Genomic DNA, 202,136 nt, shown 5'->3' with positions numbered 1-202,136 from the left:
GACAGCACTTCAAAAACTCTCTGCCACACGCCTGTTTTAGCCCAGCGGCTAAAGCGAGTATGCACGACTCTAAAATCACCAAAGCGTTCAGGCAAGTCTCGCCACGGGATACCTGAGCGGTAACGATATAGTATTGCTTCAACAAATAATCGGTTATCTTTGGCGGTTACACCAACCGTACCTGTTCGTCCAGGTAACAGATCTTTAATCTGTTCCCATTGATCGTCTCTTAATGCATAGCGTTTAGTCATAAGAGAATAATAAGGACGCGTCAGATTTTATCAACCTAATTGATGACACGCCCTAATTGGGGAAAATTTAATTGATAAAACATTATTTGATCTACTTTGCTGCTGTTTACAGCATCGCATTATTACTCTTAGGTATCATGTTCAGCTTACTCAATTTAACGGGTTCAACCAGTGTACCTACACTGATTGCAGCTGGACATTTTGTTAAACGGGAACAACGTATTCCCAACTCTGATGAGAAAATTCAATTGGTTTGGGGTTGCACCATCGTTTCATTGTTCATTTCCAGCATACTGGTGTTCTTATATAGCTTGGTCGATCCTACTACGGGAAATATATTAAAAACCGTTGAAAATACAGGTTTAATTCTGATCGCAATTGTAATGCTGCTGCTCATTTTAATTCATGCTGTAATCTTTTTTGTTAGTTTTGGTTGGTATGCCAAGATCTGTGCACGAAAACTAAAACCATAAATACCACCATCACAAATATAACGCTAAAAAAACACCTCTATTGAGGTGTTTTTTTGATTTCAATGAATTAAGTTGGTGTGTGACACATGAGCCGCGATTGTAGCGGCGCAAGATGTAACATCACGCTGGCGTGTGGTACATTAAATAAATTTCATTTAAGTTTTCTGGAATTTCTTCTGCAATTTCGTCCATAAGCTGACCATTGCGACGGAAAGATTCCATTTGCGGATCTTCATCGTCCACACCACTAAATACCATCATTGGTAAAGTTAAATCCACCAATTGATCTTCATGTTCAGGTGTAAACCAAGCATCTTCATTTAAGAACATGGCATCAACGAAGCCAACACTCCAATCGCCTAAACTTGACTCAACATCAGCTTCTTCAATTTCAAAAGGAAACTCAATTCCCTCTTCATTGGCTAAGTTTTGACGAATTGCTTCTAACCATGCTTTTATTTGTACAATCATTTCAGCTGGTACTTTCTTTTGATTGTTATCGAAAAGTTCATCGAGCCATTTATCAAAAGTTGGTCCAACCGCAGTTGCACATAAAAAACCATGAGTTGCCGCAAAATCTAGACCATGTTCATTTTGGTCACCATCTAGATATTCGCTCAATAAGTCTAAATCTAAAGCACTCATTTAAAATCCAAGTTCAGTAAAATAACTGTGGATAGCATAGCATTTTAGTGCGCTATGCTGAATCACAATTTAGTCTTCATCGTCATCAAAGCCGTCATCATCATCAAGATCATAATCAAAATCTTTCAGTTCACGTTCTAAACGACGTTGTGCGAGAAGGTCATCAATTAGACGACGTTTTTCTAACGACTCTTTAGCACTAATTTTGCTTGATGCCTCATCAAAACTAACATCATCATCATTGTAGCTATCATCTAATTCGAAATCTGTAGAAGACACTAAAACCACCTCATGGTGAAAAAAGTAAATGGGTCTAGGCGCTATTTATCTTTGTTAGCAAATCTTGTCAAGTTATTTTTACTTTTTATTCTAACAAATTCAATTTACACTTGTTTTTTGACCCTAAAATTGTGTATTTATGGGTATGTAAAATTTTAATTAGAATGCCAATAAAAAATTAAGATATTTTTGAATGCATTCCATGCAAGAGACTTGAAAAAAAAAATTCCAACCCAATATTGAAAACAATTGTTAAATCAAAATGCTATTTCCCAATAGCATTTGAGCAAGCAATTCAAAACAATTTTAAGCGAATTGTGCTATCATGCACGGTTTTTCACTGCCACAGATTCAACGAAGAGTAAGCAAAGATGAGCGATATGACTTCCCCTACTTCGCAAGTAGCGGCTCTGATTAGCCGAGGCAAAGAGCAAGGTTACTTAACTTACGCTGAGGTTAACGATCATCTCCCAGACTCGATCACGGAAAGCGAACAGATTGAAGACATTATTCAAATGCTTCAAGATGTCGGCATTCCAGTGCATGAACGTGCGCCTGAATCTGATGACACCATGTTCGACGGTAACAATGCCGAAGCAACCGATGAAGTCGCTGAAGAAGAAGCGGCAGCTGTTCTTGCTTCAGTTGAAAGCGAACCTGGTCGTACCACCGATCCAGTACGTATGTACATGCGTGAAATGGGAACGGTTGAACTATTAACGCGTGAAGGCGAAATTAGCATTGCGAAACGCATTGAAGAAGGTATTCGTGACGTTCTTCATTCGATTGCGTATTGGCCGAATGCAGTTGAAGTTGTATTAAAAGAATATAGCGATGTTGCTGAAGGTGAACGTCGTCTTGCTGATATTTTATCTGGTTATTTAGACCCAGAATCTGACGAAGAAATTCCAGAAGTTTTAGAAGAAGAAGCTGAAATTGTTGAAAATGATGAAGCGACGACTAAAACCACTAAAGATGTAAAATTGGACGATGACGAAGAAGAAGAATCTGAAAGTGATGATGATTCTGAAGGTGAGTCTGGTCCAGATCCAGAAATTGCACGTGTTCGTTTCACTGAACTTGAAGATGCGTGGAAAGTAACCAAAGTCGCGATTGAAAAGCATGGTCGTAACAGCAAACAAGCAGATGAAGCGCTTGAAGCACTTGCGACTGTGTTTATGATGTTCAAATTTACTCCACGTTTATTTGAAATCATTTCAGAAATGATTCGTGGTACGCATGAACAAATTCGTACAGCTGAACGTGAAGTAATGCGTTATGCCGTTCGTCGTGGTCGTATGGATCGTACTCAATTCCGTACATCATTCCCAGGTCAAGAGTCAAATCCAGCTTGGTTAGATGAACAAATTGCTAAAGCACCTGCTGATCAAAAAGGTTACTTAGAAAAAGTACGTCCAGATGTTGTTGCATTCCAGCAAAAAATTGCCGATATCGAAAAAGAATTGGGCTTAGATGTTAAAGACATTAAAGACATTTCTAAACGTATGGCTGTTGGTGAAGCAAAAGCACGTCGCGCGAAAAAAGAAATGGTTGAAGCAAACTTACGTTTGGTAATTTCGATTGCGAAAAAATATACCAACCGTGGTTTGCAATTCCTTGACTTGATTCAAGAAGGTAACATCGGTTTGATGAAAGCCGTAGACAAGTTTGAATACCGTCGTGGTTATAAATTCTCGACCTATGCAACTTGGTGGATTCGTCAGGCGATTACACGTTCTATTGCCGATCAAGCACGTACCATCCGTATTCCAGTACACATGATCGAAACCATTAACAAGATCAACCGTGTATCTCGTCAACTTCTTCAAGAAATGGGCCGTGAGCCAACACCTGAAGAATTAGGTGAACGCCTGGAAATGGACGAAGTTAAAGTACGTAAAGTGCTTAAAATTGCCAAAGAACCAATTTCGATGGAAACACCGATTGGTGATGACGAAGATTCGCATCTTGGTGACTTCATTGAAGATGGTAATATTACCTCTCCAATTGATGCTGCGACTTCAGAAGGCTTAAAAGAAGCAACACGTGAAGTGCTGGAAAACTTGACTGAACGTGAGGCGAAAGTCTTAAAAATGCGTTTTGGTATTGATATGCCAACTGACCATACTTTGGAAGAAGTGGGTAAACAATTTGATGTAACACGTGAACGTATTCGTCAGATTGAAGCCAAAGCTTTACGCAAATTACGTCATCCTTCTCGTTCTGAACACTTACGTTCATTCTTAGAAAATGACTAATTTTTGATGATACCGATGGAGACTTGAAATCTAAATGTCAGTCTCCATTAAGTATCTAAGAGAAATACAACGCCTGCATTCACGCAGGCGTTTGATATATGAGGACTGGCTCTCATGACGATGTTAGACCGTACACCATCACGTGAACTTCAAGAAGAACTATGGGTTTTCCCTATGGATTATCCAATCAAATTGATTGGTGAAGCGCATGAAGATTTACATTGTGCTGTAGTGGAAATTTTAGTAAAACACTTCCCTGATTTTGATAGTACAACCATCAAAGTACAACCATCGCGTACAGGTAAGTATCACTCGTTAACGGCACAAATTATTTTTGTGGAACTTGAACAAGTTCATGCACTATATGCAGATTTAGCCGCCTGCACATTGATTAAAACAGCACTTTAATCAATATAAAAAACACGCCTCGAAGCGTGTTTTTTTATGTATGCAGAAAAATATTGAATCCATACCAATAAAAATAGCAAATCATCTGGGTATCATCTCCCATCTCACCCCAATTTCATTATAATCATTTCTCATATTTAAACTTTTATGGACGCACTTCACGTGACTGATGCTGTTCTAAAACCTAATTTAATTATCCGTCAATTTAATCAACTTACCCCTTATCTCGACCGTTTTCAGGACATGAAAAAGTTAACTGAAACCCGTGATGAAAACACCCCAGATGAACTGTGGATTTTGCAGCATCATGATGTTTTAACCCAAGGGCAAGCAGGAAAACCAGAACATATTCTAATGTCGAGTACGATTCCTGTGGTACAAACGGATCGTGGTGGACAAGTCACTTGGCATGGGCCGGGTCAGCTGGTTGCCTACTTCATGTTTGATTTAAATCGCTTAGGCTGGAACGTCCGCACGTTAGTTTCCTATGCTGAAAATTTAATGATCGACCTAATGAAAAAATACCACATTGAAGCCTATGCTAAACCAGATGCACCGGGCGTCTATGTCAATGAACGTAAAATTGGCTCATTGGGTTTTAAAATTCGCAAAGGACGTAGCTATCATGGCCTTGCACTCAATATTGATTGTGATCTGTTTGGATTTCACACCATTAATCCATGTGGCTATGCAGGATTAGAAATGGTTCGCGTCATGGACTTGGTTGAAAACTATCCTGATTTTAATGATTTATGTGCGGATGTGATTGAAACTTTAGATCACAGCGGTTACTTTAATAAAGTCCAAGTCATGCAACAATAACTTTGCTTTTGCGATAAAAATAAATTAGAGTATTTACTCTAAACTAATAAATATTTTTTAGATAAGGGATATGCGAGTGATTTCAACCAAATCCGTAAAGCCCGCTTTACAACTAACCTATGTCAAACTCATGATGGATGTCATTGGCAGAGGTTTAGTCATGGCGAGCCAAGTCGATGAAGAAGTAAAACAGGAAGTTGCCAAATTCCCTGTTGGTTTTGTTCTTTCGATGAAAGTATTTCCCAATGGCCCCGCTTTTATTGCAAAAGTCACGGAAGACCATCAATTAAAATTACTACAATCCGTAGCAACTAAGCCTGATTTAACCATTACTTTTAAGCATTTAAGTCATGCTTTTTTAGTATTTTCTTTCCAAGAAAGTACTGCTCAAGCCTTTGCCCATGACCGCATGATTGCAGATGGCGATTTAGCATATGCCATTCGTCTGGTGCGTTGTTTAAATAAAATGGAATCACTTATTTTACCTAAACTCTTAGCCGAGCTTGCTGTAAAACAATATCCAAGTGAATTAAGCCTAAAAGAAAAATTAACAGGAGCTGCAAATATTTATTTGAAAGTGGCTCAATCCTATTTTAAACGGAGTGTATAACATGGCTAAGCCTTATTACGAATTTTTCTGCCCAGTAAAAGTCATCGCAGGTCATGCCGCGTTAGAACATATTCCTTTTGAACTTGCAACCTTAGGTGCAAAACGCCCACTGATCATTACCGACAAAGGCGTACGTAGTAATCATCTACTTGCTCCAATTGAAGCAGCTTTTGAATCTACAGATGCCGTGATTGGCTATATTTTTGATGATGTTCCACCCGATTCAAGCGTAGAAACAGTGCGTAGTGCAGCAAAAGCCTATCGTGAAAATAATTGTGATGCGATTATTGCTGTCGGTGGCGGTTCTGTGATTGACACTTCAAAAGCGACCAATATTTTGGTAACTGAAGGTGGTGACGACTTACTGAAATTTTCAGGTGCGCACAATCTTCCAAAAGCACTGAAACCATTTTTTGTGATTCCAACCACATCAGGTACTGGTTCTGAAGTAACTATGGTTGCTGTGGTTTCCGATCTGGAAAAAAATGTCAAAATGGCATTTGCATCTTATTATTTGATGCCCCATGCAGCGATTCTTGACCCGCGTATGACGCAAACTTTACCCCCCCATTTAACCGCTATGACCGCTATGGATGCACTAACGCATGCGGTTGAAGCCTATACTTGCATGGCTGCAAATCCAATCAGTGATGCTTATGCCACTGCTGCAATCAAAAAAGTAAGCAATAATTTATTTAAGGTACTGGACCATCCAACAGATGAGTTTGGTCGCCTTGAATTGGCGCAAGCTTCAACCATGGCAGGTATTGCATTCTCTAATTCGATGGTTGGTTTAGTGCATTCATTAGGACATGCTTTAGGTGCTGTAGCACACCTGCCCCACGGCTTATGCATGAATTTATTCCTACCATATGTACTTGAATATAATAAAGAAGTAAATGGTGACAAAATTGCAGACCTACTACTTCCTTTAGCTGGGGCAGATATTTTTGCACAAACACCTGCACATTTACGTGCCGATAAAGCGATTGCAACTATTTTAACCATGCGCGATCGTTTATATACCCTCACCAAATTACCACGTACTTTACGTGAAACGGGTAAAGTCTCTGAAGTACAATTAGATGAAGTCGCAGAAAAGGCTTTAAATGATGGATCTATTATTTACAACCCTAAAGAAGCGACCTTCAGTGACTTAAAAGCACTGTTAGAAAAAGCTTGGTAAATATTGAAAAATAAGCGGATATAGTGGAAAAATTAGCCTGATGTTTTTTTAAGCATCAGGCTTTTCCTTTGTGAAAATCAACGACCGTTTTTTATTAAATGGCACATTTCATGCTATAAAAAGTTTATAAAGTGATTGGCAAAAGGTATCCAATTGGAGTAGATTGGCGCACTTTTGTTTTATTCATATAGGGGGGATCGTTCGTCTCAAACGATCCTTATAAACATGACTGATCCTTGATCAACGATTAAGAGGATAACGCCGTTGACAAATATCTCTGGGACTCCATCGGTAGCTAAACTACAAAAAACGCTGGGACTCTGGCACATCATTATTATTGGTTTAGCTTATATACAGCCCATGACGTTATTTGACACTTTCGGTTTAGTCGCGGAAGAAAGTCATTTTCACGTACCGACATCCTACATATTTGCACTCGTTGCAATTTTATTAACATCTCTAAGTTATGGTCATATGATTCGTCGCTACCCGTCTTCGGGTTCGGCCTATACTTATGCCCAAAAATCGATTCATCCCAATGTTGGTTTCATGGTCGGTTGGTCATCTTGGTTAGATTATTTATTATCACCAATGGTCAACATCATTCTTGCTGTGATTTATCTTGAAGCATTGTTTCCAGATGTAAACCACTGGGTATGGGTCATTATACTGACTGCATTTATGACAGGTGTAAACTTAAAAGGTGCGCGCTTTGTTGCCAACTTTAATAGTTTAATCGTAGTGATTCAGCTGGTTGTGATCGCTGTCTTTACCTATTTGGTTTATAGCAAACTACAAGCAGGTTTTAATGCAGATGGTCCTATTTCTGCTGAGCAACGTTATCAGCTTTGGAGCCTTGAGCCATTTTGGAATGAGTTAACTTCAGTCGGTGCATTGGTTACTGGTGCAACCTTACTGTGTTTCTCTTTCACTGGTTTTGACTCTCTCAGTTCACTTGCCGAAGAAACCAAAGATACTGAAAAGACCTTGCCTAAAGCGATTTTCTTAACTGCTTTAATTGCAGGTGTGATTTTCATTGTCAGCACCTATTTCATGCAAATTTACTTCCCGAATGATCCAAAAACCTATTTTGCAGATGTAGCGGCTACTCAACCTGACATTTTAATGTTGGTTGGCGGTTCACTATTCCAATCTTATGTGCTGGCTTTTGCAATCGTGACGGTTATGGCATCGGGTATTTCAGCGCATGCTGGTGTATCACGCCTCATGTTTGCCATGGGCCGTGATGGCGTGATTAACAAGAAAATCTTTGGTCATATCAGCCCTAAAAGCCTCACCCCGTCATACAATATTTTAATTGTAGGCGTTGTTGCTTTAACTGCTGGTTTTATGAATCTGGATACTGTGATTTCTTTAATCAGTTTTGGTGCTTTAACTGCATTTACCTTTGTCAATTTGTCGGTCATTTCACGTTATGCATTACGTGATGGGCGTACCAAAAATACGAAAGACATTTTAAACTTTGTGGTTGTTCCATTACTTGGCTTTATCAGTGTATTTGCACTCTGGCTAGAAATTGAAGAAACCTCATTAAAATATGGTTTATGGTGGGCAATGTTCGGTATTTTATACTTAGGTTATAAAACCAAAGGTTTTAAACAACCTGCACCACAGCATAACGAATTTGATGATTCACACTAACCTGCTGATTCATTCAATAAAAAAGACGCTTTATGCGTCTTTTTTATATGCTTAATGTTTTCTGTAGCCAATTATTATTCATATTTCCGAAAATTTAAACATAAAAAAAGCTGCTTGAAGCAGCTTTTTAACCATCTGTTTTTAAACTAATGCTTCAAAACCTTGTTGACGCCATGCCTCATAAAGAATAATTGCAGTCGCATTCGATAAATTCAAACTGCGTGAATTTGCTGCCATTGGCAAACAAATCCAATGTTTTTCTGGGAACATCATGCGTACACTTTCAGGAAGACCACGTGTTTCAGGCCCCATTAACAATGCTACTGGACGGTTTAAATTTGAAGTATGTGGCGTTTCAGAACCTTTGGTGGTTAAAGGATAAATCGCATCATTTTCAATACCCTGCTCTTTTAAATGCGCGACACATTCAGCAAAGTTTTCCCATACTTTCATATGCGCCCATTCATGATAATCCAAGCCTGCACGTCTGAGCTTTTTATCATCCAGTTCAAAACCTAATGGCTTCACCAAGTGCAATTGCGCACCGGTATTGGCACATAAACGAATGATATTTCCTGTATTCGCAGGAATTTCAGGCTCATATAAAACAACATGAATCACAAGATTTCTCTACTCTTTCAATGCAACAGGGCTTGTTTAGCCCTGCCACTGTAATTGTTCACGTAAACTGACGACCTCACCAATAATAGTGAGGGTTGGCGCTTGAATTTGATGTTCTGTCACTTTCGATGCAATATCAGCCAAAGTTCCCACCACAACTTTTTGCTCTGGTGTCGTGCCTTTAGAAATAAGGGCAACGGGCATATTCGGACGCTGACCATGTGCAATTAATTGCGCACATATTTTTTCTAAACCCACCAAGCCCATATACAACACCAAGGTTTGGTTTTCATAAACCAGTTCCTTCCACGGTAACTCGGGTGAACCTTCTTTTAAATGGCCTGTTAAGAATCGAACACTTTGAGCATAATCACGGTGTGTTAAAGGAATACCAGCATAAGCCGAACAGCCCGATGCTGCGGTAATCCCGGGGACGACTTGAAAAGCCACACCCGCCGCAAACAGCTCTTGAATTTCCTCACCACCACGACCAAAAATAAATGGATCTCCGCCTTTTAAACGACATACCCGCTTACCTTTTGCAGCATATTCCACCAATAAAGCGTTGATGCCTTCTTGAGGAACGCTATGATTGGAACGTGCTTTTCCAACATAGATTTTATCTGCATCACGACGGCATAATTCTAAAATCGCAGGAGAGACCAAACGATCATAAATAATCACATCCGCTTGCTGCATTAAGCGTAAGGCTTTTAAGGTCAATAATTCAGGATCGCCCGGCCCTGCACCCACTAAATAGACCTCACCTTTAGGTGTTTTCCACTCTAGCAATGCCTGCTCAATTAATCGATTTGCTTCCGCAATATTGTCATTAAACACCTGTTCTTTGAGTGGGCTGGCATACAAGTCCTCCCAAAAAATACGACGCTCATCTGGATTGATAATTTTCGCTTTAACGCTAGCACGCCATTGTCCAGAAAAATCAGCCAATTTCCCCATCCCATGTGGAATTGTTGCTTCAAGCTGGGTTCGAATTTGGCGCGACAACACGGGAGATGTACCATTGGTCGCAATTGAAACCACCAAAGGTGAACGGTCAATAATTGCAGGAACCATAAAACGACAATGCGGAGGATCATCCACACTATTGACCAATATTTTTTCTGCTTCACAGGCTTCAAAAACTTGAATATTGGTCGCTTTATCATTGGTTGCTGCAATCACCAAACGATAATTGCGCAGTTGAATATCTAAACTAAAAGGTGCTTGAACATATTGCCCTTGGCTTGATTCAACAAGCTCAAGTAAATTACTTTCAATTTCAGGGGCAATCACATGAATCACTGCACCCGCTTTTGCCAAAAGGACGGCCTTACGATAGGCAATATGCCCGCCACCGACAATCAGACAAGGTTGCTGTTGCAACTTTAAAGAGATTGGAAAGATATCCACGGACTACCTCAATATTTTAGATCTGATTGTCTTAAGCAATTTTCATGCACAAAACTGTGCCATTCATCTATTTAATAATCAAGCTACTGATTAATCAATAAATTCTGTACCACCCATATACGGACGAAGTGCTACTGGAATCTCAATAGAACCATCTTCACGTTGGTAATTTTCCATCACTGCCAGTAATGTACGACCAACGGCCAAACCAGAACCATTCAAAGTATGGACGAATTCAGTTTTCTTTTGGTCTACACGGTAACGTGCTTTCATACGACGTGCTTGGAAGTCACCCATACATGAACAGCTTGAAATTTCACGATAGGTATTTTGGCTCGGCACCCAAACTTCTAAATCATAGGTTTTGATTGCGCCAAAGCCCATATCGCCACCACATAAAATGATTTTACGATATGGAAGACCCAAGGCTTGCAAAATACCTTCTGCATGACCCGTCAATTCTTCAAGTGCGTCCATTGATGTTTCAGGTTTAACAATCTGCACCATCTCAACTTTGTCGAATTGGTGTTGACGGATTAAACCGCGAGTATCACGGCCATATGACCCTGCTTCACTGCGAAAACAGGGTGTATGCGCTGCATATTTTAACGGTAAGCGATCTGGATCAACAATTTCATCACGCACGAAATTGGTCACAGGCACTTCGGCAGTTGGAATTAAATAAAGTTCTTTTTCACCTTGTAATTTGAATAAATCTTCTTCAAATTTAGGTAGTTGACCTGTACCACGTAAAGAATCAGCATTGACTAAATATGGCACATACGCTTCGGTATAGCCATTTTTCAAGGTGTGCGTATCCAACATGAACTGAGTCAATGCACGTTGTAAACGCGCCAATGGCCCTTTTAAAACACTGAAACGTGTACCTGTAAGTTTGGTGGCAGTTTCAAACTCTAAACCACCCATCCATTCGCCCAAGTCCGTATGATCTTTAATTTCAAAATCAAACTGACGCGGTGTACCCCATTTTAGGATTTCAACATTATCGTCTTCATCTTTACCTTCAGGTACAGATTCATGCGGCATATTTGGAATGCTTAACGCTTTATTTTCAATTTCGGTTTGTAATGCAGCAAGCGCAACTTCAGCAGCTTTAATGTCATCACCAATGGCTGCCATACGCGCCATAATTTCGGATGCATCGCCACCAGATTTTTTAATTTGGCCAACTTGTTTAGCACCCGAATTACGCTCTGCCTGCAAAGCTTCAGTTTTGGATTGAAGCTCTTTACGCTGCGCTTCAAGCGAAGCCCACTCTTCTACATTCAGCTGTACGCCACGTTTTGCTAAGGCTAAATTTACAGCCTCAATATTATTTCGGATTAATTTCGGGTCGATCATAGCCAATCTTTTGCAAAGAAAAAAACTGGCTATAGTGTAAGCGCTAAATGTTAAAAAAGACAGTGACCGAGCTTGTAGCTGCGCCTTATTACAGCAAATTTAACCGAATTAAGCTGAAATTATGGGCTTGGATACTTTGGTAAACTTGGCAGATATTCTGCTTTAACCAGTTTGGTCAATGTTACATAAGGCAAGGTCAGTTCAGTCATGCCTTCGGCATAAGAAGCCAACTCATATAAGGGATAAACAAAAACAAGACCGTTGGCACCATAGTAAAAATTATCACTTAATTTCAGTTTGTCTCTTTCAATGCTATGTTGATCCAGCCACATTGTATTGGCGTCATATAAGGCATCTAAAACTTGTTGTTCTGCGCCTTTGACTAAAATATCAGATAAAGCCAAACGCTTTTGGGTGTTTAAATCAAAATTTACAAATTCTTGATGATACATACCATGTGCTGCACCCGCCGAATAACTATAACTCTGAATGGCAAATGTCGCCTGATCATAGTATTGACTGACGAAACGCACATAGGTCGAACTTTGACTTAAATTAGGTGCAGCTCCGTCTGAGGCATTTATTTTTTGATTTGGTTCGGTAGAAAACGCAATTGGGTCAGTTTTTTTAATTCGAGCAATAAAATAATCATCAATCCATTTAAGATTGGTATTAACCGTTTGAATATCATATTGAATACACCCTTCAGCATCACAGGCTTCAGGTTTGGTCAATTTAACTGGCACTACTTTGGCTTGAATAGCGCTAATGGTATTCTCTTTATTTTGTGATTGTTGCTGCTTTGGTGCTTCAGCTTTCACATCAGCTTTAGGTTGACATCCCGCAAGTACTCCGCCCCCAATAACCAGCGTACAAACCAAGAACCATGGCTTTAATTGTGTTTGTTTCATGCTGTAACCCTATACTTTTCTTAAAATGAATCATCGCACTATACAAACGCAACCCGCCAGATAAAATTACAAAATGTAGCAATGAGCAAAACCCATTCAAAATACTATTTAATTTTCGAGAACTGATGTTTTTACGCACACATTTAAAGCAAATTCATTTTTATTAGGATGATTTTGCATTCAAAGTGATCAACCTGCTTTTTCTGACCATAAGGCGTGCCAATACATTTTCCATGATGACAATTGCAATAAAAAACCACCCGAAGGTGGCTCTTTATGGAACAGCGATATTATTGATCAATAATATCAGTGCCCTTAGGTGGTGCAAAATTAAAGGTTGATGCTGCAATTGAAGGATTTAATTTCACATTATTAAAACGAACATAAGTCGTTTGCCCCAAGGAGTCTTCCAAAATCATCAAACTTGGTGCTTTATTTGCACCAAAACTGATGGTTAAACTTTGAAATGCCCCATCACGATCCTTAGGCAGCAAAGTGTAATAGGTCTTGGTTTTATCTGGTTGCGTCACACGATATGACTGCATAATTTGATTGGTATTACCTGACAATAACAATGCGGGGGTATTCGCCACTTGATCATCTAGACTTTGACGAACCGCTTGTTGTAAATCAGGGTCATAAATCCAAACCGTTTTACCCGAAGTCACAATCGTTTGTTTGGATGGACTGGTGGTCTCCCAAAAAAACTTACCGGGACGAGCAACTTTCATAACCCCTTTAAAGGTTTGATTCATGTGCTGGCCAGTCAAACCTTTTTTCTGTGGTGCTTTACTTGCAGACGTAGCTTTGGTGGTTTGCTCAAAATTTGCCGACAAACTATGAATGCCACCCAATTGTTTGACCAAATTTGCGGTTGCTTGTTGCTCCGATGCTGCAACAGGTGCAGCAAAAACAGTAGTACTCATTAGCGGTGCAAGCGTTGCTGCACCTAATGTCATAGCACATAGGGTTTTACGAAGCATTTTCATATCATTACCTTTTTATTTGCTGTATCGCTATTTATTCAATGTCTCATCTTAAACCAATTTTTATTTGTAATAATTGAGAAAATAAGAAGTTTTGTATTGTTATTAATGTTGAATGTACAAATTTCTACATCATGATGAAGAATCAGAACAGTTTTCACTCATTTCTCGAAATAAAAAACCCACATTTTGCTGTGGGTTTTTATGCTGACTAAGCTCAATATATTGCATTATTTCCATTGCCAACCCACCGCAGCGCCGCCCCCTAAATTACCTTCAGTATTGGTTGTTGCCGCCGCTTTATAGACAAATTTATTATTTTCCGTTACGCCACTTACACCGATGGCAAAACCTTGTTTATTTTCCCACGTACCCATCCCCACACTCAGCATACTATAACCCGCTTCGGTCGGTTGCGGTAAGGATGCGATTGCTAAGCTGGATGCAACAGCAGCATAAGTCTCATTTTCAAATTCACTCATATTACGATTTAATGCATCAACACGGCTATTAATATATGCATTCGCTTGACGCATTTGCACCACATTGACAGCATCGGTATCTTGTGTACCTGCTGCAACATTAGTAATTTGTCTTTCCGCACCTGCTGCACCCACCGAAACGGTATTATCCCGATTCGATGTAGAACCATGACCTAAGACCACGCTATTGTTTGCCGCTGTGGTGACATTATTGCCAAGCACATAGCTATTATTGCCACTGACATTATTATTACTCCCAATAGCCCCTGAGTTTTGACCTGTAATATTGTTATTTACACCCAGTCCTATCGATTGCCCACCTGATACATTCGTGGCAGTTCCTATTGCAATCGCGCCTTGACCTGTTGCTGTCGGTTTAGGTACGGTATTCAATTGATGTGACTCAATTTCAACATAAGGATTATCTCCAATTAAGCTGGCTAGCCACTCACGTACTGTACCAGCATAACCATCGTTTACAGCAATTTCATAGGCACTAAACCCAGCTGCGCCTGTAGCTCCAGTATCGCCTTTCGGCCCTTTAGTTCCAGAAGAATGATGGGGCTTAGGATGATGACCATATCCATTACCATGAGATTGATGGCTATTTCCAGCATTTGCCAAAGCACTGCTACCCAAAGCCAACATAATACTTAACAACAATAATTTCGGAGTTTTAATGGTTTTTATTTGTGCAAATAAACCAAGATGATGAATTTGCTGTATTGCTATTCTCGGCATTTGGCCTTGTTCAATTTTACAATCATCTTTTGATGCATCAACATGATGGTAAAGTAATTTATTCAAGACCTTTCTGAATATTCTTCTCATGTCTGTTAGCCTTTTTTCTAATTTTGCTCTTAATATTTTACATCCAAAAAATGAGACTTAAGTCTCAATATGTCACAGTATTGCGACTTATTTGTAATAAAAAACAACAGGAAATATGCAAAACAAAAAACAAGTATTTGATTTTTATTATTTTAAAATAAAGCACAGCCAATCCCCATATTTCTTGACTATAGCTAATTAAAAAGAAATCATGCAGACATAAAAAAACCCGCAAAAATGCGGGCTCTTTTTAAAAATTAAAACTTATACAGTTTCAACTTTTACGTAGCGACGGCCAAATTGACCCTTCACTTCGAATTTGATCACGCCATCAGCGGTAGCAAATAAAGTATGGTCACGGCCCATACCTACGTTTGCACCAGCGTGGAATTCTGTACCACGTTGACGAACAATGATGTTGCCCGCAGTCACAGATTGACCACCGAACATTTTAACGCCTAACATTTTAGGGTTCGAGTCACGACCGTTACGTGTCGATCCACCAGCTTTTTTAGTAGCCATGTTTCATAATCCTCGTAATTAGCCTGAAATAGCAGTAATTTTCAACTCGGTAAACCATTGACGGTGACCTTGTTGTTTACGGTAATGTTTACGACGACGCATTTTAACAATACGAATTTTGTCGTGACGACCGTGGCTAACTACTTCAGCAGTTACTGTAGCACCAGCAACAACTGGAGCACCAATTTGAATGCTTTCGCCGTTTACAAGCATTAATACGTCATCAAACGTAATAGTTGTACCGGTTTCAGCTTTCAATAATTCTACTTTAAGGGTTTCACCCTCAATAACACGGTGCTGTTTACCACCGCTTTGGATTACTGCGTACATAATGTACTCCAAACATGCCCGTGTCGTCGTGTCGATAAAGGAATATATCGATCTTAATACGAGCGCCACTGGGGGATATCTAAGGGCAAACATATTAAGTGATAATAAATCAAACGACAAGCCATTTTAGTGTTTTTTTGCGCCTTACCCATGTTTATTTTATAAACAATCAAATTGCTAAAAAGAAATGATTGCGACATCTAAAGCTGAGATTTTATAAAATGAAATAGATTTTTAAAATCAATTCGCTACTATATGGCATAGACTACAAAATGCCAGCTAAGTCACATATTATATTGGTTGTTAGAATTAGGCCTAAGATAAAACCATTTGCTTAGCCATGATTTAAACATCTATATTAAGATCTTCGCTATATCACTAGATATAATTGCTACACTATATAATAAGCAATTCAATTTTATAGAGGTTTCTCTTCATATGGCCATCGACTTTAAGCAAGATATTCTCGCTCCTGTTGCTTCCGACTTTGCTGCGATGGACACATTTATTAATGAAGGGATTACGTCAAAAGTCGCCTTAGTCATGGCTGTGAGTAAACACGTGGTTGAGGCAGGCGGAAAACGCATGCGTCCTATTATGTGTTTATTGGCAGCAAAAGCATGTGGTGCGACCGATTTAGAACGTCAACGTAAGTTAGCCGCCATTATCGAAATGCTGCACACTGCAACACTGGTGCATGATGATGTGGTCGATGAGTCGGGCTTACGTCGTGGTCGTCCTACTGCCAATGCCACATGGAACAATCAAACTGCGGTTTTAGTCGGTGACTTCCTGATTTCCCGTGCTTTCGATTTGTTGGTCGACTTAAACGACATGACCTTACTGAAAGATTTTTCCACGGGAACCTGTGAAATTGCCGAAGGTGAAGTGCTACAACTTCAAGCACAACATCAACCTGAAACCACAGAACAAACTTATCTCGATATTATTCACGGTAAAACGTCACGCTTATTTGAATTGGCTACTGAAGGTGCAGCCATTTTAACGGGTACGCCAGAGTACCGTGAACCACTGCGAATCTTTGCAGGTCATTTTGGTAATGCCTTCCAAATTATTGATGACATCTTAGATTACACCTCTGATGCGGAAACATTAGGTAAAAATATTGGTGATGATTTAATGGAAGGTAAACCTACTTTGCCATTAATTTCAGCATTACAGAAAACCACAGATCAAGAACATGAAATTGTGCGTTCAAGTATTGCAACTGGCGGTATCGCTCAACTCGACCGTGTCATTGAAATTGTGCAAAACTGTGGTGCACTTGATTATTGCCGCCAACGTGCTACAGAAGAAACTCAATCTGCACTACATGCTTTAGACCGACTACCAGAGAGCGAATATCGCCAAGCACTAGTTAACTTGACTCAACTTGCTTTAAATCGAATTCAATAATGAATTTCATGAAAATAGATTTTACACTCGCCTATGCATATAAATTTTAATGATCTATTTTTAACCATGCAGGAACAGCTTGAATCTCATCAAGCTGTTCTTGATGATTCGCTGCTCATTGAATTGGTCAATCGTATTCGACCCAATGATGCTACTGATAACGAAGAAATTCAGCATAAATTTCAAGCTTTTCTACAAGCCCTCCTGATTACACCTCATGCTACATCTACTTTACAAACTTTTATCTTAAAACTGATTAGCCAATATAAACAGACCAGTTTATATGCCGACACGGGTATTTTATCACTGGATGGATTTTGGAATCAGCTCGCGCAACGTTTAGGCGCTCACTTTCTGCCCCTGATTAATGATGAAAGCCAACTGCAAGATTTAGTCCGTCGCGTCTTTTATCAACGTAGTGATAAATATTGGCTGGACAGCATTTCTCATGCTGATTGGCAAAAGTTATTTACACTTCTAAATCAAGGTCATGGCAATCAAGCAGAAAAGCTTAAAATTAAAAGTGAGCTGATTAAAGCGATTACTGTTTTATCTTATCGGATTAGTGGGATTGGACTGTATCCAGAGTTCATCAATGCACAACCCGACTTAACCGAATATGAGTCACCTTTTCTGGTGCAAAATCGCGAAATTGTAGAGTTTATTCAATACTATAAAAAGCTACATCAACATACAGACACTATAGCCGTGACGGTTCCACCCGATGCCGCACAAGCCTTGGTGATGATTGAGCAATGTCGTGATGTGGTGTTAAAAATTCGCCGTGCCACCAAAAGAATTGGCGTTAGCCTTAGTCTGACCTATTTGCTGTCTTTACTTGAGCAATGTCTAGACCGAATTGAACTGTTACTCAATTTGATTGTGGATGAAGACAAAATTCGCTATGAATCTTTAGGCTTACTTATGGTGGATATCACCACCGCAATTTACAGTGAGCGTAGCGTTCGATCCCTTTTGGCCACCAACAGTGAATTGATTGCCTTACAAGTCACAGAAAATGCCAGTAAAACGGGTGAGCATTATGTGAGTACGGACAAACAAGGCTTTTGGTCGATGTACAAGTCTGCTGCTGGTGCAGGCGTGATTATTGCCACCATGGCAACATTAAAAATATTGTCAGCACGTATGATCATGGCACCCATGATGCAGGCTTTTATTTTCAGCATGAACTATTCACTTGGTTTTATGTTGATTCACGTTTTGCATTTTACTGTTGCAACCAAGCAACCTGCGATGACAGCCGCTGCACTTGCTGCCACAGTACAGCATCGTAAAGGCTCTAAAACAGCACAGATTGCTGAACTTGCAGCACTGATTATTAATATTATCCGCACTCAATTTATTGCAATTTTAGGAAACATTTCAATTGCCATTCCAACTGCGGCAATCATTACCCTGCTCTGGCAATACGGAATGGATGAACCTCTTTTGAGTCATGCCAAAGCTACCAGAACCTTGCATTCACTCAACCCTTTTACGTCATTAGCCATTCCACATGCTGCCATTGCAGGTGTCTGTTTGTTTTTTTCGGGGCTAATTGCAGGTTACTTTGACAACATGGCCGTGTACCGCAAAGTCGGTCCACGTTTACAAGCCCATGCGCATCTCAAACTGATATTAGGACAAGAGCGTCTTAATACATTTGCTGCTTATATTGAACGTAATTTAGGTGCTTTGGCTGGGAATTTTTTATTCGGAATTATGCTCGGAAGCATGGGCACCATTGGTTTTATCTTAGGTCTTCCCCTCGATATTCGACATATTGCGTTTGCTTCTGCCAACTTTATTCAAGGCTTAATCAATATTAATGGTAGTCCTGAAATTGGCTTAATTTTTGTATCATTTTTAGGGGTGTTATTGATTGGTCTGACAAACTTATTTGTCAGCTTTACCCTGACCATTATTGTGGCACTTCGTGCACGACGGGTTCGATTTGAACAGTGGAAGCCTTTGGCTAAACTTGTACTCACTCATTTCTTAACCAGACCAAGTGACTTTTTTTGGCCACCCAAGACCCCCTTGGAAGTGGATGAATCTTCTCCATCACAAAAAATTATACATAAATAATTTTTTGTTTTACTTCTCATTTAAAAATGAGTAAAAAAGAAATGAGCATAATTTACACGCACTTGAAATAAAGTGTACTGATGAGTACACTTTAAGCATTAATTGGCCATGCTCCAATCGGCCAATATAACAAAGGTCAATCAAATGCCTTATTGGTTGCTTGGTGTAGGATTTTTCTTATTTTTTTTCAATGTATTAGTGATTTTCACTCCTTCACTCAGTCACTTTGATCTCGTGATTGTCGAATGGATAAGCCAACATCGCACAGTACATTTAAATACGATCTCCATGACACTTTCTGCTATGGGGAGTATACCATTTGTTCTATTTTTGACCTCCTTATGGTGTTTTCACCAAGGCTGGTACAAAAAGTATACAAATGTTGTTTTTATTGGTTTAGGCCTTATAGGGAGTACTGCCACAGTTTGGCTACTCAAATATATATTTTCAAGACCGCGACCACCTGAAATGTATCATCTGGTTCAAAGCTATGGTGCTTCATTTCCCAGTGCTCATAGTGTTTATGCCGCGACGTTGAGCTGTCTTGTCATTTATTTAAGCCAAAAACATTCAAAGCACCAACTTATTTGTGTCTGTGCTGTTACATGGTTGTTGATCATGGGAATTTCAAGGGTTTACCTTGGTGTGCATTTCCCCTCTGATGTCTTAGCAGGTTGGAGCATAGGTTTTATTTGGATCACACTACTTTATATGTTGTATGCCAAATTCAGTAGCGCGAAAACAAATTAATTTTTAGATAATAATCTAATCGAGGTGGAACAATGATGTCTGCAAAGCTATGGGCGCCCGCCCTAACCGCTTGCGCATTAGCAACAAGTATTGCACTTGTTGGTTGTAGCAAAGATCCCAAGGATGCACAGCAAGCTGCTGCTGCCCAAAAAATGCCTCCGACTGAAGTCGGTGTCATTGTTGCTCAACCACAAAGCGTAGAGCAATCGGTAGAACTTTCAGGCCGTACCACGGCATTTGAAATTTCTGAAGTCCGTCCTCAAACCAGTGGTGTGATTCTCAAACGTCTATTCACTGAAGGTAGTTATGTTCGTGAAGGTCAAGCGTTGTATGAAATTGACTCACGTACCAACCGTGCTAGCGTTGATAGTGCACGTGCTGCACTAAATCGCCAACAAGCAAACTTAAATGCTTTACGTGTTAAAGAAAGCCGTTATCGTCAACTTGTAGGCAGCAATGCCATTTCAAAACAAGACTATGATGATATGGTTGCCCAAGTTAAGTTAGCTGAAGCAGATGTAGCATCCACTCAAGCTGAACTGAAAAATGCTGAAATTAACCTCGGTTTTTCTACAGTTCGTTCGCCTATTTCAGGTCAAACCAACCGTTCAACAGTAACAGTTGGTGCATTAGTCACGGCAAGCCAAGCAGATCCTTTAGTGACTGTTCAGCGCTTAGACCCGATTTATGTCGACATTAACCAATCTAGCTCTGAATTGTTACGTTTACGTCAACAACTGAGCCAAGGTCGCTTAGATAGCAGCAACAATACCAAAGTAAAATTGAAGCTAGAAGATGGTAGCTACTACCCAGTTGAAGGTCGTCTTGCATTCTCTGATGCCAGTGTGAATCCAGATACTGGAACCATTACCATACGTGCAGTATTCCCGAATCCAAATCATTTATTGCTTCCGGGTATGTATGCCACTGCTCAAATTGTACAAGGTGTTATTCCCAATGCCATCCTGATTCCTCAAGCTGCAATTACCCGCACCCCGACTGGTCAAGCAATTGCCATGGTGGTGAATGCCAAAGGTGTTGTTGAGACGCGTCCTGTTGAAACGGTCGGTGTACAAGGCAAAGATTGGATCGTAACGAGTGGCTTAACCGCTGGTGAAAAAGTGATTGTTGATGGTGTAGCGAAGGTCAAAGAAGGCGCAACAGTCGTTGCTAAACCTTATCAACCTCAAGCAGCTGCCCCTCAAGGTGGTGCTGCACAACCTGCGGCAGAAGAAAATAAAGCAGACAAACCAGCACAGCCTAAAGCTGAACAAAAAGCTACTTCAAATACATAAGGGGTAGACTGAATGGCTCAATTTTTTATTCATCGCCCAATCTTTGCATGGGTGATTGCATTGGTGATTATGCTGGCGGGTATTTTAACCCTTAGCGGCATGCCAATTGCACAATATCCGACCATTGCTCCACCGGTGGTCACCATTGCTGCAACTTATCCGGGTGCATCTGCTGAAACTGTAGAAAATACAGTGACACAGATCATTGAGCAGCAAATGAACGGTCTTGATGGCTTGCGCTATATTTCTTCAAATAGTGCAGGTAACGGTCAAGCTTCTATTTCTTTGAACTTTGAACAAGGTATCGACCCCGATATTGCTCAGGTTCAAGTACAAAATAAATTACAATCCGCGACTGCACTGCTTCCTGAAGATGTGCAACGTCAGGGTGTAAAAGTAACAAAATCTGGTGCAAGCTTCTTACAAGTACTGGCATTCTATTCTCCGAATGATGCACTCACAGATGCCGACATTAAAGACTATGTGAATTCAAATATTTCTGAACCACTCAGTCGTGTAGCGGGTGTAGGTGAAATACAAGTATTTGGTGGTTCTTATGCCATGCGTATTTGGTTAGATCCTGCAAAATTGACGAGTTTCCAACTCACACCAAGTGATGTAGTTGTTGCTTTACGTGCCCAAAATGCACAAGTTGCAGTGGGTCAATTAGGCGGTGCACCGGCAGTTGCAGGTCAAGTTCTGAATGCTACGGTTAATGCACAAAGTCTTTTACAAACGGCTGAACAGTTCCAAAATATTTTCTTGAAAAGTATGGGTTCTGGTGCAAAAGTTACTTTAGGTGATGTAGCCAAAGTTGAATTAGGCTCGGACAATTATCAGTTTACTTCTAAATTCAATGGTAAGCCTGCTGGTGGTGTAGCCATTAAACTTGCAACAGGTGCTAATGCTTTAGACACAGCAGCTGCTGTTGAAGAACGTTTAGTACAATTACGTAAAAACTACCCAAGTGGCTTACAAGATAAACTGGCGTACGATACGACTCCATTTATCAAACTTTCAATTGAAAGTGTGGTTCATACTTTAATTGAAGCGATTATTCTTGTATTTATTGTCATGTTCCTGTTCTTACAGAACTGGCGTGCAACCATTATTCCAACCATGGCGGTTCCTGTCGTCGTGTTAGGTACGTTTGCCATCATTAACGTATTTGGTTTCTCCATTAATACACTGACCATGTTTGCCATGGTTCTTGCCATTGGTCTGCTGGTGGATGATGCCATTGTTGTGGTCGAGAACGTGGAACGGGTGATGGTTGAAGAACACCTCGACCCTGTTGCAGCAACTGAAAAATCGATGAAGCAGATTTCGGGTGCCTTAATTGGTATTACTACTGTATTAACCGCAGTATTTGTACCGATGGCATTCTTTAGTGGCACAACGGGTGTCATTTACCGTCAGTTCTCTATTACTCTAGTCACTGCAATGATTTTATCATTGACCGTAGCTTTAACCTTTACCCCTGCGCTTTGTGCAACGTTGTTGAAACAACACGATAAAGACAAAGAGCAAAGTAATGGTATTTTTGCGCGCTTCTTTCGCTGGTTTAACCATCGCTTTGAACGCATGGCTGAAGGCTACCAAAAATGGGTCGGCAAACTGCTGATTCACAAGTTCATTGCGGGCGCAATTTATGCTGTGGTGCTTGTTGGTTTGTTGTTCCTCTTTAAAAACCTACCAAGCTCATTCTTACCTGATGAAGATCAGGGCGTCGTGATGACACTGGTTCAACTTCCGCCGAATGCGACCCTTGACCGTACTGAAAAAGTCATTGATCAAATGACGGGCTTCTTCTTAGAAGGTGAACAGCAAAAACCCTATGTTGAATCTTTATTTAGTGTTGCAGGCTTCTCGTTCACGGGTGTCGGTCAAAATGCGGGTCTTGCATTTATTCAGTTGAAAGACTGGAGCGAACGTACCACGCCTCAATCTCAAATTGGTGCCATTATCCAACGTGGTATGGCACTCAATGTGATTGCTAAAGATGCATCTTACATCATGCCATTGCAGCTTCCTGCAATGCCAGAATTGGGTGTTTCTGCTGGCTTTAACTTTATGCTGAAAGATTCTGCGGGTAATGGTCATGAAAAACTGGTGACTGCTCGTAACATGATCTTAGGTATGGCGGCTCAAGACAAACGTCTTGCAGGTGTCCGTCCAAACGGTCAAGAAGATACGCCACAGTATAAAATTTATGTTGATAATGAAAAAGCCAGCGCTATGGGCGTTAGTATTTCAGAAATTAACAGCACCATGAGTATTGCTTGGGGCGGTTCATACATCAATGACTTCATCGACCGTGGTCGTGTGAAAAAAGTGTATGTACAGGCTGTTCCTGATGCACGTATGATGCCTGAAGATCTGAACAAGTGGTATGTACGTAACACTGCTGGGCAAATGGTTCCCTTCTCTACCTTTGCTACAGGTGAATGGACCTATGGTTCACCACGTCTTGAACGTTATAACGGTATTTCATCGGTTAACATTCAAGGCACACCTGCGCCGGGTGTCAGCTCGGGTGATGCAATGTTGGCAATGGAAGAAATCATGGCCAAACTTCCTTCGATGGGTATGACTGGTTTTGATTATGAATGGACTGGTTTATCTTTAGAAGAACGTGAAGCAGGTTCGCAAACTGCCGGACTTTATGCGTTATCGATGTTAATCGTGTTCTTATGTCTTGCTGCCCTTTATGAAAGCTGGTCTATTCCATTCTCTGTACTGCTGGTCATTCCTTTAGGTATTGTCGGTGCGATTGGTTTAACTTTCTTAGGTATGGTTTTGCTTAAAGATCCAAACTTAACCAATAACATTTACTTCCAAGTTGCCATTATTGCCGTCATTGGTTTGGCTGCAAAAAATGCGATCTTGATTGTAGAATTTGCCAAGGAGCTACAAGAAGATAAAGGTGAGCCTTTACTTGAAGCAACCCTGCATGCAGCAAAAATGCGTTTACGTCCAATTATTATGACCACTTTAGCCTTCGGTTTCGGTGTACTTCCGCTGGCGCTTTCTTCAGGTGCAGGTGCAGGTAGCCAACACTCTGTCGGTTATGGTGTACTGGGTGGCGTAATCAGTTCTACTTTATTGGGTATCTTCTTTATTCCAGTCTTCTATGTTTGGATTCGAAGTATCTTTAAATATAAACCTAAAAACCCAAATAATCAGGAGCAAGCATCGTGATGCAAAAAGTATGGTCTATTTCAGGTCGTAGCATTGCGGTATCTGCACTTGCGCTTGCTTTGACAGCCTGTCAAAGCATGCGTGGCCCAGAGCCCGTAGCTCAAGCAAATATTCCAGAACAAGGTTATTTAACCGATGTTTCTGGTCCTTCAATTGCTGAGCAAGGTTATAAAGACTTTTTTGCCGATCAACGCCTGTTACAGGTGCTTGATTTAGCATTAGCCAATAACCGTGATTTGCGTACTTCGACTTTGAATATTCAACGTGCGCAACAACAGTACCAAATTACTGAAAACAACCAACTTCCAACCATTGGTGCAAGTGGCGGCGTACTTCGTCAAGACACTTTAAGCAGCCAAAAGCCTATCACCAGCTACAATGTTGGCTTAGGTGTGACGGCGTATGAGTTGGATTTTTGGGGTCGTGTTCGTAGTTTAAAAGACAATGCTTTAGACTCGTATTTAGCAACCTCAAATTGCGTTGATTGGTCAAGTGGCTCAAGCATGGTTGAATTACTCGTTTGCCAATGCAAATTTAAAACTTGCTGACCAAACGCTAAAAGCTCAACTTGAATCTTATAATCTCAACAAAAAACGTTTCGATGTTGGAATCGACAGTGAAGTACCTGTTCGTCAGGCACAGATTTCTGTAGAAACTGCCCGTAATGATGTTGCAAATTATAAAACTCAAATTGCTCAAGCCAAGAACTTGCTGAACCTCCTTGTCGGTCAGCAAGTACCTGAAAACTTGTTACCGAATCAACGTGTAACACGTATTAGCAAAAGCAATGTGGTTGGCGCTGGTTTACCAAGTGACTTGTTAAATAACCGTCCGGATATCCGCGCTGCTGAATATAAACTGTCTGCAGCAGGTGCCAATATTGGCGCGGCTAAAGCACGTATGTTCCCAACCATTAGTTTGACGGGTTCTGCTGGCTATGCGTCGACTGACCTAAGTGACTTGTTCAAATCAGGTGCATTTATTTGGTCTTTGGGTCCAAGTCTGGATATTCCAATTTTCGATTGGGGTACGCGTAAAGCCAACATCAAGATTTCAGAAACAGATCAACAAATTGCGTTATCTGACTATGAAAAATCAATTCAATCCGCTTTCCGCGAAGTGAATGATGCCTTGGCCGTGCGTCAAAACATTGGTGATCGTTTAGCTGCACAACGTCGTTTAGTTGATGCAACCAATACGACTTATAAACTTTCAAATGCTCGCTTCCGTGCAGGTATTGATAGTTACTTAACCGTATTAGATGCACAACGTACCTCTTATGCGGCAGAACAAGGTTTATTGTTGCTCGAACAAGCCAACATGAACAATCAAGTTGAAGTGTATAAAACACTCGGTGGTGGTGTTAAAGCCAATACTGGTGATGCAACTCAACAGCAGCCGTCCACGGCGGAGCGTAAAGCAACAAACAACGCTCAATAATTCTACCCCATGTTAAAAAAGCCTGCGCCATGCAGGCTTTTTTATTGCTTTTTAAAGCCTGATTTCCTATCTTGATGACAACCTATTCATTTGAATATCAAAAAATGCTTTTAAGTAATTTAGAATCCGTTCCCGGTCACACCATTAGCCGTCAAATTGATGTGGTTTATGGCAGCACTGTTCGTAGTAAGCACGTTGGCCGTGATTTGCTGGCAGGGCTGAAAAACATTGTCGGGGGTGAACTAACCGCCTATACCGAACTCTTAGAAGAATCACGCCAAGAAGCCATGAGCCGTATGATTGAGAAAGCGCAATCCATGGGTGCCAATGCCATTGTCGGTATTCGATTCTCTACTTCAAATATTGCTCAAGGTGCATCTGAACTTTTTGTTTATGGTACGGCTGTTGTTGTTCAGCCTGTTACAGCTAAACTTCCTGATCCATTTGGCGCATAGGCGATTTTATGGATGGATTAATTTTTCAAATTGTTGTTTTTCTCATTCTATTTGCAGTAGGTTGGGGTTTTGGTCGTCATATCGAACAAAAACACCTGCGTGAACTGGATGAAAAAGAAAAGCAATTTGCGCATATTCGCATTGATACCAACCGCTTTGTGGAGACATCCGCAACAGGACAACTGGTCAGTAGTAATGTCGTCATCTCACATGATTATTTTAAATATGTGATTGCCAATATTCAGAATTTTTTCGGTGGTCGCTTAACCAGTTATGAAAGTGTGGTTGAACGTGCACGGCGTGAAGCCATGATTCGACTCAAGCAAGAAGCACATGCGATGGGTGCAAATCATATTATGGGCGTTCGTCTCAATACCACTGAACTCGGCATGCAAGGTGGCATGGTTGAAGTCTTTGCTTATGGCACGGCCATCATCAACTATCATTAGAAAAGCAAAACAATGTCCTGATCAGTTTTATGACAGGACATCATCTCTACTGTGCGAAATCCCTAATCTGCAAATATCGCTTGCCAGTAGTGATAGGTTTTTTCTTCGCCGTTGTCTAACTTAAACTCATAAGACAGCTTACGCGTTTCCATCAGATTAAAATCAACCGAATATTTGAACAAACCACCGGCATAAGCAAAGGTGTGATATTCGCCATTTTCACCACACACATCGACTTCTTCTGGCATTAAGTCAATCAATGTTGCGCTAATATCTTGTCCGATAAAAGCTTCACCCAACTTACTGGCATCGGTCACAATAATTTTGGTTTTGATACCTGACGCTATGAAGTCTTGCATCACTTCATTCGAGTTTTGATTCCACAAAGGTTCAACCACTTCTATACCCAAGGGATGCAAACGGTCTTCACGATATTTACGCACATCGCTTAAATAAATATCACCAAAAATAAAGTGCTCTACCCCCTGCGCTTTAAAGTGATTTGCGGCATCCAACATGCGTTGCTCATACGCAGGTAGATTCTTAGGTAGAAATACTGGATACAGTGGAATACCGATACTTTCAGCTTGCTTCAGCAACAATGCATGAGGAATGGCATGCATTGAAGACAATTCTGTTTCTTCATTCACTGTTGTTAATAAGGCAACAACCTCAAATTGATTTTGCTGTAAAACGTTATACAGTGCTAAAGCTGAATCTTTACCACCACTCCAGTTAAATACAGCTTTTTTACGAATATTCACACTTATTTCACTTTGGCTTTACGAATCATTTTATACAATAAGCGTGGAGATAAGCGAGATACCCACACACCCAGTTGTTCTTTTTTCCCGCCAACCACAATATATTCTTCATCTTTCAATAAAGCAGTCACCACTATTTTTGCAAAGGCTTCTGGCTCTAAACCATTTTCAATGGCTTCATCTTGATGCCCTTGAGCTTTGCCTTCACCATTTAAAGCATTAAACGACACATTGGTTTTCACAAAACCGGGGAAAATAACAGAAACCCCAACCCCCTCGTTCGCCACTTCGGCACGTAGACTATTCGCCCACATATGAATCGCGGCTTTGGCTGCTGAATAGGACGCACGATATTGTGTTCCTAACAAACCCGCCACACTGGAAACAAATGCGATTCGACCCGATTTTTGCTTTAAAAATGTCGGTAACACCGTTTTGGTGAGAAAGACTTGTGAAAAGTAATCCACTTCCATAATGGCACGTTCAGTTTGCATGCTGGTATCGGCAATTAAAGCACGCTGGCTCAAACCTGCATTATTAATGAGCCAATCAATACGACCTTTCTGTTCAAGGACTTGCGCATAAGCATGACGCACTTGTGCCTCATCGGTAATATCCGCAGTTAGACAAATATGTCGAGCTGGATGGACTAAACTTTGGCGGACACTTTCCAATTCATCTATACGACGTGCAGTTAAGATAACCTGTGCACCTTGTAAAGCGCACTCTTGTGCAAGGGCTTTACCTAAACCAGAAGATGCGCCTGTAATCCATACCACTTTATTGTCTAAACTGCCCTGCTTTGCCATAGTACTTTCCTGTTTTTACTCAATCTTACACATTTGTGCATGGGTTATTGTTTTGGTACATGACTCAAAAACATGAGGAAATGATCAAAATAACGTGGTGTCGTTTCAGCATCATACTGTGTACCCAGTTTTTCTAAACGCTTATAACCCATTTGCGTGGTCAAACTAATCACCCCATTTAATGTTTTATCAACCACCAAGTTGAATTTCAACATTTTTTTAGGCTCACGTACCAAACTTGTCACGCCCTGATCCACCATTTGAGTAAATGCCTTTAAAGCTGGTGAAGCATAGTGAATATTTCCCTGTTTCATTTGCTCTATACACTCAAAAAGTTCCACCACCAACAAGTGATCGACATGATAAGAAATATAATTTTGACCATCTTTTTCATGGGCCATATTTTCTAAATAATTCACCATCGGCGTCAGGCGTTCATTGGCAAAGAATGAAACTGACCAAGGCATATATTTACGTACCATCTCTAAAATTTGCTGAACGACTTTTTCCGATTCATGATCTTTAGATTGCGATAACCGTGCAATTTCACCAAACACTTGATCGACAATTTCACAAGAAATATCTGCCAGCACTTCACCTAAGGGTTTGGCCAAACTTTCAGTTTCACCTTGATTCAATTGTTGATGAATCTGCTGAAAGCGTTGGTGGGTTTCGGGTGTTAATTTTAAAGAAATTACATAATTCATAATGATGACCTCCTTGTTAGAATTATTCTGCGACCATGCGTGCTGTTCTTATTGAATGCTTATCATAAGATACTTATTCAGTCTGTGCCAAACGCTTATTTTTTGCATTTGCTTAACATGCCTAATCTGTGTTTTTTTTTGCTACAATAGAACCAATTTTTTATTCACTTTTGATCTGTTTTTACTATGACTGATTCTGCTCAAAATATTGCTACGACCTACGATCCAACCGAGATCGAAAAAAAATGGTACAAGACTTGGGAAGACAATGGCTATTTTAAGCCGTCTCAAAAAGGTGATTCATTCTGTATCATGATTCCGCCGCCAAACGTCACTGGTAGCTTGCATATGGGTCATGGTTTTAACAATGCCATTATGGATGCCTTGACGCGTTATAACCGTATGTCGGGTAAAAACACCTTATGGCAACCGGGGACAGACCATGCGGGTATCGCAACGCAAATGGTGGTTGAACGCCAATTGGCTGCACAGGATATTAGCCGCCATGACTTAGGTCGTGAAAAGTTCATCGACAAAATCTGGGAATGGAAAGAACAATCGGGTAATAACATTACCAACCAAATTCGTCGCTTAGGGTCATCTGTCGACTGGTCACGTGAACGTTTCACCATGGATGATGGCTTATCCAATGCCGTGAAAGAAGTCTTCGTTCGTTTGCATAAAGACGGTTTAATTTACCGTGGCAAACGCTTAGTCAACTGGGATCCAAAATTACAAACTGCCCTGTCTGACCTTGAAGTTGAATCAGTAGAAGAAAAAGGTTCACTTTGGCATTTCAAATATTTCTTTGAAGATAAGTCACTCAAAACACAAGATGGCAAAGACTATTTAGTCGTTGCGACGACGCGTCCTGAAACATTACTTGGTGACTCGGCTGTTGCGGTACATCCTGAAGATGAACGCTATGCACACTTAGTTGGTAAAAACATTGTGCTACCAATTTCAGGTCGTTTAGTGCCTGTGGTTGCAGATGACTACGTGGAAAAAGATTTCGGTACAGGCTGTGTCAAAATCACTCCTGCGCATGACTTCAATGACTATGAAGTGGGTAAACGCTGTGAATTACCTATTATCAATATTTTCAACAAAAATGCAGAAGTGTTGGCTGAGTTTGAATTCATTGCCAAAGCGGGCGAACAAATTTCTAAAACCATTGCTGCCCCTGCGGACTACATTGGTTTAGAGCGTTTTGCTGCACGTAAAAAATTGGTTGAACAAGCTGAAGCGGAAGGTTGGTTAGAACAAATTCAACCGTATGACTTGAAAGCGCCACGCGGTGACCGTTCAGGCGTGATTGTTGAGCCGTTATTAACAGATCAATGGTATGTAAAAATTGCACCCTTGGCTGAACCTGCAATTCAAGCTGTAAAAGATGGCGACATTAAATTTGTGCCTGAACAATACAGCAATATGTATATGTCTTGGATGAACAACATTCAAGACTGGTGTATTTCACGTCAATTGTGGTGGGGTCACCGTATTCCTGCTTGGTACGATGTAGATGGCAACGTTTATGTCGGTCGTAATGAAGCTGAAGTCCGCGAAGAAAATGGCATTGCTGCTGATGTTCAATTGACGCAAGACGAAGATGTGTTAGATACGTGGTTCTCATCGGGTTTGTGGACATTCTCAACACTTGGTTGGACTGGCGACGCGAAGAAAGATGCGGAAAACTATTTCCTCAATACCTTCCATCCAACGGATGTATTGGTAACAGGTTTTGACATTATCTTCTTCTGGGTTGCCCGCATGATCATGATGACCATGCACTTCATGAAAAATGAAGATGGCACGCCACAAGTTCCGTTTAAAACGGTGTATGTGCATGGTTTGGTGCGTGATGGCGAAGGTCAGAAAATGTCTAAATCTAAAGGGAATGTGCTTGATCCTTTAGATTTGATTGACGGTGTAGATTTAGAAACTCTAGTACAAAAACGTACTACAGGACTCATGAACCCAAAACAAGCAGCGAAGATTGAAAAATCAACCCGTAAAGAATTCCCTGAAGGCATTCAAGCTTACGGTACAGATGCAGTTCGTTTCACGTTCTGTGCGCTTGCCAACACAGGTCGTGACATTAAGTTCGACATGAAACGTGTTGAAGGCTACCGTAACTTTGCCAACAAAATTTGGAACGGTACACGTTTTGTTCTGATGAATGTTGAAGGTCAAACGGTTGGTCAAACAGCGCGTCCTGATCTTTGGGAATTGCCTGAACAATGGATCGTGAGTCGTTTACAGAAAGCTGAACAAGCGGTTCAACAGGCTTTTGCAACCTACCGTTTAGATTTGGCTGCGCAAGCGATTTACGAGTTCATCTGGAATGAATACTGTGACTGGTATGTCGAGCTGACCAAGCCTGTTCTAAATGATGAAAATGTGGCTGAGGAACGTAAAGCAGAAGTTCGTCGTGTATTACTTGCGGTAATGGAAGCATCGTTACGTCTTGCACACCCAATTATGCCGTACTTGACCGAAGAAATTTGGCAAACCCTTGCACCAATGATTGGTTTGGGTGGCGAAACCATTATGACTGCGGCTTACCCTATTGCTGACCCTGCAAAAATCAATGATCAAGCTGAAGCAGATATGCAATGGCTTCAAGGTTTGATTGGTGCGGTACGTAATATTCGTGGTGAAATGGGCTTAGGCAATGCACGTTTACTGCCTGTGTTACTTCAAAACACCACCGATGCTGAAAAAGCACAGATTGCACGTATTGAACCATTGGTTAAAGCATTGGCGAAAGTTGAAAGTATTACTTTCCTGACTGAAGCTGAGCAACCGCCACTGTCTTCATCAAGCGTTGTGGGTCATGTGTCTGTATTTGTTCCAATGAAAGGTTTAATTGACCCGAAAGCGGAATTGGGTCGTTTGCAAAAAGACTTTGATAAAGTGCAAAAACAGCATGACCAAATTGCAGGCAAACTTTCTAATGAAGGTTTTGTGGCGAAAGCACCTGCTGCGGTAGTTGAAGGTGAGAAAGTGAAATTGACTGAGTTTGCTGATCAGTTAGTAAAAATTAAAGCAAATATGGATCAGATTGCGGCGCTTTAATGTGTTGATGATTTGATCTAATTTAATGTATAAAGGGCTGATTATTCAGCCCTTTATTTTACAGATAATATAAATGAAAAAAATACTACTAATAAATTTACTACTGCTCAATACTATCAACACCAATGCTGAAGTTATTGAAATTCCTGAAAAAACAACATTATCTCAAGATGACTTTTATTTAAAAGGAAAAGTAAAAACTATGAATTTATTTAATTATTCTGAATCTTCTACAAATTTAAAAAACAAGATTAAAATCATAATTAATTTTCATGAAAATAGATTAGTAAAAAAAATTGATTCCAGTGAAGGAGTTCTAGGACAAGAATTTTTTTATGAAAAAAACTTCCCAAAAATTGTACAGCATGATGTTTTTTACACTTCAAATGAGCAGAGAAAAACAAATCATCTTATAGGTTTTGTAAAGGATTACACTAACAATTATCCTAGCACTATTCTTTATAGCCCACCTAACAAAAAAAATATTGTCGCGATTCAAAAGAAAATAAGTTATCAAGACAATTTAGAAATCATTGAATCTTATTCTCAAAATTTACCATTTGAATTCACGTTAAGATCTAAAGTAAGTAATTTATATGATCCACAAACACATAAATTAATTAGTTCAACAAAGGCATTTCCAGATTTTTTTAAAAGGGGTGTTTTTGATCAAATTAAAATTAATTACAATGCCTACGGCATATCATCTATAGTAAGTAAGTTCAGTACAACCCAATATCATTACAAAGATAAAGAACTTTCCGAAATCACAAGCTCCAATGAATCTAGCTTAGCTTTATTGTATTCTGACTATCAGTATGATTTATGCGGGAATTGGATTAAAAGAAAAATAATAGATAAAAACAATAAACAAGTAACACTAGAAAATCGAGAATTTGAATACTATTCAGGATGTTAAGTGATGATTTTCAATATAAACTTCATCTGAAAATACTGAGAGCCTATCAATAAAACTGTATAAATGCGACTTAAAAGATTTCAGGCATCCGCTCTGGAAACTCAATACTAAATCTATTTAGTACACTCTCCCATAGGGAGGAGGATTGTCCTTTGTGAATCTATTTGTTATTCGATAGTTAATGAAAATTCCCTCTCCTTCTAGGAGAGGGTTAGGGAAAGGTGCTTTAAAGTGTTTCTCATCCCAAAGGGAGAAGGAGCACTCACTACTTATTCTCTTTCAAACTAAAACATATTTCCCACAAATCTTCCAAAACAGCTTCCGTCTTCCCCAACACATCACTATTCCAATACCGCAGGACCTTTAAACCCAAAGCCTCTAAAAATTGAGTTCGTTCTGCATCATATTCTTTTCCATCTTCTGTATTGTGCTGACTACCATCTAACTCAATCACTAAACCAATTTCATGACAGTAAAAATCCACAATATAAGGTTTTATCACATGCTGACGGCGAAATTTTAGATTCATAAAACGTTTGGCACGTAAAAATTGCCACATTAAGTTTTCTGCATCTGTGGCGTTGTGACGCATAGATTTTGCAAACTCTAATAATTGAGTATCTAGTTTCATTCTTATCCTCTTTTTATTATTCGAACACCCTCTCCCTGAGGGCATAGGTATCTACACAAATGCCGAGCTTTAGGTTAAATTGAAGAGCATGCTCTTCAATTTAATATCTCCTGTCTTGATACACGTCTCGTCAGACGATACAACGCCCTCGTAAAACTTAATATGAATCCTCTTTCTTCACTTGCCCCTGCAATTAAGGAAATGGCCTCTGCCCAGAAGTCCAGCTTTGCAACCACTCAGGCCGTTTGGCGATTCCTCAATAATGAAAAAGTCTCTTTCAAGCAATTGAATGAACCAATACAGCAACTTGCATTTGAACAGATTGATCAATCCTCTCACTCTTATGCACTGATTGTTCATGATTGGTCTCAACTACAATATGTGAAACACAACAATAAAACTCAGCGTCTTCAAAGAACCCATCAATACGATACAGGCTATGAATTACAAAGCAGCCTACTTGTCGATGCTGCATCTGGACTTCCTGTTGCACCTCTTGCCCAAACTTTGTCTGATGCAACAGGATGCTATTCAACGTTTACAGATGACTACAGTCAGCGTGAAACACACTTAAACTCTCTTCTTCATCAAATACAGCATATAGAGAAATCTGTAGTACAAAAGACTTTAGTCCATATTATCGACCGTGAAGGAGATTCAATTGCCCACCTTAGACAGATGAATCATCAAGGATTCAAATGGTTGATTCGCGCTAAAGAAGGTCATCGAGTCGAGTATCAGGGTCAAACATACAAGGTGGGCGAGATTGCAGAAAAGATAGAAACACATTCGATCAAAAATATTTCCTACAAAGGCAATCAGCATACTTTGCATGTGGGTGAGACCCATATACGCATAACACGTGCAGCAAAACCCAAGCAGAAAGATAGCTCAGGGAAGCGGGTTGCTCCTGAGCAGGGAGATGCTGTCGATGCAAGGCTGGTTGTTTCTGTCGTTAAGGATCGTGACGGCAAAATTGTGGCGAGATGGTGTTTACTGAGTAATGTTGCAATGGATATAGATACAGCAGAATTAAGTACATGGTATTACTGGCGCTGGACAATTGAATGTTATTTCAAATTGCTTAAGCAGGCAGGACATGACGTTGAAGCATGGCTACAAACGACACCTCAAGCAATCCTGAGAAGACTACTGATCAGCAGTATGGCTTGTGTGCTGACATGGCGAGTGCAACGTGGTACAGATGAGCAGAATGTGAGAATTCGGGCATTTCTCACCCGAATTTCAGGTCGGCAACAAAAAAGAGGCAAGCTTGAAAGTGCACCTGCCATATTGGCAGGGCTTTCAATACTATTGAACACCCTTCAATTGTTGTCAGAGTATTCGCCTGATGAGCTGAATGCGATTGCTAAGATCGCATTCGATTTATAAAAAATGTGTAGATACCTATGCCCTGAGGGAGAGGGAGAATCCTTTGTGAATTTTAATAATTACTTGATACGCAATGAAGTTCCCTCTCCTGAGCAAGTTTTAAAGCACTGCTTTAAAACGAAGCGCAAGTGATGAGCATCCTCAAAATATATTTTGAGTGCGTAAAGGAGAGGTAATTTTAAAAATCACAAAACCCCATTCCCCAACAACATCTCCAAGCCTTTTAACTTACCCATATACTTCAACCGCTCTTTTTCCCACTTTACTTGCTGTTTTAATTCAGCACAATCGGCTTCTAACTTCTTATACATATCGGTAATTTGAATTGTGCCTGAGGACTTTTGAGCTTTCGATTTTGTTTGTTTCGTCCAATTTAACGAATCAATAATGTCATCAATTTGAGCATCTAACTGCTGTTTTTGCGCATCTAAAGCCAGCTTATAAAACTTCACTTGTTCATTACTCAAACCTTTTTGAGCCACTCCTCTATTCTGCTCGACCTGTATTTGTAATTTCAACAAATAGAATAAATCCTGCTGTTCATAGGCGGTATTGGCGTGTTGCAGCATCTCCGTTTTTTCTACTTTAATTTGCTCATCTTGCTCACGGTCAGGGTGAATAATCGAAGCAATTTTTAAATAAACCGTTTTAAGTGATTGCTCCGCCATTTTCTGTGCTTGCTCGCGTTTTTGTTTTTGTCTATTTAACCTGTGTTGTTCACGTTCTACTTCGTGTTGCTGTTCATCATATTCGTAGCCATCTAAATCTACATCGGCTTGTTCATGATCTGAATTCTGATCATAGGTTTCCGTCGAATCATGACTTTCAATCGTTGCCTTTTTCTTATTCTTTTTAGCCTGGTTATGTTCTGCATGTTGTTGGTAAAATTCATCAATTTGAACAACTTTAATCTTCTGTTGTTCAGACAGCACTTGAGAGTTTTTTAGCAGTTTTGCTAGATTTTTAATTTTATTATCTAGTTGTGCAATATCCGCTTTCGAAAATTCATAACTCTGCAAGCTGTTCCATAACTGCTCAAGTTGCTGAAACAGTATGTCATGCAGTTCAGTATAGATGGGAACAAGGGTTTTACGTGCTTGTTGCTGAATTTCGGCTTGGGCTTTTTGCCACATTTCGAGTTGTATTTTTTGCTGTTCAATTTGCTCAATCAGACGATTCAGCTTTTTTTGCTGTGGCGATAAGTTTTGCGAATCTTGCTGCACACTGAGTTTTAAATCGAACGACATAGAAAAATAAGCAAAAGAAAAACGATATCAATAATAACATTCCATCAGCACAAAGCTAATGATGCTTTTATAACGCATCGGCAAAGCTTTGTTAGCAATAAAAAAATTATCCTTCATTAAAGTACTCATCCAACATAGACTAGGCTTTGTACAACAAAAACAACCATGAGGAAAATATGGTACTTACGCAAGCCAATCTTATTTTTAATCAGGAACTTGCTGCATGGGTACAAGCCCTTGGTTCAGTCATTGCAATCTTTGTTGCCGTTGCAGTTCCCCTGCATTTTGACCGCAAGCAGCGTTTATATGAACAGCAAACACTGGAAAACCAAAAACAAAAGTTTTTTATTACCTTACTGCCGACACTCTATCAACTTCGCAATAGCACATTTGCTTTTCTTCAGGAATTTCAGCACCAGCAAAAAAGTGAAATAGATGCCATCAAAACATTAGAGTCCGAATATTTAAACCTGATTCCTGTCTTTGCCAAAGAACTGCATATTTTTGTGCACAGTAATATTTACGATGAACAATTAAATCAGCTGGCTTTTGAACTTTTTCATTCCGAAGAAATTTTATCGCAACATTTACGTCTGCCTTCAGAACAAAAATGGATTGAGCATCAACAAAATTTAATTCAACATGCACAGCAAATTGACCAGTTCACCTCAAAAATCATTCAAAAAATAGAAACCAACTATTCTTAAACCACAACCAAATAAAAGCACTAGCATCTAAAAATCATTTTGATTTACAGCCAAACATGATGTCTTTTTAAATAGACCATCTGCTATAGGGTGCTGACCACTATCCAGCTTAATCATCGACCACCTTTATGAGATTTTTTACATCCTTGATCAATTTTTGTTAACATTCACAGCATAGACAATAATAAATTTTGATATTCACAATGACTGATCAGCTTAGAGCCAAATTCGAAAACCTAGAACTAAATGCTGGACTCGGTAAAATCAGCGCCTTTATTTCTGTGTCCACAGCTTTTCTCTGCTTATTTGGCGCATTGTGCTTCTTATTTCCCAGCGTGCTGACCACACCAGAGCTTCGACCACTGTATACACAGCATTATGATGCGTTTTATTTTAGTCTGATGCTTGGCATTGTGATCAGTGCAGGCTTTGGTGCATTCAGTGCAATTGCCCGTCAAAACCGCTATGGTTTTTATGGTCTCTGCCTTGCATTAATTGCTGCTGTTCTGGGCTGTGGCGTGATTAAAGCGCCTGTGCTGCCCAGTCTGCCTTTCTATGCAGGCTTCGACTACTTTGTGCTGACACTGTTTATTCTGGCTTTGGTCTTTATTCCGCTGGAAGGCTTTTTTGCCAAAAATCCCGAACAGAAAATTCTACGTGTCGGTTGGGTGACGGATATGAAATACTTCATGTTTAGCCATGTCGGTATTCAGCTGTTCAGTTTTTTAACCGTCATGCCTATTCAGTATTGGATTACCCATATTCCAAATAATCCAATTGTCCCTCTGGTACAAGCGCAGCCCATTTGGCTACAGTTTATTGAGTTGCTGATTGTGGTGGATTTCACCACCTATTGGCTGCACCGCGCCATGCATGAGGTCAATTTCCTATGGCGCTTTCACGCCATTCATCACTCTACGGAACATATGGATTGGCTGGCATCTTCACGCCTACATATTGTAGAAGTGCTAATGACGCGATTTATCGCCACTTTGCCAATTTTTCTTTTAGGCTTTCACACTTCAGCGGTGTTTGCTTATTTAATCTTTATTTCTTTTCACGCCATTTTTATTCATTCCAATGTGCGTTTTCGTTTTCCTTATCTGCGCTGGATCATTGCCACACCTGAATTTCACCATTGGCATCATTCTTCTGAAAAGCCAGCCATTGATAAAAATTATGCAGCATTTATTCCGCTTTACGATGTCATTTTTAAAAGTGTGTATATGCCCAATCACCTTGCCAGTGTGTATGGCACCGTCGGTTATAAAATTCCAAACAGCTTTGTAAAGCAATTTACTTGGCCATTTAAACGATATGTAAACCGCATGAAAAAACGTTTTGGCAATTCATCTGACATTAAAAAAGATTAATTAACAGCCCTGCTGACGAGGTAATACCAGTCAGTTAAGAAATTGACTGGCATTTTATTTTTTAAATTCATTATGTTATTCGACACGCGGAAACGTCATCCGCAACTGTTCGAGGCATGAGGTGTATACACCGCAAGATTAAAAAAATAAGGTTTCTGCGATTTATTAATCAATAAAAGGGATTTGGCGAGTTTTGCGGATGACAAATGTTTTTGGTTCTTTTGGCGTATGAGAAACATTGTTTCGCAAGGAATGAACGAGCTCCAAATATCTGATCCAAAATGGTAAGACTCCGTCATGAACAACTAAAAACTAAGGGCTTTATTTCTAAAACCCTTAACTGACTGGCATTACTACAAACTAGGAGCTTTTGTATTTTCTATACGCTGGATCAACATTTGTGGCTTCAAGAAGGTAAAACATTTTTAGCTGCATCTTTAATTTTTAGCTCTTTAAGCATGCCAAGTACAGCCTAAAAAAATTAGCCCAAATCCATTCCCTCTTACAGTTTTTTTGTACAGGTCATTATAAATATTCAAATGTCATTTCATCTGACAAAATTGGCATTAGCCAAACAATTCTCAATATTCAATAAAAAATTTATTTCAGCGATTTACCATTCATCCTACTGCTGTATTTTTTAGAAAATTAGCCCTAGTTAGGCATACTGCCTTTATCTTTTGTCTAAGCTGAACTTAAAAATGGACATAGCTGGCATATATTGTGCTGTACTTTTATCGTAATTTGCTGTTCATAAAAACTGTTTAAATCCTAAAGAGTTACCGTTAACAAATCCGCAAAAAAATTTACTTGAGCAACCCCTCAAATCTCGCTTAAGATGAATTCGATGTGTTTTTTTACACAGACAAAAAAGCCTGATGGATTCAGGCGCTGATTGACGGTTCATCAGTAACAATGACAGCAAATGATAATGAAAAACACAAAATGGAGTTTTATACATGACACAGAAACGCACCATGACCTCTCTACTTTGTGCAAGCGCGCTCATGCTTGGACTCAGTGCTTGTAGCGATAATAAAGCACCAGCATCGGGCGAAAAACCTGCTGGAGATGCCAGTACTTCTGGCACACTCGATAAAATCAAAAAATCGGGCACCATTGTACTGGGTTACCGAGACTCATCTATTCCCTTCTCTTATATTGCCGACAATCCAACTCAACCTGTTGGCTATGCACATGACTTACAAATGAAAGTGGTTGAAGCACTGAAAAAAGATCTGAATATGCCAGATTTAAAAGTGCGCTATAACCTCGTCACCAGTCAAAATCGAATTCCATTGGTTTCAAACGGAACAGTTGACCTTGAGTGTGGTTCAACCACCAACAACAAAGAACGCCAACAACAAGTTGATTTCTCTGTGGGTTATTTTGAAGTCGGTTCGCGTCTACTCACTGCAAAAGATTCTGGAGTGAAAGATTTTGCAGATTTAAAAGGCAAAAAACTGGTCACCACAGCAGGAACAACATCTGAGCGTTATATCCGTCAGCACGAAAAAGAGTTAGGTATTGGCGAAATTATTTCTGCCAAAGACCATGCAGAATCTTTCTTGATGTTGCAAAACGGTCGTGCCGCAGCATTTATGATGGATGATATTTTACTTGCAGGTGAAAAATCCAAAGCCGCTGAGCCAAACAAATGGGACATTGTCGGGACTGCGCCTATCCACGAAATTTATGGCTGTATGTTACGTAAAGGTGACACCAGCTTTAAACAGGTGGTTGATAGTGCCATCAAAGCCACCTACAGCTCTGGTGAAATCAACAAAATGTATGAAAAATGGTTCCAGCAACCGATTCCACCAAAAAATATTAACCTAAACTTCCCAATGTCAGAACAATTGAAAGCACTGATCAGCACACCGCATGATCGCGATCAATAATCCTTAAAAAATAACATTCAGCATCGGGCAGAAGGGATTCTTTGCTCGATGCTTATCGGGAGTTGCTATGAATTATAGTTGGAATTGGGGCGTTTTGTGGCAATCCACAGGGATCGGTGATAGCACCTACTTAAGCTGGGTTTTAATTGGTCTCGGTTGGTTATTGGTCATTGCTATTGTGGCATGGAGCATTGCGATGGTGCTCGGAAGTATTCTCGGCATCATGCGTACCTTGCCCAATCAAACTGCCCGTACTATTGGTACAACCTATGTCACCATTTTCCGTAATGTTCCCTTATTGATTCAATTATTTATCTGGTTTTATGTGGTTCCCAACTTTTTACCCAGCGGCATTCGTGATTGGTGGATTAATGACTTAAGTGCCAACACTACAGCACTAATTTCTGCCAGTGTCGGTCTTGGGTTGTTTACCGCTGCACGAGTTTGTGAACAGGTACGCACAGGGATTGAAGCCTTACCGCAAGGACAGATTAATGCAGGTTATGCAATGGGATTCAATACGACGCAGCTTTATCGCTATGTTGTTTTACCCCAGTCTTTTCGCACCATCTTGCCGCCCCTAAGTTCAGAGTTAACCAACTGTGTCAAAAACACCTCGGTTGCATCACTGGTCGGTGTAGCTGAAATTATTTCACAGATGAAAACCATCAGTGAATACACCCAAAATACCATCGAAATTTATACTTACGTCACCCTCATTTTCATTGTGATTAATGTCTGTTTAATTACCTTAATGACTTTGCTAGAAAAACGTTTGCATGTCCCTGGTTTAATTGCAGGAGCTAAATAATGGAATGGCTAACTGCATTTTTCAATGATTTTCAAAACTCTGCACCTGCGCTATGGCATGGCTTCAGCATTACCTTAAAAGTTGTGGTCATTGCGACCATTGGTGGTATTTTCATTGGGACGCTACTGGCTTTAATGCGTTTATCTTCCAGTAAAGTGCTGAACTTTATCGCGCAAAGCTATGTAAACCTGTTTCGTTCCATTCCTTTACTCTTGGTCTTGATGTGGTTCTATTTTGCAGTCCCTTTTTTATATACTGCAATCACAGGAACCTACCTCACCATAGATACGGCATTGGTCTCAAGTACTGTGGCATTTATGCTGTTTGAAGCAGCGTACTTTTCTGAAATTGTCCGTGCTGGTATTCAGTCTATTCCACGTGGACAATCTGCTGCGGCTTCAGCTTTAGGCATGAGTTATGGGCAATCCATGCGCTTAATCATCTTGCCTCAAGCTTTTCGTAAAATGACGCCCTTACTGCTACAACAAACCATTATTTTATTCCAAGATTCAACCATGGTGTATGCCATCGGTTTATTAGACTTTTTCAGAACCAACTATGTCCGTGGTGACCTCATGTCGCTACTGACGCAATACATTTTATTTGCAGGATTGGTGTATTTCACCATTAGTATTTTGGCAACCTATGCCGTTAAGAAATTACAAAGAAGGTTACGCGTATGAATGATAACAAAGTGATGATCGACATTCAGAACGTGAGTAAATGGTATGACAAATTTCAGGTACTCACAGAGTGTAATACGCAAATCCATCAAGGTGAAGTTGTGGTGGTCTGTGGTCCTTCTGGTTCAGGAAAATCGACCCTAATTAAAACAGTGAATGGGCTAGAAGCCTTTCAGCAAGGCAATATTGTGGTGGATGGCATTTCCATCAAAGACCCCAAAACCAATTTAAACCAATTACGCAGCCGTGTGGGTATGGTGTTTCAGCATTTTGAACTGTTTCCACATTTAACCATTACTGAAAATTTAACCATTGCCCAAATTAAAGTCTTGGGACGTTCTGAAGCAGAAGCCAAGAAAAAAGGCTTAGCCTATTTAGACCGTGTTGGACTCAGTGCTCAAGCCGATAAATTCCCTGCCCAACTTTCAGGCGGACAACAGCAGCGTGTTGCCATTGCTCGTGCTTTAAGTATGGACCCAATTGCCATGCTGTTTGATGAACCGACTTCTGCACTTGATCCTGAAATGATTAACGAAGTACTCGATGTGATGGTGGGTCTGGCCAAAGAAGGTATGACCATGATGTGTGTAACACATGAAATGGGCTTTGCGCGTCAGGTTGCCAATCGGGTGATCTTTATGGATCAAGGGAAAATTGTCGAAGATTGTACCAAGAATGAATTCTTTAATAGCCAACGTGGCGAACGTGCTCAGCAATTCCTAAATAAAATTTTGCATTAAAGCGAAAGGTATTCAAAAAAGCAGATCGAAGGGTCTGCTTTTTTGTTGTGCTTCTATGATTGGCAAGCTAACAGTGTATTACTGAATTCTATAAAATGGATAATGATGCGCCATTCACCTTAAAAGACACATCGTTGTTGTCTCGGTATTCCATTTTTTAATGATTCATTACAGCATGCTTTTATAAAATTGATTATTTCACCACTGGGTTTTTTCGCTTCCCTCCTTTTTGGTTACATTGAGAAATCAAAATAATTTTTTAAATGCACCATAATGGATGATCAAAACTACTAAAACAGCTTCATCAAAATGCATTTTTAAATCTTATTTTTTAATTATTTTTATCTTTTGAATAATTTTTTTCAACTGACAGCATTCAGATTTAAAAAAACTTCAGATTGAGTCAAACCAAGTTTTAAAATTTTATTATTAATATTCAACATCTTATAAAAACACTCTTCTATTAAAAATGCTCCAAAAAAATGCATAAACACCAATATGGTGCACAACCTTGCTTTATATCGAGTCTTGTTATTTTTTAGCACAGCTTAATCAAAATTTCCCTTTCTCGAACATCTTCACGAAAACCATCACATCGTTATACTAAACTTCTTTTTGTGAATTAACGCACTAGAATGGGGCTATAAAATGCAAAATACAGATTTACTCTTTCTCCTTCTTGGTGCAATTTTAGTTTTAGCCATGCATGCAGGTTTTGCATTCTTGGAACTTGGCACTGTGCGCCATAAAAACCAAGTCAATGCGCTCAGTAAAATTTTGACGGATTTTGCCCTGTCTGCCATCGCTTACTTTTTTGTGGGTTATTATATTGCCTATGGACAACATTTTTTCCATATGGGCGCAACCTTAGCCGCAGATCATGGCTATAACCTGATGCGCTGTTTCTTTCTGCTGACTTTTGCCGCTGCTATTCCGGCCATTATTTCAGGGGGTATTGCTGAGCGTGCCAAAATGCGCTCCCAAGCAATTGCAACTTTATTGCTCGTGGCATTGATTTACCCTTTCTTTGAAGGGATGGTATGGAATGGAAATTTTGGGCTACAAAAATGGTTAGAAACCACTTTTGGTGCCAGTTTCCATGATTTTGCCGGTTCCATCGTAGTTCATGCGATGGGGGGATGGATTGCCTTAGTCGCTGTGATTTTACTCGGTGCCCGTCATGGTCGCTATAAAAAAGATGGTCGTGTCAGTGCACACCCACCGTCTTCTATTCCTTTTTTAGCACTGGGCTCATGGATTTTAATTGTCGGTTGGTTCGGTTTTAACGTGATGAGCGCACAGCGTCTCGATGCAATTTCAGGTTTAGTCGCGATCAATTCATTAATGGCGATGGTCGGTGGCACTATTGCGGCAAACTTTATGGGTAAAAATGACCCAGGCTTTTTACACAATGGTCCATTGGCGGGTTTAGTGGCAATTTGTGCAGGTTCTGATGTGGTGCATCCTGTTGGAGCGCTTATAATTGGAGCAGTTGCAGGCATGATCTTTGTGAAACTCTTTACCTACACTCAAAATAAACTTAAAGTTGACGATGTACTTGGTGTTTGGCCACTACATGGTATCTGCGGTACACTGGGCGGCTTAGCTGTTGGACTTTTTGGTCAAAAATGGCTCGGTGGACTTGGTGGTGTTTCCATGATTTCTCAAATAATTGGTACTCTGCTTGCAATCGGGATTGCACTTGCTGGCGGCTTTCTGGTTTATGGTACACTTAAAGTCACCATGGGTATTCGTTTATCACAAGAAGATGAATTTCGTGGTGCGGACTTATCCATCCATAAAATTTCAGCCAATTCAGAAGATGCGATGTTTTAAATCCTATTTTGATTTTCAGCGCGACTCGAAAGAGTCGCTTTTTTTTGCCTCTGTCAATGCAAAATTTAGTGCCACAAGCATCAAAATAAGCGCATAAAGACCAAAAAATAAAGCCTATAAAAACTGCTTAATCTCAGCTAAATTTTGAATCCTGTTTATCGGGCGATGTTCACCAGCATCATGAAAACCTTCCAACCAGATCGCAGTCATTCCAGCAGCGGTTGCACCTTGTATATCATTTATCGGATGATCACCAACATAAAGACAATGTTGTGCAGACACACCCAATTGACGGCTGGTATGCAGAAAAATCTCAGGATTCGGTTTGCTCATACCGAGCAAGCCCGAACTGACAATTGCATCAAAATAATGACCAAAACCCAAACCTTGTAAAATGCTTAACCGTGTTGCATGCCCTCCATTCGAAATCACGGCCAGTTTGTAACCATGTTGCTTTAATTCGGTTAATAATTTTTTTGCACCCGGCATCGCTACTGCTGAAAGGCCAAATTGCTGAAACCAAAATTGTGATAATTCATCCAAATTGGGCAAACTGTGCCATCTCAATTCTTGCTGTAACGCATACGCCACAGAAGCAGCAATACTCGGGTGAGTTAAGTATTCTTTTTTAGGGTAGCCACCATGATCAATACGGCGAATAATCGACTGAATTTGATTGCTATCACCCTGCTGTAATTGGTGTTGATAGTGATCCGCCAAATGCTGACTATAAGCGGCAATACTTTGATCGCGATGGGTTAAAGTATTATCAAGATCAAACAAGACTGCACGAATTGTCATTTTAAAAATCTACGCAAATTTTATGGGCTAATGTAGCACCGAAAATATCTTTGATTATGCTGTTTCCTAAATATGCTTATGACAATTCGATACAACCTAAATCGAATGTAACAGTACTTGCCTCATGCTTTAGCCAAGCCATCCAGTCAGCACTTAAGTCTCAATTAAGTTTTTGTTGTTGTAATAACACAAATAAAATCCATTGATCTTTTCTATGCACGACAAGCAACGCTTCACTCTTTATCAAGGCTGCTTTTTGGTCATGAGCTTCTGCATACTTTGGGTATGCTTTCCTATCGGTGGTTCACTCGATCTTGCCTTGATTGCCCCATGGGTCAATAAATCAGGACAGTTCTTATTGCGAGATAACTGGTATTTGGCCGAGCTAAATCATCGCTATGTTAAAGATCTGTTGATTTTGCTCTATGCCAGTTTTTTGGCTCTATGGTTGGCTTCTTTCAAATTTGAAAGCAAAAAATCGCTACGTTGGACTTATGGCTATTTCTTTTGTATGGTCATTCTTTCGACCTCAATGATTGGACTATTAAAATCCCAATCCGCCCATGCCTGCCCGTGGAATACCACTATTCCTACACCTCAAGGTTTCTTTTGGGACTTTTCTACCACCACGGGTCACTGTTTCCCAGGTGGACATGCCTCAACAGGCTTTGCGCTCATGGCTGGATATTTTGTCTTTCGCCGATCAAATAAAAAGCGTGCTTATTTTTTTCTATTCTCGGGCTTGATTCTTGGTTTTGCTATGGGTTGGGCACAGATGATGCGAGGCGCACATTTTCTCAGTCATAATTTGTGGACAGCATGGATTATTTGGTTAATAAATGTCATCTTTTATCTCTTTTATAATCAAAAATTTAACATTGTCCAAGAGCAATCCTAAGCATTCATCTTGTGAAGCAATGACGCTATAGTGGTAATTGTACATTGACCTGTAAGCCGCCCAAACTCGCACTTTGAGTAAAAGAAATGCTGCCACCCAATCGTTCGGTGGCTTTATCGACAATCGACAAACCCAAACCACTACCGATTTCTAAATGATGATGAACCCGATAAAAACGTTTCAGAATTTTCTCATGTAATTCAGGTGCAATGCCCGGCCCACTATCTTCAATTTGAATTATGGCAGAACCTGCTTGTTCAAATACAGATACGTTAATCATCCCTTGATTGGGGGTATATTTAATCGCGTTATCAATCAAATTAAAGATAATCGAATGTACCGCTGATTCTTGACTGTGCAGCACAATATGGTCTTGGCGCTCCATACCTAAATCAATTTCTTTTTGCATCGCCAAGTGAATCAATTGCTCGACACAATTTGCCGCAACATGATTGAGTAAAAACTGCTGTTTCGTCTCGATCTCTAAAATTGAAGCATCTTGTTTTGCCAAATTGAGTAACTGACTGATCAAATGCTGAATACGGATTAATCCTTTACTTAAATTCTGTAAATCTGAATTGTCAGGAAGTTGTTTTAGTAAAATTTGCATTTGTAAATTTAAGGCGGTGATGGGTGTACGCAGTTCATGTGCTGCATCGGCAATAAATTGGCGCTGTTCTTGTTGTGACTGCGAAATACGCTCAAACAAATAATTCATTTCAATAATGGTTGGCACAATTTCAATAGGATAATGATTAAATTGGATTGCACTTAATTCATCTGAATCTCGATGTGCGACTTCCTCTTTAAAATCATCTAAAGGCTGTAAACTGCGACTAATAATCCAGCTTAAGCCCCAAATCACAAAAGGCATAAACAGCAAATAAGGAATAAACATACTGCCTGCAAGTTCTAAGGCCAAATGCTGTCGTGTCGATTGTTGCTGACTGACTTGAATCTGATAATGCTTTAAAGGTAAAACATAAGTCCGCCAAGTGCCTTGTGCCGTTTGATGGGTATAAAATCCTGCTTTTTCTACAGGATGTACCAATAAATTTAAGGCATGATTTTTATGCTCTTGGTTGGCATAAGACCAAACATCGACAAATAAATCTTCTTCATGATAATGCTTGGCTTGATCAAAGTGACTTTTAATTGGTTCAGGATCATGCATGGCAATGCGTTCGGCTAAATTTTGCATCTGTGCATCTAAAATTTCATTAATTTCTTCGAGCGAAATCCGATACGCAAAAAAGACCAGTAAACACCCTAAGGCGATACTAAAAATAGAAATATAAATGATCAGACGTTTTTTTAATGAATACTGCAATTGCACCAGTTGCTGACCTTATAGTTGTCCAAGTCGATAGCCTAATCCACGAATGGTTCGAATAAAATCTTTACCGAGTTTAGCGCGTAAATGATGAACATACACCTCAATGGTATTGCTGCTAATTTCACTATCAAGGTCATATAATTTATCTTCTAAATTCGCTTTGGAAAATATCTTATTCGGATGGCTGACCAAAGGAATCAGAATCGCCCATTCACGATTAGACAGATCAATATATTGCCCCTTATATTTGGCAATATGCTGTTCGACATCCAAGACCAAATCGGCATAACGTAAAACTTGTGGGCTGTCGTGTAGCGCCAATTCTGCCCCACTACGGCGTAACAAAGCATGAATACGTGCCAATAACTCATCAAACTCATACGGTTTAATCAGATAATCATCAGCTCCCTGATTCAAACCATCGACACGGTTTTGCAATTGGTCACGGGCAGAAATAATCAGCACAGGTAAAGCAGGCCATTGTTGTCGAATTTGTTTTAACACTTGCATACCATCCATCATGGGTAAGCCTAGGTCAAGCAAAACAATATTAAACTTCTCTTGGCTTAACCTTTTTAAACCATCAATGCCATTATTCACCCATTCCACATCATATTGCTGATATTTCAATAACGTCATGCTTGATTCAGCAATCATAAAATCATCTTCAATCATTAATATTTTATTCATGCTTTTAAACTCACGCCTTTGTTTTCAATTGACATTGCTGCAACATATTATTTTTTTCATCAATGACTTGTGTTTTTACATCCAATAAGCTGAGCAAACTTGGAAACAAATTATCTTGACTCAATTCTTTGCTTTTTTGTTGGGCTAAGCAAGTCATTTGCGCGGAATTTTGTTTGCTCCATTCCGTTGAAAACCACATCAGCATTGGAATATGGGTCTGCTGTGTGGGTGCAATCGCATAAGGCGCACCATGTAAATACATACCACTTTCACCCGTCGATTCACCATGATCAGATAAATACCAAAAACCCGTTTGAAACATGCTATTGGCTTTGAGTTGCTGAATCAGTAAACTTAAAACATGGTCGGTATAAACAATTGAATTATCATAACTATTGAGCAGTTCTGTACTGCTACAGCCCTGAATGGCATTGCTATCACAACTCGGTTTAAAGGGCTGAAAAGCAGCCGTTGAACGTTGGTAATAGGCGGGGCCATGACTGCCCATTTGGTGCAATACAATCAGGCGCGGTGTCTTGTCGGTTTTAGGAATACTGGCAAGGTAAGCTTTTAAACTATCGACCAAAATTTCATCATGACATTCACCATCTTTGCTACACCATTGGTCTTTAATTTGCTGTGGAATTTGATACTGTTCAACACGATCACAAGCCCCTTTACAACCTGAATTGTTATCAATCCAAGTAACTTTATAACCTGCACGTTGTGCAATATCGAGTAGCCCTTCGCGGTGACTGGCAAGCTGTTCATCATAATTTGCACGTGACATGCCTGAAAACATACACGGTACTGAAACAGCTGTTGCTGTACCACATGAACTGACATTGTTGAAATTGATAATATCCAATTTAGATAATTCAGGATTGGTATTTTTAGCATAACCATTTAAAGAAAAACTTTCTGCACGCGCCGTTTCACCCACCACCAAAACCATCAATTTCGGTTTCTGCTGCGTGCCAACTTGCTCGAGTAAATGTGCATCTTCACCATAAGTCACTAAAGGTAAATTTTCCTTCGGTGTTTTCTTTTTATAATATGAAGCAAAAGATGAAATCATGTTTTGTGGTGAAATCATGCTCTTTAAATCACGATGTTCACGAAAAATTGCTGCAAAATCAACATAAAAAATAAATAATAGCCCACCAATCATGACCAAAGACAGTACAGAAGCCAGCGCTTTTTTCCAGAGTTGACGAACGATAGGCTCTGGCTTAATTTTGACCATTAAAGCCACAATTATCGGCAAGACAATCATCCCTAAAGTCCACAGCACCAAATGCCATGACCACGTATCACGTGCTTCAGAGGCATCCGTTTGCATCAAATTTTGAATTTGATCTGGGGTAATGAGTACGCCCAAAGAAGTCACTGCATAAGAAGCAAAACCGCCAATAAATAGCAGCGCAATCGTAATGGGTTTCGCTGTCCATTTCCAATTCAAAAGCTGGAAAATAAAATGATACAGCGCCACAATGACCAGTACCGTCGCCCCTAAAAATAAATAGGCTTTCGGACCTTGATAGGGTGTCAAACTCTGAATTTTTTGAAAAAAGGCCAAATTCAGCGCTACCCCCAACCAAATTGCGAGCAATAAATTAAAATAGCTTAAGGAAATTGGCTTAATTTTATTTCTTATTTGGGCAAACATATTGAGCATCATTTTATCGCTAATCTTTTTTACTGATACTTTAATCTAAAACGTGAAACTTAAAAATGACTTAAATAAAAAAAGTGATGTAAACACCACATTTTTATTCACTTAAAATCAGTAACATAAATTAAATACTGATTAAAATTTAAATTCTAAACCTGTTCCTACCACAGGCTGCTTGGTTTCAGCATCAGCACGTTCAAGGGCTAAATAACCTGCATAACCATAAGCTTTCACTTGTTTATTAAATGCATAATCTACGCCTGCAAAAATTTGTTCGGCATCCAAATCCGCGGTCGCATTTTTAAAACTGGTGCTATTTTGACTATATTGGGCTTTTACTGTCCACGCTTTAGCCGTTGGAAGATTATATTCTGCACCCACGAGCCAACCTTGAGCATCATCAATAAATTCTGCCCCCACTGCATTGCCTTCGGCTTGTTCTACTTCTGACGTTTGATACAGGGCTTTAAGTGCCAAACCACCCTGTAAATTCACCCGACCAATGGCACGAATGGTATTCGCAGCAGCAAATAATGAACCACCTGTGACTTCTGGCTCTGAAGCATTGACAAAACCACGTCCAAGGAAGTTACTTGGAATTGCTTTATCATAAGCAATACCTGCAATTACGGCAGGACTTTCATACGCCACGGAAGCCGACCAAGCATCACCTAAACCGCGACCTGCTGTCTTCACCACACCATTGTCCGATTTAATTGCACTGGCTTCACCCGTCGCCAATAATGCATTGACTTTAATTGCACCTGTAGGCAAGGCAATTGCAGGCGACTCATAAACCACAGCATTTGCGACACGGTTTTCACCAGTGAAAATACCACTGACATCTGCTTTATTTGCCACATAGTTATTGAAGGTATCAACCACGCTTGAAAATTGTTTTAATGGCGTGTCATGTGCACCAACTTTTAAAGTCCCCAATTGACGATCTTTTAAACCGACAAAACGGTTACGTTTAGCCCAGTCAGCCCCTTCACCATCGGCATTAAATGCCCACTCAATCGCATAAACTGCATTTAAGCGTTCAGTGAGCTTTTCTTCCCCTTTAATTCCGATAAAAGAACTATTTGAGCTTAATTCCCAAACATCACGGTCGGACTTGGTCGCATTATCTTCAGGTAAATAATCTAAACTTGCATCAATTTCACCATACAAGATAGGTGCTGCAAATGTAGATCCGGCCAATAACGTTAAAGCGATTGCTGCTGCAATTTTGGTTTTCATGTATCAATACCCCTAAACTATTCTGTAACAGATGTTACTGTTTAGAAATATTTTAAAAAATGATTTAAATTTTATTAACTTATCTTATTTAATCATTAGATTTTTAATACATATTAAATTGAATTAAAAAACTTTTACCCTATTTATTAGATAACTTGCATAAATCAAAAAAAATTAATATTCGATTATTTGAAATTTGCACTGCCTCATTTTGAGTACTTCAATTTTTATGCCTTTGCGTAGGCATATCTCTACTTTTGAAAGGCCAAAATGAGGATCTCAAAATATATTTTGAGTACGCAAGAAAAACCTTTTGTTTCCCATACACGACATCCTGAGCCAGTTTTAAGCACTGCTTTAAAATGCAGCGCAAGGATGGGAAACGTGTGGCATCCATGCCACACTCAGGAATCCAATACTTCCTAGAATTTGTTTTTAAATTTTAGCTTTCAAACGATTTGTGTTGATCAAAAAACGACTTATGAAAAAGTCTATTATTTGAATGAATTACTTTTAAATAATTGAAAAACAAAATATTTTCACCATTTTTTCAATCTTTCAAAAATTAGATGAGCAGCGATATAACATCGCTAAAATTCAACCCGTTAGATTATGAAATACTCTTTTTCCACTTAAGGATAGGGAACAAACACATCAGCGCCAACAAGGTTATAAAGGCTAAATAATCGGCATAACCCCATAGATCACCGAATATACCACTCAGGCTATACAGTCCCCCACTCACCGTTGCCAGCAGTGCCACCTGAAAAGTAAAATCTGTGCCAGCCAAATGTTTACGGCTATATTGCATCACTAAAGTCAGCATGATGACCAATAACATGGCTGAAATCATATCTTCGAAGGCATTAATCAAATAAATGATCCACGTCTCGATTTGACGTTTTGCTTCATACTGAAAAGCTAACCATGTGTAGCCAGCCAAACTCAAAATTTTTAGTACAGAAAAACTCAAGAGCGCATTTGCACGAGACATATATTTCAGGCTAATACCTGCAATACCTGCCCCAATTAATGCCGCCAACGCACCCAGCATGGTCACATAAATGCCAATTTGTGAAAATGTCAGCCCCAGATCAATCATTAACGGTTTCAGTAAAGGGCCAGACAAACCATCGGCTATTTTAAAGGTCATTAGTACCATCAGCCATAAAAAAAGATGACGGGTTTGATGAAAATAAGACACATAATCTTTAACTTTGCTCCAGCTAAATAGCACTTGATCGGTCACGAGCTGAGAAGTTTTGAAGCGCGTCGGTTCTTTAAAACATAGAATGGGCAAAGTATTTAACAGCACCAGTCCTGCCAAAACTAAAAAAGTATTTTGCCAATCCAACCCATCCAACGCCCATAAAATAGCACCACCACCGACAATAAAACCTAAGCGTGAACCCACCACTTGAAAGGTATTGCCCCAATGTTGCTGTTCATTTTTAAGCAGATTCACCGCTAAGCCATCGGTGGCAATATCTTGTGTTGCACCCACTACATTCATACTGAGCAAAGCCATAAAAAAAGCCAACAAATACGCGGGTTGATTTAAAGCCTGTATGGGTAAAAAAGATAAACCGATGAGCACGATCACACTCAAAAGCTGAGCCGGAATAATCCAGCTCCGATAATGTCCAAAGGCTGAATAGCCAAAATGATCGACCAAGGGTGCCCAAAAAATTTTAATTGACCACGGCAACATCAACAGTCCAAAGCCGCCAATATGTGCCAATGACACGCCTTGCGCACGTAAAATGACAGGTAAAGCATGCGTCATAAAACCGACAGGTAAGCCTTGTGCCCAATATAAAGAGAACAACAACAAATAAATGTGACGTGTAGTTGGCATAGTCTGGCCTTATGATCAAACCGAGATGATGATTGTTATCAAGCCAGCAGAAGTATGCTTTACATTTTGACAATGAATCTTATTTTACAAAAGCTTAACATATTTAAAATGCGATACAGTTTTGTCAAGAAGAAGAAAAAGACTATGGACAAATATTTTCCAACCTTACCCGATCAGGTTCCTGCTCGCGGTAACTGCTTAAGCCGAAATATTTTTAAAAACCTATTTCTTGCCCAAGGCTGGCATTTTAAAGGTGAATTTCCAAATCTGCCTAAAGCAGTCGCCATTATTTCTCCGCATACCTCAAATATTGATGCGTGGTATGGGTTTACCGCATTGCTCGGACTGGGCATTAAAATTACCATTTTTGGCAAGCATACTTTATTTAAAACACCTTTGAAGCCATTACTCAACTGGATTGGTGTTATTCCTGTACAACGCAATGCACAGCAAGGCTTAACCCAGCAAATTATTGACTTCATCAATACTCAAGCGCAAATTTGGGTTGGCATGGCACCTGAAGGAACACGTAAACGGGCGGAGACCATTAAAAGTGGCTTTTATCGTATTGCTGTCGGTGCGCATATTCCCATTGTGATGTTTTCTTTTGATTATGCGCACAAGACCATTCATTGCTTAGGTGTGTTTCAACCCACTGGTGATTATGAATCCGATTTAGAACAGATCTTAAATCTGTATATTGGTAAATTTTCCCCAAAAAACCCGAATTGGTTAGCCAGACCGTTACAAAATCGTATAAAAAAATAGCTAGTTAAAATGATCATTATCTGATCTCATACGCGCAACTTTTTGTCTATTTGATATCCAATCCCAACTATGAAATTTGTGTCCTATGCTTTAATTGGTCTACTTGGACTCAGCCTGATGGGCTGCGATAAAGCTGTAAAAACCCAACCACAAACGACCACCTTAAAAGCACGTGAACCTGTGATTGCTATTGCGCTGGGTGGCGGTGGTGCCAAGGGTTTTGCCCATATTGGGGTACTGAAAGTTTTAGAATCACATGGCATTAAACCTAAAATTGTCACAGGTACTAGTGCGGGTAGTTTTGTCGGCAGTATTTATGCCAGTGGTAAAACACCGTTCCAGTTACAACAAATTGCCCTGAACTTAAAAGAAGCCGATATTCGTGATTTAACCTTAAACAGCCAAGGCATTGTACAAGGTCAAAAGTTGCAAAACTATGTCAACAAGCACATTGCCAACAAACCAATTGAACAATTCCCCATTCGCTTTGCAGCGGTAGCGACCCGTTTAGACAATGGGCGTAAAGCTGAGTTTATTAAAGGCAATGCTGGTCAAGCCGTTCGTGCATCATGCAGTATCCCGAATGTATTCGTCCCTGCCACGATTGGTGGAACCAAATATGTGGATGGCGGTTTGGTCAGCCCAATTCCAGTCAAAACAGCGAAAGCAATGGGCGCTGATATTGTCATTGCAGTCGATATTTCTGCACGTCCTGTTGGGGATAAGCCACTGAATATGTGGGGCTTACTGGATCAAACCATTAACATTATGGGTCAACAAAGCATTAATGAAGAGCTGAGTCAGGCCAATATTGTCATTCAACCGAAAGTGGGACATTTAGGCACTTTGGACTTAAAAGCCAGCAATCAGTCCATCCTTGAAGGTGAAAAAGCAGCACAACTGAAAATTCGTGCCATTGAAAAGGCAATTACTGACTTCAAAAAATCTCCAGCCGCATTCAAACCTGCACCAAAAGCTAAAATATAAAAAAGATCCTTTTTTAATATTCAAAGACTTATTCATCTGCTAAATTGATATAGACACTTAAGTTATCTATATCAATTTTTACAATACACGAGTAGATGTATGGAATTTGCTTTCGAACCTTGGCATTGGTTTGTATTGGGTGTTGTACTGATGCTCTCTGAATTGGTACTGCCCGCTTTTGCTGCACTATGGTTTGGCATTGCAGCCATCATGGTGGGTGTTTTATTCTGGATGTTCCCGATGATGGGCTTCACCACCCAACTCGTCACTTGGATTATCTTATCCATCCTTTGCACTTTACTTTGGTTTAAATTTATTAAGCCCCTTTCAACCGATAAAACCAAAGCCGGTTTATCGCGTGAAGCGACCATCGGTCAAGTCGGCATGGTCATTCAAACCCATATGGAACACGATTTAATTACGGTACGTTTCCCTATGCCTGTTTTAGGCTCTGATGAATGGAACTGCCGTGCTTTAGCACCCGTTCAGGTGGGTGATCGTGTACGCGTGGTCGATATTCTCGGCAATGATCTCGTGGTTAAACCCCACAATTCACACAATGAAAATATATAAAGTGAGGAAATAACATGTCTGGTGGATCTATTATTGTTTTAGCCATCTTGGTTTTTGCAGGTGTCACCATTTTTAAAGGTGTGCGCATTGTTCCCCAAGGTTATAAATGGATTGTACAACGTCTAGGTAAATACCATACTACCCTGACGCCGGGTCTCAATTTTGTCATTCCTTATGTGGATGAAGTGGCTTATAAAGTCACCACCAAAGACATCGTGATGGATATTCCCTCTCAAGAAGTGATCACCCGTGATAACGCCGTTTTACTGATGAATGCCATGGCATATATCAATATTACCACACCAGAAAAAGCAGTTTACGGCATTGAAAATTATACTTGGGCCATTCAAAACCTAGTACAAACTTCACTGCGTTCTATTGTCGGTGAAATGGATTTAGATGATGCTTTGTCATCCCGTGATCATATTAAAGCAAAATTAAAAGCGGCTATTTCTGATGACATTTCAGATTGGGGCATTACACTCAAAACCGTTGAAATTCAAGATATTCAGCCATCAAGCACCATGCAATCGGCGATGGAAGCGCAAGCTGCTGCTGAACGTCAGCGCCGTGCCACGGTAACCAAAGCAGATGGTGAAAAACAAGCGGCAATTTTAGAAGCCGATGGTCGTTTAGAGGCTTCACGTCGTGATGCAGAAGCGCAAGTGGTCTTGGCTGAGTCATCGCAACGTGCTATTGAAATGATCACTTCAGCGGTCGGTGATAAAGAAGTTCCCGTTGCTTACTTGCTCGGTGAACAATATGTGAAAGCCATGCAAGAAATGGCCAAATCCAACAATGCTAAAACGGTGGTATTGCCTGCCGATATCATGAATACCATTCGTGGTGTGATGGGGCGTAATCCATAATACTTCCCAATTTTTCTAACCAATAGACAGCATCTGCTGTCTATTTTTATTTCAGTTGCGAAAAACTCTGCAATCATTGTGAAATTATGATTAAATTTCGCGTTATTTTTTTGAAATTATTTGTGCTTTTTATTTAAAAGCCTGTATTTCGATCTGCTGTCCACCGTGTAAATGGATACCGTATGAGCTCCCTAAATCCGACCTTAATTACCTTTCTTTTTTATATTGTCGCCATGATTGTGATTGGCCTCATGGCTTATCGCGCGACAAGCAACTTCTCTGATTACATTTTGGGGGGTCGACGTTTAGGTAGTTTCGTCACAGCACTCTCTGCGGGTGCTTCAGATATGAGTGGTTGGTTACTCATGGGACTGCCGGGTGCAATTTATCTTTCAGGTTTATCTGAAATATGGATTGCCATTGGCTTGATTATTGGTGCATGGCTGAACTGGCTACTGGTTGCTGGACGTTTGCGTGTTCATACCGAAGTGCAACACAATGCTTTGACCTTGCCCGATTATTTTTCCAATCGTTTTAACGATCAAAAGAAAATTTTACGTATTGCTTCTGCTTTCATTATTTTGATTTTCTTTGCAATTTACTGTGCTTCAGGCATGGTTGCAGGCGCACGTTTATTTGAAAGCATGTTTGATCTTTCTTACAGTACTGCACTGTGGATTAGTGCTATTGCCACCATCAGTTATGTATTTATTGGCGGTTTCTTGGCGGTCAGTTGGACGGATACCATTCAAGCTGGCCTAATGATTTTTGCTTTGTTGCTCACCCCTGTCGTTGTGGTATTAAGCTTTGCCGATATCAATCAAATGACTTTGGCACTTGAAGCCGCACGCCCACAAGCCATGAATGTCATGGGTGATTTAAGCTTTGTGGCCATTATTTCATTATTGGCTTGGGGTTTAGGTTACTTTGGTCAACCACATATTCTGGTGCGTTTTATGGCGGCAGATTCGGTCAAATCGATTCCGAATGCACGCCGTATTGGTATGACGTGGATGATCCTTTGTTTAGGCGGCGCGGTTGCTGCGGGCTTCTTTGGAATCGCTTACTTCCAACAACACCCTGAACTTGCAGGTGCAGTCACAGCAAATCCAGAAACCGTATTTATGGAACTGACCAAAATCCTGTTTAATCCATGGATTGCAGGCATTGTATTGGCGGCGATTTTAGCTGCGGTGATGAGTACCCTCAGTTGCCAGTTATTGGTCTGTTCAAGTACATTAACCGAAGATTTTTACAAATCATTTTTACGCAAAAATGCCTCACAAAAAGAACTGGTCTGGATTGGTCGATTAATGGTGTTGCTAATTGCACTACTCGCGATTTGGATGGCAGGAAACCCTGAATCTAAAGTTTTAGGCTTGGTTTCTTATGCTTGGGCTGGTTTTGGCGCTGCATTTGGCCCACTGATTATTCTTTCCTTATTCTGGCGTCGCATGACTTTAAATGGTGCACTGACAGGCATGCTGGTCGGTGCTGTTGTGGTCATTGTATGGAAGAATATGTTCAGTGACACAGGTCTTTATGAAATTATTCCAGGCTTTATTTGCTCAATTATTACGATTGGCGTGGTGAGCTTATTGGGTAAAGCACCATCTGAAGAAATCACGACGCGTTTCGACCAAGGTGAGCGCTTATACAAAGATGCTCAATAGTTTGACCTCAAAATAAGCCCATAAAAAAGAGGACTTGATGTCCTCTTTTTTATTCATTAGTTTGGTACTTACATGCTTTTTTAGCTTTTGCGTGACAATAAAAATTGTGAAATTTGATTCAGTTCTACCGCATTGTCACCAAAAATAGTCAAAGCATTCAATGCCTGATCATGCAATTCTTTGGCATAGGCTTGCGCATTGTCTAAACCCATTAATGCAGGATAAGTCGATTTATCAACTTGTTGATCTTTGCCTGCGGTTTTACCCAGTACGGCTGTATCGGAAATAATATCCAAAATGTCATCTTGTACTTGGAAGGCCAATCCAATCGCTTGAGCATATTCACGTAACTTAGGAATGGCTTGATCTGTTCCCTCAAATACAGTGACAGCAGCCATCATCACCGCAGCAGAAATAAGTGCGCCAGTTTTATTACGATGAATATTTTCCAAAGCCTGTTGATTGACATGCTGCCCTTCAGCTTGTAAATCAAGCACCTGACCACAGACCATTTTCGAACTTGCTGTTGCCAAAATTTGCATCTGTTTTAACACAATTGCAGAATCAACTGCCGGCCCTTGATCAAACAAACGACTGCCCAATATTTCAAATGCCATCGACTGTAAAATATCGCCAGCAAGTAAGGCCGTATCTTCACCAAAAGCCACATGACAGGTCGGTTGACCACGACGCAGTAAATCATTATCCATGCAGGGTAAATCATCGTGTGCCAGTGAATAGCAATGGATCATTTCAATGGCAACTGCCGCACGACGCACCGCAGCAGAATGAGCATTTGGCTTGATGGCAGCCGTTGCATAACAAAGCGCTGGGCGTATGCGTTTACCACCGAGCATCACGGTATGATGCACCGCGCCTTTGAGCGGTTCTGGAATAGAAAATGCGTCTAATGCCGTCAATAAATCTTGTTGAATACGTTGCTGTGCTTGGGTTAGTACATGTGCATGTACGTCAGTTAAAGATGACACATTCGCCTCGAATACTTTGCTTTGGTGAGTAAATCTAAACCAACAGAAATACTGCTAGATCTAGCTTAAGCTAATATACAGCGCTCTTGTCATCACGAACAGAGAACTTGCGATTGATCATACACAAGAGAACTGACTTGTCATTGTATTAAGCACCTCGTTTGGCAGCTCAATTTCACAATCACAAAGCGTCATCATACTGCTTTATCGCAAGATTCTCTATCTTGTTTACGACTTCAAACTATCTTCTGGAATACGAACCCAACCTTCCATCAACACTCGTGCACTGCGGCTCATCACCGCCTTTTTCACCACCCATTGTCCAGATTCCTGAACGGCTTGTGCACCAACACGCAATGTGCCCGAAGGATGACCAAAACGTACCGCTTCACGTGCCCCACCACCGGCAGCTAAATTCACCAAAGTACCGGGAATGGCCGCAGCCGTACCAATGGCAACCGCAGCAGTTCCCATCATGGCATGGTGTAATTTCCCCATCGACAAGGCACGTACCAGTAAATCGACATCTCCCGTTTGAATGTCTTTACCACTCGATGAGGTATAAGCTTTGGGTTGAGAGACAAAAGCAATTTTAGGCGTATGTTGACGTTTCTCAGCTTCAGAAACGTCTTGGATTAAACCCATCTGTTTTGCGCCATAAGCACGGATGGTTTCAAAACGTGCCAGTGCTTGAGCATCTGCATTAATCGCTTCTTGTAATTCTGTGCCTGCATAGCCAATATCTTCTGCATTTAAGAAAATGGTTGGAATACCAGCATTAATAAAAGTGGCTTGGAAAGTCCCGATATTGGGTACTTCAAAAGTATCGACCACATTGCCTGTCGGAAACATGGCGCTGCCATCTTCACCATCATCGGCAGGATCTAAAAATTCAATCTGTACTTCTGCTGCGGGGAACGTCACACCATCGAGTTCAAAATCACCAGTTTCTTGGACTTGCCCATGGGTAATCGGCACATGCGCAATAATGGTTTTTCTAATATTGACTTGCCAAATACGCACCGTACAGATGCCATTTTCAGGAATACGCTCTGCACTGACCAAGCCATTGGAAATGGCAAATGAACCGACCGCAGCAGTTAAATTGCCACAATTGCCACTCCAATCCACAAAAGGTTGATCAATAGCCACCTGACCAAATAAATAATCCACATCATGATCGGGTTGTGAACTTTTCGCCAAGATCACAGTTTTACTGGTACTTGAACTTGCTCCCCCCATACCATCAATTTGCTTGCCATATGGATCTGGACTACCAATCACACGTAACAATAATTGATCACGGATATGTCCCGCTTGCTGCGCAGCTTCGGGTAAGTCATCGACTTTAAAGAAAACACCTTTACTGGTACCACCACGCATATAAGTTGCTGGAATTTTTATTTGAGGAGCAAAACTCATTTTTATTGAATCCTTCATATTTATCATTGTGTTAAGTCAAACAGTCTGATTTAACTAAGGCTCATCATACCTTTTTTCTATATCTATACGTGAAATACAGGACTTAAGTCTAAAAAAACACCATTTGTGAACGTCCAGTTTTCAAATAGAGCCTACAGTTCGATAATTTAAATAAAATTAATATATTGATTCATATATTTTTTATTTGTTATTTCCTAAACATTATTTTTTATACAAGTAATAACTTTTTTTTATGAATTTTGAGCTACTATGCGATTTCTTCCCGATCTATTACAATCGGAAACACTTATCCATTGTCGGGCTGAAATAACTTGAATAAAGAGTCGTCTCAACTTCAGCGTGGCTTAAAGAACCGTCACATCCAACTCATCGCCATGGGCGGAGCTATTGGTACAGGCTTATTCTTAGGTTCCGCACAGGTGATTCAATCTGCAGGTCCTTCCATCATTTTGGGTTATGCCATTGGTGGTTTGATTGCATTTTTAATCATGCGTCAACTGGGTGAAATGATCGTACATGAGCCTGTAGCAGGATCATTTAGCCATTTTGCCTTTAAATATTGGGGGAAATTCCCCGGCTTTCTAGCGGGTTGGAATTATTGGATCTTATATATTTTAGTCGCCATGACCGAACTGACGGCTGTTGCAAAATATATTAATTACTGGTGGCCTTTTATTCCTGCATGGGCTTCAGTACTGTTCTTTTTCATCGTCATTACTTTGGTCAATCTCGGCAATGTAAAATTTTATGGTGAATCAGAGTTTTGGCTTTCCATCATCAAGGTCACTGCAATTGTATCGATGATCATTTTCGGTTTGTATTTACTGCTCACCGCTGATGCTGGTTCAACCTCTTCATTTTCTAATCTTTGGACACATGGTGGATTTTTCCCGAATGGTTTTGAAGGTTTATTCTATATGCTTGCCTTCCTCATGTTCGCCTTTGGTGGTATTGAGCTAATTGGTATGGCGGCTGCGGAAGCTAAAGACCCTGAAAAAACCATTCCCAAAGCCATTAACCAAGTGGTTTTCCGTATTCTACTGTTCTACATTGGTTCACTAACGATCCTTTTAGCATTAGTGCCATGGGATCAGCTTGACTTAGGTGGTCTGGATAAAAGTCCATTTGTGATGATTTTCAGTCAACTGGGTATAGGCTGGGCAGCACATTTATTGAATTTCATTATTTTAACTGCCGCACTTTCTGTTTATAACAGTGGGATGTATGCCAATAGTCGTATGCTTTATGGCTTAGCACAACAAGGCAATGCACCTAAAATCTTTAATCGTGTGAATAAACAAGGTGTACCTATTCCTGCTGTTTTATTCTCGGCTTTGTTAATTTTTGGCTGCGTATTGTTAAACTACTTTGTTCCAGAAGATGCCTTAAGTCACTTGATGTATGTTGTGGTTGGCGCATTAGTACTGAACTGGGCCATGATTACCTTGACTCACTTGAAATTTAGACAAGCGATTAAACAAGCATCCATTCAAACCAAGTTCCCTGCACTTTGGGCACCTATCAGTAATTATGTAGTGCTGATTTTTATTGCAACCGTACTTTATATTATGTGGATGCAAGGCTTTAAAGAATCCGTACTGATGATTCCGATCTGGATTATGGTGATGTTCGGTTTATTTAAAGTATTGAAGCTGAATAAATCTTAAGCAAAAACGATAAAGATCTGTCTTTTAAAAAGTTATTGTTTCGACAATAACTTTTTTTTTATGTCTATTTGCGCTAAATTAGCTGCGCATTGTGCCCTTAGCTTAACTGGATAGAGCAGTTGCCTCCTAAGTGACCGACGCGGGTTCGACTCCCGCAGGGCGCACCACTTTATGGTTTATATTTAACTTTACCGATCCACACGACAAATAAATAATATTAAAATCAACAGATTAAAAACACATCCATTCTAAATAAGCCGATAAAGCCCCCCTGAGAAAGCTTAAAAATTTTCTGATGGTAAAAGCTTAGTTTTAATCACCTCTAAGACTGGTGATAAAAGCTGAAGATTTGATTACTCACGCCCTTATACCAGTGAACAAGCATATGGACATTATTTTCGTGCCTTAGCAGGTACAATTTTAGAAGATTTTTTGGAGTTTCCAATTGAGCTAATTGAGCAGCAGCTTGCTCATAAGATAAAAGATATGCATGGTCGGGTTTATAATCGTACCAAGCACGTAGAGAAAAAAAACTGATGATGCAGAAATGGGCTGATTACTGTGATGGATTAAAGCTCTGTTTCTAAAAATTATATAAATACTGATTACCCTCGCGAAATTTTCGAGCATATTCTTGTTGTCATATTTACTCTTTTAACCGTCCGAGCTCGCTTACTAGAAAGCTGGGAAAGAAGCGTTCGGTATCCGGTAAGTTCAGCACAGTCTTTAATAAAATTATTTATTAAGTCACCGCAATTTGTATTAGCTAATCTTAACTAAAAAAAGACTATGCTAAAGCATGGTCTTTTTTAAGGAAATAAAACAAATCAGACATTTATTTTATTGAGTAATATTCAATAGTTAAGATATTTTTTAGCATCCGAGATCATCTTACAACTTAAATCAAGTAAAGCTAATTTAAAGAATCAGTTATATGTTATTTTTAGATACTTTAAAGACTACGTTGATTGACACGCTTGGATAATTCTTCGGCAGACTCTTTTCGCTCAGAATAACGATTTGTGAGGTACTGACTTTGCCCACGGGTCAGTAGGGTGAATTTATATAATTCTTCCATCACATCGACAATTCGATCATAGAAAGCTGAAGGTTTCATCCTGCCATCTTCTTCAAATTCCAAAAAAGCTTTGGGAATAGATGATTGGTTTGGAATCGTGATCATCCGCATCCAACGGCCTAAAATACGCATCTGGTTTAAGCTGTTAAAGGACTGCGAACCGCCACTGACTTGCATTAGCGCCAAAGTCTTTCCTTGGGTTGCACGAATCGCACCACCAGCCAGCGGAATCCAATCGATTTGAGATTTAAAAATAGAACTCATGGAGCCATGACGTTCAGGTGAGCACCAGACCATGCCCTCTGACCATGCCAATAACTCATGCAATTCTTTCACTTTAGGATGTTCAGTATCTGCATCTTCAGGTAAAGGCAGTCCTTTAGGATGAAATATTTTTACTTCGGCACCAAAATACTCCAAGATACGGCCTGCTTCCATCACGGCTAAACGGCTGTATGAGCGCTCTCGATTAGAACCATACAGCAGCAAAATACGCGGTGGATGATCTAGCTCTTTTGCTTGAACTTTTTCAAAGGTCGGTGGCTCAAGAAGATCTAGATCTACGTTTGGGAGATTCATAGCATTAGGCCTCTTTAAAGTATTTTTTTCTAAGCCAAAGTGAAACACTCACTAAGGCAATCAACACAGGAACTTCAACCAATGGACCAATGACCGTGGTAAAAGCAACAGGTGAAGCTAAACCAAAAGTTGCAATTGCAACAGCAAGTGCTAATTCAAAGTTGTTTCCAGCCGCAGTAAACGAGATTGCTGCTGTTTTAGGATAATCATTGCCCATCCATTTGCTCATAAAGAAGCTAATGAAGAACATCAAGACAAAGTAAATCATTAAAGGAATCGCGATTCGTAAAACATCCATTGGTAGACTTACAACATCACCACCTTTTAGGCTAAACATGGCCAAAATCGTGAACAGCAATGCAATCAAACTTAGAGGACTGATTTTTGGAATGAACTTGGTTTGATACCACTCCACTCCTTTTTGTTTCACCAAAATTAATCGTGTTAAGAAACCCAATAAAAACGGAATACCGAGATAAACCAGAACAGCATGGGTAATGGTCCAAAAATCAACATTGATCACTTGCCCTGCAACGCCAAAATAAGGCGGTAAGAAGGTCAAGAATAGCCAAGCATAAGTACTAAAGAATAAAATTTGAAAAATACTATTAAAAGCGACCAGCGCTGCAACGTATTGATTATCACCACATGCCAACCCATTCCAAACAAGAACCATAGCAATGCATCGCGCTAAACCAATCAGGATTACGCCCGTCATGTATTCCGGATAACTCTGCAAAAATATGATTGCCAATGCAAACATGAGCACGGGAGCGATCAGCCAGTTTTGTACTAAGGATAGAGTAAGCGTTTTCTTGTCCTTAAAGACTTGTGGCAAAGTCGCATAGTCCACTTTTGCTAGTGGTGGATACATCATCAAAATCAAACCTATCGCAATCGGGATATTGACTGAATCCACACTCATTTTATCCAAAGCGACAGAAGCTTGCGGAAAGAACACACCTATCGCAATCCCCAATCCCATGGCAATAAAAATCCATAGCGTCAGGTTACGATCTAAAAAGGATAATCTTTGTTGAGCCATGATGTTCTCATTCAATATGCGAAATTTGATTGATTGCAGCAATCAAATCTGGGCGAGACATATGCGCTGTATCGAGTGCCAATAAAGCATCTAAGCGACGGTTGATATGATCAACAGTAACTTGGAATGCTTTAAGTTTTTCTTCTTTCGGCAAGTCTAAATGCGAAGGATCAGCTAACCCCCAATGTGCCTTAATCGCACCCCCCAAATAAAGTGGACATGCCTCTTGAGCAGCAGAATCACATACGGTAATCACCACATCTGGTTGATATTGTTCGCAGTCATCGATGGTTTTACTCCACAAACCCTCAGTTGAAAGACCTAAGTTTTCTAGAGTTTCAATGGTGAGTGGATGCACTTGTCCAGATGGTTTACTGCCTGCACTATAAGCTTTCCAACCTTCAGGTGCGCGACTATTAAAAAGCACTTCTGATAAAATACTGCGACAGCTATTTCCAGTACATAAAAAAAGAAATTTCATATTGTTCTACTCGCAATAACTATTGATTTGCTGAAAAGGTATTTCAACATTTGGCTGTAATTCGGCATTCTTAAGGGTATTGAGTACTTCTAGGCACCAAGCAGGTAAATTTGGATTAATGCTGTAATAAACCCATTGTCCCTGACGTCGGTCTTGCAATAAGCCCAAAGTACGTAATAATGCTAAATGACGAGAAATTTTGGGCTGACTGAGCTGTAATTTTTCAGTTAAGTCACAGACACACTGCTCATTATTTCCAACAACCAACATGACAATGTTGAATCGAGTTTCATCAGCCAAACATTTAAAAAAATTGATTTGATCCATATTTTCACTCACTCAAACATATGGATATATTAATATTCACATATATCCATTAAATTTTTATTTCAATCGCTGCCCATTTGCATCAATCACCTGCTCACCATCTTCTTTGGTAAAAGCATTCTTTTGAGCTAATGGTAAAATATCTAAAACCACTTCTGATGGACGACTTAAGCGAGTGCCTAATTCAGTGACGACGAATGGACGATTAATTAAAATGGGATACAACTGCATAAAATCTAGAAGTTGTTCATCTGACCAACATTCTTGATCAAGTTCAAGTTCCGAATATGGCGCAACGTTCTTACGAATCGCTTCTCTTACCATTAAACCTGCATCAGCAATCAGTTGCGTCAGCTCAGCTTTAGATGGGGGGTTAACTAAATATTCAATCACTTCAGGTTCAATATTGGCATTGCGGATTAAAGCAAGTGTATTACGTGATGTACCACAATCAGGATTGTGATACATCTTAACCTTAGAAGTAGCAGTCATTTGCTCAAACTCAACAAAATATTTATATATATTTATATACGAATATTCATATATATGCAAATCCATATTTCCTGATTTAATAAATTTTATCTTGATAAAATAACTCTTAAGACTGAAAAGCCAATGATCAAAAAATACGACACGATGAATGGACTAAATTTGTCTAGGCAAGTGGTAGCAGTCCAAGCTTCATATTAAAAAAATTATCGTACTCTTAGCCCGCGCCTTTTATTCAAAGACAGCAGGCTATAGCAATTCTGTTAAAATCTGCGCTGTGAATCCAAATGATCCAGCTTATTATACTGCTGTTGCATATCATTAAATGCATCAGAAAAACCAATTAATGAAACTTCATTTACAACAGGTTTAGCCGTATTAAATGCATTAAACTCTGTTTTCACTTCGAAGCCTCGCTTGAACTGATCTATAATTGTTTGAGCATCGCGGTATAGACCCTCGCGCGTCTGCCAAATACTATTATTATCAACTTTAAGCAGTGTAATCGAGTTTTTTTCATGCTTCATACCAACACTTAAGCTGTAATTATCATTCATACGCATTACCGTAATATGATTTTTACGCATTGTGCAAATTTTAGTACCTTCACTACTTTTTACCCAGCATTGAATATTCCAACTTGCACGCCCTAATAATTGATTTTCAGATTTTTCAAGAGAGTCATTTGTACGCTGATAATCTACCCGCTGTATTAAATAGCTCAACCGATCGTTATTCATGCTTGTAGTTGCAGCCCCCGCTACATTTGCAATCGTTAAACCTAAAATCACCCCAAAAAAAATATAAGTATTATTTAACATTAGTTTATATAAAAAGCCAAATTAAGCACACTATAACAAACTTTTAATTTTTCATACCTTATACAATGATTTTATTTACTAAACCCCAAATACATGATTCATTACTCTGTTGAATATAAAAAAGTGTCTTTCCTATAATGACTTTTTCATTGAAAACATAATTGAAGGTTCCTTCCCCTATTAACTGCTGGCTGCATAAACCAATAAAAGTATTTATTCACCATCATGAATTTTCCAAATTTTCCTCTAACCTTAAGAACGACATGGGTAAAGTTAAGTACTCAAGCTTGATTATATCTGCTACTCAGGATCAGGTTCGCTCAACTAAGAAAGCAACCGAGCTGTATAATCAAATTCTAAATACTCGTTTAGAAACAATAGAAAATATAGGTCATATAATTCCAATTGAATAACCTAGAGTATTAGCATCTCAAATTCTAAATTGCTTGGAAGAGCAAAATTTACAATAAAAAATAGGAAATTAAATAAATGGGAACTACATATATTTTTACTTAATTTGCATCAGAATTTAACATCCCCCCAAATAAGCAATAAAAAAACCCCGACATCCTGTCGGGGTTTTTCGTATTAGGTGCTTTGGTATGACTCCTGTCTTACCTACATTCCTTGTCGCTTATTTTTTTATTGTTATTTGGAGCATCCTGCTCTCTATGTCCCCATGATAGTAAATTAAGCTGAAGTCGCATAGCCGCAAAAGACCTGGATTTGTGTGCGCTTAGGCGTACACAAATGCTTAAATTCCCCCCAAGATTTATCCACATAAATTTGGGGATGGTTTGGGCAATCGATGGATAATGCACAACAGAGTGTTATATTGATTATTTATTGGTAAAAGATATCAAATTGGGATAAAAAAAGCCGACTTGTTTCCAAGCCAGCTTTTTTCTATTTTTTGAGGTCGGTCTAAATTTTTAACAAAATAAAAAACAAAGCTATTTTAGGTCACGTTTCATATAGCACCATTATGTTCAATGGGTAAAATTAATACTTAAAATAAAGTTAAATGGTTGAGTTATCGTACACGGAAAAGTTAAAAACTTATAGATTTTAGCTACCAATTTTATGCACATCGATAAGCATTGAAGGATCATATGTTGACCAAAGTAATGCTATTACTCCTGTGATAGATATTAAAAAAGTGAGAACAACTATCCACTTGTTAGGTTTCCATAAGGAGAGAAAGAGTAAAAATAAACAAGTAGCTGGAAGTCCCCACCATAATTTTATAGTCTTATATATAAATTTTGAGAAAGGTATTTGTTGAATATGAGCTGACTCCCATAAAGAAGTATTTAATGAAACTCCTTTATGAATTAGTGCATAAATGAATAAACATTGAAAAATTATTATAAATAATATGATTAAACAAAATATGATTTTTTTAACACAAGTTACTAATTCTGTTTGTTTTTAAATATCATATTTAATATTAGCAGTAATAGATACTAATTTTTATCAACCTTTGCATTTTTCTAAAATCAACATAATCCAGCTTATACGAAATGCTTAAACTTTCCTTTAGCATCATCACTTTAGCTTAAACCGTGACAGTAATGATTGTATTATCATGGTTTTTATCTGACTTTTACTGTTCCATACCCAATATTGAAAAGCTACTTTAAAGCACTTTGTTTAGATCAGTGCTATTGATAATAGTTTTGTTTAACTTATAGATAGACAACATTTAAATAAATTAAATCTTATTTTGAATAAAAAATAAGGGCGTTAAAGCACCCAATATCAACGACTAGCTCACTTAGCCTCAATCCATTGATTAATTTCCCAAGCACACCAGCCTACACACCCTGCTGTCAAATTAGCTTGTCTTGGAAAAGTGGGATCATCCTGCTTATGGCGTTCATCTTTATAATATTATAAATCGTTGCATGACTTAAAAGTTGTAAATTGAATAACTTCATTTTAAGTTAATAATTTGATTCATCTGAAAAGTCTGACCTGTGCATTCATTCATGATGATTTACTCCTAATCATTGATGCGAATGGCTATTCGCTCAAACCATGTACTGGTATCAGCATCAGCGGATATATCATCCTTTCCCATCCAACCCCAGAAGTAACACTCGACATTGATCATATGTGAATTACCAACTCATTACAGGTCACTTTAAAAATATGGGTTTTATGTCCACCAAGTAAGACTTAGTTAACTCAGAAAGTAGCATTAAATAAAAGAACCTGATGAGTTGACAAAAAATGATGTAAATTCATCAAATAATATCAATTCAGCAGTCCCAAATTAATCACTCAAAATCAAAAATATTTACCCCCAAACAGTTAATAATTCTCAAAAATCATAAATTGCTGTGAAATTTACACGGTTATCAATCCCTTTTTGATCTGTAAAGGTTTTACGTTCACCATACATATATTCAACACCTAAATTAATCGGTTTCACTGGGTTATAGAACATATTAATCCAACCTTCTTTTAACTCTTTATTTTGAGTTAAAAGAAGGTTCGATTAAATCAGCAAAATGATTGCCAGTATTTGCTCGCATCGGTTGTAAAGTTCTGAATCCCTGAAGTCGTTACGGTTTCAGCTTTAGAGTCTTCTAAGCTAAAAGCCAGATTCATATTTTTATCCACAGCATAACTATATTTAACTTGTGGAACACGTGTTAAAGCCCCCCTCTAAAAAGTGATGCATCTACCGTTTCAGGGAAATATTCAACTGCATTAAAGTTTGACCATGTTTGCCCAACTAACCATTGGTCATAGGTTAAATATGCATGACGAATACGGAATGTGTCACGACCAGCACCACCCAAAAAGTCCATTTCAACTTTACCGCCAACGCTGTGATCACCATTTTTTGGAGTTTTAAAATTGAAACCAAATCACGTTGCATTCAAGGTACTTTGAAATTTATCTGAATTATTTCCTTCATTTACAATACCTTCTAAAGGTACAGCACTAATATAGTTATACATGGTGCTTGGCCCTTTAAATTGATAGCTCGCATCTGCACGCATATTTTCGTATAGCTCAATTCAGCACCGCCTTTCGTCACCAACTACTTTAGATCATTTTTTAGAGCTGTATTTTCTTTAATATTGGCAGCTCTGCAGAAATTTTTTCACTGGTCTGTTTTTGCTGTTGTATTAAACTCTGCAACTCCTGAACTTGCTGCTGCAAATGTGTGACTTGTTGCTCTAAAGTCATTACTGTATCGCTTGCAGATGGTGTCAGTTAAAGCATTGAAATGATAAATTTATGGCTAATTATTAAAAAAATTAATTTTCTGACTGCTCGCTAATGATTTTAAAAATATTTGTGTAGGCAAAATCTTGTTCTATCCCTAGCCCAATTTAAATTTCAGCGGTCGCTGAACGCGATCCGCTGGAATGAAGGATGATGTCATTTGGTAATATATTAGACCGTACCAAATCATGACTGCGACTCGATCAGCCATAAATAGGCTCTGGGTGTTCTCACCATTGAATTAGGTGAACCCCCCCATATCAATGTCACTTGACCGGAATCATTAAGTGTTGGTAAGGCGTTCCTGGCCACATCACGTAAGGGGTAGCAGTGTCTGGCTGAGCACTCTTTGGGTACATATCATAGAAGCTGGATTCTGCACCAACTATCATGACATGAGGGCCTGTCTTGATCCAATGGTTACCAGCAGTGGGTTTCTTGGCATAAGGATCCATATTACTGGCATCGGTGCCACCTGCCAGCATGTACATAAAACCAACCTTACCCACCGTCGGTGTTTTGTGGCCAATCCAAGCTTCAGCCCACTCCAGAGCGGCCTTGTCCATACACATCGGATCGGGGCCAGGAGTAGCCGGATTATCGGGCATACAGGTAAAGGCATTATTGCCTTTTCGCAAAGTGCGCATCTGTCCATCGGCACCCATAGCCACAACGGTGGCCGCTGCGCCCACTTTTTTCGGTGCTGCACTTATTGCACTAGCGATGGCTTGCTTATCAGCCCCGCCTTTGACCCTCATTTGATCGGCGGCAAAAGCTGTGGATGTAGACAGTGCAATCCATCCAGCCATCATCAACACTTTAGGGAAATTCATAGCACGTTCTCCTTGCATCATGAGTGAAAATACCCAGAAGACGGCTGGATTAGACCCACCAATCGAGCGAGCAACACGCTTTTGCTCTATGGTTGTCAGCACAGAACGATAAAAAGCTGGCATATACTAGAGGTCAGCATAGCATCACCGTCATGCAATACCCGTGTGAAGCACATGCCCTTCATGACAAAATCAGATCTGACGTTTCAATTATGTACTGCAATGGCTGTATGCTCACCTAGAACTGTTGTTACTCAACAGGAAATAGGTACAGGAATGCCTTAAATCCAGCAACAAGAATAGCTAAACTAAATACTATAAGGACGCGTGCTGTAGCATTTACGCAGGTTGTTCGAAACAAAAAATCACGTTTGTGAGATCTAATTAAAGTTAAACAACACATTTCTCATCTACTTAAAACTAAAATGAAGCATAACTATTCTTGTGTAGATTAATTTTTAATCATATTTAATTGTTACGTCAACATGATGTACCACAATGCACAAATTCCATAACAAATAAGATCATTACAACAAAATAGCTTACAAAGCGAGTAAAGCTGCATCGTTAAAAATTCAAATGATATTTAGCTGAATATGCTCATAATTTAGTATATCGACTACACAAAAATAGTCACTTAACACATTCATTGCAATTGAGATGCAATCAATACAACCTTCTTTACTAAAAGTTTAGATACCCATCAAACTGTGTAATTTGTATGTATTTTAACCATATTACATTTCATTTTTTACATCTAACTTAGAGTTTGAACCGTTATTACTTCTTGAAGCTCATATGTTAAAAAATAACCTGAATATATTTTATCCAATAGATTTATCATTCGAATACAATTGAAGCGATGACCTTAACGCTCTAACTCAAAAGGTGATACGACGATAAAGTCTATACGTCGGTTTCCAGTATTGGATTTCTTCGTATACCTTTAAGGCATTACGAACCTCTTGCACTTTTTTGAGCGAAGCAATAAAGACCACCACTCCCATCAAGTTCACGATACTCTTTTACATTTACTTCAAGATTGGCAATTACAATATCAGACAAAGGACGGCGTTTTATTTCTGATCTTTTCATTTAACCATGTATCCCTTCTTGAGTTCAATTTTTATTAAAGGATACATAGAAAGCAATACTATATGCTTTTATATTTGGTTATGTTCAGGCATAAAAAAGGCTTAATCCCTTTAGGATTAAGCCTTTCAGTTCCCAAACATGGCATATTTTGCGGTGGCGTCAATTGAACTCAAATCCTAACCCATTTATTCCAAAGCTATTTTGTTGAATAAAAAAATTCATTGACCCTATTTTGACCCAAATTAGATTTAATGCCTTGAATCACTTTAAAATCTTGTTCAAATCCAAATTCAGGATTTGAAATGGCGTACGGCATTATAGCAGAAAATTATACTTAAAAATAATTGTAATATTATAACATTAAAACCAACTCATTATGATATTAATAATCACCTTAACCTAATTATAGTTCAATTTTTTAATTTGTACTTTTGTTTAGGACTCTTAGGATTATCAGGAAAGGTGCGTTCAATCACACCCGCTTCTAATGCTGGAGTTAAATAATTTTTTTGGAATGTTGCTCGGTGGGACAAATCTAATAGAGCCATCAACTCAGTTAAGCTATATTCCTTCTGCTCCATTTTCTGGATAAGACGTTTAACTTGTACGCTAGCTTGAGCGGTATCTTGATCGCTGGTATCAGAACTGAGTATTGCATCTAAAATCATCTGCAAAATAAACTCAATAAAAAGTGCAGAATCTGAACGATCTGTACTCGCTTACAATGCATCGTAATAAGCTTTTTGATTTTGATAAATCAAGCTTTCTACAGGGATATTGAGAAAAATTTGATTCCACTGGCTTAAGATTAAAGTTTGCCATATACGCCCATTGCCATCAGCAAATGGGTGTATAAACTCAAACTCATAATGAAATACTGAACTCTGAATTAATGGGTGCTCATTGCCTTCAGCTAATCACTGCAACAACTCACCCATTAAATAATAGACTTGATTTGTTCTGTACTGAGTGGACTACCACCACTCTCCTATTTCTAAAGCTATAAACACTTTTTTTGACTGTTTAAATTATCGAATATATTTTTTCATTGTTGCATCTTTAGAAAGGGCAAAATTAATAATTACCTCTGACTGAAACTCTTTTTTTATATATTTCAGACTTAATGGATTACAATGTAGTGCATATTTCAAAATTTTCTCTGAATATTCTTTTAAAAACTGGATCACATAAGCTCGCTGCTCTACTGCTTTCATCCATAAGTCTTCATAGTACACATCAATATATTGAATTGCATAAGGTCGAAGCTTTACAGCATACTCACATAAATCCTTACTTGGATTATCAATAAATTGAATAGACATAGGATTATTTTCAATAGCCATCAGGCACATTGAAGAAGTGGGATTTAGAATATCCCGAATTGCCATGCCATCCTTACGCAATGCCATACAGCAAAGAGCTTCCGTTTGTTTCTTCACATATTTAATTGCTTGAGGATGGGATTGAACCGCAACTTGACAAATTTGTTCTGTTTGCTGCCGGACATATCTAAGTGCAAATCCATTTTGAATGACTGCTGCTAAACATATTTCTACATTTTGAAATAATACATATTACAGTGCCAGCCCTTCATTCCTGACAGCTGTCAAAATGATTTTATGGTTTAGCTCATGAATAAGCTGTAAAGCATCACCATTTTTCTGGACAGAGATTAAACATAAATCTTCAGTCTGGTTTTTGACATACTGAATTGCTCGTGAATTTTGCTTAATTGCCTCATAACACAAGCTGTGATCTTGTTTTTCTATATATTTTAAATATAAACCATTCTCTTTTACTGCATTTAAGTCAGCATCATAACTTGGGTAATACATTGTTTTATATTGAATCATTTCAACAACTTCTTCAATCAAGTGGAATGATGTAGCTCCTCACATACATCATTCCTGCAATGTTCTAAGCTTGTTGTTGCTTAAGCATATTCAGCGCGACATCAATGATCATATCTTCCTGACCACCTACCATTCGGCGATTGCCTAGCTCCACAAGAATATCGAATGCAGACAATCCATATTTTTCAGCCGCAGTTTCAGTATGGCGCAAGAAGCTGGAATATACGCCTGCATAACCTAAAGCCAGTGTTTCACGATCGACTCGGACTGGACGCTCTTGCAAAGGACGTACAATATCTTCGGCGGCATCAATCAGTTTTTTCACATCACAGCCATGGTTTAAGCCCATTCGCTGGACAGCAGCAATAAATACCTCAAGCGGTGCATTGCCTGCACCAGCGCCCATACCCGTTAAGCTGGCATCAATTCGGTTACAGCCATGCTCTAAAGCCACGATACTATTGGCCACCCCTAAACTTAAATTATGATGTGCATGCATACCAGTTTCGGTTTCAGGCTTGAGTACATCTTTCATAGCTTTAAAACGATCCCCGATGTCATACATATTCATGGCACCACCTGAATCCACCACATAGATACACTGCGCACCGTAGCTTTCCATCAGTTTACCTTGCTGAGCCAAGCCTTGCGGTGTATTCATGTGGCTCATCATCAGGAAGCCCACCGTGTCCATGCCCAGTTCACGCGCATATTCAATATGCTGTCGTGAAACATCGGCTTCGGTACAGTGCGTCGCGACACGAACCACGCGTGCACCAGCATCATACGCAGCTTTCAAGTCATGAATAGTGCCAATGCCGGGCAACAACAAAGTTGCGACCTTCGCCTGTTTGACTTCACTGGCCACCGCTTCAATCCATTCCAAGTCGGTATGCGCACCGAAGCCATAGTTAAAGCTGGAGCCTTGCAAGCCATCGCCATGCGCAACTTCAATACTGTCGACCCCAGCTTCATCCAAAGCACGGGCAATCTGACGCACCTGATCAAGTGAATATTGATGGCGAATCGCATGCATCCCATCACGCAAGGTTACATCTGACACATAGATCTTTCTTTGCTGATCAAACATTTCAATTCTCCTTACGCGAGTTCTTGTTTTTGGTTATGGCTTAAATGAGTTTCGGCAAAGCGTTCTGCCGCAGCCAAAGCGGCACTGGTCATGATGTCGAGATTCCCGGCATAGGCCGGCAGGTAATGTGCAGCGCCTTCCACTTCAAGGAAAATAGACACTTTCAAACCGGGCAGTTTACCGAGACCCGGAATATTCACTGGACAATCGGCATTGAATTCTTCGAACTGGACTTCCTGTTTTAGACGATAGCCGGGTACATAAGCATGCACGGCATGTGCCATGTCTTGGACAGATTGGCGAATAGCGTCTTTATCGGCACCGAATTTTGCAAAGCAATACACGGTATCACGCATGATCAGTGGCGGCTCGGCCGGATTCATGATGATGATGGCTTTGCCTTTTTCTGCTCCACCGACTTCTTCAATGGCTTTGGAGGTGGTTTCGGTGAACTCGTCAATATTGGCACGGGTGCCCGGTCCTGCAGACTTACTGGCAATCGATGCAATGATTTCTGCATAATGCACTTTAGCCACTCGAGACACTGCACGCACCATGGGAATCGTCGCCTGACCACCGCAAGTGACCATATTGATATTCGGGGCATCCAGATGCTGATCCAGATTCACCACCGGAACCACATAAGGACCAATCGCTGCTGGCGTCAGGTCAATCACCTGAATACCGTATTGCTGTAATACCTGATTGTGATGGGCATGTGCCCCGGCAGAGGTAGCATCAAAAACAATTTTAATCTCTTTAAAAGATGGCAGTTTTAACAAACCTTCAATGCTTTCTGCCGTGGTTTCAAAACCGAAACGTGCAGCACGGGCCAAGCCATCTGAATTTGGGTCTGCCCCAACCATGGCTGCCATTTCCAGATATTTTGCATTGCGCATGATTTTAATCATCAGGTCAGTGCCAATGTTGCCTGAACCAATGATGGCGCATTTAATTTTTGACATATTCTCTATCCTTATTTTTTATTCGCTCAAGCACTGAAAGCTGCTGTAACTGAACCCAAACCTTCAATTTCCACCTGATAAGCTGCACCAGCCTGTACCGCAACCATAGGGCCTAGTGCACCAGTCAGTACAATGTCGCCGGCTTTTAACGGACGGCCCCGACGTACCATTTCATCTGCGAGCCACACCGCAGCATTGAGCGGATTGTCCAGACAGGCCTTACCAACGCCTTGTGACACCACTTCGCCGGAGCAGGTCATTTGCATCAGGCAATTCACTAAATCTATATCTGTAAGCTGTACTTTGTTTTGACCCAATACAAAAGCGGCACTTGAGGCATTGTCAGCGACAGTATCCAACAACGATATTTTCCAATTTTCAATTCGGCTATCCACCACTTCAATCGCTGCCAAGGCATAATCTGTAGCGCTGATAATGTCCGCATAACTATGTTTTTCTTGGGTTAAATCGCCTTTCAACACCAAGGCAATTTCTGCTTCAACTTTCGGCTGAATTAAAAGCCCTACAGGAATAGCGGCTCCATCACCATAGGCCATGTCGGCAAACAGCATGCCAAAATCAGGCGAATCAACCCCCAACTGTTTTTGCACTACTAATGACGTCAATCCAATTTTACGACCTACTAAACGGCGGCCATTTTGCAGAGCGCGCTGTGTATTCATTTCCTGTATGGCATAGGCATCATCTACACTGGCATCATTTGCCAGCTGTGTACAAATTGGCGCAATGGCTGAACAGATGTTCTCCGCTTCAAATAATGCCTGTGCAATGTTTTCAAGTCTGGTCTGCATGTATTGCCCCCTATTGAATTTGGTCGATTGTAAAAAAATTAGGCAAAAACCCGCCTAGGCAGATACAGCCCATCCTTGAATCTATTTGAATTGGGTCTCAGCCTGTCATGATGCAACAGGCTGAAGAGATCGCATTAGTCAGTGATACTGACGTTTTTACCACTTCTGAGTTCTGCCATACGCTGATCTAACTCCCCATCGACATAATAAAGTTCGGTAAAGCAGCCAATTTGCTCGCGAGTATCAAAATATGCCCAACGGCAGTTGCCAAACGGTCCTTCAAAAAAACCGGCCATGGCTTTTTGAATACCTAAATCTAGGTAATGCTGTTCTGCCTGCGTATATTCAGCCGCATCTTTTTGGCGAAAACCAATATGATGTGGCCCTTTGCCTTTTTCATCCAACCAGTCTTTATAGACACTTTTCCCACCATCATGACGAGCCAGCTCAATCAGGGTTTCACCGGCAAAGCCATAAGCACAGCTAAATTGAAAATCTCCAGGCTGACCGTAATACTCTTTTTCTTTCTGGGTTTGCGATAAACCTTCAGCAACATTCCAAACTTCAACGCCATTGGTTTTACTGAAAAAATCCATCGCTTGTTGTAAGTCTTCCACCACAAAACAAATTTGGTCGAAACGCTTACTCAGCATATTCTGTACAGCCACCATAACCCAGTTCCTTATGCCGATTCTAAGATACGGAAACTAATGGCTTGCGCTGGGCAAGAGCCTGCCAGTTCTTTCACTTCATCTTCACGGTCAATGTCCACAAAGTGCATTTTTAAATTGGCCACTTGGCTACCTTGTGGAATTTCAAAAATATCTTCCGACATCAGGCACATGCCATAACCTTGACATTGATGCGCGTCTAAAATAATTTCGATTTTTTGATTGCTCATGAGATTCATCCTTTAATTTCAAGTCCGAAGGACGGTTTCTGATTTACAGAAACACGCCCAAGTTTGGCGTACGTAATACGGCTTCAGTTAAAATCGCTTTACGTTTTAATAAACGCGCCCCCTGCTCGGTAATTTTTAAAGTGTCCAAGCGACGGTATGGAATAATATCGCCTTGCTCATCATGGCCACGTTGACGGTACATAATGATTGCACTATGCACACTCACGACATCGGCTTGCTCAGTCGGTTCAATCATGACACTACCAATCACTCGCAAGGTACGTGATGGTGGTACTTCTGCCCATGCTTGACCTGAAGCCATACGGTCAATACGCACTTTAATATGGGCTTTTTTATCGAGTATCCGATACGCAGCACCTGGAAATTCATCTTGAAAATTTTGTGAACTGATACGTAGTGGAACTTCATAAGTGATGTCATCATCTAGCAGTGCAAACCACTCATCAAAACGACGTTCATCCAGTAATAATGCTTCTTGTGCTAAAAAATTATGTACGGTTTCGCGTGTTAAATATTCCATTTAGGCCACTCCCTTTTGCTGTGCATTTTCATCAGCCAAGCATGTCACTTTTGCTTGTTTGCCTTCACGCATTTCTTTTAACCAGCGGCGCCAGAACCCGATTTGACAGTATTCACCGTAAATGGATGGATGGAATTCACCCGGACCTTGCCATGCCGGATCTTTACCGGTTTGTTTTTGGCTATAGTGCAGATTCACTTTGGCTTTACGCAACCACGGGCTTTGTCCGCCTTTGGCAATTCCTTCCCAGACCGCAGTATCATCCGCTTCAAAGATCCCGCCTGAACCAAAGGCATATTGACCTGCTGCATAGGCTTTTTCAGCATATTGATCAGGGACAAAGCTAAATTCAAACTCGTAGTTCCACAGCTCCATCACTCCCGGTGCAATCGGTTGCCACATACGGATATTGGTAAATGGAATCGGCATTTCACCTGGTGCAGAAGGATGCGGCAAACGCATATAACTGAAGTTCGGGAAAATCGTACCGATGGTCGGTGGAATTTCCTTAATCATTTTGATTTGCGTTTCATCTAAATTCGACAAATCAAACTGCGCCTGTAGCTCTGGTGGATAACCCCAGTTCGGCAATGGAATGCCCACCATATTGGATAAGTTATGTCCAATAAAACTGTTACCATTACCAAAGTCATAGCCCGAAGCATGGGTACTGACTTGGTTAACACTTGGAATAAAACCTGAACTTGCTGCAGACATGTGCGCAGTACTGACGTGATAGGCATCGCCACAGAAGTTTTCTGCACCACTTTTCCAGTCGGCTTTGACTTGGAAACGCTCGGGTTCTTTGAGTAATTTAACGCCATCCGGATGAAGACCAAAAATAGCATCCAAAGCCCACACCGTGTCACCAAGATATTCACGTAGATCAGGCACATCTTCATTTAAAGAAGCAAAGATAAAACCATATAAGCTTTCAACTTTGGCTGCGCGAAGTAATCCCCATTCCTTCGCATCGAGCTTACCGCCATAGGCATCTTTCATATGCGGTGCGCCCATCCAGTCACCGTTGTTTTTATACACCCAACCATGGTACGGGCATTTAAAACTGGTCGCATTACCACGGTCATTATGACAGACCTCAGTACCACGGTGACGGCAGTGATTCAGTAAGACATTGATTTTATTTTCACTGTCACGCGTCACAATGACTTTATCCAAACCCAAACGGCGCAGTACGTAGTCGCCTAAATTCGGGATTTCAGTTTCATGGGCAATGAAAATCCAGTTACGCGTATAAATACGTTCCATTTCTGCGCGGAACACCGCATCGTCATTGAACACGTCAATCGGTAAAACACCGTTATTTAAACTTTCCTCTACGCGATCACATAAATGATCTATATAGTCTTCATCACTTCCCGCAGTCACTTGAATATACTTAAACATGCGACATCTCCCTGATTGTTGTTCTCTATGCCTGGCTGGCGCTCATCCTGAGCGTTGCTGGGCAGTTCGGTTTAAAAGCTCAAGCTAAAATCATTAACCTGCTTTTTTGGCTGGGCCGTTAAATGGTGCCCAATTTTGTTTGCGGAATTCGAGTAAGTAGGCTTGTGCATTGTCTTCATGCAATGGCAGCTCACGAGGAATCCAACTTGCATCCAGCTGATCCATATCGGCATCGTATTCAAAACGGCAACCCAGTGGACCATCGAAATACCAGAACCAGTTTGAACCTAAGCCATGACGACCCGGGCCCCAGAAGCTTTCATGTCCAGCTTTTTCAAAGCGCTGACCTGCTAGCATCAGTTCACTTGGGCCTGAAAGATGGAATGAAATATGTTCGACACCCTTAATATGTTCAGGTGCTTGAATCAGGAACAAGGTGTGATGATCTGTGCTGCCGCCTGCGCGCAGGAATGGTCCACCACCTAAACGGTCGCTGACACGGAAACCTAAACGATTGACATAAAAGTTTTCAGCTTTGGCTGCATCTGGCACAAAAACAGCGGTATGACCTAATGTGCGTGGTTGGATTTGAATGGAATGATCTACACCCAACTGATTATAACCCCGTTGATGCGGTGCACCAGGTGCATTAATCTTTTCTACAGGTAGATTCAATTCACGACGTTTAGTGATTTGAAAACCAATGGTTATTCCAACATCATCCACCGTTTCAAGTGCGCCATTGGCTAAGATTTTGACTTCACGGTCTTGACTCAATTCAGCCTGAATATCATCGAGTGTCGCCTGATCAGCAACGCCATAAACCATTTTACGCAGTTGGCTGATCGAAGCTAATTTTGCAGGGAGCGCTAGATGTTCAGCTTCAGCCACTAAAATGCCTGTCGCATCCAGCGTTTCAAAATAACGCCCAAATGCCTGATGAGGGACCTCAGTTAAACCAAAGTCCTGCATAAATTGAACCGCTGCATTTAAATCATTTGCGCCATAGACCAAATGATCAATACCGATAATATTCATTCTGTTACTCCTGTATTCCAATCCTCGGAATACCCCTGTGATTTTTCGTTTTTTAATACTTTTTGAAGTGCTTCATGCACCGGCGATAGGGCTGAAATGTATTCTCTACAAATACACTTCAGCGCTATATTAGATCTAAGACCAATTGACGATTGACTTAGTCTGTGTACAATCCATCCCAACACATGTATTTCATTTCCAAGAATTCATCGATGCCATAATGTGAACCTTCACGGCCTAAACCACTCTGTTTCACACCACCAAATGGCGCAACTTCATTGGAAATGAGTCCTGTATTGATGCCGATCATGCCCGCTTCCAAAGCTTCCGATGTACGCCATACTCGTGCAGAGTTTTGACTATAAAGATATGCCGCCAAACCAAATTCAGAATCATTGGCTTGGGCAATGACTTCTTGCTCAGAACTGAAGCGAATTAAAGGTGCCACGGGGCCAAAGGTTTCATCATGTGCGATCAGCATGTCTTTGGTCACGTTTTTCAAAACAGTCGGTTCAAAGAAGAATCCGCCCAACTCACTGCGACGACCACCGCAGACCACAGATGCACCATGTTCTAATGCATTACTGATGTGTGATTCGACCTTCTTCACGGCATTAGCATCAATCAGCGGGCCTTGTACCACACCCTCTTCCAAGCCATTACCGACTTTTAAAGCTTTGACCTTAGCTGACAGTTTCTCTGCAAATTCATCATAAATAGCATCGTGGACATAAATACGGTTAGCTGAAATACAGGCCTGACCCGTGTTACGGAATTTAGAGGCAATTACCCCATCTACCGCCAAGTTCAGGTCTGCATCATCAAACACAATGGATGGTGCATTACCACCGAGTTCCATCGAACATTTTTTGATGGTCGATGCCGACTGTTCTAGCAAAGTACGACCGACTTCAGTCGAACCGGTAAAAGTAATCTTACGCACCAATGGATGCGAGGTCAGAATCCCGCCAATAATGCGCGTATCATTGCCAGTCAATACGCTAAATACCCCCTCTGGCACACCAGCACGGCGGGCAAGTTCTGCCAATGCCAAAGCAGTCATTGGGGTTTGGCTTGCAGGCTTCACCACCATGGTACAACCAGCAGCCAATGCCGGCCCTGCTTTACGGGTAATCATCGCTGCAGGGAAATTCCAAGGGGTAATTGCTGCACAGACCCCAATCGGCTGTTTTAACACCACAATGCGCTGCGTATCTTTCGGAGCAGGCAAAACATCACCACGAATACGTTTTGCTTCTTCGGCAAACCACTGCAAGAATGAATTGGCATAATCAATTTCACCACGTGCCTCACTTAAAGGCTTGCCTTCTTCTAGAGTGATAATCGTTGCTAAGTCTTCTTTATTTTCTAAAACCAGCTGATACCAACGATGGATAATTTCCGAACGTTGTTTTGCAGTGGTTTTACGCCATTTTTCAAATGCCTTTTGTGCACTTTCAATCGCAAAATTGGTTTCTTCTTCCTTACAGCGTGGCAGTTTCACCAACTCTGCACCTGTTGCCGGGTTATTTAAACTGTAAGTACCGTGAGCCGTTTCTTGTAGCCACTGACCATTAATAAATGCACCGGTTTTCCAAAGGCTTGGATCTTTTAGCAAATCTGCTGGGTTTAATGCTGCAAAGCTATTCATGATTTACTCCTTACTCTGGAAAACGACCAACCAGGAATTCGCTGTCTTGATCATTGGTGCATGGCAAACCTGATGCCATCAAACCTTGGCGCAGCACTTTCATTTGACGGTCTGGAATACGGGCAATCGGTGCACGTAATGGGCCGCCATTAAAGCCTGCCAACCAGTCCATATATTTCCAATGTGCACGGTTAATATAGTTAGAGCCCGGCATATACGCGCCTGTTGCCGCACCCACTGCACCACGTGCAGGCTGTGCTTGCCAGTACAGATTCATCGCTTCGTCAAAATTGCCTTCTTTTGCTAGATTAAAGGTTTTTACAAAATGATCACCCATCCACTGCGTATAGCTGGTTCCTGAGAATTGCATATCCATGTAACGAAGCAGTGGAATCACGTCACTTTCAATAGGACAAGTCACCACGATTTGATCATTAAAACGTTCAAAGCTATCGACTAAACCGGCAATGTGCGGGAAGCCCTGTTCTGCTTTTAAAGATACGACGTTCGGACAATCATCAATTAAGCGTTGAATCAGTTCTGGTGACATCCCTTGTGGATGGACACGTTCAAAGCCCCAAAGTGGAATAGCAAACAACATCACCCCTAAATCTGTCGCATCACAGAAAGCTTTGGTGTAGTCATAAATATCTTGTTCTGAAGTCGGCCAGAAATTTGATGGGTAAGACAACAACACGATATCTGCACCGGCTTTTTCTGCGAGTTTTACTGCACGAATATTTTCTTCCAATGTTCCAAAGCCTGCATGGAAAAATAAGCCCAATTTGTCGCCAGCCTGATCTTTTGCCCAAGCTGTGAATTGGGCATTTTCTTCTGGCGTAATCGCAACTTCTGTACACAGCAAAGTATAGGTGTAACCCAGATCAATGACTTTTTGAATGTCGTGACGAATCCCTTTTTCATTTAAACGGCTTAAATCCTGGCTATAACTTGGAATGGTTACAGATGAACATCCTTTTAAATGTTGCTTTGCCCATACACGTGCTTCACTGCGTTTATATTGAGCCATTAAAATTCTCCTTTCCTGTATGGATGTTTTCTTAAATTGCTATGTCTTTAAATATTTGTTTAAAAATGTGTTTTTCGTGCTGATTAACGGTCGATGGTGACAATGCTGTCATTCATCTCTTGATATTTATCGGCAGCTTTCGCATTACGTAGCAGCATTTCTGCAGTGACAATGTCTTGCAGTGCTGAACCGACAGATTTGTAAATCACGATGTCTTCAGGGGTGTTGCGTACTTTGACTTGACCTGACATCACATCAGACAGTGATACGGTTTTCGCTGCCACATCACAACCTTGCTCTATTGCTACAAGCGAATCCCCTGTTTCATGAATCACTTCTTCTGGCATATCTGCCACGATTAGACTTGCAGCTTTCATGGTGTCTACATCCAGTTCGCGTTGTTCTGGCAATGTTGAGCTGACAGATACCACAGTCATACCTGGCTCTAGCCATGCTGCGTCAAAGACTGGCCCGCCATCACGGCTGCGCGATGCACATATCACCACATTGCTGCCTTTCACCGCTTCTTCTGCCGTGGCTACAGCCTGGATGTCTAAACCATATTGCGCATGGAATTCCTGAGCGAACTTTTCACGGTTGACTTCGGTAGGGCTAAATACGCGAACTTTAGCAATACGACCTGTGGCATTCAGCGCATGCAAATGGCTACGTGCAAGTGCACTTGAACCTAGAATTGCGATATCAAATTTTTCTGTACCTGCCAACGCATTGACGGCAACGGCTGAGCTTGCTGCAGTACGAATGTCAGTAATGCGGTTGCCATCAATCAAAGCCGCTAAGCGCATGGTGTCTTGATCGAACAATGAAATGAGGTAACTGGCTTTTTTGTTTTTTGGGCTAGCCGCGATGAGTTTGCAGCCCATATATTCTTTCGATGGCGATACTGCACATAGGCTACGTAACCAAAAGCCATCACCGCGTGCCATTGTGCGTGGTGGCACCATTGCATTGGAAATCGGCTGGCTATAGGCATGACTGAGCGCTTCGATTGCGCTTGACCATGTTGCTAGTTCTGCCACATGATCATCATTAATAAATAAAGTTGGAAGGTGTGTGTGGTTCACTGCTGAACTCCGTTTCAGTCATTTTTTTCTAATGTACTGATGTGTGATATGCGGAGCTAGCATGTAAACCGTAAAGCAGATATCTATAAAATGGATGAATTTGATGTGATATAGAAATAGTTGGGACCTGAAGGACTTTGTGAAGCCCCTTAACCTAACTTCAACATCTTATTCAGCACTATAATTTCCCAATGAATAAGCTCACACTTAAAATTTACCGCACAACAAACTGGCCATCTTACAATCGAGTCCTCATCAATCGTGGGAATATCACCATTTGGTTTGATTCTAAGATTCAATAGCAAATAAGGTCGAAATCAAACTTATTCTGATGCAGCTACCCAATGTTATTTAATAATTAATTTCATCTTTCTTTACATATGGTTACAGGTTTTATGCAAAGCCTCATTGAATTATGTGGATTGGACTGCACTGGATTATTTCACTCTCAGCAGAAGACAAAAGTACATTAATATTTCGATCCATTATCAAAAAAGCAGCAGAGGTTTGCATCTGCTCGTGGACAGCACAGGATTGAAATTCTTAGGTGAAGGTGAACGGAAGCAAAAGAAGAAGAAGCCTGAATACCATCGACAATGGCGGAAACTGCATATTGGTATAGACGCTGAAACATTGCAAATACGGGCAGTTCAGCTAACTACGAATAATGTCAGTGATTCACAAGTAATCGGTGATTTACTTGATCCGATTCCACAAAATGAACAAATTGATTCAGTCTATACGGATAGAGCTTATGATACAAAGCAATGCCGTCAGGTGATTGCAGATCGGCAAGCCCATGTGGTCACCCCACCTAGAAGGAATGCGAAACCATGAAAAGATTCAAGAGTAAGTTCTATTGAACGAAATGAATTGCTTAAAACAATAAAATGTTTAGGAAGAACAATATGGAAAAACTGGTCGGGTTATCATCAAAGAAATTTGGTCGAAACCAAGATGCATTATATTAAATTATTGAGCGATAAACTGAGCTCACGAAGTTTTTCAAGTCAAGTGAACGAGATTCATGCTCGTATAGCCGTACTCAATAGATTCCCCGAATTAAGCAGACCACATACCCAAGTTGTATTTTAAATTTAAATGGGCTAGGAAAAACTTCACTTCTAGATGTTTATACAACAAAGCCCTTTTAAGGTATTCTTATTATCAAAACATATACTTATCGAGCATAACAATATATAAACCCTATCGATTCACAATCATCCCTTTTAAAATCATCGGTGCTTGCTTCTCAAGCCACTGCTGAATCACTCTTGACGCCCGCGTATTTGGACGACGAATGGTATGCGACAGCACCACACTGCGCGAAAGCTCAGGCTCAACAATCAAACTCGCCGCCAATCGCTGCTGATTTTCCAAACCAAATAAACCAGAAGAAATTGCATAACCACCGCCCGCAGCGACAATTTCATGCTGTAAACGGTTCGAGTCTGCTTCCACTACACAGTCAAACTTATAATCCATCTGCCGTGCCAACTGATCTAAACGCGCACGTAAAGGATGCGGACGACTCGGCACAATTAAAGGCAAATCTTGCAAATCTCTCAGCTTAATGGTTGGTTGTTCAACCAAAGGGTCATTGGCTTCACCCACCAGCATTAATCCAAACTCTGCAATCACCGCTTCTTCAGATTTAATTACTTCCCCTTCACGAAGCAACAGCGCCATGTCGATGCGCCCTTCTTCAATCATTTCTTCTAAGTGAACATTTGCGCCTTCACTTAAATGCAAATCAATACGAGGATAATTCTTTTTGACATAACTATAAAGTGCACCTGAAAGCTGGCGTACTAACGCAGGTAATAAACCCACACGTACTTCACCAATCGGCTCACCACCATAGGTACGGATGTCATCTTCAATGGTACCGCATTCGATCGCAAGGTTAATAATTCGGGGCAATAACTCATAACCCAGTTCTGTCAAAACCACACCGCGTCCTGTGCGTTTAAATAGACGTGTTCCACATTGTTCTTCAAGCTGGGCAATATGCCTGCTAATCATAGACTGTGGCACATTAAAGGCATGCGCGGCTTTGGACAAGCTGCCCAGTTCTGCAACTTTAATAAAAACCAGCCATTTAGAATCCAAAATCGATTGCATGCATATTTCCCTATTGATCTTACATATGTAGAACCAATCAAATCCCCTGATTGGTTTGGCTATTTAGACTGAACTTAGGATCAAAAGACTCTTTAAATTGGTATGAATATCGGCAACTTGATGCTTACTAGGCGTAATACCTGCTTCAAGTAGTTTACGCGCCATCATATGATCTACAGGTTGATTAACAGAATCAATGGCAACAAGTTTATCTTTAGCATAATGGAATACCGAAAAACGTCCACTTTTCATGTCTCCACGAATCACATAATCACTGGTATCAAAGGATAAACCAGCCATTTGCAGGCGGATATCGCCCTGATCTGTCCAAAACCAAGGTACATTTTTATAGTCTTCAGGCTGTCCTATGACAAATTTCGCTACAGTAATGGCCTGATCATTGGCATTCTGTACTGACTCTAAACGAATGCGTCTATCCCCTGCAAAATGGTTTTCATGATTGGCACAGTCTCCAATCGCAAAAATATTGGCAATATTGGTTTGCATGGTACGGTTGACGCTGATGCCATTATCACATTGAATACCGGCCTGTTCTGCAAGCTCAGTATTTGGAATCGCACCAACACCAACCAATACCAACTCGGCTGGAATCACACCATTAGCACAGCGAACACCTGTGACTTTGCTATTTTCTCCGACAAATTCATTAATAAATGCACCTGTTTCAATTTGAATGCCATTTTTACGGTGAATCTCGGCAATATAATCTGACACCAATGGCGATACGGAACGACCCAAAACGCGTGGCATATGTTCAAGTACGTTGACATTTTTACCCAAACTGCGTGCGGTCGAAGCCAACTCCAAACCAATAAAACCGCCGCCAATAATCACCACATTTTTAGTGCTATTCAGCGCTATACGCAGCTGACGTGCATCTTGTAAAGTCCGCAGACTCATCACGCCTTGCAGTTCTGTACCAGGTAAAGGCAACTGACGCGGACGCGTACCAGTTGCCAAGACTAAATAGTCATATTCAATCAGATCGCCATGATAAAGCTTGACCACATTTTCATCGGGATCAATTTCACTGACCGCCGTATTTAAGCGCAAATCAATCTGGTATTTTTCATAAAAGTTTTCAGGTTGCAGGCACAATTTGGACAAATCCAACTCATCTGCATCTTTAATAAAGCTTTTCGACAATGGCGGACGGTGATACGGCAGTTCAGACTCATTGCTGATCAGCACGATTTCACCATTAAACTGTTCGTGGCGTAGGGCTTTAGCGCAGGCACAGCCGGCATGTCCACCGCCAATAATGACGACTTTTTTATTTTTATGCATAGTGATTTCACTCCATGAAAATCATTTAAGATTTAAAAAAATTCTTGAGCTGAGTCGCGACTTGATCAGGCGCTTCAAAATTGCAGATATGACCACTGCCTTGAATGATATTGAGCTGTGCATTCGGTAATTGCCCTGCCATGGCTTGCATATCTTCTACTGGCCCACCCCCATGATCATGTTCAGCGGCGAGCAATAATACTGGTGCTTTAAGTTGTCCCAATTGCTTGGAAAAATCCATTTCAATAAAGGCATTCACATAAGCGCAATAGCCTTCGACGGTAGTACGTTTAATCATGGAACGTAATTGCTGATCCACTTCGGGATGCGACTGGCGGAAGTCGTCAGACAGCCAGCGGTCAACCGTAATATCACCGAGTTTATTCAAGCCATTGGCCTGTGCTTTGGTACAGCGATCACGCCAAAAATCATGACGGTCATCGGGTTGGCGTGGTCGGCAGCAGCAGGCCACAATTTTTTCAATTCGCTGGGGATGCGTCACTCCCAAAGATAAAGACACTGAGCCACCAAAACCTAAGCCCACCACACTGCTTTTTTCTATTCCGAGATGATCCCATAGCGCAATTACCCCATCGACAATCGCTTGATAGGAACATGGCTCTGGCGGTAAGGGACTGAGATTATGCCCCCACGGGTCAAAAGTCAGCACTTGATAATCTGCTGCCAGTATTTCGGCATGCACTGCCCAAAAGCTTGCATCATTGCCAATGCCAGGGATAAAGGTCACCCAAGGGGCATCTGCTTTACCTTGGACTTGATGATGAAATAACGGGAATGACCTCATGTCAGTTGAACTCCACTCATATCTTGTTTTCAGCTAATTAAACAAAAATGAGCAATCCATCCAAGCATTGAAATCCTAAATCAGATATCTAAAAAATGCATAACTGCTTTATGGCTTAGATGCTATTTTCACATGCCAATGCTTCGTAGAGTAAGTGCCAAGGAAAAGTAAAACTTTGGTCATGACCAACGGAGTATGAGATGACTGCAGCAAAAAATTTTAAAATAAAAGGCTTGGACCGTATACGCTTTGGTGTTGAAAAATTAGAAGATGCCCTACGCTTTGCAGATGATTGGGGCTTAATACAAATCGAAAGTGATCACGATAATAGCCACCTTTTTGTGACCATCGACAATTCACAAGTGGAAATCTTTCAAGCAGACCCATCAAATCCTGCCTGCACACCCATTGGCAGTCCAAGTGGGATGTGTGAAATGGTTTGGGGTGTTGAAGACCAAGCCAGCCTTGATGCGATTGCTACGGAGCTAGGTCGCGACCGTGAAGTGATAATTGATGCCGATGGCACCGTACATAGTCAGGATGACTTAGGCATCCGCATTGCCTTCCGTATTGCACAGCGCAGCTATGTGCCATTTCCCGATACACAATTTAACTCACCAAGCCAGCCAAAACGCGTCAATAGCCGTGCACCACGTTATAAAAAAGCACAGCCTTATGAAATCAGTCATCTTGCCATTGGGGTTGATCATGCTGGTGAGGCTGTAAAGTTCTATTTAGAACGCCTTGGCTTTTTAGTGTCAGATCGTTATGCCGACCGCGGTGTTTTTATTCGTTGTTCAGCTGAAGGCAACCACCATCATCTGTTCTTTATGAACGGTAAAGCACCAGGCACACGTTTCAACCATCTCGCATTTAAAGTCCGTGACATTCATGAAGTCATTTTTGGTGGTCAGCATATCGACAGCCAAGGCTGGACGACTTTTGCCGGCCCTGGGCGTCACCGCGTATCTTCCGCATGTTTCTGGTATTTCCTTAGCCCATTTGGTGGTGCTTGGGAATATGCTGCTGACGAAGACATTGTCACTGAAGATTGGGAATCCACCGATTTTGCAGCAGAAGCGCATATCTTTACTGAATGGACTTTTGGCTTAGAAAAATCGGATGGCACCCTACGCGGGCCGATCTCACAAAGTAAAGCACAAGCCCTCGAAGACTAAGGCTGCATTTTTGAGAAAGGACGAAAATATGAATGCCACGATTCAAACACAAGCGGAACATTACTGGGTACATCTGATCCATTCAGATGTTCGCGTGATTGAAGGAAAATATACAAGCCGTATTTTAGAAGCCGGTAATCCAAGCAATCCTGCCCTTTTTTTACTGCATGGCACTGGCGGTCATTTAGAAAATTATGCTCGTAATATTCCAGCACTGGCAGAACATTTTCATGTCATCGCACTGGATTTTATTTGGCATGGCCGTTCACAGACCACCGGTTTTGATCATGAAGTAATTCCTGTTTTGATGGACCAAATTCTAGATGTGATGCAACAGCTGAATATTCCGCGTGCGCATTTTGAAGGTCAATCTATGGGTGGCTGGGTGGCCATGCAACTGGCGATTCAACACCCTGAAAAAGTCGATCGCTTGGTGCTCACTACGACTATGGGTTATCGCCCGAATGAAGGTGCAATTCCTGACTACGTCGAACCACATTGGGCAGCCAATTTATCAAGCTCAATTGAAGTCCTGAACAACCCAAGCTATGACAATATACGCACCCGCATGACGCGTATTTTAGCCAAGCCTGAACATCTGACCGATGAAGCGATTCAGGTGCGCCAATCTTTGTACCGTCAACCTGCTTTAGCTGAAGTACAAAAACTGTTTATTACCGAATATTTATCTGGTCAAACTATCCAAAAACATACCGTGACTGATGCTTTAGCCAAACTAATACAGGCACCAACCTTGGTGTATTGGGGGGATGCCAACCGTACCCCGCCGGCTTTAGGTCAGCACATTGCTGACCAAGTCCAGCAGGGACAATTTTATTGTGCCGAAGATACAGGGCATTGGGCGCAATTTGAAAGTGCCGACATTCACAACCAAGTTGTGACTGAATTCTTATTGGTAAAGAACGCATAGAAAATACATTGAATGATTGAAAATTTAAGGAAGAAAAAATGTCGAATGTTGATTTAACTGGTCGCTGGGAACTGGTGACTTTTGCCCAAAACTATGATGACGGGCGTCAAGTGCTGCCGATGGGCGACGCGCCGCAAGGTATTATTCAATATACCGCAGATGGTTTTATGAGCTGCATGATTTGCCGTCCGAACCGCGCAAATTTCACCACCGGCGGACAATGGAATGCCTCTGATGCAGAAAAAGCAGGCGCATATAACAGCATGATGTCCTATGCCGGACGCTACAGCATCGAGAATGACACGGTGACGCATTTTGTAGATTTAAGTCTCTTTCCGAACTGGATTGGCGGACAGCAAAAACGCAGCTTTCAATTTGATGAGCAGGGTCAACTTAGCCTAACGGCTCGCCTAGAAGAAAATACCTCTGAAGCCCGTACAGCTTTATTGCTGTGGAAACGCGGTTAATTTTTATAGTTTTTTTCATTTTTATTTATACCCTCTTTGTATTTCCCCCATAAGGAGAAACCACAGAGATGAATGAAAAAAATTAAATTTTCAAGGAATGAATATGAATACGATGACAAATCCTGAAATTGGTAAAAGCATTCAGTGTGGTGCCATTCAAACCAATTATCACGATATCGGGCAAGGTGAAGCTATTTTACTTCTTCATGGTTCAGGACCCGGTGTCAGTGCATGGGCAAATTGGCGCCTGACCATTCAAGCGCTGCAAAATGATTACCGTCTATTGGCACCGGATTTTGCCGGCTTTGGTTACAGCACCTTCCCTGAAGAGATCGCCTTCAACCGCGATACGTGGCTGAAACAGATGGTAGATTTTCTCGACACACTAGGACTAGAAAAAGTCAATGTGATTGGCAATTCCTTTGGCGGATCAATGGCTTTAGCTTTGGCCATTTACCATCCTGAACGTGTAAATAAACTGATTTTGATGGGCAGTGTCGGTGTTCCGTTTGAACTCACCGCTGGGCTTGATGCCGTATGGGGCTACACCCCGTCGTTTGAAAACATGCAAGCGATTATGAAAATCTTCGCTTATAACCAAAATTTGGTCGGTGATGATCTGGTGCAAATGCGCTATATCGCCAGCACCAAGGAAGATACCCGCGCTGCTTATGAACGTATGTTCCCTGCTCCGCGCCAGCAATGGGTCGAAGCGATGTCTCATTCTGAACAGGCCATTCGTCAGATTAAACAGCCAACCCTCATGGTACATGGCCGTGATGACAAAGTGATTCCACTATCGACTTCACTCACCATGTTGAACTGGATTGAAAGCAGCCAGTTACATATTTTCAGCCAGTGTGGTCACTGGACCCAAATTGAACATGCAAAAAGTTTTACTCAGTTAGTTTCTAACTTTTTAAAAGCATAATGAATCAAGGAAGACTCAGATGACTCAAAAATCTGCCGCTGCCGGCAAAAAAGCCCTGATTATAGGTGCAGGAACAGCAGGTATGGCATCTGCCATTACCCTGTCTCGGATTGGGATCGACATTGATCTTATTGATATCAATCCAAACTGGGGCGCACTTGGTGCGGGCTTAACCATTACTGGCCCAACTTTACGTGCGCTCAAACAACTTGGCGTCTATGATGAAGTCACTGAACAGGCATATGTTGGCGATGGTATTCAGGTCTGTGACCCACAAGGCAATCCGCTACGTATTTTACCTACACCGATGCTTGAAGGCTCAGACACAGCAGGCAGTGGTGGCATCATGCGTCCAACCATGCACTCAATTATGCACAAATATGTCAAAGATGCGGGTATTCAAATGCGTTTGGGGCTGACTGCTGAGGTGTTTGATCAAGATGATACTGGCGTAACCGTGACTTTTAGTGATGGTACACAGGGCCGTTATGATTTTGTCCTCGGTTCAGATGGGGTTTTGTCTAAAACCCGTCAGTTATTGTTCCCTGATGCACCCAAAGCTGAATATACCGGTCAAAGCTGCTGGCGTTTATTTTTAAAACGCCCTGCTTCAGTCGAGCGTCGTACCTACTTCCTTGGTGGACCAGTCAAAGTGGGTTTTACCCCTGTGTCTAAAGAGCATATGTATATGTTCTTACTCGAACGCTGCCCGCAGCGCTGGCAAGAGCCAGAAGACAACTATAAAAATTTAAAGCAATTACTTGAAGGCTATGACGGTATTTTGGCCGAAATCCGTGAATCTTTAACTGAAACAGATAACCCAAACATCAATTTCCGTCCGCTGGAATGTTTTGACCTTCCTGGACCGTGGTATGTGGGCAAAGTTTTGCTAATTGGTGATTCTGCCCATCCAACCACACCACAATTGGCATCTGGTGCAGGCATGGGCATTGAAGATGCGCTGGTTTTAGCGGAAATTTTTGAGAAACAAGCCAATGTCGATGCCGCTTTTGCTGAGTTTATGCAGAGACGAGAACAACGCTGCCGTTTGGTCACACAAAGCTCCATGCAAATTGGTCGTTTAGAGCAACAGCGTGCTCCTATTGAACAGCAAACTGCCATTGTCAGCAAAGCATTAGAGATTCTGAAAGAAGCCATTTGATCCAAAGCCCCGAACAAATTTGTTCGGGGCTTCTTTTTAAAACAATAAAGGATAGACAGTTGTCTAAGCAACAAGCTCAGTGAAGAGCTCACAATTATTTACATGCTAAAGGAGCAGCATTATGGTTCGTATTGAAAGCAAGCGTGGGATGTTTGCACTAATGATGGCACATTGTGCCGGTATGGTTGATTTAGTCGCCCTACCTGTATGGGTCGGTACACTGATCGCGCACTATCATTTTGACCCGCAGCAGGCAGGTGGTTTAGCCACTTTATTCTTGATCGGTGCAGCTGGTGCCAGTATATTCTTTGCACCAAGATTTAACCGTATTCATGTTAAATTTACTGCAGTCCTTGGCTTTGCATTCGCCGCAGCAGCTTTTGTACTTTCTGCAAGCACTGTCAGTTTTCCTATTTTAGCTGTCCTGCATTTTCTAGGCGGTATCGCTGCTGGCAGTGCATTAAGCGTCACACACGGCACCATGGGCCATGGCAATAATCCGCACCGCACTTTTGGTATTGCAGGGCTTGCAATTGGTATTTTTGGTGTAATTTTCTTAGGTGGTACACCAGGAATTATTCAGCAATTTGGCGGTCACAGCATGTTCTATGTGATGGCTGGTGTCATGCTGCTCGCCACACTGGCCTGCCTGTTGTTTTTTCCTAAACCGACCCGTGCAGTGGATTTTGACAATTATGAGCAAATCAAAAATTTACCACCGTTAGGTAAACCTGTTTGGTTCTGCATGATTGGTGTTGCATTATTGGCAATGACCCAAGCCATGACTTTAAGCTTTTATGAGCGCATTGGCCTTGAACGCGGTTTCAGCCGTGACATGGTCACCATGGCCCTCATAATTTATGGAATCGTCACCATTTTCCCAGCGCCATTGGCAGCACTGCTGGAAAAACGGGTCAGCATTACCGCCATTATTGCCTTCGGTCCTATCTTCCAAGGCATTTTTGCAGTTATGACCACACACACCCATCAATATTCAGTGTTTGCTTTTGCAGGGCCGATGATGGCATTTACCATTTTATTTGTGCATACCTTTGCCTTTGGTTTACTGGCGCGTTTAGATCCAACAGGTCGGGCTGTTGCAGGAACACCGGCAATGCTGATGGTTGGCGCAGCAGTAGCACCATTTATCAGCGGTACGATTGTGAAATTCATCAGCTTTGAAGCCATTGGCTATGCATGCTGTATTGTGGTTGCAGTGCAAGTTTACCTTTTTAGCCAGACTCGAAAAGCTGTGCTTGCAGGTCAAACTAATATTCCTGTAATAGCTAAAATTAAAAACAATGAAACTCAGCCTGTTGCCTGAGGAAAATCCTGTACATTGATTAAAATTTTAATCGTTGTTTTTTCAGTTTAGTCAGGTTTTCCATCAGCCTGACTTTTTTATTTTCAGCTTAAAAAAGCTAGAATATTCTGGTCTTTCTCTAAAAGCAGAAGATAAATCTCACTATCTAAATATTTGATAACTGATATCTTTTTCAATAAAAAATTTTAAGCTTTTGGTACTTGCCCTACCTATCTGTATATTTTATATTCAATGCGCTTCATTATACTAAACCACTATTTTTTAAAATATTTTTAAATTTAGTTATTGGTTAATGAACCAAATACTTCATTTTAAGCTTAAGGAACAACCATGGAACTGAAAGGGATATTCAGCGCAGGATGTATTATGCTCTGTTCTGCTGCACTATATGCCAAACCCGCTTTAGATTTAACGGGAAACTGGAAAGTTATTGATGACAAAAGCGGCTTCACTTTGGTGAAAGTTAAAATCAGCAAAAATAGTAATTCTTTATACAATGGACATATTATCGAAGCATTTAATGCACCCAATCTGCAGACACAAAATTTAAGCTCACTAAAAGGCTTTCACTTATTATTTGATTTAAAACCAGACCCAAATGATCCTTATAAATTTATCTCTGGGCAAGTATTTGATCCTGCTGCTCAGCAGCGCTATAACATTAATGGCAAAGTCAGCCGCAATGGCAATACCCTGATTCTGCGCAGCCCTTCCGATGCAGAAAAAGCCAGCCGTAAATTGTCATGGATCAGAATTCGTAATAGCAATTAATTTATAGCGCATAAAAAAGCCTGTTTGATCCAGGCTTTTTTATGCTTGATCATTAAATATTTTTATAAATATGCGCTGGTCACCTGCTCAAAGCCCTTCGCCAACAACATACTTCGTTCGAGCATCGAACCACCTTCAATTTCCATACGACCAATTTCACCGGATGTTTCAACCACAAACTGCGCACGTGCCAAGCGTTTTTGCATGAATTGCTCAAATACAGTTTCTAAATCATCCCCATATTCATCTAATAGTTTTGCCAAGACAATGGCATCTTCAACAGCCAATCCCGCACCTGAACCTAAGTGCGGTGTTGTGGCATGTACAGCATCGCCAATGAGAATCGTTGAACCACGATGCCAGTTACTGTTCACCATCACACGCTCTAAAGGACGGTAAATAATCGGAGTATTTTCATCAATTGAATCAATATAAGGTTTCAGCACAGCTTCGAACTCGTGCAGCAATTCTTTCGCCATTTTCGGCAATACTTCAGGTTCACGCCATACTTGGTCTTTGGGTACACACTCCATCATGTACATATACATTTGCGTTGGGCTGCAAGGGTTAAAGCCCACTTTTATTTTTTCAGACTGGAACATACGTCCACGGACAATATCCTCTGGACGGTCAAACTGCAAACGCCAGCAGGCTTGTCCTGTATACTCAGGTGCAGCTTGTTCTGGCATAAGCAATTGACGCAGTTTAGAAAAGACCCCATCTGCCCCAATCACCAAATCATAATGCGCAGTCCGGCCACTTTCAAATTGCACAAAACTGCCGTGTTCTAAAGTGCTTTGCAGGCTCGCAACACTGTCTCCAAGAAAAACAGGAATATCGAGGGAACGAACCTTAGAAGATAAAATGTCATGCAGTACAGGACGCAGAATTGCTCCCTCAGATGGGAAATCATCGGCAATTACACGCTTGGATAACACGGTGCGGATAAAATTGCCATTTTGATCATAAATATCAACGCCATCATGTACAAAACCTTGCGCCGCAATTTCATCTTGCACCCCTAAATCACAGAGCGCACGCAAGGTCAGCACAGAAAGTGTTAAACCTGTGCCTAAAGCTTTCCAGTCTTCTGACTTTTCAACCAGTTCGATGTCATGGTTGGACTGCTTGAGTTTAATGGCTGCCGCCATACCGCCAATACCGCCGCCTAAAACCAATATTTTCATATTCAATTCCTTGAGTGTGTTCCTGTTTAGCGCTGCCTGCGCTGTTTTTCATAAATAGATAGCTGAATGATCCTTTCGTTCAGCCAGTCAAACCTAATGACCTTAAAAGCATTATTCTTTTTCAAAATCTGCAGAAGTATCTTTGTCTTCCGCTACATTTTCAGCGATATTTTTAATCAGCATACAAAAGGTCATAATCACTGCAGGTATGGCCAATAGCATAAAAATTTGCGTCCAAGTCATGTTGTTATTCGCCATATAGCCCATGCACATGGTGCCGGCAACTGCGCCAAAACGGCCAATACCGCACATCCATGACACACCCGTGGTTCTGGCTTCAGTCGGATAGAACTTTGCTGCCAAAACAGGCAAAGAAGACTGGGCGGTATTTTGAAGCGTTCCAGCACTGATCATCAGTACAATAAACCCAGTTAAAGACCAATGTACTGCTGGGCCAATCATCGCGATACATATCGCTGTAAAAAAAGTGCATACGGCAATCACATAATTGCCGTTAAAGCGGTCCATCAACCAGCCATTCAGCATAGCCCCTACACCGCCCAATGCGAACAGGCCCGCTACAATCGGGCCTAAATGAGCAGGCATACCCGCTTCTTTAAACAGCAGCGGCATCCAGTTGATAATGCCGTAGAAAATCATCAAACCTGAAAAAAAGCAGGTCCATAAACTCAGCGTGCCCACGACATATTTAGCTGAAAATACGGTTTTCATGGCTTTGAATATGGAAGTACTGCAACTGCTGTGTTCCAGCTGAAAATGATGTTGGTTTGCCGATGAATTTATTTTGCCTAAGATCTGTTGAATGTGCTGTTCTTTTCCTTTTTTTAGCAATAGATAGCGCACTGATTCTGGCAAAAGTATCAGCATAAATATCATCAAAATAAAAGGTATTATCCCGCTGATCAGCAACATGCTTTCCCAGCCAAAGTGCGGAATAATATAAGCAGCCGCAAAACCACCGAGTGCTGCACCAATTGGAAAACCGCAATACATGGTGTTGACGATAAATGCCCGTTTATGTACAGGACAATATTCTGAGAGCAGTGTTACGGCGTTGGGCAAAGCCGCGCCTAAACCTAAGCCGGTAATAAAGCGCAGTATTTCTAGCTGGATCAGATTTTCTGCAAAACTGGATAGAATGCAGCCGACAGAAAAAATAAACACAGACACCAGTAATAATGTTTTGCGTCCAAACTTATCTGCCAATGGACCTAGAATGATTGCACCGATGGCAGCGCCAATGAGTGCAGCGCTGAGAAGCGGGATAATATCGGCCTTGCTGATGTGCCATTCACGAATTAAATCTGGTGCAATATAGCCCATGACTGCGGTATCCATGCCGTCAAAAAAAGCCACAAAAAACATCATGGCAAAAATCAGGCTTTGAAAACCTGACCATTTTTGCTGATCCAAAAAAGTTTGTATGTGCATCTTTCTATCCTTATTGTATGCAGTGCAAACATCCATTTCTCGGTTCAGCATAGCCTAACCCTGTATCTATAATGATGGGTCAAGCTGGATATTAGATATATTTAAAATAGATAACATGGGTGAAAAAAAGCCGCCTTTAAAAGGCGGCAAACCAAGGAAACTGTGGTTTATGCAGCAGGCTGCATATTAAAAAATCGCTTCGCCGCGCGAATGGAAACATTGGTACAAAATACAAAAATCAGCATGGCTATGCTCAAATTCAGGAGCGCTGACCCAGGCAGGAAATTCAGCAATATTCCGCTGAGCAAGCCAAAGAAAAATTGCAGCCCACCCATCAAGGCGCTAGCCGAACCGGCCTGTCTACCTTGCTGTGACATTGCCAGAGCTGTTGAGTTCGGTGCAGTCAGACCAATGCCTGCAACAGCTAAAAACAAACCGGCTAATACCAATGGCAGACCCGCTTGTGGCAGTAATGCAGCAATAAACAGTAACAACACGCCAAAAATTTGCACCATCCCGCCCATACCCAATCGTTGCAGCACAGAATATTTATGTTCCAGCTTATGATTCATGGCTGACAAAAACATAGTCCCGACTGCATTCAAGCCAAAAGCATAAGCAAATTGCTGTTCATTCAAATGATAGCTGTCCATTAACACTGTAGATGCTGCATTGATATAGCAGAACAATACACCAAAACTGAAACAGCCAGCGAGCATGGGAAAACGGTAGCTTGGATCCTGATAAATTTTTATATACAACTGAAATACATGCTTGAAGGAGAGCTTTAAACGCCGATCTACTGCTAAGGTTTCTTTGAAACCGAAAATGACCCAGACCAGACTAATTACGCCCAATAGTGTTAGAGCAATAAAAATAGCATGCCAATGGAAAAACAGTAGCAGCCAAGCACCTAAGGTCGGCGCGATCACAGGCGCAACACCCATCACAATCATCATACTGGCAAATGCCTTAGCAGCAGAGTTGGTATCCAGCACATCACGAATTGCAGCTCGGGCTAATACCAAGCCAACACAACTTCCTAAAGCTTGCAGTACACGAACAATCAGTAATGTCTGCAAATCATCTGCATATATGCACAATATACTGGCGGCAATATGCAAGCTAAGACCAAAAATCAGCGGTATTTTCCGACCTATGCGGTCACTAATCGGGCCATAAATTAGCTGTCCAATGGCAAGCCCAAAAAAGTAAGCTGGCAATGAACTTGATACAAAGAGTGTTGAAACTGAAAATTCTTTTGCCATATCCGGTAAAGCTGGCAAATACATGTCTGTGGATAGCGGCGCAATTGCTGTTAATAGCGCCAAAAGTAAAATCCAACTCAGGCTATATTTTTGTGCAGTCATAGCTTGTGTCATGTGGTATATCCTTTTTTTGGCAGCACCGATCCATGAACCTATTTGCAAGATCCTAGAATATTGTTGTTTTGCGTGTTAGTGAGTAAGTACAGCTCGGTTCAACAAGCCTTGATCTGCCACAATAGTCTGCCCGGTCATGACCTTATTTTGCTTCGAAGCTAAAAATGCATACAGTGCACCATAGTCTTCTGCATCAGGCAATTCCTGCAGCAAACTAATAGACTGGAATAAATTTAAAAAAGCGTCTTTCGGAATATCGGATTGTTTTTGATGTTCTAGATTCAGGGCTTTCGGGCCTTTGAGCTGGCTATTTCCAATAGCGGCGGGTGCCACACCATTCACGCGTATTTCAGGCGAAAACTCAAATGCAAGCTGCTGAATCAAGCTTCGGATTGCACCCTTGGTGGCTGTATACACTGCACCGCCGCCATCTGCAGCATAGGCAGCTGTAGAAGTCGTAAATACCATTGCACCATGATTTTCCTTTAATACATCTGCAAAAACATGGGCAGTCAGTAAATAGCCTTTTACATTGACGTTAAATAATTCATCAAATAATTGATCTAAATGTTGAAGCTCCATACTTGCTATAGGCAAGTTGCCATCAAAAATGCCTTGTGCCCCTATCACAGCGTCAAGCCTATGATATTTATTTAAAATTTCTTTCTTACACTGAACAAGATCAGTCGCTTTAGTCACATCACAACGTAAAATCAAATCGTTCTGATCGAATTTTTGAGCTATCTCATTAAGTTTTTCTGTTGCAACATCTGTCACAATAACTTTAGCACCTTGTTTTTTACAATATTGTGCAATACCCAAACCGAGACCAGAGCCTGCTCCCGTCACCAAAACGATATGATCCTGTAACAACATGCTTTTTCCTTTAATAAAAGAGCTGCTTCAAATCAGCTCTTTAAATCCTTTAAATTCAATTTTAAAATTTAGCAGGCAAATTTGCTGGTTTTGGTTTATTTTTCATAAAAACGGGTACAGAAATATTTAAGGCAAAGCGCCCATCATTACTAACGGCATTTTGAGTTTCAAGATCTTTAGACCAACTCAACCCAACAAATAAACCGCGACCGAAGTCTTTCAATACTTGAACACCCAGCCCCATTTGTCGTGCTTTACCATTGGTTGTACCATAATAAGCCGTACCATTATTTTCATCACTGGTGACTTGCTCACGTACGTAGCCAATTGGACCCACCTGCAAGCCTGGGTAAATAAAATCAACTTTTTTCAGCACTGTAGCATCAAAAAAGAATTCATCCCCAGAGTCATATTTCGTCTCATCATTTTCAAAATTATAAAAATAATGTGATTCTAATGAAATGTTCCAATTCTGATTCATTAAACTATAACCAACACGAGGGTTAAGTGACCAATATTCACCACTGGTATTAGTTCCCCCTAAATTCCACGAACCTGTTGTGGTAATCGCCCCCAAACCTGCACTGACAAATTGTCCAGGACTTAATGTCCATGAAATATCTGCAAAATGTACATCAATATTGGCAATATTATTATTCGAATGTGTCCCCACATCTCCAAGCATTGGATTGCTAATCTCTTCTTCTGCCATGATAAATGGAATTGCCAACCAAGCACGATAATCGCCGCCTAATACTTGGAATCCAGGCGTATAAATAAAAATTGATGTCGATGCAGGTGCATTCAATTTCAACCCCATGTTATCGCCATTATCATCCTTGAGTTGCCCATTTAAGTGTTTAGTTGAGCTGGTATAATATAAACCTGCCGGTAACGAAACACTTAAAGGAATACCCATGGTATTACCTGCTGGCGCTTGTGGTGCTGCCCCTGGCTCTAAAGCCATAACCGTTTGTGAAATACATAAAGATAACAGACTGAAAGCATAAACGTGCTTAGCTTGTTGTTTTAACATTGCCTACTCCATTAGGGCTATTTATTCCAATACCTAAACTATTGAAATGAGCGCAATGAAGTCACCAAAAAACAATGAAAGCAGTTATCAAATTTATAGATATCATGTTGCTTCAAAAAACTTTAAATTGCATACTTAAACAAAGGGCTTTGTTGCACAAACCTGTCGTTAAAGGCTTATTCAGCAATATAATGCTCAGATGAATAAGCCTGCACCTAAAATCTATCGTACGACCAATTGGTCTTCTTACAACCAAGCTTTAATCAATCGTGGAAATATTAACATTTGGTTTGATTCCAATACTCAGTGGTATGCACAATCAACACATAAACAAGGACGAAATCAAACCTACTCAGATACAGCTATTCAGTACTGTTTAATGATAAAAGCCTTATTCCGTTTGACTTTACGAATGACCACAGGATTTGTTCAAAGTCTCATTCGTCTTTGTGGATTGGACTGGACAGCACCAGACTACACTACGATTTGTAGAAGACAACAACATATCGATATTGCGATTAGCTACCAACAAAGCACAGATGGGCTCCATCTACTCGTAGACTCTACTGGATTGAAGTTTTTAGGTGAAGGTGAATGGAAACTTAAGAAACATCAGTCTGAATATCGTCATCAATGGCGTAAACTGCATATCGGTATATGCTAAAACCCTACAAATACGGGCTGTACAGTTAACAACGAACAGTTTCAGTGATTCACAAGTACTCAGGGATTTACTTGATCAAATTCCCAAAGATGAAGAAATCGATTCTGTTTATACAGATGGTGCTTATGATACGAAACAATGCTGTGGTAATTGTGGATCGGCAAGCACATGCAGTGATTTCACCTAGAAAAAATTCCAAACCTTGGAAAGATACAAAGGCCAGCTCGCTTGAGCGAAATGAGTTGCTTCGAACAGTTAAGCATTTGGGCAGGACAATATGGAAAAAATGATCAAGTTACCATCGTCAAAGTTTGGTCGAAACCAAGATGCACTGTATCAAATTATTAGCCGATAAATTGTCAGCCAGACATTTTTCAAGTCAGGTAAATGAGGTACATGCTCGTATAGCCGTACTGAATAAATTTACCGAATTAGGCAGACCATATACCCGAGTTGTGTCTTAAATTTGGATGGCAGAAGTACTCGAAGAAAGTACATATGTGGCGCATCATCCTCAAAAAATCGCCCTGATTTTTAGTGCAATGCGTCACTTTTCCAAAGAACGAAAAGCACAGGACTGGAGGGTGCGATACCATGATTTCAACCGTAACAGCGAAATTAAGAAACTAATTCATTTTGATCAGCTACTATCTGCCACAGCGCTGATCATTACCCAATGTGGGGAATATAGACTACAACATGAAATTGAGAGCAACTGGAGTACACAACTCCAACTGCCAGTGCACTGTTTGGATAACGACCGTTTCTTTTGCAGTTCAATGCAACTCAGGCAATGGGCTGGTAAATATAAAACCCTGCGGATGGAATATTTTTATCGTGAGATGCACAAACAAACCCAATATTTAATGCAGGGGCAGCAACCGATTGGTGGGTAATGGAACTATGACAGTGCAAACCGTAAAACATAGTCAGGCAATCCTCCCCTGCCTGCTTCACTACAATTTGAAAAGGATCAGATTGAGTTGGTCAGACGAGAATTTCCACAACATACGGGGCATCTTAAGCATTTTCACTAGGCAACAACCCACAGCAATGCCTTGCTTGCCCTGAATCATTTCATTAAAAATAGTCTACCTAATTTTGGAGATTATCAGGATGCGATGATTTATGGTGTAGATTATTTGTTCCACAGTGTGCTTTCTCCTTATTTAAATTGTGGCTTACTAATGGCGAAAGAAGTCTGTGATGCTGCTGAAGCAGCTTATTATACAGGTCATGCTCCATTAAATTCAGTAGAAGGTTTATCAGGCAAATTCTCGGCTGGCGGGAATATGTTCGGGGTATCTACTGGGTGAACATGCCAGAATATGCAAACAGAAATATACTCCAACACGTAACTCCTTTACCACAGTACTACTGGACGGGTCGTACCCAAATGGCCTGTATGACAGAGTGTTTTAGAAATACCTTGAACATACATATGCACACCATATTCATCGACTGATGGTTACGGGTAATTTTGCCTTGTTAAGTGGGGTTCAGCCTCAACAAATCAGTGAATGGTATCTTGCGATGTATGCCGATGCCTATGAATGGATCGAATTGCCGAATACCTTAGGTATGGTGATGCATGCAGATAGAGGCTTACTCGCGAGTAAGCCTCACGCGGCTTCAGAAAATTACATCAATAAAATGTCTGATTACTGCAAACACTGCTATTACAATATTAAAACGAAAACCGAACCAGACAGTTGTCCATTCAACAGTCTGTACTGGTATTTTATGATCAAGAATGAAAAGTTTTTTCGTTCCAATATGCGTATGCGAATGACTTATCAAAGCTTGGATAAAATGCAAAATAAAGAGCAAATCGTAGCGCATGCTGAAGACTTACTCAGCCGACTAAATGAATTATAAGTTGATGAAAAAACAGCATCTACCAGAAAAAACCTGTGCCTACTGTCTGCGTCCCTTTACGTGGCGAAAGAAATGGCAACGCTGCTGGAATGAGGTCAAATACTGCTCTGAAAGATGCAAACGCCAGTCGCCGCTCAGAAAATCAGCCCAATAAAATGGAAATAAAACATCTTTATTTCAGTCGAATAACTCATATTTCATGGCAGGTTTTGATCAACTTTAAATTAAATATTCCTTGTAGATAAAAGGACTAATTTTAAAAACCTAAATCCCTAAGACTTCAACAAGTTCAAGTAGGATGGCGGAATAAAAGACTCAACCATCCTGCCACATTTTATAGTTAATGATGCTTATACTGGCGTGTACAATAACCACGGATTACTTCTGACGAACGTAACTGCAAATGCTTGGTTTTACGCCCTGCTACACGTTCACGCCACAACTTAAAACTACCCAACTTTAAATTTTGCCGCATTAACCGAATCACAGCAGATTCATTCAGTCCAAACTCACGCTTTATAGCTTCAAAAGGTGTTCTATCCTCCCATGCCATTTCAATAATTCGTGATAGATCTGCACCCATATATTCGATAGTATTATCCACAGCATCGCCCTTATTTTGTTGAAAATATAAATATCAAAATCATGAAGATGAAAAAATAACCAACGGTCTATATCGTATAAGCTATCTTTTCTAATCTTTAAAAAATATTGTTTATCTTTCAATTTTAAAAGATGCAAGATGAAGAATTTGTGATTTTTTATCTCTAAATAACTTGAATCGTGGATAAGAAATTGACTTGAAAGGTTAGTCATCTAACTGGACTTATTTTATTAATTTTTAATTTAATTAGTATGAGCTATTGTTGGTATAGTGATCCGTTACTCGAATACTCCTAATATGAACGATACTTATAAATATCTATATACCCACATTAGTATATTTGGATCTTTACCAACGCATAAAGTGTTTATAAGTCATACTAGCAATAAGTCAAAATTAATTTTTGCTGATAATACTTTTATGTATGGTTTAGTTTCTAATTGGGCTTTGAAAAATTCAGATTTTGCTAGTGATAAAGTCACTTGGATAGAAGAGCCTAAATCCTATTTGGAAAATGAAAAAAAGAAGTTGGTTTTATATAAGTCCTCTCACCCTCTATTTATAACTGAGTCAGAAATTCGATAGATTTAGTTGAATTATCTCGCTATTTAGTGGATTTTTGGAGACTTAAATGTTTATTTAAAATAAAGATTGTATTAAGTCTTAATAACACGTATAACGTCACTTCGTTGATGCGGGATGGAGCAGTCTGGTAGCTCGTCGGGCTCATAACCCGAAGGTCGTTGGTTCAAATCCAGCTCCCGCTACCAACGAGAAAGATTTAAAGTTTATACCCTAATTTGCTTCATGCTTATTAGGGTTTTTTTATATCTATATTTTAGATAGCTAGATTCTGATAGTAAAAACTTGGCAATTAATCAGAAGTTATACATTTGGCGCTACAGTAGATCAGTTCATTATTACTGAGTAACTAAATTAAATATTTGTATCAGTGGTGATTTAGATGGTCAAGTTGTTGACCTAAAAAAGCATAATTACCATTCAAAATACGATTGGTTTGAGAAAATGCTTGAATCACCCCCTGTCAGGAACACATTCACCATAAGTAGAGTATCAATTTGTTTATTTTTTACATGCCAAGCAATATCACGGTAATACGCATAAAACTGATCATCTAAATTAAAGTTAGTGTTAACTTTTTTATTGTATTGCATCATCGCTATCTTACTCGGCCTATTAATTTCCTTTAAAAAATATTTTATGCTCTTTGCTGAGCATGTATAAAAATACGACATATAATTAAAAAATAAGCAATAAAAAATCCCCAACAGAATGTCGGGAATTTTTTATAAAATTTAGTTCTAAAAATCTGTATTAAGATATATTAAATTAAATAGAATTCGGGTTATCTATATAATTTTGAAAATTTTCCCGCTTAAGGTACTTTGAAAAAACATTTCGAAACTTGGCCGAATATCTTCACCATCAATGGTGATATGTTTTACATTAGAAGAAGATTGCGTATTAGCAAAATGCTTATCAACTGTTGCTTGAATAGCGTGTTTAACGCCAAATTGATCTTTCACACTGATACTTTGTTTAAGCATTAATATACCTTTAATAATATTGTAGTAGAGAAAATATATAAATTTAAATAGTTGATATATATAATTATTATTTAAATAATTTTATGCTTTAACTTAAACAGTTGGTGTAAAGAAGTATAAAATGTACGACCATCTAAATTTAAATCAACCACAATGCCTGACTGAAGAAGAACTCTTTTTCCTACTTCAATTTTTTTTAAACCTTGACGTGTATTTTGCATTTTATTTAGGGGAATTAAGGATACTATAATTTCAGTACCATTTTTAGATTTTGCAATTAAATCATTTATTTTTAACAACTTATATCCTATTTTTAGAGACTCTTCCGATCTGGAAAACAACTTTAAAATTAAATTTTGGATTATAAAAAAAGCACTGATTAGTGCTTTTTTATTACTGCTTATTATTACTTAGATAGCAACAATATTTACAGCATTTGGTCCTTTTTGACCTTGAGCTACACTGAATTCAACCATTTGGCCTTCAAGTAAGGTTTTAAAACCTGAACTAGCGATTTCGCTAAAATGAGCAAAAACATCTGGACCTGATTCTTGTTGAATAAAACCAAAACCTTTAGTTTCGTTGAACCACTTTACAGTACCTTTAACAACATTTGAGTTTGACATAATATATCCTACTGATTTTTTAATAATTTTTAGTCAAATTATTGACTGATTATAACTTTGAAAATAATAAAGAATGAGACTTAAAATCTGAAAAAACGAAGGATTATGACTAAAACTGCGATACTTAAAGAAGATTTACCGAAACAAGACTTTTTTCTAGTTAAGTTAACTATACACTAAAAACAAAATTAATCAAGTTTTCTTATATATATATTTATTTTTCTTATAAAAACGTCAGATTTATTAAAAAATTTAGTTATTTCAATGGTTTTTCTTTTCATTGTAATTGTAACAAAATAAGGTTAATCTGTTGACTTAGTAAGTTTGACAAGTACTGAATGCGATTGTATAGCTTTGTAATAATAATATTGGCGTTTTTAATTTCGGGAATGATGGTTGTTTCCCATATGCAAAGAGCTTATGTAACCTTCTCAATTTAACCTTATTGTTTACCACTAAATCCAAGAAAAAACCGCCTAATGAGCGGTTTTTATATATTAGTTAGTCATACTAATAAAAAAAATATCTTGAATAAGTACAAAAACTATTCGTTACCTCTAAGTACTTTTGCAAATTTTTTGATCTTTTCTATTGTCGCATCCACACCTTGCTTAAAAAAAGTTTCAACCAGTGCTGAGCCGATAACAACCATATCTACTTTATTTGCTAAGGTTTTAACATGGCTTTCATTTTTGATCCCAAAGCCAATTGCAATAGGGATATTAAAGATTGGTTTTATTTCAGCAATCTTTTTTTCAAGATTGGGCAGATTTAAATTTCCTCCGGTTAGGCCATTTTCTGCAACATGATATAAAAAACCTGTAGCACTCTCTGATATTTTTTCTAATCTATCAAGTGGAGTCGTTGGAGCTGTCATAGCAATTAAGTGCATATTTTTTGCATTTAATATCAATTTAAAATTATCTTGATATTCATGTGGCACATCTAAAATAAGGATGCCATCAATAAGGTTTTCTGTTTCAAATACAAGTTTTTCGAAATCGTATTGCATAATTGGATTTAAATAGGTCATGAATACAATAGGTGTTTTATTATCATTTAACCTTATTTTTTTGACCAGTTCGATAGTTTTACTCACAGTTTGGCCAGCACTTAAAGCTCGGATATGAGCGGCCTGAATGATTTCCCCATCAGCAACAGGATCAGAAAATGGAATGCCAATTTCAATAATATCTGCTCCAGCTTGGCCTAATTGACTAAATAAATTACAGCTTTCTGAGAAGTCAGGATCTCCAGCAGTAAAATAACACACGAGACCGCTTCGCTTTTCCTGTTTTAATTCCTTTAATTTTTGGTCTAAACGGTTCATTCTGTTACTCCTGAGAGATATTTTTTGACTGTATTTAAATCTTTGTCACCTCTCCCACTTAAATTGACAATAATGGTCTGTTCAGGCCGCATTTCTTTGGCCAATTTAATTGCATATGCGATAGCATGAGCACTTTCCAGTGCAGGTATAATTCCCTCCTGTTGACTTAAAATCTGAAATGCATTGACTGCATCCTCATCATTTACAGCAACATAAGTAACGCGCCCTGTTTCAAACAGGATGCCATGCTCAGGACCAACCCCAGGATAATCTAATCCTGCCGATATAGAATGTCCGTCTAGAATCTGTCCATCTGAATCTTGTAATAAGTAAGTCAAATTACCATGTAGGACGCCAACTCTACCTTTTGAAATAGATGCAGCGTGCTCACCGCTGTTTGTTCCTTTTCCACCAGCTTCAACCCCAAACATTTTGATATTCGTATCTTGTAAAAATGGGTGCATTAAACCCAATGCGTTGGATCCACCACCCACACAGGCAACTAAAGCATCAGGTAGTTTATTTTCTTTCAACAGTATTTGATTTTTAGCTTCTATGCCAATAATTTTCTGGAACTCTCTCACTATGGTCGGATAGGGATGAGGACCTGCACCCGTTCCTAATAGATAATAGGTCGTATCTACATTACTGATCCAGTCACGTAATGCCTCATTCATAGCATCTTTTAGGGTTCCACGACCTTTCTTAACGCTTTTAACTTCAGCTCCTAGTAATTTCATTCGATCAACATTCATTTGCTGACGATGAACATCCGTTTCACCCATGTAAATGGTGCATTTAAGCTTAAAGAGAGCACATACTGTTGCTGTTGCAACACCATGTTGTCCAGCACCTGTTTCCGCAATAATTCTGGTTTTACCCATTAATTTAGCCAACAAGATTTGTCCAACACAATTATTAATCTTATGGGCACCTGTATGGTTCAAATCTTCTCTTTTAAGATATATTTTGGCTCCCCCCGCATACATTGTGAGATTTTTTGCATAAAACAGAGGGCTAGGTCGACCCACAAAATCTGTTAAAATTTGTCGGTATTCAGTCCAAAACTCGGCTTTATTCCGAATAATATTAAATTCTCGCTCTAGGTCTTGAAGCGCAGGCATAAGACTTTCTGGCATGTAGCATCCGCCAAATTCACCAAAAAACCCTGATTTATCAGGACCATTACCTGTATACAGTGTTGTCATTTTATATCACTTGAAGAATCAAAATTTTCTTCATCTTAAAAGATTTCCATTTTTTATATAATTGATATATTTTTAGATCATGATGTTAGAAAAATTCACACCATGAAAGGTAGAAAGTTACCCCCATTAAATGCTTTGAAAGCATTTGAAGCGGTGGCTAGAAATAGAAGTTTCAGCTTAGCTGCAGAAGAACTATGCGTAACCCATAGTGCTGTTAGCCATCAAATAAAACAGTTGGAAGAATGGCTTGATAAAAAATTGTTTATTCGACATTCCTCAACTACCTCTTTAACAAGAGATGCAGAAGAATTATTCTGCCTTTGTACTCACTTTTTTAACGATCTAGAAAAATGTGTTTTTGAGTTAAAAAATAAAGCTTCTGAAGTTGAAATTATTATTGGAGCATCTCATAGTTTTATGGCGAATTGGCTCATTCCACGATTAGAAAAACTCGAAATAATCTATCCGAATATCCATGTTAAATTAATGACATGCAATGATTTAAAGTTACTAGAAAAAGAAAAAATTGATATTTTTATCAATAGTTTGAATCTAGATCAAACGCTTCCAGAATCTCTAGATAAATACATTTTATTTCCTGATAACATGGGACCTATTTGTAATCGTAAAACATATAATCTAGACACAATAAATGATGTTTTGAATTATCCACTACTTCATACCAATTCAAATAAAAATGCATGGAATATATGGTTGGATAGATCAAGGCTTCATTCTGCGCATAAATCAAGTGAACGTTATTTTGATAGTCTAAATTTAATGATAGAGGCAGCTGTTTCCGGATTAGGTATTGCAATAGCACCTCAAATTTTAGTAGAAAAAGAAATATTGAATGGAAGGGTCATAGCTCCTTTTGGCTTTATATATTGCGACTATAACTTTTATGCGGTAGTAAGAAAAAATAGTGCTAACAGTGAGGTTATGAATATTGTTAATTGGTTACAGTGTGATGCCAAAACAACTTCTTAGATAATCTGAATCTCAGATAAAAAATTGACTTGAAAAAGGGGGCTAAAAACCATTAGGGTGTCACTACACAGCTATGCTCAGCTACCATGTTCCTAGCGCCATATATGGCTCATACATACTTCTTATGCATGATTGATGGGTTTTTTCAAAAATTCGGCAACCTATTGGCGATTTTTGAAACAAAACAAAAAGCATTTGAGAATGCAGCCTTCTCAATTGAAAATTTCGGAAATCGTGTTCATCTCTATTTAGTATAAATTTTCATATTTCAATAGAAACCTTATTGAACTTCTTTAGAAGAAATATAATCTGGTAAAGCTGTAAAGCTTGCACTCTTACTGACTCTTTAGCGAGGATCTATGCTTCTTTATGCGTCTATCAGCTTTGTCACCCAAATAAGCCAATGATTCAAGTTAGTGAAGTATTCACTTAAGCAGGATTCAAATTGATTAGTGAAATCATTAATTATTTTTGTTTTATTCATATATTTTCACAAAAAATTCACTATTAAATAACTATTATTATAAATGAAATTTGATATATCAAATAGATTGTTAAATCAATCTTAGCTGAATTAATTACGGCAATACTTACTACATTTAATGTAGTAAGTATTTATTTAAAAAATTTATTAATTTAAAGATAATACCTTTAATTGTTGTATATTTTTAACGATTAATGATAAGTTTTTAACTTTAATGTTTTCTAAAATATAAATGGATGAATCAGTGACTATAGAATTCGTGGCTAAATCTAAATTACCGACAGCTTTTGGCGATTTTGAAATCATAGCATTTCAAGATTTAAGTACTGGTGAAGAACATGTTGCCCTTTCTAAAGGACTAGATACTATTCTAATGAAACCAATATTAGTCAGAATACATTCTGAGTGCTTAACTGGCGATGCCTTTAGTTCATTAAAATGTGATTGTGGTCCACAATTACATTCCGCAATGAAAATGATTAGTGATGAAGGTCAAGGAGTGATTTTATACTTACGTCAAGAAGGTCGTGGTATAGGTTTGACTAATAAGATTCGTGCATATGCACTCCAAGATCAAGGACATGATACTGTTGATGCAAATTTGCTTTTAAATTTACCAGCAGATGCTCGTCACTATGATATGTGTATTATTATGCTTGATTATTTAAAAGTTAAAGAAGTAAGGCTAATTACTAATAACCCTCTTAAAGTTAATTCATTGAAACATTTAGGTATTAATGTAGTTGATCGTGTCTCTATAACAGTAGGTTTAAATATTTTTAATAAAGACTATTTACAAACAAAACAGGAGCGTATGTCACATATGTATGAAGAAATTGACTTTAAGTAGATTAAAATTTCATTAGTATTTTCAATTATACATAACACACATTATGCGAAGTATGGATATTAAAGCTCAAGTAGAAACATCCACTTTTAGAACAATAATACTCTTAATTTTTATATTAACTATTTAACCATAATAGCGAATAAGCAACACCATTTAAAATCATTAATTTCTCTGACTATTTTTATCAAATTAGAATATTTTTGACTCTAAAACAGTTTTTATGCTTAAAAAAATAGCACCCCTTAAGCAAGATTCTGCTTATTTAGCAATTAAATCTATTAATTGCTAAACAATATAAATTTCAAATTAGACTATTGTTTAAATTTTATCTTATTAAATAACTATCTAGTGACATATATATCAGTTTTAAGTCAGTTATAGGTGCCGGTCGCGCATAAAAATAACCTTGAAGAAGATCACAATTTTGTTGATAGAGTAAACTAGCTTGATCTAATGTTTCGACGCCTTCTGCGACCACTTCTAAATTAAGCTGATGTGCCAGATGGATAATCGACTGAACAATAGCTGCATCTTGATCATTTATAGTAAGGTTTTCAATAAAACTACGGTCTAATTTGATTTGATTAATAGGTAAACGGCGTAAGTAGCTGAGACTCGAATAACCGGTTCCAAAATCGTCTATTGCGACTTGTACACCTAAAGCGCGTACCGATTCCAAAATTTTTATTGCTCTATCGGTTCCATTAATAATTACTCCTTCCGTAATTTCAATTTTGAGTAATTTAGCAGGTAAATCACTGACTTCAAGTACATATTTAAGCCCTTCTAGAAAGCCCGTTCTGCAAAACTGTAAAGGAGAGATATTAACCGAAACGGTAAGATTGCTATTATGTTTTCTATTCCATTCAGAAATATCTGTACATGCTTTTTCTAATACCCATTGACCAATGACTACAATTTGTCCTGTTCTTTCTGCTAAAGGGATAAAAACATCGGGGAAAATATAGCCCCGCTGTGGATGATACCAGCGAATAAGGGCTTCCACCCCCTTAACCTTTCCAGTTAATGGCTGAATCAGCGGTTGATAAAATAGATTGAACTGTTTCTCTTTCACTGCTTCCATAAGTTCAAGGCGAAGATTAGCATAGTCTCTTTTTTGGACAACCTTGTTATTACTTTCTTCATACCAGCTCCAAGTATTGCGACCCTGTCTTTTGGCCTCCTGCATAGCTAGAACAGACTGATACAAAAGTTCTGAAGAGTGCTGTATGGAATTGTTATTTGTTACGATGCCAATACTGGCACTCAAATGTATAGTGTGACCCTCGATTTGAAAAATTTGTGAAATAAGATCAAGAATCTTTTCAGCGGTTGCGATTACTTTCTTTGGGTCATGTGGATCTGCCATCAATACTACAAACTCATCTTCGGCATAGCGGCTGAGAAAATCATCTGGGTTTAAAAATTCTTGAAGACGGCTTCCAACGTTCTTGATAATTTTATCACCAATTACATAGCCTAAACTGTCATTCATTGATCTAAAGTCATCAAGGTCTATGTAAAACAAGACTAAAGGTTGTGGATTGCGCTGTTGTTTTTCAAAAGCATCTTCTAAAAAATTTTCAAAAATTATTTGATTGGGTAAGCCAGTTAAATGATCATGCTTATGTAGATATTCCAAATATTCTTCATGAATACGTTGCTGGGTAATATCTTCCTGAATCCCTAGGAAATGAGTGCAATTATTATATTGATCAAAAACAGGTCCCAGCATTAAGCGACTCCAGAACCAGCTTCCATCTTTACAATAATTTTTTACAGTAACAAAAACCTCTTTTTGTTCTTCTACTGCTTGTTTGAGTAATGTAATCTGATCAAAATCTGTATCTGCACCTTGTAAAAAAGAACAGTCTCGCCCCATGACTTCTTGTTCTGTATAACCGGTTAGCTTGAGAAAAGCTGGGTTAACATAGACAATTAACATTTTTTCAGATGCATCAGTAATAAATATACCATTCGGACTCGCATCTACTCCACGTTTTAAGAGGCGTAAAGTTTCCTTATTTTTGCGGCGTAGGGTAATGTCACGTGCGATTACAAATACACCAGTAACTTTTTGGTTTTGAATAATCGGTAAATTAGTCATGTCAAGCCACAAGATTCCACCAGAAGCATGGTAAGCAGGAGTTTCATAGTGTTTAGCACTACCTTGTAGCGTTTCTTCAAATGCTGCATCCACTAGATCATGATATTCATCAGGTATAAATGCCTCATAATGTTTGCCTTGAATTTGTTCTTCAGAAAAACCTGTAATTTCATGACAAGCAATATTAGTATTTATTACATAGCCTTCTGTATCAAATTCAAAAATTACATCAGGATGATGAGTATAAAAAGAGCTGTATTTTTCATTGATTGCTAATTTTTGCTGGCGTTCATTATCAAGTTCAATAGCTAAAGCAACTAAGGCCGCGGCTTGCAATAAAAGATTAATATTTTGTTCAGTAGGTTCTCTTTTAATGCGATAGTAGGTTCCAAAAGTTCCGTATAAAATACCTTTTGCACTAATAATCGGTGTAGACCAACAGCTAGAAAGCTTCTCTGTCTGAATTAGTGCTCGGTAAGCTTCCCAATTGGGATCTTCCATTAAGTTAGGACTAATCACTAGCTTGTGCAGAAATGCAGCCGTGCCACAGGAACCCTGATGTGGACCAATTTTTAAATTATCAATAGCTTTGCAATACTGCTTAGAAAAGTGTTGATTGCCACTAATAAGTTTTAAAGTCTGATCCTGTTCTGAGTAAACCATAATGGTGACTAAGGCATCTGGAATATGCGATTCAAGCCATTTGGAAATCGTATTTAAAATTATTTTAAGTTCGCTATGCTGCCCAATAAGATTAAAGATATGGTAAGTGTCATAACTATTAAAATTATCCTTCATTTAGAGCGCTACCTTCCTTAACTTTTTTTACATTTTAGATTTATTTCTAACTTAATTTTTATAGGAAATCCATATTAACTACCTATCAAGACTATTTTATTAAAAAAAAGTAGAGTTTAGGAAAAATTTCACACTCTACAATACAACTATGAGTTAAGGCTTGTAATTATATCGAAGAAGTATCCATGAAAGACCTCAAATCATTCATCAGCGGTCACGTTTTGGCGATCTGGAAATAGATACCATCGTCGGCAAGAATCATCAGCAACCTTTAGTTTCGATTGTGGACAGAAAAACAGGCTATCTATGGCTAAAAAAGTGCAGTAAAGCAAATTTATGTAGGTAAGTGAACAGGTTGTGTCGTGCCTATTGATTTTTTACCGTAAATTATTAAAGATTTTTAATACTATTTAAATTTCAGTTAATTTTATTTCACTAAAAAATTTAAGTTCTCAACTTTGCTGATGGAGATGGTGACAAAACAACCCATAAAAATAAAATATAATTTTCAATGCCTTATAAAAATCAAAGGTACGAACAATTACCCTTAAAAACCCAAGGTCTGTTGAGAGTTAAGTAAATTACTATCCAACTTTTATAATCGCAAGATGGATACAGATATACTTACAGATGCCTAATAAATAAAAATGGCACTCCACTACTTAGATAAAATTACAGATTGTAGTCATAGTTGTAAAAATAATAGATTACTCCCTGAAACTGTATTATGGGTAGCCCATGGCTAGACTTATCACTTGGATTCAGCAAATGAAATACTGTCTTTAAAAGATATCGAAACTGGATGTAAGCTGCAGTATTCGAGACAATTTTAGTATTAGTCAATGATCATCTTGATATGGAATACGTCATGATTGATGGAAATAACCCTGTTTAACTTCCTAAGCCTCTTTACAATTATAAAAATAGGTTATTCACCATATGTTTACCATTACAAATCACTTATTTTATTATGAAGCCCTTGATCAATAGATTGCTTATGGTAAGACTAAAGACTTCATCAACTTGATTGCTGAATTTGTCTTAGTAAAGCTTTAAGCTGTATCAAGCAATCTTGCAGAGTATGCCTCTTAAAAACCAGTCATAACAATCAATCTGTGCTTAATTGAAATCTACTATTTCTTCACATTAATAGTCTGTTTTTTTAAGCGATAATCTAAAGCTGCTCGGCTAATGCCTAAGATACGGGCGGCTTCCGAAACATTATTGTTGGCTTTTTGCATTGCAATAAAAATCAACTGCCTTTCATGATCTTCTAGACAAAAGCCATCTTGTATCACGACATCTAAGTCCATTTTTTCAGATCTTGGTTCAACATCTTGTTTGATTTGCGGAAACAAATGATTAAGTTTAATTTCCTGCTGATGATCCGTCAGTAAGGTTGCCCGCTCTAATAAGTTTTCAAGTTCCCGAATATTGCCGGGCCATTCATAAGTCATGACAAAGTTTTTGGCTTTATCACTTAAACCTTTTAATGTCTTTCCATACATATTTTCAAAACGCGATAAGAAGTGCGTAATCAATAATGGAATATCATCACGACGTTCGCGCAATGGCGGAATAATGACAGGGAAAATGTTTAAACGATAATATAAATCGGCACGGAATTTTCCCTCTTTCACAGCTTGTTCTAAATCTTCATTGGTTGCTGCAACCAAACGTACATCAACCTTTCGAGTTTGATGATCTCCAACCCGCTCATACTCTCCTTCTTGCAGCATGCGTAACAAGGCAGCTTGTGCACGTGGAGAAAGCTCAATCACTTCATCTAAAAAAATAGTTCCTTGATGAGCACGTTCAAATTTTCCACTTCGGGTTTGCATTGCACCTGTAAATGCACCTTTTTCGACACCAAAAAGTTCTGCTTCAATTAAATCTGGCGGAATACAGGCACAGTTTACAGCAACAAAAGGCTGGCCTTTGCGGGAACTGCCTTCATGAATCCCGCGCGCAAAAGCTTCTTTACCCACTCCAGTTTCACCTTGCAACAAGACAGCAACCTTACTGCCAGCAGCTTTTGTCAAAAGATCACAGACTTTACGATATGCAACTGATTCACCAATAGAATTAAACATGGTGTAGTCTGCTTCTACATCGGTATAGATATTTTTCTTTAACTCATTGAGTTCCGCCTGTAAGGCAATCAGTTCATCCGAGACAGGATCAGGTGACATAAATTGAATCAGTTCATCAGCATTTTCCCATTCTTTTAGGGGCTTACCAACAATTCGACAACAGTCATCACCTTTTGCCACACAATGGGTTTCTTGATAAATAATGGTTTGCCCCATGACTAAACTGCTATAACCGCAGGCATAGCCCAATAACATCCAACACGCGGACTCATCAGAAGCCCCGAACTCACTTAAATGAACTTCCGCCTCAAAAGAATTGCGCCAATTAAAATCTGCGTAAAATTGATGCTCATCGTGACTTAATTGAAGTTCATTCACCTCAACTTGCACCATCCCTCGAATACCATGCATTTGTGGTCCAGCCATAAAGGCTTCAGCTTCATTTAAATTCGGGCGTAATTTAGAAGTAACTTCTGCATCTCGCACGCCAGCCTGATAACCCAAACGGATAAAAAAACGCTTAGTCCTTTCCCAGCCCAGCATGTTATATAAATCTTTTCTTAAAAAACCCATGATGCTGGTATGCAGCAATAGCATACGGTTTTCTTCAAACCAAATTTTTCCATGCTGACTATCAAACTGAATTTTATCCAGCAAATCTTGAATATCTTTATTCTTTTCCAAAATTTGAGTATAAAACTTCGCATCTTTGGCTTGAGGCATGACTGAATATCCATCCTTGGCTATAGGTCGATCCCCCCTATCTTACTAAATTCCGACTAAAAAGCTTTACTACCTTATTATCATAACTTTATACCTCTAAGGTATTTTTAAATTAAAACTATAAAATCATATAGATATAAATCACTTGATCTGGAAAAAGTATTTTCAAATTCCCCGCCTAATCATTCACGATTTGATGAAATCAGATATTTTTATGTTCATCATTCCATGAGTTTTTATCACTCAAATAACCCCGAAAAAACAAATAAAAAATATAAGAATTTGATTAATAACAATTAATAAAAGTTGGCATAGGTTTTGATATATCTCTATCAATAAATGCAAGGTTGCATCACTGAAATGATTTCAGTGTAGAGATAAAAGGATGATTCCAATGACTCAAGCACGACAACATGACCAACTCACCAAATACATTCGTGTAACAGGCAACCGTCATGCCAAGTTTGTTGAATTTGACTTCGCAATCCACGACCCAACACTTTTTGTCGAACTCATTCTCCCCCAGCAAGCCTTTCAACATTTTTGCGAAATTAATCATGTCATCGAAATGACTGAGGTGCAGCAAGCATGGAATGACGCACAAGAAGATAAATGGCGTTATGGCGTTGAACCAACGGTCCTAAGCCAAGTTCGTGAACATTTAGATCAAGAAGATCAATCTTAAGCCCATAAGGAAATCGTGATGACTTTAGAAATTAAAACATCCAATCTAGAACCTATTCGTCAAACCTATGCCTATATCGAACGCCGTTTTGGTAAAAAGCCAGCGACTCGTTATCAAGAAGTCAGTTTTGATGTACAAGGTACAACCAATTTTCATTACCGTCCATTGTGGAAACTAGACAAAACTTTAAATGATCACACCCATACAGCGTTGCAAATGCAAGACTGGTATGCGTTCAAGGATCCGCGTCAATTTTATTATGGCCCTTATGTACAGCATCGTGCACGTTTACAAGATAGCGCTGAAAGCAATTACTCATTCTTTGAAAAACGCCATTTGGTTGAAAATCTCAGCGATAAAGTTAAGCAAAAAATCATTCACTGCTTATTGCCATTTCGCTATGTGGAGCAAACCGCCAATCTACACATGATGTCAGGCAGTGCTTACGGCTATGGCACGGTCATTACCCAAGCCTGTGTTTTTGCGGCCATGGATCGTTTGGGCATGGCGCAATATCTCTCCCGTATTGGTTTACTCATTGATGGCAATACCGGTGAATCCTTAGAACAAGCAAAAGAGTCATGGATGAATGACGTAGCTTGGCAACCACTTCGCAAGCTGTGCGAACAAAGCTTGACTGAACAGGATTGGTTCAAACTTTATATCCTGCAAAACCTACTCATCGACAGCTTAATGCAGGAACTAGTTTACGGCGAACTAGATCAATGGCTGGTTGAATACGGTGCGCGTGATGTGGCGATGCTGACCGAATTTATGAAGGACTGTTTAACTGATTTACGTAAATGGTCAGACCCTGTTTTAAAAGCAGCTGTTGCTGAATCGGAAGAAAATAAAACATTAATTCAAGGTTTGATAGACATACTTTTACCGCAAGTCACAGAAGCCTTTAGTGCATGGGCCAAAACCGCTCTTGGACATGCATCTATCGACAATGGCCTAGCTGTCATTGCAGAACGCAGTAAAAAAGCAGGTTTAACCCTTAAATTAGAATCAGTGGCATAAGGAAGCGTAGATATGAGTTCTAAAGTTTATTTGGCATTACAAGATAACGATACCTCACGCTACATCATTGAAGCGATTGAGCAAGATAACCCAGAAGCGACGATTCAATATCTTCCTGCCATGATTCGTGTGGAAAACCTCGGAAAATTAGTGGTTCGTGCTGAAACTGTCTCTGAAAAACTAGGACAAGATTGGGATATTCAAGAACTGCAACTCAACATGATCACTTTGGGTGGCAACGTTGATGAAGATGATGACACTTTCACTTTGCAGTGGAATTAAGCCCACACGGAAGAAATAAATACAAGAAGCCGACTGCTTCAACAGATTGAAAAGGATGATCAAGATGAATAGCCAAGCAAAAAATGCGACAAAAACTGCAACCAAAAAACTGAATGCAAAAGATCGTTACCGTATGCTAACCCGTGATTTGGATTGGGATTTTTCCTATGCAGATCGTAAAGAAGCTTTTCCTTACGAAGAGTTTGAAGGTATTAAAATTACAGACTGGTCAAAATGGGAAGACCCATTCCGTTTAACCATGGATTCTTACTGGAAATATCAGGCAGAAAAAGAGAAAAAGCTGTATGCCATTTTTGATGCATTTTCTCAAAACAATGGTCAGATGAATGTCAGTAATGAACGCTATCTCAATGCCATTAAACTTTTCTTAACCGCAGTGACGCCACTGGAATATCAAGCCTATCAAGGTTATGCACATGTAGGCCGCCAATTTAGCGGGATCGGTGCACGTATTGCCTCGCAAATGCAATCGATTGATGAACTGCGTCATGTACAAACGCAAATTCATGCCATGAGCCACTACAACAAGTTCTTTGATGGCTTCCAAGATTGGGCACACATGCATGACCGTGTTTGGTATTTGTCTGTACCAAAATCATTCTTTGAAGATGCACGTTCAGCAGGGCCATTCGAATTCCTATTGGCCATTAGTTTTTCTTTCGAATATGTCCTCACCAACTTATTGTTCGTCCCATTCATGTCAGGTGCAGCCTATAACGGTGATATGGCAACCGTGACCTTTGGCTTTAGTGCACAGTCGGATGAAGCACGTCACATGACCTTAGGTTTAGAAATCGTAAAATTCTTACTTGAACAGCATGAAGATAACGTTCCTATTGTTCAGGAATGGATTGATAAATGGTTCTGGCGCGGTACTCGCCTACTTTCTATTGTCGGCATGATGATGGACTACATGCTGCCAAACAAAGTCATGTCATGGAAAGAAGCTTGGGAAACGTATTTCGAAGAAGCTGGCGGTGCTTTATTCAAAGACCTCAGCCGTTACGGTATTCGTATGCCGAAATATTCCGACGTGATTGTGAAAGAAAAAGAGCATATCTCACATCAAGCATGGTGGATTTTCTATAACTTTGGTCATGCTGCTGGTTTCCATACGTGGATTCCAACCGACGAAGAAATGGATTGGTTATCTGAAAAATACCCAGATACTTTTGATAAATACTACCGTCCTAAATGGGAACTCGCACGTAAATTGGAAGCCGAAGGTAAACGCTTCTATAGCAATGGCTTACCGCAACTGTGCCAAATCTGTCAGATTCCAATGACCTTTACCGAAATGGATGGCGACCCAACCATGTTCAGCTACCGCGACAGTATATATAAAGGCGAGCGTTACCATACTTGTTCAGATGGCTGTCATGACATTTTTGAACGTGAACCTGAAAAATATATTCAAGCTTGGTTGCCAGTCAATCAAATCTTGCAAGGCAACTGTGGCGGTCCCGATTTAGAAAGTATTTTACGTGACTATTACAACTTTAACGTTGGTGCAGACAATCTTGATATTGAAGGTTCTCCAGACCAAGAGCGTTGGAGAAAATGGAAAGGTCACGTTGCGTAAGCAAAAAAGGATCAGAAGTCATCTCATAGATAAAAATTTCGAGATGGCTTCACACTCAAGGAATTTAGGAGTTTTCTCATGCCAGTACAAGCCATTCAACAACATTATGAATTTGATGCACGTGACGCACAAAAAAATTACGGCGACAACATGTTGCTCTATGTGGGATGGGATCATCACACTTTATTTTGTGCCGCTCATGCTTTTGTGGTCTCGCCACAACAAAGCTTACAAGACTTGATTGATCAGCAAATTCAGACTGGTTTTAATCAGCACCCTGACTTTGAACATATTGATTGGTCAACCGTACAATTCACCTTAAATCGTCAATTATTAACAGACGTGGATTTTTCTAAGACATTGGCGGATTTAGATTTTGATCATAAATCGCTACTGCGCTTTGTCACGCCCGGTTTAAATGGCTACAACGGCACACATGTATAAGGGAGAAGTATCATGAGTTATCAAGTAACGATTGAACCTGTCGGCATGACCATTGAAGTTGAAGAAGATCAAACTATTTTAGACGCTGCTTTACGTCAAGGTGTTTGGCTACCCTTCGCCTGTGGTCATGGCACATGTGGAACCTGTAAAGTTCAAGTGACGGACGGTTTTTATGATGTCGGTGATGCTTCACCCTTTGCACTAATGGATATTGAACGCGAAGAAAATAAAGTGCTTGCCTGCTGCTGTAAACCTGAATCTGACATGGTGATTGAAGCTGATGTCGATGAGGACGAAGATTTTCTTGGCTATTTAGTCCAAGACTACCAAGCCAAAGTTTTAGAGATCACACAACTATCGCCAACCATTAAAGGTGTCCGTTTACAGATTGATCGCCCAATGGAGTTTCAGGCTGGACAATACATCAATATTCAATTGCCAAATATTGAAGGTACTCGTGCATTTTCGATTGCCAATCCGCCGAGTGAAGAAGGCATTATTGAATTGCATATTCGCCAAGTACAAGGCGGTGCCGCCACCACCTATGTACACGAAACCCTTCAAGCGGGCGATAAACTGGCAGTCTCTGGGCCATATGGACAGTTCTTTGTACGTAAATCGGATGAAAAAGATGCCATCTTTATTGCAGGCGGTTCTGGTCTATCTAGCCCACAATCGATGATTTTAGATCTTTTGGAACAAGGTGATACACGTACCATCTATCTTTTCCAAGGCGCACGTGATGTTTCTGAACTCTATAATCGCGAAGTGTTTGAAACCTTAGTCAAAGACTATCCCAACTTCCGCTATATTCCTGCATTGAATGCACCAAAAGCAGAAGATCAATGGACAGGATTTACAGGCTTTGTGCATGAAGCCGTGGCAGATTATTTTGAAAATAAATGCAGTGGTCATAAAGCTTATTTATGTGGTCCTCCACCGATGATTGATGCAGCCATTTCAACGCTGATGCAAAGCCGCCTCTTTGAAAAAGATATTCATACTGAACGCTTCCTGAGTGCGGCTGATGGTGCTTCTAACGAATCTCGCTCTGCTTTATTTCGGCATATTTAGAATGTTCTTTTAAATAAAAAATTTGAACTATCACATTGAAAAACATTGTGATAGTTCCACCCTTTTCGAATGATCTGTTTCATGTCCGTTCCAGATCATTCGATTCTATTTTCATTAATCCAAGGAAGATCATGATGAATACTCAAGAAATCGAAAAATTAGTCAAAAAAATCAATGTTGATACAGCACAAGGTGATGTCGATTTACGCATTCAACAAATTGTAGTGCGATTAACTCGTGATTTATTTCAGGCGATTGAAGATCTTAATATCTCTCAAACAGAATTGTGGAAAGGTCTTGAGTACTTTACCGACGCAGGTCAAGCCAATGAACTTGGTCTTTTGGCTGCGGGCTTGGGACTTGAGCACTACCTTGACCTTCGCGCAGACGAAGCAGATGCAAAAGCAGGCATCACTGGCGGTACACCACGTACCATCGAAGGTCCGTTATATGTCACAGGTGCACCCGAATCAGTCGGTTTTACCCGTATGGATGATGGTACTGAATCAGATAAAGTTCCGACTTTGTTCATTGAAGGGACTGTGACTGATACCCAAGGCAATATCATTAAAAATGCTAAAGTTGAAATTTGGCATGCCAACAGTTTAGGCAACTATTCATTCTTTGATAAGTCACAATCCAACTTCAACTTACGCCGTACTGTATTAACAGATACTACAGGGCAATATGTTGCTCAAACTACAATGCCTGTTGGCTATGGTTGTCCGCCACAAGGTACAACTCAATTTGTCCTAAATAAGTTAGGTCGTCACGGTAACCGTCCTTCTCATGTGCATTACTTCGTATCTGCACCGGGCTACCGCAAATTAACCACGCAATTTAACATCGAAGGCGATCAGTATCTTTGGGATGACTTCGCATTTGCAACACGTGAAGGTTTAGTGGCAACTGCTAAAGATGTAACTAATGAAGCTGAAATTGCACATCGTGGTTTAGACAAAGCATTCAAACACATTCAGTTTAATGTTGAACTTGTAAAAGATACTGAATTTTCACCTTCTACTGAAGTAGACCGTCGCCATGTAAACGCCTAAAACGGTATCAATGCCATTTAAATTGTTTTAAGTGGCATACCAATCAAATTGCGCTTTGCAAAAAATTTAAAAATCATCGAAAAGGATTTTCTATGAAAAAACCCATCCAAAAAATTTCATTTTCACTTTTGCTCGCTTTTGCAGCAAATTCTACTTTTGCCACAGAAAATGGTGCCGACTCATTTGCTTTAGGTGCTGAAGGCATGATGGCCGGTGCTTTGCCACCACCGGGATTATATTTGCTCAACTATTATCAAAATTATCATGCAGGAAAATTTGACCATGGACCAGACAGCTTTCATCTTGATGTAAATGCCTTTATTCCCCGCTTAGTTTGGATGACAAAACAAAACTATGTAGGTGGTCAACTTGGTTTTTATGCTGCACAGCCTTTGGTTGATTTACGCTTAAAAATTAATGGTATGTCTAATCATAATGCGGCATTAGGCGATTTAATTCTAGGTTCAATGTTAGGCTGGCATAGCGGTCATCACCATTGGATTGGAGCAATCGAAACAGTGCTAGCTACAGGAAAGTATGATGCACCGACAGCATTTCAGCCTGTTGTTGCCAATACTGGGAAAAACTACAATACAGTTCGGCCAATTATTGCCTATACCTATGCTCCTCCTATGGGCTTGGATATTTCGACTAAAATTTCATATAGCTTTAACGATGAAAATGATGACACGCATTATAAATCTGGGGAATATTTTGCTGGCGACTACAGTTTGGGCTATAAACTGAATGATCATGTCAAATTGGCAATAGAAGGTTATGCTTTTAAACAAGTTAAGTCAGATCGTGTCAACGATGATGATATTGGTCAAAAAGGACAAGTCCTTGCAGTTGGTCCTGCTATTCAATATCAGGATCAAAATTGGTCTATTGAAGCAAAATATTTAAAAGAAACCAATATTGAAAACCGCCCTGAAGGACATACTGGCCTTTTAAAATTTATCTGGGCTTTTTAACACAGCAAACTGAATCGTTATACTTTTTGAAGATTTAAAGCGGACTGTACTAAACTGTTAAAAAATAAAAATCATGAATGAATCTTATATCATCGCGATATTCGAAGCTGCCTTATCGATTGCCGTACAGATAGCCCATGATGCAATACCTCCCGCTTTGAAACAAAGCATGCTATTTTGAAAGAGATAGAGCTTGGGCCAAAGCGGGAGGATTTGAAACTATTTTACGATAATAAATACGAATATTGACCTTGAAGATGCCATGATCGATGTAAGCATCATTAAAGTACATCATCACCATAAAACGCAAAGATGCGGAGAGCATGCACAAAAAAACCGCTTGAAAGTGCGGTATATGCACTAGATATTCGTAGCCGACCAAAGCTAATTCACCATGAGGGTGAACGCGCTTAGCATAAGATGGTTTTGTGCAGCTTGCAACAAGAAAAACAGTTATTGCCCGAACTGAGAACAATTTTAAAAGGTTTATAGAGAGGTTTTTCATAGCGCTCACCTTCCAAATAATTCGGATAAGTCCACTCTATAAACGTCTGTCCATGCCTGAGCTGGGTAGGTATTTACTTTGCCGTAACGATCATCATGCACTTTTGATGGTTTTACGCCGTGAGATTTACACCATTTATTTAAGGGTGGCCATGTATAACTTTTCCCTGTTAATCGTTCGACAGCTAAGACGGTAGCATTGCGTTTGCTTTGCCCGATTTGATCTTTTAAACGCGAGTTTTCCTGTACGGCGTTACTGGCTGTTGCCATTGCCGTAGCGGTCTTTTTATCACTGATATGTGCTTTAGTCTTAACAGCAATTTCGCGTTCAAATTGTGCCTGCTGGAGCTGTTCGTGGGTGTCTGCCAAGGCACGTAATGCGCTTGGTAAATCTTCGGGCAACATCAGCTTAGGTTTAAGTATGTTTTCAAGCTCATGCAGTCGTTGAATGACCTGATAGCGTAATTTAATGCTGTACCCGGTGATAAGCGTTTCTACCAAGTCTTTAGGGAGTAAATACTCAATATAAGTTTGACCGTTTTGGGGGTGTGTCCAGTTCTGGGCATACCCCATAGGGTCTAAGCCAAGTTCTTCAAACATGGTTAAACAATCACGTAAAATATGCTTATGATCTTTGCCTGTCAGCTCTGCAATATCACGAGTAGACATGGTTAATGCTGGTACTGTTAATTGATTCATGGTCTAGCCCTCATTGCACACGGTTGATATGGATATTTGAGTTCATCAAAATACCGTCATTGGACAGCCCGACCTTTTGGCGGTTATCCATCATCTGCAATAAATGCTGTTCAGCATCGTCAATACTGATACCGAAATGTTTAGCAATGTCATCTAAGCTATACATAGCTTCGCCATCATCGGTGTATCCGCTTACTGGTGGCAGTAGATTCAATTCTTTGGCTTTAGCATCCATTTCCGCTTTGATATGATCAGGCGTGTAGTGCATGGTGAGAATGAATGCCCGTTCTGTGATGGGGTGGTCTTCACCGTACTGGGCCAACATGGCTTTATAGTGGTCAAAGGCTTTGAAAAACTCAGGGGGTGTATGATTATTCATTGTATAACCCCCTCAAAAGTAAGCTCTAGATTGGTTTTGCACGTTTCAATACGTACAGCATTCAAGTGCTTTTCACGTTTACGGCGGTGCATACCATGACTGTGAAATGAACCCTTATCTTTGGATTCTTTTTCTTGCATACATAGACGGTTTAATTCTTCGTATGCGGTCTGTCTTGCTGAATATGAACCTGTTTTGCGAATGGTTGGCAGTACCTCGGCAAATACCCAGTTTTGGAAGTTAATAGCTGCGGGTTTATTGGATCGGAAAATGATGCGGTATAAATTCGGTTCATTTATAAATTTTACTTTCTGAGTACCGCCATTTGTAGGGATGTGGCAATCTGCCATACCCTTTGCATCTAAGTCACGTAATAGGCGTGATGTGCGGTCTACAGATAAAATACGACATACATCAGTAAGACAAAATAAAGGCTCGTTGTTCCCATCAAAGACAACACGAACGCCGTGTTCATTGAAATTAAAAGTAAATGGATTCATACCTGCGCCTCTTTTAAGGCGGGCCAATACTTGGGTTTGATGGTTCATGATTAAGCCTCTAATACTGCGAGGCTTTGCTTTTGGCTGTTATGCCAGTCTACAAGCTCAGCATAGTCGAAATAGACTGGTGCTTGTTTGGTATCACCTTCTTTGATCGGGCGTGGAAAAGAGGCATCGGTACGTACTTTATGGCGCAGTGCTTCACGGCTTATATCCAGTAGCTCACAAGCTGTTTTGAATTGAACGCGGATTGGTTTGATCGACATAAAAAAGCCCATACATGAAAGAATATGGGCTTAGTATGTTTTTGTCTTATATAGCTTTAAAGGAATGAGGCTTAGGAAAAATAATCCGTAATTTATTAATATTATTTTTTTACGGAAATTTTAAAGGCTTTATTTTTCCGTTTGAGCCTTTTCATGAAATGCTAAATAGCATAAGCCATCAAAGATACTGACTTCGGTTATTCCATCAGCACTATCAAAACCTATCTGAGTTAATAATTTTTGCCTCAATGGCTCTACACTTTTACGCAGATTATCTTCGCCGTACTCGCCCTTTGGATAAAGGACAGAACAAATTACTGGATTGGTTATTTTTATACCCTCATAAATTTCTAGCAACTTTAAATCTAAGTAAGGAAGTAACTTGTAAGATGCCCAATTGATTAAATCTTTATACGAAATTGACTTATATTTTGAATTATCTTTAGACCTTTTACTTCTAATTTTGGTCAGCATTTTTTTGAATTCATCAATAAGTACATGGTCAGGATAGTAGGGGTTTATTGTGATAGGATAGTCAACAAAGATGTATTCTTTTGAAAATAAAGGCTCAACTACTTCTAAAATCGATCTATCATCATTATCAGTAAATTTTCCATCATAACTACTTACCATTGAATGTAGTAAATCAAAGTCTTTTGCGTAAAATTCAGATACTGGCAAATGATTTTTCTTGAAACCATCGCTTTCAGTGTCGGTTATTTGAATGCAAATAGTTTCACCATTTTGCTTTTTATAATTTATTAATAAGTTTGGATTTAAAGGATTTTTAAAAAAATACTCAAACAGTAGTGATATGGCTTCCTGTTCTTCATCAGTATTTAATACATCTTCTCCAATCCAAAACTCTAAGCCTCTGCCCTCAAGTATTTCACGCTGAATTAAATAACGAGCTTCCAATAAATGAAACCATGTATTTGCAGAAAGCCTATCCATATCTTTATATTTATCAATACTAAATAATGGCGGTAATAAATCGCTTGATCTAATTATTGTTCTCAAATTTTGCCTCCCACAGCATCCCCAAGAAATAGCTAAGCCAATCAAATTGGATATTCGACTTTCGGGGATCAGCCTAGACTTAGCAAACTGAATATAAACGATATTTAATTATATTTGTGTATATCTTGGCATTAGTGCGACAAGGAATGTCACTTAACCTTTTTAAATTGAATAATGCTCTGATCTGCTATTTCTTCTAAATGATCTGCATACCACTGCATCATATTCGCCCTGTCCTGTAGGTATTGGGCCTTATTATATACCCCTGCTACGCCGTCCTTAACATGAGCTAAAGCAGCCTCAATATGACGTTCATCAAAACCACAATTATTTAACAAGGTACTGGCAATATGTCTAAAACCATGTGGTGTCTGCCTACCCTCAAATCCCATGCGCCGTAAAACCATGATAAAAACTGTATCCGATTTTGGTTTCCTCTTGTCCGATCTACTGGGGAATAGATACTCAGAATTAGCTTCATAATCTAGCCACTGGGCAAAGCGCACGGCTAATTTTGGATGCAGCCAAGTGCCTTATGTAAATAACTTTGAATTGCCTTTCTGGGTTTTTACAAAATCAGTGATGCGGGATAATCTCGTATCACTTTTTTGATCTTCTCTTTTTATCAGAGCATCAACATAGCGCTGCGTATCAGGTAAACGTAGCCAGTCATTAGGCTTTTTATTAAAACGACTTGCTGCTTGAGTGGCATTAAACCAGCCTTGTTCACTAAAACTGAGTTCTTGGCCATTGTATTGAGAAGTGATTAACCCTTTCATAGCTACCCTACCTTGCCAAAATATTTGGCCAGTACTTGCATGCCCTTAGGTAGAATAAAGAATTCAATCTTGCTGTAGCTTCCTAACTCACCATTCGTTTTGACTCTCGTCACTTCTTCATATTTGGTTTCACAATAACCTCGTTCTTGGCTGTAGTGAGTTGATGCACGAGCTTTTTGCAATCTTCGATCCCAACCATGAGAACGCAACCAATCAGCTAAAACTTGACGCTTGATATTCAGAATTTTGCAGGCTTGCTGAAATTTCACACCTGAAGGTGTTTGAGTAATGGTGTCGATCGTACATTCAAGAGAGTAATTTTGTGTTTCAAGATGAATGACTTGCTCGGTATAGTCCAATAAGGCACGGCGTAGGGCATAAGGATCGTGTAGGTCAAGATTAGTATACTTAACCTGTTTTTCCAGCTCTTGCCAGCGGTCGACCAGTCGCGCTGTGAATTCAGGGCATAATTGTGCTACGACAATAATGCTATCGCGCTTACCTTGCTCACCTGAAAATACATAAACTTGCGTACTTCTGGATCTCCCCATAGTGTCAATAGATTGTTCATCCCCCATTGGGGGTTGAATAATTACACCGCGCTCTACAAGTCTTTCAATAGATTGTTTTACTTTGTCATGGCGAGATTGAACTAACTCGGAGATATGCATGCTAGACATTGAAGCAGCAGAAAGATTCACTAATTGATTCATGATTAAGCCTCCATTGCTGCAAGGCCTTGCTTTTGGCTGTTATGCCACTCTGCAAGCTCGGCATAATCAAAATACACAGGTGACTGTTTAGCAGTTCCCATCTTAATTTTTTGAGGAAATGTAGGGTCTAACTTGATTAACTGATTTAAAGTTTCACGACTTACATCAAGAATTTGGCAAGCTGTTTTAAATTGGATACGTACTGGATAAATTGTCATAAATACACCTATATGTTTAAGCCTTAGATGTATTATGTTTTGTATAAAATTAATTGAAACTTGAGTGCTAGCAGATATCAATAAGTGCTAGCAAAATTCATTTTTTAGATTTTTTGTACTCAAGAATATATCTATAAACAGTATTGTAGGGTAGTGCGACCCCATCTAAATCAAAAATATCTTGTGCACATTTTGTTGCTTTTTCCCAGTTACCACTATCCCATAATTCCTCGATATTTTTAAAATTTTTAGCTGTTTCCTGCTTATACCTTTCCGCCTTTATTTTAGCTAAACGTGATTTTTCCTTACTTAGAGCAATTTTATGTCCGCTTCTTATCAATGCATTTTGAAAATAGATAAATAATTCATTAATAATAGAAAACCAATATTCAGTATTTAAAACTTTGTCATAATGAAATGTCACGGGCATTAATTTTTGTAATTTTTCTATAGATAACCATTTATCATAAGCATCCTCCTCACTCAAATACCAATAGCCATGATCTTTATGTGATGTAGGGTGTAGTCTGTGGTAAGTAAAAATACATAATGCGAAAAAATCAGCTTCTTCAAGTTTAATTATTTTTTCATCAGGTAACTCTAAAAAATATATTCCATCTATCTGTTTATAACTAAATAACTCATAACAGAAATCTGAATATTTAAAAAAATGAAATTTAAACTTTTCAAGGTCAACATTTTCCTCCTTCAAAATCTTTTCAAACTCACTGTTTCTCCATTCACATAAATCCTCGTGAAGATATTCGATATTTTCATAATCATATAGATTCTGTTTACTTACAAAGAAATCCACAAGTACTGTATTAATTAGCGAATAAGCATGACGAAAATGTGTTCCTGAAAATTGAGCTTCAAAAATTTCCAAATGACAGGCTAATTCATGAGTAACTTTTTGATGATCATTCTTATATTCACGACTATTTAAAATTTCCAAAAATTCCTCATGTGAATATTCTCTTACGCCTCTTTTCATTTGCATTTTTTATCTCGATATTATTTAACTTTTTTAAATTGAATAATGCTCTGATCTGCTATTTCTTCTAAATGATCTGCATACCACTGCATCATATTCGCCCTGTCCTGTAGGTATTGGGCCTTATTATATACCCCTGCTACGCCATTCTTAACATGAGCTAAAGCAGCCTCAATATGACGTTCATCAAAACCACGATTATTTAACAAGGTACTGGCAATATGTCTAAAACCATGTGGTGTCTGCCTACCCTCAAAGCCCATGCGCCGTAAAGCCATGATAAAAACTGTATCTGATTTTGGTTTGCTCTTGTCCGATCTACTGGGGAATAAATACTCTGAATTGGTTTCATAAGTTTTTAATTCAGTAAGTATGGCAATAGCTTGCTTAGGCAAAGGTACAACATGCTCGCGGCGTTTTTTCATTCGTTCTTCAGGGATATTCCACAAGCCTTGTTCTAAATCGAACTCATCCCATTTAGCCCCTCTTAGCTCACTAGGGCGACAAAACAGCATAGCTAAAAGCTGTAATCCCATTCTTACGTCCATAGTGGGGTAATTATTAATTGCTCGGATTAATGTTGGTAATTCCTTTTCATCCACATGTGCCATATTGGTTTTTTTACCTTGCTCAAGGTATTTCTGAATACCCTCTAAAGGATTGTAATCAATACGACCTGTCACCTTAGCAAAATCATAAATATCACGACACATCGCACGGACACGGTTCACCTGTTCATATATACCCTGTGACTGCTGTATACCTTTTAACAAGTTCATCCATTCAATTGGTTTAATCGTGGTGTATAAGCGTTTACCAAAAATAGGGAATATATGCTTTTCTAATGCACCTTTATTTCGGGTCATCGTATCGGTTACCCAAGTATTTACTTTCGTATCCAACCATTCACGAGCCAATATTTCAAAGGTCGCGTTATTTTGCTCAAGCTCTTGGAGTTTTCTTTCTTGCTTAGTAATGATTGGATTTTCACCTCTGGATACATCATCCAAAAGTTCTTTGCCTTTCTTACGTGCTAATTGACCACTGATTTCAGGATAACCACCTAAGCCCAACCACGACCATTTACCATTAGGCTTTTTATATCGAAGTTGCCATGACTTATTACCATCGGGTTTTACTCTGATATACAGACCATTGCCGTCAAGCTCACGATATTCTTTTAGTTCTGCTTCAAGATTGGCAATTACAGTATCAGACAAAGGACGGCGTTTTATTTCTGATCTTTTCATTTAACCGTGTATCCCTTGAGTTCAATATTTATCAAAGGATACATGTGGGGATACATGGAAAGCAACACTATATGCTTTTATGTTTGGTTATGATTAGGCATAAAAAAAGGCTTAACCCCTTTAGAATTAAGCCTTTTAGTTCCAAAACTTGGCATATTTTGCCATGTTCGGGAAGGTATTTGGTGGAGGTGGCGGGAGTTGAACCCGCGTCCGCCAGCACTACGCTCGAGAATACTACATGCTTAGATATCGTCTATTGTTTTAACTCTTTGTGACCCGACGAACAGGGTACAAATCGCGATCCTCTTAATTTAGTACAAAACCCCAAGGCTTGGTTTTATACGGACTTGTGTGCGTGCGCTTCAGTCGGACTCTCTAACCACAAGTATTCGGAGAGGCGGACAAGCTGCCCTTAGGCAGCTAGAGCGTATGATTCGTCGTTTGCGACTAAAAAATGCAAATTTGATTTACGAGAGAAAATGCGCTCTCGGCATGCATCTATGAGTTTCATCACCAGCGTCGAAGCCAGAAACACCCCCAAAGTACAGCGTAATCATAGCATAAATGTCAAAAATTACGATGTAATTTCTAAACTTTTACATAACTAGATGCGTTTAATTACATAATTGAGCTAATATTTTACTTTTCAAGTCTAATAATAGAAAAAATTATGAGTTACTTACTTGCACTCGATCAGGGGACGACATCTAGTCGTGCGATTATTTTCAATGAACATGGAAAAGTTCAGGCAACAGCCCAACGTGAAACCCACATCAAAACACCACATTCGGGCTGGGTGGAACAAGATGCTCAAGAAATCTGGACAACACAAATTGCAGTGGTGCAACAGGCTCTAGCATCGGCTCGCATTCTGGCCAAAGACATTAAAGCGATTGGACTGACCAACCAGCGGGAAACCACCATCGTTTGGGATAAACGAAATAGTAAACCTTTATCCCCTGCGATTATTTGGCAAGACCGTCGTGCAACGGAGTGGTGTAACCAACTCACACTGCAAAATTTACACAATAAAATTCACCATAAAACAGGTTTACGCATCGACCCCTATTTCAGTGCAGGGAAATTGGTTTGGCTACTGGAAAATGTAGCAGGTTTGCGTGAACTTGCTGAACAAGGGCATGTCGCTTTTGGCACGGTTGATAGCTGGTTAATGTGGAATCTGACTCAAGGTGCGGAACACGTCATTGAAGCCAGTAATGCTTCACGCACCATGCTGATGAATCTACAGACCCAACAGTGGGATGAGGAATTACTTGAACTCTTTAATATCCCCCATTCTGTTTTACCTAAAATTATTTCATCCGACACTTATGTCGCAGATACAGCAACAGGTCTACTGGGTGCCAATATTCCGATTACGGGTATTTTAGGGGATCAACAATCGGCTTTATTTGGTCAATCTTGCTTTGAAATTGGTACAGCGAAAAATACCTATGGTACGGGTTGTTTCATGCTGTTTAACACAGGGCATGAGGTTCAATTTAGTCAGAATAAATTACTCAGCACACTGGCTTGGAAATGCCAAAATCAAACCACCTATGCCCTTGAAGGCAGTGTGTTTATGGCAGGTGCTATTGTGCAATGGTTACGCGATGGTTTAGGCATTATTCAGCATAGTAATGAAGTCGAAAAGCTAGCTTGCCAAGTCAAAGATACCGATGGTGTGGTCTTGGTTCCAGCCTTTACAGGTCTGGGTGCACCGCACTGGGATAGCGATGCACGTGCTTTGCTTTGTGGTATGTCGCGTGGCACCAATAAAGCCCATATAGCACGAGCAGCCTTGGAATCCATTGCTTTTCAAGTTTCCGATGTCTTAACCGCTATGCAATCTGATATTGCACATCCTTTGAAAGAATTGCGTGTCGACGGTGGTGCCAGTCAAAATGATATGTTGATGCAATTCCAAGCCGACATTCTGAATGTTCCGGTACTTCGCCCCAAAATGCTGGAATCGACCGCATGGGGTGCTGCGGCTATGGCAGGTTTAAAATCTGGAATTTTTTCCAATATGTCTGAAATTTCAGAATCTTGGCAACTGGATCGGGCCTTTGAACCCAATATGGGTATTGATCAGCGCCAATTTCATTTGAATCAATGGCAAACTGCATTAAAACGGTCAAAATCGGACATCTAATCAAAACTGTCTCTGCATCTCAGACGCAGAGACAGTTTTATAAACACGGCAGATTAATGCATAGGTTGACTAGCACCACCGACTTTAGGTTTAGGACACAGCCAAATGATTAATCCTGCAAAAACAAAAACCATCGATAAGATTAAAAACACATGGTTTGCTGACAAGGTTAAGGCCTCTTTATCAACCAAACTCGAAATGTAACCCAAAGCGCCATCTGGACTCATTCCACTTTGTATCAAAGTACTTTGTGTACTTTCAGGATGTAAATTGCTCACCATTTCACTGCGTGCAACTTTTGCTTGATCATCCCACATGGTCACCGCAATGGATGCGCCAATTGCCCCCGCCATGGTTCTTAAAAAATTCATCAGTCCTGCGGCAGATGCCATTTCATGTGGCTTAACTGAAGCCAATGCCATATTTGACAATGGAATAAAGAAAAATGGGACGGCAAAACCCTGTAAAATTTGCGGCAACGCCAATGTCATAAAGTCCGCATCAGTGGTCCAGAATGACCGCATGAGAGTCACAATCCCCAATAACATCAAACCAAAACAGGCTAAAGCACGTTGATCATATTTGGTGGACATTTTCGCCACAATGGGTGACATCATCAAGCTACCAAAGCCCATGGTGGCAGTGAGGTAACCTGCCCATGTTGCAGTATAGCCCAAGTTAATTTGTACCCATTGCGGTATCAGTACAATACTGGCAAAGAATGCCCCAAACGCAAAGGCCAGTGACAACACTGAAATGGTAAAACTACGATAGCGAAAGATCTGAATATTCACTACAGGGTGCCGCTCGGTCAGTTCCCAAATAATAAAAACAATCAGTCCAACGACAGTAATCACCGCTAAAGCACAAATAAAAGTACTATTAAACCAATCATTTTCATGCCCTAGATCCAGCATCAACTGCAATGCACCAATCCAGATAATCAGTAAAAATAAGCCAATACTATCTATTCTAATTTTCGAAATAGCTGTTTCAGCAGGTTTTAATAAACGTAATGCTGCAACAGCACAGAAAATCCCGACTGGAATATTGATAAAGAAAATCCAGTGCCAAGATAAATTATCACTGATTGAACCGCCTAAAATAGGGCCAAGAATCGGCCCTACGACGGTGGTCATCGCCCACATGCCCATGGCTTGGGATTGTTTTTCTGGAGGGAAAATACGCATCAGCAAGGTCTGGCTAAGTGGCATAATTGGCCCACCAAATAGCCCTTGTCCAATACGACACATCACCAGCATTTCTAAACTGGTCGATAAGCCACATAAAACCGAAAAAACAGTAAAGCCAATCAAACTGATGATAAATAGCCTGACTGCACCAAAACGCCCCGCCAACCATCCAGTCAGTGGAACACAAATCGCTTCGGCAACGGCATAGGAGGTAATCACCCATGTGCCTTGTGAACTTGAAACGGCCAAACTGCCAGTAATATGCGGCACAGAAACATTGGCAATGGTCATATCCAATACGACCATAAAGTTAGCCAATGCCAACACAAAAGCCGCAAGGATGAGGCGCCCTCCTTTAAGGTCGCCAAATGGTACGTAGTTATTATTCATAAGCCACTACTTCGAAGCGAGGTTAATTTTCGCTTCCATAGATAAGCCCACACGCAAAGGATGCTCAGCTAATTCTTTCGGGTCAAGCGCAATTCGCACAGGTAAACGCTGCACCACTTTAATCCAGTTACCTGTGGCATTTTGTGCAGGGATTAAAGCAAATGCTGAACCCGTTCCACCTGAAAATCCAACAACCGTGCCATGAAACTCAACCTCATCACCATACAAGTCAGAGGTCAGTACCGCTTTCTGCCCTGCTTTAACTTTGGCCAATTGGCTTTCTTTAAAGTTAGCATCGACATACAATTTCGAAATAGGCACCAACATCATTAACACTGTACCCGGTGCGACACGTTGTCCAACTTGAATATTACGACGGGCAATCACCCCATCAAACGGCGCTTGAATTTTGGTACGTTCTAAATCAAGGATGGCTTGTTTTAAGTGTGCTTGTGCAATCAATACATCGGGAGCAGAAGTTTCATTACTACCACGGATCAAGGCTTCATTGGCAGCCAAGGTGCTTTGTGCCGCTTTTTGACCCGATTGCGCTTGTGCCAAGCCTGCTTTCGCCAAATCCAAACCTGCTTGTGCATTATTTACAGCACTCTGGGCAGTACTCAGTTCTTCTTTGGAAATTGCCCCAGAGGCACTAAGTTGACTACGGCGTGCTAAGTCATTTTGCGCTTTATTCAGCTCTGCTTGTGCTTTAGCCACCTGTGCTTCTGCACTATGAATGCCGTCATCGCTGACAAAAACCTGAGAATTTAAAGCACTGCTATTGGCCTGCGTTTGTTTGTATTGACGCTGTGCTTTCATCAATTCGGCCTGTGCTTGTGCCAGCGCAATTTCAGCATCACGTTCATTCACACGCACCAACAGATCGCCTTTTTTGACTTGTTGGGTGTCACTGACCATCACATCTAAAACCTGTCCGTTGACCATAGAGGTAATGGATGCGGTTTCTGCACCGACATAAGCATTTTCGGTACTGACGGAGTGATTAAAAAACAAAGTCCATACCGCATATGCAACAGCAGCAATAATGAGTATCAATGCGACCATGCTTAAAGCTTTCTTTCGTTTTGCTTTTAGAGCAGCATCCGAAATTTGTTCATCTGGTTCTGGCAAGGTGTTTTGAGCATCTGTCATGATTATTCCTACATCCAACAGACTTGGTCACCACATATCATAGGTGTTGTTTTGATCGAGATAAAACCAACAGCTATAAAGACCATCCATGTGATGCGATGGTGTCGATGAGAAAGTCATTTTTTATTTAATATTGATGGCGCATTTTAATAACAAAAAATCATGATGCGAGAATAAAAATGTAACTGATCAGTCTTTAAAATGATTTTGGCATTGAATTGTCATTCAATGCCAAATAAATTTTTCAGTTCTATGAATTTTAACTTTACAAGCTTAAAATAAACTTAATATGCATAAGATGCGATTGCCGTTGCAATCGGCTTATCTTCATCATTGACCAAGGTCATCCGCATAGTGCAACCTTTACGACCTAAACGTAAAGTTTCAGCACGCGCAATAAAATATTTACCACGACCCGGTGCCAAATAATCGACGCGCATATCGACAGTCGCCAAACGCGTTACCTTTTTAATGGTATCTGGCAGTTCATCGGCTTCCGCCTTTTTATATAACTCGCCCATTGCCGCAATTCCGCCAATGCTATCGAGAATCGTCGCAGCGACCCCGCCATGCAAAATTTGAAAAGCCACATTACCAATCATAAAAGGCTGCATTTCAATATAGGCTTCAATTTGCCCATCCACCACACGCATCAACATATCATTGTGTTTAAAGTAAGGAGAGCTATTAAATGCATGACACAATTGTTTGAGGACTACATCTATATCCACTTTTGAACCCAAATGAATACTCCCTGTCCACTTTTTATCTGAATCATTCATAATCTGCTCGAATACCTTAATTTGAGAAATAGCAATTAACTTATGCCCTAAAAGCCAATTCTAGGGCTACAATAGCGCTAGTTTAATACTGATCAATGAGATTGTTATGACTTATACGTTCAATCGTCCTGCATTTCCTGCCACTCGCATGCGTCGAATTCGTAAAAATGATAAATTGCGTTCTATGGTACGTGAAACCCAATTGACGACCGATCATCTCATCTATCCAGTATTCGTACTTCCGGGGCAAAACCAAACCCAAGATATTCCAAGTATGCCCAATGTTCAGCGCCTGTCTGCTGATCTGCTGTTAAAAAAATCAGAACGCTTACTAGAACTCGGGGTGTCTAAACTGGCTTTATTCCCAGTCACGCCACAAGAAGATAAAAGCCTAACTGCTGAAGCGGCTTGGCATGAAAATGGTTTAGTACAAAATACCATTCGTTTACTGAAAAAAGAGTTACCAGAAATGGTGCTCATCACTGATGGTGCGCTTGATCCTTACACCACGCATGGTCAAGACGGAATTATTGATGACACGGGTTATGTGCTGAATGATGAAACCATTGAATGTTTGATTAAACAAGCCTTAAGTCATGCTGAAGCAGGTGCAGATGTGCTTGCACCCAGTGATATGATGGATGGTCGTATTGGTGCAATTCGTACCGCGCTTGAAGCCAATGGTCATATCTATACCAATATCATGGCTTATTCAGCCAAATATGCTTCGAGCTTCTACGGCCCTTTTCGTGATGCTGTCGGTTCATCCAGTAACCTAAAAGGTGGCAATAAATATAATTACCAAATGGACATCGGCAACCGCGCTGAAGCCTTACATGAAATTGCACTGGATATTCAAGAAGGTGCCGACATGGTGATTGTGAAACCTGGGATGCCTTATCTAGACATCGTGCGTGAAGTGAAAGATAACTTTGCTATTCCAACCTTTGTCTACCAAGTCAGCGGTGAATACGCGATGTTGGCGGGTGCGATTCAAAATGGCTGGTTATCCGATGACGTGATTATTGAATCACTGATGAGCTGCCGCCGCGCAGGTGCAGATGGGATCTGGACTTATTTTGCAGAACAAGCTGCGCTTAAACTCAAAGACATGAACTAAGGACAAGTGACGCAAGCGATGAAAATTGCCATTATTGGAGCAGGTATTAGCGGTTTAATGTCTGCTTTAGAGCTTGTGGAACAAGGATGTTCCGTCATTATTTTCGATCAGCAACACGCAGGTCAAGCCGCATCATGGGCTGGTGGCGGAATTCTCTCCCCGATGTACCCGTGGCGCTATCCGCATGCTGTGAATCAATTGGCACAACACGGAAAGTCTCTGTATTTAGACTGGAATGAAAAATTAAAGCCCATTTCAGGCATTGATTTTGAAATTCATGAAACAGGTCTACTGATTTTTGATGAAGCTGATTTTGAAACAGGATTGAATTACGCCCAGCAATTTCAACAACCGATGCAGCACGCTGAATATTTACAAGCAGAACAATTGGCACAAGTGAATCCCTTCATTCATCCGCAATTTCAACATGCCATGTATTTCCCGCAGATTGCCAATGTACGTAATCCAAGATTGTTACAATCTATGATTGGCTACTTAAAGCAGCACCCTAAAGTTGAATTTATTGAACACTGTCCAATTGAACAGTTCAATATTGTAAATGGCAAAGTTCAATCCATTCGTAGTCAAAATCAGCAAACCTATTTCGCAGACCAGTTTGTGATTACCACAGGCGCTTGGTCTAAACATTGGTCTGAACAACTCGATTTAGATATTCCTGTCCAGCCTGTACAAGGACAAATGGTGCTGTTTAAAACCCCACAAAACTGGTTGCCCACCATGTGCATGAATAACGTGATGTATTTAATTCCACGTTTAGATGGGCATGTCGTATGCGGCTCAAGCATGGCCCATTGCGGTTTCGACACCACGCCTACTGCTGCAACCAAACAGACCATTTTAGCAGCATGCTTCGAGATGGTGCCTGAACTGGCAGCATTTCCAATCGTCAAACAATGGGCTGGCTTAAGACCAAGTTCACCGACAGGTGTGCCCTATATTGGAAAAATGCCCGAGCTTGATAATCTATGGGCAAACTTTGGGCATTTCCGTAATGGTTTATGTATGGGACCTGCATCTGCACGTCTATTAAGACAGCTCATACTAAAACAACCGACCTTGCTCGACCCAATGGCTTTTTGTCCAACAAGACTGACTGCCAATACTTTAACGACTTAACTCGACCCTAAAATATCCTCCAAAGCCTGTTTTAACGTGGGATATTTAAACTCAAATCCCACATCTTGCAATGCTTTGGGTTGCACATATTGACCATTTAAAACCAATTGCGATTGCTCACCCAACACTGCTTTCAAAACAAAAGTCGGTAAACAGAAAAAAGGTTTACGTTTCAGTTGCTGTGCGGCAATGTGCACAAACTGCGCTTGGGTCATTTTTTCTGGGCAAACCACATTAAAAGTCTGAGCCGTAGTTTCTTTGGTCATTAAAAATTCAATTGCACGTAGCACATCTTGAATATGTACCCAAACCACAGGTTGCCGCCCATGCCCAATACGCCCCACCATATTCAGTTTAATCGGCAATAACATTTGCGGAAGAATGCCACCATTGTTTGCAAAGACAATCCCGAAACGTACGATTTTAGTCTGCTGAGACTGAAAACTTAATGCAGCATGTTCCCATCGCTGACACAGTTCCGACATAAAAATAGACTGTGGCGCAGACTGTTCAGTACACACCGCTGTCCACTGTTCAGTCGGATCAATACCATAATAGCCCACGGCAGAACCTGAAATAATCCGCTTGGGAAAAATCTGTCTTTTTTCTAAGTAACGATAAAGTTGCTGTGTGGTTTCAACACGACTCTGGATTAACTGCTGTTTTCTCTTGGCTGTCCAACGTGCCTTGCCAATATTTTCGCCCGCAAGATTAATCACATAGTCAATACGATCGGTTTTCAGTTCATCTAACTGCTGAATCCAAATCAGACTCGGATGACGAGACAGCTTATCTTTTTGTCGCGTGAGTCCAACCACTGCATAATCACGCGCCAATAAATAAGCAATAAGATGCGAACCAATAAAACCACTTGCACCTGTAATCAATACACATGCTTTTTGCATTTCATGATCTCTCTTGTTTCTTCTATCTATAGATCAAGAGCGTTGAAAATTCAAGCAAGGATCATTGATCAACCGAACATTTTTTTTGCCATACGTTGTGCTTGTTTACCATAAAACCAATACGTTAAGAGATATAGCGGTATCGCAATCAACAGAATCATCACCATCACCACACTCATAAATTGTGGATTTTTTAGATAAAATAGGAAATTTTGCCAAATATCGGGATCACCTTTAGAAAAAATTAAAATTCCAACCAACAAAAAGGCAAGGTTATAGCCCCAGAAAATCAGACTAAATCCTAAAGTTATTTTTTTCCGCTCTTGATCACTGGGTGCACGCTGTTGTTGTTTTAAAAACTTATAAAGCACTAAAATCATGGCTGTTAAATACGGTATTACAGTCAAAATACCGCCCATGCCTGTAGGCAATAAAGCGGCTAAAACACCGCAGATACAGGTAAAAATAAAGCAAAATAAAAAAAACCATAAAAAATATCGATTTAGTGACACTATGTACCTACGTAAACAACGTTTAGATCACCATTATAAAAAAAAATGAGTTTTTTTTCATTTTATTGTCAACCAATCTGTAAACCCCTACGTTATATGAGGTAAGAAGTTCATAAACCCGTTAATTTGTACCGGCATCCACAACATTTTCGGTGAACTTTTCCTAAAGCAATAAACTTACTAAGTTTCAAGTTTTAGTATGGAACAGCAGCCCGAACTAAAATTTGCAACAGATTTTTTGACCGACGATTTCATATCACTCGAATCGTCGGTCTTTTATTTTCTACAGCTTATTTTCTAATTTTCGTATTCATTTGCAAATGCTTAAAGCAATACCTGATGCATTGCTTTGCTCTAGAAATGATAAAATAATACGATATGCGAATGACGCAAAAAACTACTTCATACCAAAAATGAGTTTTAAGCCCAGTAAAGTCATAACCCCACCTGCAATTCGGTCAAAAATAGCTTTAGACTTTAAATAAACTTTTCTTGGCCCTTCAGCCGATAATGCCACTGCCACCAATGAATACCAGCCTGCATCAATAAAAAAACATAAAATCGGTAAAACCAGATAAAAATAAGTAGGAATTTCTTTCGGTAAAAGTGCCGTAAAAACACTGGCTAAAATAATGGCAATTTTAGGATTACTTAACTGCGTAATTAAACCTAAACGATAGGCCTGCGCATGAGTCATGGGCTTTACATCGCCTTCTGCGGTTTGCATCGGCTCTTTGGCATGTTTAATAATTTTATACGCCAGCCAAAGTAAATATAAACCACCACAAATTTTCAAAGCCAGATAAGCGGATGGCACTGCCAGTAAAACAGCTTGCAATCCCATGACTGCTAAAAAGCCAAATAAAGCAGCACCCGTACCTGTGCCTAAAGCCGTAAATAATCCATGTTTACGTGAAATCGCAATTGAATTTTTTGCTACATAAATAAACGTTGGCCCGGGGCTAATTGCACCCAGCACCAGCGCAAAAGTAATTGAGCCTAATATCAATACTGATTCCAATGCGTTTGACCTTAAATAATGAGGAAAAATATGTTGGTCAATTCTACGTGTTTTATATGCTTATTACCCTAATAATTTTATATTTCAGATTAATTAGATCACTTGCATAAATCAAAAAATATTCAATACTCGATGCTTTAGAATCAGCACTGCCGCATTTTATTGACTGATTTTTTATACATTTACATCAGCATTAGCGCTACTTTTGAAAGGTTTTAAAGAACACAGACTATTTACAAGACGTAAAACGTCTAGTTCAAATTTTCACACATCTGGCTTAGCACACTGCATCTGTTCCTTCTTACACATCTCACTACACGCCCATGTACTGACAATATGTATATGCTCAGCTTCTTTTCTTGATCGCCTTACTGTTGAACGACAGGTTTACTTTCGCGGGCATTCAGCTGGCTAAGGCGATAATCCTCATCATGAATAGGCATACCACCAATAATCATGGTACGTACCTCAGTTTTTGGCTTGTTATAATCATCTTTTGCATCACAAGCCGTCAATAAAACCAACAAGCAAATAGATAAACCAATGGATAGCTTTTTCATTACATATCCTCTTTTTCATCATTGTTATATCGTTAGCTTAGCACTAATGCACATTTAGTGATCTTTTTTTTATAATTCATATTCAATGACTTAAGATATTCTTACAAATAAAGATGATTTAAAATTTTTACAACCATATTTGCCCATACAAGATGAACACTGAACTCTCTAATTTTACAGCTTTAATTTTATTAGCTTCTAAAACTACGGGTACAATGCTGTGGAACTTATTGATTTAGATTCATCTATGTTTGACAGTATTGCCCAAACCATTGCTTATCAAAAATTAATACTTGATCCCTCAGTCAGTCTGAGCATTAAACGGCTAGATCAAATTCATCCGCAAATTTCGGGCAATAAATTTTTTAAACTGAAATACAATGTTCTGGAAGCACAGCAACAAGGCTTTGATAACGTATTAACCTTTGGTGGTGCTTATTCCAATCATATTGCTGCCACCGCCTATGCAGCACATTTATTTGGTCTAAAAAGTGTCGGGATCATTCGCGGTGAAGAACTGAGTGATAAAGTCCTTAATCCAACATTAAGCACGGCACAACACTTCGGCATGCAACTACATTTTGTCTCGCGCCAGCAGTATCGACACAAAGATCAGCCTGAATATTTGTCAGCATTAAAACAACAGTTCCCCGAGCACTATATTATTCCTGAAGGTGGCACCAATGCGCTTGCAATCCAAGGCTGTCAGGAAATATTAAGCGAACATGATCGACAAAATTATGATGTGATTTGCTGTGCGGTTGGGACTGGTGGCACGATTTCAGGTCTGATTGAAGCAAGTGCAGCCCATCAAACTATTTTGGGTTTTTCTGTGTTAAAAGGGGATTTTTTATCCCATGAGGTTGCCCAGTATACGGTCAAGAAAAACTGGAACATCATGGATGATTATTGTTTTGGCGGTTATGCCAAAGCACCAACGGAACTGATGCAATTTATCGAAAAATTTGAACAGGATTTTGCTATTCCTTTGGAACAGGTCTATACCGGAAAAATGCTCTACGGGATTTTCGATTTAATTCAAAAAAAATATTTCCCCCCAAATACAAGAATTCTGATCATTCATAGTGGCGGTTTACAAGGTAAAGCCCTCAAGTAAGATCAAACCTGAAATTGAGCGCAAAATTGTCTATAATGCCCTGCTTTTATCTCCCGTGAGTTTTTCATGTCTTCAAATCAATATGATGTCATTGTTTTAGGTGCAGGTGCGTCAGGTTTGATGACTGCTTATATGGCTGCCGAACGTGGTCGTAAAGTTCTGGTGCTTGAAAAAGCCAATAAAGTGGGTAAAAAAATTCTGATGTCTGGTGGTGGTAAATGTAACTTCACCAACCTGTATGTCGAACCTGAAAATTTTATTTCACATAATCCACATTTTGTGATTTCTGCCCTCACGCGTTATACCAATTGGGACTTTATTGCTTTGGTCTGCCAACATGCTATTGCATACGAAGAACGCAAACATGGTCAGCTCTTTACTCTAAATGGTGCCAAAGAAATTTTAGCCATGCTGTTAGCTGAATGCGATAAAACAGGCTTAGTCGAGATTAAAACCAGTTGTGAAGTAAAAGCGGTGACCTCAATTGCCGATCAAGGTTTTCAAGTCGCAACCACACTCGGTCATTTTCAAACTGAATCAGTGGTGGTTGCATCAGGTGGTTTATCTGTTCCGACCTTAGGCGGTTCAGGCATTGGTTATGACATCGCTAAAAAATTTGGGCATCATATACACCAGACTCGTGCTGGCTTAGTGCCTTTTACCTTTTCCGATCAGTTTAAAGAAGTCACCACGCGTTTAAGTGGCAATGCCGTCGATGCAACCTTATCGAATGACTTAAACAGCTTTACCGAAGCCTTGTTATTTACCCATCGGGGTTTAAGTGGGCCAAGTTCTTTACAACTTTCGAACTATTGGGATGTCGGTCAAAGCTTTAAAATTAACTTCCTGCCTTATCTGGATTTACTCGACTTCTTTAAAGCGAAGAAACAAAGCCAACCGAAAGTTTTGTTGCGTACGTTATTGATTGAACATTTACCGAAAAGTGTCGTTTTAGAATTACAAACCTTAATTTGGGCTGAATCTGCTGAAACTTCAATTGGTAATTTGAGCGATGATAAATTAGAACAAATTGCCAATCGTTTACATGCTTTTGAGGTCAAACCATCAGGAACTGAAGGCTATCGTACTGCGGAAGTGACTTTGGGCGGTGTGGATACCACAGAAGTATCCTCTAAAACTATGGAAAGTAAAAAGCAAAAAGGCTTGTACTTTGTTGGTGAAATTTTAGATGTTTCAGGACATTTAGGCGGGTTTAATTTTCAATGGGCATGGTCGTCTGCACATGCCGCATCGCAATATGTTTAATCACTACTGAATTATTCCAAACTGAATTATTCTAAATAATCAGTACGCAATAAATCGACCTGTTTAGTCTGCTGTAAGCGAGCAATGGTGATCTCCATTTTAACCATTGCTTCTGCTGCATGAGCAGATTTATTGGCATCTAGCATCATCGAAAATGTCTTTAAAACTTTATTCAATAACATAATATTTCCCCTTTATTATTGCTAATCATTCATCCGAGTATGATTTATAAATATTTCATTCACATTAATCTAAATGTTTATTTTTTATGAAATAGTCATTTATAAATATCATAAAAAATTAAAAAAACAATCATTTATTCATTATTTTTTCATCTTTCATATCTGGTGATTTATTTACTGAATAATCATGTTCTATCTGATCCATTGTTTGCTTAGGTTTGGCAAATACAAATTTATATGCACTAATCAAGAATCCTGCTGTAATTCCTGCAATGACAATTGGTGCTATAAATTTATTCGGTTGTTTTTTTAACATCACCCTTTCCTCATTGAGCATGAAATCAAAGATCGACCACATCACGGTGATCGATCCCGAGCAAAATTTAACGGTTATTTCGGATCATCTTTGGGATGAAGGTCAACATCTGCTTCTGCCTCTCCTGTAGAGCCAAAAGGTTTATTTAAGGGTTTATGGGCTGGATCAACATCAACTTCGGTGACAGGAACATCTGTACTTTGATATTCATCTGCCATTACGCTTGAATCAACTTGTTCAGTCAAAGAGGCTATGTGCTCCTCTGGTCTGGATGAATCATGTAACGGATTTGGTTTGCAGGCTTGCTTTTTGGCTTTATCCATTAACTCTGACAGTAAACGCTCCGCAGGTTGACGACCACCCAAACCAAAAGCCAGAGCAAATGCGACTGCAACTGCGCCTAGTGTTAAACCAAATGCCAAATTGACAATAGAGTCTGCAATACCCATGGCACGTAAGCCCATCGCCACCACTAAGCCCATAATCAGTATACGCACTAAATTGGCTAACCAACGTGAACTATTATACTCACCGCGCCCAATGACTTTCGCCACCAGATTGGCAAGCCAGAAACCGACCAATAAAATGACAGCACCCAATAAAATATCGGCACCGAATTGGATAAACATGGAAATCAGTCCACTGACTTGCTCAAAGCCCAGTCGGTTTGCTGCTTCAGAAACAGCAAACAGCATGGTAAAGAAGACAATCAAGTAACCGACTATGCAAGACACTTTGGTCGTGCCTAAAAAGCGCTGCACATCTAACTTAGCAGGTATTTCATCGACACCTGTTCCAGAGATCACTTCGACCACCAAATTGGCGACAAAACGTGAAACCACATAAGCCAAAATTAAAATTAGCCCTGCCGCAATAATATGCGGTATCGCATTCATAATTTCATACAACATCGCTGTAGCGGGTTGAGAAATGGCTTCTATGCCTAAAGTTTCAAACGCAATAATCAATGCCGTAATAATGACCATTGCAAAGACAAATGAACCAAGTACTTGCGGCAAATTGGAGTTTTTAAATAGACCAATTTTCTGTGCTTGTTGTTGTAAATTTAAACTATTTACCAAACCTTCAATAATACCGCGTACAATTTTTGCCAAGATATAACCCACAAAAACAATAACAGCAGCAATAAAGATATTGGGTAAGAATGAAACCATTTCATTAAGCATATTTTGGATTGGGAACAACAATCCATTTAGACCTAAAATAGATAAAACAATCGGAAGGAATAACAACAAAATCAGCCAATACACAATATTGCTAATATTTTGGCTAATTGGACTAACACCCACATCCGCACTGAGTTTTTCATCCAGTTGTGTTCGATCAAGTAGCTTTTGCAAGCCCACTTTGACTAAATTTGCCACAATCCAGCCAATAAACCCAACAGCCAAAGCAGCTAAAAGTTGAGGAATAAAGAGCAAGAACTGTTGAATCATATTACTAAATGGCCCACTGACACTGGTGAGATTCAGCACATTTAATGCACCAATCACAGCAATGATCATCACCAGCCAAAACACCACACGTGAGACAATACTTTCTATATTGGAACGATGCCCAGTGGCAGTAGAAAGCTTTTGGTTTGTTCCCAATTTTTCTAAAACTTTCTTAACACCTGCTGCAATAACAAGTGCAACAATCCAACCAATCAATAAAATAGCAACAGCCGCTAAAATGGGATGAAATTGATTCCAATAGTACATGGCATCAAACTCTGCGCCTCTAGGAGCTCCAGAAAAATACTCATTCATGTTGTCATTTCCTCTTGTTATTACTTATTGAAGTTTTACTGTGTATAAATCATGCTGTTCTCTTGAGTGAACTCAGCCTAAAATGATGCAATTCAAAATACATTAGGTTTTGCTTGTTTTTTAAGCAACACTAACCATCACAAATACAACAAAATGGCACATTAGATTGCAAAAAACCCCAGTCTTTGCAGACTAGGGCTTGAATAAAAAGCTAAATAAATGGTCAGTCAGTTAATAGCCTTTTGCGTTATCCTTATCGCTACCTGTGGTTGTATTGTTCGGTGTTGCTGGCTGAGCTGAAGGATTAGGAGCTGCATCAGTGGCTGATGGCGCTCTATCTGCAAACATATAGGCAAGTAATGCAATAAAGAAAATACCAATAAGAATTAAAATATATACAGGTACTCTTTTCTTGTGCGTTTTTTCTTCTGCACTAATGACATGAGGTGGTTTATTAAAATCATGTGTCATAAGTTTTCCCCTCTATTTTTAAATATTCTCCCTCGTAATTTTATGCTAACAATAATTATTGCGCTGTTGTGTATAAAAGCATAGTGAGATGGTGAGTACATGTAAATTTCTAAAGTTATCCAAAAAACATAACCCCTCATCGCGTTTAAAAAATATTCAAAAACGGTTTCAAACTCTACGCCAAGAAAAATAAATCACGCAAAGGCTGATCTTTTATAAGGAATAAAGATGAACAATGCTTTTGCTGCTGAAAAAGCGAAAATGAGCTATAATTATGCACCTTGTTTTTCATGCTGCTTAACTTTATGGCGTATCGTCAACAATCTGTAACGCTTGATTTGGACACTGATGTCACTCATCAATGTTGCTTGCATTACACTCGTGATGAACATCTAATTGGTATTATTGAATTTAACAAACCAAGCTATGTACTCAAATGGGGTGACTTGGAATATTTTCGCCGCCGTACTGAAGAATTTTCAGTGATGCCTTTTCCCGAATGCATCAATGCAATGGTAATTGATATTCGTAATATTGCACCCTTTTTAGACAATGAAGTACCAATCATTCCTTGGCGCTTATTAGAAGAAGAATGTCCAATTCGTTTGGTTGTTCCACAAGATCGTCTTGAGCATTATTCAGGGCTATTTGAACCAACATGGCTCACAGCCGATGTCGAAACCGCTATTCAAGAAATCCGTGAATATATCGATATGTTCGTGCATTAAAAATGAATAAAAAATCCCTCACCATTAGAGGGATTTTTTAGGTCAGAATTTTTACCAATAATTTTCAACCGCAATATTACCTTCACCACGTCGGTTCATAATTAAACCACGAGCTTTCAAGGCTTCTTTGGTGTCCTCCACCATTTGCGGATTACCACACAGCATCACATGACTGCTTTCGGTATTGAATTGTAATCCAACTGCTTTTTCTAATTCACCATTTTCAATCAGCACTGGTAGGCGATCATGTAATGCTGCATTGGGATCACGGGTGATAATTGGCACAAATTTAAAGCCGCTATGCCCTTCACCAAAAGTTGCTGCAATTTCCTCAATACGTGTTGCATAAGCCAGTTCGGATGCAGTACGAACACTATAAACCAGATTGATTTTTTTATATTTTGACCACGTGTCAAAATCTTGCAGCATGGAAATAAAAGGTGCTAAACCTGTCCCCGTTGCCAATAACCATAAATCATGCGGTAAAGGCAATTGATAACGCGTCAGTGTTAAAAATCCATATGGAATTTTTTCTAGGTACAGTTCATCGCCAACCTGTAAGTGCTGTAAATTCGAGGTAAATGCACCATCAGGCACTACAATTGAAAAGAATTCCAAGGTTTCATCGAAAGGTGATGACACCACTGAATAAGCCCGAACCACCAGTTCATCTCCCACTTTTAAACCAATACGCGCAAACTGCCCTGCGGTAAATTTAAAATGTGCAGGTCGTGTCAGGGTAAAACTGAATAAGGTATTGGTCCAACGATGTACAGATAAGACTTTTTCTAAGCTAAATTTTTCAATTGACATGATTTCAACGTGGCATGAAAGACTGCGCTCATGGTAGCATGCCAACATAATTTATTAATATTTTTTAAATGTTAAGGCTCTATTCATGCGCATGACTTTACGCCAGTTGGCTGTTTTTGTAGCAGTCGCCCAAGAAGGCACAGTAACCAAAGCCAGTGATGCCGTAAAACTCACTCAAAGTGCCGCAAGTATGGCTTTAGCAGACTTAGAAGATGGCTTAGGTGCTCCACTGTTTGACCGCTTAGGTAAGCGTCTACAATTGAATGATTTAGGTCGTTATCTATTGCCACAAGCATTAGAAATTTTAGGTCGTTGTGATGCATTCGAACAGGCAGCCAAAGGCGAGTTACAAAGTATTGACTTAAGACTGGGTGCCACACTGACCATCAGTGATTACCTAATGCCTGATCTCATGGCAGACTTCTTACAGGTTCAACCACAAGCACATTTGCAACTTCAAGTCGGCAATACTCGCCAAATGATTGAAGCGGTAAATCAATTCCAGTTGGATTTAGCACTGATTGAAGGTTCATGCCATTTACCGCAGTTGCAGTGTATTCACTGGCGCGATGATGAACTTGCAGTGTGTTGTTCACCCAATCATCCACTGGCACAACTCGGACGTCCACTGACCCCTGCTGACTTTGAATCTGTTGTTATACAGTGGATTTTACGGGAAGAAGGTTCAGGTACACGTGAAGTTTTTGATAATGCGATTCTAAAAGATTTACCCGATGCCAATATCCGTTTGACTCTTGGTCATAATGAAGCGATTCTGAAAATTGTCGCGGGTGGGATTGGCATGTCCTGTATTTCTAAACTCGCCATTGAACCTTTACTTGAAAAAGGTCAGCTGGTGATTTTAGAGACACCTTTCTGGCAACTGACCCGTCCTTTATTTATGCTAGTTCATCGTCAAAAGTATCAAGGGCCGGGGTTAAAAGCTTTTATGAAATTCTGTGAAAAATAAGAATTTTGATGGTAAAAAAGCGCCTAGATGGCGCTTTTTTACATTTTAAGAATTACCAACGTGAATCATTTTCACAAGGCTCTCCATCATTATTACCATCCATTTTTGTTCCTGGACAATTACTTACAAACCAACGGGCTTCTTCTCTAGAGTTCATTTGACCACAATGGATTCGACCATCACAACGATAACCATTCGGATTTGAATCAATAGGCTGTGTAACTATGGTCTGTGCAGGAGCAATAGCAGGCTGTTGAGCAAGCTGCCAACGCTGATATTTACCATACACCATATACGCTAAACCCACGATGATTACGAAACCAATGATCGTCGTGAATAATCCGCTAACCGGCTTTGCTTGTTTAGCCTTTGAACGATCTCGATGTGAACGATTAGCTTGAGCTCGACTTTGCGGCGTATGCGTAACCGACTCAATTTTAAACTCTAAACGAACAATCTGATCAGCTTTTAATTTTCCGTTATCTTCGACGATACGAAACTTTAAGTTCTCCCCTATTTTAGGTTCGACACTTTTATTAGGGAAATCCTTGATATGAAAAAATAAATCTTTCGACTCACCATCCCTGCTAATAAATCCAAAGCCACGTTCTTCATTATAGGTTTTGATTTTCCCCTCAACAAACATAAGTCACTCTTAATGTTTAAATCTTATGTCGAGAATTGTAATAAAAAAAGCACCTTAATGGCGCTTTTTAATGAGTATTTCAAGCATCTAAATAAAACACTTAGATGACGAAAATTTATTTAATCAACGTTTGAAGTTTGATAATAACGCTGTTGAAATGGCTTCATTGTGTTCCAATATTTTTTTCTGTTTAGTTTTAGCTGGATTTGGATCAACACGCTCAATACGTGTTGCTTTCAGCTTCTCGCCATTTTCTTCAAGCACAAATTTTACTTTTTCATTGCGTTTTGGCTCAACCTCTGTGGCGGTGGCAAAATCCGAGATATGGAAAAATATATCTTCGCCTGCCATTGAAATAAAACCGAATCCTTTTTCAGGATTGTATTTGAATACTTTGCCGAATCTATATTCTAATTTCATGAACTTTACTCTAATCTGTAAACGCTATTAGGACAGTATATAAAAAAGAGGCTTTAAAAGCCCCCTTTTTGATCAAATTCAAAAATTAGTCTTTTTGAACTGAACCAAAGATTTTATCGCCAGCATCACCCAGACCTGGAACGATATAACCATGTTCATTCAAACCATCATCAATCGATGCAGTAAAGATAATCACATCAGGATGTGCAGTCTCAACACGTTTAATCCCTTCGGGTGCAGCAACCAATACCATCACACGAATATCTTTACAGCCACTTGCTTTTAATACGTCAATCGCGGCAACCAGTGATGAACCTGTTGCTAACATTGGGTCAATAATCATCGCCAGACGGTTTTGAACATCAGGCACTAATTTTTTATAATAAGTACGTGCTTCTAATGTTTTTTCATCACGCTCTAGACCCAAGACAGAGACTTTTGCGCTTGGAATCAGGTTTAAAAAACCATCCAACATACCAATACCGGCACGTAAAATGGGTACAACAGTAATCTTTTTGCCCACAATGCGGTCTACAGTCACTTTACCATTCCAACCATCAATTTCATGGTCACATACGGGTAAATCTTTGGTGGCTTCGTAAGTCAGAAGCATGGTGACTTCTTGTGCTAACTCGCGGAAATTTTTTGTACTAATGTCTGCACGGCGTAGCAAACCAAGTTTATGGCGAATAAGCGGATGTCGGATTTCATGAATAGCCACGGGAGAACACCTAAAAGATGAAATAAAAATTTCTCCTAGTATAAATGTTTTTTATAGTGCTTATAAACTAAAAAGCCCCCTAAGTAAGGAGGCTTTTTAGTAAAAAATAATCGTTTTTTTAGATTACTGTTGCGAAAGCATGAAATGTAATGGAGATAAAATTTCTGCTTGAAGCGCTAACTTAATGATTGGATCTGGATAAATACCGATCACCAATACCGCCAATGCCGCAGCAAGTACCATAATACCGCCCACTTTTTGACCCCAATGTTTATCAGCATCAATACGTGGTATTTCTGGTGCAGTCATGTACATCACAATCATTACACGAAGGTAATAGTACAAACCAATACCTGAACCCACCACAATCATTGCAGCAAGGAACCAATGTTGCGTTGTAACCGCAGCCATCACCACCAAGAACTTACCAATGAAGCCCGCAGTCAATGGAATACCTGCAAGAGACAACATCATCACAGTCAAGGTTGCAGTCAGTACTGGACGACGCCAGAACAAACCACGGTAATCCGCTAAACTTTGTGCTTCATCCGCATTGTTATACGGACTCGACATTAAGGCTACCGCACCGAAAGCACCGAGCGTTGTAAGCACATAAGTAATGACATAGACTGTTACGTTACCAAGGCTTGCATAAGTCATGCTGATTAAACCAATCAACAAATAACCAAAGTGTGCAATTGAAGAGTAACCCAAAATACGTTTCAAGTTGACTTGACGTACTGCAAGGAAGTTACCGACCAAGATTGAAAGCACTGCAAGAATCGTAATGATGGTTACGATAGAATCAACCAAGATTGCACCTGACGTTAATAAATAACGTACAAACAAACCAATGGTTGCCACTTTAGCCGCAGTCGCAAGGAATGTTGCGATTGGCGCTGGTGCACCTGCATAAACGTCTGGTGTCCATTTATGAAATGGCGCAAGCGACAATTTAAATGCTACAGCAAAGATGATTAAGCCTAAACCTAAAACCACCATTGGTTGGTGAATCGCTTGCATTAGTGCTTGAACATTGTCATAGAAAGACAACGAACCCGTATAAGCATAGATATATGCCATGCCCATCAACAACATTGCCGAAGCAGTGGCTGAAAGAACAAGGTATTTAATGCCCGCTTCTAAAGATTGCGAACGTTGATGCGTATATGCCAACAAACCGTATACAGGAATCGACATTAACTCAAGGCTAATGAAGAACGATGCATAGTGAGAGCTTGAAACCATTAACATCGCACCCGCAACCGAACACAACATTAAGATGTAAAGTTCTTCACGGTTATCGTTATAGCTTTCAATATAAGCATGCGACAACGTACAGCAAGCAAGTGCCGCAACTAAAATGACCAATTGATAAAGCAAGCTAAATGGATCGACCATAAACATGCCCATCACGTTCGCTGGTGCAAAAGCACCACCGAACATAGCCAACAAAATGTAGGCCGCAGCAAGGTTTAAGCCAACCACAGATGCTGTTGCAATTAAATCGTGGTTACGTTTAATTGACGTAAGAATCATCACAACGACCGCAGTTAAAGCTACGATCATCACAGGAGCTAATGGCATAAGTTCAGAAAATGACATTGTGAAGTTCATGCTTATTGGATCTCCACATTTTCGAGTTGAGTGGTTGCTTGTTGTACAACCTCAACCGTCTCTTGAACTGGGATATAGCTATTTGCCAACCACGCCATGCTTGAATTTGAAATATCAAGGAAGCTTTGTGGGAAAATACCAAGCCAAAGTAGACCAAATGCACAAATGAGCAAAATAACAATTTCACGTGCATTTAAGTCTTTCAATGGATTTGTATAATGCTGTTTTTGCTCTTCATTTGGCGTACCAAACAATGCTTTATGAATTAGGATTAAGCCATAAAGACCAGCTAAGACTAAGCTGATTGCAGCCAAAATGGTAAAGGTTGGGAATTTACCGAATGAACCCATAAGTATGAGGAATTCACCAATAAAGTTACCTAAGCCTGGAATACCAACAAGCGCAGCGACAAAGAACATGAGGAAGAATGAAAGGTATTGGAATTGACCACGAATACCACCCATTTGACGTAAGTCACGTGTATGTAAACGCTCGTACACTTGACCACACATAATGAACAACGCAGCAGAGGATAAACCATGTGCCAACATCATAATCATTAAGCCTTGGAACGTCAGAATATTACCTGCGTAAAGCGCAAGTAAAACAAAGCCCATGTGCGAAATAGAAGTATAAGCAAGTAAGCGTTTCATATCGGTTTGTTGGAAAGCACACCAAGCACCGTAGAAAACACCAATTAAACCTAAGATGATCGCGATGTCTGCAAATTGTGCAGAAGCCGCTGGGAAGAACGGAATAACAAAACGCAGTAAACCGTATGCAGCGGTCTTAATCAAGATACCTGCTAAGTCAACAGAACCGGCTGTTGGTGCTTGAGCATGTGCATCTGGTAACCAACCATGCAATGGAAACACTGGAAGTTTCACAGCGAAACCAATAAACATACAAATCATCAAGGCATATGCCACTGATGGTAATTGCGCATCAAGCGTATTCGCCACACCTAACAAGTAGTTGTAATCGAATCCAATCATGCCTGTCATCATGTAACCGTAAACCACAAGGCCTAGGATACCGATCAGCATGATTAAACCCGCGACTTGGGTATAGATAAAGAATTTGGTTGCAGCATAAACACGAGATTTACCATCTGCGCCTTTATGACCCCAAAGTGCAATCAAGAAATAGATTGGAACCAGCATCATCTCCCAGAAGAAGAAGAACAAGAACAAATCAATCGCTAAGAATACACCGATCACACCACCTAATGACCATAAAAGGTTCAGGTGGAAGAAGCCAACATTCTTTTGAATTTCACCCCATGAACAGCCCACTGCAAGTACACCCAGTAATGCAGTCAAGCCAACCATAAGCAGTGAAAGACCATCCACCGCTAAGTGAATGTTAATGCCGAGAGTTTGAATCCAAGGCACCATGAATTCGGCAGACCAAGTCGGAACTTTAGCGCCTAATTCATACGTAAATGTACCTGTTTGCCAAAGCGCGATCGTTAAGCCCAAAGTAATGAGCATACCGAATAATGCGATATAGCGTGGTAAATACTGGTCAAATTTATCAACCAACCAGCAAATAAAACCTGCAATGAACGGTACGAGGATCAGCGCGGGTAAAATCCAATTGTTTGTGATTTCCATCTTATTTCCCCACGACCTGAATCACGATCAAGATCATCAGTAATACTACGACACCAAGTGACATACTTGATGCGTATTCACGCAATGAACCTGTTTGACGCGAGCTGGTGAAGCTATGACCACTTTTAACAATGGCAGGAAGCACTAACCACAAACCATCAATCGGATCACGACCTAGAATTTTCGCAATCAGCAAATATGGTTTCACAAATACGATGTTATACAAGGCATCGAAACCAAGTGCATTACGACAGATATTAACAAGACCAGCACCCAATGAAGTTTGAGCAAAACCTTTCACTGCATTATAAGCAAATACAAATAAGATGATGCCAACCACCAGACCTGCCAGTGCAATACCTACAGCTGTGTGCTCTGCACCATGTACCCCTGCTTCAAGCGCTTCAGGAATAACAAATGCTGGAATTTTTGCAGCGTTTAGAATCGCTTCGACTGGCGCTTTTAAGAAGTAAGCTAAGCCTGTTGAAAGTACGGCCAAAATCGCCAAAGGAGCCCAATAAGTCGCACCTTTAATTGCGTGATATGGCGTATTTTCTTTACCAAAGAATACCACCCAAATTAAGCGGAATGTATAAATTGAGGTTAAGAATGCACCTGCAACACCCGTCCAATATAAACAGTTATATACTGGAAGATTTGCAATATGACCTTGTGCCCAAACTGCGCCAAGAATGGCATCTTTTGAGAAGAAGCCAACGGTTAAGAATGGAATTGCGGCCAATGCACCACCACCAATGGCGAAGCAAGCAAACAAGAATTTGTTATGTTTAAACAAGCCACCCATTTTGAAGATGTTTTGTTCGTGATGGTAAGCCAGAATCACCGCACCTGAAGAAAGGAACAATAACGCTTTAAAGAATGCGTGAGCAAGCATGTGGAACAAACCTGCTTGGTAAGCTTCAGCACCAACAGCCATAAACATATAACCCAGCTGACTCATGGTTGAGTAAGCCAAAATACGTTTGATGTCTGTTTGAACCAATGCAGCAAAACCAGCCACAATCAATGTTACCGCACCCGTGATTGAGATAAACATCATCACTTCAGGAGTCATTTCCAACACTGAGAACATACGGCAGCACAGGTAAATACCTGCAGTTACCATTGTTGCAGCGTGAATCAATGCAGAAACAGGTGTAGGACCTGCCATCGCATCGGCAAGCCATGTTTGTAATGGAATTTGCGCAGATTTACCTGCCGCACCCAAGAACAACATTAAAGATGTCCAGATCGCCAGTGAATGATCACCCGCTAATACTTGAGGTGCATTCGCAACGATTGTTCCAATATGCAAAGTACCAAATTGTTGGTAAAGCAAGAACAATGCAATCAGCAAGAATACGTCACCGACACGCGTTACGGTAAATGCTTTGATTGCAGCAAAACCATTTTCTGGGTTTTGGTAGTAGTAACCAATCAACAAGTATGAACATAGACCTACGCCTTCCCAACCCAAGAACAATAACGCTAAGTTATCGCCCAATACGAGAAGCAACATGCTTGCTACAAACAGGTTGAAATAAGAGAAGAAACGCGCGAAATCTTCTTCACCACGCATGTACCATGATGCAAAGATGTGGATGAGGAAACCGACACCCGTCACCATACCCATCATGAGTAATGATAAACCATCTAAATGTAAGCTCATGCCCGGTGCAAAACCACCGACATTGAACCAAGTCCACAGATGTTGGACTTGTGCCACTGAGCCATTTGCAACAAAGCCCATGCCAGCTATCAATGCAAATAAAGCAGATAAACCGACTGAACCGACCCCAATTATGGCTGCAACATTTTCAGGAAGCTTGTTACGCCCTGCCGCTAAAAGGATAAAACCAATGAGCGGAAATAATACTGTTAAATATAAATAACTCATCCGCGCATCTCACTAGCAGCATCCACATCCAAATGATGGAAGCGATGGTAGAACTGAAGGACGATCGCAAGACCAATACATGCCTCAGCAGCAGCAAGGGTTAAAATCAAGATAAACATAATTTGTCCATCTGGTTGTAACCAAGCACTCCCCGCTAAAACAAACGCAAGTGCAGCTGCGTTCATCATAATTTCAAGGCTCATTAACATAAATAATAGGTTGCGTCGCACCATTACACCGTAGAAACCAAGTGCAAAAAGAATGGTTGCAACGATCAAACCATGTTCTAAAGGGATGTTGCCCATTATTCTTTTTCCTTTTCTGCACTTGGTTCACGTTTACCTAAATGGAATGCTGCAACAAGGGCTGCAAGCAATAACATCGCGGCAACTTCAACCAATAGTAAATAGTGAGTAAAGAGCGCTTGACCAACAGCTTTAGGTCCAATCACTTCGGTGCCCATTACAGGACCAGCCGTGGTGTAATCTGAACCGAGCATCCAGACAAGTACTAAGCCCATCAGGAAACTCATTAATGCTGGGTACGCCCATGCAGATGAAGTGAGCCACTTACGTTCTTGCTCAACAGTATGTTGACCCAGATTCAGCATCATCACCACAAACACGAACAACACCATAATCGCGCCTGCATAAACAATAATTTCAAGCGCACCAGCAAATGGTGCACCCACGATCATAAATATTCCTGCAACTGCAAGAAGTGACACGATCAAGCTCAGTAATGCATGTACAGGATTCGCATTGGTGACAACACGAACCGTAGAGATAATGGCCACAAGTGCCATCAAATAAAATGGCCACATCATGGTAATAAGCTCCGTACGTCAACAGGCGCACTTTCACGTTGTGCTTGACCTTTCTCTTTACCTGTAACAGCCATACCCGTTACACGGTAGAAGTTATAGTCAGGATATTTACCAGGACCTGAAATGAGTAAGTTTTCTTTCTCATAAACCAAATCTTGACGAACGTATTCACCTAACTCGAAGTCAGGTGTCATCTGAATTGCAGTCGTTGGACATGCTTCTTCGCACATACCGCAGAAAATACAACGTGAGAAGTTGATACGGAAAAATTCCGGATACCAACGACCATCTTCTTTTTCAGCTTTTTGTAAAGAGATACAACCCACTGGACATGCAACTGCACACAGGTTACATGCAACGCAGCGCTCTTCACCATCTGGATCACGAGTCAATACAATACGACCACGAAAACGTGGCGGAACAATTTGTTCAGCTGGCACTTCTGGATATAAAATGGTGTCACGTTTACGTGTCACGTGGCTAAAAACCATCCACAATGAACGTACAATTGACCCGAATCCAGCTAGAATTTTATACATTTTGTACTCCTTGCTGTCCTAGGCCTGATTCATCAGAATCACAGCACCAGTCACCAACAAGTTGACCAACGCCAATGGCAAACAAATCTTCCAACCAAAGTTCATGACTTGGTCATAACGTGGGCGCATTAACGAGCCACGAGCCAAGACAAACATCATTACAAAGAATGCTGTTTTAATAATGAACCAGAATACGGGTGGAATAAATGGAATTTCTAAGTTGAATGGTGCGAGCCATCCACCGAAGAATAAAGTAACGATCAGTGCTGAAATAAGAACCACGTTGACATATTCTGCAACGAAGAACATCCCCCACTTCATACCACCGTATTCAACGTGATAACCTTCGGCCAATTCTTGTTCAGCTTCGGGTTGGTCAAATGGGTGACGATGCGTTACTGCAACACCTGCAACAACAAAGATTAAGAAACCTAAAAATTGAGGAATTACGAACCACACATCACGTTGTGCTTCTACAATTTCACGCATATTGAATGAACCCGCAATTGCGACCACACCCATCAATGAAATACCCAAAAACACTTCATAAGAAATGGTTTGCGCTGCAGAACGTAGACCACCCAATAACGCATATTTGTTATTAGACGCCCAACCACCGAACAGTACGGCATACACTGCAATACCTGCCATTGCCATAAAGAACAATAAGCCAATGCTCATGTCCGCAACGCCAAGCGTTGGGCTGACAGGAATCACCATAAATGACAGTACCGCAGTTGCCATGGCAACTGCTGGTGCTAAACGGAAAGTCAATTTGTCCGCAAATTTTGGTGTCCAATCTTCTTTGAACATGATTTTCAACATGTCAGCAACGATTTGGAACATGCCCCCAGGACCAACACGGTTTGGACCGTAACGGTCTTGCCATAATGCAAGTAAACGACGTTCGATAAATGACATCAACGCAGCGACAAGCACCACCACAAGCAAGATCACAATCGCTTGAATAACCGAGTAAGCGATTGGCCAGTTCTCAGCCCAAAGCGGTGTTTGACGTATAATTTCTTGATTCATGAATTACACTCCTACCGCGACTGATACAGGCTCTGCAAGTGAAACCGTTGGTGCAAGACCAATTGGATAACCAATATAACCTGTCGGTAAATATTCAATCACTTGAACTGGAAGACTAATGGTTGCTTCACCTGCTTGCACAGTAATTTTTTGACCATCTTGCACATTCAGACGTGCAGCATCTTGCTCACCTACTGCAAACATCGCGTTTGGAATACGAGATTCCATCGCTGGTGTTTTTACCGTAAATTCACCTGAAGCAAAGATGTGATGCATCGGCACTAAACGGAAGCTTTCTGCATTTACGACAACAGGTGTTGGCGCAACAAAAGTACGTACAGGACGTTTTTTCAGACGATCAAATAAACGAATGCCTGAATCACCACCTTTTAAGTGACCACCCACATTGTCTTGGAATTTATTCCAAGCTTGTGGAGAGTTCCAACCCGCAGACCATGCAAATGGAACCAATGCCGCTGGCGTTTCGTTACCGACATAACCTTCCATAGAGAATGTTAATGCAGAATCGATATCAAGCGGTTGTTTAGGCTCATGCACAGATAACGGTGCACGTATTGCAGTACGACCTGAATAACGACGTGGTTCACGCGCGATTTTCAAACCATGAATACGGTAGCCTGCATCTGGTGCCACATCTTGAATGCCTTCCAATGCTGGAACATTCTTGGCAACAGATTCAATCACGTCATCTAGTAATGTCCAAGAAATAGCCTGACCTTTCAGACCTGTTTCAAGGGCATGTAACCAGCGCCATGATTCTTTAATCGCCAATTCTGGTTTGTAGTAGCTCGGGTCATACACCTGATAGAAACGCTGTGCACGGCCTTCTTGACTTACTACAGTACCATCACCTTCAGCGAAACTTGCTGCAGAAAGTACCACAGAGGCTTTCTTCACGGTTTCAGTTTCAGAATGATCAAGTACGATCACATCGTTCGCTTTAGCAAGTGCAGCATCGACTTGAGCTGTTGGTAAACGACGGTATAAGTCATTTTCAACCACGATAATGGCATCATAATCTTGCGCAAATGCTTGCTCTAAACTTTGACCACCAAAAATCGCCAAGCCCATTGAGTTCACTTCAGGAACTGTCAAGGTTAAACCCGCATTACCAAGGTTCTGTGCAACTTGTGCAGCCGCTTCCATGATCGCTGGATCTTGTAAGCTAGTACCCGAAATGATCAATGGTTTTTTCGCAGCTTTTAATGTATCCGCAATGGTTTGTGCAAATGCTTTGGCATCGTCATCTAAACCATTTACCGTTTCGCCTTGCAATGCCGCAGCCACTGCAAAACCTAAACGGGCAATATCATTTGGAGAAGCAACCACTTCACCTGTTGCAACATCAGAAAGACGGGTTTGCGTTGCAGCCAAAATGTAAATCGGAGATTTTTCATCTTGAGCAATACGCTGTACCGGCTCAGCTAACCATTCTTGCGTACGACGCTCTGCCGCCATTTCTTTGGCTTTGTTTTTCGCAGCTTGGCGAACAGACAATGCCATACGTGGCGCAGTTTGGGTTAAGTCTTCACCTAAGATGAGTACCGCATCATAACTTTCAATTTCACGCATACTTGGGTTGTAAACACCCTCGGTTTGCATGATCGATGCAGCCAACTCAACCAAGTTTTGCTCTTTCTGAGAAAGACCTGTAGAGAAGTTGTCTTGACCGACCAATTCACGTAATGCAAAGTTTGATTCAATGGATGCACGTGGTGAACCAATACCCAATACTTTTTTGCCTTGGATATTTGCAATCACGCTATCCAGTGCTTGATCAACTGAAACCGTTGCGACGTTTTCACCATCACGGAATTGTGGTTGACGTGGACGATCTGCACGGTTCACATAACCTGTACCGAAACGACCTTTATCGCAAAGGAAGTATTGGTTCACGTCACCATTGAAACGGTTTTCGACACGACGCAGTTCACCATAACGCTCACCCGGAGAAATATTACAACCTGACGAACAGCCTTGGCATACGCTTGGCGCATACTGCATGTCCCATTTACGGTTATAACGCTCAGAATGCGTTTTGTCGGTGAATACACCAGTTGGGCAAACTTCAGTCAAGTTACCCGAAAATTCAGACTCTAAAGTGCCTGATTCTGGACGACCAAAGTAAACACGCGATGCACTTGCATACACGCCAAAGTCCGTACCACCTGCGTAGTCGTTGTAATAACGCACACAACGATAACACGCGATACAACGGTTCATTTCATGTGAAATGAATGAGCCTAGCTCTTGGTTGTAATGCGTACGTTTGGTGAAGCGATAACGACGACGATCATGCTGTGTCATCACGGTCATGTCTTGTAAATGACAGTGACCACCCTCTTCACACACTGGACAGTCGTGCGGGTGATTGGTCATCAAGAATTCAACAATAGAGGCACGAAAATCTTTCGCTTCTTTGTCTTCAATCGAGATATAGGTATTGTCAGATGCAGGCGTCATACATGACATGACTAAGCGACCACGGGTATCTTCCGGATTCGCATATTGAGTCACAGCACATTGACGGCAAGAACCGACAGAACCTAAGGATGGATGCCAACAAAAATATGGGATGTCGATGCCCAGACTCAAACATGCTTGTAGCAAGTTTTCCGAGCCGTTGACTTCATACGATTTTCCATCGACATGAATTGTAGCCATAGTCGAATTCCTTAAGCTTGTTCTACGTGACTAACTTGAGCAGCAGCATTCACTACTTTTGCTTCAAATTCGCCACGGAAATATTTGAGTGCACCCATAAGTGGTTCCATTGCACCTGGTGCGTGGGCACAGAAAGTTTTACCAATCCAAAGCTTACGTGTAAGCTCTTGTAAGTGATCGATATCTTCTTTCTTACCTTCGCCATTCTCAAGTGCTTTTAGCGCTTTGACTGCCCAAGGTAGACCATCACGACATGGGGTACAGAAACCACATGACTCACGTGCAAAGAATTCTTCTAAGTTACGAGTTGCTGAAACCATACATTGCGTTTCATCCACGACCATCAACAAACAGGTGCCTAAACGTGAACCTGCCTTCATGATGCTTTCTGCATCCATAGGCAAATCAATATGTTCAGCAGCCAAGAAGTCAGTCGATGCACCGCCTGGTAACCAAGCTTTCAGTGTTAAGCCATCGCGCATACCGCCCGCATGGTCTTCAATCACTTCACGCGCAGTCGTACCAAATGGCAGTTCCCATAAACCAGGGAATTTCACTTTGCCTGATGCGCCATAAATTTTAGTGCCTGGATCTTTCGATTTACCCGCAGATAAACCCACATACCATTCAGGGCCACGTAAAATAATGGCAGGTAAGTTATTGAAAGTCTCTACATTGTTGACAATCGTAGGACGACCCCAAGCACCGGCAACCTGTGGAAATGGTGGTTTAGTACGTGGATTTGCACGGCGACCTTCAAGCGAATTAATCAATGCAGTTTCTTCACCACAAATATAACGACCCGCACCCGTATGCACGTGTAAATCAAAGTTCCAACCGGTACCTAAGATGTTTTCACCCAAGTAACCTTTGGCACGAATTTGCTCTAAAGCTTCATTCAAGAAACCAGCAGCTTCGATGTACTCACCACGGATGAAGATATAACCTTGCGTTGCTTCTAATGTATAAGCAGCAATCAACATACCTTCAATCAATTGATGTGGAAGTTTTTCCATCAACAAACGGTCTTTAAAGGTGCCCGGTTCCATTTCATCAGCATTACAAATCAGGTAACGAGGGCCACCATCATTGGGTGCCATCAATGACCATTTAATCCCTGCTGGGAAACCTGCACCACCACGACCTTTTACCGTCGCAGCTTTAATGACATCAAGCACTTCAGCAGGTTTCAGCTCAATCGCCTTTTTAAAACCTGCATAACCTTCAAGCGCTTCGTAGTCATCAGCATGACGAACTTCGTCACGCTGACTCAAACGCCAAGTCAATGGATGAGTTTCTGGGTTACCGTCACCATAAATTGGTTTTGGTTCAGTATTCATACATACTTCTCCAATAACTGTTTAATTGAAGTCACTTCAACCAATCCATGAGTGTCTTCATCAATCATTAAGGTTGGCCCTTTGTCACAGTTGCCTAGGCAGCAAATTGGCAGCAAAGTAAAACGACCATCCGCAGTCGTTTGACCAAACTGGATGCCAAGTTCGCGTTGGAATGCTTCTGCCAAAGTTTCCGCACCCATCAAGAAGCAAGCAATTGAGTCACAAAGTAAAATCACGTGACGACCAACAGGTTGACGGTAAATACGGTTATAGAACGTCGCTACACCTTCTAAATCAGCAACACTGATTGTCAAAAGCTGAGCAATAGCATTCATCTGTGCGTCATCTACCCAGCCATTACGGCGTTGTACACACTTTAACGCATCCAGTGATGCAGCACGCGGGTATGGGTAGTGACCAATGTGATGTTCAATTTCATGGATTTCGTCCGCAGTCAAAATCCCTTCAACATTCACACGTGGCTTTTTATCAGTCAAAATCATCATAATGCGTTCCCCTAGCGATCCACGTCAGCCATTACGACGTCAATGGTCGCTAAATAAATGATTAAGTCAGACATTAAGCTGCCATTAATCACAGAAGGCATTTGCTGTAAATGAGTGAAAGTTGGTGTCCGAATACGGGTACGATAACTCATGGTTGACTTATCTGAAGTCAAGTAGTAGTTCGATGCACCTTTCACCACTTCCGCCATTACAGACGCTTCACCAGCAGGCATCACAGGACCCCATGACACGCTCAAGAAGTGCGTAATCAAAGTTTCAATATCTTGTAATGTCTTGTCTTTTGGCGGTGGAACAGCCAAAGGATGATCCGCTTTATATGGACCAGTAGGCATGTTATCCAAGCACTGCTTTACAATCTTTAATGATTCATTAATTTCATGGAAATGCACCATCACACGCGCGTAAGCATCACCTTCATACTCTAAAGGCACTTCAAAGTCGTAATTTTCATAACCACTATAAGGACGGTATTTACGCACATCGAAATCGATACCTGTCGCACGTAGACCTGTACCTGTTACACCCCAAGCCAATGCAGATTTTGCATCGTATTGCGCAACATTACGGGTACGACCAATAAATACTGAGTTGCGTAGTGCAGCTGTATAGTATTCATTCATACGCTTCGGCATCCATTCGAGAATTTCACGAATCAGATGTTGCCAATTATTTGGAAGGTCATGCGCAGTACCACCAATACGGAACCATGCTGGATGCATACGGTAACCTGTAATGGCTTCAATCGCGTCATAGATCTTTTGACGGTCAGCAAACATATAGAATACTGGTGTCATACCACCCGCATCTTGAATTGCAGTACCAATGAACAATAAATGGTTATTGATACGGAATAATTCAGACATCATGACACGGATACATTGCGCACGGTCAGGAACAGTAATTCCCGCCATTTGCTCCACACCCATCACATAAGGCATGTTTTGCGCACAACCACCCAAGTAGTCCACACGATCGGTATAAGGAATGAATGAATGCCAAGTTTGACGTTCAGCCATCTTTTCCACACCACGGTGGTGATAGCCAATATCAGGCACACAGTCTTTCACTTCTTCACCATCTAACTGCAAAATGATACGGAATGCACCGTGCGCAGATGGATGGTTTGGACCTAAGTTCAAGAACATGAAATCTTCATCGGCATTACCGCGTGATAGACCCCAATCTTCTGGAACAAAACGTAAGTGTTCTTGCTCGAAATCCTGCTTCGCTTGGTTCTGCATATACGGGGTATATTCAGTGGCACGTGCAGAATATTCTTTACGCAGTGGGTGACCTTCCCAATACGTTGGCAACAAAATACGACGGAGCATTGGATGCCCTTCGAAATTGATCCCGAACATATCGTAAGCTTCACGTTCGTACCAGTTGGCATTTGGCCAAATGTTGGTTGCGGTTGGAAGATTGAGATCGCTCTCACTCAACGCAACTTTAATACGAATATCACTGTTACGCTCTAGCGATAACAAATGATAAAACACAGTGAAGTCTGATGCAGGCAAACCGTCACGATAGGTACGTAAACGCTCATCTACCGCAGACAAATCGAACAACATCACGTATGGACGTTCAACTTTCCGCAAGAACATTAAAACGTCTTGTACACGCGCGCGCTCAACCCAGACCGTTGGAAAATCTTCAAAAGTCGCTTGCACATAGAAGTTCTCACCAAATTTGGCTTTGAGCTCTTCTACAATTGCAAATGCTGGGCGTGAATCAACAGGCGTTGATTCTGGCATAGCAATGTCAGTTTCAGCCATTGGCTTGGCTTCCTATTTAATACAAATTCAGTCAACTTTAACGACAATTACACCCAGATCGGGTGCATCAATATTTCATCGTTAAAATTATTTAATTTCATCCATAGAGCGTAAGTTTTTCACTGCAATACGTTCTGCATTCTTACGGTCACGTTCTGGCTGCATCTTTGGCTTATATACTGGCTGAAGATCATCACCAATCACCGCTGAAAGTGGACGGCGCTCAAGTTGAATTTGGTCTTGCAACAACATTAATGCTTGCAATAATGCTTCAGGACGCGGTGGACAACCTGGGATGTACACATCGACAGGAATGATTTTATCCACACCTTGTACAACTGAATAGATGTCATACATACCACCAGAGTTTGCACAAGCACCCATTGAAATCACCCATTTAGGCTCTAACATTTGCTCATATAAACGCTGAATTACAGGTGCCATTTTCACGAAGCAAGTCCCTGCAACGATCATTAAATCCGCCTGACGCGGTGAAGCACGAATAACTTCGGCACCGAAACGTGACATATCATGCACACCCGTTAAGGTTGTTGCATATTCTACGTAACAGCACGATGTACCAAAGTTAAAAGGCCATACCGAATTTTTACGGCCCCAGTTTACAGCTGTATGTACCACGTCCTCTAAACGAGTCATGAATACATTTTTATTCACTTCTTCTTCAAGCGGATCGGCAACAACCTGACGCTCTTGAAGTGGATATTGATCAGCATCCGGATTCGCACGGGTTAATGTGTATTTCATCCCGAGTTACTCCTTAATAGATGATGTAGCCGGTGTTTTTGCTTTCACACGACCAGAAGATTGAGCTGGAATTTGACCTGTAGGATCGATAACCAACTCTTCGATAGAATTAAAGCGTGTAATATCCGCAAGATTCATATTTGGCGAACCAATTTTCAGTGGTATACCTGCTGATTTGCGACGATCTACTGGTGCCCAATTTAAAGCACCGACAGAAATTGCATAAATCAAAGCAATCAACAAGTCGACAACAAAAATCACCACAGTGGTAAAACCAAACCAACCGACTTCACGAACCGATGTTGCCCATGCGTAAAGATAAAGTGCTTCTAGGTCGAAGACTACAAAGAAAATTGCAACTAAATAAAATTTAGCAGACAAGCGGATGCGTGCTCCACCAGCACCTACCACACCTGACTCAAATTGCTCTTGCTTCGCACGGCCCCATGACTTACCCCCAAGGAGTAAAGGAACTGTGAGCATAAAGACGCAAAGAAATGTAACGCCGATCACGAAGGCAATAATTGCCCAATCGTATGGAGTAATGGCACTCATGCGGGGATAACTCCTGGCAGGCCTAATTTATTAACAAAGAATGTATGTATTGGCCTTCAAATACACCAAACACAAAATTAATCCCGCCAATTGTACCTGATTTATGATTTCACTTGCTAGCTTATCAGCCTTAGTCTTTTGGATGATATTTTAATCATTTTGCATTTTTTTCAAAGCTTAAGCCCCATTACTTCCCAAGCAATCGCTTTATCAAATCAAAAAAAGAAAAGTGATTATTTTTTTCAAATCCATTAAATCGACCTTTATCTTTTTAGGGTAAAATTTAAATTGCCGCAGCATTCGTTCATAGCACATACTTTATCATCAGGCGCAAATGATCAAATATTTACGTGCTATACCAAAGAGTAGTCCATACCAACCCAAATTATTTTTATTACAGGCTTTTCATAACAGCAAAATTTTGATCATTATGCTGAAAAAACATAAAAATGCTTTTAATGTAATTTTTAAACTCTGTGACTTATATAAAAAGGCATGACCATAATTGCCCAATACATAAATTATCGAATAGATATTTTGTGTGTTTTTTTGCAACTCGCATGCATCTCCTAATGCTCTCCGCCCCCTATTTATGCTATTCCTATATGCAACTCTAGAACAAAGAATAAGGAACAAACACATGAGCTTAGAATACACACATCAACCTGATTATTTTTTCTTTGCACAATTATTGGTGCATCATGTGGAAGGCTATATTGAAAAACATCCAGATGCCCAAAATGCCATTTTTGACCTTCGTGATATTTACGAACTTTTCCGCCAAGACTTTGCTTCTGCAACCACTAATCTGGATGCCATTCTACATATTGCCGATGAATACAAAGTAGAGACCTTAAACGGTGATCAAAAACTGATTAGCCATTACGCTATAGACCCTAAAAACAATTCTTTGCTTCTCGACTTCAATGCTGATGCGCTAGAAAATCTGAAACAAGGCAAAAAACTCATTGAACCCGACCCCACCAGCCACGAATAACGCGATATAAAAAGCACCGAAATCGGTGCTTTTATCGTATTTAAGGCTCTATGTCGTTTTTTGTCATATTCATTTTATTTTTGGCTCGATTAAATCGTCGTGCAGGCCATGACATGGTAAAACGTGCTCCACCCAAAATAGGACTTTGATCGACGGCTATTTTACCGCCAAACCAATACGCAATCCGACTCACAATAGACAAACCTAAACCATAACCACCCGACGCTCGAGTTCGGCTATCATCTAAACGGGCAAAAGCCTCAAAAATCCGCTGACGCTCTTCTTCTGGCACACCCGCCCCATCATCCTCAACTTGAACATAGGCCATTCCTGCATCATCTATGCCACCACTCACAATCACTTTATGATCGCAGTAACGAACCGCGTTCCCCACTAAGTTTTGCACAACACGGTGTAGGTAACGACGTTCTGCATCCACAACCAAATTAATTGGAAGAGGCAACAGTTCAATTTCTTTTTGAGTTTTCAGTGCCTCAGTTTCAACAATCACTTGATCTAATACTTCAAATAAAACAATTTTTTCAAAATCGAGTGAAGGTGTACCCTGTTCTAGTTTTGCATAGGTCATGATTTCATCAATCAAAGTATTGAGTGCCTCAATATCTTTATCAATCATATCAACTTGTTGTAGACGGTAGTCATAATCATCTTCTTCTGCGAGCATTTCCATACCAAACCGGATACGTGCCACAGGCGTTCTAAGCTCATGCGAAACTGCGCGCATCAATTCACGCTGCGCCTCAATCAAACGCTGAATATGATCAGACATACTATTGTAATTGATCGCTAAACTTGCCATCTCATCCGTACCATCTACAGGCAAGCGTAAAGTCATGTCACCAGATTTCATCCGATGTAATGCATAATTCACTTCACGTAAACGACGCTGCATAGGCACCAGCAAGCCATACACACCTAAACTTAATACGAACAGGCTAAGCAAGGTAATACCTGCCGCGAGTTGGAAAGGCATCCAATTAAAGAGCGGTACAGGACCTAGAACCAGCACCTCAGAAGGCGAGCTTGGCATTGGGGAAACAATAGAAATCGTGGTGCCGCGCACGGTGGCATTATCACGGTATAAAATAATACTGTGATCCAATCGAAGTCGACCGATTTGCTCAGAATCAAGCGGTAGGTTTTGAACTTTTTCAATTTGAATCGGATAGGAAAAATTCGACTGAATTTTTGCAAGATATTCTTTTTCTTGTCCTGGGTAATACACCAGATAATCTAAAATAAAAATAGGTAACGCCTTCATTTGGCGCTCCCCTATTTTATCTACTTTAATATAAAGCAAATGTTTGGGATCATCTCGTAACCCAATAATAATATAAGCAATCGAATTTTCTGCATCATAACGCACCGCAGCTTTACGGTTATCAATTCTTTTTTGCTCGGTACGAGACAAATCGACTTTACTTGAATCCACATAATAAATAGGAAGTTCAAGTAAGTCGGACGCATCAGAAATCCAATCGCGTTTCTGCTGCTCATTGGGCTGTCTTGAGATTCCCTCACTAATGATATAAGACACACCATCGGTCAAAGATTCACGATATTCTTGTGCGCGTTGATAGTTGATAATTTGTACCAATAGGTAGCCAAATACAGCAACCAATGCCACTAAAATCACTAACCCTGCATAAATACGCAAGAATATACTGTGTTTAAACACGCGGCTGTCCTATAAAATTAAGGGCAAACATTAAAGACCATTAGTCTCTTTAACGAATAAATAACCTTTACTACGTACTGTTTTAATACGTTTTGGATTTTCAGGATCATCACCAATTTTTGGACGAATACGTGAAATACGCACATCAATTGAACGGTCTTGACCATCATATTCAATACCGCGTAGACGCTCAAAAATGTCTTCACGCGATAAAATACGACCTGCATTTGAAGCCAGCAACCACAACAAATCATATTCAGCACTGGTGAAATCAACCAACTCACCATTTAAAGTCACTGAACGACCGCCATTATCAATAACAAGGTCATCAAATTCAATGCGTTGTGCCACTTCGTCTTCAGGTGTTTTATCTGTACGACGCAGTAAGGCACGAATACGGGCTAAAAGAACACGCGGTTGAACAGGTTTTGCCACATAGTCATCTGCACCCATTTCTAGACCTAAAACTTGGTCCATATCTTCAGTACGTGCAGTCAACATCAAAATAGGTTGATGATAATGTGGACGAACTTCACGACAAATGGTCAAACCATCAGCACCAGGCAGCATCACATCAAGCACGACCATATCCGGTTGCTCTGCAATGATGCGACGGATTGCACGATTACCATCAGGTTCTACCCCAACTTCTAATCCATTACGGATAAGGTATTCTTGAGTCAAACGTGCAAGACGCTCATCGTCTTCAACGATTAAAATTTTTGGTAACTTTTCTTCTTGGCTCATAAAATGCCCCTTTATATGGATTAAGGTATCCTTAAAAATCCAAAGGATACGCTTCAACATATCCAGCAATATACACACGTTTACATTGTAAACAAGATAGCATTCACCAAACTGATACATCAAAGTAGTTTTTTGTTATATTTTTATTAAGTGTTGAATTTATTAAACTTTTAAAAATATGTTACAAATACAGCTTCATTAATAATATATTTTGTTACAAAATGACCTTTTTGTGCACGATTTCACCTCTTGTTCAGAATATGACTGATTAAACCAATTAATCCTGCTCTTTTAAACTTATCCACAATGTTATCTATAAGCACATTTTTTTAGCTTTGCTATGCTATATCCTTGTCTCATAAGACTTATACCAGAAACATAAAAATAGGGATTTTTTTGCAAAGGAATATTGCAAGGCATTAGAAAAATTTTTACTAAAATGTCAATATTGATCTACCCTGAATTTTCCCGTATCTTGTGTTCAATTCGATTTTAAACCACTAGTTCTTGTGTTTAATCCTCAAACACTGAGACGATTTATCGTCCAGTTCAAATGGTTCACACACATAACAATAGATGACAATGGAGCTATGCCAACATGAGCATAATCACTTCAATCCCTGGTCAACTTCAGGTGATTAAACGCACCGGTGATGTTGCCGCTTTTGATGCAGAAAAAATTTCTGTCGCGATCGGTAAAGCATTTTTGGCTGTAGAAGGTCAACAAAGCGCTGATTCAAGCCGTATTCATGATCGTATAGAGCAATTGACTGAAATGGTCATGAATACGTTTAACCGTCGTTTGCCATCAGGCGGCACCATTCACATTGAAGAAGTTCAAGATCAAGTTGAGCTAGCACTTATGCGTACAGGTGAACAAAAAGTTGCCCGTGCGTATGTCATCTACCGTGAGCAGCGTTCTGAAGCGCGCAAACAAACCGGTGCACATCATCATCCAACGCTACAAGTGACTGCTGCAAATGGTCAACTACAACCCCTTGACTTAGGTGCGCTAAAAGCACATATAGAAAAAGCGGCTGAAGGCTTAGAAGGCATTGATGTTCAAGCGATCATCGATGAAACCATTAAGAACCTATATAACGGCGTAAAAGAGTCTGACATCTCAACCACCATGATGATGGCGACACGTACCCGTATTGAACAAGAACCAAACTACACCTATGTAACCGCACGTTTACTACGTGACAACTTGGTTGCTACAGGTTTAGAGTTTTTAGGTCTATCTACAGATACTTTAGAAAATGCGGCTTTAGAAACCTTCTTAAAGAAAGGGATTGAGCTTGATCTTTTATCGCCTGAACTCCTGAACTTTGACCTTGTTAAATTGGCAGCAGCGATTCAACCAGAACGCTCAAATCAATTTACCTACCTAGGTCTACAAACTTTATTTGACCGTTACTTTATCCATTCAGATGGTATCCGCTTTGAACTACCACAATTGTTCTTCATGCGCGTATCAATGGGTTTAACGCTAAATGAAGAAAACCGTGAAGATCGTGCGATTGAGTTCTATAACTTATTGTCTAGCTTCGACTACATGGCATCTACACCAACCCTATTCAACTCAGGGACTTTACGTCCACAGTTGTCGAGCTGTTACTTAACCACCATTGGTGATGACCTGTACAACATTTATGGCGCAATGCGTGATAACGCAATGTTGTCTAAATGGGCAGGCGGTTTGGGCAATGACTGGACACCAGTTCGTGCCTTGAACTCATACATCAAAGGGACAAACGGTAAATCACAAGGTGTTGTGCCATTCCTTAAAGTGGCCAACGATACTGCTGTTGCGGTTAACCAAGGCGGTAAACGTAAAGGCGCAGTGTGTGCTTACCTTGAAACTTGGCATTTGGATATTGAAGAATTCCTAGAGCTACGTAAAAACACGGGTGATGACCGTCGTCGTACGCATGACATGAACACAGCAAACTGGGTTCCAGACTTGTTCATGCAACGTGTATTTGAAGATGCTGAATGGACGTTGTTCACACCTTCTGAAACCCCTGATCTTCATGATTTGATGGGCGTAGAATTTGCTGAACGCTATGCTTACTATGAAGGCATTGCAAAAGAAACCAACATGTTGCACAAAGTCATTCGTGCAAAAGATTTGTGGCGCAAAATGTTGTCGATGTTGTTTGAAACGGGTCACCCGTGGATCACATTCAAAGACGTATGTAACTTACGCTCACCACAACAACACGTGGGTGTCGTACATTCATCTAACTTGTGTACAGAAATTACGTTAAACACCAATGAAGATGAAATTGCGGTGTGTAATTTAGGTTCAATCAACCTTGTACAACACGTTAAAGGTGGTGTACTTGACCGTGAGAAACTTGCTCGCACAGTAAAAACTGCGGTTCGCATGCTCGACAACGTGATTGACATCAACTATTACGCAGTTCCGCAAGCGCGTACTTCAAACTTGAAACACCGTCCTGTCGGTATGGGCATCATGGGCTTCCAAGATGCACTATATGAAATGAACTTGGCGTATGGTTCTGATGCCGCAGTTGAGTTTGCCGATGAATCAATGGAAGTGATTAGCTACTACGCAATTACAACTTCTAGTGATTTAGCTGTTGAACGTGGTACGTATGAGACATTTAAAGGATCACTTTGGGATCAAGGTATCTTGCCAATCGATTCTTTAGACTTGGTTGCGAAATCACGCCCAGAACGTATGTTCGAAGTGGATCGTACACAACGCTTGGATTGGGATACTTTACGTAACAAAGTTCAAAAAGACGGTATGCGTAACTCGAATGTGATGGCAATTGCGCCAACGGCAACCATTTCCAACATTTGTGGTGTTTCACAATCAATCGAGCCAACTTTCCAAAATCTTTATGTGAAATCGAACCTTTCTGGCGAATTCACAGTGATTAACCCGTACTTAGTACGTGCGTTAAAAGATCGTGGTCTTTGGGATTCTGTGATGGTTAATGACCTGAAACACTTCGAAGGTTCTGTGCAGAAAATTGCGCGTATTCCTGAAGAGCTTAAAGCCATCTTCGCGACTGCGTTTGAAGTTGAGCCACGTTGGATTGTGGATGCTGCATCACGTCGTCAAAAATGGATCGATCAAGCACAATCGCTTAACCTTTACATCTCGGGTGCAAACGGTAAAAAATTAGACATGACCTATAAAATGGCATGGTTACGTGGTCTTAAAACCACTTATTACCTCCGAGCTTTAGGCGCAACTTCTGCTGAAAAATCAACCATTAACACGGGTGCATTGAACGCAGTTAAATCAAACATGGGCGCTCCTGTCGTAACTAGCGCACCTGTTGCCGAAGTTGCAAAAAAACCTGAAGCAGTGACTGAAGATGATTTTGCTCAAGCGGCACCAGTACCACTTGCATGTTCAATTGACAATCCTGATTGTGAAGCTTGTCAATAATTTGGTGAGTTTCTAAAATCCCCCTAAATCCCCCTTTTTCAAAGGCGGACTTCCAAGAAACCATTTGAATTCGAAGAAGTCCCTCCTTTTTAAAGGTGAGCAGCATTGCTGCGCAAGGGGGAGGATTAAAAAATATAAATAAAGGAAAAGACCATGCAACATATGACTCATAACTACATGTTAGGACTCGCAGTGCTGGTCTTTGCCTTTATTGTCTTTTATGTACCGATGGTCTACGCATTTTTAGCCATTCGTAAACAACAGCGTAAGCAAAATAAGTAATGGGGATATTGCTCTTTATGAACAAAACAAGAGCACTCATCGACAAAACTTGATTTTGCTTACACAGAATAAGCGTATAGTAGACATCTTCGTTTGTGAGATGTCCGAAAACAGATATAAGCAACGAAGAGAGAATTGATATGTCTATCCTAAGTTGGGACGATTTCGAAGATGATTCGCAAAAACCGGCTGCACCTGAACACAAGTCTGCGTCCATCGACTCGCAAAAAGCGGTTAATACGCAGATGGTATCTGATGCACACAACACATCGTCGGATGTGGCAACTGCACAACCCGCTACAGCCCGTAAAGGTGGAACAAAACATTCAACCGATTCACTGGCAAGAGCATCTGCTGCCTTAGAAACACTCGATGTTGCACCGGGCTTAGAAGAGCTTGAAATGGGTGCGCAGCGTGTACAAGTTGATGATAAAGCCATGATCAACTGTCGTGCGGATTTGAACCAGCTTGTACCATTCAAATACGAATGGGCTTGGCAGAAATATCTAGATGGTTGTGCAAACCACTGGATGCCACAAGAAGTTAACATGAACCACGACATCGCACTTTGGAAGTCTGAAAATGGCTTAACTGAAGACGAACGTACCATTGTGATGCGCTCACTTGGTTTCTTCTCGACTGCCGATTCATTGGTTGCAAACAACTTGGTCTTGGCGATTTACCGTCACATTACTAACCCTGAATGCCGCCAATACATTTTACGTCAAGCATTTGAAGAAGCGATTCATACCCATGCTTACCAATACTGTATCGAATCTTTAGGTATGGATGAAGGCGAAGTCTTCAACATGTATCGTGAAGTACCATCAGTAGCACGTAAAGCAGCTTGGGGCCTAAAGTACACACAATCTTTATGTGATCCTACATTCAAAACGGGTACACCTGAAAACGATCAAATCTTGCTTCGCAACTTGATCGCATTCTACTGCGTACTTGAAGGGATTTTCTTCTACTGTGGTTTCAGCCAAATTTTGTCGATGGGTCGTCGTAATAAAATGAATGGTGTTGCTGAGCAATTCCAATACATCTTACGTGATGAGTCGATGCACTTGAACTTTGGTATCGACATGATTAACCAAATCAAGAATGAAAACCCAGCCCTTTGGACAGCAGAATTCCAAGAAGAAATCATTCAAATGATTCTTGAAGGAACCATGCTAGAAATTGAATATGCACGTGACACCATGCCACGTGGTGTATTGGGTATGAATGCTGCCATGATGGAAGAATACTTGAAGTTCATTGCAAACCGTCGTTTAGCACAACTGGGTCTGCCTGAACAATTTGCTGGTGTGAACAATCCATTCCAGTGGATGTCTGAAATGATGGACTTACGTAAAGAGAAAAATTTCTTTGAAACTCGCGTAACAGACTACCAAACGGGTGGTGCGTTAAGCTGGTAATTTAATGATTTTCGCTGAATGACAGATAATGCGAGATTTTTGACACGTATTTCGAGATTGTTACAAATTTCATCAAATGTACTCAATTAAAAAAATAGAGCCTAACGGCTCTATTTTTTTAATTGAAAATTAAGCTTGCAATATAATTACAAATCCTTAGGTGTATGGAATTCATTTAGAGAATCTAATTTCCAGAAATCATCCCAAATTTTCTCTGAAATCTCTAGATATAACCTCTGTCTTTGATCGATATAGTCTTTAACAAACAACTCTTTATTATCAGGACTTTTTAATGCCTCAACATTATAAGATTGAAAACTCAGCCTAAAATTATTTTTAGCATTAGTGAAATTTGGATTATTAATATATGCACCATTATTTAAAGACTGTGCTAAAAGATTTTCTTTCAAATAATGAGGAATTTTTTCATAAACAAACATATCTCTAAATGATTGATTAGTTCCATTTGGAAGTAGTATCAAGCCACCAATACGATTTCTATAATCTTCAAATGAACGCTTATCAGCAAAAGTTCCTTGATGGCGCTCATATTTATTTGCCCAAATATGTTCAACCTCAAATGGTTTACCTTTTGATGGTTCATAATATTGAACAAAATTAGTTTGCATACCGGAAATTTGTTCAATAAAAACAGTAATTCTAGTTAATAGAAATTTTACAAATCTATAATTTTGTCCATGTAATCTAAAACCAAGAACTCCATCAATTTTTTGCTCCATCTTGGCTAATTTTTCGGAAAGAATTTTTCTAAGCTCTTGAAAATCTTGCTGTCTAATTTCTTTGACTAGGCTATACATTGTGTAACGAATAGATGTAGCCGAAAACAATTTAAAATTGAGAGAGCGTCTAACAGAGAAAGTCTCTATATATCGAGCGACTAAATCTATTTTTTGTTTTACAACAGTCATATCATCTGTCAATTTTAAAGGTGCTAGCATTAATGGAATACTTAGAGTAGGTGCAATCCCCCATCTATGAATATAAAAGACATGTTCCAAACCTTCAGTTAAATTCTTTTGAGCATTTAAAATAACTAAATATGCTTTCAGAAAAAACTTGAATCTAACATTTACAAATGATTCATAAGATTCTGTATCTGAATTATTAAGATCAACTTTTTCAGGATTATCTCTTAACCAACTGTGAAAACGTGTTCCAATTTTTTCAAAGTCTTCATTTTTTGATCCCGCAGAACCTTGTCTAATTGTGTCGGCATATTGCGCCCGAAACCAAGATTGAAAGAATTTTTGATCTTCATTTTTATCAAAAGATTTAAGGTTTTGAATTTCAGACTTCCAATATTCATCTGCTTTTTTTCTTTTATTTTTATCACTAAATTTCGATAGTAGAAAACCTTTCAACATCTCAGATGGAGTTAAATTTAAACCACGATCATTCATCGTCTCGAATATTGTATAAGCATTTTCATCAGAATAAGCTGTGATCTGAACTAATATTACTTTTTCTTTCAGCCAATCAATAAAGTTAGCGAAACAGGTTGTAATCTCATTTGGAAAGACTTCGGTAATATCTTCATATCTCGCAGCCATGTTCAAAGAAGACTCGTCTGAATCAGTACCCGTAAACTTCCCATCCTCGAATAAAGCATTAAAACACGCTAGACGTTCATCAACCTGAATATTAAAGGTTTTCTCACCAAATTTTTCAGAGAAAATCATAGAAGATATTGTTAAATTTTCATTTAAATCTTTTTGAAAATGATTTAAAAAAATCAAAAAAAGTGTAAGTGAAGTTAGTCGCTGTTGCCCATCAATAATACTTAGACTACTATCCTCAGATGCTGAAACAACAAACGGACCTAAGTAATAGCTATTATAGTTTTGAACATCCTTACGTGCATCACCTTGCGTATATTCATTTAAGAATGCTGATGTTAAATCAGTTACAAGCTGCTGGATATGTATTTTCTGCCAAGAATATTCTCTTTGGAAATAATCAACAGAATATTTTTGCTCATTTAGTACTTGATATAGTGTTTTATGAGATGCCTCTATTTTGTTTGAAAGATTAGACACATATACCCCGATTTTAAGCTAATGATTTGTTTGATAATAAAAAAATAGCACATTTTTATAAATGTGCTTTAGATTAATTAGAAAGTTTTAACTAAGTTAAAGCGGAACTACTGCATTCTGTTTCATCCATTTCAACCCATTCAATACTTCATTTTGACTAAATTCTTTTTTCTCTTTTGACCATGCATAAAAGTCTTTCAGAAGCTGCTCTTCGGTAACAGATAGCTTTTTCTCTAACAAACGTAACCAACAAGCAAAAAGTGTTGCTACAATTTCTATATGATCAGACTTACTCGTTCTAAAAAGTCCGATTAAGTCATAAATTTCAGATACATCTTTAGCAAAATACTTATTAAATGCTGATCTATGATCATTACATTTGCTGAGAGGTTTATATTTTAAATCTCGCTTAGGATCATAACTAAACCATTCACGATCTTTAAACTCTTTATCCAAATAACGAGCCATAACTGGATCGTACGGACCAGCAGCATGCTGTTTAAAATCAGCAGCCAAATCCATATGTTTTAGCTGTTGGCATAAGTAGATCAGCTTTTGTAGCTTTAAATGCCCAAATGTTGGTTCGGTATGCAACTGAAACGTAATCTCAGCAGCTAAAGACAAAAGTTTCACATCACCTTCAACACTTTCATCCACAAACAAGTCAATTTGGTCAGTAATTTTTTGATTCGACTGCTTAAAAGCCTCGATTGGCTTTTCAAATTGAATAAGATTATCAGTGGTTTTATGCTTACTAATACTATTCAAATCGTTTAAAGCATTTGATACCAAGGCATCCGAAAGTTCACACTTGATTCTATTAACGTGCTTAATTTTATCTTTTAAAGCATTACAAATATTGAGAAACTCATCAACAGTCTGAATTATTTTTTCTTGTTCATTTAATGGAGGTATTGGTATATAAACTGACTCAAGTATTTCAAGGTTAATATTCTTCTGAGCAGTCGCAGGTGCATATTCTAATAATTGCTGTCGAGCTGTTTTCATAAAAAATAAGAGATATCGAGTGCTGTGTAATGGCTCAATTGGTGTGAAACCAACTACACTATCAGGAAAACATGCGTCAAAACCTAATATTGCAGAATCAGCAATATTAGCTGCAATTGTTATACATAAAGTTCCTTTAGACCACATTCGACTTTGAGCGAGACCAACTTCACTATATTTTGAATGATATTCAAGAATAATATTTCCTGCTCTAGCAACTTCACCAGTTTGAACTAATGGATAAATTGGTGGATTAAACAGAGCTGGATCATTACGTGGTCTATGTTTCGACTTACCTCGACCAAACTCTCCTAACTCAGAAAATCTAGCCCAAGCCCAACTATCTGGAATTTCAAATGGTACTTTATCTAAATCAATCTCAGGCAAAGACTTAGATTTCTTAATTTTTCCATCTTTCACCAACTTGTTTTTTTCTTGAGAAATTTGTTCTAGCAACTCGCTTGCGGGTTCATCAGCTGGATCTTGCTTTACTAGTTTACCCATCACAGCCAACTGCAAAATCGTTTGCTTTAGCTGCTCAAAACAGTATTCAGTGGCAAATAGGAGATCAAAGTTTTCTGAAACACGTTGCCAATTCTTTTTAAATTCATCAACATCGGATGAATTAATCAAAACACTCAACAATGTATCAACTAATTGATCATGCGCTTTTGAGCTTAAATTTTGCTGTTGTTCAAGTTGATCACAAAGTTGCATCAGCTCATCGACTTTGGAAACGATACGTTGTTGTTCTTCAAGTGGAGGTAAAGCTAATGGTAAATCCGACAACTTATTTAAATAGATCCCTTTTTGCGCAGTACCCTTACCATGTTCTAAAAAGTACTTTATACATAAAGGTGAATGAAAATATAATGATAAGTAATAAGAATTTATACCCGTTTGAATAACAGCAACACTTCGTTGTAAAACAAATTTAGGAGCTTGTGGAGGAACAACCGCCGATCGACCTATTGATCCAACGATTGTTAATAAAACATCTCCTGTTTTGATATCTGTTCTTGCATTTTCTATTTCAAATCCAGATTGATCTACAAAACGGGATGGGTTCTCAAAATCAATTGTGCTGTCATTAACATTTTGGCTACTGAGCATTGGAAAACCGCTACCATTATTAGCTGGAGGGTTATGAGATCCATCTGTTAATTTTTTAGATATTGAACCCAAGTTGCATACCTCCCAATTATCAGGGATATCTACATGAAACTGGCTCTTATCAATAGAGTTTACTTTTGAATTTCTAATTTTTTTCTGTTTGATTAATTCAGCACGTTCAGCTAAAAGACAATTTAACAACTCTTTAGCATCTTCATCCTTTTTTTGGTTCGTCAATCTACCCGTAACAGCAAGTTCTAAAATCAACTCACGAAGCTTTTGTACCCCATAAATTGAATTGGCAGAGCCAGAACTACGCCCACGTCCCGACTTTTTCTCAGTTTCTGCCGTTAACCAAATATCTAGATTCTCAGTAATGAGTTTTTTAACATCTGTCATCTTACTCATCCTGCATTATTGCCCTAAAGCTTCGTCTAAAATTGCTTTTAATTGCTGACGAATTTTAGCAACCTCAGTTTCAAGGCTTTCATATTTCGCTAATAACTCTTCAGGGTCTTTAGCATCTTCTTCAACTTGATGGGGGTTTTTTATATCAAGGTTATAGCTGCGACCAATAATATCTTGAAGTGATACTTTCCACGCTTGTTCATTTTCTACACGACTAGCAAAACCATCACTTTCTTTCCCCCACCATGCTTTTAAAGTATCGAACTCTTTAAGTTGTAACGGTTTAGTTTTGTTATAGGCTTTTACACCTTGTGGTAATTGATGCTCATAGAACCACACCTTTTCTGTTTTCTTACCTTTGGTAAAGAACAAAATATTGGTACTAATCGATGTATAAGGTGCGAATACAGACTTAGGCAGACGAACAATCGTATGTAAATTACAATCTTCCATTAATTTTTCTTTAATGGCTGTTTTGATACCTTCACCAAACATAAAGCCATCTGGTAATACTACTGCTGCACGACCATGCGCTTTTAAAAGCTGAATGATCAGTATCATAAATAAATCGGCAGTTTCACGAGTCTGGAATTTTGAAGGGAAATTCTTTTCAATCCCTTGCTCTTCAGTACCACCAAATGGAGGGTTAGTCAGGATCACATCTACACGCTTATCAGTTCCCCATGAAATCAACGGGTAAGATAAAGTATTGTCTCTACGGATTTGTACAGGTACATCAATACCATGCAGAATCATATTAGTAGTACAGAGCAAATGTGGTAAAGGTTTCTTTTCAATCCCGTGAATACTATTCTGCAAAACTTTTTCATCTTCAGCAGTTTGAACATAATTTTCACGTTTATATTCAATTGCTGAAGTAAGGAATCCGCCCGTACCACAAGCAGGATCAAGTACAGATTCACCTAATTGAGGATCTAAAATCTGTGCCATAAAAGCTGTTACAGCACGAGGAGTATAAAATTCCCCTGAGTTTTTTGCTGCTTGTAAGTCACGTAATAACTGTTCGTAAATATCACCAAAAGCATGACGTTCTTTGGATTTATTAAAATCAAAACCTTTCTGAATTTGGTTAATAATTTTTCGAATTAAACCACCTGATTTCATATAATTATATGCATCAGCAAATACATTTTGTACTACACGAGCGCGTGGGTCATCATTTTCTACAGCTAAATTTTGTAATGCAGGGAACAATTGATTATCAATAAAATCTTTCAGTTCATCGCCTGTCATACCCTCATCATTGGCAGCCCAATTTCGCCAACGAAATTTTTCAGGAATCGGAGATTTAAAAGTTTGTCCTTCCAATAAAGCTAAAGTTGCAAGTTCATTTTCTCGATCATCAACAACCTTAAGGAACAACATCCACACCAACTGCCCAAGACGTTGTACATCACCATCAACGCCCACATCTTCACGCATGGTATCTTGAATGGATTTAATTGTTCCTGAAATGCTCATATTACAACTGCATTAAACTTAAAAATTTGGCGGCAATTGTACCAATCAAGTGATTAAGATGCATCCTCATATAAGTGATCTCCTAACTCTTTTAAAGCATTTGTATATGCTTCAACCGATCCAAATGACTGAATAATTTCAATGATTGACCCCATTTGATTAAACGGAGGAATTTGTAAAATCTTTACATCTTCAATCGGCTCAATTCCCTGATCTGCATATTTATCGAGTAATGCATCCAATACTTGACGTGCCTGCTCATTGTACTTCGTAAAGTAATTGCGTTTGCGTACATTATTTGCACGTTCTTTTTTAGTTAAAGCAGGCTGGTCAAAAGCTATATGGCAGACCATATCGAATGGATCAAAGTCTTTACCAACTTCATCCTCTAAAGCTTCAAAAATCACGCCTTGCTTCTTAAACTCATCAATAATCAAAGACTTTTTATCAGCACCTTTCCACTTTCTCAAGAAAGCATCTAAGGACTCATAATCTTTCAAGATATGTTCCCTTGTATAATTTTTTAAGGACTCAGTAACCAGTTTTCCATCATTATCATAGAATTGAACTCGTTCCCCGATCACACTAACAGCCACATCATTTACATAGAATTTTCTTGGTGGCTCACCATCACCGCCACCAAAGTCATCATCACCAGAATCACCACCTGTTATTGAGTCATCGTCAGGACGATCTGTATCATCCTCTTCGTTTGTATCTGGCTCATCAGGCGGTACAACAGGTTCATCAGGTTTGGGTTCATAAATTACAACAGGCTCACCATCAAAAGCTGGATCACTAAAAAGCTCTGTAGCTTTCTTGAAATCCATAATCGTAAACCAAGTTTTTCCAAACTCTTCATTGATACGAGTACCACGTCCAATCATCTGTTTGAACTCAGTCATAGACTTAATATGCTGATCAAGCACAATCAATTTACAAGTTTCTGAATCCACCCCTGTGGTCATCAATTTGGAGGTTGTTGCTATGACAGGATAACGTTCTTCGGGATTAATAAAGTTATCTAATTCAGCCTTACCATCTTTATCATCGCCAGTAATACGCATGACAAATTTACGGTTTTCTTTAACTCGCTCAGGATTCAAATTAACCAATGCCTGACGCATACGTTCTGCATGATCAATATCATCACAGAATACAATTGTCTTAGCATAAGGGTCTGTATTAATAAGAAACTCAGTGATTTTTCTTGCAACAAGTTCAGTTCGTTTTTTTAGAACAAGTCCTTTATCCATATCCTTAAGGTTATAAATACGATCTGTGATCTCATTCCCACGATGATCTTTTTTTCCTTTTTCAGGACGCCATCCTTGTAGGTCTTTATCTATATCGATACGCACAACTTTATAAGGTGCAAGGAAACCATCTTGAATCCCTTGTTTTAATGTATAGGTATAAACTGAATCACCAAAGTAGGTAATATTGGAAGCATCTTTGGTTTCTTTTGGAGTAGCGGTTAAACCAACATGAGTCGCAGAAGTAAAATATTCTAAAATTTCACGCCAAGCTGAATCTTCTTTTGCACTTCCCCGATGACACTCATCAATCACAATTAAGTCAAAGAATTCAGGAGAAAATTGCTTATAAATGTTCTTTTCTTCTTCTGAGCCTGTTACTGCCTGATAAAGTGATAAATAGATTTCATAACTTTTATCAATCATACGATTCGATATTTTAGTCATATGCTGACCAAACGGTTTGAAATCTTTATTCTTTGTTTGATCTACTAAAATATTACGATCAGCCAGAAATAAGATTCGCTTTTTGGCACCCGCTTTCCATAGTCGCCAAATGATTTGAAAAGCTGTATAGGTTTTTCCTGTTCCAGTTGCCATGACAAGTAAAATGCGGTTCTGCCCACGCGCAATCGCTTCAATTGTTTTGTTAATTGCATTAACTTGGTAATAACGAGGCATACGTCCTGAGCCATCGTCATAATATGGGTATTCAACAATTTGTTTAGATTCGGGTGCAGTTAACCCTTTATATTGCTCATACAGTTTCCATAAATGTTCTGGTGATGGAAACTCATCTAATCCTAACTCTTGCTCAACTTCTCCAAATAATCCTGTTTGGTCATGGAATAAGAAACCATCACCATTACTCGAAAAAACAAAAGGTACTTGTAAGCAATCAGCATATGCCAAAGCCTGTTGCATTCCAGCTCCAATACTATGGTTATTATCTTTTGCTTCAATTATTGCTAGAGGAATATTTTTTTTATAGTAAAGAACATAATCTGCACGTTTTCGTTCACCACGGGTATGTAGTTTTCCACGTACCATGATTTGACCATTGGTAAAAGTTACTTCTTCACGGATTTGATGTGCAGTCCATCCTGCTTGTTCTAAGGCAGGGTTGATAAATTTACTACATATATCTCGTTCAGATAGTTTCTTCTTATCCATTCTAAAGCCATCTATTTAATCTTTATAATTAGAATAATGAATTTTGAAAACTATTGATAGTTAATCAATAGTTTAAAAAGAAGTAATGAACAGCATTCTTAAACATTGAATATGTAATACCTAATTTATTAAATAATTTTCAGTTCAAAGATGTATATGCCCAGATAAAATTCAAGTTAATATTTAGTAGTCACACTTATACCAACCTTGCTTGCTGTCCCAAATCACTCTACCCGACTCTAAAGGAGTCTGTTTATATAGAACATTAGGTCCTGATGATATTTGATTGAAGTTATTCAGCCAGCCCTTCATATTAATTTTCAAATTAGCATGATCATTTGAAAAACCTTCAAAACTAGCTATAACTATGCCATCAACTTGATGATAAGTTGCTTGCCCGAGAACGATAGTCCCAGTAAATTCAAACAATTCTGCATTTTTACAAATCGTTTGACCAATATCCTTAGATTTAGGAGCATTAATCACTAAATTTCTTTCATAGTCATTTTTTAATCGCTGTTGTTCAAGTTTGTGTTTTTCAATAGCTAGTTTTTTATTATTTTCTTCAATATTCTTTTGCGACTGATATACAGTGAAATTGCTGTGTACTTCATTATCAGAAATAACAGCTGTTTTAAGGGTTACAAAGTTTAAGGGTTGTCCCATTCCACCAATACGAGATAAGACAGGTTCAATAGATACATTCCATGGTGCTTTTGATGCACATGTAAATGTGCCTGTTGCTGAAATGAGGCGTTGATTATTCAAAGCAGGTATATGTGTACCCCTTAAATAGCGAAATAGACTCTTAGACACTTGAAAGAAACGACCATCTTGAGTAGCACAGAAGTTACTCATATAGACATAAGGAATTAAAGCATCAGGTACAGAAGCTTCAAATAAGTACTCTTTACCATTTCCACCTTTACCGTTCAGCGACTTAGCAGCGATTAAATCATTTGGTGTTTTATAAGCTTTTACATCACTAGGCTTAATCGAGTTCGCTGTTACACATCCTACAAATGGTAAACACAAGCTCAAAACAATAAATAAATCTATATTTTTCATTTAGATAATTCCGACTATATATAAAATCAGGTATTTTTAATATTATTGAATGTAGTAAGACTAACACAAAAAGAGGATTATAATCCTCAAATTAAATTAATTGAACTTATAATGTTTTAAATTTGGAGTTGTTTTTATGACTAAATTCCCAGATGACTATCAAATGACACGTCAAGAAATTGATGATTTGCGTCAAGATACTAAAAATGCTTTGAAATCGCCTGAATATTTAGCATTGCTAAGCCAGATCAAACGATTAGATATATCAAAAGTAAAACAACTACAGGATGTTGCGCAAATAGATAAAAATAAATGAAAGATTAGAAGATTTCATTTCAAAATTTAAGAAAAACAAGAATATAAAAACATGAAAACTCGTACATATCCTGCCGAGCCTTGAAATTGGGATAATCTAATTATAAATGCTCTCTGATGATTGAGGCTATACCAGTTACACTACCCAGATAAATATGCTTAATTTATGGGATCAATGATTTAAAAGAAAGAACCATCACTTATTTAATCTTTCGGCAAAATAACATGTGGTTCAACTTCAAGGATATGTGCAATTTCATAAAGTTTATGAACAGTAATATTCACTTCACCACGTTCAATTCGACCAAGATAACTACGGTCTATATTGCAAAGTAAGGCTAATTTTTCTTGGGTAATCTTTTGTTCAGTTCTACACACCCTAATTGCTTGTCCAATTTTTTGTGCTAAATCGTTCATAAGTTTTATTCCCATAAAGAATAGAACTATTCATTTTTGAGGACTAAGTATCCACGGCTTATAATCCTCATATGAATCCAATTTAAAACTTTCAGCACATGAAAGCTTAAATTGTAGAATTTATATTTTTTACGATTTAATTTATTCTTGTATCAAGCCCTTAAAAAAATAAAGTAAGGTAATTTGAATCATTCGACACCATCACACCTAAAAATCATCACTTAACTTATCAAGACTTCGTACTCTTTTAGGATACTTTTGAATATCTAAAGCCTTACCAACTTCATCATGATCTGGATGGGCTAGTTCCGCTATAGAATCTGCTATATTCAGTGAAATTAGAACCGTCACTAAATTTTTGAAACTTATACTTGGATCGCCCTTTTCCATTCGACTAATCGTGCGTTCATCTACATGCACACGATTCGCTAATTCTTGGATCGTGATACGTCTACGAACTCGAGCAATTTTAATATTCTCACCAACACACTGCATTAACTCAGCAACGCCATCGATCATAAAAAGACTTGACGATTTCTTCATATAATTCTCAGTAAAATCCAGCAAAAAAGACATTATATCCAGCTTAAATTCACTATAACCACATTTAATGTCCACTTTATCTTAGACTCTTGTAAACCCACTGCTAGCTTAGACATATGGCACTAAATATTATTTTATGAATTTCAATGTGATAGTTCAGCCCACAATTAAAAATACTATCAATAAAAAACTTTTCTAATGCTTAGATAACAAACAAATGCTCACATAAATTTATGTGAATGCTTAACTGCAAATGTTGTTTTAGATATAATGCATAATTAGAGGATTATAATCCTCAATAATATATCAAGTGACTTAGATGAACGAAATCAAACATATTCTTAAAGAACAATTTCTTTTATTGGTTGAAAACGATGTACTGATAACATGGTCTAAGCCTAAAGATCTTTGGATGCGGTTTGACGAGCCTTCTCAAACAACAAAATGGCAAACCTATTCTCTTATTAGGCAATTAGAGAAATTTGGGTATATTAAGAAACAATATGATGAATCTGGTATCTTTTATTATTCAGAAACAGATAAATTAACTGACTTTAGGGTTAATCATTGTCAAGAAAAAGCCACAAAGATATTAACTGAGGAGTTAAGACTACTCAAACAAGAGAAGGCTGAAAAAGATGTTGAAATACAAATAACTAGAGAACTCAGCAAGCAATTACCTGAAATTAACTTCTGCCTTAAAAATCATATAAAAAATAGTCAAGATATTATAGTCAAACTAGATAACAAGAAAAAAATTATATCTAATATTATTAAAAATATAGAATCATGTATTTATTAAAATAAATAAAATGTTTTAATAATATTAATTATATCCATAATAAAAAATATAATCCGATATAATAAACTCTTGCAAAATCTAAAAAAACAACTATTTTAAGATAATGTTCAAATTATTCTTATTACTACTATGAAGACTAATCAGCAAATCAAAGATGATTTTGAGAAAGCCGGAATAACGATTTCCGACTGGAGCTTAAAACATAATTTTTCAAGAGATTTAGTTTACAGAATTCTCAATACAAATCGCTTACCACGACGTGGTGAAAGCAAAAGAATTGCTATCGAACTTGGATTAATTTCAGAGGAGAAAGAAAAATGACTTAAGAAAAAATAAAGCGGATTCATAGAATCCGCTCTACCCGTTTGCATTCAAGAGAAAGCTAACTATTGGCGTTTTTAGTATCTCTTGATTGCAATGTTCCGTCAAGCCTTGAGCAATAAAATCAAAATTGCTCAGAGCTTTATCTCATCCTAAAAAATGTGAGAACAGCGATGCAATCAAGCTATTTAGAACAAAAATTAGAGCGTCTTAATCAAAACCTACATGAAAAATTTGAAGATGCTTTTCGAAAACAAACACATGTTTCATCAAAATTTATTGGTGAGCGTAGAATAAAATCGCGTATAGGAAGTCGTGTTTCACTATTTCCAAGCGTTAAAAATAAAGGATTAATATGTCTCGAAAGTAATTTAGAACTCGCTCATGCAATAAATTTAGAACGTAATGACGATATTCTTGAGTACAGAACGCAAGCCATTCAAATATTCATCACTGAAAAACAATATATTATTCCTGATTTTGTTATTCGCACTTTAAATGGCTATGAGGTTCATGAAATAAAACCGAATTTAAAAACAATTTCAGAAAGAAATCTTTCAAGGTTTAAAATAGCAGAGGATATTTTAAAAAATCATTGTATTAAATTCAAGACTTTTGATCGTAACAACCTTCTTTCAAAACAAGATTATCTCTTTTTAAACATCAGTTACCAACGCGCAAATTATAAAATATTAGATAAATTTGATTTAGATAAAGCAGAAATTATTATTAATCATGCAGAATTTAAGAGTAGAGAAGACCTATACCTTTTAATGCAATCAAATAGTTTAAGTTCAATGATTGCTGATCATTTTATTTTTTATAAAAAAATTTTAGGGATTTAAATATGAAGAATAATTTTAATCTAAATATTGGTGATCGCTTTACCTACCTTAATGAAATTTTTGAAATAACTTATATCGAGCAGGAAACAATTCGCTATTCCAACTTTATAAGTGGAAATATGTATTTTATAACAAAAGATGATTTAATGAAAAAAATTTTATATGGAGATATAAAATTAACTACTTTAAGCGTTCCACTATTGCACAAAAATCAAAAGCTAACGATTGAAGAAATTTTTCAGTATATAGACTATGTTGTTTCAAACAAAATCCCATGCTCAATTAAGCATTTGAATTTTGCAATTATAAATATTACTCAAGAAAATCCGAGTCTAAGAAAAATAGCTGCAAGTACGCTAGCAAGGTATATAAAAAAGTATCGAGATAACTCAAATGCATTTAATTTTTTTTATCAAGGAATTGGTGGAAATAATAGTTTTAGATTCTCAATCGAAGCTGAAAAAATTATTAATGAGGTTCTTCTAAATTTTATAAAAGAACGAGAAAATTTCAGCCCAAATGATGCTTATTTAATTATTAAAGAGCGAATCAGAGCACTCAATACAAATACCAAAGTACCATCAGAGCGTACCATATATCGGCGCGTTCATAAATTTGATCCTTATATCATGGTCAAAAATAAAGAAGGAAAACGTAAAGCAAATCGAATTTTTAAAGCTTCGGGTCGAAGCTTAATATCTCCAAGTTTACTCGCAATAGTTGAAATGGATACCCATGAAATTGACTGCATCATTTTAGATAAAAATGGTAATGCACTCGGTAGACCAGAGCTTTGTATCGCAATAGATGTTTATACACGAGCAATCGTCGGGTGGCACTTATGTATGCTTCCCCCTTCTGCAACAAAAACATTATTAGTTCTTAAAAGCATGTTGATAAGACCTCATCGCGGTTTAACAGGAGGTCTTCCGACCGTAATAATTCCGGACAATGGTTGTGAATTTAATAATAATGCGCTTGCCAATTTTTGTAATAGTTTCCATATTACCAAATCAGAATCACAACCCTATTCCCCAGATGATAAGGCTCATGTTGAAAGTTTCTTTAAATCACTTAATGAAAGTATTATCCATAAACTCAGAGGTACTACATATTCATCACCATTACATCGTGGAGATTACGACTCTGTCGGAAACGCTTGTTATACACTAGATACATTAAGAGATTTAGTTAACGAGTGGATTGAGAATATTTATCATAAAAGAGTTCATTCAGGTACACAGCAAAGACCTGAAAAAATGTGGAGAGAAGCATCTAAAATATTTCCTGTTTTAACCATTCCTGAACTAGAAATTGAAAGAAAATGTCGGACTGTTTTTCGATATAAAATCAACAAAGGGCAAATCAACTTAAAAGGTCTAAGGTATAAATCTCAGGCCCTTGCCACATTAAATTATCTTTTCAAAGAAAAAGTCACTATCTATGTTGATCAACTAGATTTAACTACGATCTATGTTCAAGATCCTTTTAATACAAGTAATCTAATTCAAGCTGACTCAATTTATCCTGAGGCAACTAAAAATTTGACTTTGAATAGCCACCGATTTTGTAGACACTTTTTAGTTAGATAAAATGGCTAATTAACGAGGTGTTTATGAGCAGTAGTAAAAGATATCCTGAAGAATTTAAAATTGAAGCAGTAAAGCAAGTTACTGAAAAAGGTCATAGCGTGGCTGAAGTTGCTACACATTTAGGTACAACCATGCATAGTCTGTATGCCTGGATTAAACGCTATGATCCTAAACAGCCTAAAATCACAGAATCTGATGATCCACTTGCAGAATTGGCAAAGTTAAAAAAAGAACTACAACGAGTCACTGAAGAAAGGGACATATTAAAAAAGGCCGCGGTGTACTTCGCAAGCCAGTCCAAATGAGGTACGCCTTTATTCAGGACAATCAGCACATATGGCCTGTCCGTCGATTATGTTCAACTCTAGATGTTCATCACAGTGGTTATTACGCTTGGCTAAAGCAACCTACTAGTAAAACTGCAAAGAAACGGCAACAGCTTTCAGGATTGATTAAACAGTTCTGGCTAGAATCTGGTGGAGTCTACGGCTATCGCAAGATTCACTGTGATTTGAAAGATATTGGTGAAAGTTGCGGGATCAACCGAGTATATCGGCTTATGAAAACTAATGGTCTTAAGTCACAGCGTGGCTATCGCAAACCTAGAGCTCATACCGGTACTCCATCGATTGTTGCTGCAAATACTTTAAATCGCGAGTTCAACCCAATTCATCCCAACCAACTGTGGGTGACTGATATTACTTATATTCGTACTCACGAGGGATGGTTGTATCTTGCAGTTGTAATTGACTTGTTTTCACGTCTTGTTGTTGGCTGGTCCATGAAATCTAGAATCACAACAGATCTAGTTTTAGATGCGTTATTGATGGCTTTATGGCGAAGAAAACCAAAGAACAAGGTGTTGATTCATTCTGACCAAGGTAGCCAATACACTAGCTATGAATGGCAGACATTTCTCAAGCACCATAATCTTGAAAGTAGTATGAGTCGTAGAGGCAATTGCCATGATAATGCTGTTGCTGAGAGCTTCTTTCAGCTGTTAAAGCGAGAGAGGATCAAGAAGAAAATCTATATAACTAGAACTGAAGCAAGGTCAGATATCTTTGAATATATTGAGATGTTCTACAATTCAAAACGCAGACATGGTTCCAATGGTCAGCGTTCTCCATTAGATTATGAAAAGGTCCATCAAAAGATGGTTATGTGTGTCTAGAATTTTGGTGGCTATTCAAACATTGAAGATCTTGTTTATTGGAAAATTATCCATAAACATGAACTAATTAAGGTTTTAAAATTGAAAGAGGAGTTTCTTACTGGCGCTGAAGCTAGTTCTATTTTAGGTATGCGCCATTCTCATATCACTAACTTACAAAACCAAGGCGTTGTAAAACCTTTCTATTTTGGTAAAACTGAAAGTAAGATCCGACTTTTTAGAAAAGAAGATATTTTAAAATTGAAATATTCAAAAGAAAATATATCAATTTAACTCTATCTTTTAGCAGTATATTTTGGCTTAGTAAAAATATTAAGCCATTTCTGATAACTGTTTTTTCAATATATCAATTCTCGTAACTAAACTTTCCATACAGTTTTTATATTTTTCATAAAGTGGATTACTTTTATTGTTCCAGCCATCGAGTACCTCTTTAGCTTCTTTGTATTCATCTTCAAGTTCAAAAATTCTGCTTTGTAATGCTACCTTCTTATCCCACTGTTCTAATAATTTAGCTTCGATTTCTTCAAAAATCTCTTCTTCCTTAATAATCTCTTTAAAAATTTTAGCTGATTGATAAACCACTTGTAGTTCTTTAACTTCTTCGTTAGGGTAATTTTTTCGATTATCACTCATTTCAGAACCTTTTTAGAATGATTTTGCTTCAATTAGGATAAATGATTTCTGAATAAAGAGTAGCTATAAAATAAGTAAATATTCAATCCGTATTGTCTTAGTATTGAGCATGTATTTAGTAGTTTGAAGAGCTTTAAAATCCTTGCTGAGCGTTATCGAAATAGAAGGAAAAGACTTGGTTTGAGATTCAGTTTAATCGCTGGAATCTACAATCTTGAATTGAACAAAAAGTGAGTTATGAAAAAGTTCTAATATATTTAATGCTTTATAGCTATGCACATAGAAGTTGGGGTATGTAATACTATTAAAAATAGAAGTTTGTCATATATTTAAGGAATAACTTAAATATAAATATATAAAACTAAGAGTAGTCATGAAAGAAATAGAAAACCCACCCCACGCACCTTCTTTGCTAGAGTCCATGAGATCTATAGGTTACTCCTTAGAGTCAGCACTTGCTGATTTGATAGATAACAGCATTTCCGCTAAGGCAAAACAGATTAAGATAGAATATCGACCTTACGATGATGATCCCTACATTGCGATTGTCGATAATGGGATCGGAATGTCTAGAGAAGTCTTGATGGATGCTATGCGTCATGGAAGTACTAATCCTCGAGACGTTCGAGCGCTTGATGATCTTGGGCGCTATGGTCTGGGACTAAAAACATCTTCTCTTTCTCAATGTAGGAAAATGACTGTTGTTTCATTAACGAAGGATGGCAGTCTTACGGCTTTTTGCTGGGATCTAGATGTCATTTTGGAGAAAAAGGCTTGGGTCATGTTAGAGCTTAACGAACATGAAATCTCCTCAATACCTAATGTAGCGGACTTACAGGAATGGGGAGCTGGGACAATTGTCCATTGGCAGCAACTTGACCGATTGGCGGCAGGTGAAAGTTCTCTAGTATCTGCTATAGGAGAGCAAATGGATATTGCTAGAAACCATTTAGCATTAGTTTTCCATAGATTTATAAGCCCTGAACCTGGTCGCTCCCGCATTTCAATTTCCATGAACAACCTTGCTCTACCCTCTATCAATCCCTTCCTATCTGATCATACGGCTACACAGCATCTTGATGAAGATAGCTTTAAGGTTGAAGGCCATAAAGTTGTTGTGAAACCATATATTCTTCCGCATGTGAGTAAGCTTAGTCAGTCTGCAGTTAATCAAGCAGGTGGGAATTTAGGCTTACGTAGTTTGCAAGGTTTTTACATCTATCGTAACCGTCGATTGATAATATGGGGAACTTGGTTTCGTCTTGCTAGAAAAGATGAACTCAGTAAATTAGCTCGTGTTCGTGTCGATATACCCAATACACTCGATCATTTATGGACATTAGATGTAAAAAAATCTGCGGCATTTCCTCCAGAAACTGTACGCACTAATTTACGAAGAACTATAGATCGGATAAGACAAGTAAGTGGTCGAACTATAATTTTTCGTGGACGGAACGTACCAAAAGGGGAAATAACAACGGGTTGGCATGAGGTTCTTAATAGAGATGGGGTGCGTTTTGATATTAATAGAGATCACCCATTAATTAAAATCTTTGCAGATACGCTACCAAAAGATCAAAAGGGTTCGTTTGAAAGCGTATTAAACACAATTGAAAGCTCCTTCCCTTCAGAAGCTCTGTATTCAAGAATGGCTTCAGACGTTCGAGCAACTCCAAATGAAGAAAACGTAGAGAGTCGACTACGAGAGATGGTTATAAGTATATTAGACACAACGAAAATGAATGCAGAATTACGACTGAGCTTCTTGGCAAGTCTTCATTTAATAGAACCATTTAATCAAAACACTGAAATTACGAGAAAAATTGTAAAGGAATTAGAAAAAAATGAAGAGTAAAAAAGCAATAAAACTATCAGAGAATGCTCTTAGATTAGAACAGACTATTCGCGGATGCTTTAATAGCAATATTCCAACTGAAGAAGACATTTCAAAAATGGCGAGTGATTTACGTCATATTCCAGCATTCTCAGTTGAAAATGAAGAGTATGATCAAATCATTAAACGTCTTCACGAAAGCTTAACTATCTATATGGAGTTGGGTAGCTGTGTTGAAGACAATTCAGATCCTTGGCTTTCGGCACGAAAATCCGAAATCGATCCATTTTACTGGGGTCGCTACAAAACAGATCTGCTTCGTCAAGGATGGCCACACAAAGTAGTAGATTCCCTTGATAAGGTTACAGATGAAATTTTGGATCGAGTGGGTGATCCATTCAATGAATCAGGATGGTCTAAGCGCGGAATGGTAATGGGTGATGTACAATCAGGTAAAACCTCTAACTATACTGGATTAATATGTAAAGCCGCAGACTCAGGATATAAGCTTGTAATTTTACTTACAGGTACTCTAGAAAGTTTACGGCGTCAGACACAGGAGCGATTAGACTCTGGTTTTGTCGGATTGGAAAGTGCAGGTATCGTAAATCGCACGCTTCAACGGAGACTAGTTGGCGTTGGTCTTATTAATCCAGATAAGGGTGCGGGCGTTTTCACATCTACGATGTCCGACTTCAAAGAAACTACAGCAAACCAATTAGGATTTAAACTAAAAAACTATAGCGAGCCTGTTTTATTGGTTGTTAAGAAAAATAAAAAAGTTTTAGAAAATCTTACGAACTGGCTAATTACTTACAATGCCAATAATGCAGGTAAAATAAATTTACCTCTATTGTTGATCGATGATGAAGCAGACAACGCCTCTGTTAACACCAATCCGAAAAAAGCTACAGCTATTAATTCAAGTATTAGGAATTTATTAAAAGTATTCCCTCGTTCGAGTTATATCGGATTCACAGCAACTCCATTCGCAAATGTATTCATTAATCCTGAAACAACAAGCGATATGCTAGGTGATGATCTATTTCCTAGAGATTTCATTTATACCCTTGATGCTCCTACAAACTATTTTGGAGCCAGTAAAATTTTTGGCGACAAGGCCGATCCAAAGCATCTAATTTCTATCAATGACGCAGAACATATCTTCGGCGAAATCAGCAAAGATGACAACACAACAACTTCTGACATCGCAAAATTAAAAAATGACAGTATTGTAAGTGAGATACCAAAGTCATTAATAACTGCAGTACAGTGTTTTCTTTTAGTTAACGCAATTATGGACTTGCGAAACAACTCACAAAAACATAGATCAATGCTGGTCAACGTTAGTCACTATACAAATATTCAAAACCAAATAGCTGACATCCTCGATGGAGTTTTGCGCAGAATGCAGGAAGACATTCGTCACTACTCTATGCTTGAAGATATTGATTCTCAAAAAAACTCAACAATGTCAGATTTACACCATTTGTTTGAAACGGAGTATTTAAGCTCTGGAACAACTTGGGCTGAAATTAAATCAGTTCTGGCTTCTTCATCTCTACCAGTTCAGCTGTGCACAGTAAACCAGAAATCAGGTTCAGCTAGTCTAGATTACTCACTTTACAAAGAAAATGGGCTAAGAACTATTGCCGTTGGAGGTAATAGTCTAGCTAGGGGAATAACATTAGAGGGACTTTGTGTTAGTTATTTTTATCGCAGAACACAAATGTATGATGCCTTGTTGCAAATGGGGCGATGGTTTGGGTACCGCAAAGGCTATGAAGATTTATTTAGAATATGGATTTCTGATGCATCTAGTGATTGGTACTCTTATATTTCAGTTGCATCTGATGAACTTAGAGATTCAATTCGGCAAATGCAAAACTCCAGATTAAAACCAGTCGATGTTGGATTGAGAATCCGCGCCCATCCTGAAGCGCTCCTAATTACCGCAAGAAATAAAATGCGTGATTCTGAAGTAATAACTGGATCAATCAACTTAAACAATGAACTAAAAGAAGCGACTCGACTATCATCTGAGTCAGACGTTCTTCTGGGAAATTATGTAAAAACAGAGCAACTAGCTCAGGAATTGGTTGATTCGTGTACTGAAAAACGTGTTGATGCAAGCTGTCCCCTTTGGAAATCTATCCCCAAAGAAATTGTTGTTGATTTCCTTGACTCATATTCATCCCATCCATTGGACACTAGGTTCCCATCGGCTATAATAGCACGTTTCTTAAAAAATTCTAAAGATAGTATTCTTGACAACTGGGATATAGCATTTCCGAATGGAGAGCTCGACTCAGAAGATTTGGTTCAAGGTCTTCCTACGAAAGCGCTTAGACGCAAAGTAACATTAGATTCTGAATCAAGATCATATTTGGTAGGCGGCAACAAGCGACGACTTGGTGATGCCTCACATGAAAAAATAGGCTTATCTGAACCTGTCATTAAAATTGCTGAAGATAATTTCAGGAATAAACCCGAAAATAAAGAAAAAAAATCAGTACCTGGAAAGGCCTATCGTCAAGAACGCCAAAAGCCATTGCTTCTGTTATATTTATTAAAACCCGAGGACAAAGATAATAATAATTATGTGGAGCTCCCAGATAAATGTAAATTTATGGTTGCAGTAGCTCTCGTATTTCCTGCGCTAAAAAACGGTGGGGAAAATTTTACTTATCGAATTAACCTAGTTGAACTTCGTAACTTAATACCGAACGAAATTGATAATGTAGATGATGAAGATGTAGACGAGGAAGAACTCTATGCATGAAGATCTATCTAACAGATGGAGCAAACTTCCACTAGGCTCGGATGAATCAGTATTTCAATTGTTCGATAGCACTCATCCTTTAAGGTTTTACATAGGTAAAAGTGTAGAGAATTATAGAGTATTGATGCTTGTAGTGGGCTCATGTCCTCCAAAAATTAAAAGTATGAGAGCTATCAAAATTAAATCCTATTTTCGAGACGATGAGAGTTGGGCTTTAGTTTTGACATTGGATAGCCCCCTTTTAGAACCAATGTTCTCACTTCTTTGTGCTGATCTAATTAACTTCTCAAATAAAAATTTCATAAGTGAAGATGAAGCTTTGGCTTCTGTTTTACGCCGCCTGACGTACTGGCGGTTATTGCTTGAACGTGAAACATTGAATTTATTAAGTGAGAGAGAAATAAGAGGTTTGTACGGAGAGTTACTTTTTTTACAAAAATTATTTGATAAGTTAGGCGTGAATAGTGCATTAAAGTCTTGGGTTGGTCCGTTTGATGCCCCTCAAGATTTTCAAGCTGATGAGTGCTGTTGGGAAATAAAGACTATTAGACCTTCAGCTATTAAGATTTTAATTTCCTCAGAGTTTCAACTTCAAGTTTCTAAATCACCAATTTACTTAGTAGTAATTGAGCTTATCGAAGCATTAACTTTGAATGAAGTAAATTCATATTCTATAAATAGCTTGGTTGAAAAAATACGATCAATGCTATGGGATGACATTGTAGCTTCTGATTTATTTGAAGAAAGATTAAGTCATACGGGTTATTCGCCCAGAAGTGAATATGATGAGTTCATGTATCGAGTTGGTGATACATCTACTTATGAGGTTACAGAAGGATTCCCTTGTATAACTAGCGCAATAATAGCAACTGGTGTAAGCAAGGTTAGATATGAGATAAACATATCAGACTGTGAAAAATATTTAATAAACACAACCAACAATATTTGAGCTAAGCAAAATGACTCTTGAAGAATTCAGAAAGGATTTACTAGAAAATGTAAGGGTGCGCGCAGAATCAAATCTTGATTTCAATCGCGTAGGTTTTGTTGAGGATGTAGGGGAACGGCTTTCTGATGCAGAAGAATTTGTAGATTTTGTAGTTTGTAGATTTGAGGGTGTTATCGGGAAAAAAAACTTGAAATTAGATGGTTACTCTTTCGATGAAGCTGACAACAGCCTTGCGTTGTTAATAGTAGATTACTCTAATGATGATGATGTACCTTCTTTTAATACTGCTGATGCTATGAAAGCTTTTGGAATGTTACGAGCCTTTGTTGAGGAGGCTCTCAAGGGTAAGCTTTCAGATGGGTCTATTGAAGAGAGCCAGCCAGCGCATGGTTTTGCATGTGACCTAATGGATTGGCAAGCAAAAATCACAAAGTACCGCTTCTACCTTGTTAGTGACGGATTACTAAAAAGCAGAGCCAAAGATTGGCCTGAAGAACATTTGAATGGAGTTGGAACTGAGTTTCACATTTGGGATGTGGCGCGACTTCATACAGCGTACATTTCAGCAACAGGCCGCGATGAGCTAATTGTTGATTTCAATGAGTTTGGTGGAGGGCTTCCCTGCCTAAAGGCAGCGGAATCAAAGGGCGATTATCAAGCATATCTATGCATGATTCCTGGGGCAAGTTTAGCTCAAGTCTACGAGACATATGGTAGCAGATTATTAGAAGGTAATGTTCGAACTTTCCTTAGTATCAAGGGTAAGGTCAACGCCAAAATTCAGGTAACCATTCGTAATCAGCCAGAAATGTTCTTTGCATACAATAACGGTATTGCAGCCACGGCAGAGGATGTTGTGATTGAACAGAGTGAAGCTGGTCTTAAAATTGTCAGTGCTAAAAATCTTCAAATTGTTAATGGAGGTCAAACCACTGCATCATTAGCTATTGCAGCAAGAGGAACAACAGGGAAAAAAGATGCAGTGGACTTATCTTTAGTAATGGTCCAGATGAAGCTTTCCGTCTTGCCTTCTGAAAAGGCTGGAGAGCTAATACCAGCGATTGCTCGTTATTCTAATAGTCAAAACAAAGTAAGCGATGCCGACTTCTTCGCCAACCACCCATTTCATATTCGATTGGAAGAATTCTCTCGCAGAATATTCACGCCCCCAGCAATGGGAACACAATATGGAACACATTGGTTCTATGAGCGTGCAAGGGGACAATTTCTAAATGAACAGGCTAAATTAACTCCAGCCCAGAAACGGCAGTTTTTAATTCAGAACCCTCGTGCACAAATGCTTACCAAAACAGATATAGCGAAAATCCAAAATACTTGGAAAGAGTTTCCGCATAAAGTTAGTTTGGGTGCTCAAAAGAGCTTTATGTACTTTTCAGAATTAGTTACCAAGAATTGGACAAGCGATGAATCACTATTTAATGAAGAGTATTTCAAAAATAATGTAGCTTTAGCCATATTATTTCGTAAAACTGAGGCTCTGATTAGTAATCAAGACTGGTATCAGGGAGGTTATCGAGCAAATATTGTTACTTATACACTTGCCAAATTGCATAATATGATTTCAGAGCAAGCACTTGGTAAACAAATGGATTTGCGTGCAATATGGGATAAACAATCCGTATCTACTGTCGTGCAAGATCAAATTACAATTATCGCCAAGCATGTGTTGGATCTTTTAACTGACGAGGATCGCCCAAAAGACAACGTTACGGAATGGGCGAAGATGCAGCTTTGTTGGGACAGTGTAAAAGAATTTGAAATTCCTCTATCTACTGAGATGCTGAATTCACTGCAAGACATTCGTGAGTTGATGAATGAATCAAAAAAAGCTAGTGAAAATCAAAAACAAGATAATAGTATTACTGCACAGATTGCAGTAATAGCTGTAGATGGTAGTGAATGGACTCGTATGCGAGATTGGGCTATTAAAAATAATCTCCTCAATCCAAAAGAACTAGATCTGTTAAAAGTTGCTATACAAATACCCTTAAAAATACCCTCAGAAAAACAATGCTTATTGATTCGGAAAATTCAAGAGCAATTAATTTCTGATGGGTATATTTAGTTTGTTGATAACGTTTTACCATTTATCTTAGGTGAATAACTCATAAACAATTTTTGATATTTGATTTGCAAGGTATGAAGGAACCGCATTACCAACTTGAACATACTGTTGAGTTCTATTACCCTCAAAAAAATAATTATCAGGAAATGTTTGAATCCGAGCTGCCTCACGTACCGTAATGCTTCTACATTGCAACGGGTCATAGTGAATGAAATAATGACCATCCTTAGAAATATGACAGGTAATTGTCGTTGCATATTTCCCTTTTGCTTGAACTCTGAATCGGTCTGTAAATTTACCAGATTTCCAGTTTTTATGGTCTGGTGCTAAAAAATCTGGAAACTCATGTGATTTCGGATTCGGATTTTCCCTTTCAGAGTATTCCTGCGCAAATGCTGTACAGAAGAGATAACGCCTTAGGTCTTCGACTATATGACCTCGAGTTTCGTGATTTAAAATGCTTTTTAATTTAGGGTCTAAAACCCAATCATGCAAAGTTTTTGGGAGCTTTGACTTTTTAAGCTTACCGTCTTTATAGACTAGAGCCCCACGAGTTAGATTTAGCAATTGTTTAGATTTAAAGCCTGTAACTCTCTGTGCTACATCATTGAATTTTAATTGGCTTAACTGTTTAGGCATTGATTTAATAAATTCGGAAATTATTTCATTCCAGTTCTCAGTGGTATCGTCATTTTTTGATAGCCCACTGCGTAAGCGAGGTAAATCACCAATTACTTGTTCAATATTCACTGGTTCCGTTGGGATTAATGTCGATGGTATTTTTTTTATATCCTCTCTGACACCTAATAGAATAACTCTATGCCGAGATTGAGGTATTCCATACGCTTCCGATTTTATAACAAAGTCAGAAGTATCTTTATAATATGGATTAAGCGGATCTAATGCAGGTTTCACTAAAGAGTAAATTTTATAATTTGCACCGTCTAAATTTTTGATTGCTTTTGATGGGTTTTGTAAGTCATTAATTATTCGTGGAAATAATTTCTCTCCATCTATTGATGAAGAAAGAATTCCTTTAACGTTTTCCATAACAAAAACTTGAGGATTTACAATACAAAGTATATTTAAGTATTCTTTATAAAGAAAATTCCTAATATCTTCTTTTGCATTGTATTTTTGATCATTCATATTTTTAGCTCTACCAGCTAGTGAATACGCCTGACAAGGGGGACCACCTATAACAACTCTAAACTCCTCTTCCTTTCCAAGTCGCTGCTTAATTGTTGAATGAATTTCAAGATTGTCTGTACCTAGTGATTTGGGTTCTTGAAGTGTCTCCTCTAATGCTGCCTCACTTTCTTTTGGGTAAAGAGAAAATAGTGTTTCTCTAGTAATCTCTCCCTGTATATATTGGTAATACTCATTAGGGACACAATTTTTTTTAAATTTTCTATAAAAAGAACGTAAAGTTAGTGTTCTGTGTGCGCTCGCCTCTTTTTCTACAGAAGCTATAATTGAAAATGGCAACTTTCCATTTTCTGTTTTGAAAGCCGTAAATCCTTCGCCTAAGCCACCAGGACCTGCAAATAGGTCAATAACTTTAATCATCTATGTCTATTACTTTTAATAGTTCCAAGTAGATAGCATACCAGGTTTCATTATATAAACTAGGTATGATACCCCTATTAATTTTAAATTATTAGATTCAGATATGTAGTGTTAACTTAAAAAGTATTAGAGCGTCGCACAGCTATGGAACTGTTTCAAAATTTGTCGATTCAAAAATTTCGGCTGATATGCTCACTCAGCTAGATAAGTGTGCTCGACGTTTTGGTACCATATAGACAATTACACTGTGCATTCGATAATAAATGCCTCAACCCACACTATGATTTCTGCCTTTACTTTTCCATACTTAGAACCAATTGATTGGTAACGTCTACTCCCGAAAGCCACACGTAACGACAGTGATCTCTCTGGGCTAAGTTAGAAAAGAGAGGTGGATCAGGAAATTTGAACAACACTTATAAGTGATATTTTGCTCCCCAAATGATGTTATAAACATCAATATATGGAGTATTTTATGGCACGTAGACCAAGAAGAAATCATTCAAATGATTTTAAAGCTAAGGTAGCACTTGCTGCGATTAAAGCAGAAAAAACACTTGCTGAATTGAGTGCTGAATTTGATGTTCATCAAAACCAAATTATCGACTGGAAAAATCAACTGATTTCAGCTTCCTCGCAAGCTTTCGATCAATCAAAAGCTCCAACAGAACCACCCATCGATCTAAAAAAACTACATGC

Annotated in this window: 187 protein-coding genes, 2 tRNA genes, 1 other RNA gene and 12 pseudogenes; 82 read left to right on the top strand and 120 right to left on the bottom strand. The window is 39.4% G+C overall.

What is annotated here, in order from left to right:
• Nucleotides 1–251: transposase (locus BLV99_RS06295; protein WP_139243526.1), on the bottom strand; the 251-nt coding region annotated here is incomplete at its 3' end.
• A gap of 71 nt (nucleotides 252–322) precedes the next feature.
• Between BLV99_RS06295 and BLV99_RS06290 the strand changes: the two genes are divergently transcribed.
• A complete protein-coding gene (locus tag BLV99_RS06290; protein WP_244516289.1) occupies nucleotides 323–724 on the top strand; it encodes an ABZJ_00895 family protein in 402 nt (133 codons plus the stop codon).
• A 120-nt stretch (nucleotides 725–844) separates the two neighbouring features.
• On the opposite strand, the gene BLV99_RS06285 is transcribed toward BLV99_RS06290, so the two are convergent.
• Nucleotides 845–1,369, bottom strand: coding sequence for a YecA/YgfB family protein (locus tag BLV99_RS06285; RefSeq protein WP_004651228.1), 525 nt, complete (start codon nucleotides 1,367–1,369; stop codon nucleotides 845–847).
• A gap of 69 nt (nucleotides 1,370–1,438) precedes the next feature.
• Nucleotides 1,439–1,648, bottom strand: coding sequence for a PA3496 family putative envelope integrity protein (locus BLV99_RS06280; RefSeq protein WP_004651227.1), 210 nt, complete (start codon nucleotides 1,646–1,648; stop codon nucleotides 1,439–1,441).
• 371 nt (nucleotides 1,649–2,019) lie between these two features.
• Between BLV99_RS06280 and rpoD the strand changes: the two genes are divergently transcribed.
• From rpoD to BLV99_RS06250, 6 genes are all read left to right on the top strand, one after another.
• Complete coding sequence (rpoD, locus tag BLV99_RS06275) at nucleotides 2,020–3,906, top strand: RNA polymerase sigma factor RpoD (RefSeq protein ID WP_092688797.1); 1,887 nt, start codon at nucleotides 2,020–2,022, stop codon at nucleotides 3,904–3,906.
• 120 nt (nucleotides 3,907–4,026) lie between these two features.
• Complete coding sequence (locus BLV99_RS06270; RefSeq protein WP_086183692.1) at nucleotides 4,027–4,314, top strand: YbeD family protein; 288 nt, start codon at nucleotides 4,027–4,029, stop codon at nucleotides 4,312–4,314.
• A 147-nt stretch (nucleotides 4,315–4,461) separates the two neighbouring features.
• Nucleotides 4,462–5,136: a lipoyl(octanoyl) transferase LipB gene (lipB, locus tag BLV99_RS06265; protein WP_425283521.1), complete on the top strand. Its 675-nt coding sequence runs from the start codon at nucleotides 4,462–4,464 to the stop codon at nucleotides 5,134–5,136.
• Between the two features lie 76 nt (nucleotides 5,137–5,212).
• Nucleotides 5,213–5,746, top strand: a complete 534-nt coding sequence (locus tag BLV99_RS06260; RefSeq protein WP_086164343.1) for a hypothetical protein — start codon at nucleotides 5,213–5,215, stop codon at nucleotides 5,744–5,746.
• A 1-nt stretch (nucleotide 5,747) separates the two neighbouring features.
• Nucleotides 5,748–6,932: an iron-containing alcohol dehydrogenase gene (locus BLV99_RS06255; RefSeq protein ID WP_092688791.1), complete on the top strand. Its 1,185-nt coding sequence runs from the start codon at nucleotides 5,748–5,750 to the stop codon at nucleotides 6,930–6,932.
• Nucleotides 6,933–7,196: 264 nt separating this feature from the next.
• A complete protein-coding gene (locus BLV99_RS06250; protein ID WP_086183244.1) occupies nucleotides 7,197–8,594 on the top strand; it encodes an APC family permease in 1,398 nt (465 codons plus the stop codon).
• A 141-nt stretch (nucleotides 8,595–8,735) separates the two neighbouring features.
• Here the strand turns inward: BLV99_RS06250 and BLV99_RS06245 are convergent, their stop codons facing one another.
• From BLV99_RS06245 to rplU, 8 genes are all read right to left on the bottom strand, one after another.
• Nucleotides 8,736–9,215, bottom strand: coding sequence for a tRNA (cytidine(34)-2'-O)-methyltransferase (locus BLV99_RS06245; protein ID WP_086183245.1), 480 nt, complete (start codon nucleotides 9,213–9,215; stop codon nucleotides 8,736–8,738).
• Between the two features lie 36 nt (nucleotides 9,216–9,251).
• The gene (gene cysG, locus BLV99_RS06240; RefSeq protein ID WP_086183246.1) at nucleotides 9,252–10,628 is read right to left on the bottom strand and encodes a siroheme synthase CysG; all 1,377 of its coding nucleotides are present in this window, start codon (nucleotides 10,626–10,628) and stop codon (nucleotides 9,252–9,254) included.
• A 90-nt stretch (nucleotides 10,629–10,718) separates the two neighbouring features.
• Nucleotides 10,719–11,990, bottom strand: coding sequence for a serine--tRNA ligase (gene serS, locus BLV99_RS06235; protein WP_092688788.1), 1,272 nt, complete (start codon nucleotides 11,988–11,990; stop codon nucleotides 10,719–10,721).
• Between the two features lie 119 nt (nucleotides 11,991–12,109).
• On the bottom strand, nucleotides 12,110–12,901 hold the full coding sequence (locus tag BLV99_RS06230) for an RsiV family protein (RefSeq protein ID WP_092688785.1): 792 nt from the start codon (nucleotides 12,899–12,901) through the stop codon (nucleotides 12,110–12,112).
• 290 nt (nucleotides 12,902–13,191) lie between these two features.
• Nucleotides 13,192–13,890 carry an outer membrane lipoprotein periplasmic chaperone LolA gene (gene lolA / locus BLV99_RS06225; RefSeq protein ID WP_092688782.1) on the bottom strand — a complete coding sequence of 233 codons (699 nt, stop codon included), beginning with the start codon at nucleotides 13,888–13,890 and terminating at the stop codon, nucleotides 13,192–13,194.
• Between the two features lie 227 nt (nucleotides 13,891–14,117).
• Complete coding sequence (locus tag BLV99_RS06220; protein WP_227518929.1) at nucleotides 14,118–15,176, bottom strand: YadA family autotransporter adhesin; 1,059 nt, start codon at nucleotides 15,174–15,176, stop codon at nucleotides 14,118–14,120.
• A 288-nt stretch (nucleotides 15,177–15,464) separates the two neighbouring features.
• Nucleotides 15,465–15,722, bottom strand: coding sequence for a 50S ribosomal protein L27 (rpmA, locus tag BLV99_RS06215; protein WP_004651212.1), 258 nt, complete (start codon nucleotides 15,720–15,722; stop codon nucleotides 15,465–15,467).
• An 18-nt stretch (nucleotides 15,723–15,740) separates the two neighbouring features.
• Complete coding sequence (gene rplU / locus BLV99_RS06210) at nucleotides 15,741–16,052, bottom strand: 50S ribosomal protein L21 (RefSeq protein WP_067723976.1); 312 nt, start codon at nucleotides 16,050–16,052, stop codon at nucleotides 15,741–15,743.
• Between the two features lie 438 nt (nucleotides 16,053–16,490).
• On the opposite strand from rplU, the gene sdsA reads away from it, so the two are divergent.
• From sdsA to BLV99_RS06170, 8 genes and pseudogenes are all read left to right on the top strand, one after another.
• Entirely contained in the window at nucleotides 16,491–17,468 is a 978-nt protein-coding gene (gene sdsA, locus BLV99_RS06205; protein ID WP_086183250.1) for an All-trans-nonaprenyl-diphosphate synthase, read from the top strand.
• 33 nt (nucleotides 17,469–17,501) lie between these two features.
• Entirely contained in the window at nucleotides 17,502–19,556 is a 2,055-nt protein-coding gene (locus BLV99_RS06200; RefSeq protein ID WP_092688779.1) for a site-specific recombinase, read from the top strand.
• 144 nt (nucleotides 19,557–19,700) lie between these two features.
• Nucleotides 19,701–20,306 carry a phosphatase PAP2 family protein gene (locus tag BLV99_RS06195; RefSeq protein ID WP_092688822.1) on the top strand — a complete coding sequence of 202 codons (606 nt, stop codon included), beginning with the start codon at nucleotides 19,701–19,703 and terminating at the stop codon, nucleotides 20,304–20,306.
• 32 nt (nucleotides 20,307–20,338) lie between these two features.
• Nucleotides 20,339–21,601, top strand: coding sequence for an efflux RND transporter periplasmic adaptor subunit (locus tag BLV99_RS06190; RefSeq protein WP_092688776.1), 1,263 nt, complete (start codon nucleotides 20,339–20,341; stop codon nucleotides 21,599–21,601).
• Between the two features lie 12 nt (nucleotides 21,602–21,613).
• Nucleotides 21,614–24,802, top strand: coding sequence for an efflux RND transporter permease subunit (locus BLV99_RS06185; protein ID WP_092688773.1), 3,189 nt, complete (start codon nucleotides 21,614–21,616; stop codon nucleotides 24,800–24,802).
• Nucleotides 24,802–26,242 (top strand): annotated as a pseudogene (adeK, locus tag BLV99_RS06180) (multidrug efflux RND transporter AdeIJK outer membrane channel subunit AdeK). The gene BLV99_RS06185 and the pseudogene adeK overlap by 1 nt, the downstream one beginning before the upstream one ends.
• Nucleotides 26,243–26,346: 104 nt before the next feature.
• The gene (locus BLV99_RS06175; protein ID WP_092688818.1) at nucleotides 26,347–26,697 is read left to right on the top strand and encodes a YbjQ family protein; all 351 of its coding nucleotides are present in this window, start codon (nucleotides 26,347–26,349) and stop codon (nucleotides 26,695–26,697) included.
• A gap of 8 nt (nucleotides 26,698–26,705) precedes the next feature.
• On the top strand, nucleotides 26,706–27,146 hold the full coding sequence (locus BLV99_RS06170) for a YbjQ family protein (RefSeq protein WP_092688770.1): 441 nt from the start codon (nucleotides 26,706–26,708) through the stop codon (nucleotides 27,144–27,146).
• 62 nt (nucleotides 27,147–27,208) lie between these two features.
• On the opposite strand, the gene BLV99_RS06165 is transcribed toward BLV99_RS06170, so the two are convergent.
• From BLV99_RS06165 to BLV99_RS06155, 3 genes are read right to left on the bottom strand one after another with little or no spacing between them, the layout of a single operon-like run.
• A complete protein-coding gene (locus BLV99_RS06165) occupies nucleotides 27,209–27,916 on the bottom strand; it encodes a Dph6-related ATP pyrophosphatase (RefSeq protein ID WP_092688767.1) in 708 nt (235 codons plus the stop codon).
• Entirely contained in the window at nucleotides 27,913–28,719 is an 807-nt protein-coding gene (locus BLV99_RS06160) for an SDR family oxidoreductase (RefSeq protein ID WP_092688764.1), read from the bottom strand. Before BLV99_RS06160 ends, BLV99_RS06165 begins: the two co-directional genes overlap by 4 nt.
• Before the next feature lie 44 nt (nucleotides 28,720–28,763).
• Complete coding sequence (locus tag BLV99_RS06155; protein ID WP_086183695.1) at nucleotides 28,764–29,426, bottom strand: hypothetical protein; 663 nt, start codon at nucleotides 29,424–29,426, stop codon at nucleotides 28,764–28,766.
• Between the two features lie 186 nt (nucleotides 29,427–29,612).
• Here BLV99_RS06155 and BLV99_RS06150 point away from each other — a divergent pair, with 186 nt between their 5' ends.
• Nucleotides 29,613–32,504 (top strand): valine--tRNA ligase, encoded by a 2,892-nt coding sequence (locus tag BLV99_RS06150; protein WP_092688761.1) that lies wholly within the window; start codon nucleotides 29,613–29,615, stop codon nucleotides 32,502–32,504.
• Between the two features lie 73 nt (nucleotides 32,505–32,577).
• Nucleotides 32,578–33,423 (top strand): hypothetical protein, encoded by an 846-nt coding sequence (locus BLV99_RS06145; protein ID WP_092688758.1) that lies wholly within the window; start codon nucleotides 32,578–32,580, stop codon nucleotides 33,421–33,423.
• Between the two features lie 265 nt (nucleotides 33,424–33,688).
• Here the strand turns inward: BLV99_RS06145 and BLV99_RS06140 are convergent, their stop codons facing one another.
• A complete protein-coding gene (locus BLV99_RS06140; protein WP_092688755.1) occupies nucleotides 33,689–34,054 on the bottom strand; it encodes an endonuclease domain-containing protein in 366 nt (121 codons plus the stop codon).
• A 162-nt stretch (nucleotides 34,055–34,216) separates the two neighbouring features.
• On the opposite strand from BLV99_RS06140, the gene BLV99_RS06135 reads away from it, so the two are divergent.
• Nucleotides 34,217–35,446: a transposase gene (locus tag BLV99_RS06135; protein WP_092688752.1), complete on the top strand. Its 1,230-nt coding sequence runs from the start codon at nucleotides 34,217–34,219 to the stop codon at nucleotides 35,444–35,446.
• 185 nt (nucleotides 35,447–35,631) lie between these two features.
• Here the strand turns inward: BLV99_RS06135 and BLV99_RS06130 are convergent, their stop codons facing one another.
• On the bottom strand, nucleotides 35,632–36,693 hold the full coding sequence (locus tag BLV99_RS06130) for a coiled-coil domain-containing protein (RefSeq protein ID WP_092688749.1): 1,062 nt from the start codon (nucleotides 36,691–36,693) through the stop codon (nucleotides 35,632–35,634).
• Nucleotides 36,694–36,869: 176 nt separating this feature from the next.
• On the opposite strand from BLV99_RS06130, the gene BLV99_RS06125 reads away from it, so the two are divergent.
• From BLV99_RS06125 to BLV99_RS06095, 7 genes are all read left to right on the top strand, one after another.
• Nucleotides 36,870–37,400, top strand: coding sequence for a hypothetical protein (locus tag BLV99_RS06125; protein WP_092688746.1), 531 nt, complete (start codon nucleotides 36,870–36,872; stop codon nucleotides 37,398–37,400).
• Nucleotides 37,401–37,603: 203 nt separating this feature from the next.
• A complete protein-coding gene (locus tag BLV99_RS06120; RefSeq protein ID WP_092688743.1) occupies nucleotides 37,604–38,773 on the top strand; it encodes a sterol desaturase family protein in 1,170 nt (389 codons plus the stop codon).
• 959 nt (nucleotides 38,774–39,732) lie between these two features.
• Nucleotides 39,733–40,674: a transporter substrate-binding domain-containing protein gene (locus BLV99_RS06115; protein ID WP_086183266.1), complete on the top strand. Its 942-nt coding sequence runs from the start codon at nucleotides 39,733–39,735 to the stop codon at nucleotides 40,672–40,674.
• 67 nt (nucleotides 40,675–40,741) lie between these two features.
• Nucleotides 40,742–41,485, top strand: coding sequence for an amino acid ABC transporter permease (locus tag BLV99_RS06110; protein WP_092688740.1), 744 nt, complete (start codon nucleotides 40,742–40,744; stop codon nucleotides 41,483–41,485).
• Nucleotides 41,485–42,168 (top strand): ABC transporter permease subunit, encoded by a 684-nt coding sequence (locus BLV99_RS06105; RefSeq protein WP_092688737.1) that lies wholly within the window; start codon nucleotides 41,485–41,487, stop codon nucleotides 42,166–42,168. Before BLV99_RS06110 ends, BLV99_RS06105 begins: the two co-directional genes overlap by 1 nt.
• A gap of 14 nt (nucleotides 42,169–42,182) precedes the next feature.
• Nucleotides 42,183–42,908: an amino acid ABC transporter ATP-binding protein gene (locus BLV99_RS06100; protein WP_171065358.1), complete on the top strand. Its 726-nt coding sequence runs from the start codon at nucleotides 42,183–42,185 to the stop codon at nucleotides 42,906–42,908.
• A gap of 648 nt (nucleotides 42,909–43,556) precedes the next feature.
• Nucleotides 43,557–44,744 carry an ammonium transporter gene (locus tag BLV99_RS06095; RefSeq protein ID WP_092688734.1) on the top strand — a complete coding sequence of 396 codons (1,188 nt, stop codon included), beginning with the start codon at nucleotides 43,557–43,559 and terminating at the stop codon, nucleotides 44,742–44,744.
• Nucleotides 44,745–44,858: 114 nt separating this feature from the next.
• Here BLV99_RS06095 and BLV99_RS06090 read toward each other — a convergent pair whose 3' ends face one another.
• Nucleotides 44,859–45,545 carry an HAD family hydrolase gene (locus BLV99_RS06090; protein ID WP_092688731.1) on the bottom strand — a complete coding sequence of 229 codons (687 nt, stop codon included), beginning with the start codon at nucleotides 45,543–45,545 and terminating at the stop codon, nucleotides 44,859–44,861.
• Nucleotides 45,546–45,759: 214 nt separating this feature from the next.
• Here BLV99_RS06090 and BLV99_RS06085 point away from each other — a divergent pair, with 214 nt between their 5' ends.
• Complete coding sequence (locus tag BLV99_RS06085) at nucleotides 45,760–46,443, top strand: phosphatase PAP2 family protein (protein WP_092688728.1); 684 nt, start codon at nucleotides 45,760–45,762, stop codon at nucleotides 46,441–46,443.
• Between the two features lie 25 nt (nucleotides 46,444–46,468).
• Here the strand turns inward: BLV99_RS06085 and BLV99_RS06080 are convergent, their stop codons facing one another.
• From BLV99_RS06080 to BLV99_RS06060, 5 genes are all read right to left on the bottom strand, one after another.
• Complete coding sequence (locus tag BLV99_RS06080; RefSeq protein WP_167356308.1) at nucleotides 46,469–47,773, bottom strand: sensor histidine kinase; 1,305 nt, start codon at nucleotides 47,771–47,773, stop codon at nucleotides 46,469–46,471.
• Between the two features lie 18 nt (nucleotides 47,774–47,791).
• Nucleotides 47,792–48,469: a response regulator transcription factor gene (locus BLV99_RS06075; RefSeq protein ID WP_086183273.1), complete on the bottom strand. Its 678-nt coding sequence runs from the start codon at nucleotides 48,467–48,469 to the stop codon at nucleotides 47,792–47,794.
• A 10-nt stretch (nucleotides 48,470–48,479) separates the two neighbouring features.
• Entirely contained in the window at nucleotides 48,480–50,138 is a 1,659-nt protein-coding gene (locus BLV99_RS06070; protein WP_092688721.1) for a phosphoethanolamine transferase, read from the bottom strand.
• Nucleotides 50,139–50,279: 141 nt separating this feature from the next.
• Nucleotides 50,280–51,386, bottom strand: a complete 1,107-nt coding sequence (locus BLV99_RS06065) for a porin (protein WP_092688718.1) — start codon at nucleotides 51,384–51,386, stop codon at nucleotides 50,280–50,282.
• Between the two features lie 610 nt (nucleotides 51,387–51,996).
• Nucleotides 51,997–53,244 carry an MFS transporter gene (locus BLV99_RS06060; protein WP_092688715.1) on the bottom strand — a complete coding sequence of 416 codons (1,248 nt, stop codon included), beginning with the start codon at nucleotides 53,242–53,244 and terminating at the stop codon, nucleotides 51,997–51,999.
• A gap of 144 nt (nucleotides 53,245–53,388) precedes the next feature.
• Between BLV99_RS06060 and BLV99_RS06055 the strand changes: the two genes are divergently transcribed.
• From BLV99_RS06055 to putP, 5 genes are all read left to right on the top strand, one after another.
• Nucleotides 53,389–54,012, top strand: coding sequence for a lysophospholipid acyltransferase family protein (locus tag BLV99_RS06055; protein WP_092688712.1), 624 nt, complete (start codon nucleotides 53,389–53,391; stop codon nucleotides 54,010–54,012).
• Between the two features lie 69 nt (nucleotides 54,013–54,081).
• Nucleotides 54,082–54,999, top strand: coding sequence for a patatin-like phospholipase family protein (locus tag BLV99_RS06050; protein ID WP_092688709.1), 918 nt, complete (start codon nucleotides 54,082–54,084; stop codon nucleotides 54,997–54,999).
• A 99-nt stretch (nucleotides 55,000–55,098) separates the two neighbouring features.
• On the top strand, nucleotides 55,099–55,572 hold the full coding sequence (locus tag BLV99_RS06045) for an NfeD family protein (protein ID WP_092688706.1): 474 nt from the start codon (nucleotides 55,099–55,101) through the stop codon (nucleotides 55,570–55,572).
• A gap of 14 nt (nucleotides 55,573–55,586) precedes the next feature.
• The gene (locus BLV99_RS06040; protein ID WP_067723944.1) at nucleotides 55,587–56,441 is read left to right on the top strand and encodes an SPFH domain-containing protein; all 855 of its coding nucleotides are present in this window, start codon (nucleotides 55,587–55,589) and stop codon (nucleotides 56,439–56,441) included.
• A 182-nt stretch (nucleotides 56,442–56,623) separates the two neighbouring features.
• Nucleotides 56,624–58,114, top strand: coding sequence for a sodium/proline symporter PutP (gene putP, locus BLV99_RS06035; protein ID WP_092688703.1), 1,491 nt, complete (start codon nucleotides 56,624–56,626; stop codon nucleotides 58,112–58,114).
• Nucleotides 58,115–58,194: 80 nt separating this feature from the next.
• Here the strand turns inward: putP and BLV99_RS06030 are convergent, their stop codons facing one another.
• Both BLV99_RS06030 and prpF read right to left on the bottom strand, forming a co-directional pair.
• Complete coding sequence (locus BLV99_RS06030; protein WP_092688699.1) at nucleotides 58,195–59,103, bottom strand: polyprenyl synthetase family protein; 909 nt, start codon at nucleotides 59,101–59,103, stop codon at nucleotides 58,195–58,197.
• 228 nt (nucleotides 59,104–59,331) lie between these two features.
• Nucleotides 59,332–60,525 (bottom strand): 2-methylaconitate cis-trans isomerase PrpF, encoded by a 1,194-nt coding sequence (gene prpF, locus BLV99_RS06025; protein WP_092688696.1) that lies wholly within the window; start codon nucleotides 60,523–60,525, stop codon nucleotides 59,332–59,334.
• Nucleotides 60,526–60,857: 332 nt separating this feature from the next.
• On the opposite strand from prpF, the gene BLV99_RS06020 reads away from it, so the two are divergent.
• The 4 genes and pseudogenes from BLV99_RS06020 to BLV99_RS18440 all read left to right on the top strand — a co-directional run.
• Nucleotides 60,858–62,213: an amino acid permease gene (locus BLV99_RS06020; RefSeq protein WP_092688693.1), complete on the top strand. Its 1,356-nt coding sequence runs from the start codon at nucleotides 60,858–60,860 to the stop codon at nucleotides 62,211–62,213.
• Nucleotides 62,214–62,304: 91 nt separating this feature from the next.
• Nucleotides 62,305–62,380: transfer RNA gene (locus BLV99_RS06015), tRNA-Arg, on the top strand.
• Between the two features lie 199 nt (nucleotides 62,381–62,579).
• Nucleotides 62,580–62,800, top strand: a pseudogene (locus BLV99_RS18445) (integrase); the annotation flags it as partial.
• Nucleotides 62,801–62,867: 67 nt separating this feature from the next.
• Nucleotides 62,868–62,993 (top strand): annotated as a pseudogene (locus BLV99_RS18440) (helix-turn-helix domain-containing protein); the annotation flags it as partial.
• A 172-nt stretch (nucleotides 62,994–63,165) separates the two neighbouring features.
• Here BLV99_RS18440 and arsH read toward each other — a convergent pair.
• The 27 genes and pseudogenes from arsH to BLV99_RS05895 form a co-directional block, all read right to left on the bottom strand.
• On the bottom strand, nucleotides 63,166–63,870 hold the full coding sequence (arsH, locus tag BLV99_RS06000) for an arsenical resistance protein ArsH (RefSeq protein ID WP_092688690.1): 705 nt from the start codon (nucleotides 63,868–63,870) through the stop codon (nucleotides 63,166–63,168).
• A 4-nt stretch (nucleotides 63,871–63,874) separates the two neighbouring features.
• Nucleotides 63,875–64,915, bottom strand: a complete 1,041-nt coding sequence (gene arsB / locus BLV99_RS05995) for an ACR3 family arsenite efflux transporter (RefSeq protein WP_092688687.1) — start codon at nucleotides 64,913–64,915, stop codon at nucleotides 63,875–63,877.
• Between the two features lie 7 nt (nucleotides 64,916–64,922).
• Nucleotides 64,923–65,396, bottom strand: a complete 474-nt coding sequence (locus BLV99_RS05990) for an arsenate reductase ArsC (RefSeq protein ID WP_092688684.1) — start codon at nucleotides 65,394–65,396, stop codon at nucleotides 64,923–64,925.
• Nucleotides 65,397–65,402: 6 nt separating this feature from the next.
• On the bottom strand, nucleotides 65,403–65,723 hold the full coding sequence (locus tag BLV99_RS05985) for a metalloregulator ArsR/SmtB family transcription factor (RefSeq protein ID WP_086164393.1): 321 nt from the start codon (nucleotides 65,721–65,723) through the stop codon (nucleotides 65,403–65,405).
• A 57-nt stretch (nucleotides 65,724–65,780) separates the two neighbouring features.
• Nucleotides 65,781–66,215, bottom strand: coding sequence for an arsenate reductase (glutaredoxin) (arsC, locus tag BLV99_RS05980; protein ID WP_092688681.1), 435 nt, complete (start codon nucleotides 66,213–66,215; stop codon nucleotides 65,781–65,783).
• Nucleotides 66,216–66,475: 260 nt separating this feature from the next.
• Nucleotides 66,476–67,033, bottom strand: coding sequence for a hypothetical protein (locus BLV99_RS05975; protein WP_086183287.1), 558 nt, complete (start codon nucleotides 67,031–67,033; stop codon nucleotides 66,476–66,478).
• Between the two features lie 1,773 nt (nucleotides 67,034–68,806).
• Nucleotides 68,807–69,026, bottom strand: a pseudogene (locus tag BLV99_RS05970) (helix-turn-helix transcriptional regulator).
• 333 nt (nucleotides 69,027–69,359) lie between these two features.
• Nucleotides 69,360–69,485 carry a DcaP family trimeric outer membrane transporter gene (locus BLV99_RS18435; RefSeq protein ID WP_425283520.1) on the bottom strand — a complete coding sequence of 42 codons (126 nt, stop codon included), beginning with the start codon at nucleotides 69,483–69,485 and terminating at the stop codon, nucleotides 69,360–69,362.
• Between the two features lie 208 nt (nucleotides 69,486–69,693).
• Nucleotides 69,694–69,852, bottom strand: a complete 159-nt coding sequence (locus tag BLV99_RS18430; RefSeq protein WP_244516288.1) for a hypothetical protein — start codon at nucleotides 69,850–69,852, stop codon at nucleotides 69,694–69,696.
• A 60-nt stretch (nucleotides 69,853–69,912) separates the two neighbouring features.
• The gene (locus tag BLV99_RS18615) at nucleotides 69,913–70,047 is read right to left on the bottom strand and encodes a hypothetical protein (RefSeq protein ID WP_280138267.1); all 135 of its coding nucleotides are present in this window, start codon (nucleotides 70,045–70,047) and stop codon (nucleotides 69,913–69,915) included.
• Nucleotides 70,048–70,105: 58 nt separating this feature from the next.
• On the bottom strand, nucleotides 70,106–70,237 hold the full coding sequence (locus tag BLV99_RS18610) for a hypothetical protein (RefSeq protein ID WP_280138266.1): 132 nt from the start codon (nucleotides 70,235–70,237) through the stop codon (nucleotides 70,106–70,108).
• 305 nt (nucleotides 70,238–70,542) lie between these two features.
• Complete coding sequence (locus BLV99_RS05960) at nucleotides 70,543–71,109, bottom strand: hypothetical protein (protein ID WP_092688815.1); 567 nt, start codon at nucleotides 71,107–71,109, stop codon at nucleotides 70,543–70,545.
• A 996-nt stretch (nucleotides 71,110–72,105) separates the two neighbouring features.
• A pseudogene (locus BLV99_RS18200) lies at nucleotides 72,106–72,204 on the bottom strand (Arm DNA-binding domain-containing protein); the annotation flags it as partial.
• A 410-nt stretch (nucleotides 72,205–72,614) separates the two neighbouring features.
• Nucleotides 72,615–73,160 (bottom strand): annotated as a pseudogene (locus BLV99_RS05955) (Fic family protein); the annotation flags it as partial.
• A gap of 72 nt (nucleotides 73,161–73,232) precedes the next feature.
• Complete coding sequence (locus BLV99_RS18425) at nucleotides 73,233–73,643, bottom strand: hypothetical protein (RefSeq protein WP_244516287.1); 411 nt, start codon at nucleotides 73,641–73,643, stop codon at nucleotides 73,233–73,235.
• A 135-nt stretch (nucleotides 73,644–73,778) separates the two neighbouring features.
• Entirely contained in the window at nucleotides 73,779–74,078 is a 300-nt protein-coding gene (locus BLV99_RS18420) for a DUF4116 domain-containing protein (protein WP_244516286.1), read from the bottom strand.
• Between the two features lie 43 nt (nucleotides 74,079–74,121).
• Nucleotides 74,122–75,147, bottom strand: a complete 1,026-nt coding sequence (dmpG, locus tag BLV99_RS05945) for a 4-hydroxy-2-oxovalerate aldolase (protein ID WP_092688678.1) — start codon at nucleotides 75,145–75,147, stop codon at nucleotides 74,122–74,124.
• An 11-nt stretch (nucleotides 75,148–75,158) separates the two neighbouring features.
• Nucleotides 75,159–76,112, bottom strand: a complete 954-nt coding sequence (locus BLV99_RS05940) for an acetaldehyde dehydrogenase (acetylating) (protein ID WP_092688675.1) — start codon at nucleotides 76,110–76,112, stop codon at nucleotides 75,159–75,161.
• 26 nt (nucleotides 76,113–76,138) lie between these two features.
• Entirely contained in the window at nucleotides 76,139–76,924 is a 786-nt protein-coding gene (locus tag BLV99_RS05935; protein WP_092688672.1) for a 2-keto-4-pentenoate hydratase, read from the bottom strand.
• A 134-nt stretch (nucleotides 76,925–77,058) separates the two neighbouring features.
• Nucleotides 77,059–77,595, bottom strand: coding sequence for a VOC family protein (locus BLV99_RS05930; RefSeq protein WP_092688669.1), 537 nt, complete (start codon nucleotides 77,593–77,595; stop codon nucleotides 77,059–77,061).
• Nucleotides 77,596–77,606: 11 nt separating this feature from the next.
• Entirely contained in the window at nucleotides 77,607–77,825 is a 219-nt protein-coding gene (locus BLV99_RS05925) for a ferredoxin (RefSeq protein WP_092688666.1), read from the bottom strand.
• A 43-nt stretch (nucleotides 77,826–77,868) separates the two neighbouring features.
• Nucleotides 77,869–78,366: an aromatic-ring-hydroxylating dioxygenase subunit beta gene (locus tag BLV99_RS05920; protein ID WP_092688663.1), complete on the bottom strand. Its 498-nt coding sequence runs from the start codon at nucleotides 78,364–78,366 to the stop codon at nucleotides 77,869–77,871.
• A complete protein-coding gene (locus tag BLV99_RS05915) occupies nucleotides 78,367–79,773 on the bottom strand; it encodes an aromatic ring-hydroxylating oxygenase subunit alpha (protein WP_092688660.1) in 1,407 nt (468 codons plus the stop codon).
• Nucleotides 79,774–79,866: 93 nt separating this feature from the next.
• Nucleotides 79,867–80,811, bottom strand: a complete 945-nt coding sequence (locus tag BLV99_RS05910) for a VOC family protein (protein WP_092688657.1) — start codon at nucleotides 80,809–80,811, stop codon at nucleotides 79,867–79,869.
• A gap of 157 nt (nucleotides 80,812–80,968) precedes the next feature.
• Nucleotides 80,969–82,462, bottom strand: a complete 1,494-nt coding sequence (locus BLV99_RS05905) for an NAD-dependent succinate-semialdehyde dehydrogenase (RefSeq protein WP_092688654.1) — start codon at nucleotides 82,460–82,462, stop codon at nucleotides 80,969–80,971.
• A gap of 10 nt (nucleotides 82,463–82,472) precedes the next feature.
• Nucleotides 82,473–83,492 carry a dihydrodipicolinate synthase family protein gene (locus BLV99_RS05900; protein WP_092688651.1) on the bottom strand — a complete coding sequence of 340 codons (1,020 nt, stop codon included), beginning with the start codon at nucleotides 83,490–83,492 and terminating at the stop codon, nucleotides 82,473–82,475.
• Nucleotides 83,493–83,575: 83 nt separating this feature from the next.
• Nucleotides 83,576–84,577 (bottom strand): ornithine cyclodeaminase family protein, encoded by a 1,002-nt coding sequence (locus tag BLV99_RS05895; RefSeq protein ID WP_092688647.1) that lies wholly within the window; start codon nucleotides 84,575–84,577, stop codon nucleotides 83,576–83,578.
• A gap of 354 nt (nucleotides 84,578–84,931) precedes the next feature.
• Between BLV99_RS05895 and BLV99_RS18415 the strand changes: the two genes are divergently transcribed.
• The gene (locus BLV99_RS18415) at nucleotides 84,932–85,414 is read left to right on the top strand and encodes an IS5 family transposase (RefSeq protein WP_342028092.1); all 483 of its coding nucleotides are present in this window, start codon (nucleotides 84,932–84,934) and stop codon (nucleotides 85,412–85,414) included.
• Nucleotides 85,415–85,783: 369 nt separating this feature from the next.
• Here the strand turns inward: BLV99_RS18415 and BLV99_RS05885 are convergent, their stop codons facing one another.
• The 3 genes from BLV99_RS05885 to BLV99_RS05875 all read right to left on the bottom strand — a co-directional run bounded on the left by BLV99_RS05885 (nucleotide 85,784) and on the right by BLV99_RS05875 (nucleotide 88,814).
• Complete coding sequence (locus BLV99_RS05885; RefSeq protein ID WP_092688644.1) at nucleotides 85,784–86,701, bottom strand: LysR family transcriptional regulator; 918 nt, start codon at nucleotides 86,699–86,701, stop codon at nucleotides 85,784–85,786.
• Nucleotides 86,702–86,764: 63 nt separating this feature from the next.
• Nucleotides 86,765–88,009: an NAD(P)/FAD-dependent oxidoreductase gene (locus BLV99_RS05880; protein ID WP_092688641.1), complete on the bottom strand. Its 1,245-nt coding sequence runs from the start codon at nucleotides 88,007–88,009 to the stop codon at nucleotides 86,765–86,767.
• 25 nt (nucleotides 88,010–88,034) lie between these two features.
• Nucleotides 88,035–88,814, bottom strand: coding sequence for an alpha/beta fold hydrolase (locus BLV99_RS05875; RefSeq protein ID WP_244516285.1), 780 nt, complete (start codon nucleotides 88,812–88,814; stop codon nucleotides 88,035–88,037).
• Between the two features lie 200 nt (nucleotides 88,815–89,014).
• Here BLV99_RS05875 and BLV99_RS05870 point away from each other — a divergent pair, with 200 nt between their 5' ends.
• The 7 genes from BLV99_RS05870 to BLV99_RS05840 all read left to right on the top strand — a co-directional run bounded on the left by BLV99_RS05870 (nucleotide 89,015) and on the right by BLV99_RS05840 (nucleotide 95,578).
• Nucleotides 89,015–89,992 carry a VOC family protein gene (locus BLV99_RS05870; protein WP_092688637.1) on the top strand — a complete coding sequence of 326 codons (978 nt, stop codon included), beginning with the start codon at nucleotides 89,015–89,017 and terminating at the stop codon, nucleotides 89,990–89,992.
• 28 nt (nucleotides 89,993–90,020) lie between these two features.
• Nucleotides 90,021–90,923, top strand: a complete 903-nt coding sequence (locus BLV99_RS05865; RefSeq protein ID WP_092688634.1) for an alpha/beta fold hydrolase — start codon at nucleotides 90,021–90,023, stop codon at nucleotides 90,921–90,923.
• A gap of 38 nt (nucleotides 90,924–90,961) precedes the next feature.
• Nucleotides 90,962–91,390, top strand: a complete 429-nt coding sequence (locus BLV99_RS05860) for a lipocalin-like domain-containing protein (RefSeq protein ID WP_092688630.1) — start codon at nucleotides 90,962–90,964, stop codon at nucleotides 91,388–91,390.
• 103 nt (nucleotides 91,391–91,493) lie between these two features.
• Nucleotides 91,494–92,321 carry an alpha/beta fold hydrolase gene (locus BLV99_RS05855; RefSeq protein ID WP_092688626.1) on the top strand — a complete coding sequence of 276 codons (828 nt, stop codon included), beginning with the start codon at nucleotides 91,494–91,496 and terminating at the stop codon, nucleotides 92,319–92,321.
• A gap of 19 nt (nucleotides 92,322–92,340) precedes the next feature.
• The gene (locus tag BLV99_RS05850; RefSeq protein WP_092688623.1) at nucleotides 92,341–93,483 is read left to right on the top strand and encodes an FAD-dependent monooxygenase; all 1,143 of its coding nucleotides are present in this window, start codon (nucleotides 92,341–92,343) and stop codon (nucleotides 93,481–93,483) included.
• 121 nt (nucleotides 93,484–93,604) lie between these two features.
• Complete coding sequence (locus BLV99_RS05845) at nucleotides 93,605–94,807, top strand: MFS transporter (protein WP_092688620.1); 1,203 nt, start codon at nucleotides 93,605–93,607, stop codon at nucleotides 94,805–94,807.
• 330 nt (nucleotides 94,808–95,137) lie between these two features.
• Nucleotides 95,138–95,578: a DUF2147 domain-containing protein gene (locus BLV99_RS05840; RefSeq protein ID WP_092688617.1), complete on the top strand. Its 441-nt coding sequence runs from the start codon at nucleotides 95,138–95,140 to the stop codon at nucleotides 95,576–95,578.
• Nucleotides 95,579–95,640: 62 nt separating this feature from the next.
• Here the strand turns inward: BLV99_RS05840 and BLV99_RS05835 are convergent, their stop codons facing one another.
• The 5 genes from BLV99_RS05835 to BLV99_RS05815 form a co-directional block, all read right to left on the bottom strand.
• Complete coding sequence (locus BLV99_RS05835; RefSeq protein WP_092688614.1) at nucleotides 95,641–96,765, bottom strand: FAD-dependent monooxygenase; 1,125 nt, start codon at nucleotides 96,763–96,765, stop codon at nucleotides 95,641–95,643.
• 111 nt (nucleotides 96,766–96,876) lie between these two features.
• The gene (locus BLV99_RS05830) at nucleotides 96,877–98,217 is read right to left on the bottom strand and encodes an MFS transporter (protein ID WP_213030960.1); all 1,341 of its coding nucleotides are present in this window, start codon (nucleotides 98,215–98,217) and stop codon (nucleotides 96,877–96,879) included.
• A 167-nt stretch (nucleotides 98,218–98,384) separates the two neighbouring features.
• Nucleotides 98,385–99,599 carry a multidrug effflux MFS transporter gene (locus BLV99_RS05825; protein ID WP_092688611.1) on the bottom strand — a complete coding sequence of 405 codons (1,215 nt, stop codon included), beginning with the start codon at nucleotides 99,597–99,599 and terminating at the stop codon, nucleotides 98,385–98,387.
• A gap of 75 nt (nucleotides 99,600–99,674) precedes the next feature.
• On the bottom strand, nucleotides 99,675–100,475 hold the full coding sequence (locus BLV99_RS05820) for an SDR family oxidoreductase (protein ID WP_244516283.1): 801 nt from the start codon (nucleotides 100,473–100,475) through the stop codon (nucleotides 99,675–99,677).
• Nucleotides 100,476–100,536: 61 nt separating this feature from the next.
• Nucleotides 100,537–101,511, bottom strand: coding sequence for a SphA family protein (locus BLV99_RS05815; protein WP_092688608.1), 975 nt, complete (start codon nucleotides 101,509–101,511; stop codon nucleotides 100,537–100,539).
• A 199-nt stretch (nucleotides 101,512–101,710) separates the two neighbouring features.
• On the opposite strand from BLV99_RS05815, the pseudogene BLV99_RS05810 reads away from it, so the two are divergent.
• From BLV99_RS05810 to BLV99_RS05800, 3 genes and pseudogenes are all read left to right on the top strand, one after another.
• Nucleotides 101,711–102,639, top strand: a pseudogene (locus tag BLV99_RS05810) (IS5 family transposase).
• Nucleotides 102,640–104,053, top strand: a pseudogene (locus tag BLV99_RS05805) (cryptochrome/photolyase family protein); the annotation flags it as partial.
• Nucleotides 104,043–104,207 (top strand): DUF2256 domain-containing protein, encoded by a 165-nt coding sequence (locus BLV99_RS05800; RefSeq protein WP_342028091.1) that lies wholly within the window; start codon nucleotides 104,043–104,045, stop codon nucleotides 104,205–104,207. The pseudogene BLV99_RS05805 and the gene BLV99_RS05800, both read left to right, overlap by 11 nt.
• 186 nt (nucleotides 104,208–104,393) lie before the next feature.
• Here BLV99_RS05800 and BLV99_RS05795 read toward each other — a convergent pair whose 3' ends face one another.
• Nucleotides 104,394–104,636 (bottom strand): TIGR03643 family protein, encoded by a 243-nt coding sequence (locus tag BLV99_RS05795; RefSeq protein ID WP_092688605.1) that lies wholly within the window; start codon nucleotides 104,634–104,636, stop codon nucleotides 104,394–104,396.
• Between the two features lie 714 nt (nucleotides 104,637–105,350).
• On the opposite strand from BLV99_RS05795, the gene BLV99_RS05785 reads away from it, so the two are divergent.
• A tRNA-Met gene (locus BLV99_RS05785) sits at nucleotides 105,351–105,427 on the top strand.
• A 261-nt stretch (nucleotides 105,428–105,688) separates the two neighbouring features.
• Here BLV99_RS05785 and BLV99_RS18705 read toward each other — a convergent pair.
• From BLV99_RS18705 to trpB, 6 genes and pseudogenes are all read right to left on the bottom strand, one after another.
• Nucleotides 105,689–105,913 (bottom strand): annotated as a pseudogene (locus BLV99_RS18705) (type I restriction enzyme subunit R domain-containing protein); the annotation flags it as partial.
• A gap of 114 nt (nucleotides 105,914–106,027) precedes the next feature.
• Nucleotides 106,028–106,225: a hypothetical protein gene (locus BLV99_RS05775; protein ID WP_086185140.1), complete on the bottom strand. Its 198-nt coding sequence runs from the start codon at nucleotides 106,223–106,225 to the stop codon at nucleotides 106,028–106,030.
• A 71-nt stretch (nucleotides 106,226–106,296) separates the two neighbouring features.
• Entirely contained in the window at nucleotides 106,297–106,524 is a 228-nt protein-coding gene (locus tag BLV99_RS05770) for a hypothetical protein (protein WP_086185139.1), read from the bottom strand.
• A 111-nt stretch (nucleotides 106,525–106,635) separates the two neighbouring features.
• Nucleotides 106,636–106,851, bottom strand: coding sequence for a cold-shock protein (locus tag BLV99_RS05765; RefSeq protein WP_004649268.1), 216 nt, complete (start codon nucleotides 106,849–106,851; stop codon nucleotides 106,636–106,638).
• A gap of 544 nt (nucleotides 106,852–107,395) precedes the next feature.
• The gene (gene trpA, locus BLV99_RS05760; RefSeq protein ID WP_086185138.1) at nucleotides 107,396–108,181 is read right to left on the bottom strand and encodes a tryptophan synthase subunit alpha; all 786 of its coding nucleotides are present in this window, start codon (nucleotides 108,179–108,181) and stop codon (nucleotides 107,396–107,398) included.
• Nucleotides 108,178–109,389: a tryptophan synthase subunit beta gene (gene trpB, locus BLV99_RS05755; RefSeq protein ID WP_092688596.1), complete on the bottom strand. Its 1,212-nt coding sequence runs from the start codon at nucleotides 109,387–109,389 to the stop codon at nucleotides 108,178–108,180. Before trpB ends, trpA begins: the two co-directional genes overlap by 4 nt.
• A 102-nt stretch (nucleotides 109,390–109,491) precedes the next feature.
• Here trpB and BLV99_RS05750 point away from each other — a divergent pair, with 102 nt between their 5' ends.
• Nucleotides 109,492–110,379 (top strand): LysR substrate-binding domain-containing protein, encoded by an 888-nt coding sequence (locus BLV99_RS05750; protein ID WP_092688593.1) that lies wholly within the window; start codon nucleotides 109,492–109,494, stop codon nucleotides 110,377–110,379.
• 728 nt (nucleotides 110,380–111,107) lie between these two features.
• A complete protein-coding gene (gene ribA / locus BLV99_RS05745) occupies nucleotides 111,108–111,713 on the top strand; it encodes a GTP cyclohydrolase II (RefSeq protein WP_167356305.1) in 606 nt (201 codons plus the stop codon).
• Between the two features lie 325 nt (nucleotides 111,714–112,038).
• Here the strand turns inward: ribA and BLV99_RS05740 are convergent, their stop codons facing one another.
• The gene (locus BLV99_RS05740) at nucleotides 112,039–114,618 is read right to left on the bottom strand and encodes a sensor domain-containing phosphodiesterase (RefSeq protein ID WP_092688586.1); all 2,580 of its coding nucleotides are present in this window, start codon (nucleotides 114,616–114,618) and stop codon (nucleotides 112,039–112,041) included.
• 172 nt (nucleotides 114,619–114,790) lie between these two features.
• Here BLV99_RS05740 and BLV99_RS18700 point away from each other — a divergent pair.
• Nucleotides 114,791–114,943, top strand: a pseudogene (locus BLV99_RS18700) (IS30 family transposase); the annotation flags it as partial.
• An 808-nt stretch (nucleotides 114,944–115,751) separates the two neighbouring features.
• Here BLV99_RS18700 and mobR read toward each other — a convergent pair.
• Nucleotides 115,752–117,434 (bottom strand): phenol degradation transcriptional regulator MobR, encoded by a 1,683-nt coding sequence (gene mobR / locus BLV99_RS05735; protein WP_092688584.1) that lies wholly within the window; start codon nucleotides 117,432–117,434, stop codon nucleotides 115,752–115,754.
• 394 nt (nucleotides 117,435–117,828) lie between these two features.
• On the opposite strand from mobR, the gene BLV99_RS05730 reads away from it, so the two are divergent.
• From BLV99_RS05730 to BLV99_RS05695, 8 genes are all read left to right on the top strand, one after another.
• Nucleotides 117,829–118,119: a phenol hydroxylase subunit gene (locus BLV99_RS05730; protein WP_092688806.1), complete on the top strand. Its 291-nt coding sequence runs from the start codon at nucleotides 117,829–117,831 to the stop codon at nucleotides 118,117–118,119.
• A gap of 18 nt (nucleotides 118,120–118,137) precedes the next feature.
• The gene (locus BLV99_RS05725; RefSeq protein WP_092688581.1) at nucleotides 118,138–119,142 is read left to right on the top strand and encodes an aromatic/alkene monooxygenase hydroxylase subunit beta; all 1,005 of its coding nucleotides are present in this window, start codon (nucleotides 118,138–118,140) and stop codon (nucleotides 119,140–119,142) included.
• A 12-nt stretch (nucleotides 119,143–119,154) separates the two neighbouring features.
• On the top strand, nucleotides 119,155–119,424 hold the full coding sequence (locus tag BLV99_RS05720; protein ID WP_086185130.1) for an MmoB/DmpM family protein: 270 nt from the start codon (nucleotides 119,155–119,157) through the stop codon (nucleotides 119,422–119,424).
• Between the two features lie 64 nt (nucleotides 119,425–119,488).
• Nucleotides 119,489–121,027, top strand: coding sequence for an aromatic/alkene/methane monooxygenase hydroxylase/oxygenase subunit alpha (locus tag BLV99_RS05715; RefSeq protein ID WP_086185129.1), 1,539 nt, complete (start codon nucleotides 119,489–119,491; stop codon nucleotides 121,025–121,027).
• Nucleotides 121,028–121,105: 78 nt separating this feature from the next.
• A complete protein-coding gene (locus BLV99_RS05710; RefSeq protein ID WP_086185128.1) occupies nucleotides 121,106–121,471 on the top strand; it encodes a phenol hydroxylase subunit P4 in 366 nt (121 codons plus the stop codon).
• Between the two features lie 12 nt (nucleotides 121,472–121,483).
• Nucleotides 121,484–122,545 (top strand): NADH:ubiquinone reductase (Na(+)-transporting) subunit F, encoded by a 1,062-nt coding sequence (locus BLV99_RS05705; RefSeq protein ID WP_092688578.1) that lies wholly within the window; start codon nucleotides 121,484–121,486, stop codon nucleotides 122,543–122,545.
• 134 nt (nucleotides 122,546–122,679) lie between these two features.
• Nucleotides 122,680–123,600, top strand: a complete 921-nt coding sequence (catA, locus tag BLV99_RS05700) for a catechol 1,2-dioxygenase (RefSeq protein WP_092688575.1) — start codon at nucleotides 122,680–122,682, stop codon at nucleotides 123,598–123,600.
• Between the two features lie 92 nt (nucleotides 123,601–123,692).
• Nucleotides 123,693–124,574 (top strand): SphA family protein, encoded by an 882-nt coding sequence (locus BLV99_RS05695; RefSeq protein ID WP_092688572.1) that lies wholly within the window; start codon nucleotides 123,693–123,695, stop codon nucleotides 124,572–124,574.
• Nucleotides 124,575–124,746: 172 nt separating this feature from the next.
• Here the strand turns inward: BLV99_RS05695 and BLV99_RS05690 are convergent, their stop codons facing one another.
• From BLV99_RS05690 to ssrA, 13 genes and pseudogenes are all read right to left on the bottom strand, one after another.
• Nucleotides 124,747–125,079, bottom strand: coding sequence for a hypothetical protein (locus tag BLV99_RS05690; RefSeq protein WP_092688569.1), 333 nt, complete (start codon nucleotides 125,077–125,079; stop codon nucleotides 124,747–124,749).
• Between the two features lie 5 nt (nucleotides 125,080–125,084).
• Entirely contained in the window at nucleotides 125,085–125,777 is a 693-nt protein-coding gene (locus BLV99_RS05685) for a Rha family transcriptional regulator (RefSeq protein ID WP_092688565.1), read from the bottom strand.
• A gap of 10 nt (nucleotides 125,778–125,787) precedes the next feature.
• Nucleotides 125,788–126,156 carry a hypothetical protein gene (locus BLV99_RS05680; RefSeq protein ID WP_092688562.1) on the bottom strand — a complete coding sequence of 123 codons (369 nt, stop codon included), beginning with the start codon at nucleotides 126,154–126,156 and terminating at the stop codon, nucleotides 125,788–125,790.
• Nucleotides 126,153–126,656 (bottom strand): BRO-N domain-containing protein, encoded by a 504-nt coding sequence (locus tag BLV99_RS05675; RefSeq protein WP_086185146.1) that lies wholly within the window; start codon nucleotides 126,654–126,656, stop codon nucleotides 126,153–126,155. Before BLV99_RS05675 ends, BLV99_RS05680 begins: the two co-directional genes overlap by 4 nt.
• A gap of 50 nt (nucleotides 126,657–126,706) precedes the next feature.
• Complete coding sequence (locus BLV99_RS05670; protein WP_086164457.1) at nucleotides 126,707–126,922, bottom strand: transcriptional regulator; 216 nt, start codon at nucleotides 126,920–126,922, stop codon at nucleotides 126,707–126,709.
• A gap of 129 nt (nucleotides 126,923–127,051) precedes the next feature.
• Nucleotides 127,052–127,942, bottom strand: coding sequence for a DUF6387 family protein (locus tag BLV99_RS05665; protein ID WP_244516282.1), 891 nt, complete (start codon nucleotides 127,940–127,942; stop codon nucleotides 127,052–127,054).
• 149 nt (nucleotides 127,943–128,091) lie between these two features.
• Nucleotides 128,092–128,460 (bottom strand): annotated as a pseudogene (locus tag BLV99_RS05660) (tyrosine-type recombinase/integrase); the annotation flags it as partial.
• 15 nt (nucleotides 128,461–128,475) lie between these two features.
• Nucleotides 128,476–128,721, bottom strand: a complete 246-nt coding sequence (locus tag BLV99_RS05655; RefSeq protein WP_092688556.1) for a KilA-N domain-containing protein — start codon at nucleotides 128,719–128,721, stop codon at nucleotides 128,476–128,478.
• Between the two features lie 2 nt (nucleotides 128,722–128,723).
• The gene (locus BLV99_RS05650) at nucleotides 128,724–129,434 is read right to left on the bottom strand and encodes a phage antirepressor KilAC domain-containing protein (RefSeq protein WP_092688553.1); all 711 of its coding nucleotides are present in this window, start codon (nucleotides 129,432–129,434) and stop codon (nucleotides 128,724–128,726) included.
• 2 nt (nucleotides 129,435–129,436) lie between these two features.
• Entirely contained in the window at nucleotides 129,437–129,652 is a 216-nt protein-coding gene (locus BLV99_RS05645) for a helix-turn-helix transcriptional regulator (RefSeq protein ID WP_092688549.1), read from the bottom strand.
• Between the two features lie 97 nt (nucleotides 129,653–129,749).
• Nucleotides 129,750–130,652, bottom strand: coding sequence for a hypothetical protein (locus tag BLV99_RS05640; RefSeq protein ID WP_092688546.1), 903 nt, complete (start codon nucleotides 130,650–130,652; stop codon nucleotides 129,750–129,752).
• 14 nt (nucleotides 130,653–130,666) lie between these two features.
• Nucleotides 130,667–131,896: a tyrosine-type recombinase/integrase gene (locus BLV99_RS05635; RefSeq protein ID WP_092688543.1), complete on the bottom strand. Its 1,230-nt coding sequence runs from the start codon at nucleotides 131,894–131,896 to the stop codon at nucleotides 130,667–130,669.
• A 180-nt stretch (nucleotides 131,897–132,076) separates the two neighbouring features.
• Nucleotides 132,077–132,435, bottom strand: a transfer-messenger RNA (tmRNA) gene (ssrA, locus tag BLV99_RS05630).
• A 131-nt stretch (nucleotides 132,436–132,566) separates the two neighbouring features.
• On the opposite strand from ssrA, the gene glpK reads away from it, so the two are divergent.
• Nucleotides 132,567–134,051, top strand: a complete 1,485-nt coding sequence (gene glpK / locus BLV99_RS05625) for a glycerol kinase GlpK (protein WP_092688540.1) — start codon at nucleotides 132,567–132,569, stop codon at nucleotides 134,049–134,051.
• A 53-nt stretch (nucleotides 134,052–134,104) separates the two neighbouring features.
• Here the strand turns inward: glpK and BLV99_RS05620 are convergent, their stop codons facing one another.
• The 3 genes from BLV99_RS05620 to BLV99_RS05610 all read right to left on the bottom strand — a co-directional run bounded on the left by BLV99_RS05620 (nucleotide 134,105) and on the right by BLV99_RS05610 (nucleotide 137,568).
• Complete coding sequence (locus BLV99_RS05620; RefSeq protein ID WP_086185096.1) at nucleotides 134,105–135,634, bottom strand: DHA2 family efflux MFS transporter permease subunit; 1,530 nt, start codon at nucleotides 135,632–135,634, stop codon at nucleotides 134,105–134,107.
• Between the two features lie 6 nt (nucleotides 135,635–135,640).
• Nucleotides 135,641–136,786, bottom strand: coding sequence for an HlyD family secretion protein (locus tag BLV99_RS05615; protein ID WP_092688537.1), 1,146 nt, complete (start codon nucleotides 136,784–136,786; stop codon nucleotides 135,641–135,643).
• A 284-nt stretch (nucleotides 136,787–137,070) separates the two neighbouring features.
• Nucleotides 137,071–137,568: a thioesterase family protein gene (locus tag BLV99_RS05610; protein WP_004651067.1), complete on the bottom strand. Its 498-nt coding sequence runs from the start codon at nucleotides 137,566–137,568 to the stop codon at nucleotides 137,071–137,073.
• A 106-nt stretch (nucleotides 137,569–137,674) separates the two neighbouring features.
• Here BLV99_RS05610 and hemB point away from each other — a divergent pair, with 106 nt between their 5' ends.
• The gene (gene hemB / locus BLV99_RS05605; protein WP_086185094.1) at nucleotides 137,675–138,688 is read left to right on the top strand and encodes a porphobilinogen synthase; all 1,014 of its coding nucleotides are present in this window, start codon (nucleotides 137,675–137,677) and stop codon (nucleotides 138,686–138,688) included.
• An 18-nt stretch (nucleotides 138,689–138,706) separates the two neighbouring features.
• On the top strand, nucleotides 138,707–139,825 hold the full coding sequence (gene thiO / locus BLV99_RS05600) for a glycine oxidase ThiO (protein WP_092688803.1): 1,119 nt from the start codon (nucleotides 138,707–138,709) through the stop codon (nucleotides 139,823–139,825).
• Here thiO and BLV99_RS05595 read toward each other — a convergent pair.
• The 4 genes from BLV99_RS05595 to BLV99_RS05580 form a co-directional block, all read right to left on the bottom strand.
• The gene (locus tag BLV99_RS05595; protein WP_092688534.1) at nucleotides 139,822–140,730 is read right to left on the bottom strand and encodes a TIGR01777 family oxidoreductase; all 909 of its coding nucleotides are present in this window, start codon (nucleotides 140,728–140,730) and stop codon (nucleotides 139,822–139,824) included. The genes thiO and BLV99_RS05595 overlap by 4 nt on opposite strands.
• Before the next feature lie 68 nt (nucleotides 140,731–140,798).
• Nucleotides 140,799–141,245, bottom strand: a complete 447-nt coding sequence (locus tag BLV99_RS05590; RefSeq protein WP_086164465.1) for an ABZJ_00895 family protein — start codon at nucleotides 141,243–141,245, stop codon at nucleotides 140,799–140,801.
• A gap of 394 nt (nucleotides 141,246–141,639) precedes the next feature.
• A complete protein-coding gene (locus tag BLV99_RS05585; RefSeq protein WP_092688531.1) occupies nucleotides 141,640–142,263 on the bottom strand; it encodes a LysE family translocator in 624 nt (207 codons plus the stop codon).
• Between the two features lie 368 nt (nucleotides 142,264–142,631).
• Nucleotides 142,632–142,823 carry an NF038215 family lipoprotein gene (locus BLV99_RS05580; protein WP_092688528.1) on the bottom strand — a complete coding sequence of 64 codons (192 nt, stop codon included), beginning with the start codon at nucleotides 142,821–142,823 and terminating at the stop codon, nucleotides 142,632–142,634.
• A 247-nt stretch (nucleotides 142,824–143,070) separates the two neighbouring features.
• Between BLV99_RS05580 and BLV99_RS05575 the strand changes: the two genes are divergently transcribed.
• Together BLV99_RS05575 and BLV99_RS05570 are read left to right on the top strand one after the other, a co-directional pair.
• On the top strand, nucleotides 143,071–143,940 hold the full coding sequence (locus BLV99_RS05575) for a 1-aminocyclopropane-1-carboxylate deaminase/D-cysteine desulfhydrase (RefSeq protein WP_092688525.1): 870 nt from the start codon (nucleotides 143,071–143,073) through the stop codon (nucleotides 143,938–143,940).
• Between the two features lie 66 nt (nucleotides 143,941–144,006).
• Nucleotides 144,007–145,206, top strand: a complete 1,200-nt coding sequence (locus BLV99_RS05570; RefSeq protein ID WP_092688522.1) for a BaiN/RdsA family NAD(P)/FAD-dependent oxidoreductase — start codon at nucleotides 144,007–144,009, stop codon at nucleotides 145,204–145,206.
• A 26-nt stretch (nucleotides 145,207–145,232) separates the two neighbouring features.
• Here BLV99_RS05570 and BLV99_RS18195 read toward each other — a convergent pair whose 3' ends face one another.
• The 4 genes from BLV99_RS18195 to BLV99_RS05555 form a co-directional block, all read right to left on the bottom strand.
• Nucleotides 145,233–145,388, bottom strand: a complete 156-nt coding sequence (locus tag BLV99_RS18195) for a hypothetical protein (protein WP_167356304.1) — start codon at nucleotides 145,386–145,388, stop codon at nucleotides 145,233–145,235.
• Nucleotides 145,389–145,518: 130 nt separating this feature from the next.
• Nucleotides 145,519–145,704: a hypothetical protein gene (locus BLV99_RS05565; RefSeq protein ID WP_092688519.1), complete on the bottom strand. Its 186-nt coding sequence runs from the start codon at nucleotides 145,702–145,704 to the stop codon at nucleotides 145,519–145,521.
• A 74-nt stretch (nucleotides 145,705–145,778) separates the two neighbouring features.
• Nucleotides 145,779–147,476, bottom strand: coding sequence for a mechanosensitive ion channel (locus BLV99_RS05560; protein ID WP_092688516.1), 1,698 nt, complete (start codon nucleotides 147,474–147,476; stop codon nucleotides 145,779–145,781).
• Nucleotides 147,477–147,707: 231 nt separating this feature from the next.
• Nucleotides 147,708–147,947 carry a hypothetical protein gene (locus BLV99_RS05555; protein ID WP_092688513.1) on the bottom strand — a complete coding sequence of 80 codons (240 nt, stop codon included), beginning with the start codon at nucleotides 147,945–147,947 and terminating at the stop codon, nucleotides 147,708–147,710.
• Nucleotides 147,948–148,252: 305 nt separating this feature from the next.
• On the opposite strand from BLV99_RS05555, the gene BLV99_RS05550 reads away from it, so the two are divergent.
• Entirely contained in the window at nucleotides 148,253–148,675 is a 423-nt protein-coding gene (locus tag BLV99_RS05550; protein ID WP_034697336.1) for a hypothetical protein, read from the top strand.
• A gap of 51 nt (nucleotides 148,676–148,726) precedes the next feature.
• On the opposite strand, the gene BLV99_RS05545 is transcribed toward BLV99_RS05550, so the two are convergent.
• A complete protein-coding gene (locus tag BLV99_RS05545) occupies nucleotides 148,727–149,488 on the bottom strand; it encodes a ferredoxin--NADP reductase (protein ID WP_086185084.1) in 762 nt (253 codons plus the stop codon).
• Between the two features lie 85 nt (nucleotides 149,489–149,573).
• On the opposite strand from BLV99_RS05545, the gene gigC reads away from it, so the two are divergent.
• On the top strand, nucleotides 149,574–150,458 hold the full coding sequence (gigC, locus tag BLV99_RS05540) for a LysR family transcriptional regulator GigC (protein ID WP_086185083.1): 885 nt from the start codon (nucleotides 149,574–149,576) through the stop codon (nucleotides 150,456–150,458).
• Nucleotides 150,459–150,510: 52 nt separating this feature from the next.
• Here the strand turns inward: gigC and BLV99_RS05535 are convergent, their stop codons facing one another.
• The 16 genes from BLV99_RS05535 to ndhC all read right to left on the bottom strand — a co-directional run bounded on the left by BLV99_RS05535 (nucleotide 150,511) and on the right by ndhC (nucleotide 167,425).
• Nucleotides 150,511–151,104, bottom strand: a complete 594-nt coding sequence (locus BLV99_RS05535) for a cold shock domain-containing protein (RefSeq protein ID WP_092688510.1) — start codon at nucleotides 151,102–151,104, stop codon at nucleotides 150,511–150,513.
• Nucleotides 151,105–151,227: 123 nt separating this feature from the next.
• Nucleotides 151,228–151,524, bottom strand: coding sequence for a cold shock domain-containing protein (locus BLV99_RS05530; RefSeq protein ID WP_086185082.1), 297 nt, complete (start codon nucleotides 151,522–151,524; stop codon nucleotides 151,228–151,230).
• An 85-nt stretch (nucleotides 151,525–151,609) separates the two neighbouring features.
• Nucleotides 151,610–152,245: a uracil phosphoribosyltransferase gene (upp, locus tag BLV99_RS05525; RefSeq protein WP_004651045.1), complete on the bottom strand. Its 636-nt coding sequence runs from the start codon at nucleotides 152,243–152,245 to the stop codon at nucleotides 151,610–151,612.
• Nucleotides 152,246–152,368: 123 nt separating this feature from the next.
• Entirely contained in the window at nucleotides 152,369–153,862 is a 1,494-nt protein-coding gene (gene nuoN, locus BLV99_RS05520; RefSeq protein WP_086185081.1) for an NADH-quinone oxidoreductase subunit NuoN, read from the bottom strand.
• A gap of 2 nt (nucleotides 153,863–153,864) precedes the next feature.
• Nucleotides 153,865–155,472, bottom strand: a complete 1,608-nt coding sequence (gene nuoM / locus BLV99_RS05515; RefSeq protein ID WP_171259158.1) for an NADH-quinone oxidoreductase subunit M — start codon at nucleotides 155,470–155,472, stop codon at nucleotides 153,865–153,867.
• Nucleotides 155,473–155,479: 7 nt separating this feature from the next.
• Nucleotides 155,480–157,375 carry an NADH-quinone oxidoreductase subunit L gene (gene nuoL, locus BLV99_RS05510; protein WP_086185079.1) on the bottom strand — a complete coding sequence of 632 codons (1,896 nt, stop codon included), beginning with the start codon at nucleotides 157,373–157,375 and terminating at the stop codon, nucleotides 155,480–155,482.
• Nucleotides 157,372–157,680 carry an NADH-quinone oxidoreductase subunit NuoK gene (nuoK, locus tag BLV99_RS05505; RefSeq protein WP_004651041.1) on the bottom strand — a complete coding sequence of 103 codons (309 nt, stop codon included), beginning with the start codon at nucleotides 157,678–157,680 and terminating at the stop codon, nucleotides 157,372–157,374. The genes nuoL and nuoK overlap by 4 nt, the downstream gene beginning before the upstream one ends.
• Nucleotides 157,680–158,198, bottom strand: a complete 519-nt coding sequence (gene nuoJ / locus BLV99_RS05500) for an NADH-quinone oxidoreductase subunit J (RefSeq protein WP_171259157.1) — start codon at nucleotides 158,196–158,198, stop codon at nucleotides 157,680–157,682. Before nuoJ ends, nuoK begins: the two co-directional genes overlap by 1 nt.
• Nucleotides 158,198–158,740, bottom strand: a complete 543-nt coding sequence (gene nuoI / locus BLV99_RS05495) for an NADH-quinone oxidoreductase subunit NuoI (protein ID WP_086164483.1) — start codon at nucleotides 158,738–158,740, stop codon at nucleotides 158,198–158,200. The genes nuoJ and nuoI overlap by 1 nt, the downstream gene beginning before the upstream one ends.
• An 18-nt stretch (nucleotides 158,741–158,758) precedes the next feature.
• On the bottom strand, nucleotides 158,759–159,775 hold the full coding sequence (gene nuoH, locus BLV99_RS05490; RefSeq protein WP_074945959.1) for an NADH-quinone oxidoreductase subunit NuoH: 1,017 nt from the start codon (nucleotides 159,773–159,775) through the stop codon (nucleotides 158,759–158,761).
• Between the two features lie 3 nt (nucleotides 159,776–159,778).
• Nucleotides 159,779–162,460: an NADH-quinone oxidoreductase subunit NuoG gene (gene nuoG, locus BLV99_RS05485; RefSeq protein ID WP_092688507.1), complete on the bottom strand. Its 2,682-nt coding sequence runs from the start codon at nucleotides 162,458–162,460 to the stop codon at nucleotides 159,779–159,781.
• Nucleotides 162,461–162,471: 11 nt separating this feature from the next.
• A complete protein-coding gene (gene nuoF, locus BLV99_RS05480) occupies nucleotides 162,472–163,800 on the bottom strand; it encodes an NADH-quinone oxidoreductase subunit NuoF (protein ID WP_092688504.1) in 1,329 nt (442 codons plus the stop codon).
• On the bottom strand, nucleotides 163,797–164,306 hold the full coding sequence (nuoE, locus tag BLV99_RS05475; protein ID WP_004651034.1) for an NADH-quinone oxidoreductase subunit NuoE: 510 nt from the start codon (nucleotides 164,304–164,306) through the stop codon (nucleotides 163,797–163,799). The genes nuoF and nuoE overlap by 4 nt, the downstream gene beginning before the upstream one ends.
• 11 nt (nucleotides 164,307–164,317) lie before the next feature.
• Nucleotides 164,318–166,105 carry an NADH-quinone oxidoreductase subunit C/D gene (nuoC, locus tag BLV99_RS05470; protein ID WP_092688501.1) on the bottom strand — a complete coding sequence of 596 codons (1,788 nt, stop codon included), beginning with the start codon at nucleotides 166,103–166,105 and terminating at the stop codon, nucleotides 164,318–164,320.
• 87 nt (nucleotides 166,106–166,192) lie between these two features.
• On the bottom strand, nucleotides 166,193–166,870 hold the full coding sequence (locus BLV99_RS05465) for a NuoB/complex I 20 kDa subunit family protein (protein WP_004651032.1): 678 nt from the start codon (nucleotides 166,868–166,870) through the stop codon (nucleotides 166,193–166,195).
• Between the two features lie 6 nt (nucleotides 166,871–166,876).
• Nucleotides 166,877–167,425: an NADH-quinone oxidoreductase subunit A gene (gene ndhC, locus BLV99_RS05460; protein ID WP_086185075.1), complete on the bottom strand. Its 549-nt coding sequence runs from the start codon at nucleotides 167,423–167,425 to the stop codon at nucleotides 166,877–166,879.
• 640 nt (nucleotides 167,426–168,065) lie between these two features.
• Here ndhC and BLV99_RS05455 point away from each other — a divergent pair.
• The gene (locus tag BLV99_RS05455) at nucleotides 168,066–168,422 is read left to right on the top strand and encodes a hypothetical protein (RefSeq protein WP_086185074.1); all 357 of its coding nucleotides are present in this window, start codon (nucleotides 168,066–168,068) and stop codon (nucleotides 168,420–168,422) included.
• A 40-nt stretch (nucleotides 168,423–168,462) separates the two neighbouring features.
• Here the strand turns inward: BLV99_RS05455 and bfmS are convergent, their stop codons facing one another.
• Entirely contained in the window at nucleotides 168,463–170,121 is a 1,659-nt protein-coding gene (bfmS, locus tag BLV99_RS05450) for a sensor histidine kinase BfmS (RefSeq protein WP_086185073.1), read from the bottom strand.
• A gap of 30 nt (nucleotides 170,122–170,151) precedes the next feature.
• Nucleotides 170,152–170,868, bottom strand: a complete 717-nt coding sequence (gene bfmR, locus BLV99_RS05445; RefSeq protein ID WP_004651027.1) for a response regulator transcription factor BfmR — start codon at nucleotides 170,866–170,868, stop codon at nucleotides 170,152–170,154.
• Between the two features lie 598 nt (nucleotides 170,869–171,466).
• On the opposite strand from bfmR, the gene BLV99_RS05440 reads away from it, so the two are divergent.
• The 3 genes from BLV99_RS05440 (at nucleotide 171,467) to BLV99_RS05430 (ending at nucleotide 176,007) form a co-directional block, all read left to right on the top strand.
• Complete coding sequence (locus BLV99_RS05440; protein WP_092688498.1) at nucleotides 171,467–174,301, top strand: ribonucleoside-diphosphate reductase subunit alpha; 2,835 nt, start codon at nucleotides 171,467–171,469, stop codon at nucleotides 174,299–174,301.
• Between the two features lie 153 nt (nucleotides 174,302–174,454).
• Complete coding sequence (locus BLV99_RS05435; RefSeq protein WP_086185071.1) at nucleotides 174,455–174,583, top strand: preprotein translocase subunit YajC; 129 nt, start codon at nucleotides 174,455–174,457, stop codon at nucleotides 174,581–174,583.
• 140 nt (nucleotides 174,584–174,723) lie between these two features.
• Entirely contained in the window at nucleotides 174,724–176,007 is a 1,284-nt protein-coding gene (locus BLV99_RS05430) for a ribonucleotide-diphosphate reductase subunit beta (protein WP_086185070.1), read from the top strand.
• Nucleotides 176,008–176,153: 146 nt separating this feature from the next.
• On the opposite strand, the gene BLV99_RS05425 is transcribed toward BLV99_RS05430, so the two are convergent.
• The 5 genes from BLV99_RS05425 to BLV99_RS05405 form a co-directional block, all read right to left on the bottom strand.
• Nucleotides 176,154–178,064, bottom strand: coding sequence for a DUF262 domain-containing protein (locus BLV99_RS05425; RefSeq protein ID WP_092688495.1), 1,911 nt, complete (start codon nucleotides 178,062–178,064; stop codon nucleotides 176,154–176,156).
• A 96-nt stretch (nucleotides 178,065–178,160) separates the two neighbouring features.
• Nucleotides 178,161–180,584: a restriction endonuclease subunit S gene (locus BLV99_RS05420; protein WP_092688492.1), complete on the bottom strand. Its 2,424-nt coding sequence runs from the start codon at nucleotides 180,582–180,584 to the stop codon at nucleotides 178,161–178,163.
• A gap of 15 nt (nucleotides 180,585–180,599) precedes the next feature.
• Nucleotides 180,600–182,075 carry a type I restriction-modification system subunit M gene (locus tag BLV99_RS05415; protein ID WP_092688489.1) on the bottom strand — a complete coding sequence of 492 codons (1,476 nt, stop codon included), beginning with the start codon at nucleotides 182,073–182,075 and terminating at the stop codon, nucleotides 180,600–180,602.
• Nucleotides 182,076–182,128: 53 nt separating this feature from the next.
• Complete coding sequence (gene hsdR / locus BLV99_RS05410) at nucleotides 182,129–184,504, bottom strand: EcoAI/FtnUII family type I restriction enzme subunit R (protein WP_092688486.1); 2,376 nt, start codon at nucleotides 184,502–184,504, stop codon at nucleotides 182,129–182,131.
• 183 nt (nucleotides 184,505–184,687) lie between these two features.
• Nucleotides 184,688–185,572: a hypothetical protein gene (locus BLV99_RS05405; protein WP_092688483.1), complete on the bottom strand. Its 885-nt coding sequence runs from the start codon at nucleotides 185,570–185,572 to the stop codon at nucleotides 184,688–184,690.
• A 136-nt stretch (nucleotides 185,573–185,708) separates the two neighbouring features.
• On the opposite strand from BLV99_RS05405, the gene BLV99_RS05400 reads away from it, so the two are divergent.
• On the top strand, nucleotides 185,709–185,888 hold the full coding sequence (locus BLV99_RS05400) for a hypothetical protein (RefSeq protein ID WP_092688480.1): 180 nt from the start codon (nucleotides 185,709–185,711) through the stop codon (nucleotides 185,886–185,888).
• Between the two features lie 203 nt (nucleotides 185,889–186,091).
• On the opposite strand, the gene BLV99_RS05395 is transcribed toward BLV99_RS05400, so the two are convergent.
• Entirely contained in the window at nucleotides 186,092–186,304 is a 213-nt protein-coding gene (locus tag BLV99_RS05395; protein ID WP_092688477.1) for a helix-turn-helix domain-containing protein, read from the bottom strand.
• A 207-nt stretch (nucleotides 186,305–186,511) separates the two neighbouring features.
• Nucleotides 186,512–186,880, bottom strand: coding sequence for a helix-turn-helix domain-containing protein (locus BLV99_RS05390; protein ID WP_244516281.1), 369 nt, complete (start codon nucleotides 186,878–186,880; stop codon nucleotides 186,512–186,514).
• A gap of 286 nt (nucleotides 186,881–187,166) precedes the next feature.
• Between BLV99_RS05390 and BLV99_RS05385 the strand changes: the two genes are divergently transcribed.
• The 6 genes from BLV99_RS05385 (at nucleotide 187,167) to BLV99_RS05360 (ending at nucleotide 191,854) form a co-directional block, all read left to right on the top strand.
• The gene (locus tag BLV99_RS05385; RefSeq protein WP_092688473.1) at nucleotides 187,167–187,649 is read left to right on the top strand and encodes a hypothetical protein; all 483 of its coding nucleotides are present in this window, start codon (nucleotides 187,167–187,169) and stop codon (nucleotides 187,647–187,649) included.
• Nucleotides 187,650–187,778: 129 nt separating this feature from the next.
• A complete protein-coding gene (locus tag BLV99_RS05380) occupies nucleotides 187,779–187,970 on the top strand; it encodes a helix-turn-helix domain-containing protein (RefSeq protein ID WP_092688470.1) in 192 nt (63 codons plus the stop codon).
• 173 nt (nucleotides 187,971–188,143) lie between these two features.
• On the top strand, nucleotides 188,144–188,815 hold the full coding sequence (locus tag BLV99_RS05375; RefSeq protein ID WP_092688467.1) for a TnsA endonuclease N-terminal domain-containing protein: 672 nt from the start codon (nucleotides 188,144–188,146) through the stop codon (nucleotides 188,813–188,815).
• A gap of 2 nt (nucleotides 188,816–188,817) precedes the next feature.
• Nucleotides 188,818–190,407, top strand: coding sequence for a Mu transposase C-terminal domain-containing protein (locus BLV99_RS05370; RefSeq protein ID WP_244516280.1), 1,590 nt, complete (start codon nucleotides 188,818–188,820; stop codon nucleotides 190,405–190,407).
• 23 nt (nucleotides 190,408–190,430) lie between these two features.
• A protein-coding gene (locus BLV99_RS05365; RefSeq protein WP_092688464.1) for an IS3 family transposase occupies nucleotides 190,431–191,581 on the top strand; the annotation gives its coding sequence in 2 pieces (ribosomal slippage) (nucleotides 190,431–190,671 and nucleotides 190,671–191,581; 1,152 coding nt in all).
• Nucleotides 191,582–191,662: 81 nt separating this feature from the next.
• Nucleotides 191,663–191,854, top strand: a complete 192-nt coding sequence (locus BLV99_RS05360; RefSeq protein ID WP_213030959.1) for a hypothetical protein — start codon at nucleotides 191,663–191,665, stop codon at nucleotides 191,852–191,854.
• Nucleotides 191,855–191,893: 39 nt separating this feature from the next.
• Here BLV99_RS05360 and BLV99_RS05355 read toward each other — a convergent pair whose 3' ends face one another.
• Nucleotides 191,894–192,217, bottom strand: a complete 324-nt coding sequence (locus BLV99_RS05355) for a hypothetical protein (protein ID WP_092688461.1) — start codon at nucleotides 192,215–192,217, stop codon at nucleotides 191,894–191,896.
• Between the two features lie 123 nt (nucleotides 192,218–192,340).
• On the opposite strand from BLV99_RS05355, the pseudogene BLV99_RS18020 reads away from it, so the two are divergent.
• The 5 genes and pseudogenes from BLV99_RS18020 to BLV99_RS05335 form a co-directional block, all read left to right on the top strand.
• Nucleotides 192,341–192,451: pseudogene (locus BLV99_RS18020) on the top strand (IS5/IS1182 family transposase); the annotation flags it as partial.
• A gap of 139 nt (nucleotides 192,452–192,590) precedes the next feature.
• A complete protein-coding gene (locus BLV99_RS05350; protein WP_092688458.1) occupies nucleotides 192,591–194,072 on the top strand; it encodes an ATP-binding protein in 1,482 nt (493 codons plus the stop codon).
• Nucleotides 194,062–196,833 (top strand): Z1 domain-containing protein, encoded by a 2,772-nt coding sequence (locus BLV99_RS05345; protein WP_092688455.1) that lies wholly within the window; start codon nucleotides 194,062–194,064, stop codon nucleotides 196,831–196,833. Before BLV99_RS05350 ends, BLV99_RS05345 begins: the two co-directional genes overlap by 11 nt.
• Nucleotides 196,826–197,782 (top strand): PD-(D/E)XK motif protein, encoded by a 957-nt coding sequence (locus BLV99_RS05340; RefSeq protein ID WP_092688452.1) that lies wholly within the window; start codon nucleotides 196,826–196,828, stop codon nucleotides 197,780–197,782. Before BLV99_RS05345 ends, BLV99_RS05340 begins: the two co-directional genes overlap by 8 nt.
• Before the next feature lie 10 nt (nucleotides 197,783–197,792).
• The gene (locus tag BLV99_RS05335) at nucleotides 197,793–199,868 is read left to right on the top strand and encodes an AIPR family protein (RefSeq protein WP_092688449.1); all 2,076 of its coding nucleotides are present in this window, start codon (nucleotides 197,793–197,795) and stop codon (nucleotides 199,866–199,868) included.
• A gap of 27 nt (nucleotides 199,869–199,895) precedes the next feature.
• Here BLV99_RS05335 and BLV99_RS05330 read toward each other — a convergent pair whose 3' ends face one another.
• Nucleotides 199,896–201,437, bottom strand: coding sequence for a DNA cytosine methyltransferase (locus BLV99_RS05330; RefSeq protein WP_092688446.1), 1,542 nt, complete (start codon nucleotides 201,435–201,437; stop codon nucleotides 199,896–199,898).
• A gap of 463 nt (nucleotides 201,438–201,900) precedes the next feature.
• On the opposite strand from BLV99_RS05330, the gene BLV99_RS05325 reads away from it, so the two are divergent.
• The coding region (locus tag BLV99_RS05325; protein WP_131725231.1) for a transposase at nucleotides 201,901–202,136 on the top strand (236 nt) is incomplete at its 3' end.

It is taken from the genome of Acinetobacter kyonggiensis (genome assembly GCF_900107285.1).
GTDB classification, from domain to species: domain Bacteria; phylum Pseudomonadota; class Gammaproteobacteria; order Pseudomonadales; family Moraxellaceae; genus Acinetobacter; species Acinetobacter kyonggiensis.
Note: the sequence above shows the minus strand (reverse complement) of the source record. Positions and strands in the feature narration are given on the sequence as shown.

Bases quoted from the DNA above. Each gene is read 5' to 3' on its own strand.
- BLV99_RS06285 (WP_004651228.1), bottom strand. From the start codon at position 1,369: ATGAGTGCTTTAGATTTAGACTTATTGAGCGAATATCTAGATGGTGAC.
- rpoD (WP_092688797.1), top strand. From the start codon at position 2,020: ATGAGCGATATGACTTCCCCTACTTCGCAAGTAGCGGCTCTGATTAGC.
- BLV99_RS06270 (WP_086183692.1), top strand. From the start codon at position 4,027: ATGTTAGACCGTACACCATCACGTGAACTTCAAGAAGAACTATGGGTT.
- lipB (WP_425283521.1), top strand. From the start codon at position 4,462: ATGGACGCACTTCACGTGACTGATGCTGTTCTAAAACCTAATTTAATT.
- BLV99_RS06255 (WP_092688791.1), top strand. From the start codon at position 5,748: ATGGCTAAGCCTTATTACGAATTTTTCTGCCCAGTAAAAGTCATCGCA.
- serS (WP_092688788.1), bottom strand. From the start codon at position 11,990: ATGATCGACCCGAAATTAATCCGAAATAATATTGAGGCTGTAAATTTA.
- BLV99_RS06230 (WP_092688785.1), bottom strand. From the start codon at position 12,901: ATGAAACAAACACAATTAAAGCCATGGTTCTTGGTTTGTACGCTGGTT.
- lolA (WP_092688782.1), bottom strand. From the start codon at position 13,890: ATGAAAATGCTTCGTAAAACCCTATGTGCTATGACATTAGGTGCAGCA.
- rpmA (WP_004651212.1), bottom strand. From the start codon at position 15,722: ATGGCTACTAAAAAAGCTGGTGGATCGACACGTAACGGTCGTGACTCG.
- rplU (WP_067723976.1), bottom strand. From the start codon at position 16,052: ATGTACGCAGTAATCCAAAGCGGTGGTAAACAGCACCGTGTTATTGAG.
- sdsA (WP_086183250.1), top strand. From the start codon at position 16,491: ATGGCCATCGACTTTAAGCAAGATATTCTCGCTCCTGTTGCTTCCGAC.
- BLV99_RS06200 (WP_092688779.1), top strand. From the start codon at position 17,502: ATGCATATAAATTTTAATGATCTATTTTTAACCATGCAGGAACAGCTT.
- BLV99_RS06195 (WP_092688822.1), top strand. From the start codon at position 19,701: ATGCCTTATTGGTTGCTTGGTGTAGGATTTTTCTTATTTTTTTTCAAT.
- BLV99_RS06190 (WP_092688776.1), top strand. From the start codon at position 20,339: ATGATGTCTGCAAAGCTATGGGCGCCCGCCCTAACCGCTTGCGCATTA.
- BLV99_RS06185 (WP_092688773.1), top strand. From the start codon at position 21,614: ATGGCTCAATTTTTTATTCATCGCCCAATCTTTGCATGGGTGATTGCA.
- BLV99_RS06175 (WP_092688818.1), top strand. From the start codon at position 26,347: ATGCTTTTAAGTAATTTAGAATCCGTTCCCGGTCACACCATTAGCCGT.
- BLV99_RS06170 (WP_092688770.1), top strand. From the start codon at position 26,706: ATGGATGGATTAATTTTTCAAATTGTTGTTTTTCTCATTCTATTTGCA.
- BLV99_RS06160 (WP_092688764.1), bottom strand. From the start codon at position 28,719: ATGGCAAAGCAGGGCAGTTTAGACAATAAAGTGGTATGGATTACAGGC.
- BLV99_RS06155 (WP_086183695.1), bottom strand. From the start codon at position 29,426: ATGAATTATGTAATTTCTTTAAAATTAACACCCGAAACCCACCAACGC.
- BLV99_RS06150 (WP_092688761.1), top strand. From the start codon at position 29,613: ATGACTGATTCTGCTCAAAATATTGCTACGACCTACGATCCAACCGAG.
- BLV99_RS06145 (WP_092688758.1), top strand. From the start codon at position 32,578: ATGAAAAAAATACTACTAATAAATTTACTACTGCTCAATACTATCAAC.
- BLV99_RS06140 (WP_092688755.1), bottom strand. From the start codon at position 34,054: ATGAAACTAGATACTCAATTATTAGAGTTTGCAAAATCTATGCGTCAC.
- BLV99_RS06135 (WP_092688752.1), top strand. From the start codon at position 34,217: ATGAATCCTCTTTCTTCACTTGCCCCTGCAATTAAGGAAATGGCCTCT.
- BLV99_RS06130 (WP_092688749.1), bottom strand. From the start codon at position 36,693: ATGTCGTTCGATTTAAAACTCAGTGTGCAGCAAGATTCGCAAAACTTA.
- BLV99_RS06125 (WP_092688746.1), top strand. From the start codon at position 36,870: ATGGTACTTACGCAAGCCAATCTTATTTTTAATCAGGAACTTGCTGCA.
- BLV99_RS06120 (WP_092688743.1), top strand. From the start codon at position 37,604: ATGACTGATCAGCTTAGAGCCAAATTCGAAAACCTAGAACTAAATGCT.
- BLV99_RS06115 (WP_086183266.1), top strand. From the start codon at position 39,733: ATGACACAGAAACGCACCATGACCTCTCTACTTTGTGCAAGCGCGCTC.
- BLV99_RS06110 (WP_092688740.1), top strand. From the start codon at position 40,742: ATGAATTATAGTTGGAATTGGGGCGTTTTGTGGCAATCCACAGGGATC.
- BLV99_RS06105 (WP_092688737.1), top strand. From the start codon at position 41,485: ATGGAATGGCTAACTGCATTTTTCAATGATTTTCAAAACTCTGCACCT.
- BLV99_RS06100 (WP_171065358.1), top strand. From the start codon at position 42,183: ATGATCGACATTCAGAACGTGAGTAAATGGTATGACAAATTTCAGGTA.
- BLV99_RS06095 (WP_092688734.1), top strand. From the start codon at position 43,557: ATGCAAAATACAGATTTACTCTTTCTCCTTCTTGGTGCAATTTTAGTT.
- BLV99_RS06090 (WP_092688731.1), bottom strand. From the start codon at position 45,545: ATGACAATTCGTGCAGTCTTGTTTGATCTTGATAATACTTTAACCCAT.
- BLV99_RS06085 (WP_092688728.1), top strand. From the start codon at position 45,760: ATGCACGACAAGCAACGCTTCACTCTTTATCAAGGCTGCTTTTTGGTC.
- BLV99_RS06075 (WP_086183273.1), bottom strand. From the start codon at position 48,469: ATGAATAAAATATTAATGATTGAAGATGATTTTATGATTGCTGAATCA.
- BLV99_RS06070 (WP_092688721.1), bottom strand. From the start codon at position 50,138: ATGTTTGCCCAAATAAGAAATAAAATTAAGCCAATTTCCTTAAGCTAT.
- BLV99_RS06065 (WP_092688718.1), bottom strand. From the start codon at position 51,386: ATGAAAACCAAAATTGCAGCAGCAATCGCTTTAACGTTATTGGCCGGA.
- BLV99_RS06060 (WP_092688715.1), bottom strand. From the start codon at position 53,244: ATGCCAACTACACGTCACATTTATTTGTTGTTGTTCTCTTTATATTGG.
- BLV99_RS06055 (WP_092688712.1), top strand. From the start codon at position 53,389: ATGGACAAATATTTTCCAACCTTACCCGATCAGGTTCCTGCTCGCGGT.
- BLV99_RS06050 (WP_092688709.1), top strand. From the start codon at position 54,082: ATGAAATTTGTGTCCTATGCTTTAATTGGTCTACTTGGACTCAGCCTG.
- BLV99_RS06045 (WP_092688706.1), top strand. From the start codon at position 55,099: ATGGAATTTGCTTTCGAACCTTGGCATTGGTTTGTATTGGGTGTTGTA.
- BLV99_RS06040 (WP_067723944.1), top strand. From the start codon at position 55,587: ATGTCTGGTGGATCTATTATTGTTTTAGCCATCTTGGTTTTTGCAGGT.
- putP (WP_092688703.1), top strand. From the start codon at position 56,624: ATGAGCTCCCTAAATCCGACCTTAATTACCTTTCTTTTTTATATTGTC.
- prpF (WP_092688696.1), bottom strand. From the start codon at position 60,525: ATGAGTTTTGCTCCTCAAATAAAAATTCCAGCAACTTATATGCGTGGT.
- arsH (WP_092688690.1), bottom strand. From the start codon at position 63,870: ATGAATCTCCCAAACGTAGATCTAGATCTTCTTGAGCCACCGACCTTT.
- arsB (WP_092688687.1), bottom strand. From the start codon at position 64,915: ATGGCTCAACAAAGATTATCCTTTTTAGATCGTAACCTGACGCTATGG.
- BLV99_RS05990 (WP_092688684.1), bottom strand. From the start codon at position 65,396: ATGAAATTTCTTTTTTTATGTACTGGAAATAGCTGTCGCAGTATTTTA.
- BLV99_RS05985 (WP_086164393.1), bottom strand. From the start codon at position 65,723: ATGGATCAAATCAATTTTTTTAAATGTTTGGCTGATGAAACTCGATTC.
- arsC (WP_092688681.1), bottom strand. From the start codon at position 66,215: ATGACTGCTACTTCTAAGGTTAAGATGTATCACAATCCTGATTGTGGT.
- BLV99_RS05975 (WP_086183287.1), bottom strand. From the start codon at position 67,033: ATGTTAAATAATACTTATATTTTTTTTGGGGTGATTTTAGGTTTAACG.
- BLV99_RS18435 (WP_425283520.1), bottom strand. From the start codon at position 69,485: ATGTTCTATAACCCAGTGAAACCGATTAATTTAGGTGTTGAATATATG.
- BLV99_RS18430 (WP_244516288.1), bottom strand. From the start codon at position 69,852: ATGGACTTTTTGGGTGGTGCTGGTCGTGACACATTCCGTATTCGTCAT.
- BLV99_RS18615 (WP_280138267.1), bottom strand. From the start codon at position 70,047: ATGCGTGCAGATGCGAGCTATCAATTTAAAGGGCCAAGCACCATGTAT.
- BLV99_RS18610 (WP_280138266.1), bottom strand. From the start codon at position 70,237: ATGACTTTAGAGCAACAAGTCACACATTTGCAGCAGCAAGTTCAGGAG.
- BLV99_RS05960 (WP_092688815.1), bottom strand. From the start codon at position 71,109: ATGAATTTCCCTAAAGTGTTGATGATGGCTGGATGGATTGCACTGTCT.
- dmpG (WP_092688678.1), bottom strand. From the start codon at position 75,147: ATGTTTGATCAGCAAAGAAAGATCTATGTGTCAGATGTAACCTTGCGT.
- BLV99_RS05940 (WP_092688675.1), bottom strand. From the start codon at position 76,112: ATGTCAAAAATTAAATGCGCCATCATTGGTTCAGGCAACATTGGCACT.
- BLV99_RS05935 (WP_092688672.1), bottom strand. From the start codon at position 76,924: ATGCAGACCAGACTTGAAAACATTGCACAGGCATTATTTGAAGCGGAG.
- BLV99_RS05930 (WP_092688669.1), bottom strand. From the start codon at position 77,595: ATGGTGGCTGTACAGAATATGCTGAGTAAGCGTTTCGACCAAATTTGT.
- BLV99_RS05925 (WP_092688666.1), bottom strand. From the start codon at position 77,825: ATGAGCAATCAAAAAATCGAAATTATTTTAGACGCGCATCAATGTCAA.
- BLV99_RS05920 (WP_092688663.1), bottom strand. From the start codon at position 78,366: ATGGAATATTTAACACGCGAAACCGTACATAATTTTTTAGCACAAGAA.
- BLV99_RS05915 (WP_092688660.1), bottom strand. From the start codon at position 79,773: ATGTTTAAGTATATTCAAGTGACTGCGGGAAGTGATGAAGACTATATA.
- BLV99_RS05910 (WP_092688657.1), bottom strand. From the start codon at position 80,811: ATGAATATTATCGGTATTGATCATTTGGTCTATGGCGCAAATGATTTA.
- BLV99_RS05905 (WP_092688654.1), bottom strand. From the start codon at position 82,462: ATGAATAGCTTTGCAGCATTAAACCCAGCAGATTTGCTAAAAGATCCA.
- BLV99_RS05900 (WP_092688651.1), bottom strand. From the start codon at position 83,492: ATGGCTCAATATAAACGCAGTGAAGCACGTGTATGGGCAAAGCAACAT.
- BLV99_RS05885 (WP_092688644.1), bottom strand. From the start codon at position 86,701: ATGCAATCGATTTTGGATTCTAAATGGCTGGTTTTTATTAAAGTTGCA.
- BLV99_RS05880 (WP_092688641.1), bottom strand. From the start codon at position 88,009: ATGCATAAAAATAAAAAAGTCGTCATTATTGGCGGTGGACATGCCGGC.
- BLV99_RS05875 (WP_244516285.1), bottom strand. From the start codon at position 88,814: ATGAGGTCATTCCCGTTATTTCATCATCAAGTCCAAGGTAAAGCAGAT.
- BLV99_RS05870 (WP_092688637.1), top strand. From the start codon at position 89,015: ATGACTGCAGCAAAAAATTTTAAAATAAAAGGCTTGGACCGTATACGC.
- BLV99_RS05865 (WP_092688634.1), top strand. From the start codon at position 90,021: ATGAATGCCACGATTCAAACACAAGCGGAACATTACTGGGTACATCTG.
- BLV99_RS05860 (WP_092688630.1), top strand. From the start codon at position 90,962: ATGTCGAATGTTGATTTAACTGGTCGCTGGGAACTGGTGACTTTTGCC.
- BLV99_RS05855 (WP_092688626.1), top strand. From the start codon at position 91,494: ATGAATACGATGACAAATCCTGAAATTGGTAAAAGCATTCAGTGTGGT.
- BLV99_RS05850 (WP_092688623.1), top strand. From the start codon at position 92,341: ATGACTCAAAAATCTGCCGCTGCCGGCAAAAAAGCCCTGATTATAGGT.
- BLV99_RS05845 (WP_092688620.1), top strand. From the start codon at position 93,605: ATGGTTCGTATTGAAAGCAAGCGTGGGATGTTTGCACTAATGATGGCA.
- BLV99_RS05840 (WP_092688617.1), top strand. From the start codon at position 95,138: ATGGAACTGAAAGGGATATTCAGCGCAGGATGTATTATGCTCTGTTCT.
- BLV99_RS05835 (WP_092688614.1), bottom strand. From the start codon at position 96,765: ATGAAAATATTGGTTTTAGGCGGCGGTATTGGCGGTATGGCGGCAGCC.
- BLV99_RS05830 (WP_213030960.1), bottom strand. From the start codon at position 98,217: ATGCACATACAAACTTTTTTGGATCAGCAAAAATGGTCAGGTTTTCAA.
- BLV99_RS05825 (WP_092688611.1), bottom strand. From the start codon at position 99,599: ATGACACAAGCTATGACTGCACAAAAATATAGCCTGAGTTGGATTTTA.
- BLV99_RS05820 (WP_244516283.1), bottom strand. From the start codon at position 100,475: ATGTTGTTACAGGATCATATCGTTTTGGTGACGGGAGCAGGCTCTGGT.
- BLV99_RS05815 (WP_092688608.1), bottom strand. From the start codon at position 101,511: ATGTTAAAACAACAAGCTAAGCACGTTTATGCTTTCAGTCTGTTATCT.
- BLV99_RS05800 (WP_342028091.1), top strand. From the start codon at position 104,043: ATGAATTATAAGTTGATGAAAAAACAGCATCTACCAGAAAAAACCTGT.
- BLV99_RS05795 (WP_092688605.1), bottom strand. From the start codon at position 104,636: ATGGGTGCAGATCTATCACGAATTATTGAAATGGCATGGGAGGATAGA.
- BLV99_RS05775 (WP_086185140.1), bottom strand. From the start codon at position 106,225: ATGCTTAAACAAAGTATCAGTGTGAAAGATCAATTTGGCGTTAAACAC.
- BLV99_RS05765 (WP_004649268.1), bottom strand. From the start codon at position 106,851: ATGTCAAACTCAAATGTTGTTAAAGGTACTGTAAAGTGGTTCAACGAA.
- trpA (WP_086185138.1), bottom strand. From the start codon at position 108,181: ATGAACCGTTTAGACCAAAAATTAAAGGAATTAAAACAGGAAAAGCGA.
- trpB (WP_092688596.1), bottom strand. From the start codon at position 109,389: ATGACAACACTGTATACAGGTAATGGTCCTGATAAATCAGGGTTTTTT.
- BLV99_RS05750 (WP_092688593.1), top strand. From the start codon at position 109,492: ATGAAAGGTAGAAAGTTACCCCCATTAAATGCTTTGAAAGCATTTGAA.
- BLV99_RS05740 (WP_092688586.1), bottom strand. From the start codon at position 114,618: ATGAAGGATAATTTTAATAGTTATGACACTTACCATATCTTTAATCTT.
- mobR (WP_092688584.1), bottom strand. From the start codon at position 117,434: ATGCCTCAAGCCAAAGATGCGAAGTTTTATACTCAAATTTTGGAAAAG.
- BLV99_RS05730 (WP_092688806.1), top strand. From the start codon at position 117,829: ATGACTCAAGCACGACAACATGACCAACTCACCAAATACATTCGTGTA.
- BLV99_RS05725 (WP_092688581.1), top strand. From the start codon at position 118,138: ATGACTTTAGAAATTAAAACATCCAATCTAGAACCTATTCGTCAAACC.
- BLV99_RS05720 (WP_086185130.1), top strand. From the start codon at position 119,155: ATGAGTTCTAAAGTTTATTTGGCATTACAAGATAACGATACCTCACGC.
- BLV99_RS05715 (WP_086185129.1), top strand. From the start codon at position 119,489: ATGAATAGCCAAGCAAAAAATGCGACAAAAACTGCAACCAAAAAACTG.
- BLV99_RS05710 (WP_086185128.1), top strand. From the start codon at position 121,106: ATGCCAGTACAAGCCATTCAACAACATTATGAATTTGATGCACGTGAC.
- BLV99_RS05705 (WP_092688578.1), top strand. From the start codon at position 121,484: ATGAGTTATCAAGTAACGATTGAACCTGTCGGCATGACCATTGAAGTT.
- catA (WP_092688575.1), top strand. From the start codon at position 122,680: ATGAATACTCAAGAAATCGAAAAATTAGTCAAAAAAATCAATGTTGAT.
- BLV99_RS05695 (WP_092688572.1), top strand. From the start codon at position 123,693: ATGAAAAAACCCATCCAAAAAATTTCATTTTCACTTTTGCTCGCTTTT.
- BLV99_RS05690 (WP_092688569.1), bottom strand. From the start codon at position 125,079: ATGAAAAACCTCTCTATAAACCTTTTAAAATTGTTCTCAGTTCGGGCA.
- BLV99_RS05685 (WP_092688565.1), bottom strand. From the start codon at position 125,777: ATGAATCAATTAACAGTACCAGCATTAACCATGTCTACTCGTGATATT.
- BLV99_RS05680 (WP_092688562.1), bottom strand. From the start codon at position 126,156: ATGAATAATCATACACCCCCTGAGTTTTTCAAAGCCTTTGACCACTAT.
- BLV99_RS05675 (WP_086185146.1), bottom strand. From the start codon at position 126,656: ATGAATCCATTTACTTTTAATTTCAATGAACACGGCGTTCGTGTTGTC.
- BLV99_RS05670 (WP_086164457.1), bottom strand. From the start codon at position 126,922: ATGTCGATCAAACCAATCCGCGTTCAATTCAAAACAGCTTGTGAGCTA.
- BLV99_RS05655 (WP_092688556.1), bottom strand. From the start codon at position 128,721: ATGAAAGGGTTAATCACTTCTCAATACAATGGCCAAGAACTCAGTTTT.
- BLV99_RS05650 (WP_092688553.1), bottom strand. From the start codon at position 129,434: ATGAATCAATTAGTGAATCTTTCTGCTGCTTCAATGTCTAGCATGCAT.
- BLV99_RS05645 (WP_092688549.1), bottom strand. From the start codon at position 129,652: ATGACAATTTATCCAGTACGTATCCAATTTAAAACAGCTTGCCAAATT.
- BLV99_RS05640 (WP_092688546.1), bottom strand. From the start codon at position 130,652: ATGCAAATGAAAAGAGGCGTAAGAGAATATTCACATGAGGAATTTTTG.
- BLV99_RS05635 (WP_092688543.1), bottom strand. From the start codon at position 131,896: ATGAAAAGATCAGAAATAAAACGCCGTCCTTTGTCTGATACTGTAATT.
- glpK (WP_092688540.1), top strand. From the start codon at position 132,567: ATGAGTTACTTACTTGCACTCGATCAGGGGACGACATCTAGTCGTGCG.
- BLV99_RS05620 (WP_086185096.1), bottom strand. From the start codon at position 135,634: ATGAATAATAACTACGTACCATTTGGCGACCTTAAAGGAGGGCGCCTC.
- BLV99_RS05615 (WP_092688537.1), bottom strand. From the start codon at position 136,786: ATGACAGATGCTCAAAACACCTTGCCAGAACCAGATGAACAAATTTCG.
- BLV99_RS05610 (WP_004651067.1), bottom strand. From the start codon at position 137,568: ATGAATGATTCAGATAAAAAGTGGACAGGGAGTATTCATTTGGGTTCA.
- hemB (WP_086185094.1), top strand. From the start codon at position 137,675: ATGACTTATACGTTCAATCGTCCTGCATTTCCTGCCACTCGCATGCGT.
- thiO (WP_092688803.1), top strand. From the start codon at position 138,707: ATGAAAATTGCCATTATTGGAGCAGGTATTAGCGGTTTAATGTCTGCT.
- BLV99_RS05595 (WP_092688534.1), bottom strand. From the start codon at position 140,730: ATGCAAAAAGCATGTGTATTGATTACAGGTGCAAGTGGTTTTATTGGT.
- BLV99_RS05580 (WP_092688528.1), bottom strand. From the start codon at position 142,823: ATGAAAAAGCTATCCATTGGTTTATCTATTTGCTTGTTGGTTTTATTG.
- BLV99_RS05575 (WP_092688525.1), top strand. From the start codon at position 143,071: ATGTTTGACAGTATTGCCCAAACCATTGCTTATCAAAAATTAATACTT.
- BLV99_RS05570 (WP_092688522.1), top strand. From the start codon at position 144,007: ATGTCTTCAAATCAATATGATGTCATTGTTTTAGGTGCAGGTGCGTCA.
- BLV99_RS18195 (WP_167356304.1), bottom strand. From the start codon at position 145,388: ATGTTATTGAATAAAGTTTTAAAGACATTTTCGATGATGCTAGATGCC.
- BLV99_RS05565 (WP_092688519.1), bottom strand. From the start codon at position 145,704: ATGTTAAAAAAACAACCGAATAAATTTATAGCACCAATTGTCATTGCA.
- BLV99_RS05560 (WP_092688516.1), bottom strand. From the start codon at position 147,476: ATGAATGAGTATTTTTCTGGAGCTCCTAGAGGCGCAGAGTTTGATGCC.
- BLV99_RS05555 (WP_092688513.1), bottom strand. From the start codon at position 147,947: ATGACACATGATTTTAATAAACCACCTCATGTCATTAGTGCAGAAGAA.
- BLV99_RS05550 (WP_034697336.1), top strand. From the start codon at position 148,253: ATGGCGTATCGTCAACAATCTGTAACGCTTGATTTGGACACTGATGTC.
- BLV99_RS05545 (WP_086185084.1), bottom strand. From the start codon at position 149,488: ATGTCAATTGAAAAATTTAGCTTAGAAAAAGTCTTATCTGTACATCGT.
- gigC (WP_086185083.1), top strand. From the start codon at position 149,574: ATGCGCATGACTTTACGCCAGTTGGCTGTTTTTGTAGCAGTCGCCCAA.
- BLV99_RS05535 (WP_092688510.1), bottom strand. From the start codon at position 151,104: ATGTTTGTTGAGGGGAAAATCAAAACCTATAATGAAGAACGTGGCTTT.
- BLV99_RS05530 (WP_086185082.1), bottom strand. From the start codon at position 151,524: ATGAAATTAGAATATAGATTCGGCAAAGTATTCAAATACAATCCTGAA.
- nuoN (WP_086185081.1), bottom strand. From the start codon at position 153,862: ATGAACTTCACAATGTCATTTTCTGAACTTATGCCATTAGCTCCTGTG.
- nuoL (WP_086185079.1), bottom strand. From the start codon at position 157,375: ATGAGTTATTTATATTTAACAGTATTATTTCCGCTCATTGGTTTTATC.
- nuoK (WP_004651041.1), bottom strand. From the start codon at position 157,680: ATGGGCAACATCCCTTTAGAACATGGTTTGATCGTTGCAACCATTCTT.
- nuoJ (WP_171259157.1), bottom strand. From the start codon at position 158,198: ATGTGGCCATTTTATTTGATGGCACTTGTGGCCATTATCTCTACGGTT.
- nuoI (WP_086164483.1), bottom strand. From the start codon at position 158,740: ATGTATAAAATTCTAGCTGGATTCGGGTCAATTGTACGTTCATTGTGG.
- nuoH (WP_074945959.1), bottom strand. From the start codon at position 159,775: ATGAATCAAGAAATTATACGTCAAACACCGCTTTGGGCTGAGAACTGG.
- nuoG (WP_092688507.1), bottom strand. From the start codon at position 162,460: ATGGCTACAATTCATGTCGATGGAAAATCGTATGAAGTCAACGGCTCG.
- nuoF (WP_092688504.1), bottom strand. From the start codon at position 163,800: ATGAATACTGAACCAAAACCAATTTATGGTGACGGTAACCCAGAAACT.
- nuoE (WP_004651034.1), bottom strand. From the start codon at position 164,306: ATGATGATTTTGACTGATAAAAAGCCACGTGTGAATGTTGAAGGGATT.
- nuoC (WP_092688501.1), bottom strand. From the start codon at position 166,105: ATGGCTGAAACTGACATTGCTATGCCAGAATCAACGCCTGTTGATTCA.
- BLV99_RS05465 (WP_004651032.1), bottom strand. From the start codon at position 166,870: ATGAAATACACATTAACCCGTGCGAATCCGGATGCTGATCAATATCCA.
- ndhC (WP_086185075.1), bottom strand. From the start codon at position 167,425: ATGAGTGCCATTACTCCATACGATTGGGCAATTATTGCCTTCGTGATC.
- BLV99_RS05455 (WP_086185074.1), top strand. From the start codon at position 168,066: ATGAGCTTAGAATACACACATCAACCTGATTATTTTTTCTTTGCACAA.
- bfmR (WP_004651027.1), bottom strand. From the start codon at position 170,868: ATGAGCCAAGAAGAAAAGTTACCAAAAATTTTAATCGTTGAAGACGAT.
- BLV99_RS05440 (WP_092688498.1), top strand. From the start codon at position 171,467: ATGAGCATAATCACTTCAATCCCTGGTCAACTTCAGGTGATTAAACGC.
- BLV99_RS05435 (WP_086185071.1), top strand. From the start codon at position 174,455: ATGCAACATATGACTCATAACTACATGTTAGGACTCGCAGTGCTGGTC.
- BLV99_RS05430 (WP_086185070.1), top strand. From the start codon at position 174,724: ATGTCTATCCTAAGTTGGGACGATTTCGAAGATGATTCGCAAAAACCG.
- BLV99_RS05420 (WP_092688492.1), bottom strand. From the start codon at position 180,584: ATGACAGATGTTAAAAAACTCATTACTGAGAATCTAGATATTTGGTTA.
- BLV99_RS05415 (WP_092688489.1), bottom strand. From the start codon at position 182,075: ATGAGCATTTCAGGAACAATTAAATCCATTCAAGATACCATGCGTGAA.
- hsdR (WP_092688486.1), bottom strand. From the start codon at position 184,504: ATGGATAAGAAGAAACTATCTGAACGAGATATATGTAGTAAATTTATC.
- BLV99_RS05405 (WP_092688483.1), bottom strand. From the start codon at position 185,572: ATGAAAAATATAGATTTATTTATTGTTTTGAGCTTGTGTTTACCATTT.
- BLV99_RS05400 (WP_092688480.1), top strand. From the start codon at position 185,709: ATGACTAAATTCCCAGATGACTATCAAATGACACGTCAAGAAATTGAT.
- BLV99_RS05395 (WP_092688477.1), bottom strand. From the start codon at position 186,304: ATGAACGATTTAGCACAAAAAATTGGACAAGCAATTAGGGTGTGTAGA.
- BLV99_RS05390 (WP_244516281.1), bottom strand. From the start codon at position 186,880: ATGTCTTTTTTGCTGGATTTTACTGAGAATTATATGAAGAAATCGTCA.
- BLV99_RS05385 (WP_092688473.1), top strand. From the start codon at position 187,167: ATGAACGAAATCAAACATATTCTTAAAGAACAATTTCTTTTATTGGTT.
- BLV99_RS05380 (WP_092688470.1), top strand. From the start codon at position 187,779: ATGAAGACTAATCAGCAAATCAAAGATGATTTTGAGAAAGCCGGAATA.
- BLV99_RS05375 (WP_092688467.1), top strand. From the start codon at position 188,144: ATGCAATCAAGCTATTTAGAACAAAAATTAGAGCGTCTTAATCAAAAC.
- BLV99_RS05370 (WP_244516280.1), top strand. From the start codon at position 188,818: ATGAAGAATAATTTTAATCTAAATATTGGTGATCGCTTTACCTACCTT.
- BLV99_RS05355 (WP_092688461.1), bottom strand. From the start codon at position 192,217: ATGAGTGATAATCGAAAAAATTACCCTAACGAAGAAGTTAAAGAACTA.
- BLV99_RS05350 (WP_092688458.1), top strand. From the start codon at position 192,591: ATGAAAGAAATAGAAAACCCACCCCACGCACCTTCTTTGCTAGAGTCC.
- BLV99_RS05345 (WP_092688455.1), top strand. From the start codon at position 194,062: ATGAAGAGTAAAAAAGCAATAAAACTATCAGAGAATGCTCTTAGATTA.
- BLV99_RS05340 (WP_092688452.1), top strand. From the start codon at position 196,826: ATGCATGAAGATCTATCTAACAGATGGAGCAAACTTCCACTAGGCTCG.
- BLV99_RS05335 (WP_092688449.1), top strand. From the start codon at position 197,793: ATGACTCTTGAAGAATTCAGAAAGGATTTACTAGAAAATGTAAGGGTG.
- BLV99_RS05330 (WP_092688446.1), bottom strand. From the start codon at position 201,437: ATGATTAAAGTTATTGACCTATTTGCAGGTCCTGGTGGCTTAGGCGAA.